Here is a 230,686-nt window from a genome sequence, read left to right as displayed (position 1 = left end):
CGTTGTCATGGCGGACTAAATCAATTCCTTCTTTGAGCATATCTTCGCGCATTTCATCGTCCGAACCACTCATGATGGCCATAAACATGAATTGCCCTTCTTCTTCGTCAATCAAAGGTTGCCATTCTTCTTCAGCTAAGCCTGCACCAAAGCAGAAACCTAAGCTCCATTCTTCAATGCTGGAATTTTGCATTGATTCATCTTCCCAATACAGCAACGGCTCGTAAACAGGAGGATCTTGCGCTAATTCATCGGCAATTTGATTGTATAAACGCATCACCAAATTGATGATGGCATCGCCTTCCGGCAAAGCAAAAATCGCAGCCTCTGGACGATCCCAGATTTGAGCCAGCCATTGACCAGGCATCACGGTAGCGGGGCCGATCAAAATTGCGGTAAGGTAGCCATGTAGCATGGATAATGACATCGCATCTTTGCCGACTGCATCTGAATATAAAAATTGATCAAGTTGATCGAGTTCTTCATCAGTCAGTGGCTGGTCAAGTAATAAAGACATACAGTACTCCAAGAGTAAAACACTAAATCGATACACCGATTTACTATGGGTATTTACATGGAGTCTTTTATTTAAAATGACTACAGCAATATACCCATCATTTAAGCATTACGACCCAGCTCAATCGCTAGGCCGTACTTCAAACCCAATTATTGCAATCTACCAGTTATTTATTTCACGATTTTCTTTGGTCGCTGCCAAGCCGACAATGTCAGTTGTTTCGCGCGCGCAATCGTCAACTCACCTGCTGGGGCATTTTTACTAATCACCGAGCCAGCACCTGTCGTCGCTCCGGCACCAATTGTGACGGGTGCAACCAGACAATTATTGCTGCCAATAAACACATTATCTTCAATCACTGTGGTGAATTTATTAACGCCATCATAATTGCAAGTAATCGTTCCAGCACCCACATTCACACCAGCACCAATTTGGGCATCGCCGATATAGCTTAGATGATTAATTTTTGAGCCGAGCTCGACGCTCGACTTTTTAATTTCAACAAAATTGCCAATATGGACTTGCGCAGCCAATTGCGCACCAGGTCGCAAACGGGCATAAGGACCGATCAAACTACCGGCGCCAACCACGGCGTCTTCCAAATGGCAAAATGGATGAATCACCGCGCCATCAGCAATCGTGACGTTTTTTAGTACGCAATGTGCGCCAATACTCACACCTTGGCCCAAAACGACACGCCCTTCAAAAATGCAATTCACATCAATAAAGACATCTTGGCCATGCGTCAATGTACCGCGCACGTCAATCCGCGCTGGATCAGCCAAGCCAACACCTGCGGTTAACAAGGCTTTGGCGTTTTCACCTTGATAAATACGCTCTAAGCTGGCGAGCTGCAGCTTATTATTAATGCCTTCTGCTTCCCAATGATCTAAGGGCTGCACCGTCGCAATTTCAACACCATCACGTACGGCAAGAGCGATTAAGTCGGTGGCATAATACTCACCTTGCGCATTGTCGTTCTTTAGCTCAGATAACCATCCAGCCAAACGCGCCGTCGGCAAGGCCAAAATTCCGGTATTCATTTCAGTGATTTTGGCTTGCTCTACAGAGCAATCTTTTTGCTCAACAATGCAAGTCACCTGCCCAGCTGCATTGCGAACAATGCGGCCATAACCAGTTGCATCATCCAGAATATCGGTCAGAACACCGACTTTGCCATCGGCACTTGCCGCCAATAAGGCTTCAATAGTGGCCAAACGCGTTAATGGCACATCACCATACAGCATCAGGGTAATGCCACCAACGCATTGTGGAACGGCCTGCGCCAAGGCATGCCCTGTACCAAGCTGCTCAGCCTGACACGCCCAAGCTAAATCAGTTTGATCGGCCAATTGCTTTTGCACTTGCTCGCCGCCATGACCATACACAATGACCATTTTTTGCGGCTGTAATTGACGCGCAGTATCAATAACGTGTTGAACTAACGGTTTGCCCGCAAGACGGTGCAATACTTTCGGCAAACTAGAGTACATCCGTTTACCTTGCCCTGCAGCCAAAATGACCACGTTTAATGCAGAAGCCATCACTTATCCCTAAATATATATGGTTTGTCGCTATTCTAATCTTCAGCGTGGTTCACGCACAGCATGACATGACTTTATTGCGTTATCTGCCAGCAACTTAAACGTAAATAAAGCAAAAAGGCAGCCGAAGCTGCCTTTTTAATTTTTACAATCCGATTACTGCAAATTCAATTGCAATAATTAGTGGCCGCCGCGTTTCAATTTAGAAACTACCGCAAGTTTCGCTACAGCATCCATCAATTCAGCCTGCGCCATCGCGAAGTCCATCGAAGAAGAATGGTTTTTCAACGCATCTTCTGCGCGGCGTTTAGCTTCTAACGCCTTCGCTTCATCAATGTCAGCACCACGAATCGCAGTATCGGCCAAGACTGTTACCACATCCGGTTGAACTTCAAGCATGCCACCTGAAACAAACAGAATGACATCATCTTCGTTCGAGTTGGCGATCTTAATACGGATCGCACCCGGACGAATACGGGTCAACAGCGGAGCGTGCCGCGGCAAGATACCAATCTCACCCTTATCGGCAGGCGCTGAGATAAACTCAGCTAAGCCAGAGTAGATCAGTTCTTCAGCACTAACTACGTCCACACGCATGCTCATGGCCATCGCTTAACCCCTTATTGCATCGACTTGGCTTTTTCGATCGCTTCTTCGATGCCGCCAACCATATAGAAGGCTTGCTCTGGAAGGTGATCGTAATCGCCATTCAAGATGCCCTTGAAGCCCTTGAGGGTTTCTTTGAGCGGAACGTACTTGCCTGGCGAGCCAGTGAACACTTCAGCAACGTGGAACGGTTGCGACAAGAAACGTTGAATCTTACGAGCACGAGATACTGACAATTTGTCTTCTGGAGACAATTCGTCCATACCCAGAATCGCGATAATGTCTTGCAATTCTTTGTACTTTTGCAATGTTTGCTGAACGCCACGCGCTACAGAGTAGTGCTCGTCGCCAACCACTTGCGGATCCAATTGACGTGAAGTTGAATCGAGTGGATCTACCGCAGGGTAGATACCTAACGACGCAATATCACGGCTCAGAACAACAGTCGCATCCAAGTGAGCGAAGGTTGTTGCTGGAGATGGATCGGTCAAGTCATCCGCAGGTACGTAAACGGCTTGAATCGATGTAATCGAGCCAGTCTTAGTCGAAGTGATACGCTCTTGAAGCGCACCCATCTCTTCAGCCAATGTCGGTTGGTAACCCACGGCAGAAGGCATACGACCCAACAACGCCGATACTTCAGTACCAGCGAGGGTGTAGCGGTAGATGTTATCCACAAAGAACAAGATGTCACGGCCTTCGTCACGGAAATGTTCCGCGATTGACAGACCCGTCAACGCTACGCGCAAACGGTTGCCTGGTGGCTCGTTCATTTGACCGTAAACCATCGCCACTTTATCAAGAACGTTAGAGTCCTTCATTTCGTGGTAGAAGTCGTTACCCTCACGAGTACGCTCACCTACACCAGCAAACACAGACAAACCACTGTGCGCTTTAGCGATGTTGTTGATCAATTCCATCATGTTCACGGTTTTGCCGACACCGGCACCACCGAACAGACCCACTTTACCACCCTTAGCAAACGGGCAAACCAAGTCAATAACCTTGATACCAGTTTCTAAGAGATCAATACTTTGGTTCAACTCATCAAATTTTGGTGCAGCTTGGTGAATTGCACGAGTTGCCTCGCCATTCACTGGGCCTGCATCATCAATCGGGTTGCCCAATACATCCATAATACGGCCCAGAGTTGCATTACCTACTGGCACCATGATTGGTGCGCCAGTGTTGGTAACGCCTGTACCGCGTTTAAGACCATCGGTACTACCCATGGCAATGGCGCGCACTACGCCGTCGCCGAGCTGCTGCTGAACTTCCAGCGTCAGTTCTGCGCCAACTAGTTTGAGCGCGTCATACACCTTGGGAATATTGTCGCGTGGGAATTCCACGTCAACAACTGGCCCAATGATTTGTACGATTTTACCTTGGCTCATCGTTTTTCCTAATCCAGTTAATCCGTCAGGGCCCAATTAAACTGCTGCCGCGCCGCCAACAATTTCCGAAAGTTCTTTCGTAATTGCCGCTTGTCGCGTTTTGTTATATAGCAGTTGCAGGGAGCCGATTACATTGTCAGCGTTGTCAGTTGCAGCCTTCATCGCCACCATACGCGCCGCTTGTTCTGATGCGATGTTTTCCGCTACGGCTTGGTAAACCAAGGCCTCTACGTAACGATTCATCAAATCATCAATCACCGTTTTTGCATCTGGCTCATACAGGTATTCCCAGTTGTGCGCAGATTTCGGTTGTTCAAACGATTCGCTAGCTAATGGCAACAATTGTTCGATGACTGGCTCTTGTTTCATGGTGTTAATGAAACGAGTGTAAACGATGTGTACTTCGTCTACTTCACCAGCAACGTAGGCATCGATCATCACTTTGATCGGGCCAATCAGCTGTTCCAGATGCGGGGTATCACCAAGACCAACGGCCGAAGAAAGAATCTTCGCGCCATTACGCTTCATGAAACCCAACCCTTTATTGCCGATTGCGGTTACAACAGTTTCAACACCATTGTTGTGCAATTCTTTCATTTTATTGAAAGCCGAACGCAGGGCGTTGGTGTTCAAGCCACCACACAAACCTTTGTCCGAAGACACCATAATCAGGCCAACCCGCTTGACGGTGTCGCGCGTTTGGAGATATGGATGCTCATAGTCGACCAAAGCTTGGCTCAAGTGGCCAGCCACATTACGGATTTTTTCACCGTAAGGGCGGGCCGCCTTCATACGCTCTTGAGCCTTGCGCATTTTCGACGTGGCAACCATTTCCATGGCGCGGGTGATCTTCTGCGTGTTTTTTACGCTTTTGATCTTAGTACGAATCTCTTTACCGCTTGCCATGATTTGATCCTTTTATCAACGTCTCAAATCAGTAAGCAGCGCCGGCTTTAAAGGCTTCAACTGCTTTCATAATGGCTGCTTCATCATCAGAAGACAGCTCACCCTTATCATCAACACGCGCCAATACATCTGCATGATTGGCTTTGAGATTGCTAAGGAATGCAGCTTCAAATGCCAGTGCGCGATCAACAGCGACGTCATCATAAACGCCTTTGTTAATCAAGAGCAGGGTAACACCCAACTCAGCGACTTTCATCGGGCTGTACTGAGCTTGTTTCATCAACTCAGTCACCATCTTGCCGCGTTCCAATTGCTTACGTGTTGCTTCATCAAGGTCAGAAGCGAACTGGGCAAATGCCGCCAATTCACGATACTGAGCCAAAGCCAAACGTACGCCGCCACCCAATTTTTTGATGACTTTAGTTTGCGCAGCACCACCCACACGCGATACCGAAATACCGGCGTTCATTGCTGGGCGAATACCCGCGTTGAACAAGTCAGTTTCCAAGAAAATCTGACCATCAGTAATCGAAATAACGTTGGTTGGTACGAAGGCAGAAACGTCACCAGCTTGCGTTTCGATGATAGGCAATGCAGTTAACGAACCTGTTTTACCTTTCACTTCACCATTAGTTAGCTTCTCAACTTCAACTTCATTGATACGCGATGCGCGTTCCAACAAGCGGCTGTGGAGATAGAAAACATCGCCAGGGAATGCTTCACGGCCCGGAGGACGACGCAAAAGCAATGAAATTTGACGGTAAGCAACGGCTTGCTTAGACAAATCATCATAAACGATCAAGGCATCTTCACCACGATCGCGGAAGTATTCGCCCATTGTGCAACCAGAGTACGCAGCGATGTATTGCAAGGCAGCAGCTTCAGAAGCGGCAGCAGCAACAATAATCGTGTGACCCAATGCACCGTGTTCTTCCAACTTGCGAACCACGTTAGCAATCGAAGATGCTTTTTGACCAATCGCCACATAGATACAAGTAACACCAGTACCTTTTTGGTTAATGATCGCATCAAGTGCAACAGCGGTTTTACCCGTTTGGCGGTCACCAATGATCAACTCGCGCTGACCACGACCTACTGGCACCATGGTATCAATTGACTTGATACCAGTTTGCAGTGGTTGTGAAACCGATTGACGCGCAATAACGCCTGGTGCAATTTTTTCAATTGGCGCAGACATCGTTGTGCCCAATGGGCCTTTGCCGTCGATAGGTTGACCCAATGCGTTCACAACGCGACCGATCAACTCACGACCAATAGGTACTTCCAAGATACGGCCGGTACACTTAACAACATCACCTTCGGCGATGTGTTTGTAGTCACCTAAAATAACAGCACCTACAGAATCGCGCTCTAAGTTAAGCGCCAGACCGAAGGTATTACCCGGGAACTCCAACATCTCACCTTGCATAACTTCCGACAAACCGTGCACGCGCACGATACCGTCAGTTACCGACACTACAGTACCAGTCGTGCTGGATTGTGCGCCTTGGGGTAGATTTTGGATCCGAGCTTTAATCAGTTCACTGATTTCGGACGGATTAAGTTGCATGATTTCTCCTAACTCTTCAGGCTTGTCGCAAGGGCAGTTAATTTGCCGCTAACCGAGGCATCAATAACTAAGTCACCAATCGTTACTTTCACACCACCGATTAACTCGGGGTTGACACTAACATCGGCGCTGATCTTGCGTTTAAGTTGCTGAGTGAGCGTAGCCGTCAGTTCGGCCAGTTGGGCATCAGTCATAGCAAAAGCAGATTCAATGTGCGCTTGCGCTACACCTTCGTCTGCCGCTTTCAGTTCTTCAAATAAAGTCGACACAGCCGGTAAAGTGGCAAAACGACGATTTTCGAGCACTGCTGCCAGGAAGTTTTTAACCTCGGCGTTTGCTTCAGTACCCAGAAGCCCAACCAACAGCTCCTGTACTTGATCAGCAGAACACTTTGGATTAGCCACTACGTCAAGAATCTCTTGGTTCTGGGCAATAAGCGCCAGATTAGCAAGCGTATCCGACCATTGAGAAAGCGTATTGCTTTCTTTAGCCAGCCGGAAAACGGCCTCGGCGTAGGGTCTAGCGACGGTTATAAGTTCTGCCATGACTATCTTACAATTCCGCTTTGATGGATGACAGCATATCAGCATGCTTCGCTGCGTCGATTTCGCGACGTAAGATCTGCTCAGCACCAGCGATTGCCAATACGGCAACTTGCTGACGAAGCGTTTCTTTAGCTTGCTGAATTTGCTGCTCGATTTCACCTTGGGCGCCAGCGATCAGGCGTTCGCCTTCCACTTTGGCATTGCCTTTAGCTTCATCGACAAGTTGCGCTGCACGTTTTTCGGCTTGGGCAATGATCTCAGCTGCGCTTTGTTTTGCTTCACGCAGTTTGTCCGCTGACTTTTTCTCAGCATTCTCAAGATCTTGTTTGGCACGATCTGCAGAGGCTAGGCCATCTGCAATGCGTTTAGCACGCTCATCCATCATCTTGATCAGCGGAGGCCAAACGAACTTCATCGTGAACAGGATCAAGAGACCAAAAGTGATCATCTGACCTATGAGAGACGAATTAAATTCCACGCTGAATGTCCTCCTTAAAGGCTGATCAAAAGATTATTGAGCAGCAACAGTCAGAGCAGCCAGGAATGGGTTGTTGAAGGTGTAAAGCATAGCCACACCAACGCCAATCATCGAAATCGCATCCAACAGACCAGCGATAATAAACAGTTTAGTTTGCAAAACTGGAATCATTTCTGGCTGACGAGCAGCAGACTCAAGAAATTTGCCACCGAGGATAGCAAAACCAAGTGCAGTACCAATAGCAGCCAAACCAATGATGATCGCAGCAGCGATAACAGTCATGCCTTGTACGGAAGCAATTACTTCAGGTGAAACCATTTTGAGACTCCTAGTTTGATTCAAAAGTTACGAGGTTGGGTAAAACTGAGTCTAATGTCGTGCACCCAACCGATACACGCCACTAGACTTAAAATCAATGGTCTTCTACAGCCAAGCTCAAGTACACAATCGTCAACATCATAAAGACGAAGGCTTGCAGCGTAATCACCAAGATATGGAAGATGGCCCATGGCGTGCCGAGCACCCAGTTGACCCACCATGGCAGCAAAGCGATCAAGATAAAGATCAACTCACCGGCATACATATTACCGAACAGACGCAGTGCTAAAGAGATTGGTTTTGCAGCCATTTCCACCAACTGGAAGGCGAAATTTACTGGCGCCAAAATAATTGACATCAACAAACCTTCAGCGTGGAATGGCGCAGTAAACAACTCTTTAATCCAGCCAAACAAGCCTTTAGCAGAGATTGAGAAGCCAATAATCATCAACAAGACAGTTAACGACATCGCAAACGTTAAGTTAACGTCAGCCGTTGGCACCACGCGCAAATAAACATGATGTGGATCTGCACCGTAGAAAGTATGACCATACCATTGTGCAAACATTGGCAATAAATCAACTGGTAGCAAGTCCATTGCATTCATCAAGAAGACCCAGCAAAAGATCGTCAATGACAACGGACCAATTACTTTTGATTTACCGTGGAAAGCATCCTTGATTTGGTTGTCGACCATCTCAACAATCAACTCAACAAAGTTTTGCAAACGGCCTGGTACACCTGGCGTTGCTTTGCGAGCAACGTAGGCAAATACGCCGACAAACAACATGCCCAATGCCAAAGAAATCCAGAAAGTATCCAAATGGAAACCGCCGAATAAATCAGACTTTGCAAAGGTCAAATGGTGCTGGATATAACTAGTTGCATCTTGTGCCATAATTTACTTTTTACCGTCAAATTTAATTAAAAGCCCAAACCAGTAGGCGCTAGCTGCAACTAAGTATCCTGCGAATACCCAAGCCCAAGCGACATCCCGATAAAACATAAAGAACGCTGCGAACGCAATCAGCGTTACTGAAAGCTTTGCCATTTCTGCTGCAAAGTGGCGTCGCAACAATTCAGCTGCGGCAGCTAATCGAGCACGATAGGCAATCAGCGAATACAACACGCTGCCTAAGACTGCAATTAATCCACCTGAAAAACTTGCAATTGCCGCCTTCTGATCCACAATCAAAAGTAGCGCAATTGTAAGGAGCATCGTAAATCCGATTTGTAACCGAATGATGCCACGAATCTGTGCCTTCCCGTACATCACATCACCGTAAGACAAACGACGCGATTATACGGAGTTGATTTGCCTTGCGTCAATTTATTACCGTTGACTTTGGTGGATTTATTTTTATTTTTTGCAAAACAAAATCCAACTTAAAAAACCGTTAATTTCTTTCTAAAAACGTAATAAATCAAAGAACTATATTTTTTGAGAATTTTATCCGTCAATTCAATGTCAAACAGCTCTAACTAAGCTTACAGTCGTGCTAACAACGCGTCCAATTGATCTAAACTACCATACTCAATCGTGACCCGACCCCCCCCTTCTTGCCCGATTGAATGACCACACGAGCCCCAATCCTGCTCGATACTTCCTCTTGCAAGCGCAGCACATCAGGATCTGGCTTGTGTTGCTTGGCTGTCATCGGCTCTTGCTGCATTTTTTTGACTAAAGCCTCAACCTCTCGAACCGACAAGCCTTTTAATACCACCAAGCGTGCCACTTCTAATTGCTGCAAGGTATCAAGCGGCAGCAAAGCCCGAGCATGCCCCATATCCATTTCGCCGCGTAGTAGGATTTCCCGTACTGGCTCAGTTAAATGCAATAAACGTAATAAATTTGCCACACTTGGGCGAGATTTTCCCACGGCCTGTGCTGCCGCTTCTTGTGTTAAGCCAAATTCATCGATCAAACGCTGAATACCAATCGCCTCTTCAAGCGGATTAAGGTTCTCGCGTTGAATATTTTCGATCAAGGCCATTGCCAGTGCGGCCTCATCGCTAATGACTCGCACCAAGGCAGGAATTTCAGTGAGCCCCGCCAACAAACACGCTCGCCAACGGCGCTCGCCAGCGATAATTTCGTAGCGATCAATATCAATTTCGCGCACCAAGACCGGTTGCATCAAACCCTGGGCGCGAATTGAGTCGGCCAATTCATTGAGCGCAACTTCATCCATGACGGTACGAGGTTGATATTTGCCAGGTTGCAACACGTCAAGTGCTAAGGTTTTTAGCGTGTCGCCCACCGATGGATCGCCCATCAGCGCATCCAAGCCGCGTCCTAAGCCTTTAAATTTTTTACTAACCATGCGTGTTATTCCTAAAAACCGGAGAGTACGAAGCGCCAATCACTGAACGCTAGGCCATCATGACAAAGCGATCATTTTATATACTCGGCGCAATATCGCCGCTGGCATGCCGCGCCAACATTTCGTTCGCTAATTGCAAATAGGCTTGTGCGCCCTTAGACGATTTGTCGTAGGCCAAGATTGGACGGCCATAACTTGGCGCTTCGGCCAAACGCACATTACGCGGGATAACGGTGTGATACAGCTTGCTAGTAAAATGCTTTACCAATTGCTCCGAAACCTGTTGCGCTAACGTCGAGCGCGGATCAAACATGGTGCGAAGCAAACCTTCTATTTCGATTTTTTTATTTAAACTTTGCTTAATCCGGCGCAGCGTATTCACCAAATCAGACAGCCCTTCCAACGCATAGTATTCGCACTGCATTGGAATCAGTACTGCATCAGCAGCGACCAAACCATTGAGCGTCAGTAAATTCAGTGCCGGTGGACAATCAAGCAAAACATAATCGTACTGTGCATTCACGCCTGACAACGCCGATTTTAAACGCATTTCGCGCTCATTGGCGTCGACCAGCTCAACCTCAGCGCCAGCCAAATCACGTGAAGCCGGTAACAAATCAAAGCCCCCGCTTTCAGAATGTTGCGTGGTCTGCGCCATCGTTGAATCGCCAAGCAATAAGGAGTAGATCGAATGTTTTAGTTTCGATTTGTCTACCCCCGAGCCCATCGTGGCATTCGCCTGTGGATCAAGATCAACCAACAACACACGCTGACCCAAATGCGCCAGACTGGCAGCCAAATTCACTGCCGTGGTCGTTTTGCCGACGCCCCCTTTCTGATTTGCTATTGCCAACACTTTCATCGTCGTTCCCATCGGGATTTGCAGCGCTTTAAAGTGATACGGTTGAGGCTCAAACCACTTTCACCACATGAACCAAATGCCGCTCGGCATCTAAACCAGGCACGGCCAAGCTATCTACCCCTGCCACGTGTACGTCTGCAGGCAATAGAGCGATTTCCTCATAGGGATATACCCCTTTAAGTGCCGCCCACTCGCCGCCTTCGGCCAACAAATGTCCAGTCAAACGTACAAACTCAGACAATTCAGCAAACGCTCGGGAAGTAATAATTTGAAAACCAGTTTCAGGTTGATATGCTTCAACACGGTCAGTCACCACACTGATATTGTCGAGCTTTAACTCTAAAATCGCTTGTCGCAAAAAAGTGGTTTTTTTGTGATTTGAATCCAGCAAAGTCAACTGCCAATCAGGCCTAGCAATCGCCAATGGAATACCCGGCGTGCCAAAACCAGAACCAACATCCAGCATACGTAAAGCATGATCAGGTAACTTGGCCAGCGGAGCCAGTGAATCGAGCAAATGCAGTGGCACCATCCGCTCTGGTTCACGAATCGACGTCAAGCTATAGGTTTTATTCCATTTTTCTAATAGGCCCACATAGGCCAATAGTTTATGTTGCTGTTCGCTACTGAGCTTAAGCCCCATTTCGCTCAAGCCATTGGCCAGCATTTCGGCAAGGTTTTTATCCACGATCACGCTCATTTCAATTCCTCATCCACGGCGGCGGCCCGCTGGTTTTTTTTCAAATACACCACCAACAAAGCCAAGGCCGCTGGCGTTACGCCCGAAATTCGCGATGCTAAGCCTAATGTTTGTGGGCGTTGCGTACTTAATTTTTGTTGAATCTCTTTCGACAAACCGGAAATCACGCTGTAATCAAAATTATCCGGTAGCACAACGTCTTCTAGGGTATCGCGTTTTGCGACCTCAGATTGTTGTCGTTCGATATAACCCTGATATTTAACGTTAATTTCGATCTGTTCTGCCACAGTTGCATCACTGACACCGGGGCCTGCGACCGCCAGCGTCATTAAGCTGTCATAAGTCACTTCGGGACGGCGTAATAGTTCAGCCAAAGTGTATTCACGCTCAATAGCTTTGCCCAACACCCGTTCGGCATCGGCGGCGGCCAAAATCCGTGGATTAACCCACGTCGATTTCATCCGTTCAAGTTCAGTCGCAATCGCTTCGCGTTTCACCTCAAACGCCTGCCATTGCGCATCGCCAACCAAGCCTAAGCGACGACCATGCTCGGTCAAACGCAGATCAGCGTTATCTTCGCGCAATTGCAAACGGAATTCAGCACGACTAGTAAACATACGGTATGGCTCGGTAACGCCCTTAGTAACTAGGTCATCGACCAATACCCCTAGATAGGCTTCGTCACGACCCGGGCACCATGGCGCTTCATCACGCGCGTATAACGCGGCATTCAAACCGGCAAACAAACCCTGCGCGGCGGCTTCTTCATAGCCCGTCGTGCCATTCACTTGCCCCGCAAAGAATAATCCGGCAATGGCTTTGGATTCAAAACTATTTTTTAATGCCCGAGGATCAAAATAATCGTACTCAATGGCATAGCCTGGACGCAAAATGCGCGCGTTTTCTAAACCGACCATCGATTGTACTGCCGCCAGTTGAATGTCAAACGGCAAGCTGGTCGAAATCCCATTCGGATAAAACTCATGGGTGGTTAAGCCTTCGGGCTCAAGGAAAATCTGATGGCTATCTTTATCGGCAAAACGATTAATTTTGTCTTCAATACTCGGGCAATAACGCGGGCCGACGCCTTCAATCTTGCCAGTAAACATCGGGCTGCGATCAAAACCAGAGCGAATAATATCGTGCGTGCGCGCATTGGTTTGCGCAATCCAGCATGGCATTTGCCGTGGATGCATAGCGCGTGAGCCGCGCAAGGAAAACACCGGCTCCGGCGTGTCGCCCGGTTGAATCGGTAAAATACTTAAATTAATGGTCCGACCATCAATGCGTGGCGGCGTCCCAGTCTTTAAACGTCCAACCGGTAAATTCAATTCACGCAAACGATGCGATAGCGTCACCGATGCCGGATCGCCAGCGCGACCGCCGACATGGTTCTCTAAACCCACGTGGATTTTGCCGCCCAAGAAAGTACCTGCAGTCAGCACCACACTGGCGGCCATAAACTCAATACCAATCTGAGTCACTGCACCAATGACTTTATCGCCATCGAGCAGCAAGTCATCGACCGCTTGCTGGAAAATATCCAGATTTTCTTGATTTTCCAACATGCCACGAATCGCGGCTTTATATAAGATTCGATCAGCCTGTGCTCGCGTTGCGCGCACGGCAGGGCCTTTACTGGCGTTGAGCGTTTTAAACTGAATGCCGCCCATATCCGTCGCCAATGCCATCGCGCCACCCAGGGCATCGACTTCTTTGACCAAATGCCCTTTACCAATACCACCAATCGATGGATTGCAGCTCATTTGCCCCAGGGTTTCAATATTGTGCGTCAGCAACAAGGTTTTACGCCCCATTCGGGCGCTAGCTAGGGCAGCTTCAGTACCGGCGTGACCACCACCAACTACAATCACATCATATCGAACGGGATAGCGCATGGCGCATTTCCAAATAAAAGCAAAGGGCGAATATTTTAAGGCAAAACAGAGACTTGCGCGAGGAGTTCACCACAATAAAACGGAAAATTTAATGCATTCATTCGCATTACAGGGCGTAATCTTGATTGCCCCTTGAAATGCATCATGGATTAATGATGCAATCGATCAGCAACATAAAAAAACGCGCAGAATCAATCCGCGCGTTTTTTAATCATGCTTTAAAAGTGGTTGAATCAGTTCGATTTAAATACCACTCTGCCGTGCCGCCTCAAGCGCCGCTCCGACAATTCCGGCATCATTTTTTAAATCTGCTGGTACGACAGGAAAACGTAAACCTTTTAAATTGGGAATAAATTTTTCGTGCTTTTTACTAATTCCACCGCCAATAATCAAAAAGTCTGGTGAAAATAATAATTGTAAATGCAGTAAATATTGATTTAAACGCTCAGTAAATGCCGGCCATTTCATGCCACTTTCTTCTTTTACTTTGGCTGAGCAATATTTTTCAGCAATCTCGTCACTTGGAAAAATAAGATGCCCAAATTCAGTATTGCTCACCAACTGGCCATCAACAATCAATGCACTGCCAATCCCTGTTCCTAATGTAATTACTATCGTTTTGCCCTGCCGGCCTTTCGCAGCACCAAATACGACTTCTGCCAAACCCGCCGCATCCGCATCGTTCATCAACACCAAGGGCAAGCCCGTCGCTTGAGCCAAAATATCTTGTGCCGGCGCCAAAATCCAGCTCTGATCAACATTGGCGGCCGACAGCGTTACTCCGTTGTGCACAATCGCCGGAAAAGTACAGCCCACCGGTCCTGTCCAGGCAAAATGATCGACCAATTGCTTGAGTACTTGTCCAATCGCCTCCGGCGTAGCAGGTTGAGGCGTATCAATGCGATGTCGCTCAGCCAAGAACTCACCAGTGGCTACGTTCACCGGTGCGCCTTTAATGCCCGTGCCACCGATATCAATACCGAGTACCGCGCGGACTGGTTCATTATTTTCAATCATATGATTTACTTCTCGCAAAAAATTAATATTGATACTGACATCTCTCACATGATAAGAGCACCGCAATCTCAATCAAACTGTAAATCCAATGCTCACGCGTTAACGAGGTTGAACATTCCTTAACTCAATCAAACGTTTCTTTTGTAACTCAGCCTTCTCTTTAATTGCAATAACAGCTCGTTGCTGAGTGGCAATAGCGCTATCAATATCAGCCAATTCTTTTTTTGTTACTGCAATATCTGCCAATAATTCCGCAGAAACAGCGCGCTGATTGTTACTTAATTTATTTAATTTGGATTGCTGTGCGTCCAAGCGCTTTTGTACGGTTGTGCGACGTAATACATTAGTTTGCATTCCAGCATCAACCGCCTCAATTTGTCGGTCACGCAATAAATCGACTTCTTCTGGCTTAGAAAAAGATTGGAGTAACGCCTTGTCCGCCCGCCGTTGCTCTTGCTCGGCGCGTTTTTTCTCTTCTAAGGCCTGCTTTTCTTCCGTGGTGAGTATCGCCTCATTGCCTTTGCGTATCCGCGCTGATTTATCTAATTCCATGAGGGATTTTGACTGACCAACCGGCGGTTTATCGCTATATTGCACCTTACCTGTTTCATCAACCCAACGATATACCGTCGCATAACACAGCTGATGAAATAGTAATAATGGCAATACCCACACAAAACGCATATCTACCCTTTAATTAATCAATGCCATACTGACGGCGATAACTTTGTACTCTATCTAGATTGTCAGTCATTCCTTTTTGTTCTGCAAGAAATCCCAATAAATCTTGTAACGTCGCAATCGGAATAACCGGAATACCAAACTGTTGCTCGACCTCTTGCACTGCTGACAAATCACCTTGCCCACGTTCCATGCGATCCAATGCAATCAACACCCCAGCTGGCTCGGCGCCCGCGGCACGAATCATATTGACCGATTCTCGTACTGAAGTACCTGCCGAGATCACATCATCAATAATCATCACCCGACCCTTTAATGGCGCGCCAACCAATACGCCGCCTTCGCCGTGATCTTTCGCTTCTTTACGGTTAAACACGAAGGGCACATTATGCCCTGCGCTTGATAGTGCGACCGCTGTCGCGGATGCCAGGACAATGCCTTTATACGCAGGTCCAAATAAAACATCGAACTCCACACCCGAGGCCAGCGCAGCCTGCGCGTAAAATCGCGCTAATTCACCAACTGAAGTGCCATCGCTAAAAAGTCCGGCATTAAAAAAGTACGGCGAAGCACGGCCTGCTTTGGTGATAAAATCGCCAAAACAAAGTACTTGTTGCTCTACAGCAAAACGGATGAAGTCGCGGCGAAAATCAGTCATGCGGAATAATCCCTCTAAAACACTACTATTTAAACAACCCCGAAGCATATCACCCTTGAACAAGGATTTCTCCCCGTGCGCATCATTTCTGCCAATCTCAACGGTATTCGTTCCGCCACCAGCAAAGGTTTTTTAACTTGGTTAGCCGGCCAAAATGCCGACATTATTGGCGTACAAGAACTGAAAGCACAAGCCGCTGATTTAAGTCCCGAAATGCAAAGCCCTGCAGGCTTCACGGCTTATTTTCACTACGCAGAAAAAAAAGGTTATAGCGGCGTCGGTCTTTACTGCCGCCGAGCTGCAGACCAAGTTATTGTTGGCCTTGGCATTCCTGAAATTGATGCCGAAGGACGCTATTTAGAAGTGCGCTTTGGTAATTTATCGGTCATTTCACTGTATCTGCCTTCTGGTTCATCTTCGGAAGAGCGTCAAGCGGTTAAATTTGTCTTTTTAGAGCATTTTTGGTCACATCTCGCCTCATTATCGGCCTCGGGTCGTGATGTCATCGTAATGGGCGACTGGAACATTGCCCACAATGAAATCGACTTAAAAAACTGGAAAGGCAATTTAAAAAATTCCGGCTTTCTGCCCGAAGAACGCGCTTGGTTTACGCGTATGCTCAGTGAACTGCAGCTGGTTGATGTCTGGCGCACTCTATACCCAGAAGTACCAGGCTACACCTGGTGGAGCAACCGCGGTCAGGCCTATGCCAAAGACGTTGGCTGGCGTATCGATTACCAAATCGCGACTCCACAATTGGCCGCCACAGCCCAACAAGCTTACGTCTACAAAGATGAAAAATTTTCCGATCACGCCCCGCTAGTCATTGATTACGACTATTCAATATAAGCTAGGTATTGCTTCATAGCCTTTAAAAATAAATCAACACAGAGCAATACACCTATGTTTTCTAAATATCTAGCCGTTTTTAATAATCGGCGAATTTGTGCGGCAATGCTACTTGGCTTTGCTTCTGGTCTGCCATTAGCACTCACCGGATCCACACTGCAAGCATGGTTATCCGATGCTGGTTTAGATATTAAAACCATAGGTTGGTTTACCTTGGTTGGACAACCTTATACTTGGAAATTTTTATGGTCACCCCTCGTTGATCGCTTTCCAATGCCATTCTTAGGCCGGCGTCGGGGTTGGATTTTAATAACCCAAATTGCGCTTGCTGCAGTCATCGCCAAAATGAGTGGGCTTGATCCACAAACACACTTAGCCACTTTTGCCTTGATGGCGCTATTAATTGCTTTCTTTTCAGCAACTCAAGACGTCGTCATTGATGCCTACCGCACCGAAGTGCTACAGCCCGAAGAGCGTGGCGCCGGAGCGGCTGTGGGCGTCTTCGGTTATCGAATGGCAATGCTAACATCAGGTGCTGTCGCACTTATTTTGGCCGACGGTATATTAACTTGGGAACAAACTTACCTAGTTATGGCGGGGATTATGGGCACCATGGCCATCGTCACCTTTTTTTCGCCCGAGCCTGTATTGCAGACCAAACCACCACTGAGTCTACGTTCTGCAATTATCGATCCATTAAAAGAATTTTTTTCCCGTGATGGCGCGTGGATTCTATTGGCTTTAGTCGTTGCCTATAAACTTGGCGATGCTTTTGCTGGCAGCTTATCTACAAAATTCTTACTCGACATGGGATATAGCAAATCAATTATTGGCCAAGCCTATAAAGTCTTTGGTCTAGTTGCCACTTTAGTCGGGGGTTTTGCCGGAGCCATTTTGATGTTGCGCTGGGGCTTATATAAATCGCTGGTCATTTTTGGCATATTACAAGCACTCACCAATTTAGGTTATTGGCTCATTGCTATTCATGGTTCGCCTGATATTGGTTTGTTACTCTTTGCGATCAGCACCGAGAATCTAGCCGGCGGAATGGGCACAACAGCAGCCGTCGCCTTATTAATGAGCTTATGTAACCCGAATTTTACTGCAACTCAATACGCGCTCTTATCTGCATTAACTGCTTTTGGTCGAGTTTATGTAGGACCTGCATCTGGTTATCTCGTTACTGCAGTGGGTTGGTCGCATTTCTTTATGATTTCAGCCGCAATTGCATTACCAGGACTCGCTTTATTATTTGTTCTGCGTAAAACAATACATAAACTAGATCAATAAATAATTATTGAGTGCATTTCATATCACGATGAATCTATTAATTCATCGTGATTTTTTATACTTTCAATTCTTTCAATTTAACTTCAGTCCAAATCCCATCAATACATCGCAATTCTTCACCCAAACTTGATGACTCAGCCACTAATGCCCATTTTTGTGCCGTCGTTAACTGCTTAATCGCATATTCAACCCGCAAAGCAACGCGTTGATCATTACAAAGCCAGCGAATTAAAATCCGTTCAGGAGGAAAAGCTCGCGTATAGCGCGCGCCTTTTCCATTGAGATGCTGTACATATCGACGTTCTATATCCGTTGTTACGCCGGTATACAACCGATTACCTCGGCAAACTAAAATATACACAAACCAAGTCATGACATCGCAACCCCTAAGATCTGCAATCCACTCCAGCATAGCATCACTACAAAAGCTTCAGGCCAAGGTATATTCCTCAGCAGTCTATATTGCAAGGGCTAGGAAGAGATACAGCACATCGGTATCTACAATTTGTACTCCAGCACCGAAACGACGCATAGCAAAAAGCCCGACTCTTTCGAATCGGGCTTCTCTATAGGGAAGTCTGGCAATGACCTACTTTCACACGGGCAATCCGCACTATCATCGGCGCTGAGGTGTTTCACTGTCCTGTTCGGGATGGGAAGGAGTGGGACCACCTCGCTATGGTCGCCAGACATTAAACTGTCTGGTGCAACTCTTTCGAGCTACACGAGAGTTATCGCATTCAGCCGCTATCTTTTCAGACCGCAACCTACAACGCTAACTCGTAAAATCAATAGAAGAAGTAATTATACTACACACCAATCAACACCATTTAAGTATTTTTTGTAGTTCAGCGCTTTCACACCGTCCTACTTTGGGTCAATTATATCCATCGTCGCACTACGCGCTTCAGGTTATAGGATCAAGCCTCACGAGCAATTAGTATTGGTTAGCTTAACGCATTACTGCGCTTCCACACCCAACCTATCAACGTCCTGGTCTCGAACGACTCTTTAGAGGATTTAAAACCCTAGGGAAATCTCATCTTGAGGCAAGTTTCGCGCTTAGATGCTTTCAGCGCTTATCTCTTCCCGACTTAGCTACCCGGCAATGCCACTGGCGTGACAACCGGTACACCAGAGGTCAGTCCACTCCGGTCCTCTCGTACTAGGAGCAGCCCCTCTCAAATTTCCAACGCCCACTGCAGATAGGGACCAAACTGTCTCACGACGTTTTGAACCCAGCTCACGTACCACTTTAAATGGCGAACAGCCATACCCTTGGGACCGGCTACAGCCCCAGGATGTGATGAGCCGACATCGAGGTGCCAAACTCCGCCGTCGATGTGAACTCTTGGGCGGAATCAGCCTGTTATCCCCGGAGTACCTTTTATCCGTTGAGCGATGGCCCTTCCATACAGAACCACCGGATCACTATGTCCTGCTTTCGCACCTGCTCGACTTGTCGGTCTCGCAGTTAAGCCGCCTTTTGCCATTACACTATCAGTACGATGTCCGACCGTACCTAGGCGACCTTCGAGCTCCTCCGTTACAATTTGGGAGGAGACCGCCCCAGTCAAACTGCCTACCATGCACGGTCCCCGATCCGGATAACGGACCAAGGTTAGAACCTCAAAGGGGTCAGGGTGGTATTTCAAGGACGGCTCCACAGAAACTAGCGTCTCTGCTTCAAAGCCTCCCACCTATCCTACACAAACCACTTCAAAGTCCAATGCAAAGCTACAGTAAAGGTTCACGGGGTCTTTCCGTCTAGCAGCGGGGAGATTGCATCTTCACAAACACTTCAACTTCGCTGAGTCTCGGGAGGAGACAGTAGGGCCATCGTTACGCCATTCGTGCGGGTCGGAACTTACCCGACAAGGAATTTCGCTACCTTAGGACCGTTATAGTTACGGCCGCCGTTTACTGGGGCTTCGATCAAGAGCTTGCACCCCATCAATTAACCTTCCAGCACCGGGCAGGCGTCACACCCTATACATCCACTTTCGTGTTGGCAGAGTGCTGTGTTTTTGATAAACAGTCGCAGCCCCCATTTCTCTGCGGCCTTATATAGCTCCAAACGCAAGGTTCTTCACCTATAAGGCACACCTTCTCCCGAAGTTACGGTGTTAATTTGCCGAGTTCCTTCTCCCGAGTTCTCTCAAGCACCTTAGAATACTCTTCCTACCCACCTGTGTCGGTTTGCGGTACGGTTCAATATAAGCTGAAGCTTAGTGGCTTTTCTTGGAAGCAGGGTATCAGTTACTTCATCACCTAAGTGAATCGTCATCATGCCTCAGCGTTAACAGCGTCCCGGATTTGCCTAAGACACCCGCCTACACACTTAAACCAACTATTCCAACAGTTGGCTAACCTAACCTTCTCCGTCCCCACATCGCACTTATATCAAGTACAGGAATATTAACCTGTTTCCCATCGACTACGCATTTCTGCCTCGCCTTAGGGGCCGACTCACCCTGCGCCGATGAACGTTGCGCAGGAAACCTTGGGTTTTCGGTGAGGGAGCTTTTCACTCCCTTTATCGCTACTCATGTCAGCATTCGCACTTCTGATACCTCCAGCATCCTTCTCAAGACACCTTCACAGGCTTACAGAACGCTCCTCTACCATATGCCATAAATGGTCATATCCGCGTCTTCGGTTATCAATTTGAGCCCCGTTACATCTTCCGCGCAGGACGACTCGACCAGTGAGCTATTACGCTTTCTTTAAATGATGGCTGCTTCTAAGCCAACATCCTGGCTGTCTGTGCCTTCCCACCTCGTTTTCCACTTAATTGATCATTTGGGACCTTAGACGGCGGTCTGGGTTGTTTCCCTCTTGACCCAGGACGTTAGCACCCCAGGTCTGTCTCCCATGCTCGCACTTGACGGTATTCAGAGTTTGCCATGGTTTGGTAAGTCGCGATGACCCCCTAGCCATAACAGTGCTTTACCCCCGTCAGTGATACATGAGGCACTACCTAAATAGTTTTCGAGGAGAACCAGCTATTTCCAAGTTTGTTTAGCCTTTCACCCCTATCCACAGCTCATCCCCTAACTTTGCAACGTTAGTGGGTTCGGACCTCCAGTGCGTGTTACCGCACCTTCATCCTGGCCATGGATAGATCACTTGGTTTCGGGTCTACGCCCAGCAACTATGCGCCCTATTCGGACTCGGTTTCCCTACGCCTCCCCTATTCGGTTAAGCTCGCTACTGAACGTAAGTCGCTGACCCATTATACAAAAGGTACGCAGTCACCCCATTTTTCAAGGGCTCCCACTGTTTGTATGCATCCGGTTTCAGGTTCTATTTCACTCCCCTCCCGGGGTTCTTTTCGCCTTTCCCTCACGGTACTGGTTCACTATCGGTCGATGATGAGTATTTAGCCTTGGAGGATGGTCCCCCCATCTTCAAACAGGATTTCTCGTGTCCCGCCCTACTTCTCGTACGCTTAGTACCACAATTGACTTTTCATATACGGGACTATCACCCACTATGGTTGGACTTTCCATTCCATTCTATTAAGTCTACTGCTATCACGTACAGGCTCTTCCCATTTCGCTCGCCACTACTTTGGGAATCTCGGTTGATTTCTTTTCCTCCGGTTACTTAGATGTTTCAGTTCACCGGGTTCGCTTCGCTAGACCTATGTATTCAGTCTAGGATGACCCAAAAGGGCCGGGTTTCCCCATTCGGAAATCGTGGGATCAAAGCACTTTGCCAGCTCCCCCACGCTTATCGCAGGCTATCACGTCCTTCGTCGCCTATCATCGCCAAGGCATCCACCAGATGCACTTATTCGCTTGATCCTATAACCTCAAACACGTAAAACGTATCTCAGATTACTGAAATCGTATTTGCGACTTGCAAGTGAGTTCTCATTTCACTTGCGGTTCAGTTACACTGGCATGAGACCAGCACAACTGAACAGATACAATCAACCCAATATTTTTACTTTGAAACTAAACTCAACAACAACTGCAAGCAGTTATTCTCAAATCTAATTCCATTACAATGTTTATTGGAATTAATTACTTCTTCTATTTTGTTAAAGAGCGATATTTAATTAATCATTAAATGACTAATCATTCTAATTTTAGAAACCAGAATAAAATACACTGCACATAACAACGTGCAATACATAGAATTCTATTTTCTACAGCAGATAATGGTGGAGGTTAACGGACTCGAACCGTTCACCCCCTGCTTGCAAAGCAGGTGCTCTACCAGATGAGCTAAACCCCCGTGATACTGGTGGGTCAGATAGGAATCGAACCTATGACCCCCGCGTTATCAACACGGTGCTCTAACCAACTGAGCTACTGACCCATATCGTTTCTTTCAAATCTACAGCCGATGAGTGTGAGTACTTAATCTACCAATCTTTCTCTTGAAAGGAGGTGATCCAGCCGCAGGTTCCCCTACGGCTACCTTGTTACGACTTCACCCCAGTCATGAATCCTACCGTGGTAACCGGACTCCCGAAGGTTATCCTAGCTACTTCTGGTAAAACCCACTCCCATGGTGTGACGGGCGGTGTGTACAAGGCCCGGGAACGTATTCACCGCGACATGCTGATCCGCGATTACTAGCGATTCCGACTTCATGCACTCGAGTTGCAGAGTGCAATCCGGACTACGATCGGTTTTGTGAGATTAGCTCCCCCTCGCGGGTTGGCGACCCTCTGTACCGACCATTGTATGACGTGTGAAGCCCTGGTCATAAGGGCCATGAGGACTTGACGTCATCCCCACCTTCCTCCGGTTTGTCACCGGCAGTCCCATTAAAGTGCTCAACTAAATGTTAGCAACTAATGGCAAGGGTTGCGCTCGTTGCGGGACTTAACCCAACATCTCACGACACGAGCTGACGACAGCCATGCAGCACCTGTGTTACGGTTCCCGAAGGCACTCCTCTATCTCTAAAGGATTCCGTACATGTCAAGACCAGGTAAGGTTTTTCGCGTTGCATCGAATTAATCCACATCATCCACCGCTTGTGCGGGCCCCCGTCAATTCCTTTGAGTTTTAGTCTTGCGACCGTACTCCCCAGGCGGTCTACTTCACGCGTTAGCTGCGTTACTAAGCTCCGAAAAGCCCAACAACTAGTAGACATCGTTTAGGGCGTGGACTACCAGGGTATCTAATCCTGTTTGCTCCCCACGCTTTCGTCCATGAGTGTCAGTATTAGGCCAGGGGGTTGCCTTCGCCATCGGTGTTCCTCCACATCTCTACGCATTTCACTGCTACACGTGGAATTCCACCCCCCTCTCCCATACTCTAGCGAGACAGTCATAAACGCAATTCCTAGGTTGAGCCCAGGGATTTCACGTCTATCTTATCAAGCCACCTGCGGACGCTTTACGCCCAGTAATTCCGATTAACGCTTGGACCCTACGTATTACCGCGGCTGCTGGCACGTAGTTAGCCGGTCCTTATTCTTCGGGTACTGTCATCCCCAGCAGTTATTAACCACTAGGATTTCCTCCCCGACAAAAGCGCTTTACAACCCGAAGGCCTTCTTCACGCACGCGGCATTGCTGGATCAGGCTTTCGCCCATTGTCCAAGATTCCCCACTGCTGCCTCCCGTAGGAGTCTGGACCGTGTCTCAGTTCCAGTGTGGCGGATCGTCCTCTAAGACCCGCTACTGATCGTTGCCTTGGTAGGCCTTTACCCTACCAACTAGCTAATCAGCCATCGGCTGCTCCAATAACGTGAGGCCTTGCGGTCCCCCACTTTCCCCCTCAGGGCGTATGCGGTATTAGCACTCCTTTCGAAGCGTTATCCCCCATTACTGGGTACATTCCGATGTATTACTCACCCGTTCGCCACTCGTCAGCGGTGCAAGCACCCTGTTACCGTTCGACTTGCATGTGTAAAGCATGCCGCCAGCGTTCAATCTGAGCCAGGATCAAACTCTTTCGTTTAATCTAGCTGAATTTACATACTTGGCTTAGTACTCATTACTCAAAGAAACACTTGGTTAAAAACCAAGATTTCTTTTAAATCTTGAGTGTAAGCACTTGTTTGACTGGCAAACCAAGCACTCACACTCATCGGCTGTATTTTGTTAAAGATCAGTGGCTTAGACACTGAAACCAGCTGGAAAACCGCTTGTTTCGTTTGCTGTGTCAGCAGCAGAGAGGCCGAACTATACCCACCCACCTAAAGTCCGTCAACACCTAGGTGCAAAGAAAACCACACAAAGGTGCTAAGTCGTTGATTTTCATAACATCTAAAATTGACACAAAAGCAACGCAACCACGCAAACTGCACCAAGCCCAATCAATATGCGAATAATTAATCGCCATTAACTCAATCAAAACTTAAGCAAAACGTCTGAACGAGTACAATTAGCGCATTCAAGCTCTTTTTATATGTATATATATGCTCAGTTATCGTCACGCCTTCCACGCTGGCAACCATGCCGACGTTCTCAAGCATTGCATCGAGGTGATGCTGCTCGATTATATGAATCAAAAAGACAAACCTTGGTGGTATATCGATACGCACGCCGGTGCGGGCGTGTATTCATTGACGCAAGGCTATGCGACCAAAAATGCCGAATTCGAAACCGGCATTGCGCGATTATGGCAGCGCACTGATTTACCCGCGCCACTGCAACGCTATATAGATGTTGTAAAAGATTTGAACGCAGGTAGCGCGCATTTGCAGTTATATCCTGGCTCACCATATGTGGCGCAGGCTTTGCAGCGCAGGGACGATAAATTACGTTTATTTGAATTGCATCCAAGTGACAGCAAGTTACTGGCGGAGAATTTTCTGGATGCCGGCCGCGCAGCCAAAGTGGTGCAAGCGGATGGCTTTGCCAGCATCAAAAGCGTATTACCGCCGCCGCCGCGTCGGGCTTTGATGTTGATTGATCCACCGTATGAAGAAAAGCATGATTATGTGCGGGTGGTTGAAACACTAAAAGAAGCGCTAGAGCGCTTTCCAACGGGTACATATGCGGTGTGGTATCCGCAATTGTCACGGGCCGAAACCAAGCAAATGCCTGAGAAACTCAAAAAGCTCGGCGCAAAAAGCTGGTTACATGTTGCGCTCACCGTGCATACGCCACGCGCGGATGGTTTTGGCATGCATGGCAGCGGGATGTTTATCTTGAATCCACCGTGGACTTTAAATAATGAACTTAAAGAAATCATGCCCTACTTAGTTCAACATTTAGGCCTAGATAACGGCGCTAAATATCTACTTGAACAACAAGCAGCTTAATTTCAGCAACGTGGAATAAAATAATGGCTAGGTATATACACCTAGCCATTATTTATTAAAGCCTGCAACACAATACATTACTTATTAGCTTGCACCCATACCTGCCAAGCAGCATAAAGCGACGGTGTTCGCGCGGCGACCGCGCTGCGATGCCAAGGATTTTCTTGCCAATACTCATCATGGAAAATCGAACCAACTTGTCCGCCTGACTCCAGTAGGATCAACACCCCTGCAGCGTAATCCCAAAGTTTTTGCGCCCCATGCAGCATAACATCAGTGCGCCCCGCCGCCAGCCAGCACCAATCTATGGTGGATGCACCAAAATTGCGGTGACTGTGATAGGGATTCAAGGTCACGATCCGCGTCGCTAAATGCCCAGACAACCACTTGGTTTCAACCGAAGCAATCGCACCAGACAAAGGACGCTCGTCTCGCACCCGTGGCAAGCGCTCATCATTTAACCATGCACCGCAAGCGGCCTCAGCTGCAAAGCATTCATCCAATACCGGCACATACACCACGGCCAACACCGGACGATGCTGACGCATCAATGCAATCGACACAGCAAAATTGGGTAAGCCGTGCGCGAAATTAGTCGTGCCATCAATCGGGTCGACCACCCACAAACCATCGGCATGCGCCGCCCATAGTTGCTCTTGCTCGGCCTGCGTCATTTCTTCGCCCAAAACGGGGCAATCGAGCAAACCAGGCAATAATCGTTGCAATGCTGTTTGCGCCGCCAAATCGGCCTCGGTAAACAAACTGCCGTCATGCTTCACTTCAGCAACGACTTTTTGATAGCGCGGCATGATTTCTGTGGCTGCGACCTCACGTGCAATGGCACATAAAGCTAATAGCGTTTCGCTCATTTTTGGCTGTAGCACGATCAATCTCTTTTCATTATGACAAACGACGTTGTAGCGAGTTTATATTGTATCGGACTCAGACCGTCTTCGCTGCTGGGCTTTTACTTAGCGCCCATCTAACCTTGATTTGGATCAGCCATAAAAAAGCCCGCGCCAAAAGGCACGGGCTATTTACGCTTTAACAATCACCCTTTACAGGGTGAAATTGCTTAGTAAGTCCACTTCCATTCTTTCACTTCTGGCATATCATCACCCACTTCGGCGATGTACTCAGCATGTTCAACCAACTTGCCAACCAGTTTTTGACGAACGTGAGCACCGATTTTTTGCAGGTGTGGTACACGATCAATCACGTCGATGGCCAAGTTGAAACGATCCAACTGATTCACTACAACCATGTCGAACGGCGTCGAAGTAGAACCTTCTTCGATATAACCACGAGCATGGATGTTAGCGTGGCCGTTACGACGGTAAGTTAAGCGATGGATCAACCATGGGTAACCATGGAAGGCAAACATCACTGGTTTGTCAGTCGTGAAGATCGCGTCAAATTCGCGGTCAGACAAGCCGTGTGGATGTTCTTCTTGCGGTTGCAGTGTCATCAAATCGCAAACGTTAACAAAGCGGATTTTCAGATCTGGGAAGTGTTGACGGAGCAAATCAGTTGCCGCCAATGCTTCCATTGTTGGGATTTCACCCGCACACGCCATCACTACATCTGGCTCGCCGCCTTGGTCGTTCGATGCCCAGTCCCAGATACCCAAACCAGTGGTAGCGTGTTTAATCGCTTGATCCATAGTCAGGTATTGCAATGCTGGCTGTTTACCGGCAACGATCACGTTCACATAATGACGTGAGCGCAATACATGGTCAGTCACCGACAACAAAGTATTGGCATCAGCTGGCAAGTACACACGAATCACTTCAGCTTTCTTGTTGATCACGTGATCCAAGAAACCTGGATCTTGATGCGAGAAGCCGTTGTGGTCTTGACGCCAAACGTGTGAAGTCAACAGGTAGTTCAATGACGGAATTGGTTTGCGCCAGTTGATGTGCTTCGTTGTTTTCAACCATTTTGCGTGTTGGTTAAACATCGAATCAATCACGTGGATAAACGCTTCGTAGCAGCTAAAGAAGCCGTGACGACCGGTCAAGTTGTACGCTTCGAGCCAACCTTGGCAAGTGTGCTCAGACAAGATTTCCATAACACGGCCATCTTGTTGCAAGAAGTCATTGGTTTTGTCTTCTTCAAAGAAGTTCGCCAACCAAGTTTTGCCCGATACTTCGAATACGTCGTTCCAACGGTTAGATGCAGTTTCATCTGGGCCGAAGATACGGAAGTTTTTCTCAGCTTCGTTTTCTTTCATCACGTCGCGGAGGAATTTACCCATTACGCGAGTCATTTCGGCGTTTTCAGTACCTGGTTTCGCAAACTTCACTTCATATTTACGGAAGTCTGGCATTTTCAAGTCTTTCGAAACTTGACCGTGCACGATTGGGTTTGAACCAAAGCGTTTAATGCCTTTCGGTGCCAAATCAACCAATTCTTGTTTCACTGAACCATCAGCATTAAACAAGGTTTCGATTTGATACGAGCGCATCCAGTTTTCCAAGTTGATCACATTCTCATCATCGATATCAGAGAATGGCACTTGGTGACTACGCCAGTAGTCTTCAACTTTTTTGCCTTTAATTTCTTTCGGGCCAGTCCAGCCTTTAGGCGTGCGCATAACAATCATTGGCCAACGTGGGCGAGTGATTGGCTTGCCTGCTTCTTGCTCTGCAATGGCAGCAGCACGAATCGCCGCAAATTTATCCATACACAAGTCCATTGCCGCAGCCATATCAATATGGATCTGGTCGAATGTATCGAGCTTGTCGTTGAATGTTTCTTGCTTGAGTTCAACAAAGATTGGCTCGTAGCCATAACCTTTGAACAAGTTAGTCACTTCTTCTTTGTCCATACGGGCAAGAAGTGTTGGATTGGCAATTTTGTAGCCGTTCAAATGCAAGATTGGCAATACAAAACCGTCATTAATCGGGTGGATGTATTTCGTTGAGTGCCAAGACGCAGCCAATGGGCCAGTTTCAGCTTCACCGTCACCAACAACAGCAATCACCACTTGGTCTGGATTATCCAGAGCCGCACCGTAGGCATGCGATACGCTGTAACCCAATTCACCACCTTCGTGCATTGAACCTGGGGTTTCTGGCGCTACGTGTGAAGGTATACCGCGTGGGAAGCTGAATTGCTTGAATAGGCGTTGCATACCTGCTTCAGTGCGATCAATCGCTGGGAAGAATTCTTCGTACGAACCTTCGAGCCAAGTATTAGCCACAAAACCAGGACCACCATGGCCAGGGCCAGTGATGTAAATCATCGATACATCACGCTCAACAATCACGCGATTGGCGTGAACAAAAATAAAGTTCAAACCTGGAGTCGTACCCCAGTGACCCAACAAACGTGGCTTGATGTGTTCACGTTTGAGCGGTAGTTTCAACATTGGGTTGTCGAGCAAATAAATCTGACCTACAGACAGGTAATTCGCTGCCTGAAAGTAACGATGCATATTACCAATTTGTTCTTTTGATAGTTGAGCCACGGTTAAACCTCTTCGGGGTTGTGATAGTGTTAATTGCTCGGTGATCGACTCCACAGTTAATCACCTGATGTAATGCAGTATACGGAGACTACGCTGTGCGCTACTGATACAAATCAAATGAGCAGCATGACAATGGCGATCTCCATAGTTTCCATTTGATACAACGCAAGAAATAGACTCAAGCTACCTCTATTTAACTAGCGCCTTCGCTGCACCGACGATGATGCTAACTTAATGCGTCAAGAATATGAATGCAAATGTAAATAAATACAGTTTTAAGTACGCTATTTTTATTAAGCTGGATTGACACTGCCACCCTCATCGTACGGCAATGATTTTTGCAAAAACTAACGCCGCCCTACGATCCAACCCCCTTACTAGTATGTAATCACTGTAAATAAATCGTCATCCTGCAGATTGAGTCGCCATCCGCCAAAAGCAAAATCTAACAACAGCTCAAACGCCGATAACGTAGCGGCCCAGCATCCCAGCCCACCCATGATCAATCTCTACCGCGCTCAACGCGGATTTGTCGTGCCGCACAGATCGACTCCGAAATAACGCAAAAAACCGTTGTAACCAACACCGAAGCTACACACGCAATGGCCAGACAAAAAAAAGGCCAGCAAAGCTGGCCTTTTAATATTAATTAACGCGTGAATCCGAACTTAAAAGAACACCAGCGTCATCAAAACAAATACGGGTAACAAGCAAACACAAGACCAAGCCATATAACCAAAGAAACTTGGCATTTTAACGCCACGATCTTCAGCTACCGCCTTCACCATAAAGTTAGGTGCATTACCGATATAACTCAGCGCGCCCATAAACACCGCACCACATGAGATCGCCAATAAGGTCGATGCCATTGTTGTCATCAGATGCGCAGCATCGCCGCTCGCTAGATTAAAGAACACCAAGTACGTTGGTGCATTATCTAGGAAGGCCGACAGCAAACCCGTCATCCAGAAATACATATAATCAATCGGCATGCCATCCGGCGAGCTAACCATCTTCACCAAGCTGGCCATTTGCCCTGCTTCACCTGCGCGCAAAATCGCAATCGCTGGCGCCATCGCAATAAAGATCGCCGCAAACAGTTTGGCGACTTCTAAAATCGGACCCCAGTTAAAATCATTCCCCGCGCGGATTTCTTTTTTGGTGAACTTCAAAGAAATAATCGCAATCAGCACTAACAGCACATCGCGCACGATGTTTTGCAATTCAACATGCGTGCCCATGATGTTCCATTCGATACCCGGCTTCCAAATCCCAGACATCACCACGCAAGCGATAATCGCGCCAATCAAACCGAAATTCCATAAACCAAAAAATTCGATCTTGCTATCAGGTGTCCGATCAACCGGCAACACGCCTTCTTTCTTATAGTAATAACTATCGATGGCATAAAACATCGCCAGCAAGATTGCCGCAGCAAACAGCACCGGCCACATCATGTGCTCAACCGTCCACATGAAATCAACGCCCTTCAAAAAGCCCAGGAACAATGGCGGATCACCGAGCGGCGTTAAACCGCCACCAATATTGGCCACCAAGAAGATAAAGAACACCACCACGTGCACATTGTGTAGGCGATTATCGTTGGCTTTAAGTAATGGACGAATCAATAACATGGCAGCGCCAGTCGTTCCCATCAACGAGGCCATCACCGCGCCCAAGGCCAAAATACCGGTATTCATTTTTGGTGAGCCATGTAAATTACCGCTCACCAAAATCCCGCCCGACACGGTATACAGCGCAAACAAAATCAGAATAAACGGAATATATTCCGCCAACATCGCATGCACCACGATACCTGCCGCAGGTGCCATGCCGTAGCTCGTGATAAAAGGTAGCAAAAACGCTGCCGCCCAAAAAGCCGAGATCTTACCGAAATGATGATGCCAAAAAGCTGGCGCAAAAATCGGAAACAACGCAATTGACAGCAATAAACCTGCAAACGGTGCTGCCCATAATAAAGACAGTTGCGCACCGTCAAAATCTGCCGCCATTGCCAAACCAGGCAATAAGGCCAACAGCCAAGTTAGTTTTTTAATCATTGAGACCACTCAGTTAAACATTAACTAATGTATTGCTTTGCTACCTATATATAGAATGCAGTAGCTAGCAATACCCCTTACTTCTGAATAAATTCAATTTTGTAACCATCCGGATCTTCGACAAACGCGATCACCGTACTACCGTGCTTCATCGGACCGGGCTCACGCACGACAACGCCGCCTTTTGCTCGAACGGCTTCACAAGCCATCACAATATCATCGGTTTCAATGGCCAAATGACCAAATGCCGTTCCCATTTGATACTCAGCAACATCCCAGTTGTGCGTCAGCTCAATCACCGACTGCTCCGACTCCGCACCATAACCGACAAAAGCTAAAGTAAAGCGTCCTTCTGGAAAATCTTGCTGGCGCAATAAACACATATTTAGTACACCACAATAAAATGCAATCGAACGCTCCAAGTTAGCAACCCGCAACATGGTATGTAATAAACGCATAGCACTCCCCTCGGTCAAAGATGCAAATCATTGTACGCGATGGCTGTTTTGCAAGGCAGTGGCATATTACTGCGATCTTTTTAAATTATTTTACACAAAGGGGTTGACGCCAAATTAAAATCATCTATAATCGCTGTCTCTGAACGAAGCAGCTCAGGGTCGTTAGCTCAGTTGGTAGAGCAGTGGACTTTTAATCCATTTGTCGCAGGTTCGAATCCCGCACGACCCACCACCCTCTCAGAGGGGAGGCAAAGTTTAGAATTGTAATACCCTTCGTTGGGTCGTTAGCTCAGTTGGTAGAGCAGTGGACTTTTAATCCATTTGTCGCAGGTTCGAATCCCGCACGACCCACACTCAATACTTGTAAAAAGCCCAGCTGCAAAGTTGGGCTTTTTGCTATCTGCTCGCCGCATGCTGCTACTCCACTAATCAGTCAAACTTATTACCAAATAGCAAATTGTCATCAAAGCTTTATAATCCGGCTTCCTTAAATTGAATGACGACTGCTACGTGAAGTTATTTTCTCATCCGCTGCTTAACAAAATCCGGCCATTGCTCCCAGACCTACTCGCAATCTGTGCGGTGATTGGTGGGCGCTTTTTGGTCGATACACAGTGGAATATGCCGCGCGTTGGCTTTTCAGTGTTGCTGTATTTCTTTTTTGCCGCTTTTTTACAGCGTTGGGCAGCCGTTGCAGCCACCTTGGCGCTAGAAGGGCTGCTGCTCAATATCAGCTACATCAAAGAAGTCGCCACCAGCGAGCCGCTGCTTGGCGCTGATTTATTTGAAGTCGGCCAAGGTATGGCCATGACCGGTTATATGAACTGGCAGATTTGGGCCTATGCCCTGATTACCATCGGCGCGATCGGCTATGGATTATGGCGGCGGCCACGCCTGAGTAAAACGCGTCTGAGCTTGGCGCTGGTACTCTGTGTTTTATTGAGTATGCAATTGGATCGGACCGGCAAACTATCGGCCTACGCCAAGCCAGTGATGCATCAATATTTGGGCAGCAAATATTCAAATTACAATTTCCGGGTCAATGCCAAAGACAACGGCATTTTAGGCCACTTAATTCTCACTATAGAAACCGCGCACAAACCCAAAGCTGGTCCGCATTCGTTTTACTCGCGCCAGCTTGCCGCCCCAGCAGCGCCGACCAGCCCCGATATCGTGGTAGTGATGTGCGAGTCTTGCTATAGCGACCCGCGCTTAATCACGCAAATGGCGCAATTGAGCCAAGCGGGCTTTAGCGAAGCACGGATTATTAGTCCGGTTTATGGTGGCGGCACGGCCGAGGCCGAGTTTGAAGCGCTCACCGGATTGTCGGCGTATATGTTGCCGGGCATCGACTTTCAAAATTTCGCTGGCCAATTTGCCGACAAAATGAGCGCCCTACCCAATTCATTGGCGGATGTGGGCTACCTCACCACCGGTATGCACAATTACTTCAGCACCTTTTGGAAGCGCAAACAGGTCTATCCCAAACTGGGTTTTGCGCAAACGCAGTTTGTCGAAAAAATGTATTGGGATAGAAAAGCCGGCTGGCCTAAAGATCAAACGCTCTACAACAATGCCTTAGCGCGCTATCAAGCTGCTCCGGCAGGGCAAAAGCAATTTATGTTTTTGGTCACCGTGATGACGCACGGCCCGTTTATTGCAGAGCAAGATAGTGGCTTAAGCCAATATCAACTGCGCTTAGGTGAAGCAATTGATGCGTTTTCAGTGTTTGCTAAGCAGCTCGAAGCCAGCGCCAAACAGCGCAAACGCGACGTAGTGATTGTGATTTTTGGCGACCATAAGCCGGGCTTAAACCAAGAATTTTTAGATCGCGGGATTTTTGATCGGCAATTTTTCAGCCCCGCAAAAAATGGCCGTTTAGAATTTAAAAGTATCTTGAGTCAAAAACAAAATAAAGTGCGCGGCGATGTGCCGCTGTATATCAAAGACAGCCGCCAGCCAGAACAAGCGCAGCAATTGGCCGAGCAATTACAAGGCCGTCCTTTGTTTTGTTTGCCTGCTGAATTAGCGCGTTTAAGCCAAAGCCAAGATCCGTTTTACGCCGCTGTAGCCGAGCGCTGCGCCAGCAATACCGCGTTTTATCAGCCCGGCCTATGGTGGCGAAACGTATTCCCCGAAGCGCTGTATGCAGAGCGTTTGTTTGACTAATGGGTATATTGCTCTAGACCATTATTAATATAGACCACATTAAAATACCCAAGGGCACTGCCACTCAAACACAAGCCAACAAAAAAGCCGCGCTGATATGCGCGGTTTTTTTTATTTCATCTGCCAACGTTACACCAAACGCGCTAAAGCCTCGCGACTTGGGATAAAAAATGCGGCGCCAGTCACTGCACGGCTAAAATTGAGTAAATGATCCACGCGACCATCCGATGTTGGCGCAATCATTTTGGCCAGCATTTTTTCAAAATGACTCGGCGTTTTGCAATACGAAGCAAAATACAAACCTTGGTCACCACCCGGTGTGCCATACGGTAAAGAATGACGCAAAATCGCCAACTCTTCGCCCTCTTCCTCAATGACCACGCGGCTAATATGCGCCGTCAGTGGCTTATCTTCATCCGACATTTCAACGCTATCGGCCTTGGTGCGACCAATCACCGCCTCTTGCTGTTTAACCGGTAATTTATTCCACGTATCTAAGCGATGCACGTAGCGCTGCACATGCAAATAACTGCCACCGGCCCAATCGGCGTCTTCTGCGGCGACTAAGGCGACTTCGCTGCGCTCGTCATCTTCTGGGTTTTCAGTGCCATCGATAAAACCAGTTAAATCTCGCATATCTTGGTAGCGAAATGCATGCGTGGTATCAATCACATCCAGGCACTGGCTAGTGCCTTGCACCACCATATTGGCAAATTCGTGCAAAACATCGTAGCGCTCGGCGCGTAAATGCAAAATCACATCGGCCGCAGTGACTGGCGCAGGATGAATGGCACCGGCAATTCGCGGAAAACTACGCAATTGCACCGGTTTGCTCTCGGGGTAAAATTCAGGCCACATTTCAGCCCCCAAGCCCACGACTGAATAAAACGCGGCATCAGGATTTGCCGCAGCGAGTTCATCAGATTTAATCGGTAGCTTGGCAAAAAATTGCTTTAATTCTGCATCAGCGCGACGACCTAAGCGGCGGCGAAATAATAAAAATAAACCATGACTGGATGGTGGGGGCAGAATGCCACTTTGTGGTGTAGACACGCCATTCCTTTTCTATCTAATGAGTCGGGCCTTGATTGGCAAAGGCCCAAATTTGAGCTAACCAGTGAGGGTAATCGACAAAGCTATGGTCACCCCCAGAAATAATATTTTGTCGGCAGCCGGCATACCATTGCACCGCATCTCGATAATCGAGTACTTCATCGGCAGTTTGCGTGAGCAGCCAATAGCGATTTAAGTCAGTTGGCCGGCGCTCAAGCTGACAAAGTTTATCAGCAAAATCAGGTTCAATATGGTGAATTTCACCAGTTTGGTAGTTTTTTTGCTCACCCAAATATTGCTTAATCAAGTGATAAGGCTGCACTGCAGGGTTCACCAACACTGCCCGCCCACCAAACGTCTCCACCGCCCATGTGGCAAAAAAACCACCTAAAGAACTACCCACTAAACAAAAGTCGCCATCAAGCGGTGTGAGTAAGTCGCGCAGCATCTGCGCTGCCGCCTCCGGTTCCATCGGAATGGTGGGGCAAATAAAGCGTTCGCCCAGCCCTTGCTCGCGCATCCACTGCGCCGTATCTTGCGCTTTTTGCGATAGCGGACTGGATAAAAATCCATGCAGAAAAATCAGCTTCATGGGATTAACACAGTCGATCCGGTGGTGTTACGCGACTCTAAATCACGATGTGCTTGCTGCACATCGGCCAAAGGATAACGCTGACCAATTTCCGGCACGATGCGGTGCTGCGCCAGCGCAGTAAAATAATCTTGCGCCGTTTCTACCAATTCACCGCGATTGGCGGTGTAATGCCCCAAGGTTGGTCGAGTCAAAAATAAAGAGCCTTTTTGCGCCAAAATACCCGGGTTAAAACTCGGCACAGCGCCCGATGCATTACCAAAACTCACCAGCATGCCACGCAAAGCCAAGCAATCGAGCGAGCCTTCAAACGTTGCCGCCCCCACGCCGTCATACACCACCGGAACCCCTAGCCCTTCGGTTAAATCTCGCACCTGCTGCGGCCAAGTGGCATCGTTATAATCCAAAACATGATCACACCAAGCTGCGGCCATTTTCGCCTTGGCTGCCGAGCCCACGGTACCAATCACGCGCACACCCAACGCCTGCGCCCATTGGCAAGCAATCTGCCCTACGCCGCCAGCGGCGGCATGAAATACAATGGTTTGCCCAGCTTGCACTGGGAAAGTGCGCTTTAATAAATACTGCGCCGTCATGCCACGCAGTAAGGTGGCCGCCGCAACTTCATCGGCAACGCCATCGGGCACCAGCACTAATTTATCGGCCGCCACAATGCGATACGTCGAATACGCCCCCACCGCACCACCGGCGTAAGCCACTCGATCACCCACTTTTAAATCATGCACCCCGTGGCCCAAGGCCTCGATCACACCGCACGCCTCTAAACCCAATCCCGAAGGCAAACTCACTGGATACAAGCCACTGCGGTGGTAGGTATCAATAAAATTCAGGCCAATGGCTAAATGCTTTAGCAATACTTCTCCCGCTCCAGGTGGCGGCAGTTCCGCCGTCAGTAATTGCATCACTTCAGGACCACCTTGCTGCTGGATTTCAATTCGCACGGTTTGCATTCGTATCTCCTTATTGATCTTCTATCTTATTCTAGCAAGCACAACTGCGCTGGAGAAAGTGAGGCAAAAGGTAAGCATTGCACAAAGTAATTTGGGAAAAGTACCGCTAATAAATTCATCAAAAATAGAGTTGTGTCATATAAAGAAAACCTTAGCCGCGTTATAGTCACGCGATCTGCCCTTGTTACGGGTGCACTAGACTTAGGTTTCTCCAATGCAAACATTTTTTATCGCTCCAACTCGCTTAAATGTCGGCCTGACTTCAGTCACTTTAGGCGTGGTCCGTTGCCTGCAAAATCAAGGCCTTAAAGTCGGTTTTGTTAAACCAGTTGCTCAAGATCGCAATGTTTGCGATGTTGAACGCTCAACGCACTTTGCCCGCCAAATTTGCCAGCTTGACGTTCCTGATGCCTTGCCAGCCAACTACGCGATTGAACAAGTTTCAATCGACGAAACTGATGATTTACTCGAAGAAATCATCACCATGAGCATGGCCGCCGGCAAAGATGCCGATGTGTTAGTGGTTGAAGGTTTGCATCCAGATCCAAGCAATCCTTTTACCACCCAATTGAATACCGAAATGGCACTGGGCTTGCAAGCCACGGTGATTTTGGTCAGCGACGCCAGCGAAAAAAACATTAGCGAAGAAATCAAAATCGCCGAACGTCAATTTCGCAATGAAGGCGTACAAGTGGGCGGCGTGATTCTCAACAAAGCGCCTGCCGACTTTGATAAAGCCGCACTACAAGCCGAAATCGGCGAACTCAAAATCTGGGGCGTGGTGCAATTTGATTCAAAACTACTCGCACCGCGCACGATTGACGTGGCTTTGCATTTAAATGCCGAGATCATCGTTAAAGGTGAGCTCACTAAACGCCGCGTCAGCGAAACCGTGGTTGCCGCTCGCGCCGTACCTGAAGTCATTCGTCGTCTGAAACCCGGCGCGTTGATTGTCAGCTCGGGCGACCGTGATGATGTGATTTTGGCGACCGCCTTAGCCGCCAGCAACGGCGTGCAATTGGCCGGCTTGATCTTGACGCACAATACCGAACTGAATGAAACCGTACGCGCCTTTACTGAAATGGCCTTCCACACCGGTATTCCAGTATTGCGTACCGAAGGCGATAGCTTTAGTACCGCACTGGCAATTAGCCAAGTACCAACCGCCGTGCCAGCAGACGACAAAGATCGGATGAGCTTGGTGATGAATTCAGTCGCCGAACAACTCGATAGCGACGCTTTGCATGTGGGCGTACAAACCAAAGGCGCGCATCACCTAAGCCCGCCAGCGTTCCGTTACCAGTTAATTCAAAAAGCCCGTAACGCCAATAAACGTATTGTCTTGCCAGAAGGCGAAGAGCCACGCACGATTAATGCGGCGATTGCTTGTGAAGAAAAAGGCATCGCGCGCTGCGTATTGCTGGGTAATCGCGCAGTGATTGAAGGCATTGCCGCTTCACAAGGTTTGACATTACCGGCTTCGCTAGAAATCCTAGATCCTGAAGAAATTCGCGCGCAATACGTCGCGCCAATGGTTGAATTGCGTAAGAGCAAAGGTCTCACTGAAATCCAAGCTTTGCGTCAACTCGAAGACAATGTGGTACTCGGTACCATGATGTTGGCCATTGATGAAGTGGATGGCTTGGTATCAGGTGCAATCCATACTACCGCCAATACCATTCGTCCAGCCTTGCAATTGATCAAAACCGCACCGGGCTCGTCGATTGTGTCATCGGTATTCTTTATGCTGATGCCAGAACAAGTCTTGGTTTACGGCGATTGCGCAGTGAATCCAAACCCAGACGCCGATCAATTGGCCGAAATCGCTGCACAAAGTGCTTACTCAGCCAAAGCCTTTGGTATTGATCCAAAAGTGGCAATGATTAGCTACTCAACCGGCCAATCTGGTACGGGTGTGGATGTGGATAAAGTACGCAGCGCGACTGAAATCGCCAAAGCGCGCCATCCACAACTGATGATTGATGGTCCATTGCAATACGATGCGGCATCAGTACTTGAAGTCGGTCAGCAAAAAGCGCCGGGTAGTCTGGTTGCAGGTCAAGCCACAGTGTTTGTCTTCCCTGATTTGAATACCGGCAATACCACGTATAAAGCGGTACAACGTAGTGCCGATGTAGTCAGCGTTGGCCCAATGCTGCAAGGCTTGCGTAAACCGGTGAATGACTTGTCGCGTGGTGCTTTGGTAGACGATATCGTGTTTACGATTGCATTGACTGCAATTCAAGCCGAGCAAATGCTAGGTTAAGCGGTATATCCATCTAGCCATTGTATTTAATGGCCTGCATAAAAATACCCCAGTTTAAAACTGGGGTATTTTTTTATGGCTACACAACACGCTACAGCCTATCAAGCGAGGATATTCATCCCGCCATCAATATACAAAGTGCTACCCGTCATCCGCGCTGCACCGTCTTCACACAAAAAGGCGCACGCCTCGCCAACGTCATCAATCCCCGGCAATTCGCGCAGTGGTGCGCTACCCGCGCCATTACTAATCAACAAATCAAACTCACGAATACCACTAGCGGCACGGGTTTTAACTGGGCCGGGAGACACCGCGTGCACGCGGATTTTTTTCGGGCCCAGCTCGCTGGCCATATAGCGCACCGAGCTTTCGAGCGCGGCTTTCACCGGCCCCATCATGCCGTAATTAGGAACGACTTTTTCTGCGCCGTAATAGCTCATGGCCAATAGCGTGCCGCCTCTATCCATTAAAGCCTCGGCGCGATGCGCCATGCGGATAAACGAATGACAAGACACATCCATTGCCAAGGCAAAACCCGCCGCCGAGCTATCGACTACGCGGCCATGTAAATCTTCTTTTTGGGCAAAGGCAATTGAATGCACCGCAATATCAAGATGCGCATATTTTTGCGCAATCGCTGCAAACACCGCCACCATCGCCGCCTCATCTTGCACATCGCACAACTGCACAATACCGGGCTGCAATTCATCGATAATGGGCTGAATATACTTCAGCGTTTTTTCGGTTTGATACGTCAAAATCAATTCGGCACCACGCGCTTTTAACGCTTTGGCTACGCCATAGGCAATTGAATCTTCGTTGGCAATACCCATTACCAGCGCGACTTTTCCTGCTAAAGAACCCACGATCATTGCTTTCTCCATGAATGCGAGAGACTTGGGTCTGGGTAACACACCAAAGATCAGCAAACCCGCACTCTCTTCGACAAAAATCATACTCGCAAGCTTAAAGCGCCGATACGCGCTTTTTTACCAGCAAGGCCAGCAAGCGTCATCGCCTTGCGGCAAAGCAAAAAAAAGCCAAATTAAGCGCACACCAAGGCGATCAATCAAGCGCAAACCTGATCGATATGCAGCATTAAAGCCAATCCGATTTAAGCGGTTTCGCTGATATTGGGTGCGGTGCTGGGTTTGCTATTGGCGCTAGCTTGTTGCTGCGCATATTGGGCGGCAGCCGCTGCGGCTGGCCGTGAATTGGCGGGTTTTGCTACTGGCTCAGTCGCGGGCTCTGCCGCTTTCGCCGCCGTAGCTGGTGGTGCTGGCGGCGTTGGGGTTGGTGTTGCTTGCTTGCTGGCGACTTGCTCGGTGAATTGTTCGGCGTCTTCGGACTGTTTTTTCTTTGCGGCATCCGAAATCGACACCGCATCTACGGGTGGTTTTTCTGCGCTGCGGCTGGGCGCGGCATCAATGGGCTTAATTGAATCCGTGGTCGATACGCTCGACTTTTGTAGCTCAAGCATAACCGCAGCGGCATTATTCATGCCATTGGCTGCACGAGCGACAGAACTACTGCGGGAAACCATCATCTCAGACATCATGCGCCACCGTAAAACCAACATGCTGCAGCATAGCGGCCTCAGCGCCGGCCGAAAATGACAATCACATGCCTTAGCCGATAGCAGGTGAAATCAGCAATTAAGCCAATAAATCAAGCAGCTGACCAACTTCTGTAGACTCATCGTCAGCAACCGCTTGATAAGCCATCATGCGAGCTTGCGATACCCCACGGGAAGGTAGCATTTGCTGAATCAGCATCGAGGATAAATGCGGAAAAGTGCTAATTGGCTTGATCTGTAATTCATTACGCTGCGCTGCCAATACCCGATTAGGCGTTGAGCGCTGCTTGGCCGCAGCGATTTCCGTCTGCCGCGCCTGAAAATCCGCCGCTGGCGTACGCGCTGACAAAGGATGTACTCGCGTTACATATGGCACTTTCAGGGTGGGCATGGCAATGGCACGCGGCATAAGAAGAACTCCACTAAATCATACGCTTAGCTTATGCCGCTCTCCCGCGATAAAAAATGTACTAAGTCCGCTCTATCGCGGCATTTTTACCAAAATAGTCACCTTTTGCTGCGGAAAATCGCGGTTAGTGGTAAGGCAAGCTCGCTTTTGCATGGTAAAGTGTCAGGTTCATCGCCTTATTTTTTTGGATTCATTCATGACTCGTTTCGCGCAACTGCAAAGCTTACTTGAACAACGCATCCTGATTTTGGATGGCGGCATGGGGACAATGATCCAGCAATATAAGCTCGATGAAGCGCAATACCGTGGCGAGCGTTTTGCCGACTGGCATACCGACGTCAAAGGCAATAACGATTTACTGGTGCTGACCCAGCCACAGATCATTAGCGATATTCACCAAGCCTACCTTGATGCTGGCGCGGATATTATCGAAACCAATAGCTTTAACGGCACCGCGATTGCGATGGCCGATTATGAAATGCAAGCATTAGTCTGGGAGCTCAATTTTGCTGCCGCCAAATTGGTCAAAGACCTGTGCGTGGCGCAAACGGCGAAAACCCCAGAAAAACCGCGCTTTTGCGCTGGCGTACTCGGCCCAACCAGCCGCACCTGCTCAATCTCTCCTGATGTCAACGACCCGGGCTTTCGCAATGTGACGTTTGATGCGCTGGTTGAAACCTACCTCGAGGCCATCGACGGCCTCGTGCAAGGTGGCGCGGATATTTTATTGGTCGAAACCATTTTTGATACGCTCAACGCCAAAGCGGCGGTGTTTGCGATTAAGAAATACTTCGCGGATCGCCCCGAACTCGAAGAATTGCCGATTATGATTTCCGGCACCATTACCGATCAATCGGGCCGCACGCTCACTGGGCAAACCACCGAAGCTTTTTATAATTCGCTGCGCCACGCCGACCCGATCTCATTTGGTCTAAATTGCGCGCTCGGCCCCGATTTGCTGCGCCCGTATGTAGAAGAAATGAGCCGGATTTCGGACTGCTATGTATCAGTGCATGCCAATGCCGGTTTGCCCAATCCGCTAGCGCCCACCGGCTACGATCTCGACCCCGCCATGATGGCCGTCGATATTCGCGAATGGGCCGAATCGGGCTTTGCCAATATTATCGGCGGCTGCTGTGGCACTACGCCGGAGCATATTGCCGCGATGTATCAAGCGGTAAAAGACTTGCCACCACGTAAAAAACCCAGCATCGAAGCCAAATGCCGACTGTCTGGTTTAGAGCCATTTAATATCGGCGACCATGATTTATTTGTGAACGTGGGTGAACGCACCAATGTCACCGGCTCAAAAGCCTTTGCGCGCTTGATTTTAGCTGGCGACTACACCGCCGCGCTCGATGTGGCACGGCAACAAGTGGTCAACGGCGCGCAGATTATCGACATCAATATGGACGAGGGCATGCTCGACGCGCATAAAGCGATGGTCACCTTCCTCAACCTGATTGCTGCCGAGCCCGATATTAGCCGCGTGCCAATCATGATCGACTCATCCAAATGGGAAGTCATCGAAGCTGGCCTTAAATGCGTGCAGGGCAAATGCATCGTCAATTCGATCTCGATGAAAGAAGGCGTAGCCAAATTTATTGAGCAAGCCAAATTGCTCAAAATGTACGGCGCGGCCGTGATCGTGATGGCGTTTGACGAGCTGGGCCAAGCCGACACCTATGCGCGCAAAATCGAAATTTGCGAAAAATCCTACCGCATCTTGGTCGACGAGATTGGCTTTCACCCTGCCGATATTATTTTTGACCCAAATATTTTTGCCGTTGCCACCGGCATCGATGAACACGCCCGCTACGGCCTCGATTTTATCGAAGCCACTGGCTGGATTAAGCACAATCTGCCGCACGCCAAAATCAGCGGCGGCGTCTCGAATGTGTCGTTCTCGTTCCGTGGTAATAACAAAGTACGTGAAGCGATTCACGCCGTATTCTTGTACCACGCCATTGCCAAAGGCATGACGATGGGTATCGTCAACGCCGGTGCGCTAGAAACCTACGACCAAGTGGCACCAACGCTGCGCGATGCGATTGAATCAGTCGTGTTAATGAAAACCGACGACGCCCTTGCCGCAACCGAGGCGCTGATTACGCTGGCCGAAGCCTTTAAAGGCGACGCCAATGTGGCCAAAGGTGAAGACTTAAGCTGGCGCGAATTACCGCTGCAAGAGCGCATCACCCATTCGCTGGTCAAAGGCATTACCACCTTTATTATCGAAGACACCGAAGCCGCTCGCGTTTCGGTGGAACGGCCAATTCATGTCATCGAAGGGCATTTAATGACCGGCATGAACGTGGTCGGTGATTTGTTTGGCGCCGGCAAAATGTTCTTGCCGCAAGTGGTGAAAGCCGCGCGCGTGATGAAAGCCGCCGTGGCGCATTTAGAGCCATTTATCGAAGCCGAAAAAATCGCCCTCGGCCTACAAGACGAACCCGCCAAAGGCGTGATCGTGATGGCCACGGTGAAAGGCGATGTGCACGATATTGGCAAAAACATCGTCGCCGTGGTGCTGCGCTGTAATAACTACCAAGTCACCGACTTGGGCGTGATGGTACCGGCGCAAAAAATCCTCGATACCGCGCGCGAAATCAACGCCGACATCATTGGACTATCGGGCCTGATTACGCCAAGTCTGGAAGAAATGAGCCACGTGGCCAAAGAAATGCAGCGCCAAGGCTTTACCATTCCGCTGCTGATTGGCGGCGCAACCACATCCAAAGTGCATACCGCCGTTAAAATCGAGCCGCATTATCAAAATGACCAAGTCATCTACGTTGCCGACGCCAGCCGCGCGGTGGGCGTGTGCTCGAATCTACTCAGCGATGAGTTAAAACCGGCGTTTGTGGCTGGCGTGAAAGCCGAATACACCAAGGCGCGCGAGATTTTTGAAAGCAAAGATCGCACTAAATTGATTAGTTTGGCTGAGGCGCGCTCACATAAATTTAGCCCTGATTGGTCAACGTATACCCCGCCAAAGCCTAGCTTTCTTGGCGTACGTGAATATACCGACTATAGCTTGGCTGATATCGAGCCCTTTATCGACTGGACGCCGTTCTTTCAAAGCTGGGAATTACACGGCCGCTATCCGGCCATCTTGCAAGACGAAATCGTCGGCGAAGCCGCGCGTAGCTTGTACGCCGATGCCAAAGCGATGCTGAAAAAAATCGTCGATGAAAAATGGATTGCCGCTGCTGGCGTAATTGGCTTTTTCCCCGCCGCCAGCGTTAATCACGACGACATCGAGCTCTACGATCCAAGTGATGTAGGGTCGACTTCAGTCGACCAAGCCGCTGAGCGCAAACCCATCATGACTTGGCACAATCTGCGCCAGCAATTGCCGAAGCCGAAAACGGGCGATGTGAAACCCAACTGGTGCTTGGCCGACTTTATCGCCCCCAAAGAAAGCGGCGTGGCAGACTATATCGGCGCCTTTGCCGTTACCGGCGGCATCGGCATCGACGCGCCAGTTAAAGCCTTTGAAGACGCCAACGACGACTACAACGCCATCTTGCTTAAATCACTGGCCGACCGTTTTGCCGAAGCCTTTGCCGAACACATGCACTACCGCGTTCGCACCGAACTATGGGGCTACGCCCAAGATGAAGCGCTGAGCAACGACGATTTAATCGACGAAAAATACGTCGGCGTGCGCCCAGCGCCGGGCTACCCGGCCTGCCCTGACCACACGCCAAAAGTCGATTTATTCAAAGTGCTCAATGCGCCCAACATCGGCATGACGCTGACTGAGGGCTACGCCATGTTGCCAACCGCAGCGGTGAGTGGTTTTTACTTTAGCCACCCAGAATCCCGCTACTTTGGCGTGGGGAAAGTGACGCTGGATCAGGTGGAAGATTATGCCCAGCGGCGTGGGGTGAGTCTTGCTCAGGCCGAGCGGGATTTGGCACCGAATTTGGGGTATGTGGCGTGAGGTGTGACTCTAGTGCTGCCTAGTAAAGAACTAGTTGTTTATCATGGTACTTCTTTAAGCAACTCGATAAAAATCTTAAAAGATGGCTTTATTTCATCAAAGAATGAAGATGATTGGCTAGGCTGGGGTATTTACTTTGTAACTGATGGATTGTCTTCAGGTGCAATGAGTGCTTTTGAATGGGCGCAATTTAAATGGCCAAATGAAGAGCTAGCCGTGGTTCGTGCAAGAATTAGATTAACTGATAATGGATTAGATCTGAGGACAAGATCCGGACTTGCTCTTTACAATCAAGTCAAGGGTGAGTTAATTAGAAGTGAGTATTTGTCTTTGCTGGCAAGAAGAGATCTTTCGATAAAGAAGAGAAAAGACATTAGATGTGATGACAGAATAATTACAAATATGGTTGTTCGGTATTTGAAGTGTGACTATATAATCCATAATGTTTACATAAAAGATAAGTTGCAGTCTCAAATCCAGCTAGAATCTGCTTATCCTAATCAAACTTTGGTTTCGTTATATAATGGCAATCTAATTTATGATGTGGAGATCATGCCCCTGTCTTTTTACGAATCCATAATTAGTGAGGATGTTGAAATTTCATAGCTATATTGCAGGGTTACTATCTCGACATTGTTGTTTTGCAGGTGTTTTTTAAGGTCTTCATTGATTCTCCTGTCGTTGGCGTGAAAGTAAATATTAAATTTTATTTTTTCATAGATTTCTATAGTGCAATCTTCTTTTAAGAAAATTGCATCTGCAAGTCCTGTTTTTTTTAATTTGTTTATTCTTGTACTCTCGCATTCAATTGGTCTTCCTATTCCTTTTCGTAACTTGACCTTGGTGTCAGAATCTACAAAAACTAATAGTACGGAACATTTTTTTTTACAGTTTGCGAGAAAACTTATGTGGCCTTTGTGAAGTAAATCAAATGTGCCACATGCATAGCCGATTGCGTTATTCATAGATTATCTTCAAGGTACATTTTGACCTTTTCTGCATCGCCCTCTCTGTAGGTTCCAAAATATACATCCAGATTATTGCTGTACTCTTTCATGCCGTTAATAATCGGGTTTATTGTTGCTGGAATAGCCAATTCCTCGTCAATTTCTCCTGCGCCAAGCCCAAATATAGGTATAAATATTGATGAAATGTTATTCGCTTCGCAGAATTTCAAACATTTATCAATTATTTTTTTATTTGTTGTCTCGGATATCTTTTTTTCTCCAGTTTCTGAGCATTTTTTCAGGGCGACTGCATGAATTGTATGTCTTACTCCTCGGGCGTAAGCATCTGTATTCTTTGCAGCTTTGATTTCAATGGTTTCACCTGTTTGGTAGGGCCCAATTCCTTTATTTTTTTTCCAATAGTTAATTTCTTTTTCAATGTGACAAATTATGGTTTGCCCTTTCTCGTCTTTCTCTGAGGATAATATCCTAATTCTAGAAGACATTGACTCCCCTGTTCCTATGTTTAGCCATTGATTCTCAGAAGTTACAACCACTTCAATATTGTTGATATGCAATATTGATCCACAATACGAGAATAATTTAACGTTATTATTGCTGCCAATGGGGTCAATTTGGGGGGTTATTCTCTTGTTGGGCTTATTTTTTGGGGGGGTCTGGCCTTTGTGATATAAATATAGCCCTGTTAGGATACAGCTAATTATCCCAATGAGAACATATATCTGCTGCGAATTGTTAACGATTGGCTTGATTTCGCAAGCAAAGTTCCAATTAGAGCAGGCGATTTCGATTATTATCTTTGCTATTAGCTCCTGAAATGATTCATGCGCAAATGGAATTAGTATTATTGCTATACCAAAGAGAGAATTTGCTGCCATAAAATAACCATTCTTTCTTGTTGAAAGAACAAGCCATCGGTTGATTATCTTGTTTATGATTTTTCTCATGATTTCAAGCCATTTGGAATGGGCGTTAACCCGTACTGATCTTTTTGTCAAAAAATCAATGGGGTCAGAGTCGATTGATTTCTAGTTTTCCGTGGAATCAATCGACTCTGACCCCTTTGATTCAAGAATGATAATTATTTTTCAAAAATTTCTTTTGCAGAGTTTTCTAGCAACTTGCTTATTTGCTTTTGAATCTTGTCTTTAGTGGTTTTGTCGTCAGCTTGATCATGCATTATTTTTAGTAATTGTATTTTTTTAGTGAGCTTTTCTTTGATCATATAAGTGTCAACGCAAAAACCAATCCATGAAAGAGCTACCGCGAGAAGAAGTGTTAATAAAGCTGAAATTAGTGCTATGCCCTGATCTGTAAATAAATAATGTAGGCTAGTATCCTGAGAGATTCCTTTGCCTGCATCAATCATTATTTTTGTGACAAATCCAGTGATGGCACCACTTATCGCAACATCACGTGCCTTGATGTCTTTGTTCTTTTGGGTGGATGTGGTCATTGATCCACCCATTTTTTGTTTTCTCGAATTAAGTCCCAGATCTCATCGGTTTTTTCTAGGCGAATGGTTGTGCTGTTCTTGTTTCCATTCTTGTCGATAAATGTTAGTTTTATTTTTTTTGTTGATATGAGTAATTTTATTACTGGGTAAAGGTATATTATTGCGACGACGCTAATTATTGCCAAAAATTCTATCACAATAATTCTTCCTGAAGACTTGTATCAACTGATATGTGATCAAATACAGTTGTGACTGTGTAAGTAGTTTTTATCTTTCCAGAGAATGATGTTTTCTCCTTTTTCCAATGTAATTGGAGATCCAGCAGATCATCTTTTGCAAATTTTTCTCTGTTTGCTGCTACACTGGCCAAGAATATTTCATCAATTATTGAGACGTTGAATCCATTTCTGGGCTCATCTTTTGGAATGATTTTCCAGCGGGACTTTTTATTGTAGGATAGTGTTTCAATGTAATATTTACCTGTCACAGTGCCTTCATCTAACAATGTTTTGTACTGTCTTTCAATTAATAGGCTATCTCGCTCTTCCTTGTTAATTTTGATTGCACTATTTTCATAGTGGCTAGGTGATATGTTTAATGTGTCAATGCCTTCCTCAAGTAAAGGACGAACTAAGTCACTTATTGAAGCTCTAATTTTCTTGTTCGAAAGAATGGCTGCTTCTAATTCATCAAGAACAACACTTTTACCATCCACCTCTATTGTGTAGTTGCCTTCTTCTTGCTGTGTAATAACAATTTCTGTTTTGTTTGGAGATATTTTTTTCATTATCTCTATGACTTTGTTCAGAGCTTGAGTAATTTTTTTGAAAACTGACTGAAAACTCAAATTGCCCTGTACATTCTCCCCTTGGCCGAGAATGCGAAGTAGCCACCATAGTGAGCCCTCCCCAAAACCACCGTCAATAAATACCTCGGCATCTAATTCAGCATGGTAAATCTTTCTAATTTCTTTATATGATTCATCAATAATAAAATTCATGGCGGAGATGCTGTCCGCTACTAATTTAGCATTCATTTGATGGGCTTTTATTTTTTCACCGGAGCCATCGTAATCAATTCGTATTGAATTATCTTCGAAGATCATGATTGTTTTTTCTTGTTTAATTAAATGTATTCAACAAAGCGACATTGGTACGCCGCGAAACTGTGTACCGCAGTAGGGCGTAATCGCCGAAGACATTACGCCGCTTGCCATCACACTCACACAATACGTTTACCTTGGCACCATTTGGCGTATTGCCGCTTCGCGTCGAATACGCCCTACCGTTCATCCGATGCCAGCATCATATCCACTTGCAAACTCAGCGTCAGCTATTTGATGGGAAAGTGTTAGCTTTATTAAAAAATCAATGGGGTCAGAGTCGATTGATTTCTAGTTTTCCGTGGAATCAATCGACTCTGCCCCCTTTGATTCGCATTGAGCGGGTTGGGCTTATCAACCCGCCCTAATAACGACAGCTGACTCCAGCATCAGATTGGCGGGTTACGCCTGCGGCTAACCCGCCCTACGTATCGATGTATTTGCTGGCAGGTGTTGCTGAGCAATGCTTAGCCAGCGATACCAACAAAAAAGCCTCGCAACTGCGAGGCTTTTTTGAATACTACTGTGGGGTGAAACGCTGGCTTTGCGCCCCAAATGGCGTAATTAAACTGGCGTCGCGGCGTCGTTTTGGGCGGTTAATCTTTGCTGCATATAGCGTTGAATGTTGTTATTGGCGGCTTCGGTTAAATTGCAAAATTCCAAGCCATGCAGCACATGGTCTTCGCTGATTTCGCTGAATTTGCTGCGAATAATCGCACTGGCTTCAACCGAGATTGCGCCTTGCTCAAAGGGCAATTCCAGCAGCACATGTAGCTCATCGCCAATCATGCCCAAGGCGGCGTGATATTCCACTTGCATGCCTTGTTCAGATAAATTCAGCAGCATGGCGCGGCGGCGTACATCGCCGGTGCGCTCCACCAGCAGCACTTGATGCAAGGCCACGCGCGAAAAGTGGCGGCTTTGTTCGATGCGCATCTGCTCTGGCCATTGCAAACCGATCGTCCATTGCGGCTGCTGCGGTTGGGGGATCAGGTTGGTCTCAAAGCACAGCACGCCATTGGGCACGGCCAGCCGAACGCTGATGGTGGCGGCGCAATTTAATTTAACGCGGATATCGAGTTGGTCGGACTTAATCAATGGCCGAAGCAGCAACGTTTGCCCGACAATCACCTGCAATAGCTGAGCGCGAATCGGCATATTGCTCTGTGGCAGGCCAAGGAATAGCTCTTTACCGTCTAATAAATATTGGTTTAGAGCGAGTTTTTGCGCGTGGTCTAGCTCGACCTTGTTTGCTGCTACTGGATTGATTTGGCTCATTGCAAACTCCCATATCGACCTCAGAAAGATGACTCAAAAAGTAAGCTAAAACAAGAAATAATTAATTTATTCAACGCCTTCAGCAAGAATTTCTGATCCAAAACAACAAATACCCAGCGCATGCTCGGCATTCATTTGCCGCTGGGCGAGGCTCTGCGCCCGAACCGCTGCCCGCCAAGGCGATGATTTCGTTGGCATAGAAAGAGCTTTGCGGCTGGCCAAACAGCAGCGCCAGCACCCACGGCTGAGTTTTGCTAAAAAGCGCATCGGTATAAGTACCCATTTTGGGTATGATCGAACCCAAAATGGGTTTGATTGGATGCCGGCATGTAGGGCGGGTCGAGACCCGCGCTGATTGCGATGAGTGATTACCGCATCGGATTGGCGGGTTACGCCTAAAGGCTAAGCCGCCCTACTGCATCGATGTATTTGACTGCAGGTGTTGCTGAGCAAGACTTAGCCAGCAATACCCATAAAAAAACCTCGCGAATGCGAGGTTTTGGGTGATTTTTTAGGCAGCGGCAAAATAGATAAACCAAAAGCCGAATCCCTCGGGCGCTTACGCCTGATTGGCTACAAACATCTGCTGCACATCACGCACCAATTGCAATGAGGCTTCGATTTCGTCTTTACGAATGGCGACGCTCTCAATATTGCAACCTACAGGTATTCCCTTCTCGCTAGCGTATTGCAACAGCTCTGCGAATATACCCTTACATACATCCAGTGATTTAGCCAAAATATCACCCGAATGAATCAAATCGTTCTCTAGCCATTTAGGAATGCTAATCCCTAGCCATTTCATAAATTCCAGCGTTTTCACCGAGCCGCATGGCGTAATGGTGAAAATAATCGGCACCATCGCCGTGCCAGTTTGTTGGCAAGCGTAGTAGTAATCCGACAGAAAATTCTTGGCCGCTTCAACGTTGTAAACGCATTGCGTCACAAAGAAAGAGCAGCCCTCAGTCACCTTGTGCGCCACGCGCAAATGCTCGTCGTTTTTGACCAAGTGCCGCTCCGGAATCGCCACGCCACCGACTAGCAAATGGGGATTCACCTCGCGGCGCAGCGCGTAGGCTTGGGCCACGGTGAGCGACACCTGCTGCTGGCGAGAGGCCGCGCCAACAAACACCGACACCCCATCGTTCATCGCCAGCAAATCAGCGCCAAATTGCGCAGGCGCATACTTACCCACGCAGCGGTACACAATTTTGGCCATGTCTAAAGCCGCAAGGTAATCCCGGCTATACACCAGCGGATCAAGCGTCGCCATAAACGGAAACGGCCGCGTGGCATCCGTGCGATCGGCCTCGTCTTGAATGTCATACAACACCAAGCCATCCAAGCCCAGCGGCGCAATGCGCTCAATTTGCAGCGCGGCAATCTCGGCGATTTTTTCCGGCGTGTTATTGGCCTTGGGCGGCGTAATGCCATACAGCAAGATACCAGACTGACGTTGAGCGATTTTGGAGTGCAGTGAATTAGGCATGAGTAGACTCGGATTCGTTTGCCGAGATTTTACGCAGTTTTGACCAAATAATTACAAAAAATCTTAATCGGCTTATGCGATGTAACACCGTAAGCGGGTTGGCGGGTTACGCCTGTGGCTAAGCCGCCCTACTGCCAAGCTTTTTTATCGAGGTATATATCTGCAGATAATAATTATCAATAACTAGCCAGCAATACCCATAAAAAAAGCCCCGCATCTGCGGGGCAAAGCTTGGAGGGTAGTCGGCGATATGTTTACTTTGGGTAGTAGTGGCTCAAGGGTTGTTTCAGGTTGAGTAGCCACAGCTCAGTCGCTTCGTTGCTCGGTTTAACGACGAGGCGTTCGTTGTTGGGGAGTTGGCCGTTGTCGATGACGACATCATCGACGTCTTTGCCGCTGGCGAGTTCGGTTTTTAGGCCAAAGTCGTTGTCGTTCATGATGGCGAGGCCGCCGTTATATAGGGCGAGGCCTTCGGCTTTTTCGGCTTGCCAGCCCAGCTCACGCAAATCGAGTACGCGTTGTTTGCGAATCATTTTGACATTGGCTAAATCGGCTTTGCTGGCGTATTCCGGCTCTTTGCCAGCGATGGGCGCCAGCGTATCGGCACCGGCGATATCAATCACATACAGCACATTGCGCAGCTGTTTATCTTTGCCTTTGCCTTGCTCAATCAAGGCAAAATGCGTGTTGTCGATGGCGACCAGATCGCCAATTTTGGCGTCGCCGGTTTTTTTGTACGCGTCGACATCCAATGGGTAGGCCAAGGTGCGCGTTGCGCCGCTGCTTGGGTCAAACTCAACCAAGCGGATAAATTGGGCGCTAGATTTGGTTTCGCCGTCGATATTCAGCGTCGATTGCAGCATGGCATACACTTTGCCATTCGGGGTGAAGGCAACGGCTTCAAAGCCGCGATTGGCTTGGCGATGTTTAAGCACATCAGGCAAGCCCGCGCCGGGGGCGAGTTGCTTTAACACTTTGCCGCTGGCGGCATCGACTTGCAGCAAAAATGGGCCGTATTCATCCACCACCCACAATTGGCCTTTTTTGCCGGCGACAATGCCTTCGGGATCAATACCGCGTGGGCTGGCGTCTAGCGTTTTCAGGGTGTCGCTGAGTGCCACTTCGCCCGTAGCGCCAACGCGGCCTTGCGGCAACGGCAGGCCGCTAGCCACTTGGCCATCAATTAAATACGGCTTGCTTAAGATCACATCGGCAGAACGCTGGCGGCGAACTTTGATTTCGGCAAAGCGCGGTGCGTAATCGGGGGCCAAAAAGAATTTGGCTTCGCGTTTTTTATCGCCCACTTGCACTTTAGGCGCATCCCCATTGGGGCCACGATCGCCAGTGGCCCAAAAATACACAGTGCCGTCGCGATCCATTTTTTTAAATCCCAAACCCGAGCCCGGCGCAAAGCTAAATCCTTGGGCAAAAGCGCTGGCAAATTCGCCGTGATAAGCAATGTTTTCTTTGCTGGGGCTTTGCAAGGTGTAGCGCTCAATCGAAGCAATCGCCGGATGATCGACCTGCTGCATTTCAAAGAACGGCGCCGCATGGGCAGCACCAGCGAGCAATAAAGTGATGAGCGAAAACTTCAACATGCCAAACCCGCAAAAGAATTGATGATGGATTGCGATATTAAGTCAGCTTAATGACAAGAACATGACAAGTTGCTCAACAGGTTGCGAGTCATCACACGATCTAGTTCATGCGGCGCATCGTACTTATTACCTAGGGCAAATCTTACGAATACCCTAGTTGATTTCTGACGACGATTTTATACTGTCGACGGTTTGATTGAATCCATGCGGTATTGCCACTGCTTCAATTGTTTTTCTCTCTTCTTTGATCGATTCCCCATGTCTTATTTAAATTCGCGCCGCATGATTTCCTTGGCGCTTGGCGGCGTGCTCACGCTCACTTTATCCGGCTGCGTGACGCAGGCGACGGAGCAAATTAAGCAATTTTTTAATAGCTCGGGTGTGCAGCAAATTGGCGATTGGGCCGAGCAAGGTTTGGCAGCGCTGACTTCACCCACGCCACCACCAGCGGGCGATTTAGCGCCGCTTAATACCGAAAACGTCGTGATGGCGACTCGGCAAAACCCGGTCGGGCATCGGGATTTTCAGCAGGCCAAAAAGGTATTACCGAGGGTATTTGCCGGTATGGAAGAGGATTTCTACTGTGGCTGCCAATACTCCGGCAAAGTAATCGACTGGGCCAGTTGTAATTATCAGCCGCGTAAAAATGCCGAACGGGCGCGCCGCTTGGAATGGGAGCATGTGGTACCGGCGTGGGTGATTGGTCATCAACGCCAATGCTGGAAAAACGGCGGGCGCAAAAATTGCAGCGCAAATGATGTTATCTATCAAATTGCCGAGGGTGATTTAGTCAATTTGGTGCCAGCGGTGGGCGAGGTGAATGGCGATCGCAGCAATTACGCCTTTAGCGCGTGGACGCGTAATCCACCGCCTATGTATGGCAGTTGCCAAACGATTGTGGATTTTAAAGCCAAAAAAGTTCAGCCCCGCGAAGAAGTGCGCGGCCGCGCCGCGCGAATTACTTTGTATATGCACCAGCAATACCAGCTCAATCTCAGCCGCCAAGATCGCCAACTAATGTGCGCTTGGGCCAAAACCTATCCGGTGGATGCGTGGGAGATCAAACGCGACAAACGCATTGTCGGGCTACAAGGCAGCGGCAATCCTTTGGTGAGCAACCCTGAGCTCTTGGCGCAATATTGCCCGGCTTAGTTCGTTGAGTTCGTTGAGTTTGCTGGCGCGCTAGGCGGCAAGCGAGCCAGGCGTTGCCAAACGGCGTGTTTGGCAGCGTCGCTGCTGCTCGACCAAGCTTTGATTTCGTCCAAGCTGCGGCGGCAGCCAAGGCAATATTGGCCAGCCGAATCAAGTTTGCATTGCTGAATACACGGTGATGCGACAGTCATGGCCTAGCCTGCAAAAAAACGCGTATTGAACGCGATTGCATGGCGGCTGGCAAGCACTAGGGGGCGGCGCTGCTATCTGCAGGTAGGTCGATTTGGTAGCGGTTGGCGATTTGTTTGAGTTCACCCGATAGAGTGAGCTGGCGTAGCGCGGTTTCAAATGCGGCCAGTGCCGCGCTGGCTTTTGGCGCAAACGCAATGCTCAGCGCCGCCTCAGCAAAGGCGGGCTCTTGCCAGCTCACTTTGTCGGCAATCGGGGCTAATTCAGGCTGAGTCAGCAAATATTCGCCAACGGCTTTTTCTAAAATCGCTAGCGATATCCGCCCAATCGCGAGTTTTTTTAAATTGCTCAGATCATCGTGAGCGGCATCGATGCGTACGCCGGTTTTATACAGCGTCGTTGGATAGCCATAATTGCGGACCCCACCCGCAAGCCGCCCCCGCAATTGAGTTAAATCTAATAGTGGCACTCGCTGCGCGGTGGGCACATAAAAGCCCAGTTTGCTGATAAAAATCGGGCTCGACGCCCGAAAGCCCCGATCCACATAGCTATTGGGCCACACCCCGATAATGCCGTCGGCACGATTGGCTTTTAATTCATTGAGCGCCCGCGCCCACGGCACAAAGACAATCTCTAACTGATAGCGCGGTGCAAGGGTTTTTTGTACCACCTCAATCAATGCCCCTTGCGTGGGCATGGCCTGCGAGGTATAGGGTGGATATTCTGCGGCCAGCAAGCGCAATTTTTGTGCCGAGCAGCTTAAACTCAAACTAAACAACAAGACACCCAAGATCAGACGCATTTTTTGACTCCCGGCCAAATCCGCCACAATCATCCCAAGCCAACTCGGAGCTACACGCTTAGCGAGCCACCGAACACGATTAATCGATACCTCTATAGATTAGCCGCCATAAATCACGGCATCAGGAATTTCGTATTGCTCCGCACCAATTTGGATATGACTGACGTCTTTTTGCTTTTGCTGACTAAAGTCGCCATGCGACATCGGCGTTGCCGTATAGCCCGTTGCAGTACCATGGTCAAAACGAATAACGCGTTGCCCCTGCGCAAGTTGTATCGTCACCTCCGCCGAGCCCTGCCCTTGTCGCACTACGCCAAATTGGCATTCTCGGCTTTGCCCAGCAACGCAAGGTATCGTGCCGGTGGCATGGTAAGGCGTGCCACTGACTTTGGCATCGGACGCTGGCGGCGTGTCGATGGCGACTTTAAGAGTGAATTTCGCGGTTTCATTACGCCGTGCGGCATTGCGCATGATATAAACCCGCAGCTTATATTCGCCGCTCGCAGGCAATATCCCACGATAGGTATTGCCGGCGCTTGCGCCGACAAATAAGGCTTCGTCTGATGAACCCGGTGGCAAAATATTGAAATAACTACTGAGCTGGCGACTGCTATACACCGCCGTGAGCCTTTGCCCTGCTTTGGCATTCAAGGTGTAATCGATGTATTGATAGCCTTTAATCTGCCCCTTTAACACCGTGCTCGATTGCCCTTTAGCAAAATGCACCGGTATCGTGGTGAGATCTTGCGCCTGTACCAAACCAAGGGGAAGCAGCACACAGACGCTGAGAACGATGGCACGAAGAAACATAGGTAAGCTCCAAATTGGCGCACAGCATCATGCAAAGCCCACGCTTAAAAAACGCGGTGCAGCGCTATGATTACCAAAACCAGAAATAATCGCAAGTTTTATGTCAGCAAACACCACCTACGTGGCCTCAAGCTCACCTGCTTGCAGCAAAAAATCCCGCACTTGGCGCACAATCTCAGCACGCGGTGCGCCAGCAACGCTAGATAAAATCCACGGTGCGGCGGCTAAACGCGGATAGTCCGGCAAAATGAGTAATTGCCCAGTTTGCAAATACTCACTGGCTTGCCGCCGTAACACATAGGCCATGCCATCACCTCGGCAAACGGCATCCAGCTGCAAACGCACATCGTCATAAATTCGCCGCCGGCGAAAAGCAGCCAATTGCTGACGAAACTGATGGCTTGGGCCATCGTTTTGAAAATCGGCCTCTAATGAAATCAGACCAATCACTTGATGATGCTGATGAACTGGCAGTGCTTGTAATTCAGGCATGCGCTGCGGGCTAACCACGGCCACCCATTCATCGCTGAGCCAAGTGTGATCTTGTACTCCCGCTTGCTGTAACGGCCGCTGGCTAATCAGTAAATCAACGTCAACCTCGTCGATATACCGCGCCGACTCATCCACCGATAGCACCAAACATAGCTCGGGAATCGCCGCTTGTAGCGCGGCCAATCGAGGCTGTAACCAACCTTGTAGCAATGCCGCTGGTGCAACAATCACCACCAGTCCGGGGTCAAGATAGGTGTCAATTTGCGCTAAACCCCCAGCCAGCACCGAGAGCGAACGCTGCACGCTGCGCAGCAACACCTCGCCCGCAACAGTGAGCTCAACGCCACGACCAACGCGTAAAAACAAGGGCTGCGCTAGCTGCGTTTCTAATTGCAAAATTTGATGACTAATTGCCGATTGCGATAAGCACAATTCATCGGCAGCCCGCGAAAAGCTACCCAATCGAGCGGCGGCTTCAAAACCCATTAATAATTTAAATGACGGTAGTTTGGCCATGACTGATGAGAAATATTGATAAATTAGCGCTAAAAATATCATTTTTCTTCATCAATAAATAGCGTAACAATGCGCTATACCTTCACAGCCACCCAAAGGAAACCCAATGCATCCACGTCGCCGTTTTTTAAAACACACGCTCGGTGCCGCCGGTAGCAGCTTACTGCTTGGCGCGGGGATTTCACTGCCCAGCGTGGCCCACGCCAATAGTGACACCGTCTGGACCATGCCAGATGAAGCCGCGGCGCATCGTGCAACGTGGATGGCGTATGGTCCACAAGCGGCAATTTGGGGGCCGCGACTAATGCATGGCGCACGCGCCAATTTAGCCAGCATTGCCAAAACCATTGCGCAATTTGAACCGGTCAATATGCTGGTGCGAGCGGCAGATTACGATATCGCCGCGCAGCAATGCGGCAGTAGTGTGCAGCTGATCGTGCAAGAAATTGATGATTTGTGGATTCGCGATACCGGCGCGGTGTTTGTTAAAAATCAGCAGCACCAAATTGGCGCGATTGATTTTCATTTTAATGGCTGGGGCAATAAACAAAGTCATGCTCGAGACGCACGCGTTGCAGCAATGATGATTCACAGTACCGCAGTCACCGCTTTAGCCACGCGTTTGGTGCTGGAAGGCGGCGCAATTGAGGTCGATGGCGACGGTAGCGCCATCATCACCGAAAGCTGCGTAATCAATGCCAATCGCAATCCGGGCGTGAGCAAAGCCCACATCGAAACCGAGCTAAAGCGTTTGCTTGGGCTCAGCAAAATCATCTGGTTACCCGGCATTGCGGGCCGCGATATTACCGACGGCCATACCGATTTTTATGCCCGCTTTACCGAGCCCGGTGTGGTTGTAGCGCATATCGATCATGACCCTGATTCCTACGATTACGCGGTCACACGGCGGCATTTAAAAATATTACGCGCCGCCACCGATGCCAAAGGCCGCAAACTGGAAGTGATCGAACTACCAGGGCCCAATTCAATTCGCCAGCAGTTTAGTAATGATGAATTTACTGCCGGTTATATTAATTTTTATGTTTGCAATCACGCCGTGATTTGCCCGCAATTTGGCGATAGCAAAACCGATCGCAATACCCGCGATACGCTGCGCGATTTATTTCCTAACCGAGATGTGATTCAACTGAATATCGATGCCATTGCCGCCGGCGGTGGTGGCATTCATTGCGCCACCCAGCAGCAAATAGCCTAAGCAAATAACTGAGGTATTGCCACATAGATCAATTTATATAATATCTAGATGGCAATACCTAATTAGTCGGCAGCACTTGGCATCGGCAATCCAGCCAGACCATCGGCCAAATGCCAAATTTGCGTATAGCCTTTGCCGCGCATTAGGCTGAGGAGTTGCCCGCTGCGCCGGCCACTGCGGCAGGCAAGTAATAGCGGGCGATCAAGCTCGATTTGGCCTAGCCAAGTGGCCAATTGGCTTAATGGCTGAGCGGTAATGGCCAGACCCAGCGATGGGCAACACGCGGCTTGTTCCCATTGCTCACGAATATCCAGCAAGACACCAGCAGGGTGCGCGGCGATCCACGCGGGTAATTGCTCGGCGGTGACGGCGTAGCGACTCGAGAGCTCAAGGTCTTCGTCGGGTAATGCCACTTGCTCCAGCTGCAGCATATCGTTCAGATGGGTTTGCAGTATTTGTCCGGCGAGGGCAATTCGCTCAACGGCGGCGTCGATATCAGCGGCACAAACGTTCGGTGAGATCGACATCCGAATCGCGCTCGATGCGCGCTCTTCCCCTAAGCCCATCGCCATTAACACAAAGCTCGGTTTGGCGTTTTTGCTATTGCAAGCCGAGCCGGCACTGAGCCGTAAACCCAGCGCATCAAATAGATCAAGCAAGCATTTGCTGGGGATGCCGAGTAAAGAAAAATTAATCGTCGTGGGTAAACAATGCTGGCTAGGGCTATTGATCACCAGTTGCGGAAAGGCTTGTTGCAGCGCGGCTTTCAGCCGTTGCTGCGCCGCATTCAGCGCGCCCGCTTGCCACTGCCCAGCCAATATCGCTTCGCAAACCGCACCTAAAGCGGCAATGCCGGGTAAGTTTTCAGTGCCACAGCGTGCATTGCCCTCTTGCCCACCGCCCGCCAATAGCCGCGTAAACGGCGCGCCGGCGCGCACATACAGCAAGCCGATGCCCTTGGGCGCGTGTAATTTATGCCCCGAGAACGGCGCATAATCAATTCGCAAGCCCAGCCAATCGACGGCCAATTTGCCCAAAGCCTGCACGCCATCGACCAACCATAAGGGCCGCACTGGCAGCGCATCGAGCACACGGGCAATGCCGTCTAAATCGCTAATGGCACCGGTTTCATTATTGGCCGCCATGGTACACACCAAGGCGGCGCCCTCGGCGTTTTCAGCCAGCCAAGACAAATCATGTCGACCTTGTTGATCAACCGGAATCGGCAGCAATTCCAGCGTGAGGCCCAAAATTTCGCCCCAATGCGCCAGCGCCTCGGGAACGGCTTTATGCTCAGTGGCTCCGTATAACACCCGCACCAACGCCGCACCACGCTGCGGATGCAGCGCCGACAGCACCGCGGTTTGAATGCCTTCGGTGGCGCCGGAAGTAAAAATCAAACCATCCACAGGCACATGCAGCACCTCAGCAACGGCAGCGCGGGCACGATCGAGCTCAATGCGCGCGCGAATCCCTGCCCCGTGTGGGCTGCCCGGATTGCCAAAATTATCGCTAAGTACCCGAATCATCGCCGCTTGCGCCGCAGGCAAAATCGGCGTGGTGGCATTCGCATCCAGATAAATTTCACTGCAGTGTGTAGCAGTTGCGTCAGTCATCGGGGCTCACCTTTAATTTGGATTGAACCATTGTGCGACCAATAACCAGGCAATTCAATCTGCAAACGGCTGACAAATTACCCAACGAACCACCCAAAGTTAGATCACCATCAACAGATGGCCAGATGAGCATAAGCTGAGGCGATAAAGCCCCAGCTTATTGGCTTAAGCCCCAGCTTATTGGCTTAAGCGCGAGCGGCTTTGGCGGCCGCCAAGCGTTGCGCGGCATCGCGCAACATACTTTCGGTACTGGCCCAATCAATACAACCATCGGTGACCGAGCAGCCGTAAATCAATTGCGATAAATCTGCGGGGATTTTTTGATTGCCAACGACCAAGTTCGACTCGATCATCACACCCACCAAAGCTTGGCTACCGTTGACGACTTGATTAATCACGTCATTCATCACTAGTGGCTGTAATTCCGGCTTTTTATAGCTATTGGCATGCGAGCAATCGACGATGATATTGCACGGTAATTTAGCTTTTTTCAGCGCTTGCTCGGCCATCGCCACCGATACGGTGTCGTAGTTGGGTCGACCATCACCGCCACGCAGCACCACATGCCCGTATTGATTGCCGCGCGTGCGCACAATCGATACTCGGCCTTGGCCGTTCAAACCCAAGAATGAATGCGGGTGCGAAGCAGATAAAATCGCATTAATCGCAATGCTAATATCGCCATCGGTACCATTTTTAAAACCCACTGGCGTGGATAGGCCGGATGACATTTCACGATGCGTTTGCGATTCGGTGGTGCGCGCGCCAATCGCCGTCCAGGCAATTAAATCGCCCAAATATTGTGGCGAGATTGGATCGAGCGCTTCGGTGGCGGTCGGCAAACCTAGCTCGCATACGTCGAGCAAAAAGCGCCGCGCTTTTTCCATACCCAAATCCACTTGGAATGAATCATCCATAAATGGATCGTTGATATAGCCTTTCCAACCGGTGGTGGTACGTGGTTTTTCAAAATAAACCCGCATCACTAGCAATAAGCTGTCTTTGACTTCGGCTTGCAGTGCTTTCAAACGGCGCGCGTATTCTAAACCGGCAACGGGATCATGAATCGAGCAAGGACCAACCACCACAATCAGTCGATCATCTTGTCGATCCAGAATGTTTTTTAAGGCTTCACGGCCAGCATCCACCACTTGGGCGGCGGATTCAGAAAGCGGTAAACGGGCATGTAATTCTTCGGGTGAGGGCATCGCGTCAAACGAAGTGACGTTGATATTCTCTAAGTCTTGGCTGTTCATCGTGAAGTCGATCAAAAGAGGAAAGCCAAAGAGTATAAACGAAGGCGTTGCGCCGTCGAGCACGAGTCATGCTTTTGGCATCGGGAAAATCATACAAACTATGGGTATTGCTAGGTAGATTTTTAAAAATAAAGCCTAGATGGCAATACCCATTCAAATTGCGGGGATTAGATTAGGTTTAATGCCGTGCCGCGCTCGTTGGTCTGGGGCTTAAAAACCCGTCCAAGCGCACCGAGTGAGGAGGGAGACAAACAGATTTATCGTTTGGCTCACGATCGATCGAGGGAACAGCGGAGCTGGGCGCGCTCGGGTCGCCTTTCTTTTCCCCTCTTTTCTTTGGCGAGACAAAGAAAAGAGGGTCCCCGTCGCGGACTGCGACTGTAAACAATCGTGCCGCAGGCACACCATCAACACATCATCTAAACAAGACCATCACTCATCATCGCGCCGAATCGGCCCTATCATTCGACTCATCGTATCGTCTTTAATAATGCGTTGATGCCACAACCCAGCGCCGACGTGCAATATCACTAACCACAACAGCGTATTACCCAAAAATTCATGCACGTCTTTCACGTCTTTGGCGGTTTCTGGGGTCATGGTGAACAACGTTGGCAAAATCCAGCCGAAAAAATCTACCGGCTTACCAAAGCCTTGAATAAAGGCTACGCCCAAAATCGGCATGCAAAACATCAGCGCATATAAAACCCAGTGCGTTAAATCCGCGGCTTTCATAATCAAGGGTGCTGGGCTGGGCGTAATCTGCGGCGAGCGATTGGCGGTGCGCCAAATAAAGCGCGGAATCACCAACAAAAAAACCATAATACCCGCTTGAATATGCACCATTTTTAAGTAATCTCGCCACGGATCACCTTTGGGAAAATAGCCTTTCAGCTCAATACACGCCAAGGCCGTAATCACCGCGATGGCACAGAGCCAATGCAATAGACGAGCTACTTTGCCATAGCTATGGCGAGTGTTTTTTAGCATGTTTTACCCCAAGGAGTGAGTGATTAGGTTCAAACCTTCACCCTGTTGACGGCTAATTGCAAGTGTTAGTCAAACATTACCGGAGTGCTCAAAGGCTGAATGGCGATTTTATTTTTAGGGCTAGCCAATTCACTGCGATTGCGACCGGCATCTTTGGCCCGATACAAGGCCATATCAGCATAAGCGATGGCGGTATCAAAGGTATTGCTGGCATAAGCAACCTCGACAATCCCTGCCGAGAAAGTCACCGGCATTGGTGTGCCATGCACTAAAGCAGGCTGAGCGAGTAATTGTTCACGCCAAACTTCAGTCAGTCGCAAGGCTTGCGCGGCGCTGGTATCTGGAAAAATAACTAAAAACTCCTCGCCGCCCAAACGAAATAGCAGATCAGTTTGCCGGCTATAGCGGCGTAATAATTGCGCCATATGCCGTAAAACTTCGTCGCCTGCACTATGCCCATAGTGATCATTAATGGTTTTAAAGTGATCTAAATCGATCATCACCAAGCTAATGGTTTGCTGCTGTTGCGTGCTATGCCTGAGTAAGCTAGGGGTGACTTCATCCAGAAAGCGCCGATTATGCAAATTGGTCAATGGATCAAGAATCGCCGCTTGATGCAGCTGCTGCTGCAGTTGCGCGTTGGATTCCAGTTGCGCTTCGAGTGAAATCAACGCCTGCTGTAAAGCCAGCTGATTATGTTTATGGTGAGTGATATTACGCAGCACCAGCAATAAGCCAATCGGCTGCTGCAAATAATAAATAGTGACCGAGCGCAAATCGTAATACGCATCGTCCAATTGCAGCTCAAACTCAACCGGGAGTAAACGATCCCATAAAGTCGGTAATAAATTGCCGAAATAAGGCAATAGTTTGAGCGGCAGACCAATTGCATTGGCCGGCATATTCGGCAACGCTCGCGCGGCGTGATTCAATCTAGCGATTTGCTGCTGATCATTAATCACCAAAACGGCGTCGGGGATGGCATCAAATAACACATCATGCGCGATCGGCAATAAATCAAACCATTGCCGATGGGTAATCAGCCAATAAAAAATCCCCCCCATGATTAAAAAACTAAATGGGGTCGGATCAAAATCAAACAGCGTAACCAAGCCCGTTAAATGTGCGGCATTAGCCAGCCATGGAATCGCCATCGCGATGGCTAGCCCGAGATAATGCTGACGATACAAGGCATTGGCGCGCGCTAGGGCATTAATAATGACCAACATGCTCAAAGTCATATAGCCGTATAAGTACAAGGCGCATAAATAAAACCATGGGCCATGTAGATAGCGAATCGCGGCACCCGGTGCATCGCTCACTGGTAGTGTGCTCACATACAGCCAATGATGCTGATCATTGGTAAAAGCAATCAAGCAAGTCAGCAGCGGCATCAACCACAGCGCCAATTGGCCCAGCCAAGTCGGGCGACGATTATCGCCTTTGACGTAAGCCCAAACAAATAGCGTCCAATAGCAAGGCACCGTAACGATGCCTAGCCAAGCGAGTTTGGCCCATAGAATTTTATCTGCTGGCGCAGTTTGCCAGTTTTCCATCCCTGCTGCGCCACTCCACCATGCGGAAGCGAGCAGCATGCAAACATAATAGAATTTTGCAGGAAATGCATTACGCCGCGCAGTCAATAGCGCCAATGCAAGCGTAAAAATCGCGCAGCTGAATAATACAAACGCCGGCCAATTCATCGCTGTGGCCAGAATCGATCACTCACAATAGCGATCAGAGAGGGGAAGTAAGTGCTCATTTTTTGATTGTAAAGCATCGCTGCCGATTCAATTCGATTCGCTGGCTGGCTGTCTAATTTCACAGACAATCTAGGCTAAGCTGATACTTTATTTCTACATTCTTACTATAAATTTACCAATTATCGATAAGTAACGTCGTCGAATCGTATTTGTTAATCGCGATATCAGCGCCTTGTACATCAAAATCTAACCTTGCTTTGCAAATCAGCACCAGCACATTGATAGTTTTTTGCTATGGAATTGGTGCAAATATTCAACTGTTTATTTTAAATGAGAACGACTATCATTTGCATATCAAACACATTGACCGAACAGGATACAATCATGGCGAAGACGATTACTTTTGCAATGGTGCATTTTACCGTGGCATTTAGCGTGGCGTATTTGATTACCGGCAGTTTAGGTATGGCGGGCTTTTTGGCTTTGATTGAGCCGATGGTCAATACCGTAGCGTATTTTTTCCATGAAAAAGCATGGGATGCTTACCGCTTGGGGCGCGGCCAATCTGCAGCCCAGAGCGCCGAGCCAACAGCAATCGACTCTGGCCATGCCGCAGCATAAACATCATGCTATCGGCGGGCCGGATGCAAAAATTTTAGCGCTTATTCTGGCGGCGTCAGCAAAGCTGACTCACTCGCCAAGCGCTTTGGTGCTGAGCAATTTATTTTTGCGAGTCAATATCCGCTAGCGACTCTTCACCTTTGGTGGTGATGAAATGACCGACTTCGCCTTCACGCGTTTCAACATGGCCTTTACGCAATAAAAACGCCAATGCTTCGCCGTTAATTTTTAGCGTTGGATTGATTTTTAATTGGCGCAAACTCTCGATACACAGCGTCATAAAAATAGTTTGTTTACCCAAATCAGTGATTTGCAAAATCCCGGTTTTGCGCTCATAAGCGGCTAATTTTTGCCCAGTAAGGGCTTTTACATTTTTAAATACCGCGTGGCTTAAACGGGTACTTTTCAAACCACGGCTCACTTCAACCAGCGCCGCCATTTCATCTTTAGATAGTTTTGTACTCATCAGTTACACCTCAATTCACTTTATTGCTCGACATGGTACGCGTCCATGCTCAGCAACGGGAAACTCAAAGCTCATTTTATGCGCAGATTTAAGCAACAAAGCGCATTTTTAACGCTTTTGCCCTCCCATTCACCAACAACCACGATTTACCATCAAGGCGCGCGCCAAAAATACGCGGTGTGAAGCCACGATTCGCTGCGTTTTTTCTGCATAAACGACGTATTAACAGCCAAATAAAAAAAGCACCGCAAATCATCTGCAGTGCCTTATTCATGGCTAACACAAATTTATTTTTTGGCTAAAACATGACCCAATGCTTGTAGTAATAAAGCAATGTTTTCACGCCGCGCCGCATAGCCCATCAAACCAATTCGCCATGCTTTTCCAGCCAAAGCGCCAAGACCTGCGCCGATCTCTAAATTATAGTCTTGCAGCAACTGGCTCCGCACCGCAGCATCATCTACCCCAGCCGGAATAAACACCGCATTCAGTTGTGGCAACCGCGCATTTTCCGGCACGACAAATTCAATACCGAGTTTTTCTAAACCATCGCGCAATTCAAGATGCATGGCCGCGTGCCGCGCCCAAGCGGCTTCTAAGCCTTCTTCGGCCAATAAACGCAAAGACTCGTGTAAAGCATATAAAGCATTCACTGGTGCGGTATGGTGATAGCTGCGCTTGCCGCCCCCATTTCCCCAGTAGGCCATCACCAAGGTTTGATCGAGAAACCAACTTTGTACTGGCGTTTTACGCGCTTTAAGTTTTTCGACCGCGGCAGGTGAAAACGACAGTGGTGACAAGCCCGGCACGCAGGATAGACATTTTTGGCTGCCCGAATAAATCGCGTCAATTCCCCATTCGTCGACGCGCAATTCAATCCCACCGAGCGACGTGACGGCATCCACAATACTCAAGCAGCCATATTGCTTGGCCAAAGCGCACAGCGCTTGAGCATCGGATCGTGCGCCGGTTGACGTTTCAGCGTGAACAAACGCCAAAAACTTCGCATCTGGATTGGCCTGCAGTGCGGCTTCTACGGCATTGGGATCGACCGGCAATCCCCATTCGCTATCAACCAAAACAGCAATCGCCCCGACCCGCTCAACGTTTTGCCGCATTCGTTCGCCAAATACGCCATTGCGACAAACGATGACTTTTTCGCCCGGCTCAACCAAGTTAACAAAACACGCCTCCATCCCCGCCGAACCCGGCGCAGAAACCGCCAAAGTCATTTCGTTTTGAGTTTGAAATGCATACTGCAACAACGACTTTACTTCATCCATCATGCCAACAAACACCGGATCTAAATGCCCTAGCGTTGGTTTGGCTTGAGCTGCCAATACCGAAGGATAAACATCAGAAGGCCCCGGCCCCATTAAGGTACGTTGTGGAGGAAAAAAAGGTTGAATGCTGGGCTTAAGCAGTGTTGACATCGGCATAACAAACTCCGCTAGAATAAGTGATGGCCTATTATGGCTGGCAGTCGCCAAGCGGTCACGCCTTTGTAATTGGGCGTACCGATCTAAGACAGTCTGCCCAAAATAAGTACACTTGGCACTACAGGAATACACCATGAATTGCACCGGATGCGGCGCGGCACTACCCGTTGACCAACTCGTTTGCAGCTATTGCGGCTTATATAATGCCGTTGATTTACTGGCCATCCGCGATTTCAAAATACTGGCTGAGCACAGTGAATTACTTTGCCCCAATCAATGTGGTGATCTGCAACTACTGCAATTAGGCGCACAACACACCACGGTCGGCCATTGCCCCAGTTGTAAAGGGCTGCATTTTGCCCCCGGCGCATTGCCGATCGTGCTCGATCATGTGGCAGCGCAAGTTCGCGAAATCAATCATGGGCGAATTCGCCAAATCATCATTGAGCGCATCAAACCTGAAGTCGTGCGCTACAAACCTTGCCCTGCCTGCAATAAAATGATGAATCGCCGGGCCTTTAGCCGGCACATCGCGGTGATTGTCGATGAATGCCGCGAGCATGGTGTATGGCTCGATGGTGGCGAATTTAGTATTTTGGCCGAATGGATGGAAGCCGGCGGCCAACAATATGTACTGGCAGAAACCGAACGCCAAGCCAGAATCGACGCCGCCAATGGTCAAGTCGATGCGATTCGCTACGCCGCCGACTCATCCCAGCCCAGCGAAACCGCACAAAGCATCGACGATTTTTTCCGCTCGCCCAAGCCCAACGCATCATTCAGCGAGAATGTACCCGCATGGTGTGTTGGCGTCGTTTTAACCCTCTTGCTGTTCTTTTTACTCGGGCTGAGCTGGCCGGTTTATTTACTGGCACTCGCCACTGGCATCGCGTGGCATTGGCGCTAATGCTTTCAAGCAACGTCTATCAAGGTATATCTCGGCAGATATTATATTTAAAGACCCTGCGAGCTATACCTAATAAGCTCGCCAAAATTTGGCGATTTTTTAATATCGCCTTGAATCGACAACAAAAAAAACCGCTGGATCGACTTTAATTTTCTGCCGTTAATCAGAAAGCAATAACCTACCCAAAGCTGACATTGATTCATGCCTCCATCATTTTCTTCGCTCTAAACCAGCCACCTTTCAAATTAAACACATTCCGTAAGCATTATTTTGGCAGGCAAGCAAATCAGCAAATCACTTCCGCACCTATACGCCAGTAATGGCATCAAAACAACTAAGTAAGCTTGGTGAACTATACCGTCAGCATGAAGAGTCTCCACCTTCATAACGCACAAGGCATGAATGACTATCGGCCTTGAATGCTGACAAGCGATCGGCAATATTACCAACTTCTTAGACCTGCACTGGAGCTCACCATGCGTAACATTCTGATTGCTTTACTTTTATCTGCACCTGCTCTAGCGCAGGCCAATTTAGTACAAGATGGCAGTTTTGAAGAAACTGTCGTTCCGAACGGAACTTGGAACGTATTTTCCAGCGTCGGTACTGGCGGTGTTTGGAAAAGCATCTCAGGCTCTGGAATTGAAATCCAACGCAATGTTACTGGTCCTGCATCCCATCTTGCTCAATTTGTAGAGCTAGACAGCCATAAAAACAGTGCCATGGCGCAATCGATCGGCACAGCAGCCGGAACAAATTACAGTTTAAATTTTGATTTTACCGCCCGCCCAAACACCACCGCCGCTACCAATGGCTTACAAGCATTTTGGATTAACTCGCTAGGTGCAGGTGCAACTACCGCCAGCATTCTTGCGGCAGCAACAGCAGGCAATATGATTGCCGATTTACACCCAAATACGGTGACAAGCAATACTTGGAAAACTTTTAGTCACAATGTAGTTGGTAGCGGCACTGGTTATAGTTATTTAGTATTTAAAGCCGCCGGTACATCCGACAGCTATGGCACTTATCTAGATAACGTCAATCTCAGTGTTGCCCCAGTTCCTGAACCAGAAACCTACGCCTTAATGGGCATTGGCTTGGCTGGCCTGCTGGCAGCACGCCGCCGGAAACAACAGCAATCGCACTAATCAACACCAAACCCGATCACTAGTTACTCGCGAGTCAAATTCCATGCCGCTCATTGCAATAATGAGCGGCATTTTGTATTCCACTTTGCAGTGAACGACATCGTCAGCGCAAAAAAATCGCTCCGCAACGCATGACCATTTTCCTCCGCAAAAAAATGCCTATATCCTATTTCTCACTACGTACTTCTGCTACACAAAATAATGAAAATAGCCTTTGTTTTTATATGTTTTTTATTTTGGCAAAATGTAGTAAATTCGTAAATATTGCCAATAAATAAGAAACATTCCTACATGCAAATCGATCCCGTTGTGCTGTTCTTCTTGCTTGGCTTGGCCGCTGGCTTGGCAAAATCCGATTTAAAACTGCCTAGTGCACTGTATGAAACACTATCGGTTTTTTTATTACTCGCCATCGGTATTAAAGGCGGCTTAATTCTCGCCAAACAACCGATTTTGACCCTATTACCGCAAGCCCTGCTCGTCATCTTTATGGGGGCGCTGATTCCATTACTGATCTATCCGCTACTTCGCCTCAAACTCAGCCAAGTCGATGCGGCGAGTATGGTGGCGCATTATGGTTCGGTGTCTGTCGTCACTTATGCTGTTGGCGTGGCTTTTCTGGCGCAAAAACAGATTAGCTTTGAGCCACAAACCACTTTATTTTTAGTGCTACTTGAAATGCCCGCGCTGATGATTGGCGTTGTGCTGGCGCGACTGGGCCCCAATGCCGCCCAATCGGGTCATGGCTGGCGCAAACTATTGCATGAAGTCTTTCTTGGTAAAAGCATGGTGCTACTGATGGGCGGTTTACTCATTGGCGCTTTGGCGGGGCCAGAAGGCATCAAGCCGCTGGATATGTTGTATATCGATTTATTCAAGCCGGTATTAACGCTGTTTTTACTCGAAATGGGCTTAGTCGTTGCCGGTAAAATGGGGATTTTACGCCAGCAAGGTTTGCTGGTGCTCAGTATCGGGATTGTTTTACCGCTACTGCTCAGCTGGATCGGCATTGGTTTTGGCTTGTTAATGGGGCTCTCATTGGGCGGCTTAACCTTGATGGCGATTTTGGCGGCTTCGGCATCGTATATTGCAGCACCAGCGGCGATGCGCATGGCGTTACCCCAAGCCAATCCGGCATTGTCGCTCGGCGCGGCGCTTGGCGTAACGTTTCCGTTTAATATCCTCGTGGGCGTACCGCTGTATCATCAATTTGCTGGCTATGCGGCTTAAGGAGCTGTGCGATGACTTTCCATACCCGAACACTACTGACCATCGTCACCGAAGCGGTACTTGAAAATGATTTAATCGCTTTATTTGAAGCCAGATCGATTCGCGGCTGGACAATTGTTGCCGCACGCGGCAACGGAGAACACGGCGAAAAACATGGCAATTTTGATGCCAATGAAAATATTCAAATTGAACTCATCATCGACACGCGACAAGCTGAACAATTGGCCCTAGCAGTGCATCATCAATTTGGCGCACATTTTGCTCTGGTTCAATGGCTCAGTGAAGTGCGGGTATTGCGTGGTGATAAATTTTAGTTTTATCAAAAGCACCACAGCGAATTGAGGCGGTTCATTGGCAAATAAAGCCTAGCCGCCGTAGTGATATACGGCGGCAACCAGCAATACCAACCTTAAAAAACGCTGCGGCTCATCCAGACATTCTCTCTGCCTAAGCAAGATACTGCTGTAAATGCTGTTGATAGCGCAAAAAGTCGCCAGCAATATCCGGCTGCTTAATCACATCAGTACAAATAAACGTTGGCAGTGCGCTCATTCCCAAAAACTCATTGGCCTTATGAAATGGTAAATACACCGCATCAACGCCAGCACCGGCAAAAAAATCATTCTGCTCGGTAAAGGCAGTCATTGGTGCATTCCAAGTGACTGATAGCAGATAGGTTTTGCCTTGCAATAATCCACCCGAACCATATTTTTGCTCCGGATTTGAGCGAGAACGGCCATCGCTGTGATACAGCACGCCATGCCCCGCAGTAAAAACTTCATCGATGTATTTTTTTAAAATCCACGGCGCCCCCATCCACCAAGCCGGCATTTGATAAATGAGGGTATCGGCCCACAGGATTTTATTAACCTCATCTGCAACCACATACCCTTGATCAATATGGCTCGCTTGCACTTCATGCCCTTGCGCTTGCAAGGTGGTTTGGGCAAGGTCACTCAAGGTTTGATTCAATTGCCCCTTAGAATGCCCAAATTCTTTTGCCGCATTAATAATCAAAATCCGTGACATATGCACTCTACCCCGTTGAATTTTCAGAGCATGAAGTTACCGATAAAACACCGCAAAATAAAGGCAATATCCCCATAAGCACAATTAACAAATCATTCTCACCCAATTAACTCGTCGACACTTGACGCCAATTTCCCCAACAGCGATGATGCTCTTACTGTAAGCCTGTCAAAAAACTTACCTACATTTCTTTTGCCACATTGAATTTCACCGCTATGCCGCGCATTTTATTGTTTACTCTGACGCTATTTTTTGCGGCTTGCAGCTTTGCAGCGCCACAAGAGATTGAGCTTGCCAATGGCGAATGGCCACCATTACTCGGCGCAAACCTGCCGCAATATGGCTACGCCAGCCAAATTGTCAGCCGCGCTTTTGCCCTAGAAAACATTCAGGTGAAATATCAATTTTATCCATGGAAAAGATCGCTCGATGTGGCACGCAGTGGCAAGGTGAATGGCAGCCTACTCTGGGTTGATAATGCAGAACGCCGACAAGATTTTTTATACAGCGACCCGGTGTATCGCAGCAAAGTCGTGTTGTTTTTTCATCGTGATCGACCAATTTATTGGTCGCATCTCAAGGATTTAAAAGGCCATCGGCTGGGACTGACGCATGGGTATTTTTATGGGGAAGCATTAACTCAACTCATACAAAGCCAACAACTACAAAGTGATATTGGCAATAACGATGCACAAAACTTTGCCAAACTCCTCGCGAAACGCATCGATGCTTTTCCTTGCGAAGAGGCGGTCGGCATGCACCTCATTCGTCACAATTTAGGCAGCAAAGCCTTAGAGCAACTCAATATCAGCACACAAATTATTCATGAAGAGCCCATGTATTTATTGATTAGCCGAAAGACACCCAATGCCGAGCTCTTGCTGCAACGCTTTAATCAAGGCCTGGCCAAAATGCAAGCGAGCGGGGAATTAAACGCGATTTTAAAGGCCGCCCAACTGCGTTAAAGCAGAAGTACGCATCACCAATTCGCAAGAGATGTTAGTATGAAAAACGATTCATCACTCGCACCTCTGCCCCGCCGTTTACTCCTCGCCTTGCAAAGCGCCCTGCGCCCTGTCGGTTCGACTAGCATTCAGTGCTGCACATGCCCAAGGCTGTCATGCTCCATGCTGTTCCGTTTGGCTATCAAGTCAAACAACTCCCCGTTGCCGTCGCTGGCGGGGCTGATCTCAATATTCGCGCTTTACTCGATCGACAACAATTTTATGACCCTCTGGGTGAAGCTGAAGCCGCAGGGATTTCTGAAGCCTGCTGGCCTTTATTTGGGCAAATTTGGCCTTCATCACAAAAACTCGCCGACTTAATGCAAAGCTATGATTTAGCTGGCCGTCGTGTACTGGAAATCGGCTGCGGCTTGGCACTGGCGAGTATGGTGATTCATCGTCGGCTCGGCGATATTACCGCTAGCGATTGCCATCCACTCACCGAGCAATTTCTAACAGCCAATTTACAGCTCAATACCCTGCCAAAATTAAAATATTGCACCGGTAACTGGGGACGTATCAATGATGATTTAGGCGAATTTGATCTGATTATTGGCAGCGACGTGCTCTACGAGCGTGGACATCCTGAAGTGTTGGCAGCCTTTATCGATCAACATGCCGCAGCCACCGCCGAAATTTTAATTATCGATCCCAATCGCAGTAATCGTAGCGCCTTTCATAAGCAAATGGCCCTGCGTGGCTTTAGCCTGCACGAAACCATGCTGACCCAAGCGCTCAATGACGGTAGCGCCTATCGTGGCCGACTTCTACAGTATCTGCGTTAAGGTCCGCGGTAAAAATAAACCATTGGGAACAAAGCCATAGCGAATGGGTCTAGTAAAAAACCACTTTATAAGGGCACATCATGCAAGCCGCACAACAACAAGCCATTCTCACCATTGCGCTACTGGCCGCGTTTGCCGATGGCAATAATGATGAGCGCGAGCGCGAACATATCCGCGGATTGGCGCAATCTTTAGGCCAAGACAGCGGCATTGATTTAACCCGCTTATATCAAGATGTTTTATTTAAGCGCGTGAACTTAGCCTCAGTGTGTATGCAATTGAGTAGCGAGGCCGAGCGCCAATTTGCCTATGAGATGGCGGTGTGCGTCTGTGATGCCGATGGCAGCACCAGCGCGGCAGAACAACAATTTTTAGCCGAGCTTAAATCGTGCTTAGCCCTCAACAACCCGACAACCACCTTGTTTCAGCAAGAAGCGGACTCCTTGGCCGCGGCCGGACAAAACAGCACGCCCTTATTCACGAACCAGCCAATCAACGCTCAGCCCACCAGCCAGCCGATTGTTGATCAAGCGGCTATCGATAGCAGTATTTTAAAATCTGCCATCCTCAATGGCGCACTCGAGCTGCTGCCGCAAACTTGGGCCTCGGTAGCGATTATCCCACTGCAAATCAAAATGGTTTACAACATTGGCCAACGCTATGGCTACGAATTAGATCAAGGCCATATCCGCGAATTTTTATCCACCGTCGGTGTGGGCTTAACTTCGCAATATCTCGAACAATTTGGCCGTAAACTGGTCGGTGGTTTGTTCGGTAAAGTTGGCGGTAAATGGGGCAAGACTTTAGGCGGCGCAGCAACGGGCATGGCATTTTCTTTTGCCAGCACCTATGCCCTAGGTCAAGTTGCCAAACGCTATTACGCTGGCGGGCGCCAAATGAGCGCAGCGTTACTCCAGCAGAGCTTTCAAGAAACCTTGGCACCAGCAAAAGATCTGCAAACCAAATACCTGCCTGAGATTCAGCAGCGAGCTAGTACGCTCAATGCCACTGAAATCATGGCCTTAGTTAAAGGCAAGTAAAGGGTATATCATCGCAGCCTTTTTTCATAAAAGGCTGCATTACAATACCCTTTAGTACCGCAGTTAATGTGAACCAAAACTAAGCAGAGCAAGATCTAATCGATCAGATCGCGCGAAACAAGCCAAACCACGCCCAGCTGAATCAGCATCAAAAGTACACTTCAATCTCTTGCGATCGGCAGTCAATGCCAGCGCGAGCTGCACCATACCCATCCATCAAAATGCTTTAAACATCCAGAATAATCGCCGCCAAGCCAACGCCTTGGCGGAATAAACGCGTCGAGTTTCAACCTTTCCTCCCCCAAATCGACCATTGAGCTGAAGACAAAAACAGCGTGAAATTTTTGCTTATGATGGTTCATCCGCCGCCAAAAACGCAATGGACTACGGATAATGTGATGAGAATCACCTGAATTTGGGTAATTTTCTATAGCTTAATGGCATAGATAGTGTTTTGATTGCCCTTATCAATTTTTATGAAAGGAATACACCATGAAACGTGCTCTTTTACCCGCATTGGTTGCTTTCAGCTTGGTCGCAACTGGCTGCTCAAACATGTCAACAACACAAAATTCAGTGCTTGGTGCCCTCGGTGGCGCAGCCCTTGGCGCGGGGATTAGCAAGGCCTCTAAAGGTAGCCATACTGGCCGTGATGCAGCAATTGGTGCCGCAGCGGGTGCCTTAGGTGCTTACCTCTGGTCATCAAATATGGAAAAGCAACGCCTCGCCATGGAACAAGCAGCGCAAGGCACTGGTATTGAAGTCAGCAAAACACCCAACAATGAATTGAAACTCGAAATCCCGGCAGATTTCTCATTTGCCGTCGGTAGCTCAACCATTAAACCAAGCATGCAACCGATTTTGAATCGCCTAGCGCAAACACTCAATCAAAACAAAGCAACACAAGTACGCATTGTGGGCTACACGGACAATACCGGTAGCGATGCGATCAATAATCCATTATCAGTGAATCGTGCCGCAGCAACGCGTAACTATCTCGCCAGCCAAGGCGTGGCCAGTCAGCGTATGACAATCGACGGCATGGGCTCAAGCAACCCAGTGGCCAGCAACGACACCGCAGCGGGTCGTGCACAAAACCGCCGAGTGGAGATTTTTGTTGCCGAGCCAGCACAGCAATAAACACTGCCTGTGCAATTGGGCATAAAAAAAACACCGCCATTTTAAATTGGCGGTGTTTTTTTATTCGCGCAGGCTGCTTAACCGCGGCTAGTAACCACCAATAAGTGATAACCAAATTGCGTTTTCACCGGACCTTGCACTTCATTTAATGGCGCGCTAAAAACGACTTTATCAAACTCAGGCACCATCATGCCAGGGCCAAACGAACCCAAAGCACCACCTTGTGCTGATGATGGGCAGTTTGAATTGGCTTTAGCAACGGCGGCAAAATCAGCACCCGCTAAGATTTCTTGTTTCAGTGCTTCGCACTGGGCTTCAGTTTTTACCAATAAATGGCTGGCAGTAGCTTGAACCATGAACAACTCCTACAAAGACTTGGCTTTAATTAAATGAATACAACTGAATATTTTTATAGATGGCGATGAAAGTCATAATTTCAAGCAGAACAACCCGATTCAATCGATCAACAGCATGGTCGTTGCAAAGCAGGAAAATCTGCATCCAAAAGTGCATCACTATATAAGTAAAAACCCATACTTCATTGAGAATCATTTATAATTTACTAACAAACAATTTTGAAGTCGGTTTAAAGAAAGGTTTTCTGAATGAATTTAGAAGAATTTTTTGAAGACTTTGCCACGGTCTACACCAAACTCGATGTCGATGGCGTCTGCAATTTATTTGCCATGCCTTTTTTTACGCTCATCAATGAAGAACGCACCGATTGGCCCGAAATGGATGCGCTACGTGAAACCACGCACGCATTATTTACTTGGTACGCAGCACAAGGCTTTCACGACGCCACCTATACCATTCTCAGCATCATGCAAATCAGTGCTGATTTAGCCAGCGCTCAATTACGCTGGCGCGTCATTCGCAATGATGGCAGCCCATGGGAATACCAAACCAGCTATCACCTCAAGCGTATCGAGCAAACGTGGAAAATCGCCGGAGTGATCCAATTTGAAAATGGCGCGGCCGCCCACAAAATCCATTTTTATGATCCAGAACGTCGCAAACAGCAAACGCCGCTATTGGATGTGGATCGCCGCAAACAACAAGCCCCACTATTAGTGCAAGCCGAAGAAGCGCTGCGCGATATCATTCATCGACCAATTCAGCACTCATAAATTAGTTTGTTTATTTTATGCAACAGCATGTAGTTAGTTTTTACTTACTACATCAGTTTGAGCTTATATATAAACCATGTGTCATCGCCGCCGAGTGCCATCATGGAAAAAACTATTTATTCTAAAACCTCAATCGGCCAACAAGAAATAGCGCAGCGCAGCGGTTTAATCAGCCAAAAAGAGCGGCAGATCTTGCTCTTGATTGATGGCAGCCGACATCATTACGCTTTGATTGAAATGCTGCCACAGATCGATGTAGTCGAGATTCTTTTAAAGCTACAAAATCTGGGATTAATCAACTCAGCAACACCGGAACAAATCCTCAATCAACGCACATTCACCGGCCCGAGCACGCTCGCACCCGATCTAGGGCAAGACCTTAAGCAGCAGCGCCAAATCGAAGCCGCACGCCAAGTGATTATGCAAGTGACGCAAGAATATCTCGGGCAAAATTGGGAGCAGCGCTTGGCTGAATTATTGAGTAGCGTTCGTCGTGCAGAAGATTTTGCCCCGATTGTCGAACAATGGGGTATTGCACTGCGCCGTTCCGGCTACCGAGGTGCCGCCGATCTAGGCGAGCGAGAAGTCAAAGCGGTCTTAAGCAACTAAGCAAGGTAACAGGGGGGTATTTATAGCTAGCTTATATTCATAAAGCGCTGCCGATAAATACATCTGAATTAAAAATTGCAGGCAATAAAAAAGAGCCGCATCGCGACTCTTTTTTATACAATTCTTGGCAGGGGAAGAAGGATTCGAACCTTCGCATGCTGGAATCAAAATCCAGTGCCTTAACCAACTTGGCGACTCCCCTAGCGACTAGCCTTGTTGACTGTGTGAATCACATTCAGCAAGTTAGGGGGCGGATAATACCCTATATTTTTTAAAACGGTAAGTCTTTTTTTAAAATATTTTTGTTTTTTTTGCCATTCTGATAAAAATCAGTACTTTAGCGCCCAGCAATATATTCAACATCGCCCGCCTATCCAAACTTCACGATAGAATGAAGCCGCTTTCCCACTCGGATTTTTTTGCATGTCGCATCATGATTTCGCCATTCCTGCTCAAACGCCCCAACACTGGCTGTTGCAGGCGCTTATCTTGGCGATTCTATTGCATCTGCTGGTATTGCTGATTCCAGCCCAAGAACCCCAAAAGCCCAAATCCGCCAGCGGTGGCGCAATCGAGATGACGCTGCAACAACGGCAAACACCCAAAGTTACGCCGCCCGAACCCAGCCCGCCGTTGATGACCAAAGCCGCAAGCGCCGAAAAGCCGCTATATCGTGCCAAGCCGGCACCAAAAAAAGTCGTCGCCGCCAGCATGGTCAAAACGCCAGTGATTCCGAGCAACAATAAAGAAGTTGAAATCACCGGGCTAGATACCGCAGTCGGCACCAGCCGGCAAGGCAAGCCATTACTCACGCACTATGCCGATATTAAACACCTCGAAGCACCGCAAGCCGAAGACGGGGCAATTCGCAGCCAAAGTTCAGACAAAAACAAAGCGATTTTTGGGATTTGGGAGCGACAAACTCGGCAAAAAGTAGAACGCATCGGCCAGCAAAATTTCCCGCGAGATGACAATGGCCGAGCGCTATTTGGCTTAATGCAATTTCGGGTCGTCCTCAATGCCGACGGCAGCATTGCGGCGCTCAGCCTCACCCGAGAATCGGGCAATCCCAAGCTGGATAAAGATGCCTTGCAAATCATTCGACTTGCCGCACCATTTGGCCCGGTCCCTGCCGAGCTACTCGATGCTAATCGGCAGATTATGCTGCTACGCTATTATGAATTTGTCGATGAGCGCCACGTGCGCTGGCAACAATAATGCCGCCAACCGTGCTTAAAATTCGTGAGCTACAGTGCCAGCAATGTGGCCAACTCTTTCACTGCGGTAGCGGTGGCAACAACGGTGGCTGCTGGTGTATGAACCTGCCACAGGGCCTACCGCTACCGAGTCAAGGCGATTGCTATTGCCCGCAATGTCTTAACGATATCGTCCGTACTCACGGCATAATTCAATCGCTAGAGAACGACGCAATGCTTTAACAGCGTCGATGATCGTAAAAAATATGCGAGCCCATCACCTTGGTGCGCTCAATTGACGCCGAGCGTGACCAGCTCGGGTTAACGCTCTTGGCGTGATACAACAAAGAGCCATTGGGTTTCGCGCCCTGCGCGATATAGTTTTCGACCAAGGCTTTAACCTTGGCATAGGTTTTCGGTTCGATCGCTTTAGCTGCAGCTAAAGTACGCGGCGTGCCACGCTGCCAAGTCCAAGAAAACTGTTTGCGTTGATACACCACATCATGCACGGTATCGGGATAACACGCCGAATCCACCCGCGCCATCGTGACGCCCAATACCGCCAAAATACCGGCATTCGATTCGCCACGCGCCTCATTAAACGCATTCAAAATCAGCGCATCAATATCTTTTTGGCTAAACACATAGCCATTATCCTTACACGCTTTAACCTCTGATGCAGTTAAAGTCTCCGATGCGCTTGCTGCAGATGTCGCAGACGCCGCAGCAGCCGACGAATCGCCTGTGACTTTATTCGCGACTTCACTGGCAATCTGCTGAGTGGCTGTCGACGGACTTGGCACCGATTCATTCAATGCACAGCCAGCGAGCAAACTGCACGCTACTAAAATTTTTGTTAGTTGAACTGCTATCCCCATTCACTCTCCTTTTGCTAGCACTCATCCATTCATTCTGGGTAGAACGCGACACCATTCAAACAGGGTGTTATGCATTTGTTCTAAAATAATTCTGCGCATCTTAAGTAGAAAACTGATTATTTTCAGTGACATAGTTACGCCACCCCCGCCAAAACCTAAGAAAATACCCCTGCTCTGTGTATTTTTATACTCAAAATCCGCGTAAATTACTGCGCATCGTCCCCCCTTGATCACCAATGGCAAACCTGTACCGCAGCACCATTTACCACCTAAAAGCAGATCCATTTCGCATGGATTGCCTTGCCGCAGTCGCCGATTTAGCGCTGCCTTCTGCAATGATTTGTGCTGGATTGATTCGCAATTTAATCTGGGATGTTGCACATAATTATCCCAAGCCGACCCCCTTAGCGGATGTCGATGTTGTATGGTTTGATGCCGGAAATACCGATCGAATGATCGATGAAGAACTCGAAAATCAATTACAGAAGAAATTAAACGGCGTTCATTGGCAGGTTCGCAACCAAGCTAGAATGCATCTCAAATATGGCGTTCCAGCTTACAGCAGTAGCATTGATGCAGTTTTACGTTTTCCAGAAACCGCAACCTGCTTGGCCGCCCAGCAACATCCTCAACATGGACTTATTTTATCGGTCGATGCAGGGCTCATCGATGCGTGGTCACTCTGTCTGGCACACAATCGGCGCTCTGGATTGCCGCCTAACGTCGCCCAAGATCGCGCCCATCTCAAAAGATGGCAACAGCAATGGCCCAATTTATACTGGCGAACCTAAACTAGCGGCAGGCAAAGCCAACGTCAGCAGGCCCTAAGCCTGTGCCTCAAAAACAGTTTTATCCCGATCAAAGTGCGGGCTTAAATCCAGATATCGCGGGCCGCCGGCGAGATTCAATACTTGCAGTGACCAATCCCCCAGCAGTGACCGTTGCGCTGGATCAGCCTGTTGCAAGAGTGAAAACGGCTGAAATACTGGCTCACTGCTCAGTCGCTGCAATAAATCAGCGGCCGTACCCGCAAAATACGAATTGATACTCGGACGCGACAAGTCAGAGGTATCTGCGGTGATTGTTGCTGGCGATTTTGCCGGATCTTTATGCCGCGAATCTATAGGTATGTCTTGCTGGGTATTATTTAGCATTGATTGCTGACTGATACCCACACCTTCAACCTTTGCTTGATAACGAATATCCACTTCAATTTCAAAGCGCCGACCATCGGCCGTCGTCAAAGTCCCTTTGCCATTAAAATGGCTGGCATCACTCAGACGAAAAGCACTGACTTGACGACTTTGCTCCGCGCTTTGCGTCGATTGCTGCATCGCGCTAAAGCTCGATTCGGCACTTAAACTCAGCGTATCAAACTCAATTTTCATCCCCTGCGCTTGATCACCAAATAGCTGCTTGGCAAACTTGCCAATCAAATCGTCAGCCATTTTCAGGGTGGCCGAACTTAAATCATCCACTCGCTGCTGTAACGCGCTGCTCTTGATCGCCGGCGCAGCGACAGCTGATGACGCACTTGGCTGCGTATTCAGACCACGACTCAAAGTATGGCCAGCCGCAATTGCAGAATTAAATGCGCTCAGTGAATTCATGGTATTGCACTCCAACTGGATGCCTAGGGTATTGGGCTATCTGCTGCACTGCAGGTAAAACAGCGCGCTACTGAGGCTAGATATCGACGTAAAAAGCAAAAACTTCAGGCCATTCAGTCACTTAAAATGCCGATCCCGCTTGCTGCAAAAAATCTAACTCCTCGGCACTGGATACTCGGCCCAAAATCGCATTGCGATGCGGGTAGCGACCAAAGCGCTGGATAATCTGCTGATGTTGCAGTTCAAATGCCAATGAATTGGGCAGGCCCAGCGCGGTAAATAACGCCAGTGCCTGTTGATGAATGAGCAACGATTCACTGTGCATCAAAGGCAGATACAAAAAACTAGTTTGAATCGGCGTTAATTGCGCCGCAGCCCCCGCCACAATCGCCGTTTGCGCCAAGGCCAAAGCTTGCGGGTCTTGGGCAAACGCTTCGGGCTGATCGCGATAAATATTGCGCGAAAACTGATCCAACACGATGATTTCTGCCAAGCGCCCCGCAGCACTGTCACGCCAAGTAAACAACTCACCGCGTTTGGCCGCAGTATGTAATGCCAAAAACCGCTGTTCAATCAAGCGATCAAACTCACCGTTTTTCGCCCACCATAACGCCGGATCAATCTCATGAAACCAAAAATCCAACACCGCTTGCGCTTGATTCATCTTGCTCACCTTATGAATGCAACAATATGTCCATCTTAGCCACAACAGCTGGCGCTATCGTCACCGAACTATGTCTATAAAAACGCCAATCAGCCCAGAACAACGTTTGCATTTTTTACAGCAAAATCCGAGCTTTAGCCAACTCTGTACCGCCTGTCCTGCGCAATGGCAGGCGGTGCGTGGGGAGTTGGAAGGCGTTTTTGCACGACAAGATGCTGCAGAAATCAAAGCCCTCATTCGCCAATCGAGCACTCGAATCGATTACCACGCGCATTTTTTATCTGGCGAGCGCCAAGGCCGAGCTTTTGCTGAACTCGTCAGCCAACAAGAACGGCAACGCTTAATCGAACTGGCGTTGCGCCAATATGCTTTTTCAGTGGCCACTGGCGTGACCCAAGGCAAGGTTCGGTTTAATTTATGGAATGGCTTGATTGCCCAGCGCTTATTATTTGAGCGCGATTTAGTTCGCAAACCGGTATCGATGAAGCGCTTTAAATGGACTTGGCCGCTGATTAGTCAAAAGCATTTATTAATGCCTCTAGTTGCTAAACGCGGGATTTATTGTTTTTACAGCCAAGAGCTGATCGCCGGTTTAGCCCAGCTGATTGGCCAGCAACCCTGCCTTGAAATCGCCGCTGGCGACGGCACTTTAAGTCGATTTTTACGCCAACAAAATGTCGATATCACCGCTTGCGATGACTTTAGCTGGCGACAAGTCGTCGATTATCCGGCTGACGTATTACAACTGGATGCCAGTGCGGCGCTTAAACGTTTTCCAAGCAAAGTGGTTTTATGCTGCTGGCCACCGGCGGGGAATACCTTTGAAAAACAGATTTTTCGCCAGCGCGAAGTGCAAACCTATATTGTCATCGGTAGCCGTTCGCGCTTTATTACCGGTAATTGGGACGAATATCAGGCGCAATCGACGTTTGACTGGCAAGAACGCCGTGATTTAAGCCAATTAGTGCTGCCGCCAGAGCTTGGCGCTGGGGTTTGGGTGTTTCAAAGAAAAGCTCAATGAATTCGCTCAATTTTAAAGCCGCGCTGCGCCAGTAAAAACAAGAGTCCTTTGCGCCCCACCATATGCAAACTACCCACCGCCGCAAAAACGCTAGCCCCTTGCCGATGCCATTGAGCAATCCCATCGGCCAAACCCGGATTACGTCCAGCCATTAAACGCTGCATACTGGCTTTTTGCGCCGGAGTATTCAGGCAATCGCACCATTTGGCATACTGGGTGAGCGTCGTAAAATCGGACTGCTCCCATGCATTAACAATCTTCAGCGCCAGCGCTTGATCGGCCTTGCTTTCTAATTGCTGCAAGGCCAATTCATAATCTTCGCTGCTGACATTGAGCTCAGGGCCGAGCAAAGCATTCATTTGAATCGTTGGTGTTTCCAGTGCGACAACGCGCTGTTTCCCAGTTTGCGCCAAACCCAGCAACATTTGCTCGCTACCATACCCAGCCTCTAAACCCTGCGCCCTCAGCCCCAGCACACTCATACTGGCAAATAATAAGGTCGGATGAATCGCTTGCGCGGCGGTGGCTGGCAAACACACCGCAGCTAATTGCGCCGCCAGTCGTGATTGCAATTGCGGCGGCACTTGACCTGCGCCCGCTTGCGCCAATTGCGCCAGCTCGGCTTGGGTTTTAGCATCATTCGGATTGAGTTCTAGCGCCAAAATGGTACTGTTTTGCAGCGCGTGCCTCACCTTGGGGCCGGGAAATAAACCGGTGACGTGATTAATATGAATCGTGCCATACAGCCAAGAATCACGACCATTTTTGCTAATCCGCCACAAAAAACCCTGATCTTTCGCCGCCGCTTGCAACGCTTGCTGCTCACTCGCACTCAACGGTGCTGGCGCTGGCAAACATTCCGCGTGCAAGCAAGCACTGAAGAACAATAAACCGATCAATCCTAGCCAACGTCCAATCCGCATCTTTCTTCCTTCAAAACTACCGAGATGATTCATCAACAGTAATGGGTATTAAGTTGCATGCTCTATATAAAATGGCCAGTATCAATATACCCAATATTTTTACTAGCCATCGTTTGCTGTCATGCCGAATTTTTAATCGCCACCGTCCCGTATTACGACGATTGCGTTGATCGTGCCAACTGCCGCTCATGGCAATCAGTACCAGCCGATTGATCACCTTGCTGACTTACATACAGATGCGTTAAATGTTGCTGAGCATAGGCTTTGCCGGTGTGATAACCCAATTGATATAGCCGAGTTAAATTACTGCGTGACCAATCAAACACATCCGGTAACGCCTCATGGGGCACGGCTTCGAGCAAAGGTACTTTATGCAAAGTAATTCCTTCGCCATGTAGCGCCTCAAAAATTTTAACGTCATCGCGCGCAATCTCAACCAATGGCGTGATGATGGACATCACCCACGCGTCGTACAAATCTTTGGGTTTACGCAACAGTTTTTCGGCGCCAAGCAGATCAAAAATGACGATTTCTTCCAGCTCAGGATGGTTTTTACGCAAATCTTTAAAGTTCAAACAATCAATCGCCGCGCCTTCCATATAAAAATCGCCGTCAATCTCGGTCGGCGCATACAGCAAAGGAAACGATAACGCTGCCTGCAATTGCTGCACGCCGATTTTTTGCCGTGGCCAATTGGCCATTTCATGCTGGCTCAGGTTATATGCATTCACCCAAATTGCTGTGCCCGGCTGTTGCAACTGCGCAAAATCAATCACGTCTTCCACAAAAGGCGCATGCGCGCACAAACCTAAAGAACGCGAATGCATATCGCTTGGACAAGCACTGGCGATACCCAGCTGGGTGGCGTCTTTGAGCGTTTGCGATAAGGGATCTTGTGGTTGCCATTGCGCCAACATAGTTTGCAAAGGCGCCATCATTTGCCGGTAGCCATCGGCCATCGTGCCGGGTTTATTAAAGACTTTAAAATTAACAGGAAAAGCGCGGTATAAAAAATCGGCAATCCCCATCTCCTGTAAGCCACGTAATGTTTTGACCGGATCACCATTTTTGGGCGCTAAATACATCAAACCCAGCAAAGCGCCTGCGCCCGCAGTAGAGATCACATCAAATTGCAAGCCAAGCTCATGAAAGGCCTCTAAAGCGCCCGCCACCAGCGTTGCATTCGGTGCGCCGCCACTAATAATCAGTGCCGTTTTTGCCATGCTGAATTTCCAAAGGGTTGATACTGACTTATACCTTTTGCCAAAATTTACAGCAACTATTGTTTTCTACATGATCATCGCCATAGGCAGCGCGTTTCAAATCTGTAATGATGCCGACATATTGAAAGGAATCACCGATGGAAACCGCACTTTTCTTACTCATCCCAATGGCTTTTGTGGCCGGCCTGATTGATGCCGCAGTCGGTGGCGGTGGCCTTATTTTATTACCTAGCTTATTAACCGCTTTGCCCAAAGAACTGCCTGCGGCCTTACTTGGCAGTAATAAATTTACTGCTGTATGGGGTACTGCTTCAGCCGCTTTGAGTTATGTACGCCGTATACGCATACCATGGAAAGTCATTCTGCCTGCCGCAGCAACAGCCTTTATTGGCTCTTTAGCTGGCGCCCGAATCACCCATTACTTGCCCGCCGATATCATTCGGCCACTGGTGATTGTTTTGTTGGCGGTGATGCTGGTTTATACCTGGCGTAAACCAAGCTTTGGCGAGGAAGATGCCGGCCGAGTTTTAACCCGTCGCGATTTAATCTTAGGGATGGTGATGGGGGCTGCGATTGGTTTTTATGATGGTTTATTTGGCCCAGGAACTGGCTCATTTTTAATGTTTTTATTTGTGCGCTTTTTTCACTTTGATTTTTTACGCGCCAGCGCCAGCGCCAAAATCGTTAATTTAGCGACCAATATCGCCGCCTTATTATTTTTTATCCCCGCCAAACTCGTACTATTTAGCTACGCCATCCCAATGGCTATCGCTAATATTGCTGGCGCACAAGTCGGCAGCTATTTGGCATTTCGCGGTGGTAATGCGTGGATCCGACGCTTGTTTTTAATTTTAGCTGTCAGCTTACTGGCGAAACTAATTTGGCAACAGTATCACTAGCTGTTAAATAATCATGATACTACTTTCAAACATTAAAACTAAAACACTGCTGATTTGAAAGCGATTTTTTGGCTGATGTCTATACTCAAGCAATCACCCGCTCTGCTTGGGATTCAATTATGCGGCAAACCGATCAAACCTTACTCGAACAGATGAGAATCACCGAGTTTGATATCAGCCACCGCAAAACATTGGTCAATCTCAGCGGCGAAGACATTGCTTTATTGATGAACTTTAAAGCCACTGTCGTTGCCAATCTTGATACGCTCGTTAATCAATTTTACGAATTACAAACTAGCATCCCCGAAATAGCGCTACTGATTGGCGATCTCGACACGCTAGATCGTTTGCGCAATGCACAAAGAAAATACATCCTGGATTTATTCACTGGCGTGTATGACTTAGATTACGTCAACAATCGTTTACGAATTGGTCTGGTGCATAAACGCATTGGCGTTGAACCTAAGCTCTATCTATCCGGAATCCATACGCTCAAACAGCTCTTGCTCGAGCTTATTTTTAGCGCACCGATTGAGCATGAAGCCGAGCGCAATAACATTGGCTTGGCGCTTGAAAAGCTATTTATGTTTGACATCACCTTGGTGTTTGAAACCTATATCCGCAGCTTGCTCACCGAAATCGAAAGCGCAAAAAATAAATCAGAAGACTACGCGCGTTCGCTCGAGGATAAAGTACGAGAGCGCACCCAACAGCTTGAGGAAATGATCCGCACCGATCCCTTGACTGGCCTGCTCAATGTCCGTGATCTGCATGAAACGCTGACCCGAATGCTACGCGCCGCGGAACGACGCGCTGAATCGGTCGCCGTGGTGTATATCGATGTGAATGACTTCAAACAAATTAACGATGTACAAGGCCACACCAAAGGCGATCAAGTTTTACGCTACGTTGCCCAATCGATTAAGCAGATTTCTCGTAGCGATGATTATTGTTTTCGTTATGGTGGGGATGAGTTTTGTGTCTTGATGAGCCGCTGCAATAAAGTTGAAGCCGAAGCGGTTTATTTACGCCGATTGTTTGAAGAAATGTATAAATCAGAAGACTGCGTTTCACTTAGCATTGGCTGTGCTGCAACTGGGCCAGAACACTACATTTCAGCCATTGAGCTGATCGAAAAAGCCGATCAACAAATGTATGCCATGAAAAAAATTTATAAAGAATCCCAACGACTCGCTCAGCACTCAAACAATGAATCAACAGCAAAATAACAGCTTATCCACAATTTTATACACAAACCAATAAAAAGCCATAACTAGCAGGTATATCATCAAGCATCAACAAATACGTAACATATATGCAAATACATAGTTAAATATAATAACTATACTAATTTAAACCGAGAAACTAACAACTTAATCACATACTTATCCACAAACCCACTCAAGGATAACTTGAGGGCTTTAATCGTAAAATCAGCGACACACTCAGCCCTGCACACAGCAGAAAAACGGATAAATTGATCAGGAGCACATCATGCAAGCGATTCAAACCAAAGGCAAAGTCAATATTTTATCGCGAGTGGATTTTATTCGCTTAGCCACCACCGATATGGCACAAGCAGTGATTTTTTTAACTTACGATACCACCGATGAACGCACCACAAAGTCTCGCAATGCGCTGCTCGATTATTTAAGCGATATTGGGATGAATATTGAGGCACAGGCCATTGAGGCCCATAAATCAATTATTCTATTTGAATTTGCCAGTGACGCCGTTCGCGCATGGCAACAAATCAATGATCATAGCCATGCCGTTGCTGCACATGTGTTTTGGCATGGTTTACAAGATGACGCCGTACATGAAGCGATTTTAGCCGCGAAGCCAAAAGCAGTAAGTCCGTTAATTCATCCTTAGTATTAAGTGCTAGACCATATAAATTATGGTCTAGCAGCAGATACTCCGATTTAATTTCTCAAGGCGCTCAGTTGACGCTCACTTAACTGGGCAAAATAAAACCATTCATTACCCGGAACGGCACTCGGATTGGGGAACAACACAAAACCGTCGCACGGCGCGAGTTCCTGCTGGCCATCATGGCGCAGCCCAATCACTTCACCGGCCTGAACCGGATCAAAACTAGCCCAGGTTTTCACAAAAACATCATCGGCATGATGACGATCGATCACACGACTAATTTTTAAAAATTCAATATCTGTTTGCACTGGCGCGGCAGGTAAATCCGCTAATTGCAAATGCGCAATGGTATTGCGAATCCCCTGATAGGCCACTTCAGGTGAGCTGATATCAGTATGTTGACCACATTCTAAAGTTAGTGAATAACCACCATGGGCACGCATATATTCGGTAGTACCGACACCATAGCTCGGATCGGTATTGAGTAAATGCGAGCGCTCGCATTGCGGCGTATACGCCAATCGATGCTTAACCCCTTCGGCATAAGTACACAACCAGCCTTCAACAATCCGATGCGGCCCCAAGCGAACTGCTAATGCTTCTTCTTGCTCAGCATGGGAAAATGGTTGCAAATCACCCTGATTATTTTCAGGCCCGAGCATTATAAATGCTTCACCAGGATTGTTTGTTGAATGCAAATCGAGCAAAACATCATGATCGGCGAGCAATGGGCAAAGGGCATTGGCGATGCGATCTTCAAAATCTAATGGCTCATCTGTTATCCGCAAATTACGATTCAAATTTCGATCGCCATTGCGCTGCTGTTTTTCAAATGCCAGCGGGTTGGTAATGGGTACAAACGTAATTCGACCACGCAGCAAATGCAAAGCGCCAGAATCGAGCTCAGCCATCACGCGAGCGATTGCTTTAGTACCGCAATCTTCATTGCCATGCACCGCTCCAAGTACGATTAAGCTTGGACCGGCATCCAAAGCAGAATAAGTAAACGACTTCAAATGAAGGCGTTGATAAGGCAATAAATCCGCAGCACTCGTCATATAAACCTCAGAACAAAAACAAATCGTGCCCGAATTATCAGCCGAATCAATCTTGCTGTATATCATCGAAACTAAAAATATAAATAAAAAAAGCCTCTTCAAAGAAGAGGCTGAAATACCAAGTAGATTTTATTCATCCTGCGAAAAACGTAATGCTTGTGGGTAAGGGAAAAAGTCCTCCACAATGCCATTTTTAATTCGCATTTTGGTATCTTGCCAAAACTTGGGCGCTAATAGATCAGCATGATATTTGTTAAATGCCTGCTTCACATCCGGTCGCGCCAATAAGAAACTACCAAACTCTTCTGGATACACCTCATTTTTATTACCGCTAAACCAAGTTTCACCACTCATTTCAAACTCTGGCGTTGGTGGCGGTGGAATTCGCCGAAAATCGCAATCCGTCATGTATTCGATTTCATCATAATCATAAAACACCACACGCCCGGCGCGAGTTACACCGAAATTCTTAAATAACATATCCCCCGGGAAAATATTGGCAATAGCCAACTCACGCAAGGCATTACCATAATCGCGAATAACGGCTTCAACCTCTTGATCTTTGCGATGCTCAATATATAAATTAAGCGGTTTCATTCGGCACTCAATATACATATGCCGAAACACCACTGAATCTCCGTCTTCTTCTACGATCGATGGTGCTAATAAACGCATTTCAGCCAGCAGCTCCGGATCAAAACGCGAACGCGGCAACGCAACATCAGAAAACTCTAGCGAATCCGCCATACGGCCAACACGGTCATGCTGCTTAACCAATAGATATTTCATTCGCACCGTGGCCCGATCCACTTCTTTTGGCGGCGTAAATACGTCTTTAATAATTTTAAATACAAAAGGAAAGGATGGTAAGGTAAAGACAATCATCACCATCCCTTTTGTTCCTGGCGCACTCACAAATGGATCCGAAGAGTGGCGTAAATGATGGATTAATTCGCGATAAAACATGGTTTTACCTTGCTTGCCCAATCCCAGCATGGTGTACAACTCAGCACGCGATTTGCCCGGAATTAAATCATGCAAATATTGCACGTAGGCCGATGGCACTTCCATATCAACCAAGAAATAAGCCCGCGATAACGAAAACAATTGGCGAATATGCACCATCTCAAACAGAGCAGCATCAATATAAAGCTGACTATCTTGATTTCGGTACAAAGGAATCGCAAATGGGATTTCTAACTCACCATGCGTGGCTTTACCGATAATATATGCCGCTTTGCTTCGATAGAATGGGGATGCTAAAACTTCAATATGTGAATTAAACTCTGGGGATAGCTTCTTTGCTAAATGATGGCGTAATGTCGATAAAATACGCATTACATCACGATTTAAATCGACAAATGATAGATTCCAAGAAAAATCTAACAGTATCTTTTTGAATGTAGGCACTAATCCTAAATCATTCACATAATAACTACGATAAGTCGCCTCTGACTCTTCAATATACTCAGTTGAAACCGCTGGGCGATAAAAAATAAAATCATTATGAAAATATGTGCGGTGTAAAATACGGCAACATACAGAATTAAAAAATGTTTCCGCAAGTTCAATCTGTTGATGATTAAGCAACAAAGCAATATATTGCTGTTTTACCGCAGACCACATCAAATCCGGCAAATCTTCAGCGGCAAATTCTTGCTTCAAGCGTGAAACACTCTCCAGTACACGCGCATCATAAAAAGTAATTCGATTGCGCACACTATTTCTTTGTGCGATTACATCACCCGCCTCAAAATTAATTTTGGCCATACAACTGGCTTCACGAAACAGCGCATAGTGATGATTAAAACCATCAAGCAATGCCTGAGCAATTGCTGCCGCACGTAAAATATCAACGCTCGATAAAGGAGAAACAGCAATATTCATAATGAGTCCAAAATGAAGTAATTAATTCATTCTAGCCAATTTAAATTATTGCGGCGCAACAAAGTACTAAGTTAGAAATATACGTTGCATATACGTCTCAAACCCAGAAACGACGCGCAGCAAAAAGCCCGACTCTTTCGAATCGGGCTTCTCTATAGGGAAGTCTGGCAATGACCTACTTTCACACGGGCAATCCGCACTATCATCGGCGCTGAGGTGTTTCACTGTCCTGTTCGGGATGGGAAGGAGTGGGACCACCTCGCTATGGTCGCCAGACATTAAACTGTCTGGTGCAACTCTTTCGAGCTACACGAGAGTTATCGCATTCAGCCGCTATCTTTTCAGACCGCAACCTACAACGCTAACTCGTAAAATCAATAGAAGAAGTAATTATACTACACACCAATCAACACCATTTAAGTATTTTTTGTAGTTCAGCGCTTTCACACCGTCCTACTTTGGGTCAATTATATCCATCGTCGCACTACGCGCTTCAGGTTATAGGATCAAGCCTCACGAGCAATTAGTATTGGTTAGCTTAACGCATTACTGCGCTTCCACACCCAACCTATCAACGTCCTGGTCTCGAACGACTCTTTAGAGGATTTAAAACCCTAGGGAAATCTCATCTTGAGGCAAGTTTCGCGCTTAGATGCTTTCAGCGCTTATCTCTTCCCGACTTAGCTACCCGGCAATGCCACTGGCGTGACAACCGGTACACCAGAGGTCAGTCCACTCCGGTCCTCTCGTACTAGGAGCAGCCCCTCTCAAATTTCCAACGCCCACTGCAGATAGGGACCAAACTGTCTCACGACGTTTTGAACCCAGCTCACGTACCACTTTAAATGGCGAACAGCCATACCCTTGGGACCGGCTACAGCCCCAGGATGTGATGAGCCGACATCGAGGTGCCAAACTCCGCCGTCGATGTGAACTCTTGGGCGGAATCAGCCTGTTATCCCCGGAGTACCTTTTATCCGTTGAGCGATGGCCCTTCCATACAGAACCACCGGATCACTATGTCCTGCTTTCGCACCTGCTCGACTTGTCGGTCTCGCAGTTAAGCCGCCTTTTGCCATTACACTATCAGTACGATGTCCGACCGTACCTAGGCGACCTTCGAGCTCCTCCGTTACAATTTGGGAGGAGACCGCCCCAGTCAAACTGCCTACCATGCACGGTCCCCGATCCGGATAACGGACCAAGGTTAGAACCTCAAAGGGGTCAGGGTGGTATTTCAAGGACGGCTCCACAGAAACTAGCGTCTCTGCTTCAAAGCCTCCCACCTATCCTACACAAACCACTTCAAAGTCCAATGCAAAGCTACAGTAAAGGTTCACGGGGTCTTTCCGTCTAGCAGCGGGGAGATTGCATCTTCACAAACACTTCAACTTCGCTGAGTCTCGGGAGGAGACAGTAGGGCCATCGTTACGCCATTCGTGCGGGTCGGAACTTACCCGACAAGGAATTTCGCTACCTTAGGACCGTTATAGTTACGGCCGCCGTTTACTGGGGCTTCGATCAAGAGCTTGCACCCCATCAATTAACCTTCCAGCACCGGGCAGGCGTCACACCCTATACATCCACTTTCGTGTTGGCAGAGTGCTGTGTTTTTGATAAACAGTCGCAGCCCCCATTTCTCTGCGGCCTTATATAGCTCCAAACGCAAGGTTCTTCACCTATAAGGCACACCTTCTCCCGAAGTTACGGTGTTAATTTGCCGAGTTCCTTCTCCCGAGTTCTCTCAAGCACCTTAGAATACTCTTCCTACCCACCTGTGTCGGTTTGCGGTACGGTTCAATATAAGCTGAAGCTTAGTGGCTTTTCTTGGAAGCAGGGTATCAGTTACTTCATCACCTAAGTGAATCGTCATCATGCCTCAGCGTTAACAGCGTCCCGGATTTGCCTAAGACACCCGCCTACACACTTAAACCAACTATTCCAACAGTTGGCTAACCTAACCTTCTCCGTCCCCACATCGCACTTATATCAAGTACAGGAATATTAACCTGTTTCCCATCGACTACGCATTTCTGCCTCGCCTTAGGGGCCGACTCACCCTGCGCCGATGAACGTTGCGCAGGAAACCTTGGGTTTTCGGTGAGGGAGCTTTTCACTCCCTTTATCGCTACTCATGTCAGCATTCGCACTTCTGATACCTCCAGCATCCTTCTCAAGACACCTTCACAGGCTTACAGAACGCTCCTCTACCATATGCCATAAATGGTCATATCCGCGTCTTCGGTTATCAATTTGAGCCCCGTTACATCTTCCGCGCAGGACGACTCGACCAGTGAGCTATTACGCTTTCTTTAAATGATGGCTGCTTCTAAGCCAACATCCTGGCTGTCTGTGCCTTCCCACCTCGTTTTCCACTTAATTGATCATTTGGGACCTTAGACGGCGGTCTGGGTTGTTTCCCTCTTGACCCAGGACGTTAGCACCCCAGGTCTGTCTCCCATGCTCGCACTTGACGGTATTCAGAGTTTGCCATGGTTTGGTAAGTCGCGATGACCCCCTAGCCATAACAGTGCTTTACCCCCGTCAGTGATACATGAGGCACTACCTAAATAGTTTTCGAGGAGAACCAGCTATTTCCAAGTTTGTTTAGCCTTTCACCCCTATCCACAGCTCATCCCCTAACTTTGCAACGTTAGTGGGTTCGGACCTCCAGTGCGTGTTACCGCACCTTCATCCTGGCCATGGATAGATCACTTGGTTTCGGGTCTACGCCCAGCAACTATGCGCCCTATTCGGACTCGGTTTCCCTACGCCTCCCCTATTCGGTTAAGCTCGCTACTGAACGTAAGTCGCTGACCCATTATACAAAAGGTACGCAGTCACCCCATTTTTCAAGGGCTCCCACTGTTTGTATGCATCCGGTTTCAGGTTCTATTTCACTCCCCTCCCGGGGTTCTTTTCGCCTTTCCCTCACGGTACTGGTTCACTATCGGTCGATGATGAGTATTTAGCCTTGGAGGATGGTCCCCCCATCTTCAAACAGGATTTCTCGTGTCCCGCCCTACTTCTCGTACGCTTAGTACCACAATTGACTTTTCATATACGGGACTATCACCCACTATGGTTGGACTTTCCATTCCATTCTATTAAGTCTACTGCTATCACGTACAGGCTCTTCCCATTTCGCTCGCCACTACTTTGGGAATCTCGGTTGATTTCTTTTCCTCCGGTTACTTAGATGTTTCAGTTCACCGGGTTCGCTTCGCTAGACCTATGTATTCAGTCTAGGATGACCCAAAAGGGCCGGGTTTCCCCATTCGGAAATCGTGGGATCAAAGCACTTTGCCAGCTCCCCCACGCTTATCGCAGGCTATCACGTCCTTCGTCGCCTATCATCGCCAAGGCATCCACCAGATGCACTTATTCGCTTGATCCTATAACCTCAAACACGTAAAACGTATCTCAGATTACTGAAATCGTATTTGCGACTTGCAAGTGAGTTCTCATTTCACTTGCGGTTCAGTTACACTGGCATGAGACCAGCACAACTGAACAGATACAATCAACCCAATATTTTTACTTTGAAACTAAACTCAACAACAACTGCAAGCAGTTATTCTCAAATCTAATTCCATTACAATGTTTATTGGAATTAATTACTTCTTCTATTTTGTTAAAGAGCGATATTTAATTAATCATTAAATGACTAATCATTCTAATTTTAGAAACCAGAATAAAATACACTGCACATAACAACGTGCAATACATAGAATTCTATTTTCTACAGCAGATAATGGTGGAGGTTAACGGACTCGAACCGTTCACCCCCTGCTTGCAAAGCAGGTGCTCTACCAGATGAGCTAAACCCCCGTGATACTGGTGGGTCAGATAGGAATCGAACCTATGACCCCCGCGTTATCAACACGGTGCTCTAACCAACTGAGCTACTGACCCATATCGTTTCTTTCAAATCTACAGCCGATGAGTGTGAGTACTTAATCTACCAATCTTTCTCTTGAAAGGAGGTGATCCAGCCGCAGGTTCCCCTACGGCTACCTTGTTACGACTTCACCCCAGTCATGAATCCTACCGTGGTAACCGGACTCCCGAAGGTTATCCTAGCTACTTCTGGTAAAACCCACTCCCATGGTGTGACGGGCGGTGTGTACAAGGCCCGGGAACGTATTCACCGCGACATGCTGATCCGCGATTACTAGCGATTCCGACTTCATGCACTCGAGTTGCAGAGTGCAATCCGGACTACGATCGGTTTTGTGAGATTAGCTCCCCCTCGCGGGTTGGCGACCCTCTGTACCGACCATTGTATGACGTGTGAAGCCCTGGTCATAAGGGCCATGAGGACTTGACGTCATCCCCACCTTCCTCCGGTTTGTCACCGGCAGTCCCATTAAAGTGCTCAACTAAATGTTAGCAACTAATGGCAAGGGTTGCGCTCGTTGCGGGACTTAACCCAACATCTCACGACACGAGCTGACGACAGCCATGCAGCACCTGTGTTACGGTTCCCGAAGGCACTCCTCTATCTCTAAAGGATTCCGTACATGTCAAGACCAGGTAAGGTTTTTCGCGTTGCATCGAATTAATCCACATCATCCACCGCTTGTGCGGGCCCCCGTCAATTCCTTTGAGTTTTAGTCTTGCGACCGTACTCCCCAGGCGGTCTACTTCACGCGTTAGCTGCGTTACTAAGCTCCGAAAAGCCCAACAACTAGTAGACATCGTTTAGGGCGTGGACTACCAGGGTATCTAATCCTGTTTGCTCCCCACGCTTTCGTCCATGAGTGTCAGTATTAGGCCAGGGGGTTGCCTTCGCCATCGGTGTTCCTCCACATCTCTACGCATTTCACTGCTACACGTGGAATTCCACCCCCCTCTCCCATACTCTAGCGAGACAGTCATAAACGCAATTCCTAGGTTGAGCCCAGGGATTTCACGTCTATCTTATCAAGCCACCTGCGGACGCTTTACGCCCAGTAATTCCGATTAACGCTTGGACCCTACGTATTACCGCGGCTGCTGGCACGTAGTTAGCCGGTCCTTATTCTTCGGGTACTGTCATCCCCAGCAGTTATTAACCACTAGGATTTCCTCCCCGACAAAAGCGCTTTACAACCCGAAGGCCTTCTTCACGCACGCGGCATTGCTGGATCAGGCTTTCGCCCATTGTCCAAGATTCCCCACTGCTGCCTCCCGTAGGAGTCTGGACCGTGTCTCAGTTCCAGTGTGGCGGATCGTCCTCTAAGACCCGCTACTGATCGTTGCCTTGGTAGGCCTTTACCCTACCAACTAGCTAATCAGCCATCGGCTGCTCCAATAACGTGAGGCCTTGCGGTCCCCCACTTTCCCCCTCAGGGCGTATGCGGTATTAGCACTCCTTTCGAAGCGTTATCCCCCATTACTGGGTACATTCCGATGTATTACTCACCCGTTCGCCACTCGTCAGCGGTGCAAGCACCCTGTTACCGTTCGACTTGCATGTGTAAAGCATGCCGCCAGCGTTCAATCTGAGCCAGGATCAAACTCTTTCGTTTAATCTAGCTGAATTTACATACTTGGCTTAGTACTCATTACTCAAAGAAACACTTGGTTAAAAACCAAGATTTCTTTTAAATCTTGAGTGTAAGCACTTGTTTGACTGGCAAACCAAGCACTCACACTCATCGGCTGTATTTTGTTAAAGATCAGTGGCTTAGACACCGAAACCAGCTGGAAAACCGCTTGTTTCGTTTGCTGTGTCAGCAGCAGAGAGGCCGAACTATACCCACCCACCTAAAGTCCGTCAACACCTAGTTGCAAAGAAAACCACACAAAGGTGCTAAGTTGTTGAATTACATACGATCTAATTTCAACATTAATTCTGCTGCCGCGTAAAAAAACAGAGCGATGCCAAGCCTTGATTACGGATATACATAGCGCCAAATGCTTATTTCGCCGTTTTTCCTTTAAATCTAAGAGAAATTATCGTTTTTCTTAAGTAATCCAAAGGCGGCTGCCCCCAGTGGCAAAGCTGTGCCGCGAGCATCGCTTTAGTTCAGCAACCTTTTACAAATCGCATGCGAAATTTGGCCGCATGGACGCGGCAAGCCTCAAAGAACTCGAAGATAAAAACCGCCACCTCAAAAAAATGCTTGCCGAGGAACGACTGAACGCAGAAATCGTTCGCGAATCGCTCGAAAAAAGTGGTGAAGCCATCTAGACGACGCTCGATGGGGCTGCGAATGGTTAAAGAACAATCCTCAACGGCTGACAAGTCTGAGTGATTGAATAACCATGCTGGAGAACCAAATTAGCGGCTTCTATTTTGAATTCAGGGGTAAATGTTTTGCGAACTTTGCTCACCGACAATAAAGCCTCCAATGGCCCCACGTTGAAGAGTCTCATCACTCCTTGAGATGATCGTGTCCACGATAAACTTAGGTGGACACATGGACGCTTTACCCCTCTTCAAGCGACGACTCACAGGGTCGTCGCAAACACAGCATTCAGTTCAAGGACGCCGTACTTGCTGCGTGTCAGCAACCAGGTGTCTCTGTCGCGGCCGATGCACGCCGCAGTGCAGTCCCAAAGCCTTCGATGTTAACAACCTCCCTTAACGCATCACCTACTTCGCCTGCATTATCCTTTATGCCCATTCAAATCGCAGATCAGCCTGCGCCAAGCTCCGCACCAATTCGTTTGCACTATCGTCAAGGTCAACGCGATTTAAGCATTAAATGGCCAGCCGATCAGGCGCAAGCCTGTCTCGCTCTGATTCAGCCTGAACAAATCTTTTTGTTGGTCACACCCGTTGATATGCACTGGAGCATCGAACGACTCTCCTTACTCGTGCAGCAAACCCTTGGCAGTTCTCCTTGCGATGGTACCGCCTATGGATTTACTAATCGAAGTTATTCGCGCCTGAAGCTATTGATCTGGGATGGCAATGGCGTTTGGTTGTGCCAACGCCGCTTACACACAGGGCGCCATTAGCCGACGTTGGGTGAAACGACCTTTACGATGCCAAAGGCGCAATGGCTCTGGCTGATTAATAGTGTTGATTGGCAACGACTGTGCGCTACGCCACCGAGTCATTGGCAAGTCTAGCTGTGCTATCGCTCAACCCCAGTAAAATAGCGTCATGACACTCGTGGCATGCCTTCCTACGGTTGCTACCAATCCGCCTCTCGGGTGGAAGCTCAGGCATTGGTCGCGCAACTGCAGGCTGAAATTCAAACACTAGAATTGAAGAACCAGAAGCTTATTCTGGAGCTGGCGCATTTAAAGCGCATCAAATTCGGCGTTAAAAGCGAAGCGCTCACGATCGAGCAAAAACAATTGTTTGAAGACGATGCCGAACAGGATTTGGCGGTGATTGCCGCAGAGCTAGATGAAGCGCTAGTCAGCGAAGATTCGCACGTTTCCCGTCTCAAACCACGGTCACGTGTGGGTCGTCAGCCACTCCCCGAACATCTGGAACGCGTCGAGGTTCGGCACGAACCTGATCAATGCACCTGTGGGCAATGCCAATCGAAGCCCGTCAAGATTGGTGAAGACGTTAGCGAACAGCTAGACATCGAACCGGTACGTTTCTTTGTGGTGCGCCATATTCGCCCGCAATATGCCTGCCGGCAGTGCGAAACCATTATCGCAGCACCGGTTCCCGCTGCCGTCATTGATGGCGGGATGGCGACGCCTGGCTTATTGCTGCGCGCCAACAAGTTATTCTGGCGCGCAGCACCTTGAGTGAATGGATCGGCCGAATTGGCGTAGCGCTGCAACCGCTAGCGGATCGACTGAGCGAGAAACTGCGCCAGCAAACCAGCCTGCATGCCGATGAAACGCCGGTGCAGCAGCTGGATCCGGGCAAAGGTAAAACCAAACGCGCGTATTTATGGGCGTATCGCAGCAATGATTTGAGCGGCAGCCCACCGATGGTGGTGTTTGACTATCAAATCAGCCGTAGTGGGCAACACGCCGCCCATTATTTGCAGCATTGGCGCGGCACGCTAATGGTTGATGATTACAGTGGCTACAAAGCTTTGTTCGCCAATGGCGTGCGAGAAATCGGCTGCTGGGCACACGCTCGACGTAAATTCTTTGAACTGCATGCTGCGGGCGGGCATCCGGTGGCGCAGAAGCCTTGCAACGTATTGCGCGCCTGTACGCCATCGAAGAATAGGCCAAAGATCAAACCCAGAAACGACGCGCAGCAAAAAGCCCGACTCTTTCGAATCGGGCTTCTCTATAGGGAAGTCTGGCAATGACCTACTTTCACACGGGCAATCCGCACTATCATCGGCGCTGAGGTGTTTCACTGTCCTGTTCGGGATGGGAAGGAGTGGGACCACCTCGCTATGGTCGCCAGACATTAAACTGTCTGGTGCAACTCTTTCGAGCTACACGAGAGTTATCGCATTCAGCCGCTATCTTTTCAGACCGCAACCTACAACGCTAACTCGTAAAATCAATAGAAGAAGTAATTATACTACACACCAATCAACACCATTTAAGTATTTTTTGTAGTTCAGCGCTTTCACACCGTCCTACTTTGGGTCAATTATATCCATCGTCGCACTACGCGCTTCAGGTTATAGGATCAAGCCTCACGAGCAATTAGTATTGGTTAGCTTAACGCATTACTGCGCTTCCACACCCAACCTATCAACGTCCTGGTCTCGAACGACTCTTTAGAGGATTTAAAACCCTAGGGAAATCTCATCTTGAGGCAAGTTTCGCGCTTAGATGCTTTCAGCGCTTATCTCTTCCCGACTTAGCTACCCGGCAATGCCACTGGCGTGACAACCGGTACACCAGAGGTCAGTCCACTCCGGTCCTCTCGTACTAGGAGCAGCCCCTCTCAAATTTCCAACGCCCACTGCAGATAGGGACCAAACTGTCTCACGACGTTTTGAACCCAGCTCACGTACCACTTTAAATGGCGAACAGCCATACCCTTGGGACCGGCTACAGCCCCAGGATGTGATGAGCCGACATCGAGGTGCCAAACTCCGCCGTCGATGTGAACTCTTGGGCGGAATCAGCCTGTTATCCCCGGAGTACCTTTTATCCGTTGAGCGATGGCCCTTCCATACAGAACCACCGGATCACTATGTCCTGCTTTCGCACCTGCTCGACTTGTCGGTCTCGCAGTTAAGCCGCCTTTTGCCATTACACTATCAGTACGATGTCCGACCGTACCTAGGCGACCTTCGAGCTCCTCCGTTACAATTTGGGAGGAGACCGCCCCAGTCAAACTGCCTACCATGCACGGTCCCCGATCCGGATAACGGACCAAGGTTAGAACCTCAAAGGGGTCAGGGTGGTATTTCAAGGACGGCTCCACAGAAACTAGCGTCTCTGCTTCAAAGCCTCCCACCTATCCTACACAAACCACTTCAAAGTCCAATGCAAAGCTACAGTAAAGGTTCACGGGGTCTTTCCGTCTAGCAGCGGGGAGATTGCATCTTCACAAACACTTCAACTTCGCTGAGTCTCGGGAGGAGACAGTAGGGCCATCGTTACGCCATTCGTGCGGGTCGGAACTTACCCGACAAGGAATTTCGCTACCTTAGGACCGTTATAGTTACGGCCGCCGTTTACTGGGGCTTCGATCAAGAGCTTGCACCCCATCAATTAACCTTCCAGCACCGGGCAGGCGTCACACCCTATACATCCACTTTCGTGTTGGCAGAGTGCTGTGTTTTTGATAAACAGTCGCAGCCCCCATTTCTCTGCGGCCTTATATAGCTCCAAACGCAAGGTTCTTCACCTATAAGGCACACCTTCTCCCGAAGTTACGGTGTTAATTTGCCGAGTTCCTTCTCCCGAGTTCTCTCAAGCACCTTAGAATACTCTTCCTACCCACCTGTGTCGGTTTGCGGTACGGTTCAATATAAGCTGAAGCTTAGTGGCTTTTCTTGGAAGCAGGGTATCAGTTACTTCATCACCTAAGTGAATCGTCATCATGCCTCAGCGTTAACAGCGTCCCGGATTTGCCTAAGACACCCGCCTACACACTTAAACCAACTATTCCAACAGTTGGCTAACCTAACCTTCTCCGTCCCCACATCGCACTTATATCAAGTACAGGAATATTAACCTGTTTCCCATCGACTACGCATTTCTGCCTCGCCTTAGGGGCCGACTCACCCTGCGCCGATGAACGTTGCGCAGGAAACCTTGGGTTTTCGGTGAGGGAGCTTTTCACTCCCTTTATCGCTACTCATGTCAGCATTCGCACTTCTGATACCTCCAGCATCCTTCTCAAGACACCTTCACAGGCTTACAGAACGCTCCTCTACCATATGCCATAAATGGTCATATCCGCGTCTTCGGTTATCAATTTGAGCCCCGTTACATCTTCCGCGCAGGACGACTCGACCAGTGAGCTATTACGCTTTCTTTAAATGATGGCTGCTTCTAAGCCAACATCCTGGCTGTCTGTGCCTTCCCACCTCGTTTTCCACTTAATTGATCATTTGGGACCTTAGACGGCGGTCTGGGTTGTTTCCCTCTTGACCCAGGACGTTAGCACCCCAGGTCTGTCTCCCATGCTCGCACTTGACGGTATTCAGAGTTTGCCATGGTTTGGTAAGTCGCGATGACCCCCTAGCCATAACAGTGCTTTACCCCCGTCAGTGATACATGAGGCACTACCTAAATAGTTTTCGAGGAGAACCAGCTATTTCCAAGTTTGTTTAGCCTTTCACCCCTATCCACAGCTCATCCCCTAACTTTGCAACGTTAGTGGGTTCGGACCTCCAGTGCGTGTTACCGCACCTTCATCCTGGCCATGGATAGATCACTTGGTTTCGGGTCTACGCCCAGCAACTATGCGCCCTATTCGGACTCGGTTTCCCTACGCCTCCCCTATTCGGTTAAGCTCGCTACTGAACGTAAGTCGCTGACCCATTATACAAAAGGTACGCAGTCACCCCATTTTTCAAGGGCTCCCACTGTTTGTATGCATCCGGTTTCAGGTTCTATTTCACTCCCCTCCCGGGGTTCTTTTCGCCTTTCCCTCACGGTACTGGTTCACTATCGGTCGATGATGAGTATTTAGCCTTGGAGGATGGTCCCCCCATCTTCAAACAGGATTTCTCGTGTCCCGCCCTACTTCTCGTACGCTTAGTACCACAATTGACTTTTCATATACGGGACTATCACCCACTATGGTTGGACTTTCCATTCCATTCTATTAAGTCTACTGCTATCACGTACAGGCTCTTCCCATTTCGCTCGCCACTACTTTGGGAATCTCGGTTGATTTCTTTTCCTCCGGTTACTTAGATGTTTCAGTTCACCGGGTTCGCTTCGCTAGACCTATGTATTCAGTCTAGGATGACCCAAAAGGGCCGGGTTTCCCCATTCGGAAATCGTGGGATCAAAGCACTTTGCCAGCTCCCCCACGCTTATCGCAGGCTATCACGTCCTTCGTCGCCTATCATCGCCAAGGCATCCACCAGATGCACTTATTCGCTTGATCCTATAACCTCAAACACGTAAAACGTATCTCAGATTACTGAAATCGTATTTGCGACTTGCAAGTGAGTTCTCATTTCACTTGCGGTTCAGTTACACTGGCATGAGACCAGCACAACTGAACAGATACAATCAACCCAATATTTTTACTTTGAAACTAAACTCAACAACAACTGCAAGCAGTTATTCTCAAATCTAATTCCATTACAATGTTTATTGGAATTAATTACTTCTTCTATTTTGTTAAAGAGCGATATTTAATTAATCATTAAATGACTAATCATTCTAATTTTAGAAACCAGAATAAAATACACTGCACATAACAACGTGCAATACATAGAATTCTATTTTCTACAGCAGATAATGGTGGAGGTTAACGGACTCGAACCGTTCACCCCCTGCTTGCAAAGCAGGTGCTCTACCAGATGAGCTAAACCCCCGTGATACTGGTGGGTCAGATAGGAATCGAACCTATGACCCCCGCGTTATCAACACGGTGCTCTAACCAACTGAGCTACTGACCCATATCGTTTCTTTCAAATCTACAGCCGATGAGTGTGAGTACTTAATCTACCAATCTTTCTCTTGAAAGGAGGTGATCCAGCCGCAGGTTCCCCTACGGCTACCTTGTTACGACTTCACCCCAGTCATGAATCCTACCGTGGTAACCGGACTCCCGAAGGTTATCCTAGCTACTTCTGGTAAAACCCACTCCCATGGTGTGACGGGCGGTGTGTACAAGGCCCGGGAACGTATTCACCGCGACATGCTGATCCGCGATTACTAGCGATTCCGACTTCATGCACTCGAGTTGCAGAGTGCAATCCGGACTACGATCGGTTTTGTGAGATTAGCTCCCCCTCGCGGGTTGGCGACCCTCTGTACCGACCATTGTATGACGTGTGAAGCCCTGGTCATAAGGGCCATGAGGACTTGACGTCATCCCCACCTTCCTCCGGTTTGTCACCGGCAGTCCCATTAAAGTGCTCAACTAAATGTTAGCAACTAATGGCAAGGGTTGCGCTCGTTGCGGGACTTAACCCAACATCTCACGACACGAGCTGACGACAGCCATGCAGCACCTGTGTTACGGTTCCCGAAGGCACTCCTCTATCTCTAAAGGATTCCGTACATGTCAAGACCAGGTAAGGTTTTTCGCGTTGCATCGAATTAATCCACATCATCCACCGCTTGTGCGGGCCCCCGTCAATTCCTTTGAGTTTTAGTCTTGCGACCGTACTCCCCAGGCGGTCTACTTCACGCGTTAGCTGCGTTACTAAGCTCCGAAAAGCCCAACAACTAGTAGACATCGTTTAGGGCGTGGACTACCAGGGTATCTAATCCTGTTTGCTCCCCACGCTTTCGTCCATGAGTGTCAGTATTAGGCCAGGGGGTTGCCTTCGCCATCGGTGTTCCTCCACATCTCTACGCATTTCACTGCTACACGTGGAATTCCACCCCCCTCTCCCATACTCTAGCGAGACAGTCATAAACGCAATTCCTAGGTTGAGCCCAGGGATTTCACGTCTATCTTATCAAGCCACCTGCGGACGCTTTACGCCCAGTAATTCCGATTAACGCTTGGACCCTACGTATTACCGCGGCTGCTGGCACGTAGTTAGCCGGTCCTTATTCTTCGGGTACTGTCATCCCCAGCAGTTATTAACCACTAGGATTTCCTCCCCGACAAAAGCGCTTTACAACCCGAAGGCCTTCTTCACGCACGCGGCATTGCTGGATCAGGCTTTCGCCCATTGTCCAAGATTCCCCACTGCTGCCTCCCGTAGGAGTCTGGACCGTGTCTCAGTTCCAGTGTGGCGGATCGTCCTCTAAGACCCGCTACTGATCGTTGCCTTGGTAGGCCTTTACCCTACCAACTAGCTAATCAGCCATCGGCTGCTCCAATAACGTGAGGCCTTGCGGTCCCCCACTTTCCCCCTCAGGGCGTATGCGGTATTAGCACTCCTTTCGAAGCGTTATCCCCCATTACTGGGTACATTCCGATGTATTACTCACCCGTTCGCCACTCGTCAGCGGTGCAAGCACCCTGTTACCGTTCGACTTGCATGTGTAAAGCATGCCGCCAGCGTTCAATCTGAGCCAGGATCAAACTCTTTCGTTTAATCTAGCTGAATTTACATACTTGGCTTAGTACTCATTACTCAAAGAAACACTTGGTTAAAAACCAAGATTTCTTTTAAATCTTGAGTGTAAGCACTTGTTTGACTGGCAAACCAAGCACTCACACTCATCGGCTGTATTTTGTTAAAGATCAGTGGCTTAGACACCGAAACCAGCTGGAAAACCGCTTGTTTCGTTTGCTGTGTCAGCAGCAGAGAGGCCGAACTATACCCACCCACCTAAAGTCCGTCAACACCTAGTTACAAAGAAAACCACACAAAGTCACTAAGTCATTGAATTTAAAAAGATCTAGTTTCGTATTCATTTTCAATAATCTTTGAAAATGAATGGACATTAAATTCATTTATTTCTAATTTAGCGTCTGTTTTAATTTAATTATGTCAATCGCATTGATAAATCGATCGCTTTTATATCTTTGGTGAGTTTTCCTATCGAAATTCGATCAACTCCGGTTTCTGCAATCGCACGGATTTGAGTTAGATCGACGCCACCCGAGGCTTCTAATATTGCTCGCCCTTTTGCAAGTTCTACTGCCGTGCTCATTTCTTCGAGACTCATATTGTCTAATAGAATAGATACAGCACCAGCAGTAATTGCTTGCTCAAGTTCAGCGAGATTTTCAACTTCAATTTGAATACTAACGTGCGCAGGTGCAATGGTGCGAGCCATCTCAATTGCATTCGCGATATTGCCTGCCGCTAAAATGTGATTCTCTTTGATTAAGATGCCATCGTACAAACCAATGCGTTGATTTTCTCCGCCACCCACTGTCACGGCATATTTTTGTGCACGACGTAGCCCTGGAATGGTTTTGCGGGTGTCGTGAACTTTAGCGACGGTGCCTTGTACTGCTTCAACGTAGCGATGTGTTTCTGTTGCAACAGCTGATAGTGTCTGCAAAAAATTAAGTGCCGAACGCTCTGCGGTAAGTAATGAACGAGTATTACCTTGTAGCTCACAAATAATTTGACCTGCAGCGATATACTCCCCTTCTGCTACTTTCCATTCAATTTGAATGTTGGCATCGACTTGATGAAAGACTTCATTAAACCACGCTTGCCCACAAATGATGGCCGACTCTCGCACCACAATGCGTGCAGTACCTTGTTGTTCGATGGGAATCAATTGGACTGTCCAGTCGCAATCACCGATGTCTTCGGCTAAGGCATTCGCCACATTGGCTGCGATTAGATGTTGGGGGGGGAGTTTCACATTCATCATCATTCTTCAATTTCTGGAAAAGGGAGCGGTGCAATCGCGTTGGCAAGTTCTTGCCGAATCCGCTGCAAGGCATGCATGTTATCGGCTTCAATGCGTAACGTTAAGACTGGCGTGGTGTTTGATGCGCGAATTAATCCAAAACCATCGGTATATTCAATGCGTAACCCATCAATACAGAGCACTTGATTGGCACTGGGAAAAGTAGCTCGCTGACGAATTTCATCAACCAAAGCATGGCCAGAGCCCGTTAATGGAACTTGCAGCTCTGGCGATGACACAGAAATTGGAAACCGTGCTAGCTCAGCATCTAAATCAACACCAGCGGCAATTTGTTGTAATAACTTGGCACCGGCATACAAAGCATCATCAACTTGCCAAGCTGCAAATGCAAAGTGCCCAGACAATTCACCTGCAACAACAGCCCCCGTTTCGCGCAAGCGGCGTTTCATATGCGAATGCCCAGTTGGTATCGCTTCTGAGGAGCCTCCCAACTGACTAACCCATTGGGCGACCGCTCGGCTTGATTTGATATCAAAGAGAACATGACCAGCCTGTTTGGCTAACTCGGCAGTGGCAAATAGCATCAGTAATTGGTCACCGGGAATTATTTTTCCGGTTCGCGTCACCACACCTAAACGATCGCCATCCCCATCAAACGCTAAACCGACATCGGCGTGTTCCGCCAGTACGGTCGCTTGTAACTCTAGGAGATTTTCTGCGACTTGAGGGTCTGGGTGATGATTGGGGAATCGTCCATCCACTTCACAATAAAGCTCAATCACTTCGCACGACAATTGTCGATACAAAGTAGGTGCCAACGCACCCGGTGAACCATTACCACAATCAATCACTATTTTTAATGGTTTTGCCAACGGCAATTGCTGTTCCAGCGCCACCACATAATCAGCAACGACATCGAGCATTTGGATTGAACCACCATCCTGAAGTGGTAATTGCTGCGCAATCATTCTTTGCCGCAAGGCTTGCAGCGCATCACCTGCAATTGTTACCCCAGCCAGCATAATTTTAATGCCGTTGTAATCAGGCGGGTTGTGACTACCCGTGATCATAATTCCCGAGCCTGCAGCTTGATGACGGGCCGCATAATACAACAGCGGCGTACAGGACAAGCCGAGATCTAATACGCTAATGCCAGCCTCAACCAATCCTTTTGCCAACGCCATAGCGAGGGCTGGACTGGACAAACGCCCATCAAAACCGAGGGCTATTTTTACAATGCCTTGCTCGCTAGCCACAGCACCGCAAGCTCGCCCCACCCAATACGCAAAATCAGGGGTTAATAAATGAATCTGGCCCCGAATATCATAAGCTTTAAATAAACTACTGGGTATTGAAGTCATTTTAATCATGCAGTCGGTAGATGAAATTGAAAAAGTGCATTTAGATACCTGAAAAATCGGGGATGCCATCAGCTTGAGTAGAAGCAAGCGACTCGCTATTTGCCAATCATGATCTACATGCTTAAAGCCATGCAAGTGCGCTGTTATTCGCAGATCAAATTAACGCAATATTTTGCTTTTTGTTTAACCTCCACCCTAAATTATGCAATCAACATCAATCGTCATTCAATGCTCAGCAGGTAATGACCAATAAAATAGGCATATGATCCTCACGCAAACGCGTAAAACATAAAATGAGCGCAAAGCAAAAAATCAGACTGATTACAAAAAAAGCCCATCAACACATGATGGGCTTTTTAACGTTGGTTTTAAATTAAACAGTCGATGCAAGTAGCTGCGACGAATCACCCACAATCAAATGAAATACATTGCCATCAAGCTTTGCCACCGCAGAAACACCCGATGCTAAAACTGCCGCCTCATTAAATTGTTTGGCGTCCTTTAATTGCACCCGAATCCGCGTAGCTGCAATTGGCGCTGTTTCGCTAATATTATCTTGACCACCTAAAGCTGCCAATAATGCTGGATTACGAATCGTACCTGCCGCCACACTGACTGCTGGTACAACCGCCGCAGGCGCTGCTACACCTGTTCCGCCAGCCTTCAAATACTCAGTCATATCGGTTTTAAGATTTTCTGAACGGGTACCAAAAATAGCCTGCATATTATTGCCAACTTGCATGACCCCAGCGGCACCCAATGCTTTTAATGAAGCTTGATTGACTTTAGCCGCATCGCGAACAGAGATCCGCAAACGTGTAATACATGCATCTAAGCTTTCAATATTCGCAGCACCACCAAATGCAACCACCAAATCATGCGCCATACCTTGGCCACTGGCTTGGTGTTGAACCGCATCAACCGCCACATCTTCACGACCTGGGGTTTTCATATTCCACTTGAGAATGGCATAACGGAAAGTAAAGTAATACAAGGCCGCATACATTGGCCCAAAGAACAGTACATACCACCAGTTTTGCGCGTTCTTACCAAAGACGTTAAACAACAAGAAATCGATACCACCTTGCGAGAAAGTAAAGCCCATATGCATACCAAAGGTATTGGCAACAAATTGAGTCGACGCCGCTAATACCGCATGAATGACATACAACACAGGAGCGACAAACATAAAGGCAAATTCAATCGGCTCGGTAATCCCAGTAAGGAATGAGGTCAGCGCGGCTGAAATCATAATCCCGCCCACCATCACCCGATTTTCAGGTTTTGCAGTATGCCAAATTGCAATGGCTGCAGCAGGCAAGCCAAACATTTTGAACAAGAATGCGCCAGACAAAATACCCGCAGTACGATCGCCGGCAAGGAAACGATTAATATCACCACGCACCACTTTACCTGCGGCATCAGTGAATTCGCCCATTTCAAAGAAAAACGGCACATTCCAAATATGATGCAGACCAAATGGAATCAACATCCGCTCTACAAAACCATACACCGTGGCAGCAGTTCGGGTATCAGATACCGCGGCCCAATGCGAGAAGGTATTCAACACATCTTGAATCGGTGGCCAAATTAGAGACATGACCAAACCAACAAAAATAGCCGCAATCCCGGTCACAATCGGAACAAAACGCTTGCCTGCAAAAAAGCCCAAATACGCTGGTAATTCGATTCGGTAGTACTTATTGAATAAAGCCGCTGCGACACCACCAATAATAATCCCCCCAAACACCCCAGTATTAATGGTTTTAAATCCAAATACTAGAGCAGGATAGACTTGCTGGCTTATCCCAAAAACAGTGGCTTCAAACGATTTATGTGATGCCAATAAAGCTTGAAATTGATCGGCAGGTAATGATGCGACTCCGGTCATTACCCCCATGGTCGCCTGCAATACCACAAAGCCAACCACAGCAGCAATTGCAGCAACGCCATCGTTATCGCTTAAACCTAATGCCACACCGATCGCAAAAATAATAGGCAAACTACCAAAGATCGCATCGCCACTACCGGCCATAATCTGCGAGACAATTTCTGGGATAAATGGAAAGTTTGAAGCACCAATCCCAAGTAATAAACCGGCCACAGGTAATACTGCGACCGGTAGCATCAATGCCTTACCAATTTTTTGTAAGACTGCAAAAGCATTCTTAAACATTATTTTTCTCCAAAGGCCATTGCTGTTTCTTATTTGTCATGCAATCGCCGGTTTATCGAACTCACTTTAGATTCTGTTACAAAAAGTAAACATTGACTATGCAGCGATGACCTTACAGGGATTTACCTTACCAATAAAATAATCAGTCATCTTTTTTAATATAAAGCACAGCAAGTAAAATTCACCGTTGATATCCATTTTGATAAAAAAAATCCACCGTTCTACCGGTGGATTTTTGTATTTATTTACGATCGATTTACTTAATTAAATGCACTGTATGTGCATCAATTTTGGCAACGGCAGCAACACCTAAATCTTTTAATACAGCTTCATTTAACAAAGCGGCATCTAGCAATTCAACACGGATACGTGTGGTTGCAATTGATTCAGCCAAGCGTACATTCGCTTTACCACCTAAAGCGGCATACCACTCTGGATTGAGTAATTCAGCTGACGATGAAGGCAATACTTCAATAACAACCGGTTTTTCAACCGATGCAGGTGCCACAGGCACTTGCCGACCCTTCAATACCCAACCAATACCAATTCCCACTAATAGTGCAATAACGACCAATACCATATCAAACCTCTTTAATCGACAAGTTGCGACAAACGAGCCCGAACTTCAGCAGCGGTACCCATTTGTAAAACTTCTGCAGCGAGTTTCTCACATTCCACTTTGTTTAAAGTCCGAACCAAAGCTTTAATTGCAGGAATCGTCGGTACACTCGCAGACAATTCATCCACACCGATACCCAGCAACAACGGGATAGCCATAGGGTCTGAGGCAATACCACCGCATACACCAACCCACTTGCCATGTGCATGTGCGCCTTTTACCGTCATATTGATCAAATTCAATACGCCTGGATGCATCACATCGGCTTGCTTGGCTAATTTTGGATGACCACGATCCATTGCCAAAGTGTATTGCGTTAAATCGTTGGTACCAATAGAGAAGAAATCAACTTCACGCGCAAATTGCTCGGCCATAACGGCAGTGGCCGGAACTTCAACCATAATGCCGACTTGAACGTCTTGAGTAATGCCTAAAGCCGCTTTTTCTTCAGCAACAATACGCTTCACTTCACGAACTTCTTCCAAGCTAGTAATCATTGGGAACATGATGGCTAGTTTCGAGAATGGCGCAGAACGTAGCACTGCACGAACTTGAGTATGTAATAACTCTGGTTCTGCTAAGCATAAACGCACGCCACGAACACCCAAGAATGGATTTTCTTCGACCGGCATTGGCAAGTAGGCCAATGGTTTATCACCACCCACATCCAAAGTACGCACTACAAATGTACGATCGTTACCAAGCGCTTTGGCGATGTCGATATAAATCTGGCTTTGCTCTTCTTCGGTCGGTGCATCAGTACGTTCTAAGTACAAGAACTCACTGCGTAACAAACCTACCCCTTCACTACCCAGTTTTACGCCTTGAACCGCATCGTCAATACCACCAATATTCGCCACCACTTCGACATGAATGCCATCTTGCGTCACAGCTGGTTCAAATGCTGCGGCTAATTCAGCATCACGTTTAATAGCTTGCTTGGCTTGTTTTTCACGAATATTGTTTACTTCGGCTTCAGATGGGTTTTTGCGCAAAGTACCACGGCTACCATCCAAAATCACCGGCATGCCGTTGGTCAAATTCAATGCATCTTCATCAATGCCACAGATTGCGGGAATATTGAGTGAACGAGCCAAAATTGCCACGTGGCTGGTTGCTCCGCCACCGACGGTGCAAAAACCAAGTACACGAGTACGATCCAAACTTGCGGTATCTGATGGCGTTAGGTCTTCTGCGATCAAAATCGCATTTTCTGGAACGACCATTGCTGTTTCTTCAATACCTGCAATCAAACGTAATACGCGCAAACCCACATCGCGAATATCATTCGCACGACCCGCTAGCACTTCATTTTTTAGTGCCGCAAGCTTAGCTGAATAAGTGTTGTAGGCTTCTTTCCACGCAAAACCGGCACTCTTGCCGTTGGTGATACCAGCAATCGCAATGGCTAACAAATCCGGATCTTCAAGCAACTCTTGGTGAGCAGCAAAAATCTCAGCTTTACTTTCATCGCTAATTTCAGATTTTAGATTTTCAAGTTGTTGATGCGCATCTTTCAACGCTTGGTCAAAACGACGACGCTCTAATTCTGGCGACTCGCCGGCTTCAACGACGGCAATATCCACTTGCTTAACTTGGAAAATTTGTCCCACAGCCAAGCCTGGCGATGCTGACACACCGGTCAACACATTTGGATCTTCTGACTTAGGTTGTGCCTTAGTGGTTTTAATCGTATCCAGTGGTGCCGGTTTATGTTTTGGTGCTACGCCACCTACATCTTCACCACAACCACTAATAATCAACGCGCTTAATTTTTGAATTGCCGCAGAAGCATCAGGACCAATAGCACGAACGCGGATTTCATCGCCGTTTTGTACTTCTAGACCCATGATTGCAACGACTGATTTAGCATTCGCTTCTTGGCCAGCGCGTACTAATTTAACTTCAGACTTAAATGTCTTTGCAGCATTGGCCAAAACAGCGGCAGGGCGAGCATGTAAACCTGTTGGATTAGGCGTACGAATTGGATCTGAATACGCCTCACCGGATGAATCTGCAGTAGCTGAAGTCTGAGCAATACCTTCAGCCAAGTCCAGTGTTAAAGCAATATCCTTACCGGCAATCACCAAACCTGTATTGGGAGTATAGCGCGCGACTTTTTCGCCACTAGTAATCACCATTTGCGTCAACAATGACAAGGCTTTACGACCCACGGCATCCATATCAAATTCAATTAATGGTTGACCCGCATCGACGATATCGCCTTCTTTGACCTTCGCAGTAAAGCCCTGGCCTTTCAGCATCACAGTGTCTAAACCAATATGGATTAATACTTCAATCCCATTAGCAGCAACCAAAGTAATTGCATGCTTTGCTGAATGCACCTGCGTTACCTTACCGGTAATCGGCGCCAACAACACATTACTTGTTGGATCTATTGAAACACCATCACCGACCATTTTTTGAGCAAAAACTGGATCAGGTACAGTATCCAAAGGCACCATCACACCCGATAGTGGGGCCAGCAATACAAATTGCGAAACTGGATTTATCGACATAACAACCTCTGTTGGTTTAATTCTTAGTCAAATTGGTCAATCAAATTGACCCGCATTAATTTTTATTGCGTTGACATATTCTTGTTTTTTAGTTTACCCGCCAATGCTATTGACATGGGGCGTAATATTGCTCAATTTATATGTAAATTTTACAGATCAAAATCAGATATGCTTAAACCATATTTATTCATTTTAACTTTATAAAAAACACATGTTTTGTGCTTAATCAGTTTCCAGAGTTCATTTAATTTAAAATATTACTTTATTACATTTTTTTACATGCAAAATAGAAAATGATTTTGAATACTTACTATTCAGAAGCAAATAGGGTGGCTTAAGCCACCCTATTTATAAATTTAACCGATTTAGTCTTCCCCACAGCCAGAAGCAATCATTGTGCTTACAGCAAGCATTGCTTCATTTGCATCCAATCCATCTGCTTTGATTTGAATCTGATCGTCTTTAGAAACATCCAAGCCCATCACAGAAACAAGGGATTTAGCATTAGCTTCAATTCCTTTGTGTAACAACTTAATCTCAGACTGGTACTGCTTGGCAGTGTTAACAATATTCGCCGCTGGTCTAGCATGAAGGCCTGCCGCATTCATAATACGAACAGGGGAAGAAATTACAGCAACCATAATTACCTCACTTGATTTGCTTCAAACCGTTGCGATGCAAATAGCATAGAGCAAGCTTGACATCATAAACAAGTAGAATGCGAAAGTATGTCAGTAATTTCACTACTCTCAATTGATAGGCGAGCGACGAATCCATCCTTGCTCTGTTGCAATTGCATCTAATTTTAAATCCCAAGCCTCACAGGGCAATCGCTCTACTTGTTGACATGAATATGCCAAGCCAATTAATGCTGGTTTAAGCCACGTTTTTCGTAATCGACGAAATGCAAATGTCGTATCGTAATAACCACCACCTTGCCCTAATCGAGCTAATTGCAAATCAAAACCAAGCAAAGGAACAAAAACAGAATCCAAATCACGGCTTGAACATTGCTCAGAATGACTGGGTGTTGGAATATTAAATGCACCATAAGACCAAACAGCACCTTCATTTAAGCGCACAAAATTTAATCGTCGACCCACTTTAGGTACAACCGGTAAATAGACTAAGCAACCCCGTTGCAGTGCTAAAAAAATTAATGGCCAGGCAGAAAACTCACTGCCAACAGGCACATATAAAGCAATTTTTTTGCCACGACGAAGTTTTTGTAAAATTTGCGGATAATGAGTTACAGCCCAAGCAGCGGCTTGTCGCTGTATTTTAGATATCGCCGTTCGGCGTTGCCGAAGATCACGACGTAATTGAGTTTTTTGAGTAATCACAAAAAATGAGGGCTTCCCACAGTGCCGTTTCGGTTCGCATCTTGAACCCATGGTTCAAGTTGTTGCCGGTCAGATGCCATCAGGTGCATTCTCAAGGAACGCTCACAACAGGCGTCTAGATGACTGGCAAACGTGCTATACAGCTTATCGGTTCAAAGATTTAGAACCGTCGCGAACACCGCAGGAAAGCTAACTTGCATCACGGCGCAGTTCGAAATACGTAAATTATTCCTGTAAAACTGCGTCGATCGTTGAACTTATATTTCCGATTTTACGCTGAAAATCACTAAAGTCAAAGCCACCTTCAACCTTTGCCGTTAAAAACTCGTGCGTCATATTTAAAGCCGTCATCATTGCAATCTTCTCAATGCCAATGACCTTACCTGCAGTGCGAATTTCATGCATCCGTGCATCGAGAAGTTGCACAGCTTGAAGTAAGGTTTCTTCTTCATGCGCAGGACAAGCCACACGAAACTCACGTCCCATGATTGAAATATCCAACAACTTCACGGCATCAGTCATACGCCATCCTCGGGTAATTTAGCCAAAATCGCATTTACTTTGTCTTTTGCGCCAACTAATTTCGTATTTAAGCTTTGATTTTCTTCTTGAGCCAATTGTAAATTAGCTCTAAGTTCTTGATTTTCAGTACGTAATTCACGGCATAAGTTCACTAATTGCAGGACTTTACCTTCCAAATGACCAAGCTCTACATCCATTTTTGATTTCCTATCAATCGCAGTTTTGACGTTATGTAGCGACAAAAATATAAAAATATTGATTATGCATACCAATACAAATTCAATAAATCATTAAACTTACATATAGGTATACACACAAAAACCTTTAAAACAAAGGTCTATAGCAATATACCTACACATAATCTAGATAATGCATGCCGAGTTACGCAATATGTGATGTTACATTTTACAAGCACATCATTGCCAACGAATACAAATCAATCGTCATCTTCAGTTTCAAGTACGTCAGGAAGATCATCCCCCGAACCTAAATCAACCCCGATAAAGTCGTCAGGTACTTCTAAAGTCATGCGACCAATCGCTTTGCTACGATAATCTGTGATAATTAAATCAGCTGTTTTTTGTTCATCAATCACACCACCAGCCATCAAAGCACCACGTTTACGACCAATCAAATTAAACAACTCATCCACACTACCATCCAGACTACTCAACTTATAGCGTGCCATCAATTCTTTAGGATAGCGCTCGCGTAAAGTTTCAATCGCAAAATAAGCCACCAAAATTTCATCATATGCATTGCGACCAATTGAGCCACCCAAAGCCAAACGAAAGCCAGAAGGTTCGTGTTCAACTTTAGGCCACATTAAACCTGGCGTGTCATACAAAATAACCCCATCAAGCGTTTCAATCCGCTGCTGAGACTTAGTAACACCCGGTGTATCTGCAACACGAGCCACTTTTCGCTTAGCCAGCGTATTTAATAAAGTGGACTTACCTACGTTGGGAATCCCCAAAATCATCGCTCGCAACGGCTTTTCAGCATCATTACGGAACGGTGCTAATTTTTTACACAAGACGGCGATCTGTTTAATTGCGGCTTGCTTGTTGTCTTCGCCCATCAACAAGGCTTCAGTACCTGCTTGCTGGCGGAAATAATTCAACCATAACTGACTTAACTTAGGATCAGCCAAATCTGTTTTATTGATAATTTTTAAAGCTGGACGTTGCCGATGTAAACGCAACTTCTCAATCATTGGGTTACTACTGGACAAGGGCATACGTGCATCCACGATTTCAATCACCATATCCACCTTGGCCATTGTCTCTGCCACTTTCTTCTGCGCCACATGCATATGACCCGGAAACCACTGAATTGCCATCAAACACCCCCAAGAAAAGCCGCGATTATACGCTTATTCACACAACCCTATACAAATCAATCACTTAAAATGTGGGGAAGTCCACGATCAATGTGGATAAGTGTTACCCACAGATCAAGCCAAAAACTCAACACATATTATCCACAGCAGGAACAAGGACTATCAGCACCCATGTGGACAACTTAAGATGTTGATAAATAAAGGTTTATAGAGTTATCCACAGATTTTTTGATCCTTATCTATTACTACTATCTTTTACTTATCAATATATATATAAAAAACAAACGCTTCAAAACATGATCAACTTAAAAATCAAGCAATATGAGAAAACATATATAAATCAATAACTTATTTACAAAATTAAAAATTAAGCTATAAAAATCAATGACTTAAAATATCTAAGCTACAAACATCAATCCAAACTGCAATACCAAATGCATATTCTTAAACAAACTAACTATGCTAATAATTTCCTCAACTGCTGTAATTTCAATAATTCATGCTTAACAAATAATTCAACTTCTTCATTACCGATATAACCAGTTATACAATTTGGATTTACTAAACTTAAATCAACACCTAATCGAGAAGCTAATTTTGCTGCAGAAGGTATTATCATTAATGAATTTTCAATATCAACTTCAGTTGAATCTTGACTACAGCGTTGATCTACCACATCTAAAAACCCAGTGGGCAATTCTTCAACTTCCATTGATAATAGTAAATCACCATTATTAATATCATCACCAATGTTAATAAATAAATAACTAATTTGACCATCTTCAATAGCATTAATATAAATATGATCATTGTTTTTATTTAAAGATATCAATAATTCATTTTTACTAACAAATTCACCTACTTTAATATTTATATTGCTTACTTTAAAAGTATCTGATAATTCAGGTGCACAAATAAGATGTGTAGTGTAATTAGTATTCATTTTTAACTATGACCTTCAAGACCTTGATATTAACCAAGTTATTATAATTTTCACGGTTTATAATGCTGTTAATTTTTGCTGTATGCAATTGGCATCGTTAAAAAATCAAGTAAAAACAAGATCAATATTAGAGGCTAACCACATACATTCTCTAGGTTAAAACTTTCATTACATGTAAATTTAGACGTGTTTGTAGTGCTAACACCTCATTAAATTGATGAATCAAGTTCTAACTTAATGATCAAAAAAAGACTGATTTTTTAAAAAAATATAATAAAATCAAATAGATGCAATTGATTTTAAGCCATGCCAACAATGATGTTATGCCACAATTTACTTTGCATAGCCTACAAGTGTTTGCCAAACTACACGTCATAATAAGTAAGTGACTGTAGTTCGTTGTAAATATAGCTTAAACCTTACATATTTTTAAAAGGACTACTTTAAGGAACGAAAAAACGTAAGCAAATCACAATGCAACTGTAGTTTTAGTTGTAAGAATTTATATGAACTATACATAAATCATACCATGATGCAATTTAATGCTTTTTGCATAGTTATGATTAAGTATTTTTTATTATTAAGACAAATTAAGACTAAATAGTATTTTAAAATATTAACTCTTTTTCATAGTGATAATTTTTTAAAATAAATTAATGCTGTATTGCCTTCTAGGTCTTGATTAGTAACATATGTAGATCAATACCCTTTGTTATTTTTAAATTTGGAGTAAAAAATGAGTGAATTAGTTTTAGTTATCAATGCCGGTTCTTCAAGTATTAAATTTTCATTATTTGAAACTAGCGCAGCTGATCCTATTGTCTTATTTAAAGGCCAAATGGAAGGTTTGTATGTAGAACCAAAATTCAGCGCAAAAGATGCCGCTGATAATAAAGTAGCCAATGAAACATTACCTAGTGATGCGCCAAAAAATCACGATTATGCTTTACGCTATATGCTCAACTGGTTGGAATCGCGTATTGAAGGACGTTCAATTGCAGTGATTGGCCATCGCGTAGTTCATGGCGGAACAACCTATTCAAAACCTGAACTTGTGACGCCTGAAGTAATTGCAGGTTTAGAAGCTTTGATTCCTTTGGCACCTTTGCATGAACCACATAACATCACACCAATTCGTGTTCTTGAAGAATTATTACCAAATGTGCCCCAAGTAACCTGCTTTGATACTGCATTTCATACTACGCAACCAGAATTGAACCAATTATTTGCACTACCGTATGAATTCTCGCAAAAAGAAGGCATTCGTCGTTATGGCTTCCATGGCTTATCGTATGAATATATTGCCAGCGTATTGCCAGAAATTGATACTCGTGCAGCAGAAGGTCGTACTGTCGTTGCTCACTTAGGTAATGGTTCTTCAATGGCTGGTTTACTTGGTGGTCGCTGCCAATTAACAACCATGGGCTTTACTGCATTAGATGGTTTGCCAATGGGTACTCGTTGTGGCCGTATTGATGCTGGTGTTGTATTGCATTTGATGAATCATTTAAAAATGGATGCAAAACAAATTGAAACCTTGTTGTACAAAGAATCAGGTCTACTTGGTTTGTCTGGTTTCTCTAGCGATATGCGTGATTTAGAAAATTCAGATTCACCGCGTGCAAAATTAGCAGTTGAGTATTTTGCTAGTAGTGTTGTTCGTGAAGCAGCTTCGTTAGCAGCAGCAATCGGTGGTATGGATGCTTTAGTATTTACTGCCGGTATTGGTGAAAATGATGCCAATACACGTAAAGCTGTTTGTCATCAATTGCGTTGGTTAGGCGTTGAGCTTGATGAAGCTGCAAATGCGGTACGTTCTAGTGAACCACGTCGCATTTCTTTGGCGGATAGTAAAATCGCAGTTTATGTGATTCCAACGAATGAAGAACTGATGATTGCTCGCCAAGCATTGGCGTGCATTGCATAAATTCATAGTGTTTTAATAAAAAAGCCGCTGATTTCAGCGGCTTTTTCATGTGCGCTTCATCTTTATCTGGCAAGATGCAAGCTTAAAAAAGATCTAATTTCAGTTACGATGTGGGTATAGACTTTTTTTAACCAGGTAATAAGTATGTTAGAACAAGATAATGTAATTGATGTAAGTATTGAGCCAAAAAAAATACCAGCCATACAAGGTTGGTATTGGATTGTGAGTGCATTTAAATTATTTAAACAAGCACCAACAATCTGGATAAGTATTTGTGGCGTTTTTGTTGTGCTATTTTTTGGTATTGCTTTCTTACCTATAATTGGTGGATTTATTTCTACTTTGCTTGGACCCGTTTTTTTAGGTGGTATTATGTGGTCGGCAAAAAAACAAGCAGCTGGAGATATACCACAATTAATTGATTTGTTTTCTGGATTTAAATTAAGATTCGTTGAATTATTGAAAGTTGGTGTTTTATATATGTTCGGCACCATATTTGTTATGGTATTGATGACTATGCTACTTGCAATATCATCTTTTTTTGGGTTTCTATCTGTTGATAAAAATATTCAAGTCATTGAGCAAATCGGTGTGATTTGGCCTTTGTTAATTGTTGTATTGTTTGCTTTTTTAATTGTTTATAGTGCTTATTTTTATGCGCCGACTTTAGTGATGCTTCAAGGAATGAAAGCTAATGAAGCAATGAAATTATCATTTTTAGCTTTTTGGCGTAATTGGCAACCAATTTTAATTATGTCTATTTTTGGTGGTGTTTTTTTGTTTTTAGCAATGCTACCAATGTTTTTAGGTTTGATTATCGCATTACCAGTAGCTTTATTAACAAGTTATATTTGCTATGTTGATGTATTTGAATCTTAACGGGAGAAAAAGAGTGAGCGAAAGCCCATTTAAAGGTAAAACAGGCGCAAAACGAGTTTTAAATGCATTAGGTTATTCAATTGATGGATTAAAAGCAGGTTGGATAAATGAAGCTGCTTTTCGCCAAGTCAGTTTGTTAGCGATTGTTGGTATTCCATTGTCTTTTTTTCTTGCTATGCCTGCTTGGGCTCATGCGATTATTGTCGCTAGCCATTTAGTTACTATGATTGTTGAATTATTAAATTCAGCAATTGAAGCTGCTGTAGATCATACTTCTTTAGCCAAGCATGATTTAGCAAAAAGGGCTAAGGATTTGGGTAGTGCAGCACAATTAGTTTGTTTATTTAATTTAGCTGCAATGTGGATTTTGGCTTTGTTAGCATAAAAAAAACGGGCCTTAGCCCGTTTTTTTTTGTTATTTTTTAGGATTTTTTATTTCATCTTCAATATCAGACAGTAAAATTTTTAATGCAGAATCTGATACCATAACTTCTTGTAAGCATAATATTAATGACCCTATCATTAATATTAAACTAGCAACAAATAATCCTTGTGCTAACTGATCTAAGTTGATTGCCATAAAAATCATTGAAATAATACACAATAATAGACTTGTAATTCCAAAGGCCTGCATATAACGAATAAGCCACACTCGTTTTCTTAGATTAGCTAACTGACGCAAAATATTAACATGCGGATTACTACGGTGATGATCATAAAGCTGGCGAATAATACTTGAAATAGCTAAAAATCGATTGGTGTACGCCAGCATTAACAAGGAAATAGCAGGAAATAATAATGAAGGGGTATTTATACTAAAATTATCCATCATGACCTTTTTTGAAATCTTTAATAATATGTTGTTGGCGACGACTTACAGGTAATCGCTCTGGCACATCACGTAATATAACGACCCAATGCGCCTCGCCCCCTGTTTGTACTTCGCGTTCGAATCCAGCAATATTATCGCGTGACACTAAGCAATTGCGATGTATTCGGACAAATTTTGATCCAAATTCATCTTCAAGCTTAGTTAACGAATCTTCAAGTAAGTATTCACGGTCGCGGGTGCGTAATGTGATGTATTTTTGTTCGGCTTTTAAAAAGCGAGCTTCACTCACTGGAATTAAATGAACTCGTCCGCGTTCAGTCACACTAAAATGACTACGAGCACCTTCAATAGTTTGATTGTTGCTTGGTATATGATGCTGCTGTCTTTGCTCTACGACTCGTTTTAATGCTGTAAGTAGACGATCTTGTCGAATTGGCTTAAGTAAGTAATCAACTGCACGCACATCAAATGCAGCAACGCCATAATCTTCAAATGCAGTCGCAAAAATAACAGCTGGTGGTTTTGCTAAATGCATTAGTTTTTTAGCCACCTCAATTCCACTCATTTGCGGCATTTGGATATCTAAAATCACCACATCAATGTCATGCTCTGCAATTTGCGGTAGCGCACTCATACCATTGGTTGCTGTGCCAATGACCTGATTTGGACATTCTTGTGCACAATCATTTAGCAGGTCCTGCAATCGGTTGAGTGCCGGTAGTTCGTCATCAACGAGAAAGAGTCGTAACGCAGTATTCATTGTTAAAGCTCCCGATAGGGCAGCATGATATGTATTTGATAATAGTCGTTTCCTGTGGTGATGCTGAGATTTGCTTCAGCATCATAATAAAGCAGTAAACGCTCGCGTACATTCTCTTGTGCCATGCCATTACCGCGTCGTAGCGGTGTACTATTTAAAAGAGGATTTCGAATGTTGATATGCACTTCCTCACGCACTCGAAATATATTCAATTGAATAATCCCAGGTTCGATATTTGGCTCAATACCATGATAAATTGCGTTTTCTAACAATGGTTGCAAAATCAATGGTGGGATCCGGGCTTTTTTAGGCATCTTGTCGATATGCCATTCAACTTGTAATCGATCACCTAAACGTACCTTTTCAATTTCAAGATAACCTTGCGCCAATTCGACTTCACGCGCCATTGTGGAAAGACCTGTCTCGGTACCCATTGCTACGCGAAAGAGTTCAGACAGGTTCTCAAGCAGCCGTTCTGCTAATTTTGGCTGACTTCGTATTAAAGATAGCACCGCATTCAAACTATTAAAGAAAAAATGCGGTCTTATTCTTGCTTGTAAGGCGACAAGTCTGGCCTCAGCCAAGCGCGGCGATAGGGCGCGAATCCAAAGCTGGTAATAATGTAGAAGCAAAAAAGTCACGCAGAGCGTAATAAACTCAAAGCGCCAAGGTACGACGCTATGATCAAGCGGGATTAAATTTTGAAATAGATTGGATATGCAAAACGCGACGCAGAAAACCCACAGCAATACACTCATCACTGCATTTTGGTAGTTCATTTTTTGTAGTGGTGCACTTACTACAGCTAGCCCTGCTAATGAAATAAGGAGCACGGGCTCAACCCACAAACTAATTTCAGTGAGTTTGTTTATCCATTCATTCCAGCGGTTAATACTAATAAATACATAAATCAAGACGCCTAAATGCACCAAGACTAGGGCGCGCAACACTACGCCTAAATTTCGGAAATTAGGCATTAAAATCGTTGATTGTTCCATTAAATCTGATTTTCCTGCTTACACTGTATAAATTAGCATAGCATTTGTGAATCTATCATGTCGCTTGCCGTTTTGTATTCTCGAGCATTAGATGGCTTATCTGCGCAGTCAGTTACTGTTGAGGTTCATTTGGCTAATGGCTTACCTGCATTTAATTTGGTGGGCTTGGCTGATACTGAAGTTCGTGAATCTCGAGAACGAGTTCGAGCGGCTTTGCAAGTCGTTGGTTTTGAATTTCCTAATCGCCGAATTACCGTAAATTTAGCGCCAGCCGATTTACCCAAAGGGGCAGGGCATTATGATTTAGCAATTGCGGTTGGCATATTAGCTGCGAGCGGGCAATTGCCCTGTGAGCATTTAGCGGATTATGAATTTGCCGGTGAATTAGGTTTAACTGGTCAATTACGCTCGGTGCGCGGTGGCTTGGCATTGGCCATGGCGGCGCGTGATGCGCAGCGAACATTGATTATTAGTGCCAGTAGTAGTAATGAAGCCGCATTAATTCAAAATGCAACGATATTGTCTGCTGCGCATTTACTTGAAGTTTGCCACCATCTGAGTGGTACTCAATCTTTGGTTACAGCTTTAGCGCCAACGGATAGAGAAAGCCCAATTTATCCTGATTTAGCTGATGTGAAAGGGCAGTCTGCCGCTCGGCGTGGTCTTGAGGTGGCCGCTGCTGGCAATCACTCATTATTGCTGATTGGCCCACCAGGGACGGGTAAATCAATGCTGGCACAGCGGCTACCGGGTTTATTACCGCCATTATTAGAATGTGAAGCGCTAGAGGCGGCCGCAATACAATCTTTAGGACAAAATGGGCTTGATTTGCGCAGTGTTGGCCAGCGGCCCTTTCGTAGCCCGCATCATACGGCGTCCAGCGTTGCTTTAGTCGGTGGTGGCAGTATTCCGCAACCCGGAGAGATCTCACTGGCGCATCACGGAGTTCTTTTTTTAGATGAGCTACCCGAATTCGATCGAAAAGTTTTAGAGGTTTTGCGAGAGCCGCTTGAGAGCGGAAAAATTCATATTTCACGCGCAGCACGGCAAGCTGAATTTCCGGCGCGATTTCAGCTGGTGGCGGCGATGAATCCCTGTCCTTGTGGATATTTAGGACACCTGAAGAAAGCATGTCGTTGCACGCCAGAACAAGTGCTGCGCTATCGAGGTCGCATTTCTGGGCCATTACTTGATCGTATTGATATGGTGGTCGAAGTACCGGCGATTCCTGATACGGTGTTATTGGCTAAAGGGCAAAGTGAAGGCAGTCTATTAGTGCGTGAACGAGTTTGTGCCGCACGTGCGCGGCAGTTAGCACGGCAAGGCCATAATAATTCGACTTTACTTGGCGCGGCAATGGAGACACATTGCCAAACGGATGCAGCAGGTTTGGCAATGTTGCAAAATGCGATTCAAAAATTAGCCTGGTCGGCGCGGGCTTATCACCGAGTATTGCGCGTAGCCCGAACGATTGCTGATTTAGCCGATAGTGAGACGATTTTAACGCCGCATCTGGCTGAAGCAATCCAATATCGTCGGGGTATTGAGTGAAGGTATTACTCTATAAGCTTTATTAATAATGTTGTTTATAGATATACCCAAGTTTATTCTGTTCTATACATCGATAGTGTTTCATCAAATATTGTTAAGCAGTATCAAGCAAATTGAGTGCGTCAAATCGACACCTTCATTGTGATGAGCCGAATCTAAAATAGACTTTCAATGTTTAAGATTGGTGCTGAGCTTGAGTATGCCAGCGTGGCTTTGGGGATTTGAAACGATGTCGTTGAGGACATTCTCTGCTAGACTTCCCTCCAATCATTTTTACCGGTTTCACGTGAAACAATGGCAGCTCCTAAATACGACGAATCTTCCGTTAAGGTTTTAAAAGGCCTTGATCCAGTCCGCCACCGTCCTGGCATGTATACCCGCACTGATAACCCCTTGCATATCTGCCAAGAGGTGATTGATAACGCTGCCGATGAAGCGCTTGGTGGTTATGCCACGCAAATCGACGTAGTTTTGTATCGCAATCAATCAATGCGCGTGGCTGATAATGGCCGGGGTATTCCGGTTGGTTTACATCCTGAAGAGGGCGTACCAACGGTGCAAGTGGTATTTACTCAGCTGCATGCCGGCGGTAAATTTGATAAAAAAGACGGCGGTGCTTATGCCTTCTCGGGTGGCTTACATGGCGTTGGTGTTTCTGTTACCAATGCTTTGTCGACACGATTAGAAGTTGAAGTTCGCCGTGAAGGACAAATTAATCGATTAGTTTTTTCTGGTGGTGAAGTCATCGAGCCATTACTCGTTGCGGGTAGCTGCTTAAAAAAAGACACGGGCACTCGGGTTTTTGTTGAACCGGATGCTAAATATTTTGATAGCCCAACCATTCCAGTTGCCGATCTTGAACATTTATTAAAATCCAAAGCCGTGCTCTTACCTGGGCTGATCGTAACGCTCAATATTGAGCAAGCCAATGGTGAATTACTGGAAAAACGCTGGTGTTATCCTGATGGATTACTGGGTTATTTAAATGAACAAGTTGCCGGTTATACCCAACTGATTCCCATTTTGCAGGGTGAAAAATACATCGAAGGTGAAGATGAAATTTTCTCCCGCGGGGAAGGTTGTGCTTGGGCGCTCACATGGACTGAAGACGGTAGCGTGAATCGCGAATCGTATGTGAATTTGATTCCAACGCCAGCCGGCGGCACGCATGAATCTGGTTTGCGCGATGGGGTGTTTCAGGTCGTAAAAACCTTTATCGATTTTCATAACTTGTTGCCCAAAGGCGTGAAGTTACTGCCGGAAGATTTATTTAGTCGCTGCTCATTTGTATTAAGCGCCAAAGTGCTCGACCCGCAGTTCCAAGGTCAAACCAAAGATAAACTCACTAGTCGCGATGGCCTGAAATTGGTTTCTGCCATGGTGCGCTCGCCATTTGAGTTATGGCTGAACGAACACGTTGATTTGGGTAAAAAACTCGCCGAACTGGCCATTCGCGCCGCGCAATCGCGGCAAAAAAACGCGCAAAAAGTCGAAAAGAAAAAATCCTCTGGCGTAGCAGTTTTACCAGGTAAATTGACCGATTGTGCATCGGATGAAACCGAGCGCTGCGAATTATTCCTGGTCGAAGGGGATTCGGCGGGCGGCTCGGCTAAAATGGGCCGTGATAAAGATTTTCAAGCCATTTTGCCGCTGCGCGGTAAAGTGCTTAATACTTGGGAAGTCGATAAAGACCAAATTTTCGGCAATAACGAAGTGCACGATATGGCCGTCGCCATCGGCGTTGATCCGCATACGCTCGATAGTGCGGCGGATTTAAGTGGTCTGCGCTACGGCAAAGTGATCATCATGTCTGATGCGGACGTGGATGGATCGCACATTCAAGTATTGCTGCTGACGCTGTTTTATCGCCATTTCCCACGGTTGGTTGCCAACGGCCATATTTATGTTGCGCAGCCACCGCTGTACCGCGTTGACGTGGGGGGCAGTGGTAAAAACAAACCGCCACGCAAGTTTTATGCGCTCGACGAAGGTGAATTGACCGCGATTCTCGATAAGCTCAAAGGCGAAAAACTACGTGAATCAGCTTGGAATATTTCACGTTTCAAAGGCTTGGGTGAAATGAATGCCGAGCAATTGTTCGATACGACGATGAATCCCGATACACGTCGCGTGATGCGGGTATCAATTCATGCTGATGTGGCTGCCAACACGCGTGATGTCATGAATATGTTGATGAGTAAATCTGAGGCGTCTAGCCGCCGTGCTTGGCTCGAAGCACGCGGGAATGAGGTTGAGGCGGATTTATAATAGCGTATTAAGCTGTAAGCCTTTATGTGATTAGCTTATGGCGATATACCACGTAAAAAACCCGCAAGCTGCGGGTTTTTTTATGCTTGAGTTATTCGCACTAGAAGCCTAGTTATCATTAAATTGTGCAGAACATACCGCGCGTACCATAGCATGGCAAAAACATTCATCAAGATGTTAGATCGGCTTAATCTATCAACTTATCTAAAATATGGATCATTTTTAAACTGGTATTTTCCATCCGATTGAGTGCTTCAATCACTTGTGATTTTTGCCCAGCTTGCCATGCGCTAAAGGCTTGGCTACCAATTTGATGAATTTCATTATGTGGCACTTCTAATTCGCGATAGGCCGGATGATTGCCCGCCTGTGCTTTGCCTTCACCTTCGTAATACCAGCGACCAAAACGGCATTGATGCGGATCATTGATATTTGGCATGGCAGCGCCACCGGCAACGCTTTCGTAAACTTTAAATTTAAATGCAATATGATCGAGTTTACTCACTTCAACAAACGTATTGAGTCTATTTTTACTCACCAGCGTTTCCATCTCGGCGGAAATTTTAATCAATAAACTCATTTCATCCGCCGCATTGCTGCCCATAGCACTAAATTGGGCCGTTTGCTCGGCGAGAGTGTTCATTGTGGATTTAACCGATTGGGTTTCAGTACGAATATCGCCGACTAATTGACTAATTTCTTTGGTTGCCGATCCGGTTCGTTCTGCAAGTTTACGTACTTCATCGGCAACGACTGCAAAACCCCGACCTTGTTCGCCGGCACGGGCGGCTTCAATGGCCGCATTGAGTGCTAATAGATTGGTTTGATCGGCAATTTCTTTGATCATTTGCACGATGCCGCTAATTTGATCAGATTGCTGGTTAAGTTTATCGACGTCACTCACTGATTGTACTGCGGTGCTGGATAGTTGATTTAAGCTATTTGCAATCGTATTAATTGCTTGGTTATTGTCTTGGGCCACGCGAGATAATTCAGCGGCGCAGCGTAATTCTTCGTGCATTTTATCGGTCAGATGGCCGATTGAGTGCGCACTTAATTTGAGCGACTCACCAAATAAATCCATAGTCTTGAATAAGGACTGATAGTATTTTCCATCGCCATTATCTTGCACTTGTAAACTGGAGATAAATTGCTGATCACCGTTTAGCTTTGAATTTTCTTTTTTTAGCTGTGCATTCTCGGCGTGCAATTGATGTATTTGTTCGTTTAAGTCGGCAATGTATTTTTTATCAGTAAAGAACATTTTAGTCTCCACAATGTTTAAGTTACTGAGTATAGCGAATAATATTGCTAGGACGCTTTTGTGGTGATGACAACGTGGTAAATAGCGACGCTTTGAGGTTCGATGTGATTGTGATTTTGTTTAATAAATAAATTTAATAATAAACAAGCGGGGAAACTACTGATTCGATTCAAATCCGCTCTCCGTATGATTTGCGACTTACAGAGCAATGGATGAATCATCATGAAAAAATGGATTGTGATTGCTGTTGCAATCATCGCTGCGCCGGTGTTGTATTTTTCGCTGTTACACAAAAAAACAGCAACGTCGACAACGCAGATCGCTAGTGCAGCGGCCGAATCGCAACCACTTTTACGTATTGCCCTAGAGGGTAAATATCCACCATTCGAGTATTTAGATAAAAATCAGCAATTAGTTGGTTTTAATATTGATTTGGCCAATGCGCTGTGTAAAGAAATGGCGGTTAAGTGCAGTATTGAGCGCTATGAATGGGATGATTTAATTCCTGCAGTGCAGGCTAAAAAAGCCGATGCGATTATTGCCACGATGTCGATTACTGATGAGCGTGAAAAATTAGTTCAGTTTACACAGCCTTATGCACGGGTTCCTGCGGCGTATTTGGCCAAAAATAATCGTCAATTTATCTTCCCAGTGATGACACCCGAACGTTTAGCAGGACAAACCATTGGCGTGGTTATCAATACAACTTTTTCTGATTATTTGGCGGCTGAATTTGATAATAGCAAAGTGAAATTAAAGCATTATCCTGATGCCGATGCCTTATTGCTGGCGATGAATAAAAATGAAGTCGATTTAGTGTTTGGTGATAGTGCCGTGTTTGGTGAGTTCTTACGTGATCCACTCCATGCAAAAGATTATAATTATGTGGGTAATATCATTAAGGGCGATCCTCGCTTAGGTCGAGGCGAAGCAATTGCTTTGGCCAAAGATGATCACGAAATGGCGGCAAAATTTAATAAAGCTTTAGATCAACTTATTAAATCGGGTCAATATCAAGAAATGCAGTTTAAGTATTTTACTTTCCAGATTTTATAAAATAAAACAGCCCCAATTTTTGGGGCTTTTTTATGCTTGTTTATATACCAAGTATCGATTTCGCTAATGTTTGATTTGGACAAATCATTGATTCGTTTTGAACACAGCCAAATTGCCAACTAAGCCGTAAACTCTATTTTTATTTCAGGTATTCATCATGAAATACATTGGGATTTTGGCATTATTGTTTTCGGTGCTCAATACAGCGCTCGCTGCAGAGCCAATTTTGGCGAGTGGACGTTGGGTGCACAACAATGGCAGTTATCAAGCAACATGGCCCGGTGGGGTGTTATCGGCTCAATTTACTGGGCAGCGCATTGGGATTGCGTTAAATGATGAGCGTAGTTATTACGCCGTCGAAGTTGATGGCCAATTCCTGCTAAATATCGCGCCAGCAGCAGGTAAACGAGTGATTTGGCTAAAAAATTTAACGGCAGCTCGGCATCGAATTGATTTAATACGCCGGAATGAAACCCCGGATTATATTGGCCAGGTGGATGGTTTTGTTTTAGCGGAGGGTGGGCAATGGTTGCCGGCTCCAGCGGCGAAGAAGCGCAAAATTGAATTTATTGGTGATTCTTTTACCGCAGCTTTGGCGGGTTTATCCACACAGCGTGAATGTAAAGACGCTGATTTGGCGGAAAATACCGATATTCGCCAAGGTTTTGCAGTCAATGTGGCACGCGAATTAGATGCCGAATGGCAAATTAATGCGATGTCGGGAATGGGTTTGGTGCGAAATTGGAATGGTCATTTACCAGATCGAGATTTTCGAACGTTTTATCCACGGACAATTCAAAGCGATGCGACTTCTGTGGTTACGACGACAGATTGGCAGCCACAAATGGTGGTTATTGCCTTGGGTTTAAATGATTTTTCCACGCCAGTTAATTCAACTGAAAAACGCAATGCTGAACAATTGGCTGCTGATTATCAATCGGCGTATCAAGCTTTAATCACTGAAATAAATGCAAAATATCAACAGCCACAGATTGTGTTGATGTCGTATAAGGTTTGGCCAGATGATCAATTACGCGTCCAAGTGCCAGCGGTTGTGGCGGCGGCCAAGGCGGCTGGGCTCAAAAATGTGCATTATTTAGCCGTCAATCCCTTGCAGCTAACGGCATGTCAGTGGCATCCAAATTTACAAGATCATCAACAAATTGCGCAGCAACTCTTAGTGAAAATTCGAGAAATCAAACCGTTATGGTTTACTGCGACTCAATAAATTGATTTGAACTGACGGCAAGCTACAGGAATACCCTAGTATTCCTCTGTGGCATGCTACTGCATGATGCGTTGAGCCTTACAATTATTGGTATTAATACCGATCCATCTTTTTCTCTGTTTTGGAATGTCCTGAAATGAATATCACTTCTTATAGTTTGATTGCTGCGGCCGTGATGGGTTTGGCTGCGTGTGGTAAACAAGCACCTGTTGGCAGCGAAGCGGCAAGCACGCCGACGGCGGCGGCGGAAGAGCCAAGCCAGTCGGTGATTAAAATTGGGCATTCAGCGGCTTTAACTGGCCCAGCTGCGCATTTTGGTAAAGACAATGAAAACGGCGTGAAGCTGGCGATTGATGAAATCAATGCGGCCGGTGGGGTGGATATTGGCGGCAAAAAAATGAAATTAGAAATGATTTCAGAAGACGACCAAGGTGACCCGAAAACAGCGACCACTGTGGCGCAGCGCTTTGTGGATGCCAATGTGGCAGGTGTTATTGGCCATATGAATTCAGGAACGACGATTCCAGCGTCTAAAATTTATTCTGATGCGGGAATTGCACAAATTTCACCATCGGCCACGGCGGTGAATTACACCAACCAAGGTTTTAAAACGGCATTTCGCGTAATGGCCAATGATGCACAGCAAGGTAAAGTACTGGGCCAATATGCTGTGAGTAAATTAGGCGCGAAAAAAGTTGCCATCATTGATGATCGCACTGCATATGGCCAAGGTTTGGCAGATGAATTTGAAATTGCCGCAAAAGCCGCTGGTGCGCAAATTGTTAAGCGTGAATTTAGTAATAACCAAGAAACTGATTTTAATGCGGTATTAACCAGTATTAAAGGCAGTAAACCAGATTTGATTTTTTACGGCGGCATGGATGCACAAGCCGCGCCAATGAAAAAACAAGCTAAAAAGCTGGGTTTGAATGTCATCATCATGGGTGGCGATGGTGCACAAACACCGGAATTTATTAAACTAGCCGGTGTGGATGCAGATGGTATGTATGCTACAAGCCCAGGCACACCTAAAGATCAGTTGGCTGGCGGCAAGGCATTCTTAGAAAAATTCAAAGCTAAGTTTGGCAATGAAGTGCAACTGTATTCGCCTTATTGCTACGATTCGGTGAATATGATGGTGAAAGCGATGCAAGAAGCAGGCTCCGCTGATCCAGCAAAATATCTACCAAAATTGGCCACGATGAAATATGAAGGGGTTACCGGACCGATTTCGTTTGATGCCAAAGGTGATATTAATAATGGCGCGATTACGGTTTACACCGTTAAAAACGGTAAATGGGAAATTCTAGAAGTCATTGGTGGCGCGGCAGCGGCCAAATAAGCCACTGACAGCGATAAAAATCAGGCGCCTGCGGGCGCCTTTTTTTATGTTTGGATTATTTTGATTTTTTTACTGCGGTTTTTATCGCCATACCAGCACGCTTGCGACGCGGTGTTGCGATGGTATAGTTGAATGATTGAGTCATTTTAAGGCGTATCCTCATGGCAAAAGTGAGCACTGTAAATCAGCCTATTTATCCAATCGGTACATTGGGTATAGCTTGGCAAGCAAAAGAAAAAGCTGATTGGCTGGCGATACAGCAAAGAAAACGCAATTACTGGGATGAAGTGGTTAGCCCATTAACGGCCTTATTGTTAGATCGAGATTCACCACTGGCTGATTGGGCCGAGTTGGTGGAATATGCGGTGTTGGATTATCAGCCTCAGGGTTTGGCACAGTATCCAGTGTTTGCTGTACGTAGCCGTGATTGGCAAGCGCATCGGCCAACAGTCTTAGTTACTGGTGGGGTACATGGTTATGAAACCAGTGGGGTGCAGGGGGCTTTGCAATTTATTGCCCAAAAATTAAGCCATTATCATGCTGCGGTTAATGTATTAATTTTGCCGTGCATTAGCCCTTGGGCTTATGAAACGATTAATCGTTGGAATCCGCTGGCCATTGATCCTAATCGTGCTTTTGTCGAGCATAGTCCAGCAGCAGAATCTGCCGCTGCGATGGCGTTTATTCGTGAACAAGCCAAACAGGTGACGTTGCATATCGATTTGCATGAAACAACCGATACTGATAACTCAGAGTTTGGCCCGGCTAAAGCTGCCCGGGATGGTGTCGCTTTTGAATATCACGATATTCCTGATGGCTTTTATTTGGTTGGCGATAGCGAAAATCCCCAGCCGGAGTTTCAACAGGCTTTAATCTCAGCGGTTTGCCAAGTAACACATATTGCCGCTGCCGATGCCGCGGGCTGCATTATTGGTGAGCCATTACAGCAATTGGGCGTGATCAATTACGCCAAAAAAGCCTTAGGTCTTTGTGGTGGCATGACTGATGCGATGTATGTGACGACCACCGAGGTGTATCCCGATAGCGCCAATGCCACAGCTGAGCAATGTAATCGAGCCCAAGTGGCGACCATCTGTGCCGCGATTGATTATGTTTTGCAGCATGGAAATAAATAGCCATTAAAACAAATGGGTATATTAATCCAATCCTTTTAAATCAAAGTATTGGACAATATACCTTTATTTTTTTGCTGGTCTTTTTGTTGAATGATATCGTCAGACCATGCTGCTAATGGCGCTGGTCGCCCAAAGAAATAACCCTGAACCCGCTGGCAACCTAGCTCGCGTAGCCGGTTGGCTTGGGCTTCAGTTTCTACGCCTTCACCAACTAAAATCACTTTAAAACCGGCCGCCATACTGATAATGGCCGAGACAATCGCTTCGTCTTGAATGTTTTCGAGCATTCTGGCGATAAAGGATTGATCGATTTTAAGGTAGTCAAAATCAAATTGATGCAAATACGCTAGCGATGAATAGCCGGTACCAAAGTCATCAATCGCAATGCCAACACCAAGCGCACGAACGCGGCGAATTAATTTGGCGACCACTTCGCTTTGGGTGACTAAACAAGATTCAGTGATTTCTAGCGTGAGGTTGTGCGCCGGCAAACCCGTGGTTTGTAAAATAAACAGCAGTTGTTCATAAAAATCTGACTGAATTAATTGCCGCACCGAGACATTCACATGCACATCAAAATCAGCCCGCCAGCCGGCTTTAAGTTGATTGGCAATTTGCTGGCAAGATTCTCGCAATACCCAATTACCAATTTGTAAAATTAATCCTGAATCTTCTGCTGCTGGGATAAATACGCCAGGGGAAATCATCCCGCGTGGGCTTTCCCAACGAATCAGCGCTTCTGCGCCGATGGTTTCGCCATTTTGTAAATCGATCACTGGCTGGAAAAACACGCGGAACTCTTGCCGTTCCAGCGCCAGTTTAAGCTCTGAAGTCAGCCGTGTTTTGGCGATGGATTGCTCAATCATTTGCGCTTCAAACAGCGTATAAGAGCCAAAGCCTTTGGCTTTGGCCTTACCGAGCGCCACGCTGGCATTACGTAGCCAATCGGTTAAATCACTGCGTTTAAAGCGTTCATACACGGCACCAATGGATGCGGTGACGACGATTTCATCAGCCGATTGCTCGGCTTGAAAAGCTTCTGAAAAATAGGCTAGATAACGTAGCGTGGTATAGGTCGCGTCTTCTGGGCTACTGATTTCTGGCAACAAAATGGTAAATTCAGCGCCTGCGGTGCGAGCAAGTAGGGCATTGGGCGGCAGATGCTCTAGGAGTCGCACTGAAATCGATTGCAATAATGCATCACCTAGCTCATGGCCTACGCTGTCGTTGATGGCGCGATAGCCATCCAAACCGATCAGCAGCATCAATTGCGACTGGCTTGGGGTATACGCCCAATCATTGATGGCAACAGCAAGGCCATTGCGATTCATGAGCCCAGTCATTGAGTCAAAACGGATCTGTTGATTCAGCTGCTCAAAAGACAAGGCTAGCTTGCTTGCCATCTCATTAAAGGTTTTGGTGAGTAGGGCGGTTTCTTTAAGCTGAATGCCTGAGCTAGGAATCGCTTGCCAATCGGCATGCCCGAGTTTTTCGGCGGCCAAAGTGGTGGAAATAATGGGCCGAGTAATACGCCCTAATACCCCCCATGCCAACATGGCTACCGCCAGCCCAATTAATAAAATGACCAGTACGGTATTGCGTTGATTTTGTTTTAGATTGCCAATCAGGTCTTTTTCAGGGATTAAAATAATAATTCGCCAATCAATGCCGGGCTGATTATTCAGTGAAATCGATTGAAAATAAACGCGCTCGCCTTGTACTTGAAAGTGAGTGCGCAAATTGGGCCCTTGATTGAGTAGGGCACTGGCGGCACGGATTTGGGCTTGCTCACTGTCTTTGGCGAAAGTGCGCTGCGCTGGGGCTTGTGGGTCTGGATTGGCAGTCATTACGCTACGCGGAGAGGAGTGCGTAACTAAGCGTTGTTGTTGGTCAACGATAAAGATCGCGCCATGACCGGGTAGGGCTTGTTCAAGTAGAAATTGATTAAAATGATCGATATTAATATCGCTCATTAATACCCCGATGAGCTGATTGGCTTGGTTATACACCGGGCTGGAATACGACAAGGTGGCCGATTGTTCTCGATTGTATGTGGCGTAGACATCAGACCAGCTGGCTTGACCGCTATGGATCGCTGCTTGATACCAAGGCCGCTCTCTAGGGTCGAAGCCAGGGATGGTTTGACTATCGGCACTGATTTCGGTGTGTGGGTATAACTGAAGTTGGTCTTGAGTTCTTTGGTCTTTCAGTAGCAGGCGAGTGATTTGTTGATCTCGCATTAGAGCGATAAATTGTCCGCTAACGCTACCAAAACCAATTAGGCTAAGTGCCGGCTTATTACCCAGCACTTGGGTATAGGTATTTATAAAGGGTTGATTCAGCGCGCTTAAATCAGTTTCGGCACTGATGGTTTTAATTTCAGATAAATTATTGAGAATTTGATTATTTAAAATTGGCGCCGTTAAAAAATCCAATAATTGATGCCGCACTTCAGTGGCCTGTGCGGTCATGATTTTTTCAGCTAAGTTTTCAATGGCCTTATTTTGGTTTTGAAATTGCAGCCAACTACTAAGCAATAGCGCCAAAATGAGTAAGGCGGCAAAAGTAAAACTCACGGCAAATCGTAGTGATATCTTGGTTTGCAATTCGTGCTCGAGCGAATAAAAATGGGCCTTGCACACTATAACAGTATTCTTACATATACCCTGAGTTCAATATATCTTTTGTTGTTTGTCGTTAGCGCTTTGAACCTAGCCATGCAGGCGGATAGAATACGAGGCTAGATTCACTTTGGCCTGATCCATGTCTGATGATTTACTCGACCCCGTAGAAATGCCTACGCCCTTGAAACCCAATCAAGGTGGCGCCGCGCGTTTTATTGCTACTCAAGCTTCTGCTGTACCTGATGATGGTGAATCAGTACAGCTAGGACTGTATGCCGAAAAAAGCTATCTTGAATACGCCATGAGCGTGGTGAAAAGCCGCGCCTTGCCGCAAATTGAAGATGGCCAAAAACCCGTGCAGCGGCGGATTTTATACGCGATGCACGAGCTGGGTTTAATGGCGACGGCCAAACCGATGAAATCGGCGCGGATTGTGGGTGATGTGTTGGGTAAATATCATCCTCACGGCGACCAATCGGCGTATGACGCATTGGTGCGTATTGCCCAAGATTTCTCGCTGCGCTATCCCTTGATTGATGGTCATGGCAATTTTGGTTCACGCGACGGTGACGGCGCTGCGGCTTATCGTTATACCGAGGCGCGTTTAACGCCAGTGGCGGATCTACTGCTCGGTGAGCTGGATAAAGGCACCACCGATTTCACGCCAAATTATGATGGCGCTTTTCAAGAGCCGGTTTTATTGCCGGCGCGATTGCCGATGTTGTTACTGAATGGCGCATCGGGCATTGCAGTGGGGATGGCCACTGAAATGCCATCGCATAATTTAGGCGAAGTGGCCGACGCGAGTATTGCGCTGATTCGTAATCCTAAATTATCCACTGCTGAGTTACTGACGTATCTCCAAGGCCCCGATTTACCGGGTGGCGGGCAGATTATTTCTTCGCATAAAGACATCGCCAGCGCGTATGAAAATGGCCGTGGCAGTTTGAAAGTCCGTGCTCGATGGGAAAAAGAAGATCTGGCGCGTGGGCAATGGCAAATGGTGGTGACTGAATTACCACAAGGTACGTCGAGCCAAAAAGTATTAGAAGAAATCGAAGAGCTGACTAATCCCAAAGTCAAAAAAGGCAAAAAAGCGCTCAGCCAAGATCAAGTGCAAACCAAGCAATTGATTTTGAGTGTGCTCGATCGTGTTCGCGATGAGTCAGGAAAAGACAAATCAGTTCGCTTGGTATTCGAGCCAAAATCATCGCGGCAAAGCTCGGATGATTTGATGAATTTGCTGCTAGCGCATACCAGCTTAGAAAGTAGCTTATCGATCAATATCGTTACCATTGGCCGGGATGGTCGACCAGGGCAAAAAACGCTACGTGATTTAATTGCCGAGTGGATTGATTTTCGCTTTGTGACGGTAACGCGTCGTTGCCAGCATCGTTTGGGCCAAGTGGATGATCGCATCCATATTTTGGAAGGGCGCTTGCTGGTCCTGCTCAATATTGATGAAGTAATTCGCATTATCCGCCATTCGGACGAGCCCAAATCAGCGTTGATGGCGGCGTTTAATTTGTCGGGGCGCCAAGCTGAAGACATCCTTGAGATTCGCTTGCGCCAATTGGCGCGACTGGAAGGGATTAAGATTGAGCAAGAATTGTCTGCGCTGCGGGCGGAAAAAACCGAGCTAGAAAACTTGTTGGCTAATCCGGCCGCAATGCAAAAACAAATTATCAAAGAAATCGAAGCCGACAAAAAGAAATACGCCGATCCACGTCGCACTTTAATTGAGCATGCCGAACGCGCGGTTGCTGAAGTGGCCGTAGTGGATGAGCCGGTAACGATTATCTTGTCAGAAAAAGGCTGGTTACGTGCTCGCCAAGGGCATGGCCTTGATTTGCAAAGCCTGAGCTTTAAAGATGGTGACAGCCAATTGGCAGCGATTGAATGTCGCACGATTGATCAGATTGCACTGTTTGGCAGCGATGGCCGGGTGTATTCGATTCAAGCCTCGGTGGTGCCGGGCGGGCGTGGTGATGGGGTGCCAGTCACCACTTTGGTTGATTTAGTGGCTAAAACGCGGATTACCCAAATGCTGGCGGCTAAATTAGGCGATTGGGTGGTGTTGGCTAACTCTAGTGGCTATGGCTTTAGCTGTTTGTTTGATAATTTACTCAGTCGACAAAAAGCCGGTAAAGCATTTTTGACCTTGGAAGAGAGCGAGACGCTGCTGCGGGTGTCGACTTTTGTTCCACGTGAAACATCTCTAGTCGCTTGCTTATCTACAGCAGGTAAATTGCACTTATTTGCCTATAGCGAATTTAAGCAGCTCACTGGCGGTGGTCGTGGTGTGATTACTATGGCACTCGATGCAAAAGATCAACTCAATGCCATTACCATTTGCGACGGTTTAACGTTAACCATTAATTACACTGGGCGTGCTGGTAAAGCACAAGAGTGGATTTTAAATGAGAACGAAATGGCGCCGTATATTGGTAAGCGCGCCAAAAAAGGCAAGCCGATTAGCACTGCATTTAAACTGCCTGGATTTTAAATGAAAGCACATCCATCAGGTATGACGCCAGAGTTAGCCATCGCTTGGGCAGAGCTGGGCATACCTTTTGAATTATTGCAAAGCCGTCATTTGACCTTGTTTACCGAAGCCTCAGAATTAATCGATGTGGCAGTGAGTGACGATGGACGAATCTGGCAATTGATTCCTGCGGCAGCTGCCGCATGGGAGAGAATGCAGCGGGCGGCTTGGCAAGATGGTGTTGATTTACAAATTGCCTCCGCTTATCGAGCTAGCACGCGGCAAGTGGAGTTAATCCAAAGAAAGTTGACTGCTGGCGTGCTGATCGACGATGTTTTGCAGGTGCTCGCACCACCGGGGTGTAGTGAGCATCATACCGGTAGGGCGGTGGATATTTTTACGCCGGGTGGCCCTGTGGTGACAGAAGAATTTGAAAATACGCCGGCATTTACTTGGTTAAATTCGCACGCAGCTGAGTTTGGTTTTAGTTTGTCTTTTCCACGCGACAATCGTTATGGCTATGTGTATGAGCCTTGGCATTGGTGTTGGGAGGAGAAAAATACAACTAAGTGATGCAGTGCAGCATTTTACTGACCAGTGGTAGTTCAGTTTTGCTCAATCTCAACGATATTAAAGCTAAGAGCAATAGATCAACGGCCTCTTGCCGTCGCGCTCAAAGTGATGAAGATCATGACTTACGCTATTCACCCCGTTTGGAGCACGACACAACAGCCACAATTGCTGCGCTACGGTTTATATAAAATCGGCGCAGACGGTGAGCAAGAAATTGCTCAAGCGGGCTGTCTTGAATCGATCGAAGCACTGCGCCAGCAATTACTACAGTTAGCATTGCTAGAAAATGCATAAAAAAACAGCACGGCTAGCCGTGCTGTTTTTTTGTGGGCGATGTTTAAACTTGACCCATATAGTCTTGTTTGCCAATGTCGACGCCATTGCTGCGTAAAATGGCATAAGCGGTGGTCAGGTGGAAATAAAAATTCGGCTGCACAAACGAGAGCAAATAAAAATCGGCGCTCATTGGATGATCAGGCAAAAAAGACAAGGTAATCGTTTTGCCGGCGGCGTCTTTAAAATCGTGTTCTGATAACGATTCAATAAATTCTTGAGTGGCAACAATCCGCCGTTGCAAGTCGGCAAATGTTTTTTCATCATCTTCATGTACCGGAGCGGTAACACCAGAAAGGCGAGCAACGCAGTATTTGGCGTTATCACACACGATTTGCACTTGCTTGGTTAGATTAAACATATCAGGTGCAAGGCGTAGGCCAAGCATGGTTTCGTCACTGATTTTTTTATGTGCTGCAAATTCTGCGGCCTTGTCCAAGAGATGAGCGAGTTGGTTGAGTGCACGATTGTAAACAGGCACGGTGAGCTGGTAGTAGTCGAACATGGCACTTCCTTACGTTGGTAAAATGGAAAGACTGAGTTGACCCTTACTATAATCGTGCTTTAGTTCAGCATATTCAAGTGCTCTAGCGTTTCGATTGCTCCTGTCCATGCACCATGCTTAAGTATGTCGCTACATAGCTTTTCAGCTGCTGCTTGTGGCGACATACTCGTCGTATCAATATTTAAATCGTATTGCATATCTTGATGAACGCGCTCACTTTGCCACGCGACCAAGCCAATCGCCCGATCTTTACGCGCTTGCTCGCGCGCCATTGCGACCTCTGAATTACAGTAAACGCCAACTAACGCCACCGAATAACCTGCTAGTTCGGTGAGCAACTCGCGCTTCTCGCCACGCTCACACCAAGCATGGTCCACTAATAGTCGGCAACCTGCTTGCAGCAAGGCTGGTAAGCAATAATGATAGCCGCGAACTAAACTCGGCCAATCATAGCCGGGCCGAGTTATTTCAATTCCAGCTTGCATCTGTTGCAAATCGCTAGCGGGCAGAGAATAGAGCACACTATCGATACTAAAATTGAGATATTGCTGTGGCAGCATTTCTTGTAATAATTTGGCGACAGCCGTTTTACCAGAGCTGCTACTGCCATTTAAAACAATGACTTGGGGAAGTGGCATAAATAATCCAAGGAGCGGTATAAAAATGCACCAGCGAGATGGGGATTCGATTTTAGCTGGACACGTTTATACCGCGATGTTTCACGTGAAACATCATGCTATGACTGGGTGGGTGGCTCTAATTCTTTACGGATTGCCGCTTCGATTTCTGCGGTTGCTTCTTCGTCGGTAGGGCGCGCCCAGAACATTCTATCGGGAACAAATTGCCCCATTCCCGGGCGAAATGCTGCCGATAGCGCTTGCGAAGTAAAGTCTTGCGCGTCTTTTACCGCATCACCGATTTCGGCGCCGTTGGCAAGAGCGCCGGCAATCGCTGAGGCCAATGTGGCACCGGCACCATGGTAGCTGCCGGGTAAACGTGGCCATTGATCAGTACGCACTCGGCCTAAGCGGCTATACAGGGTGTTGACCACTTTAGGTGTTTTTTCATGCGTTCCGGCGATTAACACATACTCGCAACCACATTCCAAAATACGTTGTGCAGCAGCATCGAGTGGCATTTCTTCTTGTTCGTCGGGATCATCGGAAGCCAGTAATCGCGCTTCGGTATTGTTTGGTGTTACCAAATGCGTGTGTGGCAACAGCAATTCGCGCATCGCACTAATTAACTCTTCATTGGATAATTCCTCGCCGCGCCCCATGCTAAATACCGGCTCTAAAATTAAAGGAATATCCGGATAGTCTGAGGCGATTTCAGCAATTACCGCTAAATTTTCCACGCTGCCGACCATGCCGACTTTGATCACATCAATTTTGATGTCTTCTAAAATAAAGCGCGCTTGTTCATCAACGATTTCAGAATCGACGGCATGAAATTCTTGCACGCCAGCGCTGTCTTGTACGGTGATCGCGGTAATAATCGGTAAGGTGTGGCAGCCCAATGAGGCGAGGGTCAATACATCGGCCATTAAACCCGCACCACCAGAAGGATCATTCGCAGCAAAAACTAGTACAGTGGGTGGCGTTGGATTCATAAGCACAGATTTTCTTTGTTCGGTAAAATTAGAATTCTAAACCACTCTGAGTGACTTATCGCAATGAAAAAATATATGTGCCTAATCTGTGCGTTTATTTACGATGAAGCTGAAGGCCGACCAGAGGACGGTATTCCAGCGGGAACGAAGTGGGAGGATGTGCCAATGAATTGGACTTGTCCTGATTGCGGTGCACGTAAAGATGATTTTGAAATGGTGCAAATCTAATTTTGCTGGAGCAGGCCGATGAAACGATTAATCCTTAGTTTAGCGCTGGCCTCGATGTTGACGGCTTGTCAGCAAGTGAACACCACTCAAGCCGGTGCAATTGGCGCTACGCGTAAACAAAGCATGCTGCTTTCTAGTCAGCAAGTTGATCAAATGTCGGCCGCTAGCTATGCCGAAACCATTAAAAAATCAGCATCTCAAGGTAAGCTCTTAGCCAGCAACGATCCTACCGTGCGTCGAGTGCGCGATATTGCCCAGCGACTCATTCCGCAAACGGCGGTATTTCGCCCGGATGCTTTGCAATGGCAATGGGAAGTGAATGTAGAAAAAAGCCCAGAGCTCAATGCCTATTGCATGTCTGGCGGTAAAATTATGTTTTACACCGGCATTATTGAACGCTTAAAACTCACCGATGATGAAATCGCGCAAATCATGGGCCACGAAATCGCCCATGCCTTGCGCGAACATGGTCGTGAAAAAATGAGCGAAGAATACGGCAAAAGCATTGCTTTACAAGGTGGTATGCAGCTGTTTTCTATCGTCACCGGCGGTAAATATGATGCCTACCAAGATCTTGCGGGCAGCGGTTTAAATACGCTGGTGGATGTGAGTTACTCATTACCCAATAGCCGAACCAATGAAAGCGAAGCTGATGCCATGGGTTTAGAGCTGGCCGCGCGTGCCGGGTATAACCCGAATGCCGCAGTAAGTTTATGGCAAAAAATGGCCGCCCAAGGCGCAGGTAAAGGGCTGGAATTTATGTCGACCCATCCTTCGAGCAATACGCGGATTGCCGAATTACAAGCCAAAATCCCGGTGGTGATGCCACTGTACGAAACCGCCAAAAATAAGCCAAAACCCAAGCCAAAGAAAAACGCGTCTTAACGTAGTTTGTTCCGCGTGTTGGCGCTCAAATAAGGAACAGCCGTGCTGTGGATTAAATCATTACATTTGATTTTTGTAATTAGCTGGTTTGCTGGGCTATTTTATTTGCCACGTATTTTTGTCAATTTAGCCATGGCCAAGCAGACCGATGAAATAGCTAGGCTCAATTTGATGGCGCATAAACTCTATCGATTTATGACGCCACTGGGTATTTTGGCGCTGATTTTTGGTGTCTGGACCTGGGGTTTTTATGACTTTTATATGGGTGAAGGCTGGCGCTGGATGCATGCCAAATTGGCCTTAGTGGCGATTTTAGTCGGCTACCATATTGCCTGCCGCCAAATGCTATTGGCTTTTGCCGCCAATAAAAATACTCGCAGTCATGTGTGGTTTCGTTTTTTTAACGAAATTCCGGTGCTGATTTTATTTGCCATCGTGATTTTAGTGATTGTTAAACCGTTTTAATTTTTGGGCTATCCATTGCGAGATAGCCCATTTTTTATGCAAAAGGATTCAAAAAAATGAAATTCATGCTGCCTATTGTCCTTGTCGCCTTACTCGCCGCCTGTGGCGAAACTGCGCCAACTGCCAAGCAATGTGGCGTTTATGCCATCGGCCCAAATCAAATTAAAAAGATTCTCGCTAGCCAGCAAAGTGAGCCAGCGCCAGGACGGACTGCCAAAGCCGATTTACCCGCTGACTTTCCCACTGCGCTACTCGACCCAGAAAATTTCTATCGTGGTATGGGCGTGTATTGCAGCGCAGATGAAGCACGGCAAGCCTTGATCGACCAAAAACACCAAGATTGGGGCGTATTTGAGATCGAAAGCGATTGGAATAACAACGTCTACAAAGCCGATGATGGTGCTTATCATCTACGCGAATCAGCAAAAATTAAAAAGGCTGTTGAATAATGGCAGTTGAAATCGAAAGAAAATTTTTACTTAAAAATGACGCTTGGCGTAGTGAAGTGCATCGCAGTACACGGATCGCCCAAGGCTATTTATGCACCGACCCTGAGCGTACGGTGCGAGTTCGGGTTAAAGGCGACGCGGCATTTTTGACGATTAAAGGCAAAAACTCAGGGATTAGTCGCTCGGAATTTGAATACGAAATCCCGCTGGCCGACGCGGTCGAATTACTCAAACTCTGCCCACAGGTTTTGGATAAAACCCGGCATTTACTCAGCATTGAATCACATACTTTTGAGATTGATGAGTTTCATGGCGAGAATGCCGGCTTAATCGTCGCAGAGCTCGAGCTGGCCAGCGAAACTAGCACTTATCCACAGCCAGAATGGCTAGGTGCAGAAGTTTCTGGTGATGCGCGTTATTACAACAGCGCACTGTCAATTACCCCGTTTAGTCGTTGGTTTTAAGCATGAATGATTTTCCAGTTTTACACACTGAGCGCCTTATCCTGCGCGAAATTGTCGATGCCGATGCACAAGCTCTATTTGCTATTCATGGCTGCGCTGAAGTGATGCGATACTTTGGTTCTGATCCTCTGATGGAGTTAGCACAAGCGAAGGCCTTGGTTGCTACTTTTTCGCACTGGCGTGGCGAAGGAAACTCCGGTATTCGCTGGGGCATTAGCCAAAAATCAGATGGGAAATTGCTCGGTAGTTGTGGATTTTTCCGTTGGAACCATGCTTGGCGCAGCGCGATGGTCGGCTACGAGCTCGCTCAATCGGCGTGGGGGCAAGGTTTGATGCAAGAGGCCTTAGCCGCCATTTTACCATATGGTTTTCACGCAATGAACCTCAACCGCATAGAAGCACAAATTCACCCTGACAATGCGGCATCACTTCAACTGATGCCCAAGCTCGGTTTTGTTCACGAAGGCCAGTTGCGTGAGGCTGGATTTTGGGGTGGAAAGTTCAACGATTTTGTGCAGTTTGGGGTTTTGCGGCGGGAGTATCTTGAGCAAGCATAGATGCCTATGTAACTAAAAATAATGTGAGGATTTCAATGATCAAGAAAGTGGGTGAGACCGTTATTCAGTTAAAGCACCCAGCAAGTTGTCATTGCGGTGCGGTGGTTTTAGAAATTGATTTGCCCGATGGCATTGTTGATCCTCGGCATTGCGATTGCTCGATATGCCGACGCAAAGGCGCGGTGGTGGCTTCGGTATTGTTGTCCGGGATTAAAATTATTCAGGGCGAAGCCGTTTTGCGCTTGTATCAATTTAATACCCAAACGGCAAAACATTATTTTTGCTCGGTATGCGGGATTTATACCCACCATCAACGCCGTTCAAACCCACATCTATATGGCTATAACGTCGGTTGTCTTGAGGGCGTTAATCCATACCAAATTCCCAATATTAAAATCTACGATGGCGTAAATCATCCTGCCGATCAAAGCACGACCGCTACAGTAGACTAGAATTCTTATTCAAAAATATTGATGTATATATCGCCATGCCTTTATTTATATGGGATATATCCAGATACCCTTCATATATAGCCATAGTAAATAGCTATTACGGTAAAGTCAGCACAGCAAACAAGTCTGAAAACCCGCAGTAAAATACGTTTAAATAGTCATTTTTCGTATAAAAATCAGCACTATGTGGGTAACTATTTATCGTGACTGATTAAATATTGAGCATGCTCGAGTGTTTCGAGCTAAACACGTCGATTACTCATGAGCTTCGAGCTTTTTTGCCAAACCCAATGCACGGATTGCGCGATAAATCGTCGCCAACAGGCAATATTGCGTCTTAATGCGGGCGGTTTTTATGCTAAAAGTAGTCTTCGTCTGCGTTTTGCTGTCCTAATAAACGATTTTTCTTTGTTGGCCCCCAGCGCAAAGCCTAAATGCATCGTTTCGCCTTACAAAAGTTGTATGAAGCGATGTTGGTCGACCACTTTGGTGGATCTTTATTGCATAATCGAGGGCGTGAGCAGGGTGATTGGTTTCGATTTTGGCGTATTTTTGAGTTTTATTTGTTTGTGCTGCCTGTGGCTTACAGTTTGCAAAAGAAAATGGAGATGCGCAGCGCATAAACAGGCCGATTAACGCGGTGGTTTTATGCTATTTGCGTCTTTTTTGCCAAAAACATAAGAATGTTCTTGTTTTTTGTTTGCTACGTACTTTGTTGTAGATGCCTACATTTTTTAGTAGGTATATGAATAAAACGCTTATAAATTAAGGCTTTTATCTATATACCCATTGTTTAAGAAGGAAAATCAAATGACTACACGCAATGAACAGCTGTTTGAATCGGCGAAAAAACATATTCCCGGTGGTGTGAACTCGCCAGTACGTGCTTTTGGCTCAGTTGGTGGTACGCCATGCTTTTTTACCAAGGGTGAGGGCGCTTATGTTTGGGATGCCGATGGTAAAAAATACATTGATTACGTTGGCTCGTGGGGTCCGTTGATTTTGGGCCATGCTCATCCAAAAGTGATCGATGCGGTGATTGATACCGCTAAAAATGGCATGAGTTTTGGTGCGCCAACCGAGGCTGAAGTGACGATTGCCGATGTATTGTGCGAAATGCTGCCCTCTTTGGAGCAAGTTCGTTTGGTATCGAGTGGTACCGAGGCGACGATGAGCGCAATTCGCTTGGCGCGCGGCTTTACGGGTCGCGATAAATTGATCAAGTTTGAAGGCTGCTACCACGGCCATGCCGATAGCTTGTTGGTGAAAGCTGGTTCTGGTTTGCTGACATTTGGTAATCCATCATCCGCTGGCGTGCCGGCTGCGGTGGCGGCAGATACGATTGTCTTACCTTACAACGATGTCGCCGCGCTTGAGGCCTTATTTGCCGAACAAGGCAGTGAAATTGCCGCGATTATTGTTGAGCCGATCGCTGGCAATATGAATATGGTGCAGCCGAGCGCGCAATTTGTCGCGGCAATGCGTAATTTAACCATGCAGCATGGTGCGGTGTTGATTTACGACGAAGTCATGACCGGCTTCCGTGTTGGCTTGCAGTGCACGCAAGGTTTGCATGGTGTTACGCCAGATCTAACGTGTTTGGGTAAGGTGGTTGGCGGTGGTATGCCTTTGGCCGCCTTCGGTGGTCGTGCCGATATCATGGGCTATTTAGCGCCTTTAGGCCCGGTGTATCAAGCGGGTACTTTGTCGGGAAATCCGGTTGCAGTTGCTGCAGGATTGGCGACGTTAGCCGAAATTAGACAAGATGGTTTCTTTGCGAAGTTAAGCGCACAAACGGCGAAGTTAGTTGCAGGATTGAATGAATTAGGCAAAGATCACGGACTTTGTGCGCAGTCAGTTGGGGGTATGTTTGGTGTGTATTTCGCCGAAGTTGTGCCAACGTCATTTGCCGATGTGATGGCCTCTGATCGCACCCGATTTAATGCTTTTTTCCATGCCATGCTCGATCAAGGCATTTATTTAGCCCCATCGGCATTTGAAGCTGGTTTTGTTTCGGCAGCGCATAGCGATGCCGATATTGATGCCACTTTGGCGGCAGCCAAAATCGCCTTAAGTCGCTGCTAAGAGGCCAATATGACTGCGATTACGCCTTTAAACGTTGAAATGGCCGGCATGCAGCTGGTCGGTAGCGCGCATTTGCCTGAGCAAGCCGAGCAAGCGGTCTTAATGCTGCATGGCTTTACTGGCAATCGAGTGGAATACACTTATTTTTTTGTTACTTTGGCGCGAGTATTGGCCGAACGTGGCATTGCGGTGTTTCGCTTTGATTTTTTGGGCTGCGGCGAGAGTGATGGGGCATTTGCTGAGGTTTCTGTCGCCAATCAAGCGGCACAAACCCAGCATTTATTGGCGTATTTAGCTAAAAACTATCCACAATATCAACGGCATTTGCTCGGATTTAGCATGGGCGGTTTGGTGGCATTACAAACCGCTTTGGCCGATTCGGCATTGATTCGCTCATTGTGCTTATTGGCGCCTGCAGCCAATTTGGCGCAAATTGTTGAATCGGTGGCGGCGAGTAATCCACAGGTGGGCGCTGCCGGCGGCGTGGATTTTTTAGGTTTAGAGATTAGCGCGCAATTTCGCCAAGAATTGGCGCAACTCGCGCCATTTTCCGGCTTAGCCAGTCTTGAAGTCCCCGCTTTGGTGGTGCATGGCCAAGCGGATGCCGCAGTACCGGTGGAGATGGGTGAACAAGTGGCGGCGTGTTTGCCTTGCTGTCAGTTTGAAGCTTGGGCTGATGCCGATCATACCTTCGCCCGGCAAGCCGATCGCCAGCGTTTAGGGCAGCGCATCGCTGATTTTATTTTGGCTTAAATCGCGATTCACCGCGTGCGCAAACTTGCGCACCATTACTTAGTGAGGTTTTTGTTGGGTATTGATCGGCAAGCTTTGTAAATAAAGCACTGCAATTAAATACCCAACAACACGTAATCTGAACATTGCCCAAATCGTAGGGGGCGCAAATCTGTAAAATTTGCGCACGCGGTGGCGGCGTGAATTTACGCCAAAGACTTAGTCAAAAACTGGCCAATCAATTGGATCTCAGGCAAGCAAACCGAGTGCTGAATCGGGTAGGTTTGCCATTGCACGTTCACCCCTAAATCCGCAACGAATTGTTTGGCTTTTTCGCCGAGCGAAATACCAACTACGGGATCGTGGCTGCCGTGGGCGGCCAAAACTGGCGTATTTTGGTTGGCGGCAATCGTGGCTGGCGTCAGTAAAGATTCTGCTGGCAGATAGGTCGACAACGCCACAATGCCTGCTAAGGCTTCTGGATGGGTTAAACCTGCGGTATAGGCAATGGCACCGCCTTGGGAAAAGCCCGCCAGAATGATACGGTGGCTCGGTATTCCTTTGGCGTTTTCGGCGGCAATCAAGGCGCGAATCGCCGCTACCGATTGCTCAACACCCGCGATGTCGGCTTGGCGGCTGATTTGATCAAAATGCACAATATCGTACCAAGCGCGCATCACATAGCCGTTATTGCAAGTAATCGGCATCATCGGCGCATGCGGGAAAATAAAGCGTACCGCTAAATCGCTTGGTAGACCTAGCTCCGGCACAATGCTCACAAAATCATTACCATCGGCGCCAAGGCCGTGTAGCCAAATTACGCTGGCGCTTGGATTGGGGGCGGTTTCAACGGTGACACAAGCGAGGGTGCTCATTACGACTCCAAAAGAAAATCAAACAATCTCGCTATGCTAACAAAGATTGGGCTTTCAGATAAAAAATCAGCCCGACAAAGCGGGCTGATTGAGTGAATGCGACGAGTGCGAGCTTATTTCAAAGCGGCGCGTACCCCAGCGGCGTAATCAGGATGAATCAATGCAAAGTGGCCTAATTGACGCTCAATGATAAACTCCGGCACACCCTTCATCGCTGCGGCCAAATTGCTATATAAGCGTGATTTTTGACCGTCATCAAACATCGCCCACAGTGCGCGCGGTTGCGAATAATCATCGTTGCCTTCGCGGTGATTAAAGCGATCAGCATCGCCGCTGATTTTAAGCGCTGGCTCAGCCACGGCAGGATTGGCGACTGGGCCGCCAAACGAATTTGGCTCGTAATACGCATCTGGATTTTTATCCATCGGCATAAAGTTCATCGCGCCGTCGCGATGGTAAGTATGCACTGGGCATTTTGGCGCATTCACTGGCAATGATTCGTAATGCGTACCAAGGCGATAGCGGTGTGCGTCGGCATAGCTAAATAAGCGCGCTTGCAAGACTTTGTCTGGAGAAAAACCAATCCCCGGAACAATATTCGATGGGCTAAACGACGCTTGTTCTAGCTCGGCAAAATAATTCACCAAATTGCGGTTCAATTCCATTACGCCGACTTCGATCAAAGGGTAATCGCCGTGCGGCCATACTTTGGTCAAATCAAATGGGTTGTAGCTGGTTTTGTCGGCGTCGCTTTCTGGCATGATTTGCACCGAAACCGTCCAGCGTGGGAAATCGCCTTTATCAATCGCGCTCAATAAATCTTCTTGTGTGCTTTCGCGAGTTTGCCCGACGACGGCCGCCGCCTCAGCATTAGTCCAATGGCGATGGCCTTGCTGGGTTTTAAAGTGAAATTTCACCCAGAAACGCTCGTTTTTAGCGTTAATAAAGCTAAATGTGTGCGAGCCGTAACCATTCATATGGCGAACATCGGTTGGCAAGCCGCGATCAGAGAATAAAATTGTTACTTGATGCAAAGACTCAGGTGACAACGACCAGTAATCCCACATTGCGGTATTGGAACGTAAATGCGTGCGGGGATGGCGTTTTTGCGTGTGGATAAAATCAGGGAATTTCAACGGATCGCGGATAAAAAACACCGGCGTATTATTGCCGACCAAATCCCAATTGCCTTCTTCGGTATAAAACTTCACCGCAAAACCGCGTACATCGCGCTCAGCATCCGCCGCGCCCAATTCACCGGCCACAGTAGAAAAACGCGCCAGCAATTCAGTTTTTTTGCCGATAGCGCCAAAAATATTCGCCTTGGTGTATTGGCTAATATCGTGGGTTACGGTGAAAGTGCCATGCGCGCCCCAGCCTTTAGCGTGGACTACGCGCTCAGGAATTCGCTCGCGATTTTGATGCGCTAGTTTTTCCAGCAATTGCCAATCTTGCAGCAAAATCGGGCCACGTGGACCTGCGGTCAGGCTGTTTTGATTGTCGGCAATTTGCGCACCGGCAGTGGTGGTTTGAAATGGACATTGGCTCATGGTCTTTCTCCTAATGGCTGGCGGCAAAATTAGCGCTGATTTCTTCTAACGCTATGAAGGATTCGAAAAGCAAATTGAGCATCGCTGGCGCTCTGGTTTAATTAAGGTGTCTGCAGTATATGTAGCGTTTTTAAATAGTGAAATTTGATTGTAAAGATCGTATCGATTGATTTTGACTAACGCCGTAGCAATATCGATTGATGTAGAGGGTATTGATAATCAATCTTATTAAATAAAGGGCTGCAGGATTATGCGGGGAGGGGGTATAGGAGGGGCTTGCGCTATATCAAGCTATAAATTGCCGATGAACGTAAAAATTCACAGCGTAATCGGCATAAAAAACGCCGTCATGGTGACGGCGTTGTGTCATTTTCTACTGAATAATTCAAAAATTATTCAGCGTCTTTAAATTCGGCCAACATGGTTTGCAATTCACCGCTGGCGTAAAGTTCTTTCATAATATCTGAGCCACCAACAAATTCGCCCTTGACATACAACTGTGGAATCGTTGGCCAGTTGGCGTATTCTTTAATGCCTTGGCGAATATCTGCATCGGCCAAGACATTGACTGCAGCAAAACTCACGCCACAGTTTTTAAGGATTTGTACTGCGCCCGATGAAAAACCGCACTGTGGAAACGATGGCGTGCCTTTCATGTACAACACCACAGAATTGTCGGTCACTTGCTGGCGAATAGTGTCTTGAATACTCATGATGGCCTCAAAAGCTTGATTGATTTAGTCGGGTATTGTAAGCGCATGCCGAGTTAGCGGCAAGCCCACCGAGCATGGATTTTCTAGCCGTAGCGGCCGCCGCTCACGCGGTCATTGTCGCCCAAATCACGCCACGTTTGCACTTCGCTAAAGCCTGCTTGCTGCAATAATTCGCGGCACGCTGCGCCTTGATCCCAGCCGTGTTCTAGCAACAGCCAAGCGCCCGGTTTGAGCTGCGCTCGGGCCGCGCTAATGATGTGTGCCAAGTGCTGCAAACCATCGTGACCATCAGTCAGCGCGCCGCTAGGCTCAAAGCGTAAATCGCCTTGGCTTAAATGCACGTCGGCCGCATCAATATACGGCGGATTGCTAACGATTAAATCAAAGCGCTCGCCAGCCACCGCTGCCAGCCAATCCGATTGCAAAAATCGCACCTCAGCGCCCAGCGTGGCCGCATTGCTGTGCGCTACAGCCAAAGCGGCCGGCGAAATATCCAGCGCCGCCACCGTCAGATCTGGCCGCTCGAGTTTGAGCGTAATCGGAATGCAGCCCGAGCCCGTGCCCAAATCAATGATGTGCCCGGCTTGCGGCGCACGCGCAATGGCCAATTCAACCAGTAATTCGGTATCCGGACGCGGAATCAGCACGGCGGGTGACACTTGAAATTCGCGGCCATAAAACTCACGCGAACCAAGGATATACGCCACCGGCTCGCCAGCTCGTCGCCGCGCTGCCAAAGCGGCAAACGCTGCTTGCTGATCTTCACTGGCCGCTTCGCTATCATGGCCAATCAGCCACGCGCGGTTTTTTTGCATGACATGCAGTAGCAACACCTGAGCATCAAAGCGCTCTAGGCCACTGTTTATAATTAATTCACGATACGTAGGCATATTGCTGGCTCTGGTTTACATCAAAAAGATCGTCGCCAATCCCAAAAAGATAAAAAATCCTAGGCTATCGGTGAGTGCGGTAATCAGCACCGACGAGCCATAAGCAGGGTCGCGACCGAATTTTTGCATAATCAGCGGCACAAACAAACCGACCAAGGCCGCCACAATCATATTGAGCATCATCGCGCCCATCATCACCAAGCCCAGACCAATCTGGCCGTATAAAGCCCACGCCATCACGCCCAATACACTGCCCCACATCAGGCCATTAATCAGCGCAATGCCCAATTCTTTGAGTAGCAACATTCGGGTATTAGACGGCTGAATTTGCCCCAGCGCCAAACCGCGAATAATCAGTGTGGTGGTTTGCGTGCCGGTATTGCCGCCAATGCCCGACACAATTGGCATTAAGGCCGCCAGCGCCACCAAATGCGAAATGGTATCTTCAAACGAGCCAATCACGCGGCTGGCGATAAAGGCGGTACAAATATTCAGTGCTAACCACGGCCAGCGATTTTTAACTGCCTTGCCGACGCTAGAAAACAAATCTTCGTCTTTCAAACCGGCTAAAGACAGCACTTCGGCGTCGGATTCTTCACGAATCACGTCAACCATTTGATCCACGGTAATGCGGCCAATCACTTTGTGATTGCTATCCACTACCGGAGCCGACACTAAGTCATAACGCTCAAACGCTTGCGCCGCTTCGCCGGCGTCGTCAAATGGCTGAAACACCACCACATCATCAGCCATTATTTCTTGAACGTATTTGTCTGGGTCGCTCACCAGTAAACGGTTAAGCGGCAATACCCCTTTGAGGATGTCATTGTCGTCGACGACAAACAGCTTATCGGTATGCGTGGGTAGCTCGTCAAAACGGCGCAAATAGCGCAAGACGACTTCAAGCTTAATATCCGCGCGAATCGTCACCATCTCAAAATCCATCAGCGAGCCGATTTGATCTTCGGTGTACGACATCGCCGATTGCACTTCGGCGCGATCTTCCGCGTCGAGGGTATCGAGCACTTCGCTTTGCACGGCGCTGGGTAAATCCGGCACCAAATCGGCCAGTTCGTCGGTATCGAGTTGCCCAGCGGCGGCAACCATTTCGTGCGGCGCCATATCAGCCAGCAACGATTCCCGAACGGCGTCGGAGACTTCGAGCAAAATCTCGCCGTCGTCTTCAGCATCGACCAAGCCCCACACCATTAAACGATCAGCGTGCGGCAGCGCTTCTAAAATATGCGCAATATCGGCCGGATGCAGCGTGGCCAACTTCATTTGTAATTCGGTGAGATTTTGTCGGTGGACGAGTTTTTCGACTAAATCATGCTTGGGGCCTTCTTGCTTATGTACCATCCCTTCCACGAGTTTGTGCCGCTCTAAAAGCCGAGTGACTTGTTGCAAACTTTCTTGCAGGCTCTCTTGTGGTTTCCGGGTGAGTACAGTCATAGGCAGGCCCTAGTCGGCGGCGGCAGGTATGCCGCGCAAATTGAAGATAGGCTCGCAGTTTAGCACGCGACCGTGACGAAACGGATTTACTGCGCCGCAGGCGCACAATGGCTATTCGCTTACCGCAGCATGACTGCTGGCGTGTTAGCATCAAAATATTCAAGCTGGGAGCGATGTATGCATTGGAATCAAATACTGGCCGTGGTGTTTGTTGCAATACAGTTGGTGTTTATTGCGCGGGCGATTTTGCGGCCGCAGCGCGAGCCGGCATCGCGGGTGGCGTGGATTGTGGTGATTATGCTGCTGCCGGGCTTGGGGGTGTTGGCGTATATCTTGCTCGGCGAAACCAGCATTGGCCGGCATCGCATTGCGCGCTTGCATCAAGTGAATCAAGTGCTGCAGCAGGCGCAAGCCACAGAATGGCCGCAGCAAATTCCCGAGCGATTTAGTCAACTATTTCGTTTTGGCCAATCGGTGAATGGCTTTGTGCCGGTGGCAGGCAATCTCGCGACTTTGCTGGCGGACTCTGATGCCGCAATTGACGCCATCGTGGCCGATATCGACGCCGCCACCGAGCATGTGCATCTGATTTTTTATATCTGGCTCACCGATCACAGCGGGCTGAAAGTCGTCGCCGCCTTGCAACGCGCCGCCGCGCGTAATGTCGCCTGCCGCGCCATGGCCGATGGCTTGGGGTCGCGATTAATGATTGCCTCGCCGCATTGGCAAGCGATGCAAGACGCTGGGGTGCAAGTGGCAGTGGCGCTGCCGATTGGTAACCCGCTATTGCGGCCATTGCGCGGTCGAATTGATTTGCGTAATCACCGCAAAATCGTCGTGATCGATCGCAATATCACCTATTGCGGCAGCCAAAACTGCGCCGATGCGGCATTTTTGGTCAAAGCCAAATTCGCTCCGTGGGTCGACATTATGTTGCGCTTCACTGGCCCGATTGCCCAGCAAAATCAGCTGTTATTTATGAGCGATTGGATGGCGCAAACCCACGAAGACTTAAGCCGCTACGCGCAATACACCCCACAGGCCAATGCCGGCGGCTTTGTTGCTCAAGTGATTGGCACTGGGCCAACGCTGCAGTATTCGGCGATGCCCGAGGTGTTTGTGACGCTGATGTTTGCCGCCCAGCGCGAGTTATTTATCACCACGCCGTATTTTGTACCGGATGAAGCGATGCAAGCGGCGCTATGCGCCACCGCGCGGCGCGGCGTAAAAACCACGATTATTTTCCCTGCCCGCAATGATTCATGGATTGTCGCCGCTGCCAGCCACAGCTATTACGGCGAATTACTCGCCGCAGGCGTTGAAATCTATGAATACATCGGCGGCGTTTTACACGCCAAAACGCTCACGCTGGATGGTGAAGTTAGCCTGATCGGCTCGGCCAATATGGATAGGCGTAGTTTTGAGCTTAATTTTGAAAACAACATCCTGCTGTACGACGCCGCCATTAGCCAAGATATCCGCCAACGCCAAGCGCACTATTTGGCGCAAAGCCAGCCCGTCACCGCCGAAATGGTCGAGCAATGGCCGATGCACCGCCGCTTTTGGAATAACACCATCGCCATGCTCGGGCCGGTATTGTGAGCCGATTTCACGCCGCATCCGCGTGCGTCGCAATGCTTCTGTAGGGCGACAATAAGCGAAGCGCATTGCGCCGCATGGATTTTGGTGCGCCTTGGCGCACGCGGTGGCGATGTTGGGCGCTGCGCATAAAAAAACCGCCAGTCATCACTGGCGGCTTGGGGGGCAATCGGGGCCGAATTAGCTGGCGTAGCCGATTTCTTCTAAATCTTGATGCAGCGTGTTGAATTTGTAATTGATATAAAACACCGTAAACAAAAACGTCCAACCGCCATGAAACCAATCGGGGCTGCTCGTTTCGTTGGCAAAAATCTGATTAAAACGGCTGCGCATCTGAAACGCCCACACAATCGCCAATACCGACGTGGCAATACTAAATAAACTGCTGGCGAGATTAAACGCATGCTCTGGCGGCACAAAAAACGACGCAATGGTAACAAACGCGCTCAACATATAGCAGCCAAATAGCCCTTGAATCAGCAGCGGAGAAATCGGCGACATATTTGGGATTTGCAGCAATTTTTGGCTTTGCTGCTGAATATAAAACGCCGTGTAAATCCCTAAACTGAGCGCGCTCAGCAAATACAAACGCCAAGTGCTTTGGCTTTTCATCAATTGGATGATTTCTTTACGGTTCACAATAAGTCCTGCTGGGGAATGAATCGGGCTAAAGCAGCGCCATCCGCCAACGACGACCCGCCCATGGCTGTAGCACTGCAGTCAAAGAGGCTAACACAATCAAGCCACCACCGATAAGCAGTTGTGCATTGAAAGCCTCACCCAGATACATCACCGCAAGGGTGAAATGCGCCTTACCGCTGTCTACTCGACGATCGCCTAACGCGCGTACTCCCCAATTGGCAACTGCAAACCGCCTACCAAGGCACCGCGTATTTGCTCTATCCACCGAATCGGTATTTGGCACAGAAGGTTAGGGGGTTGGTGGATTGGTTGGTTTTGCATGTTTGAAAACTTGAGGAAAAATTCGTGTAATTAGGCTTACGCTTTGTAGGTCAATGGCATAAGATGTGTGCCGACGAATGGTAGTTTAAGTGCGGTAGGTTGTGCTAGAAAGCCCAACGTTTACCCCGCTATTGTTGGGCTGCGATGAATGATTTTTAAATCTCTGAGTTAAATCATATGATAGAAGAAAGTGTTTTTTTATTTCGAGTTCGACTTTTTGAAAGAAGAGAAAATGATCTATTTGATAGGGCTTCTCGTGAGGAGGTTCTAATAAAGTCGGTTTCAAATAAAAATCTGACTTTTTTTAGTTTTGGCAGTGAATGGAGATTTGGGAACTTTGAAAAAATAAATGATGATTGGTGTTTTTTTCGTGTAGGTAAAACCCATCAAGAGAAAAATGAAAAGTATGAAAGTGGTGAGTACTCAGAGGCTACAGTAGATATTGGATTTTCTTCTAAAATTATTATGAATGTTAAAACAGGAGTCATGGCTGTTTTTCAGAATAGAAATTTGGCAGATAACACTAATATTATTGCTAAAAGAATTGGTGATTTAATTAATTTCTCAGAAATAGCTGCTTTTAATGGATATGATGTTGTAGTCAAGCAGATATTTGACACAAAGAATTTTATTGAATTAATTAATTCGTCTGAGAAAATACATGCAATTACTATCACTTGCCGACAGAGAAATCACCCTGACATAGGAATGTTTTTTCATGAGCAACTTGAAGAGGGGGTTGAAATTTTTAATGGTGAAGAAGCAAAAACCACAATTAGTGGTAATGATTTAGCTAAAGAACCAATTTTAGAAGCATTAAAATCTACCGCACAGACTGGTGATACTGTATCTGTAAAAATGAAATTACCAAATCAACGAAGATCTACTTGGCGGAGCTTCGAAAAAAAATATCCAGCAAAAATAATTTTACCCGAGTCTGCATCAAACACTGAATCCATAACAGAAATTGTAAATTGTTATAATGGGATTGGTAATGAAAATTGAATATTCAGAAATTAGGTTGAGTTCTAGTGAACAAATTTTGAATGAATTTAATCGCTGTCATGGATGGATTTTTAGAGGCCACAATGATCATAAATTTAAAATGGTTTCTTCATTAGAAAGATTTATTGATAGTAGGGATCAAGAATCATATGCAAAGTTTGCTCCAGATATAGAAGAATATTTATTGCACGAATTTAAGTCTAGGGCTCATCATTATATATCTAGAGATTCTCTTCCGATTACAAAATTGGGATGGTTATCTTTAATGCAGCATCATGGTTGTCCAACTAGAATGTTAGATTTTACATATTCACCATATATAGCATTGTTTTTTGCTCAAGATGGGTTTAAAGAGAAGCAAGATAAAGAAATGGCCGTGTGGGCTATTGATAATTCTTATTTAGAGAAAGAGTGTTTTAACTATTTAACTCGCTGCAATGTAATTAATGTTAACTATAAATCATATTCAACAACGAAGGATGATATATTTTCTAATAGTGTTGATAAAAATAATCATGAGATTATTTTTCCGACTCAGCCACTCCAAATTAATTTAAGATTGGAGAATCAAATGGGTTTGTTTTTGATGAGTGGATCGAACAAATTAAATCTAGACTCAATCTTCATGAAAGTAACGCATAGTGAAACACCAGCAAAAAAATTTATAATACCTGAGTGCATGCATAATGATGTATTAAAAATGCTGATAAGTATGGGAATAAATTATAGAAAAATATATCCAGGTCTTGATGGAATGGCAAAAGATATTGCTATTAATCTTCAAATTGGTTTGAAAGATAAATTCGCGAACAATATTATAAAAAATTAATTTGTAAGCAGTATACCGCGTCATCGCCGAAGGCAATACGCCACTTGCGGAGCACTTCATTCGGCGTATTGCCGCTTCGCGTCGAATACGCCCTACCTTATATGTATTTGAATGTAGCCTTTGATTTTCAATGCTTTGCTGGCAATACATCGATGTTATGGCTTGATCGTTGGGCTGGGGCTTGAGATCCCGTTCAAACACGCACCGAGCACGAAGAGAGACAAACGGTTTTTTGTTTGGCTCTCGCCACGCGAGGGAACCGCGGAGCGGGGCGTGTCTCGGGTCGCCTTCTTTTGCTTACTTTTCTTGGCGAAGCAAGAAAAGTGAGTGCCGCGCGGCATGAGCGCCATGCTGGAAACCGCGCTGCCGCTCAATATTGATCCCGCGCTTGTTGGGCTGCGCAGGCTTAGCCCAACTTACCAGAGTTACTCATTAGCTGCAGCGATAAGGTGCAATGCGCTAACGCTGATTGGCACCCTACAGCAGCCGTGATGTCGGCGGCTTGTGGCGGGTTACGCCTGCGGCTAACCCGCCCTACGATGCTGCGCCAGCTTCGGCCAATCTACCAAAGCGAACAACCCGTAAGCCGCAATCGTTGGGTGCTAAAAGCTACGCGAATCGCGCCGTTCAATTGCCAACATTCAAGATATAGAGACTGGCGACGAAGAGCATGCAAATGACGAGCAATTGGAATACACAGCACGATAAAAAATAGCCACATTAAGTGGCTATTTGCTTCATGTTATTTATTAATGCTAATTAAGCTTTACGACGCCGTGCAGCAAGCAAGCCCAGCAAGCCAATGCCCATCAAAGCATATGTTTCTGGCTCGGGTACCGGCGCAACTGGTGCTTTTTCTGAAAAGAAACCATAGCCCAGAGTATCGAAACCACTTTCATTAAATTTGCCATTTAATGGGTTAATCGCCACGCCATTTGCTGCAAAGCTTTTACCTAATTCGAAACCTTGGAAGCTGCCAGTGACAGTGGCTAGGTTGCCAGTTTGTTGGATATTGAAGCTAAAACCGCTCGATGCGCCATTTTGTCCATAGTAGCCAAATGCCGTTTTACCGTTCAATGCGGCACCTGCGATGAATGTGCCCACGAAAGTGTTGCGAGTGCCATCTGCAAATGAGGCTTTCGTTAAATCAGCAATACGCCCTAGCTGATTTAGCGTCAATGCAATGCCATTGATTGAAAGCGAGCTAAAGCCATCTACGCCAATTTCAACTTTATTGTTAGCTAGATCATCACCAAAACCGATAAATGCAGCATTAGCACCGGACGATGCTAATACCAGTGCGGTTGCTGTTACTTTAAGTAGCAGTGTTTTCATTGAATCAAATTCCCCATTAATTTTTTAGTTGGCTGTAAGGCGCCGCGAATTTTCCCTAAAAAATTATGACAAATCAATATTGCAAAGGTGTGATCGATACCCCAAAATGTTAAATTTTGTAACTTCATAAAGTTAGTTTACACATTGAATACAAGTTAATTGGTATTGATATCAATGAAGTAAACATACAAATCTATACAGCGACTTCAACTGATAAGCCGCAATCTTAGGGTGCTGAAAGCTACGCGAATCGCGCCGTTGCGATGCTTATTTACGGCGCATTCGGCGCAATTCGCTGCGCTCATTGACGCCCTACGATACTGTGCAGGCTTACAATTTACCCAACTTAAATCCGGAAGCGATTGACTGCCGATTGCAATTGCTCGGCCAAACTCGATAGCTGATTGGCGGTGCTGGCCAGATGCAGTACGGTATCGCCATTTTCTTCGGCCATTTGCGACACTTTTTCCATCCGCGCCGCGAGGTCTTGCCCGGCGAGCTTTTGCTCTTTGAGCGAGTCGCTGATATTGCTGATCGAGCTCACCACGGCGTTGGCGTTTTGTTCAATGTCATTGATGGCTAAGGCGGCCGATCCCGAGCTGAGGGTGGCTTCTTGCACGCTGCTCACGCTGTCGGCCATATATTGGTTCACTGACGAGCTGCCCTGCTGAATGCGGCTAATCATGGTGCTAATTTCATGCGCTGATCGGGTGGTGCGTTCGGCCAGTTTGCGAACTTCATCGGCGACTACGGCAAAGCCACGGCCAGTTTCGCCGGCGCGGGCCGCTTCAATGGCGGCATTGAGTGCGAGCAAATTGGTTTGATCAGCGACATCGCGAATGATTGAGGCCATTTTGCCGATTTCGCTCACGTCGCGTTCTAAATCCGACATTTTCGTTGCCGATTGGCTGACATGTTCACCCACTGCGGTCATTTGCTCGGCGGAGGTCACAACAAACGTGCCGCCCATTTTGGCCGTTTGCCCTGCCGTGCGCGCTTGCTGTGCGGCGTCTTCGGCATTATCGGCAACATGGTGAATGCTGACGGTGAGTTCTTCGAGCGTGGCGGCGGCGCCGCTGGTGGCTGCGGATTGGTTTTGCGCGCTATGGGCGACTTCTTGGGCTGATTCTGCCAATCCTTGCGCCGCACGGCCGACTTCGATGGCGTTTTGCTGAATGAGTTTGGTCATGTCGTGCAGGCTGGCGCGCATTTGTTGCAAGGCGAGCAATAGTCGGCTGGGTTCATCGCTGCCAGTGACTGGCATGTCGTTATTGGCGCGTAGATCACCTTGGGCAATGCGTTCGGCTTCACGCAGTGCATTGCTCAGCGGGTGGCTGATTGAACGGGCAATCCAAATGGCGGCAATCAGCCCGAGTACCGTCGCCAACAGGCCGCTCACAATCATTAGGCTGCGGGTGTAGCTAAAGTTTTCTTGCGTCTCCTTGCTGGTTTTTTGCATTTTATTTTTTTGCGACGCCATCATGGCTTCAACTTTAGCGAGGAAGTTTTTGTAGGCTGGATCATATTCATCGCGTAGCAGCGCAGTGGCTTCAAGGTCTTGATTGGCGCGCAGCATCCCATACAGTTTTTCGTACAGTGGGCCAAGTGGCACGCGTGTGGCGTTAATGTCAGCGAGGATTTGCTTACTCTCGGCGCTAGAGGTGTGTTCGTTCAGGTATTCCAATCGTTTGGAGCTATCGGCTCGCAGCTCGTCGATCTTGCGGATATTGCTGTCAATTTCGGCATTATTTTGGTCCATCACCGCTTCGCGCAGCAGCATGCCAATCAGTAAGCTGTTTTCAATAATGCCGTGTTGTTGTTCAATTTTTGGCTGTCGATCGGTGATCAGCGAATCAAGATTATCGCCGGTTTGGTTTAGCTCAAATAAGGCGAAGCCGATTTGCAGCGCCATGAGTAATAACAAAGTGCCACTAAGGATAAATAGTTTGGTGCGGGTAGTGATGTGCGACAACATGGGTATTTCCTAGCATGACGGGCAATAGATGGGTTTTGAAAGAATGCCTTACTTAGTAAATAGTTTACAAAGTAAGTTCATTCATTCGTGGCTAGGGTTTTCCTCTGTGCGGTAGGTGTATTTGATTGTAGGCTCTGATTTTTAACGCCTTACTGGCAATACCTTGTGATTTTTCTTTCTAATTTCCATGTTGTTGCTGTAAGTTTTGTTCGCTTAAAGAGGGCGCTATGTCGCGGGTGGAGGGGTTAATTGGCGGTATGGCTGCTTTGCGTACGCCCTACCTTGTAACTCGTAAGCCGCAATCGTAGGGTGCTGAAAGCGACGCGAATCGCGCCGTGGCGATGCTTATTTGCGGCGCATTCGGCGCAATTCGCGTAGCTTTCACACCCTACAGCGGTAGCGATGGCGGCGGCTTGTGGCGGGTTACGCCGGTGGCTAACCCGCCCTACGGTGTGATGTATTGGTATGCAGGCTTTAATGGATGATGCTTCGCTGGCGATACATCAAGATAATTGATTCATGCTTATACCGCTTGGCGGTGAAGAGATCCAATCGCTCGCGGCCTCACAGCACCAGCAATGATTCAAATCCACCAAAAATCATCCGTTTGCCGTCGCAAGGCATGGGGTTGGTTTTGATGTCGAATAGCGGTTCTTGCATTAGCTTTTCCCATGCGGCATCGCGAATGGCTTTGGATGGCCAAGTGATCCACGAAAACACCACGGTTTCGTCGGCTTGTAATTGCACGGCCAGTGGGAATGAGGTGAGTTTGCCTTCGGGTACGTCAACGCCCCAGCTTTCGACCACGCTGAGTGCGCCGTGGGCTTTAAAAAGTGGCGCGGCGGCTTGGGCGTAGGCTTGATACGCTGCGCGGTTGGCGGTGGGAACGGCGAGTACAAATCCATCGATATACATATTGAGCTCCTAGACGTAAATGATCGCTTTCAGGTTCAGCCCGTATTGACTTGAGCGCTGCACGGACTGCTAGAGGTATAGCTGAAATTGTCGATTTACATCGGCGCCGCCCGCGGATATTGGGCATGAGCGAGAAGGGTGGTTTGGGTTGATGATTGGCTGTCTATATGTCGGAGTGTGGTGGCGGGTTACGCCTTTGGCGAACCCGGCCTACGGTGTTGATGTATTTGAATGTAAACGTTGATTATCAAGGCCTAGCTGGCAATACGTCGATGTTATTACTTGATCGTTGCTCTGGGGCTGGAATGGCTAGGTTGGGTATCGCCATAGGGCGCCACCCATCCTAGCTACTGCGCAAATCTAATTTGCGGTGTAATCCAGTTTTAATCAAACCAGCGCTTTTTTTTGTAATACGGTTTTTTGCCGTAAGGTGATTGGCCTTGGTAATGGCCGCCGGTTTTTTTCTTCATCACCCATTTGAGCAACATTTCGAGTGCGCCGTAAAATAGCTTTTGCTTCATGCTCATGTGTGGCCCCTTAGCTCAACATCATCCGTAAACGACCTTCCCAATCAACGTTTTGCCATTGTTGATCCATATGCATGCTCGAATAGCTGTCGCGGCTAAAGCGGCGGTCGGCTTCGATCAACACATACACGCCATCGGCGCGGCTAATGCAGGTGATTTCCACTTCTTGAATGCGCGAAAATCCGTGCTGCATGGGGCGAAATTCAAATTCTTGGTAGCAACCAATTGAGCTGGCCACTTGGCCGATGCGCGCCGTGCCGATTTCAACGTCGCTGCTGACGTGGGCAAAGCCCAGATTGCCCATGGCGGCGATCAGACGCTGCATTTGCGGTAGCGGTTGCACGTCGAGAAAATCGCGATCTTTGGCGTCAATGGCCGAGGCAATGGCTAAGTCGGTATGAATCCACACCGCCGCTTTCACATTGGGCGCATAGCCGTAGCCCGGTGTGGCTAAGGCGTAGGCGTTATTTACTGGCGTTTCGAGCGGTAAGGTCAAAGAAAACGGCAGTCGACGCTCTAAACCGGCGGTGGCACTAAAGGCGTTGGCTACGCGAAATTTAGCGATGGTTTGCGCCACACGCACTTCGCTATCGCCGACTTTTTGTTCGGCTTCGGTCATTAGCACGAGGTCGACGTATTCAATCGCCTGATCGACGCTGCCGCCACGAATCAACACATAACCATTGAGTGTACTGCCGGGATAAACACTGGCGTTGTCGAGTACGGTATCCACCGTCGCGCCGCCCACACCCACGGCGGCAAACAATTTCTTGAACATCTGTCGCATCTCTATAAAAGCAGCCCGAATGGCCGCGCCAATAGGAGTGGGACAGCGGTGAAAGGTTCAACGGTTTTGGTGGTTTAACCGGAAATATTATTGCGCGAGGTTGGACGGTGAAAGACGGCGATGAATGGCGGTTGATTTGCTCAAAGCAGAGTCAGCGAAGCGCAAGCACTGTCCGTGTACGGCGCAATAGCGTAGGGCGCTGAAAGCTACGCGAATCGCACCGTTGCGATGGTTATTTGCGGCTGATGCGGCGCAATTCGCTGCGCTCATTGACGCCCTACGGTGATGATGTATTTGAATGTAGCCTCAGATTCTCAATGCTTTGCTGGCAACACATCGATGTTATGCCTTGATCGTTGGTCTGGGGCTGGAGATCCCGTGTAAGCGCACCGAGTGCGAAGTGAGACAAACAGTTTTATCGTTTGGCTCGCGCCAATCGAGGGAACCGCGGAGCGGGGCGCGTTCGGGTCGCCTTTCTTTGGCGAAGCAAAGAAAACGAAGTTTCTGCGCAGCTAAAAGTAGGTGCCGCGCGGCATGAGCGCAATGCCGGAAAGAGCGATGCCGCTCAATATTTACCCCGCGATTGTTGGGCTGCGCAGGCTTAGCCCAACTTACCCAATAACTCATTAGCTGCTGCGATATGGTGCAATGCGCTAACGCTTATTGGCACCCTACAGCGGTCGTGATGTTGGCGACTTGTGGCGGGTTACGCCTGCAGTGAGTAGGGCGTAATCGCCGAAGGCATTACGCCGCTTGCGGAGCACTTCATTTAACGCTTGGCGATGATCTTCGCGTGCGCAAACCCTAAGGATTTGCACACTCCACCAATACGCTATTGCGGTTTATTTTTTGTCGGCAGGGTCGACGTGGGTCATGACGTTGAGCACGTCGGCGTGTTGGCTGAGCACGCGCTGGCGGGCAAGGACGGCGATGTCGTGGCCTTGCTCAACGCTCATGGTGCGATCGACTTCTAAATGCACATCAACCAAAATCAAATCGCCCATTTTGCGGGTTTTGAGCGCATGAATGCCTAGTAATTGAGGCGTTTCGCGCAGGGTTTGCTCAATGCTGCTGATGGTGGCTTCATCGACCGCTCGGTCCATCAAGTCGTGCATCGCGTCCCATGCAAAGCGCCAGCCCATTTTGCCGACCATGAGGCCAACAATCATCGCGGCAATCGGGTCGAGAAAATGATAGCCAAGCATATTGCCGCCAATACCCAGCGCCACCACTAAAGACGATGCGGCATCAGAGCGGGCGTGCCAAGCGTTGGCGACCAACATGCTTGAGCGCACGCGCTCGGCGACGGCGAGCATATAGCGAAACAGCAATTCTTTACTCAGTAGCGCGGCCAGCGCCACCCACAGCGCAATGCTTTTAACTGGGGCGATGGATTCAGGATGTTGGATTTTACCCAGTGCCGACCACAACATGCCCGCGCCCACCACCAACAGCAAGGTACCCAGCACCAGCGAGGCGGCGTTTTCATAGCGTTGATGGCCGTAATGATGGTCGGCGTCGGCGTCTTTTTGGCTGTGATGATTAGCAAATAGCACCACAAAGTCGGCGATTAAGTCCGATAGCGAATGAATCGCATCGGCGATCAAGGCTTGCGAATGCGCGAATACGCCGGCAACTAGCTGGATGGCGGTGAGCACCACATTCACCACCACGCTAATCCAAGTACTGCGTTTAGCGGCGGCTTGTTTCTCTGCGGAGGCAGTCTGGTCATTGTGCATGGTGTCGTCCAGCGTGAAGGCGGGCATTGGTGATAGTGGATTATACGGTTTTATATTGGCGTCGGTCTGCGCGTGGTCAAGTTGGTGAGGGTCTGTTGTTTTACCTTGTGCTGCTGGATGTTGGGGTGGCGGTTTGATGTTGATCTAGCGGGTATTTTTCGCTTTTGCGTGGGCGGCGATCTAGGCTAAGTGAGGGATTTGGACCAAACAAGGTGAGGCCGATGTTGGAAGTTAAGCTGGCAAGCAATCGTTATTTGGCGCTGTTTTTTCGCTGTTTTAAACCGCATGCCGCGGCGGTAAAGCACAATATTACGCATGAATTACCCAATATTATTTTGCATCGACCAGAGCAAATCAAAGCGGCTTATCAGCTCACGCGTGAAGGGCGGGTAATTTATGAATACAAAATCGTGTTGCCACAGCATATTTGTTTCCGAGCGGCTTACACGCAAAATGGGCGCTGTATTACGGTGTTTTTTATTTCCGACATTTTAATTAAGCATGAATTTGTGCAACGGTTGGCGGCCACCGATTTGGTCGATGGATGAGTTCGGCAAAAAAAGACCCGCCGGTGCGGCGGGTCAAAGCAGTTGATTGTTGCTGCTTAGCGCATAGCAAAAGCTTCATGGTGAAAGCGGGGTGCGCTGGCTTGCTGGCTTAAATAATCCTGAATCATTTGCCCTAATCCGGCTGGGCCGCAGTACCAAATATCACTCAGTTGCTCGATGGGGATTTGGCGAATATCGAGTCTTTGCCCTAAATCGCTTTCGATTAAATGCAAACGAATTTGTTTTTTGGCGCAAGCGGCTTGGATTTCAGCCAGTCGTGCCGCATGGTCGGCGTGGGTGACACAGTAATAAAAATCAATCGGCTGCTGCTGAAAATTGGCGCTTTCTAGCCAAGCTAAAAAAGGCGTTACGCCAATCCCACCGGCAATCCACGCTTGACGCTGTGCGCCGCTGGCCTTGCCATCAAAGCGGCCATACGGGCCTTCGATTTGTACGGGGCCGCCAACGTGCAGCTGCTGCGCGAGTGTACGGGTATAGTCACCCAAGCCTTTGATGATAAAGCGTAGCTGGCCATTCCCCCTATCAGCAGAGGCAATCGTATAGGGATGAGCGCCCTCGGCGGGGTCAAAACTCACTAGCGCAAATTGGCCAGCGGTATGCCCAGGCCAGCGGTTTAACTGGCAAGTCACTTCTAACTGATTGGCCGCCAGTTGTTCAATATGTTGGATCTGGCCTTGGTGTTGTTGGCGTTTGCCAATTTGCCCAAATAGCGAATACAGCGCACACAGCGAGCCAGCGAGCAAAGCAACGGCCATTAAGCCACCCACTGGCGTTAGCCAAAATTCGCTTGGCATTAAAATCAGGCCATGAAATGCGCCCATTAAAAATAGCGGGGCAAATAGCTTGTGCACTTTGCGCCAGTAGCGATAAGGCACGGCGCGCAGTAGCGCTAAAATCACCATCGCCAAAATCGCCCATGCCGCCCATTCACCGACGTCTTTGGCCAAAGACACCAGCGGATCTTTGATTTTGGCGCCGCTACGAATGCGTGGCGCAGCCCATTCCATTGCCATTACTAGTTTGGGCGACAATTTAATTAACCAATGCGCGGCCAGTAAAATCCCCGCCGCAATCCCGAGTTGCTTGTGCAGCGCATACATTTTATCCAGACCACTAAGCCAGTTTTCTAGCCATGCTGGGCGTACGGCCAAGAGCATCGCGGCAGACATCACCGTCATCAGCTGCACACCTGTGAGCAGCACCAGCTCGTGCCGCCATTGCCAATAAGTTACAGGCATGCCGTTTTGTAAGTAAGTGGCTGCGCAGTACAGCAGCGTGCTGATGAGTAAAATCAGCGGCAGTGGTTTGATATGCATTTGAATTTCCTTGGCGGTGGCGGGCATCTCGGTGGCGTTTTGATTGGCGGTTTAAACCGCAACGCCGCGAGCCCAATTCATTCAGCGCGGCAAAAAAACCAACGTCAACAGACCCTAGCTGCGTTAATCCGAGTTGCCATTAAGCGCCGGGAATATGAAGTGAAACTTAAGCTATGTTATTTAGCTGAACATGGCCTGTCGTTGACTTACAAATTGGCGCGGGCTAAATACAGTGTTTGCTGAGGGTTGGTCGCAAATGACTATGCCAATCCCATGTGTTTTGATGACTACGGCGGTATTGCGGCGATTGTACGAATGGATGCAATTTGTCGTGTGCAGCAGGGCAAATTGCCTGTAGCGCAGCGGCTGCGCGGCGTATAATCGGCGCGTTTGCCGCTTTAACCTTTCAAGGCTCATTATGCTCAATGCCTTTGTACTGTCTGCTGGTCGTTTAATTCAGGTGCCTGCCTTGGTACCCGAGGATTTATCGCGCCCCGAAGTGTTGTGGGTCGATATGGTCGATCCCACCGACGACGAGCGTGAATTAGTGCAAAAGGTGTTTAAGCTCGAACTGCCCGAAGACGAAGAAGTCAAAGACTTGGAAGAGTCGGCGCGCTGTTATGTTGATGAAAACGGCGTGCATATGAGCTCGTTTTTTCTATCGCATTCTGAAGACGAATACGCCAACGTAACCGTGTCGTTTTTGCTGAATCAAGGGCGCTTACTGACCATTCGCCAAGACGAGCTGGCGGTGTTTCGCTTGTTTCGCTTACGCGCTCGGGTTCAGCCGGGTTTTGTTGCTACCGCGCAAGAGATTTTGCTGGCGATTTATGATGCCGCAGTGGAATACGACGCCGATGTACTCGAAGAAATTTATACCCAGCTCGATGGCGTGAGCCGCCGAGTGCTCGATCGCAGCGCCGAAATGACCGATGAAATCATGGGCCAAGCGCTGGCCGAGCTGGCTGGCCATGAAGACATTAACGGTAAAGTGCGCCTCGATTTAATGGACACACGCCGCGCGCTGTCGTTTTTGCTACGCAGCCGCGTGTTGGCCACCGCGCAAGAGGGCGATTTGCGCGAAGTGCTGCGCGATTTAGAGTCACTGAATAACCACAGCGCGTTTTTGTTCGACAAGATTAACTTCTTGATGGATGCGGTGATGGGTTTGATTAATCTGGCGCAGAATAAAATCATTAAAATTTTCTCGATTGCCAGCGTGGTGTTTCTACCGCCCACCTTGGTCGCCTCAATCTACGGCATGAACTTCGCCCACATGCCCGAGCTCGCCGAAAGCTGGGGCTACCCCGCCGCCTTGGTGCTGATGGTTCTATCCGGTATTTCTCCGTATTGGTTCTTTAAGCGTAAGGGCTGGCTGTAGGTATATGGCTGTAGCAATTTTTGAATGTTGGCTACAAGCAAATACCCATAGATTAAGGGCAATGTTCAGATTACGTGTTGATCGTTTTTTAAGTGCCTGCGGCACGGGTGTTTTACAGTCGCAGTCCGCGACGGGGACCCTCTTTTCTTTGTCTCGCCAAAGAAAAGAGGGGAAAAGAAAGGCGATTTTGATCTCGCCCAGCTCCGCTGTTCCCTCGATCGATCGTGAGCCAAACGATAAAGCTGTTTGTCTCTCTCCTCACTCGGTGCGCTTGGACGGGTGTTTAAGCCCCAGACCGACGAGCGCGGCACGGCATCAAATCTGAAATCACCCGATGATAAAAGCCAGTTTAACTATGGATGTGCGTCCGTCGCGGACTGCGACTGTAAAACAATGTGCCGCAGGCACTTAAAACCATCAACACGTAATCTGAAACGCCAGATTAATCGGCGCTACGTTGTAAATGCGGGGCGTTTTTTAGGCTGCTGACGGCATTGCGTAGCAGGCGTTCGCAATCGCTGGCGGCGGCGTTGGGGCGCTCGGGGTAAAAGTCTTGCAGCAAATCATATAAACCATCAAACACCGTATGCAGATACAAATTACTCAGCCGCAAATCGAGCTTGTTGGCTAAGGCTTGCTGCGCGACCGCGCGGCGTAATAGCCGTAGGCTGTAATGCATCGAGCGTTTGGTGATCAAATCGCGGTGCCGAATCAGCGGCATGTTTTCCGCACTGCGCTCGCAGCGGTAATACAAAATGCTAATCACCGTTTGAATCGAGCCAGATTGATTAAATAAATTCAGATAATACATGCCGGTTTGCACCAAGGCTTCCAGCGCATCGCTGCTACTGGGCGTGAACTGCATTGCCGGGTGCGCCAGCATACGGTCGCTCATGGCTTTGCAAACGTCGATTTTATTGGGGTAGTGACCATACACCGCGCCACGTGACACTTGGGCAGCATTGGCAATGTCGGCCATGGTGGTTTGGGCAATGCCTTGTTTAAAAAACACTTGTTCGGCGGCGTCTAAAATTGCGTCACGGGTTTTTTGCGCGTCTTCTTTGGTTTTTCTGGCCATGATTACCCTTGTTCAACCCAGCTTAATCAGTCGGTAATTATTGCATGAATTTAATTAATCGTGCGTGATTGATTAAATGTTACGATGCCGACTTTATTGACTTTGCACCCTGCGTGCATTGAGATTGTATGTCGTCACAAGCAAGGGCGGATTTAAATCAACTGCCGGCAAACAGCCAATTTTGGCGCTATGTGCTGCCCTCGGTCGCCGGGATGTTGGTGGTGAGTTTAGATGTTTTAATCGACGGGATTTTTGTCGGCCGTTATGTCGGCGCGCATGCGCTGGCGGCGATTAATTTGGTGTATCCCATTGTGATGTTGCAGATTGGCTTGGGCACCATGGTCAGCATGGGGGCGGCAACGCGGATTTCGATTTTGCAAGGCGCAGGGCAAACCGCAGCAGCGCGGCAAACCTTGGTCAATACGCTAATTATCATTGCCCTATTGGGTATTGCGCTACCCGCCATTGGTATCAGCCAGTTGGAGCGGATACTGGTGCTACTAAATGCCGATAATGCGGCGAGTGTGTTGCATGAAGCGCGCTCGTATTTGCGGTTTATGCTATGGGGCGCCGTGGTGAATATTGGCCAGATTGCGGCGATCTTTTTGATCCGCAATGATGGCCAGCCTAGGTTGGCCACGGTGTTAGTGATTTTGAGTGCCTTGAGCAATATCGCTTTAAATTATCTATTTTTGGTGCATTTTCAGCTGGGTTTAGCGGGCGCGGCGATGGCCACGCTGCTGATTGAGGGCTTTATTACGCTGGCGGGCTTGGTGTATTTCTTTAGCCCAATGGCGCATTTACGCTTGGTGCTGGCTGATTTACGCGCTGATTGGGCCAGTATGCCGGCGATGCTGAAACTGGGCGTTTCGAGCTTATTGATGGAGGGTAATTTGGCGCTGTTGATGTTTGCGCATAATTATCAGCTATTGGAATACGGTAAGGGCAATGATGTCGCGGCATATGCGATTGCCGGTTATACCGAGGCGGTGTTTATTTTGCTGATTCACGGTTTGGCGATGGGGATGCAGCCCTTGCTGAGCCACGCCACAGGCGCTAAAGACGACAAACGCTTGGCGCATATTTTAAGCTACGGTTTGCGAGTCAGTTTGGCGATTAGTGTGGTGCTATTGATTACCGTACAGTTGTTTCCGGCGGCAATTGCATCGCTGTATATTGGCAACGATCCCGCCTTGGTCACGTTGGCAACCGAAGCTTTACAGCTCCATCTCTTTGCCTTGCCGTTTGATGGCATCTTGATTGTGGGGGTGATTGCGTTACAAGCCATGGCGCTAACGCGCTTGGCGATGGTAGGGACCTTGGGTAAAACATTGCTGTTGATCCCGGCACTATGGCTGATGCCGCAATGGTGGGGCGTTACCGGTATTTACACCGCCTTGCCGCTGGTAAACATGCTGCTCGGCAGCGTGATTGGCTTGGTGCTTTGGCAGCAGCTACGTCGGCTAAAAAATGAGGGCTAATTAAATAGTACCAGGTGAGTATGTCTTTACCCGCACATCCAAAAAGGCCAGATAGTAATACTTTGAGATTACTATCTGGCAAGTGCGGGTACATTATTCGCTTAATTCAAGCCATAGTTAGGTGAACGTGGGCCATAAAGCAGTCCATTCACTCGATTAGGATTTAATAGGCGATAACTAGTAACACCCGCCATCACATGGCTTTGATCGGTGGTTGTGTTGATAATTTGATTTACGACGGCAGTAACTAAGAGCGCAATAAGACTGCTACTTGCCGCTTGGTTTTCTGCGCTAGAGGCCGTGGCACTACCGTTCCAAAGCATTTCTCCTGTGCGTAAATCCATCAGTTTGGCATTGGCAGAAACGACGACATCGCTGCTGATAATGTTATAGCTGGTGCCGTATTTTACTACGTCGATATACAGTGCTGTGTCAGCACCAAATATTTCTACTAATTTGGCTGCTTCAACAGATTGAATCTCATTTGGGTGAACCAAACCATTTTGTTTAAAGGTTTCATTCACGACGGCGACGGGATAAACGTAGTAGCCTGATTCAGCTAATGGCAAAGTCAGATGCGACAGTACGCTATAACTAGCATTTATATCCGGAGATGAATTGACTGGAGGTAAAACTAAAATTGATTTAGGTTTATTTTTTTTTAGCGCCGTGTAGTCATAAGGTACGGGCTGATGAGCACATGCCGTTGCCAATAAGGCAATTAGCAGTGTTAATGCGAGCTTGATCGTTCTCTTCATCACTGTATCCAATTATTTTTTATTTAGATTGAGAAGTAAAAAATTCATATAGGTTGTTGATTCAGGATAAAGCAGTTTTTCATTTTCAAATTGTTGCTGCACTTTATCGATTTGACCTGAATTAGCGTAAAGCATACCTAAATGTGCATGAAAGCCGGGAGGAACTGCCAAGCCTTGCGCTTTGGCTTTTTGCTCTTGCTGTTCTAATGCAATGATTTGCTCGGCTGGGCTTGACTGCGTATTTTTAAAATAAGCATAAACCTCTTTTTGATAACTGCCCCAGCTATAGAGTGGTTTTTGTGGTGTAGCACAACCCATTAAGACGCCTAAAATAAGCACACTACTCCAGCATGTGACGCGTTTGAATACCATGGTTTTCATCGTGTTTATACCTTGATCAAAAGTTATTTGTTTGGCTGCCAAGCACCTGATTCAATGCCTTTAACCAAATTGTTCACTGATTCACGAATGGCTAAATCAAGCACTTTACCGTTCAACGTTGAGTCATAACTCGCGGTGCCACCAAAGCCAAGGACTTCACGATTGTTGAGTTCATATTCACCAGCGCCTTGGGCTGAGTAAACTACTTCAGCCGTTTCGGTATTAACGATATTTAAATTTACTTTTGCATAAGCAATTTGAGATTTACCACGACCGAGTAAACCAAAAAGCTGCATGTCACCGATTTCTTTTCGACCAAATTCTGTTACATCACCAGTGACAATATAATCAGCCCCTTTTAGTTTCTGTTTCTTGTTTTTAAAATTAGTTTCTTGCTCTAATTCTGCGAGATTTTCTCGCTCAAGAACTGTAAATCGTCCTGTTTGCTGTAAATGAGTAATTAAAATTGTTTTAGCTTGGCTACCAAGTTGATCCACCTTTCCAGCAAAGACACCGCGCATATAGCTGGAACGATTATCAAATTTACCTACTGCAATTGGTGCGCGCTGGCCGGTATAAACCGTATTTGCACTGGTCACTTGTGTGATCGGTAAATTGCGCGACTGTTCAGTAGCACATCCGCTGAATGCGGCCAAAAGGATTACTGCATATGACATTGAGCGATAATTCATTTTTTTTCCAAAGCATTTTGATTAGAGTCCAACTTACGAGATTCTAACATTTAGCTTTGTTTTTCGCTGATAATAGTGCGGCGTCATATTTTTTCGCAATGTTGATTGAATTCCGTTGAAAAATTCTGAATTGCATTGTTTGCTTGGATATAAAAACACCCCAGAAATATGGATTGCTCCAATTTGTGGGGTGTATTTAAATTTTGCGGAGTTTTCGATTAAATCAACGTCAATTAAGCCAAAGCGCGGCGCTGGGCGACGGCTTGGGCTAGATCGCTCAGTACCGTTTCGGTGGTGTCCCAGCCGATACAGGCATCGGTAATCGATTGACCGTAAGTGAGTTCTTTGCCCGCGCCATCGTCTTGGCGGCCTTCAATCAAATGGCTTTCGACCATCACGCCAAAAATCGCGGCACTGCCGGCGGCGATTTGGGCGCAAGTGTCAGCGCAAACCACGCTTTGGCGGCGATAGTCTTTGCTGCTATTGCCGTGGCTAAAGTCGATCATGATTTTCGGGGCTAAACCGGCTTTGCTGAGTTCTTCAGCGGCAGCGCGCACATGGCTTTCTTCGTAATTAGGCGTTTTGCCGCCGCGCAAAATCACGTGACAATCTGGATTGCCACCGGTGCCAACAATCGCTGAATGACCGTATTTGGTGACCGACAAGAAATGATGCGGCTGACCAGCTGATTTAATGGCGTCAAAAGCAATTTTAAGATTGCCATCGGTGCCGTTTTTAAAGCCAACTGGGCAAGACAAGCCCGATGCCAGTTCGCGATGCACTTGTGATTCGGTAGTGCGCGCGCCAATCGCGCCCCAGCTCATTAAATCAGCCACGTATTGCGGCGTGATCATGTCGAGAAACTCACCGGCAGTCGGTAGACCGAGATTGTTTAAATCGACCAATAATTTACGCGCAATGCGTAGGCCTTCATTGATATTGAAGCTGCCATTAAGGAATGGATCGTTAATCAGTCCTTTCCAGCCGACGGTGGTGCGCGGCTTTTCAAAGTAAACGCGCATGACAATTTCAAGGTGATCTTTATATTGTTCACGCAGTTTGACTAAGCGCTGACCATATTCAATCGCCGATTTTGGATCGTGAATCGAGCATGGGCCAATGATGACTAAGAGGCGATCATCTTTGCCAGTGAGCATGTGATGAATCGCTTGGCGCGTTTCAAACACCGCGGTGGAAGCCAGCTCGTTGACTGGATATTTTTCAATCACAGCCACTGGCGGTAGTAATTCTTTAATTTCGCGGATACGGACGTCGTCGGTTTGGTATTGCATGTGATCTTTCCCTGCCAGCGGCTGCCATGACGGCATTTATTCTTAGAAAAGGCCTAGGGCCTGTTGACGTTGAATTTTTTGCGGGTAAACCAATCGTCAACAGGCCCTAGATTAAAGACTAATGCTAGTCAGTTCAAGGAAATATCCATTAAAGCCTGCAAAGGTGTTGCTTCATTAAATGTGCAGGGTGTGCCAAGCCTTAGGGTTTGCGCACGCGGATACCATCGCTAATTCATCGGCCTCGACTTGCGCCAAATCATCGCCACTGCGTACGCCAAGGTGCGCGCTACAAAACCATAGGTAGTATCAAAGAGGGCAATACGAATCAGTCGGGTGCGGTAATCGGCAGAGCGCGGGCTTATTTTAAACAACTGGCGCAGACGCCTTTGACGGTGATTTCAACCGCGTCGATTAAAAATTGCGCTGGAACGGTGAGGGATAAATCGGTGCTGACATGTTCAAGGCAGTAAAAGCGCCCGCAGCGGGTGCATTGAAAATGCGCGTGTTGATGGGGTTTGGATGCGACCGAAAAACGCCAAACGCGATCGTCGCCGGCGAGTTTATGCGCCAAAGCCATGTCGGTTAGCCAATCGAGTACGCGATACACCGTCACCCGATCGGCATCGGGATCGAGCGTGGTTAATACATCTTGGTGTGACAACGGGCGTTGGGCGGTGAGTAGAACGGCCAAAATATTAACCCGCGCTGCGGTGACGCGCGCGCGGGTTTGTTTGATCAGTTCGCTCGCTTGCGCTTGCGCTGTCTTATTCATTTTAGTCTGCGTATTGCTTTTTCTGGCGTTCGCGGCGCTCTTGCGCTTCAACGGTTAAAGACGCTGTTGGACGAGCCAAGAGGCGCAATAAACCGATTGGTTCGCCAGTGTCTTCACAAAAACCGTAGTTGTTGGCGTCAATATTGCGCAGCGTTGAGTCGATTTTCAACAGCAATTTGCGTTCACGATCACGGGTACGCAGTTCAAGTGCGTATTCTTCTTCGAGTGTTGCGCGGTCCGCCGGATCAGGGGTGGCTTCTTGTTCTTGCAAATGATTGGTGGTTTGTGTCGCGTTGGCGACCAATTCTTCCTTCATTTGCACCAAACGCTCGCGAAAAAACTCGAGTTGGTCCGCATTCATATAATCATCTTCTGAACCTTTCCAGTTGATGATGTCTTGTTCTGTGAGCTTGGCCATGTTTCTCTTCTCGCTTATCTGTAAACCATTACTGAGGTAATCGCTGCTGATCAGCGCTTACATATGATGAAACAGTAAATGGGGAAGCAGCTTAATCAACAACGCATTGTTATGCAATACACCATTTATCACACTTTTGTTAATCTTTTGTCTTATTGCGCTAAAACCCAGCGAATGATAGTGCGTAAATCTTTATCATCAATTTGCTGTGCTGGCATCGGAATCGGCCCCCATTTGCCGCCTGGCAAGCCTTTGCGGACTTCAGCCATCAACATTTCTTCGGCGCCTTTTTGCCCTTTGTACTTGGCAGCGACCTCTTTATACGATGGACCAACAATCTTTTTATCGATTGAATGACATGCCAAACAGTTGTATTTTGCCGCCACTTTTGCGCCATCATCAGCCGCAAGTGCGGGCGTAGCCAGTAAGGCAGAAATTAATATCAGTCGCAACATCATCGAATCCCTTAAAGAAATAAGTGTTTCCTTTATTCTACTCCGCTTCCTCTAAACCTAGGGTGCTGCGTAAGCCGAGTGTCGGCTGTGCTACACTCGCGCGGTTAAAGCTTGGGTTTAGATTAGGAATAGAAAATGGATCGGCGGGAGCGTTTTATGGCAATGGCCATTGGTTTTTCAATCATTGCGCATGCCTTTCCAATTTTTGGCATCAAATTTGTGATGCCCGATCCACGGCAGTTTTTATCGCAACAGCCCTTGGATATTGTGCTGGTGAATCAAAAAACCAAAACTCGGCCAACGAAAACCGACGTTGAAGCGCAAGCCGATCTTGATGGCGGGGGCAATACCGATGCTGCTAATCATCGGGTGAAATCACCGTTGCCTGCCGATAGCCGTGTGCCATCACCTGAGTTAGAGCAAATCGAATCGCAGCAAAAGCAGCTGGAAGCGCGCGCTGAGCAGCTATTAACCCAACTAAAAAATAATCCTAGCTTGAGTAACGCCGGCAAAAATAGCCCCGATCAGCAGCAAGGTCAGGGGCAGGCGGCAGAAACCCGCAAGCAGCAAGATCTAAAAATGGCCGGTTTAGCCGCGCAAATCGATAAGCAAAATCACGATTATCAAAGTAAACCGCGTAAAGCTTTTGTCGGCGCGCGCGCCAGACAAACTAGCGTGGCGGTATATATGGACGATTGGCGACAAAGAATCGAGAAAGTCGGCACGCTGGCTTATCCGGTCGACAGCCATGGCAATAAAATCTATGGCCAGCTACGCGTCACGGTAGAAATTGCTGCCGATGGTCGTTTGCTGCATACCGAGATTGATAAATCCTCGGGGAATTCGCAATTAGACGCTGCGGCGGTGCGGATTTTAAAAATGTCATCGCCGTTTAAAAAACTGCCGCCCGATATGCTCGACGCTGCTGGTAAACCCGCTCAAATTCTCGTGATTACCCGCACGTGGACGTTTGAGCGCCAAGCGACATCGATTAACTGATGCGTATCCTTGGCATCGACCCAGGTTCCCGCACCACTGGTTTTGGCGTGATTGATGTGGTGGGGCAAAATCGTATTTATGTGGCATCGGGCTGTATCAAAACCCAAGGCGGCCCGCTGCCTGAGCGGATTAAAATTATCCTCGACGGCATCGCCGAAATTATCCGCACCTATCAGCCCGATGAATCGGCGGTGGAACAAGTGTTCGTCAACGTCAACCCTGCCGCGACGTTGATGCTCGGCCAAGCACGCGGCGCTGCGGTGGCGGCCCTGGTATTGGCCAACCTGCCAGTGGCCGACTACACCGCGCTGCAAGTTAAACAAGCGGTGGTCGGCAATGGCCATGCTGATAAAGAACAAGTTGGCCTGATGGTGCAGCGGCATTTGCGCCTATCGGGCGTACCGCAAGCCGACGCCGCCGACGCGCTCGGCGTCGCTCTCACTCACGCCCAACACAGCGGCGGTATTGCCAAAAAGTTGATGGAATATCAACTCTCAATGAAACGCGGCCGCATGGCGTAGTGTGGCATGTTCAGATTTGGTGTTGATGCATTAAATCACCACTGCTTGAGTTGCGCGACTGCAGCGCCTTCCCCCTTGATGGGGGAAGGGTGGGATGGGGGTGTTGAGCGGTGCGCCGGCGTATCACCCTCACCCTAGCCCTCTCCCATCAAGGGAGAGGGAATGCCGCGATGCTTTAACCACCATCAACACCTCATCTGAACGACACCAAATATATACAGGTATATCTGCATAACCATTTATTCACAACGCCTAGAGGCCAAACCTATGACGATCAATGATTACGCGCTGTGGCGTGGGCTGCATGTGTTGGGCGTGGTGTTGTGGATTGGTGGTGTGGCCTTTGTGACGACGATTCTGATTCCGGCGCTGCGCCGCAGCGGTAATGATTATGCTTTGTTTGAAAAGCTAGAGCATCGTTTTGGGCTGCAGGCCAAATTGAGTACGCAAATTGTGCTGATTTCGGGCTTGGCGATGCTGTATCTCAGCAATGCTTGGTCGCGCTTGGCCGATACCTGGTGGCTGTGGGCGATGATTGTCACGTGGGGTATCTTCACGTTGATGTTGTTTGTGCTGGAACCGTGGCTGATACATGGCTGGTTAAAGCGCAAAGCACAGCTTGATTCAGCGGCTACGATGCGCTTGTTGCAGCGATTGCATTACGCTTTACTCGCGCTCAGTTTGCTCACCGTTGGTGCTGGCGTAGTGGGGGCGCATGGCGGCGCTTGGTTTTAAAAGCGTATGACTTATTACCTACATTGTCATTTTCAGCTCAGTTAGAATCGCGCAAAATTGATTTGGAATAATTAAATGCGCTCTTTTAGCTTACGGCAACATCCTCGCACCCAGGCCGTGCGGCGTTTTCAATGGTTGGCGCTGGCGGGGATGGCACTATTGCTACTACTCATCTTGGCGCTGGAGCATCCTTATTTAAATGCCCTTGATTTGGCGATGAGCCAAGCGCTGTATAGCGGCCCGGTGCGTTTGAGCCAGATCTTGGCTGCGCTGATGAGCTTTGCCGGTTCGCTGTTACTGGCCTTGGTGTTGGCTGCCTACTTTTGGCGCTCCGATCGGCTGGCGGCAATCGGTTTACCGTTGAGCGTCGGTGCGTGTTGGGCTTTGGCGGCAGCAATTAAATACACCGTGCAAAGACCTCGACCGGAGATTTTACATTTGGCGCACGCCAGTTCGCCCTCGTTTCCCAGTGGCCACTCGATGGCGGCGTGGACGCTGTCGATGGGGTTGGCGTTTATTTTTGCGCAGCGCTATCCCGAGCGGCAAAGCCTGTTTTATATCTTGGCGCTGCTGTTTGCGCTGGTGTGTGGCTTATCGCGTGTGGCTTTAGGCGTGCATTATTTTAGCGATGTGCTGGCGGGCTTTGCTGCGGCCACGTTGATTGTGGCGGTTTTTGTCATGCGCTACGCCAAATCAAGGCGGGATTTTTAGTCGATAGCGGCTTATTTGCAGCGCGCTGATTTCAAAGTGAACGAACGTCCAGTATTCGCTGTTACAATTGAGTGTATTCATGGGTCGGCCGAGACCGACATATTGTCGATCGTCGTGATGAGTCGACGACTCTTTTGCTTCACTTTAAGGAAATCAGCGCATGATCGGACGTCTTACTGGCCTTATTCTCGAAAAACAGCCGCCGCATATTGTGATTGACGTGAATGGCGTTGGTTATGAAGTGGATGTGCCGATGAGCACTTTTTATGTGCTGCCGCATTTGGGTGAAAAAACCACGCTGTTTACGCATTTATTGGTGCGCGAAGACGCGCAATTACTCTACGGCTTTGCCAGTAAAGACGAGCGCAATAGCTTTCGTACCTTAATTAAAGTCTCGGGCATTGGCGCCAAAATTGCCTTGGCGATTTTATCGGGCATGGGTGCTGACGAGTTAGCCAGCGCGGTGGCCGCCGAAGACATTAAGCGCTTATCGACCATCCCCGGCATCGGTAAAAAAACTGCTGAGCGTTTGGTGCTCGAATTACGCGGTAAGCTGGCGACCAGCAGTTTAACCAGCACGCCCGGCGGCTTGCCATTCGCTACCACGCCGGATGATCGAAGTGATATTCTCAACGCCTTGCTGGCCTTAGGCTACAACGAGCGCGAAGCCAATATGGCAATGAAAACGCTGCCGCTGGATGCAGATGTTTCTACTGGCATTCGGATGGCGCTCAAATCATTGGCTAAAGGCTAAGGTGTTTTGGATACACGTGGCATCGTCTACTGTTGAGCACGGCAATGTTCAGATTGGGCGTTGATGCTGTGCCGCGCTCGTTGAGTTGGGGCTTGAAACCCGTCCAAGCGCACCGAGTGCGGAGGGAGACAAACGGTTTTATCGTTTGGCTCACGACAATCGAGGGCACAGCGGAGCTGGGCGCGCTCGGGTCGCTTTTCTTTGCTTACTTTCTTTGGCGACGCAAAGAAAACGAAGTTTCTGCGCAGCTAAAGTAAGTCCTCGTCGCGGATTGCGACTGTAAAGCAAGGTGCCGCAGGCACTTAAAAAACGATCAACACGTAATCTGAACATTGCCCTTGGCACAATGGTATTGAGTTGCAGCCCATGCTTTTCATTGGCTAGGTTCAGATACATCACTAAAAGTAAAAATCATGATCGAAACTGACTCGCTGTTTTCAGCTCCGCCGCCCGATCGATTGATTGCGGCGCAAAAGATTTCCAGTAATGAAGACGCGCAAGAGCGTGCTTTACGGCCTAAATTGCTCGACGAATACGTAGGGCAAATGAAGGCACGCGGCCAGCTGGAGATTTTTATCGAAGCGGCGAAAAAACGCGGTGAAGCGCTAGATCATGTGCTGTTGTTTGGCCCGCCGGGCTTGGGTAAGACTACGCTGGCGCATATTATTTCCCGCGAATTGGGGGTGAATTTGCGGCAAACGTCGGGCCCGGTGTTGGAACGCGCCGGCGATTTGGCGGCATTGCTGACCAATCTTGAGCCGCACGACGTGTTGTTTATTGATGAAATCCATCGACTCTCGCCGGTGGTAGAAGAAATCCTCTACCCAGCGCTCGAAGACTTTCAGCTCGATATTATGATTGGCGAAGGCCCTGCGGCGCGCTCAGTCAAACTCGATCTGCCACCGTTTACCTTGATTGGCGCGACCACGCGCGCTGGGATGTTGACCAATCCGCTGCGTGATCGCTTTGGTATTGTGGCGCGTTTAGAGTTTTATACGCCGGAAGAGCTAACCCGCATCGTCACGCGTTCAGCGAGCTTGATGCAGGTGGAGATGGACGAAGAGGGCGCTTTTGAAGTGGCGCGGCGCTCACGCGGCACGCCACGGATTGCCAATCGTTTATTGCGGCGAGTACGCGATTTTGCCGAAGTGAAACACGATGGCAAAGTCACGCGCGAAGTGGCGGATGCGGCGCTGCAAATGCTCGACGTCGATCATGCGGGTTTGGATGTGATGGATAGAAAAGTGTTACGCGCGATTTTGGATAAATTTGCCGGTGGCCCCGTGGGGCTAGACAATGTGGCGGCGGCGATTGGTGAATCGTCCGACACCATCGAAGAAGTGATTGAGCCGTATTTAATTCAACAAGGCTTTTTGCAGCGCACGCCGCGTGGCCGAATGGCGACTTTAAGTGCGTATCTACATTTTGGTCTGGAAGCGCCAAAAACAGAGTAATGGCAAACTTCGTGTAAATATTACGCAATTTATGCCATTCCATTAAATCTTCATCGATTGACCGCGGATAAATCCCGTAAAATAAGTAAACTTTTTACGCCAAGCTCACTCTTAAGGAGCTTGGTCGGTGCCATCGAATCTAATTGTGGTGGTGGCGCTGGGGCTGAAACCACCGCGCGGCGAAGTCTGCGCATTGGAATGCTGCGCGTGCTACCGCTGTTCGTTCTTCGTTTGCCAATCAATTTTTCTACTTTTATGCGAAATCGAGTCGTTACTCGAGTTCGCTGAGCCCTATTTGGAGTTTTGCTACATGGCACCTGTTGAAGATATGTCGATTATTAGCTTGGTTTTGCAAGCGAGCTTTGTCGTTCAGATGGTAATGGTGTTATTGCTGGCGCTGTCGTTCATGTCGTGGTGGCATATTTTTACCAAGCATTTCACCATCAGTACCGCCAAAAAACATACTGATGAATTTGAAGATCGTTTTTGGGGCGGCTCGGATTTGAACGCCTTGTATGAACAGGTAAAACACAGCCGCAACAATATCGGCATGGAAAAAATCTTTATGGCCGGTTTTAGCGAGTTTTTAAAATTGCGCCAAAAATCGGGTATGGAGTTATCCGATGTGATGGAAGGCACCCGCCGCGCGATGCGAGCGTCTTGCCAGCGTGAACTGGATTATTTAGATAAGCACACCTCGTTTTTGGCCTCGGTCGGTTCAGTCAGCCCGTATATTGGTTTGTTTGGTACGGTGTGGGGCATTATGTATGCGTTTAAAGGCTTGGGTAATGTGGGCCAAGCGACTTTAGCCACCGTGGCACCGCATATTGCCGAGGCTTTGGTGGCTACGGCGATTGGTTTGTTTGCCGCGATTCCTGCCGTGGTGGCGTATAACCGCTTTGCGCATGATGTGGATCGTTTAGCCGGTCGTTTTGATACGTTTATTGAAGAATTCTCGAATGTATTGCAACGCCAAATTGGGCGCTAAGTATAAAAAATATTGAACCACAGCGGCGCAGAGGCGTAGAGAAAAACCGCTTCGATTTTGAATTTCTCCGTGCCTCGGTGTCTTGGTGGTTTAAGACGTGGCTTTAAATTGCCGCCATATTCTAAGGATTGATCTTATGGCTCGTCGCCCTCGCCGTGCTAAGAATGAAATTAATGTTGTGCCCTATGTTGACGTGATGTTGGTGTTGCTGGTGATCTTTATGGTGGCCGCACCGGGAATGCCTTCGGGTTTGGTCGAGCTGCCCTCGGCTGGCAAATCGAGCCAGCAAGTGACCGGCAATCCCATGACGGTGGATATTGATAAAGATGGCGCCATTACGCTCAAAGACGGTCAAGAAGTCACGTCTTATCCCGATGCCAAGGCGCTCGCTGCGGCGATTAAAATCAAAGTGGATGCTGCCGCCGGTACTGAGCGCCCAGTGGTGATTGCTGCGGATAAAAATGTGCGCTACGACGCAGTGATGCAAACCACCGACGCGCTACGCATGGCCGAAATTCCCCGAGTTGCTTTACAGGTCTCACAGCAGTAATGAAGCCAAATCAATCCAATTATCCGTCTGAACATCAAGGCCTGGCGCTGGTTTTAGCCATTGCGATGCATTTGCTGTTGCTCGGATTATTGCTGTTTTCTGTGCAATGGAAAACCAAGCAGCCCGATCCGGTGGTGGTCGAATTGTGGGGCGCGCCGCCGCCAGCACCGGTACGCCAGCCTATGGTTGAAGCTAAACCAGAGCGTAAAGTGGAGGCCAAAGTTGAGCCGCAAATTGATCCAGTCAAAGCGCCGGATGTGGTGACAGAAAAAATCAAAGCTAAGCCAACCGCCACCGTGAAACCAACGCCGACGCCGACGGTCAAACCGACGCCAACGCCAAGCGCTAAACCGAGCGCCAAGCCTACCGTGAAGCCGACCCCAGTGGCGACAGCTAAGCCAAGCGTGGTGGTGCCGCCAGCGAAAGCCAGCGCCGCGCCGAAAAAAGCCGAAGTGAAAAAACCGAAGAGCGAATTAGAAAGCGCCTTGGGCTTTGATAATTTATTAGGTGCCGATACGCAGAGCAAACCCAATCCGAACGCTAAAGCCGGCGGTAAAGTCGGTGGCACTGGCGACACCGTTGGTGCTACGGGTGGCGCGGGTAAAGGCAAGGGTTCGGGCGTGGGTGAAGGCTATGCACGTGGCGTGGGGCAAGATATTAAACAGAAGATTGTTTATACCCCAAGCAATCAAAATCCACGCGTGACGTATAAGATTCATTTATTGCCAAGCGGTGAGATTCGCCAGATTGAGTTAATCAAGGCCAGTGGCGACCCGAAATGGGATGAAGCGGTGAAGCGCGCAATTCAGTTGTATGCGCCATTCCCAAAACCGCCAGCTGGCGCAACATTTAATGATTACCGTGATATTCGCTGGGAATTTGCCCCCAAAGAGTAATGACTTAGGAGAAGAGTGTGCTGCAACGTGTATTCCGTCAGTTGGCCTTTTTACTCTTGCTCGCCAGCAGTGTGGCGCAAGCGGATATGACCATCGAAGTCGTTGGCGTAGGTAGCCAGCAGTATCCGATTGCGATTTTGCCGTTTCAAAATGAGCAGCTCGATCGCCAGTCAGTCACGCCAGTGATTGGCAGTGATTTAAATACCAGTGGGGTGTTTAAAGTGCTGAACTTTAATGATCCTAGCTTGCGGGCCTATACCCCTTCGACGCTGAATTATTCAGCGCTGCAATCCGGTGGTGCGCAATATGCGGTGATTGGGCAGTTGCTCAATGATGGCGGGCAGATACTGGTTAAATTTTGGCTGATTGATGTGGCTAGCAAGCAAGAGCTGATTGCGTTTGAAAAACGCGGTAGCCCGAATCAATTGCGCCGGATTAGCCATCAAATCGCCGATATGATTTACGCCAAAATCACGGGTAACCCAGGTGCTTTTGCTTCGCGCATTGCTTATGTGTTGAAAAACGGCAAGAGCTATCAATTGCAAGTGGCCGATGCCGATGGCTATGGCGCGCAAACGGTATTGAAATCCAGAATGCCGATTATGTCGCCAAAATGGTCGCCCGACGGTGGCAAGTTAGCGTATGTGTCGTTTGAATTAGAAAAACCAGTGGTGTATGTGCATGAATTAGCGACGGGTAAGCGTTGGACTGCGGCTAATTTTAAAGGCAGTAATTCAGCGCCAGCTTGGTCGCCAGATGGTCGTCAATTGGCGGTGGTGTTGACTAAAGATGGCGGCAGCCAAATCTTTTTGGTGAATGTCGACGGCACTAATCCGCGCCGCATCAGCCAAGGTGGTGAAATTAATACGGAACCGACGTTCACTGCCGATGGTCGAAGCATTTTATTTACATCGGATCGTGGCGGTAGCCCGCAAATTTATCGCTCGAGCGTGAATGGCGGCAATGCCGAGCGACTGACTTTTTCTGGCGCTTACAATGCCAGCGCCAAAGTCTCGCCCGATGGTAAATATATGACTTACATTACCCGTGATAACGGGTATCGTGTTGCGGTCATGGATTTGAATACGCGGCGTAGCAATACCCTAACGTCGAGCACGATGGACGACTCTCCGTCGTTTGCGCCCAATAGCGCAATGATTTTGTACGAAACTGATATTGGTCGCCGTGGCACATTGGCGATTGTTTCTAGCGATGGCAAAGTGAAGCAGCGCTTGAAGTCGCCTAACGGTGAAGTTCGTCAGCCTGCTTGGGGGCCGATGCTGCGCTAATATTGTCCACCAGCAGGTCAAAATCGATCACCACAGAGGCATAGAGACAACTAGAAATAACCATCTTAATTCGCGCTTAGGCGTCGGATTTGGTGGTGAATTTGTGCCTTAGTGCCTCTGTGGTGAGTTTTTATTTTTTATTGGAGAACTACAAATGAAAAAAATCGCTCTAAGTATCATGATGGCCGCCTTGTTAGGCGCTTGTTCAACCACACCACCGGCAGCGATTGTTGATCCTGCTGCGGGTAATGCGGGCAAAGACGGCAATGGCAGCGAAATCAAAACCGTGGATACCAGCAAAACCAGTGGTAAGTCGATGTATCCTGAATTGACTGATCCAAACAATGTTTTGTCACAACGTCGGGTTTATTTTGATTACGATTCGTATGTGGTTCGCCCAGATTTTAATGAAATGGTGCAAGCGCACGCTAAGTTTTTGTTGAACCACAAAGACGTTAAAATCATCTTGCAAGGTAATACCGATAACCGCGGTACCGCTGAATACAATTTGGCTTTAGGTCAAAAGCGCGCTGAAGCAGTGAACTCGATGCTGAAAGCTTTGGGCGTACCGGCTGGCCAAATCGAAGCGGTGAGCTTTGGTGAAGAGCGTCCGCTAGAAAACGGTGATACTGATGAAGCATGGTCGCGTAATCGTCGTGCAGACATCGTTTACGCTGGTGAGCAAAGCCAGTAATCGACTGCGTGTTGGCGATTTATTCCGCTAGCGTCATCCGCACAAGCCCCGCCGGTCGGGGTTTGTGCTTTTTATAAGAATACGGATTAACTTATGACTCACTTCAAAAAAAGTCTGATTGCTTTGGCATTATTGGCTTGGAGCGCGCATTCTCAGGCCGGTTTATTTGATGACAATGTAGCTCGCCAACAGGTCATTGATTTGACCAATAAAGTGCAAACTTTGCAGCAGCAAAATCAAATGCGAATTGATCAGCTGGAAGCCGGTAATAAACAAATTCTCAATTTGGTGCGCCAAATTGAACTGCAAAAAGATGAATTGGCCAAATTGAATGGCCAAAATGAAGTGCTGCAATTTAATTTAAATGAAGCGATTCAGCGCCAAAAAGATTTGTATATCGATTTGGATAATCGTTTACGCGCGATTGAACAAGGTAAAGCCGAGATTAAAGCTGGCCAACAAGCCAATGAGCAAGGCAGCTTTGATGCCGCAGTGGCCTTAGTGCAAGCTAAAAAATTCAAAGAGGCGAGCGCGGCTTTAAATAAATTTGCGACTGAATTTCCTAAAAGCGACAAACTGCCCGCGGCGCAATATTGGCTGGGTACGAGTTACGCAATGAGTAAAGATTATAAGTCCGCGACGACTGCATTTAAAAATGTGGTAGAAAACGCGCCAACGGACCCGAAAGCGGCCGATGCTTTGCTGGGTTTAGCGTCGGTAGCTGCGGCAATGAATGATAAAAAGACCTCGCGTAATTACCTCATTACGATTATTGAGCAATATCCGCAATCGGATGCGGCAGTGCGCGCCAAAAAAGCCTTGATGGCTCCGAATTAAGCCGTCATGTGCTTGGGGAATTGTTACCTGCTGTAAACATGATTTCGGTATAAAATAGCACCTCGGCATCGATCATCGATGCCGTTTTTTATTCCCCCGGACTGTATTCCGGCTAGGAGATTGGTAATGCGTACGACCCTTAGAATCTCTGAAATATTCCATTCGCTGCAAGGCGAAACTCGCCGTATGGGTTTACCGACGGTGTTTGTTCGCCTAACTGGCTGCCCTATGCGCTGCGGTTATTGCGATAGCGCTTATGCGTTTACCGGCGGCAAAACGTTAGAAATCGACGTCATCATGCAGCAAATCCGCGATTTTGGCTGTAAAACGATATGTGTCACTGGCGGCGAGCCTTTGGCGCAAAAAGCGGTGCATCTTTTATTTGCACAACTGTGTGATGAAGGTTTTGACGTGAGCGTTGAAACCGGCGGTGGTCAGCCGATTGATACGGTGGATCCACGTGTGTCACGGGTGTTGGATATCAAAACGCCGGGTTCTGGCGAGATGCACAATATGCATTGGCCCAATGTTGATGCCGTTAATCAAAATGATGAAATCAAATTTGTTTTAGTCGATCGCGCCGATTATGAATGGGCGCGCGATAAAGTGCGTGCCGAACAACTCGAGCTACGTGCGCCAGTGATTTTCTCTCCGGTTTGGGAGAGCCTCAAACCCGCCGATTTGGCGCAATGGGTGATTGATGATCGCTTGCCGGTGCGGGTTCAAGTGCAATTGCATAAAATCCTCTGGGGTGACAAGCCAGGGGTATAGGCTAGCAAGCCAAGATAATAGTAATTTAGCTGAATATACCTAGGATATCCGATGGTCTTTAAGCGTGTATTGGTCAAACTTTATCATTTACCCAGCCGCAGTCGAACGACGATTGCTTTGTGGTTGGGGGCTGCCCTAGTCGGGCTAGTGGCTTTTTTGCTGGCGAGCGCAGCCAATTGGGCGTTCGTGGGCTTTAGCGCGATGCAGCAAAAATGGTGGTGGTGGCCATTGTTGTCTTTGCCATTAGGCGGGATGGCGATTCGCTGGATTATGGAGCACATTGGTTCTGGCGCTCAGGGCAGCGGGATTCCGCAGGCCCAAGCCGCTTTGCAGCTCAATCATGATACCGAGCAGATCGAACGTTTATTGTCGCTAAGGATTGCCGTCGCTAAATTTATTGGCATTGTGTTGGGGCTTGGTAGTGGCTTTGTTTTAGGCCGCGAAGGGCCAACGGTGCAAATCGGCGCGAGTATTATGTTTGCTTGCCGCAAGCTTTTGCCGATTGATGATCCGGTTTTTCGCCGGCAATTGATTTTGGCCGGCGGCGCAGCGGGGATTGCAGCGGCATTTAATACGCCGTTGGCGGGGATTGTGTTTGCTTTTGAAGAGCTGGCGCGCTCGGTGGAAGAAAAAACCTCGGGTAAATTACTCGGCGCGGTGATTTTGGCCGGCTTGGTCTCCTTGGCTTTGCAAGGCGATTACGTTTATTTTGGCAAGATTCATGTGCCGCCGTTTAGTTATTCTATTTTGCTACCTTTGGTGCTGATTGCGCTATTGGCGGGCTTAATTGGCGGGGCTTTTTCTTGGCTTTGTGTGAACGTATCGACTTGGATGCCACCAAAGATCAAGGATTACCGGCAATACCATCCCTATTATTTTATTGCTGCGTGTGGATTTTTAATTGGGATTTGTGGATTGATCGCGCCGATTTATGGCAGCGGCGCTGAAATCACCAGCGAAGTGATTGCGGGGCATACTGAGTTGGCGTGGTACTTTTTGCCGCTTAAATTCATTGGGCAATTAGGCACGTTTTTAACCGGTTTGCCGGGTGGTATTTTTGCGCCGTCATTGAGTTTGGGCGCAGGGATTGGCAGTTGGTTTGTGCCATTTTTTGATCCCGAACTCAAAATTAAGTTGATTGCCTTGGGCATGGTGGCGGCATTGGCAGCCATTACTCGAGCGCCGCTAACGTCGGCGATTATTTTGATGGAAATGACTGATGGCCACGATATGGTGATTTCCATCATGATCTCGGCCATGATCGCTTCGAGTGTGGCCCGAATTTATAAAACGAATTTATATCATGATCTCGCTGAACAAGTGCTGGCCGGATTGAGTAAAACGGCAAGCGCGCAGTCGAGTCAAACAGAGAAGTCAAAATGATGAAGAAAAAAGCAGTTATTTTATTGTCGGGTGGTTTGGATTCTGCAACGTGCTTGGCGATTGCCAAAGCCAAGGGCTTTGATTGCTATGCATTGTCGTTTGATTATGGCCAACGGCATAATGCCGAATTGCAAGCTGCTGCGCGGGTGGCAAAAGCTTTAGGTGCCATTGAGCATCGGGTGATTAAGATTGATTTGGCGGGCTTTGGTGGCTCGGCGCTGACTGACGCGAATATTGCGATGCCAGTGGATGGTATTGAAGTGGAAAACGAAATTCCAGTGACCTACGTACCGGCACGCAATACCGTGTTACTGTCGTTTGCCTTGGCTTGGTCAGAAGTGCTGAAAGCGGATGATATTTTTATTGGTGTGAATGCGGTGGATTATTCGGGTTACCCAGATTGCCGCCCAGAGTATATTTCGGCCTTTCAAGCAATGGCGCGTTTGGCGACTAAAGTGGGCGTTGAAGGCTCTTCGCTGAATATTCATACGCCACTGATTCGTTGGTCAAAAGCTGAAATCGTCACTGAAGGCCAAAAATTGGGCGTTGATTACAGTTTGACGGTGACTTGCTATCAGGCCAATGATCAAGGTGAGGCGTGTGGTGTGTGTGATGCTTGTCGTTTGCGCGCTGCGGGTTTTGCGGCGGCCAATATGACTGATCCGACGCGCTACGCAGCTTAAATTTCTTTTCGGCCGATGATGGCCATTCTTTTTATTGGTTTTTATGTCAAATTCTATTCAACATCGCCTTGGTTTGGTTTTTGCCATGGTCGAAGAGCAGCAAGGTCTAACTCAGTATTTGCAAGATGCACACACGCAAACTGTGGGTAATCGTGAATACATCACCGGTACTTTATGGGGCGTGCCTTGTGTTTGCGTCTTATCGGGGATTGGTAAGGTGGCGGCATCGAGCACTGTAACTAGCTTGATTCAGCAATTTGGCGTGTCGCACATTGTGTTGAGTGGTGTGGCGGGTGCGGCGGATCACGGTTTGAGCGTTGGTGATATTGTGATTGCCGATCAGTTGATTCAGCACGATATGAATGTATCGCCAATGCTGCCGAAGTTTGAAATTCCACGTACTGGCAAGAGCCGCTTTGATAGCTGCTCTGATTTAAGTACGCAATTGCGCAGTGCTGCCGAGCATTTCTTGGCCAATGAATTTGCTGAAAAAATTAGCAGTGAATCGCAGCAACAGTTTGCTTTAAATCGCGTCAATATCGTCAATGGTTTGATTGGCAGTGGTGATCAATTCATTAATGATATGAAAGTGTTGGCGGGCTTAAAGCTTGAATTGCCGGATTTATTGGCGGTTGAAATGGAAGGCGCAGCAATTGCTCAGGTTTGTGATGATTACCAAATCCCATTTGCGATTATGCGCACGATTTCTGACGAAGCCAATGACAGCGCGCCGCTGGATTTCAAATTGTTTATTGACGAAGTCGCAGCACAATACAGCATCGGTATTTTGCGCCAGTTTTGCGCGCAATGGACGCACAGCAATCGCTAATTGCAGCGAATGAAAAGAAAAAGCCATTCATTGTTGAATGGCTTTTTTTGTGGGTATATAAATCAATGCAATGAAATGCTAAGCCTACAATTAGATACCCATGGTTTTAGTAGCCATAACCTAATTCATCAATTTGCGTCACTTCGCCAGACATAAAGCGCAGCCTAGCCATAAAGCGATTCGGCCCAAAATTGTAAACCCAATCGGTATATTCTTGCTTACCGCCATGACGGCGATGACCATGCTTATCGAGATAAGTGATTGGCACCTTGTATTGTTGCGCCTTGGTTGGCGAGCCGCAATATTGCTCAACTCGGCCCATTGAATCGCCCACGTCAATAAGCACTTGATTACAACGGATGCTGGCCGCCATGACGGGGCTAGCTAAACACGCCAGCAAAAGTGTTGTGCGGTATTTCATGTTGAATTCCTCTTTGGCCACAATAAGAGTGGCGCAGCAATGCCAAATGCCAGCGCTAGGACTATCATCACGGCTTTTACACCACTCACTCCGGCAGTAACGAGTAATGCTTGGCCGGTTTCCGTCGCAGGTAGGCTGGCAATACCCAGTAAAGCTTGTACCGATTTATACATATACGTACCGGGCACCATTGGAATTGCAGCGCTGATGGCATAGATAATGGCGGGTTCATTGCGCCGAGTCGACCACCATTCGGCAATTAAGCCGATTAAAATCGCTGCCGCTAAGGTGGCAAAAACAATATCACCTTGTAAAAAAACCACCCATTTTCTTGCCGCATGGCCCAAAACCGCCAAGCCAGCACACAGCCACAAAGCACGTGGCGGCACATTAAATAACAGCGCAAAGCCTAATGCTGCTGGCGCGGCCCATAATTCTAGAAGCCAATTGTGCATTTTTTATATCCCCAAGATTCGCAATGCTAAGCTCACCCCAATGGCAATCCCCAGCACAATCACGCCACTCATGGCAAAGCGCACCATACCGTTAAGATAATTGGCATTGAGTAAATCGGCCGCGCCATTAATGAGGGGTACGCCAGGAATTAAAAACAAGACTGAGGCCGCTAATGCCGCCTCAGGTGTTTGCGTCCAATGGCTGAGCAAGCCGGTAGTGAGTAGTGCAACAAAACTGGCGGCAGTGGCAAACACCGATGGTTTGAAATGACGCAATACACAGTAAAAACGCACCATCATGCCCAGCGTTGCGCCGAATGTGGTGATCACGATTGCTGCGCTATCACCACCAAACAAGGCGGCAAAGCTGCCGCAAGATAGGCCGACCAAGATAATGATGAGCCAACGCGGATAGTGGACTGGCTTTTGCGCCATTTCATCCAGTGCTTGCTGTGCCATTTCGGGGTTCGCCTCACCTTGCTCGACTGCGCATAGCCACTGATTTAGCGTGGTGAGCAAAGCAAAATTAGCCCCCATATGCGGGGCTTTGCGAAAGCCGGTTTCTCGCTCATTACCCCATTCGATGGTGGCACCAATATTGGTTGAAGAAATAATCACTTCAACTCGCGCAGCGCCGAGCGCTTTGGCCGTGCGCTGAATAATTAAAGAAGTGCGGTGAGTTCCCGCCCCCGATTGATGCGCGAGCAAACCCGCTTGTAAAGCGATGGTGAGTACGGACGCGAGAGATTGGCTTGGTTTCATGTTAACCATGATAAACAAAGCCGCCTTATCGATCTTGGGATCTATCAAAAATTCACCATAAACCCACAGTCAAATACCGCCAGCTGCCATTGAACTAGCAAAAATAACCAACTATCAGGCGATACAGTAAATGTGAGGCGCAGCGCTTATATTGGGCCAATGGCTGAATAGAACGAAGCAACAGGTAAGCTTGTTTAAGCTAATTGCTAAGTTAGTTGTTTGATTTTTACTATATTTGTTGGGTAGGTGTGTAATTTTTTAATGGTGTAAAAAGCAAGCTTGGGGTGTGCAATGAATAATTCATTCAAAGTAAAGCCGATTTATATTTGGCTAACATTGGCATTAGCGCTTCAAGATTTGACCTTTGCTGGCGGATATTATCCAGCGTTACCACCGACATTATCCACCTCGGTCACACCCAACGTCATGCTGATGATCGATAACTCCGGCAGTATGGTGCAAGATCAAAACAATGATTGGATTGCCAAAAGATCTAGTTGTGATAGTGCGGGTGAGATTTGGACCGGCTGCCTTGTTAATAACACTGATGGTTATCGCACGTGGATTGATAGTGATAGCAGCAATCCAAATACCAAAATGAATATCGCGAAGCGGGTAGCTAAGAATTTAGTCAATAATAATTCAACGCTACGCTGGGGCGTGGCTTCATTTCGGGTGAATAATCCTGATGGGATTGGCGGATCTGAACGTAGCGCAGGATCAAAAATTGTCACCACTATTGGCAGTAGTACCAGTAATGTCATTAACGGAATTGATTCTTTAGTCGGCCGAACTGCGACGCCATTGGGCGAGGCATTATTAGAAATAACGCAATATTATCAAGGTAAAGCATCTCTGAATGGATTGGGCAGTTACACCAGCCCTATTCAATATCGCTGCCAAAAAAACTTTACCATTGTCATTACCGATGGTGATGCCAGTGATGATAATGTTTTTCCATCGATTAATTACACATCGATTAATTCATCCAATGCTGCGGTTAGTAAAACATTTAATGTTTGCTCCACGGCTTCAGGAACGGATTGCCCGGCAACTTTAGAGGGCGCGACCGATACCAATCCTACATTTGGTGATACCAGCAATCGGCCAAGGGCATTACGTGATGTGGCCAAGTATGCCAATGATTTAGATATGCGAGTATCCACCACTGGAGCACCATTGAATGATTTAGATGGCAAATCATTTGATGATGAGAAATTCAAAAAACAAAGTATGCAAACGTATACCGTTGGTTTTAAGGTACTGAATAATGTATTACCTGCTGCGGCATCAGTTGGTGGTGGTAAATATTATAATGCCGATAATGAAGCTCAATTAACCACCGCATTAACGAGTGCGGTCAATGATATTGTGGCTTCAACTTCGAATGCTGGTGGCGTGGCAACTCAGGCTGATTTTTTAACGTCGGGTAATAAAGTATTCCAACCGGTATTTAATCCCAATGGCTGGTATGGTGAATTGCGGTGTTTTAATCTCGATGCCACAGGTAATTTTAATCCGGCAACATCACAATGCTCTCCCGCCAAAGCCATTATTCCATCAGAAGCCAGTCGTAAAATCTACTCATCCAAAGTCGCTTCAGGCGTTACTACCAGCTTTGATTTCAATGTGGCAGGTTTAGCATCAATGACCACAGCGCAATTAAATGCACTCGGCACGGCAGCGAGCGATAGAACGAATGTGCTTAATTTTATTCGTGGCAGTACCGTAGGCGGCTTTCGCACTCGAAGCAATGGCTTACTCGGCGATATTATCGATAGCCAACCCGTGGTGATTTCTAAACCGGCAGGCACGACGACCGATAGCAGCTATGGCGCATTTCAAACCAGTAATGCCAATCGGAATATGGTTTTTATTGGTGCCAATGATGGCATGTTGCATGCATTTAGCGTCGCTACGATGTCAGAGTTGATGGCGTATATTCCATCATCGGTGTATGGCAATTTAAAAGCATTAACGGCCACCGATTACGGCCAAAGCGGTGGCACACCACATGAATATCATGTGAATGGTAGCTTGCGGCAGGCCGATGTGAAAATAGGGTCAAATTGGAAAACCATTCTCGTCGGCGGCTTAGGGCAAGGCGGTAAAGGATTCTTTGCCGTTGATGCCACATCCGAATCAACCTTAAATAGCAATAGCAGCATTAAATGGGAATGGACTGATGTCAGTACCAATACCATGGGTTATGCGTTTGGTACGCCGATTATTTATAACGTTCGCACCTCAGATAGCGCCGTGGTACCCGCGGTCATTTTAACGAATGGCTATGAAAATAAATGGGTTAAAGGGGCTTCGCCACAATTGGCGAATAGCTCGTCCTTATATATCGTGAATGCCGATACCGGCACATTATTAAAACAAATTGACGTTCCCGGCGGGGCGGGTTTGTCGTCTCCTGCTGGCGTGGATGCGGGGCAGGACGGGGTATTAGATTATGTTTATGCCGGTGATATCAATGGCAAGCTATGGCGCTTTGATTTAACCGATGCCAGTCCGAGTAATTTTAAAGTCATTAGCACGCCAATTTATGATGCCGGAACCAGCAAACCGATTGTTATGCGCCCGGCAGTGATGGCCGTGAATTCGACCAGTGGTGAACCGATTGGTAGTTTGGTGATGTTTGGTACCGGTAAATTATTAACCGATAGCGATCGATCCGATACCAGCCAGCAAACATTTTATGCGGTACTGGATAAAATGGAAGATTCACCTTCAACCATCACTGAATCTAATTTACAAAAACAAGAAATTCTAACGACTCAGACACTGAGTGGTAGCAGCACGATACGCGCCGGGAATTATCGCAAAATATCAAGTAATTCGATTGATTTACAATCTAGTAGTAATACTAAGTTGGGCTGGTATATTGATTTTCCGGTGAGTAGTGAGCGCTTAGTGACATCACCAATGATTTTTGAAGATAAATTATTATTTGGTACTGGCATTCCATTGGCGACTGAAAAATGCCTGCCTGGTGGTAAAGGTTGGATTATGGGGGTTAATCCATTAACTGGGTCAGTAACAAAAAATATAAATAAAAAAACGCCACAAACTTATAGTTTTATCGACATTAATTATGATGGTAAATCTACGGCCAGCGATAAAATTTCTTTTTCTGGCGGTGCTGAGTATATGAGTGGCTATGAAAAAGATGGCATTCCCACTGAATTAACTTATGTTTCAACTGAAAATAAATTGGTAACACCTGCCGACGCAAGTAATACCACAGGCTCACCCGGTAATATCATTGCTCAGCGAGAAGCGAATTCGATGGCGGTTTATACCGGCAATCCAAAAACTACATTAGTTAATGGTAAAAGAGTACCGGCAATTAAAATATTTAAACCTATTCCTCGCCCTGCGTCGACCGGTAAAGGCTCGTTGTACACCGGCACCATTGGTAATGACACAGTAGAAAAAACCGGGTTATTAACTAAATCCACTGGTGTGAAAGTTGAAACCACACTTTGGCGTGAGATTAAATAATGTTAAAACCATCCCATTTAATTGAACGAGGAATGTCTTTAATTGAATTGATGGTGTCAGTGGCTATTTTAAGTATTTTATTGGCCATTGCCGCGCCCGATATGATTAGTTTATTTCGCGATGCGCGACTGTCATCGCAAACCGACTTATTGGTGACGAGTTTAAATACCGCTCGACTTGAGGCAATTAAACAAAAACAGAATGTTACTTTGTGTCCAGCAAGTAATGCCAATACTGCCACTACATGCTCAGTGACATTAAGCGATTGGTCTAAAGGCTGGATTATTATTCAGGGCACCACCATTTTACAGCGAATTATCGTGCAAAAAGACGTGGTTGTTACCACCACCAGTAGCAGTATTATTTTTAATTCAACCTTGGGTAGCACTACCGCTGCGGCTAGCTTCACTTTGTGTTCGCCTGCCAGAAAGCAGCAAAATGTTAATGTCTCTCTCTCTGGGCGAATCAATAAAACTGTGAGCAGCACCGTGTGTAGTTAAGTACGGATGACAATGGCCTTGAGGATTTAAAGCAATGTTTAAATCAATACATCAACAGTCTGGCTTATCACTAATTGAAGTGATGGTTTCAGTGATGATATTAGGGCTCGGTTTATTGGGCTTGGCGGCGTTACAAACGCGCTCAGTAATGATGAATCAAAGTGCGTATTACCGCAGTATTGCCGCTGATTTAGCCGCTGAACTAAGTGATCGAATTCGCGCCAATCGCACGCCTTTTTTAGCCAGTAGTGATGCTGATAATCCAGTGGCATTACCACCAGATTTTTCTAAGTGCGTCCAAAATTCAGCAAATAAAGACAATATTGATTGTACTGCGCAAGCATCTGGTGTTGAGTCTTATTTAGTGAGCACTGAAATGACGAACTGGAATCAATTTTTACGTTCTCAATTACCCGAGGCAACATTTACTTTAGTGCAGGCATCAGGTCAATCTACTGGTTTTTATCGTTATACATTAGAAATAAGCTGGCTTGATAATCGATCGGCATCATCGGTAGCAAGTCAAACCGCGACCTATTCAACGGTTATTGAATAATGATTAAACACTTTGGATTTACATTAATTGAATTAATGGTGGCCATGGCTATTTCTTTAATTGCCTTATTGGCTTTGTCTGAGCTGTATATCAATACGCGACAAACCGCGAGTTTGCAGATGATTCAAAATCAGGTTTCTGAAGATGGCCGCTATGCCATCTCGATGTTGCAGCGCGCGATTGCTCAGGCTGGATTTCGTGCTGATCCAACAGTGGCTTTAGCGAGTGATCGAATTGCCGCGACGTCGAATGAATCAATTAGCATTAAGTTTACTTCGGATGGTCAAAATCAAATTGATTGTAATGGCAGCGTTGCCGCCGCTGGCGCGACGACGCTGGTGATTGCCAAATCGAGTAGTAAATTGCAATGCGGCACGGTGGATTGGATTGCGCCGAGCACTTCGGGTTCTGGCAATGGAACTGAATTAATTGATTTTAAAATTTTATATGGTATCGATACTGGGCCAAATTTAACGGATGGTAGTTATGGCTGCGGCAGTGACCCGGGTGATGGTAGTAAACCGAGAGATTGTATTGCTGATAGCTATGTGAGCAGCTTAACTGGTGGTGTAACTGCCAGCCAAATTGCCTCCATTAAAGTGTGCTTGGTATTAAGGTCAGAAAAAACCGATACATCAATTGTAAAGTCTGCCGCAGTTAAAGATTGTAGTGGTAGTGATATTAGTGGCTCGGATACGGATAAAAAACTGTATCGAATGTTTCGCTCAACGATTGTATTGAAAAATAATTAGGGGGCGATATAAAAAATCGTAGCGATAAAACCCAACACCATAATACGGCATACAGTTGATTTACTTTTAGGCGATATCGAAATGAAAAATCATAAAGATAATGGCTTTATTTTAATCATCGCTTTAATTTTATTAGCCGTGGTGACGATTTTGGTCGTCAATGGGATGCGCAGCACGACGATGAATGAAAAAATGGCCGGCAATTATATGGATAGAAATCGCGCCTACCAAGCGGCTGAATTGGCGCTGCGACAAGGCTCGGCCTTATTGCAAGCCAACGCGGATAGTTGTTTGGACGGCTGTAGCAATGCCACGGTGACGGGGGTTGGCCCCGTGGTGACTGCAATGCCAAGCGTGTGGTCAGATAATCTTTCGACGCAAGCGGTGATTCCAGTGCCCACGAGTTCACCCGCGCCAGCATGGGTTTCTGCCAAATACTTGATTAATCAATTACCCGATGCGATGCGCCCGAGTGATAAGACGTCTTGTAAAGCGTATAGCGTCATGGGGCGAGGGCAAGGAATTGATACACGCTCAGTGGTGGTATTACAAACAACGGCTTTTGTCTGCCCACTTTAAGGAATCAGTATGCTCAATCACCGCGGTTTTAGCTTAATTGAATTGATGATTGCAGTGGCGATTATTGGTATTTTATCGGCGATCGCTTTGCCGAGTTATCAACAATATATTGTGAAAACCCGCCGTACCGATGTGCAGCAAACGCTGAGCTCCCAAGCTCAGGCCTTAGAGCGTTATTTTACTAGTAATGGACGTTATACCAGCAGTGGCACTACCTGCGGTGTGAGCAACTCGACCAATACTTATTACACCATCTCGTCGGACTGCAGCACAGCGAATGCATTTACGGTTACGGCAACGCCAATTAGTGGTAAATCCCAAGCCAGTGATGGCACGCTGACTTTAGATCACGCAGGTACCCGTACTGGTACTTGGGCTAATTAATACTTGAGAGTTTGCCGCGCAGCTCGGGCAGAATAAAATCAATAAAAGCGCGGTATTTTTTGGGCATGGTGCTGCGTTGTGGGTAAACCAAATAAATCGGCGTTGGTTTTTCGTACCACTGCGGCAGCACCGCCTGTAATAAGCCTAAGCGACAATAGCTTTCACCAACGATGTCGGGCAATAGAGCGATACCGTGCCCGGCTACGGCACTCATTGCGAGGGTGGGATTGTTGTTACTACACAGCACCGGTTGCAAGTCGACGGTGAGTTTGGCGCCAGCCGATTGCATTTGCCATTGCCGCGTTGTTTGATACTCATCGTTAATCAAAATGTCGTGCAAAGTCAGATCTGCGGGATTGTGTAATTGCGGCGCTTGCTGCAAATAATGCGGTGAGGCGTAGAGTTTTTCGAGTGAATGGCCAGCAAGTCGTCCGACTAAACGTTCATCTCCCACCGTGCCTGAGCGAATACAAAAATCAATGCCTTCCAAAATCGGGTCTTGTATTCGGTTATTGGCGTCAACACGAATATTGAGCTTGGGCTGTAATTTGGCAAATTGCGCCATTAAAGGGCCGATCACATATTGCGCCATCGATGGCGTGGTGCTGATGAATAATTCGCCTTCAATATGTTGCTGCGTATCTTCAATATCTAAGCGCACTTGGCCTAATAATTCGCGCAAAGCCTGCGCGTGGATCAATAGGGTTTGCCCCGATTCAGTTAAAGAGATGCGCCGCGTGCTGCGTAGCAATAACACCGAGCTCAATTCAAGCTCTAATTGGCTAATTAACTGGCTAACATGGCTTTTAGCGCAGCTCATTTCTTGTGCCGCTGCCGTAAAGCTACCAAGGCGAGCAAGTGATTCAAAGGCCAGCAAAGCTTCGGGCAGCAATTTTGTTTTCATTGAAGAACAACTCGTTTTGGGTTTGATGACTAATCAATACTGCATTATGCACATAGGATATGCCGCTGGGTCAATCGATGTGGGATGGGGTATGCGCTGTTATTTAAAGCAATTTTGGCGATGTTTGGCGACGAATGATGTGAAATATGATGCTTTTTCCCGTCATCATTCAATCTGGTGGGCGCAGTTTCAGCCGCCTGTTTGCCAAGCTAATCGCCATAAAAAGAGTTGGCGAGGCGAAACGCATTGTTCTTTAAATCAGCTTAAATAGTATGAATTTAAGCGATTACGTACTGGATGCGCGTTGCTGGGATCGCATTGCTGTTTTTGGCTAAAGGGTGTTTTTAGTGCTATGCCGGTATTGCTCTAGATGCTTTATATATAAAAGCATTGATGCATATACCTATAGATACCTTGTTGCTGTGGTGATGGAGAGCTTGAATTTGGCCACTTAGCCGCCATATCTTGCAGATCCCTTTCTACTTTCGCCGGAGTCGCCATGAGCGTGCCGCACCTGACTACAGCCTTAACTGGGCCTCTCTTAGACCTTGAGCGAAAAATCCTCGCTGCGCAACCCGAGATTGAGCACTGGTTTCGCAATCAATGGCAAGAGCATACCCCACCGTTTTATGGTTCGGTCGATTTACGCAACGCGGCTTATAAACTAGCACCGGTCGATATGAATCTATTTCCGGGTGGCTTTAATAATTTAAATCCGGATTTTCACCCGCTGGCAGTGCAAGCGGCGATGACCGCGCTGGAAGGCTATTGCCCTGATGCGCGCCGCGTCTTGTTGATTCCAGAAAATCACACTCGCAATCAGTTCTATCTACAAAATGTGGCGGCGCTGAGCAAGATTTTGCGCCAAGCTGGGATGGTCGTGCGAATCGGTAGCCTGAATCCAGAAATCACTGCTGCCACAACGCTGGAATTGCCTGATGGCAGCACCATGGTGCAAGAGCCTGTCATTCGTACCGGCAATCGCGTTGGTTTGGCCGATTTTGATCCTTGCGTGGTGCTACTCAATAACGATTTGTCATCGGGTATTCCGAGCGTATTAGTCAATATTGAGCAAACGCTGTTGCCGCCATTGCATGCGGGCTGGTCAACGCGCACTAAAACGCAGCACTTTACGGCTTATGATCGGGTGGTGAATGATTTTGCGCAATTGATTGGCATCGATCCTTGGGTGGTGAATCCTTATTTTGATCATGTCGATGGCCTGGATTTTCAGTCGCGCGAAGGCGAAGAAAAACTGGCGGCTACAGTCGATCAAATGATTCAAAAGATTGCGCTTAAATATGCCGAACACGGGATTGAGCAAACGCCATTTGTGATTGTAAAAGCCAATGCCGGCACGTATGGCATGGGGATTATGAGCGTGAAATCGGGCGAAGAACTGCTCGGCTTAAATCGTAAGCAGCGCAATAAAATGTCGGTGATTAAAGAAGGAATGCAAGTGCACGATGTGATCGTGCAAGAAGGTGTGCCAACGATGGAAATCGTCGATGACGGCGTTGCCGAACCCGTGGTGTATATGTTGGATCGATTTGTAATTGGCGGTTTTTATCGTGTGCATACCGGCCGTGGTATCGATGAAAACCTCAATGCGCCGGGGATGCACTTTAAGCCATTGGCTTTTGCGACGCCGTTGACTACGCCCGATTGTGACGGCTCGCCTGATTGTGAAGCGAATCGTTTTTATGCCTACGGCGTGGTGGCGCGTTTGGCGCTGTTGGCCGCTTCGCTTGAATTGGAACAAAAATAATGTCGGCTTTAAGCCAGGCTTGGCTGCTGTTGCTCGGTGCTGGTATTTGTGAAATTGGCTGGCCCTTGGGGTTTAAGCTGTCACAAACCAGCCAGTACCCCAAATTGGCCATTGCTGCGTCGATTATCTCGATTGCTGTGAGTGGTCTATTGCTGTGGATGGCGCAAAAGCAGATTCCAATTGGTACCGCGTATGCGGTGTGGACAGGCATTGGCGCAGCAGGGACATTTTTAGTTGGCGTAATGTGGTTTAACGATCCGCTCACCGTGATGCGTAGCGTGGGGGCGATGATGATTATTGGCGGCGTGATTGTGATGAAATTGGCGCACTAATTTACGTCATTAATGTCATCTAGAATTTCTCTGAGTCAAGGCGCCATCATTGGCTAACAATGATGGCGATTCTTTTCAAGCGACGGCATTAAATACGTGAAATCGAGTTGGGCTATTTAAAAAGGATTCAAAAATGCGATTTTTATTTGTTGTTGATCCACTCGCTAGTTTCAAAATTTATAAAGACACAACTTTTGTGATGATGCGCGAAGCGATTGCGCGTGGACATGAAGTTTGGACGTGTTTGATTGACGAGTTGAGTTTGAAGCAAACGCTGGTTCAAGCGACTGCGCGGCGTTTAACGTTAACGCCTAATTCGGATGATTGGTATCAAGAAGGCGACGCAGAAACGATTGCTTTACGTGATTTTTCTGGCGTATTAATGCGTAAAGATCCGCCATTTAATCAGCAATATTATTATGCAACGCAGCTATTTAGTTTGGCTGAAGAGCAAGGCGCTAATGTATTTAATAGCGGCCAAGCTTTGCGTGATTTTAATGAAAAATTGGCGATTTTTAAGTTTCCGGAATTCACCACCGAAACCATGGTCAGCCAAAATCCTGTGGATATTCGCGCCTTTGTCGCAGAGTTCGGTGATGTGATTGTGAAGCCACTCGATGGTATGGGTGGGGCGGGTATCTTTCGCTTGCGCCCAGACGACGCCAACTTGGGCTCGATACTCGAGATGCTCACCGCTAATGGCACGGTTTCCATTATGGCGCAAAATTATCTGCCGGCGATTAAAGACGGCGATAAACGCATTTTGCTGATTGATGGCGTACCCGTTGAATGGTGTTTAGCAAGAATTCCGGCGCAGGGTGAAACGCGGGGCAATTTAGCCGCTGGTGGCACAGGGGTGGCGCGGCCTTTGACGGCGCGTGATCGTGAAATTGCCAGCCAGCTTGGTCCGCGTTTGGCGGCACAAGGTTTACTCTTGGTGGGGCTGGATGTGATTGGCGATCATCTCACCGAGGTCAATGTCACTAGCCCAACGTGTTTTCAAGAAATCACCGCTCAATCGGGGATTGATGTTGCAGCCCTATTTATTGACGCTTTAGAGCGTAAGGTGCTGGAGCAGTGCTAAACACCGCTGAGCGAGTCGTGCATTTAACGACCGTTGGCATCGTGCCGCGTTTGTTGCGTGCGGCGAGGCGCTTTGGCGGCCGTTATGCTTGGCTCGCTGCGGGTTTGCTATTGAGCGCCTGCAGCCAGCCGCAGTTGTATACCCAAGAGAGCTATGTTTTTGGCACTCGAGTACAAATTAGTATTTATGGTTTAGAGCCTGATGTGGCTGCAAAGCATGCCAATGCCGTCTTAAAAGAACTCGATCGTTTACACGTTAAGCTGCACGCTTGGCAGCCTTCTGAAGTGACCCGTTTAAATCAAGCTTTTGCCCGCGGTGAACCGGCGCTGGTGGATATTGAATTGGCGCAAATGATTCAGCAAGCTGCCAATTACGCACAGCGCTCTGATCAATTATTTAATCCTGCCGTTGGCAATTTGGTGCAATTATGGGGGTTTCATCAAGACCAGTTTGCACCGGTGACGCCAGACCCTGCGGCGTTACAAGCGGCATTGGCCGCACAACCTAGCCTAGATGATTTAACGTGGAATGGTGCTAGCGTGAGTAGCAGCAATCCACAGTTGGCGATTGATTTTGGTGGTTTTGCTAAGGGCTGGGCTTTAGATCATTCGGCCAATTATTTGCGAAAAGCGCGGGTGATGAATGCGCTGGTGAATATTGGTGGCAATGTGATTGCGCTGGGCAAAAAAGGCGGCGAGCCTTGGGTGGTGGGTTTGCAACATCCACGTTTGCCTGAGGCCATGGCGACATTGCCCTTGTATGACGGCGAAGCGATTGGCACGACGGGAGATTATCAACGCTTTTTTGAAATGAATGGTCGGCGTTATTCTCATGTGATTGATCCCCGCAGTGGGCAGCCAGCACAAGGCGTACAGGCGGTGACGGTCCTTAGCCCAAGCCATGCCGATGCCGGGACGGTGTCTGATGTGGCAACCAAACCGATGTTTATTCAGGGGGTACCATCAGCACTGCGTTATGCGCAGCGCTTTGGAATCAAAGACGTGTTAATGGTGAGTGCCAACGGCGATGTGTATATTACTGAGCAATTACAACAGCGTTTAACATGGCTAAAACCACCGCCGCATTTGTATCGATTACGCTAAATTGTTGTAGTGATGTTATTAGGTACTATGAACATGTCGTAAGTTTTAAAACAGCTATATTATATCTATGGTCTGTTAATGTTTTGGTTTTGCTAAATCATGCGTTAACAAACTCTAGCTAAATAGATATCAAAAGCTCTAAAAACGAGCAGTAAAAGGATCCCGTCACACATGGTAGGAATCATCATTGTCACTCATTACACCATGGGTGAAGCGCTTATTGCCTGTGCTCAGCACATTATGGGACGTGCTTTGCCGCAATTGGCTCAATTGGCGGTGAGTAAAGCCGATGATCCCGATGAATTAATGAAGCGAGCGCAAGAATTGATCAATCAGCTGGACGATGGCTCTGGCGTCTTATTGTTGACCGATATTTATGGCGGCACGCCTTCAAATATCGCCAATCGTTTAATTGTTCCGGGCCACGTTGAAGCGGTTGCAGGGGTTAATTTGCCGATGCTGGTTCGAGCATTAACTTATGGGCATCAATCGCTAGATATTGCCGTTAGCAAAGCCATTACCGGTGGTTTAGAAGGGGTGTTGTATATGCTGCCGACGGTGCCACAAGATGAAAAAGGCGATTAATAATGTTGCAACAAGAAGTAGAAATCATTAATAAATTAGGATTACATGCGCGAGCATCGAGTAAGTTAACGCAATTAGCCAGCCAGTTTCAATGTGAGGTATGGATTACTCGTAATCAACGTCGCGTCAATGCCAAGTCAATTATGGGTGTGATGATGTTGGCCGCAGGCAAGGGCAGCAAAATTACGATTGAAACTAGTAATGCTCCCGATGAGGCAGAAGCGATGAATGCATTGCTAGCCTTGATTGCGGATAAATTTGGTGAAGGCGAGTAAGTCCTCGTACATGCATAACATGCAGGCCGCAAGGGCGATGTGTTGATGCGAGGCCACGCAGCAAGCAAACAATTGGTTCACTTGGCATGATCTAGCGATGTGAATGAATGCATTGGGCGAAATGCTCGCCTTGGAGGGAAATGGATGAGTATTACTTTGCATGGTTTAGGCATTGGTGGCGGTATTGCCATCGGTCACGCGCATTTAATATCGCAAGCCGATATTGAAATCGTGCATTACCAATTGCCGCCCGAAGCGATTGCCGGTGAAGTACTGCGCTTTGAAGACGCAATTCGTAATACACGCAAAGAGCTTGAAATGCTATGGGGAAGCATCCCCGAAAATGCGCCCACTGAACTGGGGGCATTTTTAAGCCTGCATATAATGCTGCTCAACGATCACACCTTATCCAAAGACCCGATTCATTTAATTCAAACCCAGCATTGCAATGCCGAGTGGGCTTTGCAGCAACAACTGGATGTATTGTTGGCGCAGTTTGATGAAATCGAAGAGGAATATCTGCGCGAACGGCGCACCGACGTCATTCAAGTGACTGAGCGTATCTTTAAAACCCTGGCCGGACATGAGCCGATTTTTCATGCCCCGCACTGTGGGGGCGACGACTGCATTTTAGTCGCGCATGATTTATCGCCCACCGATATGGTGCTGTTTAAAGATAGTAATTATCGTGCTTTTATTACTGACGTGGGTGGGGTGACTTCACATACCGCGATTTTAGCGCGCAGTCTTGATTTACCTTCGGTATTGGCTTTGCGCCATGCGCGAGAAATGATTCGCGAGCAAGAGCTCATCATTGTCGACGGGATTAATGGCGTCGTTATTATTGATCCCGATGAGCTGATTTTGGCCGAATATCGTTTGCGGCAAAACGATTGGCTGCTGAAACAAAATGCCTTGCAAGACATCCGAACCAGTCAAGCCATCACGCGCGATGGCACGCCGATTGAGTTGTATGCCAATATTGAATTACCCGAAGATTGTGAGCTGGCGCTAGAAAATAACGCTTTTGGGATTGGTTTATTTCGCTCTGAGTTTTTGTTTTTAAAAGAGGACGATTTACCCAGCGAAGAAGAGCAATTTATTGCGTATAAGGCCGTTGCTGAGTCAATGCAGGGCAAGCCGGTCATTATTCGTACTGTCGATTTGGGTAAAGATAAAATCCCTTCGTGGCAGTCTGAAAGCGAAGCTCCCAACCCTGCGCTGGGTTTGACTGGGATTCGCTTATGTATGGCCGAGCCGCAAATGTTTCGCACGCAATTGCGCGCGCTATTACGTGCCTCGGCTTTTGGCAAGGTGAAGCTGCTCTTGCCAATGCTGTCGACCATTAACGAAGTGAAACAAACGCGAGTGCATTTGGATGAGGTAAAAGCCGATTTGCGCCGTCATCAGATTTTATTTGATGAAGGCATCGAGCTCGGCGGCATGATTGAAGTCCCCGCTGCGGCGATGGCGGTGGGCACTTTTTTAAATCATCTGGACTTTGTTTCAATTGGCACAAATGACTTGATTCAATACGCCTTGGCAGTCGATCGCAACGATGATGCAGTCAGCCATTTGTACGATCCACTCAATCCTGGCGTTTTGCAGCTGTTGTATCACGTGATCAGTACTGCGAATCGTTTGGGCAAGCCAGTGTCGATGTGTGGTGAAATGGCCGGTGATCCGAGTTTAAGCCGTTTATTGCTCGGCTTAGGCTTACGACGGTTCTCGATGTTGCCGATTCAATTACTGAAAGTGAAGCAGCTGATTTTATCGGCAGAAATGGCGTTTATCACGCCGATTGTGGCGCAAATGCTGGCGGCTGAAGACAGCGATCGTTTACGCGAACTTTTACAAGAGCTTAACAAATAGCAGGGTATCTGCTTGTGGGTAATGTATATCAACGATTAAAAGCTGATACCTTGGTGGTGTATTAATTGGCTAAAATCCAATCTAGCAATTGTTCGAACAATCAGGTTGCAGAGCTTGACGCTTTATTGATGGCTGCGCGGCAGCAATATCGCAGTGATTGCCAGCAAACGCTGCTTTTAGCCGAGCAAGCGCTGCGGATTGCGCAGCAGCAACGTGATGCAGCGGCGCTCGCTCACGCCACTTTACTGCTTGGCCAAGCGCATTACATTTTATCTGGCGCGGAAACCGCACTCCCCATTTTACGTAAGGCACTCACACAAGCCAAAGCCATCGCGGCGCATCGCTTGGCTGCTGAAAGTTTGATCGGTATTGCATGTGCCCTGCAAAGCCTAGGGCAATTGCATGCGGCGTTTTTAGCCAATCTTGACGCTTTGCAAGCGGCCATTTTAGACAATGCACTTACACTATATGCCGAAGCTTATTTAGGCATGGGTAATCTCTATGTGCAGCACAACGAGCATAGTAAAGCGCTGCATTATTTAGCCTTAGCCAGTGAATGGGCGGATTTATCGGCAGACCAAGATTTACGCTGTAAAACCCGGCTACACCTGAGCGCCACTTTGTTATCGTTACGAGAGTTTTCGCTCGCTTACGACGTACTGCAACAAGCCAAAACGTTTTTAATTTTGCCATTACGGCGCGATTGGCAAGCCGAGATTTTTAATTACCTCGGTTTAATTCATGTCGAGCAGGGTGAATCGAGCTTGGCGCTCGATTGCCTACAAATGGCGTGCAAAATTAATGCCGAAGCCGGTTTTGTTTGGGGGCAAACGGTCAATTTATTGGGTTTGGGCAAGTTAAGCTTTCGGCTTGAGCAACCGCAAGCGGCGTTAAGCTATTTGCAGCAAGCTTTGGCGTTGGTGGATGAATTCCAAGACTTATATCTATTGCAGCAAATTCATTATCAACTTTATCTGATTTATGAAGCGCAAGGCGATGTTGTGCGAGCGATGATGCATCACATTGCTTATCACGATCATTACATGAAATTGCAACGGCAAAAAGAATACAGCCAATTTCGCGCCAATGATAAGCGTCGTCTGCAAAATGTTGAGATGAAGTTGAAGCTACTCAGCTCTGAGCTGGAAGTTAACCAGCTGAAGCAGCAACGTCATCAAGAAGTGGATCGCTTACGAGAGCTAGAAAGCGCGGTCTATCACGATGGGCTCACAGGCGTGTACAACCGCCGTGCTTTGGATGAACGCTTGCCAGAATTACTGCGGTTAACGCAAGAAAGCCAAGGGCACTTATTGGCGATAATGATCGATTTTGATCACTTTAAGCAGGTTAATGATCGCTTTTCACATCATATTGGCGATGTTGTGTTGCGCACAGCGTGTGAATTGCTATCTAAATTAACTCGTGATAACGATATGCTGGCGCGGTATGGCGGTGAAGAGTTTGTGTTGATTGTGCATCATATTGATGCCGCTATTGCGAACCATATTGCTGAAAGAATGCGGCAAAAGATCGAACAATTTAATTGGGCCGATTTGCAAACCGGCTTGCATGTATCGATTAGTTTGGGCTGTGCCGTATGGCAATACGGTGAAAGCGCAGAACAACTATTGGCGCGTGCCGATAAGGCCTTGTATGCCGCCAAACATGGCGGGCGAAATTGTGTGCGTTTTGCCGAGGTCGATCATGCTTGATTTAAGCCAATTACAGGCGCGCGGCAATGCCATTGCGATCTTGGCCAATCAAGATTCTACCGCTGCTTTGCTACAAGCTGACGCGATGCTCGATGCAATGCAGGCGCAGCAATTGCCAGAGGCGATTGCCATCGCACTGCAAACCAAGGTGCGCGTGTTACAACGGCTACCGAATAAAACCCAAGCAATTGCGCTGCAAAATGAATTAATTCGCTATTTAAAGCGCGAACAACTGCCGCAAAATCTGGCTGCGGCCTATTGGCGACTGGGGCAAATTTATTACGACAGCCTGGCGTTTTATCGTGCTTTGGATGCTTGGCTTAAGTCACTCGAGATCGCCGGAGAGCGGCAAGATATCCATGCTGCAGCGCGGGCGTATATTGGCGTAGGCAAGTTCTTCTTTGGCCTTGGTGAATATACCCGTGCTCTACATTGCCATAATATGGCACAAATGATTGCCAGCTCGCTCAATCTGGTACAGCTGGATACTGAAATTGGTTTGAATATTGCTGCCGATGCTTTTCGATTACAAGATTTTGCAACGGCGTTAACGGCACTCACTAAGGCCAGAGCCGCGTTTGATGCTGGTTTAAATCGACCTTCTTGGTTAGGCGAGGCCGATTTTTATCAAGGTATGATTTGTTTTGAACATGGTGAGTTTGCTAAGGCGCAGGAGTTTTTAAGCCGAGCTTATAAAATTCACCATAAGCAGCATAATTCATGGGGTGAAAGCCATGTTTTATTGGCGCTAGCACGAACATTTATTAAATTGGCCGAGTACGAACATGCCGTTGAATGCCTAGAAACTGTTTGCGCATTAAGCGAGCAACATCAGCAAATTTTGCTGAGTATTGAAGCCTACGAAGTTTTATCCATGCTGTATGTTGAGCAAGGTGATTATGCAAAAGCCTTGCAGTTTCATAAACGGCTCCATGAATTAATTCGCAATAATCCACCCGAGCAAAGGCCGGGCTTACGATTAAGCCGGCATGCTAGTCAACGCTTACAATCGATTGAGTCAACGCTAGAGCTGATTCGAATTCAAGCACGTTTGCAGTGCTAGCGACGTTTCGCTGGCACTGATTGAGCCTGCCAAGCGGCGCTTTTTACGCCAAATCCATATTAATGCCACAGGTAAAGCGGATCGTTCACGCGGTATAATCGTTTTTTTGCTGTAGTGAATGAGTATTATGTCTCGCGAAACGCTGTCTTTAAACGATGAAATGCGCAATTATTTCCTCGATACCGCCTTGCGCGAACCGGCTATTTTAGGTGAATTGCGTGATTTTACTGCCCAACATCGGGTGGCAAAAATGCAGTTTGCGCCAGAGCAAGGCGCGCTGCTGATTTTCTTATTGCGCCTAATTCGTGCTAAAAAATACCTCGAAGTCGGCACATTTACTGGCTATAGCTCAATCGCTGCGGCGTTGGCGATGGGGCCAGAAGGGCGCGTCATTGCCTGCGATTTGGTCGAAGAATTTACCAATATTGCCCAAGAGTGGTGGAAAAAAGCCGGCGTTGCAGAGCAAATCACCCTTAAATTGCAAGCTGCGGTGTTTTCTTTAGAAACCTTGGTCGCCGAAGGTCATTCCGGCAGTTTTGATTGCATGTTGATTGACGCCGATAAGCCGTTTTATCCAACGTATTATGATTTTGCTTTGGAATTGGTGCGCCCGGGCGGTTTGATTATTTTGGACAATATGTTTCTTGGTGGCCGTGTTGCCAACCCCAAGCCACATCATCCGGCCAGCGTACAAATCTTGCATGATTTTAATCGGCAGTTGCGGGATGATCCACGCGTCGAGCATGCTATGTTGCCAGCAGGCGATGGGATGACATTGCTATTTAAACGTTAAGTTTTTGGCTGAATAGAAAAAAGGAAGACATCACAAAGCCCTAGGGTATATACCGCTAGGGCTTTTTTGTTAATGGCTGTAGCTCAATACCAAGTTACTTGGCCATTGCTGGTGTTGTACATTGCGCCAACAATTTTAATTTTGCCTTGTTCTTCCATTTCTTTCAGAATTGGGCTCATTTGGCGGATTTTTTCAACCGTTTGCTGCACATTCATTTCGGCCACGTCTTGCACGAACTCATGGTTGTGAGAGTTACGCTCGCCAGTGGTTTTTGTTGCGTTAACTGCCGGCATCAGTTTATCGAGTAAACCAGTTAAATTGCCCATTTTAACGTTGTCGCATGCGCCTTTAATTGCGCCACAGCTGGTGTGGCCCAGCACGACAATCGCGCGTGATCCGGCCACTTTGGCGGCATATTCAAGACTACCAAGCATATCTTCATTGACCGTATTGCCCGCAACACGAGTGGTAAATAAATCACCAATCCCTTGATTAAAGACCAACTCCGGCGCCGAGCGCGAATCAATACAGGCCACAATGCTGGCCAGTGGATATTGCCCAAGCGCGGTTTGTGTTACTTGTTTTTTATAATCGGGGGCAAGGGCTTTGCCGCCACTAAAGCGCGCATTGCCATTTTTAAGAATGGTAATTGCTTGCTCTGGCGTAATGCTAGCTTGTACCGATTTAGTCAGGGTTTTGCCAACGGCATAAGGCTCTGGTTTAACTTCACCACCATGATCATCGCCCGCCCAAGCCGCTGAAACAGCCAATGCCGATGATAGAACAAGAGGAAGTAGTAAGGATTTCGCTTTCATTGTGTTGACTCCAGATCAAACGTGATGAGAAAAACGTAAAAATTTATATATAATATGTCAGAAAATATGGCGATATGACACTGTGTTTCTGAATATAGTTCTTATTTTTACTGACATAAGTCTTGGATAGCAACAAAATCCATCCGCGAATTGCCATCCGACTGACGGCGGTGTTCAGTTTGAAAAAGATCATGCCGTTTGCAGTGCTACATGGAAATGAAATGCGAGCTTAAATCTGACTTAAATCCTTAAAAACATTAAGGTTTTTCATTGCTGGGATAGATAAATAACTCGCGGTTTAGCTCTGCATTCCAGCAAAAATCTGCGACAATGCGCGATTAGCCTTGTTTGTGATCAGCATGAATACCTCTCATTCCCCGATTTATGATTTGCCCGCAGGCGTAACGCCGCGTCAACCTGCGCCTTTTTTGCCGATGAGCCGCAAGGAAATGGATGCGCTGGGTTGGGATGAGTGCGACATTATTCTGGTGACCGGCGACGCGTATATTGATCATCCGAGCTTTGGGATGGCGCTGTTGGGACGGTTACTTGAAGCGCAGGGTTTTCGCGTTGGGATTATCAGCCAGCCCGATTGGACCTCGGCCGACGAATTTAAACAGCTTGGCAAACCGCGACTGTATTTCGGTGTCACGTCGGGCAATATGGATTCGATGATTAACCGTTATACCGCGGATAAAAAACCACGCTCGGACGATGCCTACACCGCTGGCGGTATGGCCGGTAAACGACCCGATCGCGCGCTAAATGTATATTGCCAACGTTGCCGCGAAGCCTATCCGGGCGTGCAAATTATGGCGGGCGGCATCGAAGCCAGTTTGCGCCGCATCGCGCAATATGATTATTGGAGCGATAAAATCCGCCAGTCGGCGCTGATTTATTCTAAAGCTGATATTTTACTGTTCGGCAATGCCGAACGCGCCTTGGTGGAAGTCACGCAGCGCGTTGCTGCCGGTGAAAAAATGAGCGAAATTCGCGATGTTCGCGGTACCGCATTTTTAGCCCCGCATGGCTGGCGACCTGCTGGTTGGGTAGAGCTGGATTCATCGATTGTGGATATTCCGGGCAAGGTTGAAGTCCATCCTAACCCGTATGCGATGGAAGACGAGAAGCAGCAAAGCGCTGCTGCCGATGCCCCTGCACAAGATGCAGTAAAAACCATTCAAATTGTTTCTCGCGAAGCGCGCCTTGCCGCGCGCCGCGAAGTGCGTGGCCGCACGGTGATTCGGATTCCGTCGTTTGAAACGGTGACTTATGATCCAGTCAGTTACGCCCATGCCAGCCGCACGCTGCATTTGGAATCCAACCCCGGTAATGCCCGCGCCTTGGTGCAGCAACATGGCGAACGGGATGTGTGGATGAATCCACCGCCGATTCCGCTAGAAACTGCCGAAATGGATTACGCTTTTGATCAATACTTTGCGCGTAATCCGCATCCAAGCTACGGCCAGCAAGTGATTCCCGCGTGGGATATGATCCGGTTTTCGATCAATATTATGCGCGGCTGTTTTGGCGGCTGTACATTCTGCTCAATTACCGAGCACGAAGGGCGGATTATTCAAAGCCGTAGTGAGGGCTCGGTATTGCGTGAAATCGAAGAAATTCGCGATAAAACCGCGGGCTTTACTGGCCATATTTCCGATTTGGGTGGGCCGACGGCGAATATGTATCGCTTGGCGTGTAAAGATCCAAAAATCGAAAAATCCTGCCGCCGTTTAAGCTGTGTTTATCCCGGTATTTGCGAGAATTTAAACACCGATCACAGTAGTTTGATTCAACTTTATCGCAAAGCACGTAAGATTCCGGGCGTGAAAAAAATCACCATTGGTTCGGGGCTACGTTACGACTTAGCGGTCACGTCACCGGAATACGTGAAAGAATTGGTCACGCATCATGTGTCTGGTTATTTGAAAATCGCGCCGGAGCATACCGAAGAAGGCCCGTTGTCCAAAATGATGAAACCGGGCATCGGTACCTTTGAAAAATTCAAAGCGATGTTTGAAAAATTTAGTGCTGAAGCCGGCAAGCGGCAGTATTTAATTCCTTACTTTATCGCCGCGCATCCGGGAACGTCGGATGAAGACATGCTGAACTTGGCGCTGTGGCTGAAGAAAAACGATTTCCGCCCCGATCAAGTGCAAGCGTTTACGCCAACGCCGATGGCAATGGCCACGACGATGTGGCATACCAAGCGCAATCCATTGAAGAAAATTCATCGCAGCTCGGAAAAAGTCGATGTGATTCGTGATGAAAAACGCCGTAAAGCGCATAAAGCGTTCTTGCGTTATCACGATCCAAAAAACTGGCCGCTACTGCGCGAAACACTGCGCGAGATGGGCCGTGCTGATTTGATTGGCAATAGCCCGAAACATTTGATTCCAATGGAGTCGCCCGAAGAGCGCGCCATGCAAGCCCGACCGGTGCCGAAGGGTAACGCACGTGGTGGCGGTGGCCCGGGTTCGGTCGGCAAGATACCTAATAGAAGTAATGGCGCACGTAATAGTACAAACAATACTCAGCGAGCAATACCCCGTGGTGCTGCGCCAGGTAAACCCAAAGCAGCGGCGACGCCTAGCCGCCCGCAGTCAGGTAAACCGGGCGCAACGCTAGCAAAGAAACCCCGCGCTCGTTAGCGCCAGGATGAACTAAGCCACAGCAGTGGCTTAGTTCGATGACGCACAGTTTTAACACGAGATACTGGCAAAGGCGCTGGCATGTAGGTCGAGAAAATCGGCTGCAGCGGTTTTGCTGCTAAAGATGGACGGTGTGGTTTGATTGGCTTCACGCAGCATCGCGACTAGATCGGCATCGTCAGTGAAGGCCATTTTTTTGCCAAATAAAATCAGCCAATCACCGTGCACTTCAACGATGCGGGCATGCAGTTGTGGCGCTTGATCGCGTGCTTCTGGCAGGGTGTAAAGATGGATACCTTGAAATTGAATGGTCATCGAACATATAGCTGTGTGGTTGATCTCCGCATTATCTTGCCTTGGACTGCTGATTTTGGCTAGGGTGGTGCTCAGTGTTTTAAAAACGAAATCTGCTGCTGAGCGAGTATCATCAAATTGATATTGAAGTTTATTGGAGTAATTATGGAAGCGCGCATCACCGAATTAGAAATCCGCCTTGTATTGCAAGACGAATTACTCGATGATTTAAATCAAATCATCGCGCGGCAACAGCAGCAAATTGACCATTTGCAACAGCAAGTGAGTTATTTACAAGAGCGCAGTGTTGGCCCCGAGCAGTCTGGACGCAGTCTTTTGGATGAAATCCCGCCGCATTACTAGGCTTCATTTTATGTTGATCACGGTGATGCCATTGCGAGATGTTGGCGTTTCATGCTTGATCCAATGATGGGATTTTTATTTCGCCAAGGCCGCCGTTAGTGCGGCTTTTTTGTGTTTGCAATATGTATTAGTCATACTGAAAAGTGTCGATGATTTTTTCATTTTCAGCACGTATTTCCTTACAAAGATGTACATATTTGGGTGGGTTGATCGAGTTCAGCATGTTATGGTGTTTTTTCTGAAAATGAAAAGGAGTAGTGGATGAAGACGTCTACCTTATCAACACGAACGACCTTTTGCTGGCCAGTTGTACTACCTAGTTTGGCTTTAGTGCTGGTGTTATTGCTATTTTCAATGCTTGCGCCGAGTCAGGCCGAGTACATTTTTAACTCCAGTAAAAGCTGGATTACCACGTATTTCTCTTGGTTTTACACTCTGGCTGTCGCCGCTTTCGTTATTTTATTAATTGGTATCGCGATTAGTCGTTACGGCAATATTCGCTTAGGGCCAGATGATGCCGAGCCCGAGTTTCGTTTTTCATCGTGGATCGCCATGCTGTTTGCCGCAGGTATGGGCGTAGGACTGATGTATTTCGGGGTCGGCGAGCCAATACAGCACTTGATTGCACCACCGACTGCTGTCGTCGGCACGCCATCTGCTGCGCGCGAGGCCATGCTGATGACCTTCTTTCATTGGGGCATTCATGCTTGGGCGATTTATGGCGTGGTCGGGCTGGTGCTGGCCTATTTTGGCTTTCGCTACAATCTACCACTGACAGTGCGCTCGGGGCTTTATCCCATTTTAAAAGATCGGATTAATGGTCCGTGGGGACATGCGGTTGATGTGTTTGCGCTGTGTGGCACGATTTTCGGGATTGCAACCACGCTAGGTTATGGTGTGTTACAGCTGTCAGCTGGATTAACTCACGTCAGTGGCTGGGATTTTTCCGGCTTGCCGATGCAATTGGGTTTGATCGCTGCCGTTGTGACTTTAGCTGGTTTATCAGCAGCATCTGGCTTGGGAAAGGGCGTTCGAATTTTAAGTGAGATTAATTTATCGCTGGCTATTTTCCTCATGCTGTTTGTTTTAATTGCTGGCCCAACACTCTATTTATTGGGCAGTTTTAGTGAAAATATTGGCAATTATTTAGCCAATATTGTGCAGCTGACTTTCCGCAATTTTACCTATGAGCCGGCTAATTCAGAAAATTGGTATCAAGGCTGGACCATTCTGTATTGGGCGTGGTGGATTTCTTGGGCGCCTTTTGTTGGCATGTTTATCGCGCGGATTTCACGTGGCCGTACCATTCGGGAGTTCATTATCGGGGTGCTGCTGATTCCGGCAACGTTTAATTTCTTGTGGATGACGGTGTTTGGTAATGCCGCGATTTGGGTCGATACCCATACTGCGATGGGGGCGCTGGGCGCAAGTGCCAGCAATGTCGATGCACTATTGTTTACCTTCCTCGATTATTTACCGATGGCCGGTGTAAGCTCGACGGTTGCCTTGGCGCTGATTGCGATTTTCTTTGTCACTTCCGCTGATTCGGGCGCTTTTGTGATCGACAATATTGCTAGCCGTGGCAATACCCAATCGCCAGTGTGGCAACGCTTATTTTGGGCGGTGATTTTGGGCTTAGTTGCGGGCTGCTTATTGACCGCTGGTGGTCTAAAAGCGCTGCAATCGATGACGATAGTTGCTGCGCTGCCTTTTGCCATTGTGATGTTGCTATTGTGTTTTAGTTTGCTCAAAGGTTTACGGGCGGATGAATTGCATGCTCGGCAAAAATTGTCGCATGCGAGTAATTTTTGGAATGGTCAGCGCTGGCGCTCACGCTTAGTGCAGATTTTACGCCAGCCAACGCAGCAAGATGTTCGTACTTTTTTAAGCGATACGGTGCAACCGGCGATGGAAAAAATAGCCGAAGAATTGCTTAAAAATGGGGTTGAGGCGAAGGTTGAGCGCGTTAGCGAAGATAAAGTGCAATTGGAAGTCATCCAAAATCAGTTGCGTGATTTTGTGTATGGCGTGGCATGTACGCAAAAACTGGTACCTGATTTTGCTTTAGCCAATACCGCTTTACCCACCTCAGAACAAGCCGAAACGTTTGAACCGACGACTTATTTCACCGATGGCCGTAAAGGTTATGACGTGCAGTCTTTGGTTGAATCTGAAGTGCTGGCTGATATTTTGAAGCAATATGAGCGGCATTTGAGTCTTTCGCTCAATGCTGACGCCTCTTTATTACAACACGCGCCATCTCATCGTTGATTTAGCGTAAAGAAACAGCGCACATTTGTGCGCTGTTTCAACTTATACGCTATAAAAACACATATTCTTTCTTAAAAAGTTGGTCAAATGCGTCATTCGTTAACTCGACGCTGTTGCCAGTGGTTAAGACCACTCGTTTCTCAATTTGGCGTGTATTTCTTTTTTGCGGTCGTGATTGGTCTTGGTTTATTACTGAGCATCATCGTGCTTTATAGTGGCAAGCAAGTGAACGCGGTCATTCAGCCTTTAGTGAATGAATCAGTTCCTATCTTGCGCACAATCAGTGAGCTTAAAACCAAGGTGACTGAACGCCAAGTCATCATGAATCAATACTTTGCTTATGGGCTCAATCAAGCACAGTTCAAAAAGAAATACCGCGAGAATCAAATACGATTAAGTCTGCTGGTACAGCAATCAGACCCGAAACGACATCAGCATCCACGGCACATTGCGATTATGGCCTTGAATGACAATGCTCAGCTATTGGCCGAACGGCTAGAGCAAGTGATGAGTAGTAATCCCGTTGATGCGGATGAAGCACGAGCTATTTTGGTCGAAAGTGCCATTGATACCAATGAATTGCTATTGCAACTGGATCGCTCTTTTGTCGATGTGAGTCAAGAAATCGAAACCGCGAGTCGTCGATCTTTATATGACGTTAGTGTGATGATTAAGCTGGTGCTGGCGTATAGCTTAGCAATTGTGGTGATTGCTATTTTGGTCGCGTATTACATTCATGCACGCCAACGCGCCGAGAAAAAATTAGCCCATGCCGCACGCCATGATCGCTTAACCGACCTACTCAATCGACGCGTTTTTGAGGCCGATATTGCCGCTTTGGGTGATACGCCGTATGCGGTTATTTTGATTGCAATTGATCGTTTTCAGCGGGTACAAGGCGGTTTGGGTTATGAAGCGGGTGACGAATTATTGGTCGCCGTGACCGCCAGATTGCAGCCGATTATTCAACAATTTGGTGGGGTGTTATATCGATTTGAGAGTTCGTATTTTGCGGCTTTATTGGATTTAAGCGGCGAAGAGAGACCGCCAGAGTTGCTTGCCAAAGAGCTGCACGATGCCTTGCAAGTGGGTATTTTGATTGCGGGTCATGAATTATTTTTAACCTTGAGTATGGGTGGCGCCATTTATCCGCAAGATGGCGGTGATGCGGTGACATTAATTCGCAATATGGATGCAGCACTGGAGCAAGCGCAGCAACAAGGTGGCAATGCCTTACGCTATTACGATCAAGAAATGAATGCACGTGCTATCGAGCGTTTGGCCCTTGAGGCCGATTTGCGCTATGCGATCGAACGCAATCAATTGCAGCTGTATTTTCAACCCCAAGCGCATATTCATTCATTACAGATTATTGGCGTTGAGTGTTTAATTCGTTGGCATCATCTTGGTAAATTGGTTTCACCGATTGAGTTTATTCCCTTAGCTGAAGAATCTGGACTGATTATTCCGATGGGCGAATGGATTTTACGTACCGCTTGCCAGCAGGCGAAAGCTTGGCAAGATGCGGGTACGCCGCTGATTGTGGCGATTAATATCTCGGTTCGGCAGTTTCAGCACCCGCATTTTTTGTCCTTGGTGCGTCAGGTTTTGCAAACCACGGCAGTCGATCCGGCATGGATAGAATTAGAAATTACCGAAAGTGTGGTGATGCAAGACGCCGATCATACGATTGAACTACTGCAGCAATTACGCGATTTAGGAGTGATGCTGTCGATTGATGATTTTGGTACTGGTTATTCTAGTTTGTCTTACTTAAGACGATTCCCGATTAATAAATTAAAAATTGACCAAAGTTTTGTCGGTAATTTGGTGTCTGGAAACCAAGACGCTGCCATTGTCGATGCCATCGTTCGCTTGGGGCATAATCTGGGCTTAACAGTGATTGCCGAAGGGGTTGAAACAGAGGCCCATTTAGCTGTTTTAGCGCAGCTGCATTGCGATGAAATTCAAGGATATTATTTCTCACGGCCATTACCGTTGGCTGAGCTGACCCGCTTTTTATCCTCACAAATCGCTTGATCAATATCTTGTGGCGATTGATCCAGATCTGATGGGCGGTTTTTCCAGTAAAAAATGCGTAAAAACAGCAAATTGTGCAGTCTTAGCCGGTGAATTTCGGTATAAGAGAGCCTTCGCGTTTTATTGCCTTTGAGTTTGGATTTCCTATGCCTAAGAAAAAATCGACTGCCTCTCCCTCTGTTGCCATTATTGGTGGTGGCCCTGCTGGCTTGATGGCGGCCGAAGTGATTGCGGCGGCTGGATTTTCAGTAGAATTATTTGATGCAATGCCTTCGGTTGGACGTAAATTTTTATTAGCCGGTGTCGGCGGAATGAATATTACCCATGCCGAAGATGCGGTGCAATTTTTAGGCCGTTACGGCTCAGCTAGCCAAAACCTAGCGCCAATGATTGAACAATTCGGTGCCAATGCACTCACTGCTTGGGTGCATGATTTAGGCATTGAAACCTTTATTGGTTCATCAGGGCGGGTATTTCCAAAAGAAATGAAAGCCGCGCCATTATTACGTGCGTGGTTAGCGCGGCTTAAAGCCAGCGGCGTTAAATTTCATGTTCGTCATCGCTGGTTAGGTTGGGATCAAAACCAAGCGTTGCGCTTTGCCAATCCAGAAGGTGAAGTTCAGCGCACATTTGATGCCGTGGTGTTGGCTTTAGGTGGTGGTAGCTGGGCTAAGCTCGGTTCAGATGGCGCTTGGGTGCCATTATTGGCCGAGCAAGGCGTGGATATTGCACCATTAAAACCAGCCAATTGCGGTTTTGATGTCGCTTGGAGCACGCATTTAAGTGATAAATTCGCCGGTAGCCCACTCAAATCGGTTGCGGCAGCCACTCGTCCTCACGATGCGAAAAAAGTCGGTGAATTTGTACTCACTGCTGGCGGGATTGAGGGGAGTTTGGTCTATGCCTTGTCTAGCCAATTACGAGATGATATTGCTGAGCACGGCAGTGCGACCTTGTGGTTGGATTTAGTGCCACAAAAATCATTGGCGCGTATTACCGAAGAATTATCGTTGCCGCGCGGCGCTGATTCGATGGCCAATCATTTACGCCGCAAGCTGGGGATTGAAGGTGTGAAAGCCGGCTTATTGCGTGAATTGGTGAGTAAAGAAGACTTTATGCAACCGGCGAAATTGGCAGCGGCGATTAAATCATTAGCCATTACACTATTGGCACCGCGCCCGCTGGATGAAGCCATTAGCACTGCCGGTGGCGTGAGCTTTGCCGCGTTAGATGCTAATTTAATGCTGAAATCCGCGCCTAAGGTATTTTGTGCTGGTGAAATGCTCGATTGGGAAGCGCCAACTGGTGGTTATTTACTCACCGCGTGTTTTAGTAGTGGCCGTGCAGCAGGCTTGGGCGTGATCAATTGCTTGCAAGCCGCCTCTGAGACTAAGCCTAAAAAAGCCGCCAGCAGCAGCGCTGAAGGTAAAGTTGCCAAGCCTAAAGCCAGCGTCGCAATGGATAGCGAAGCCGTGCCGGTGAAAGCAAAGCGGGTGAGTAAAGCCAAGGTAGATGCTGCCGAATCAATTGCCGCTACCGCTGAAAACCCCAAAACCCGTGCTGCAAAAACAGTACCTGCAGCGAGCACGGAACTTGAAGCTGCACCGGTGAAGCCCAAACGCAGCCGAAAAGTCGCCGAAGCCCCTGCGGTCGAAGAAACGGATGTTGTGCCGGCGAAAGCCAAGCGCACCCGCAAACCGACCCAAGAATAAACCCATTACAATTTAATTGAGATAGAGCATGACTGATACGATGCAAGAACCATTGTTTTCCTTACTTGATACGGCGTTAGCCAATCGCGCGGAACTAATTACTCAACTTGCTGCTGAGCAAACCAATACTTACCGTTTATTTCACGGCAGTATTGAAGGTGTGCCAGGGTTAACGATTGATCGTTATAACGATTTAATCTTGATTCAAACTTTCCACCGCGCTTTGTCGATTGAGCAATACGCTGAAATTGAAGCGTTTTATGCCCGCACTTACCCGGCATGCGCGCTGGTTTATAACGACCGCAGCCACGGCAATTCGCGGGTGATGAATCGCTTAACCGAAGCCGAAGAAATCATCGCTTACGAGCCGCGCATTGCTCAAGAACTGGGCGTGAATTACCGCATTCAAGGTCGTCATAACGGCCAAGATCCATGGTTATTTTTGGATTTACGCGCCGGCCGTCGCCGCGTGATGCAAGAAGCCGCTGGCAAATCAGTGCTCAATCTATTTGCCTACACCTGCGGTGTGGGTATTGCTGCTGCCAAAGCCGGGGCACGCCATGTGGTGAATATTGATTTTGCTGAATCGAGTTTATTGGTGGGTAAAGATAATGCCAAACTTAACGATTTGCCGATCCGCGTGCGCTTTGTGCAATCGGATGCATTTGCCGCATTGAATCAATTGTCGGGTAAAGGTCAAGCGACAATGGTGCGCGGTAAACGTATGCCAACGTTCCCAAAACTGGAAAAACAACAATTTGATTTGGTGATGCTCGATCCACCACGCTTCTCGAAAAGCCCATTTGGCGTCGTTGATTTGGTGAATGATTACGCCTCAGTATTTAAGCCGGCACTGCTGTCGACCGCTGAAGGCGGTACGCTGATTTGTTGCAATAACGTCGCGCAAGTGTCACGCGATGCTTGGCTGGATCAACTCGAGCGCTCTGCGGCTAAAGCCGGCCGCCCTATCAGCAGCATGGAATGGATTAAGCCCGATAGCGACTTCCCAACATCGGATGGTCAGCACCCACTTAAAATCGCGCTATTACGCGTTTAATCTGTCGTATCACAATGGCCTGCTTTGCAGGCCATTTTTTTTGAATTGGTTGCTGAAAAGTAACGCCCTTTTTTGATTTAAGTTGAGTTATTGGTTTTTTTGATTTTTTTCATTTTCCATTGTGGCATAGTCAGCATAAATGACCCGCGACGAGGTCATCCCAATGGATGGAAGGAAACAATGCAAACTCTAATCTTCGGCACTTCATGCCAGATCATCATCACTCCTGCCCGCAATATCGGAATTAGGAGTAAATCATGAATAAAATTAATCACTACCTTAATGCTATTTTATTACTGGGTTTAGTATTGATTGGTTGGATATATTTTAAAACCGACCCGCTACGCGTAGACGAACATACCAATCTATCGCAAATTGTGACTTATGCATCGGGTCGATTGATTCATGATCCATTTTTAACCAGTGTTTCTGGTTATCATTATTTAATGTCTTGGATTGTTCGCTTATTTGATTCAGATTCAACCGCCTTATTACGTGGTTTCAGTGCCGTGCTGGGTTTGGGGTGTATTGCATTTTTTTATCAATCAAATCGCGTATTGCAGCAAACAACCAGCATTGAACGCGTGGTTCAATTTGCTGTTTTTCCAACGATTTTTCCGTTTTTCTTTTTGATTTATAACGACGTTGCATCGTTGTTTTTTATTCTAGCAGGCTTGTCTTTATGTTTGCGGCAGCGTTATTTACTTGGCTGTTTTATCTTAATTTTAAGTATGGGAATACGGCAAAATAATGTGATTTGGCTAGTCGCCATTCCCGCACTTTGCTGGCTGCAACAAACTCAATTTAGTGTTAATCGCGCTAATTTTTTGGCTTTTGCTCGAAATTGCTGGCCGATTGGCTTAGGTTTAGTCGGCTTTACTATTTTTCTAGTGCTCAATAAAGGCGTGGCCGTGGGGGATCGCAGTATGCATCCACCGTTTGCTTTGAATAGCGGCAATGTGTTTTTTTTCTTATTTTGCTATTGCCTTATTTTCTTGCCGCTAGTGTTGTCTCGAACACGTGACAATATTCGTTTTGCTTTGGCGCAGCAGCATACCGGCTTGATGCTGGCCGTGTTGTTTGCGCTGTATTTATTCGCGTTTAATAATACGCATCCGTATAACAATGTGAATGAAGATTTATTTATTAGAAATTGGATATTAATGAAGATTTTTGCCAGCTTTGAGCTAAAAATCTTGTTTTTTATTCCGGTGGTACTCGCAATATTGGATTTGGCGCATAGTCTGCAGCAACGGCCAATCTTATTGCCGATTCTTTTCGCCAGCCTGCTATTTTTGATGCCTTCATGGCTTATTGAGCCGCGTTATTACATGATTAGTTTTGCCTTGATCATGCTGTTTCGTCCCGATGGCCGTCTGGCGGTAGAAAAGCTCACTAGCATGTATTGCGCGCTGTTGTCGGTTTTGGTGCTGTATGCGACACATCAAAATATGTTATTTCTATAATCTATTGGGTATATCTTTGTATTGATTATATGGATATACCTCGTAATACATCCTTAATTTAAATGCGAATCCGGCAAATCAAATGCATGCCGGATTCGTGCGCCAAGCTCTACTGGCGTGCGTGAAATAATCACTTCGGGCACCGCGTATTTGAGCGTCAACCGCTGTAGGTCTTCAAAGCCATACGACACCATAAAGGGATTCACGCCGGCCGCTTGCATGGCCAGATAATCTTTATGCTCGTCACCACAAGCAAACGCGCGAGCGGGGTTGATACCCAGTTGGCTGAGCGCAGTGCTGAAATACACGTTTTTCGGCGTTTTTAACGCTATGCAGCTAAAAAAATCCAATTGCTGAATATCTAAATCATGCCGAGCAAATAGGCGGGCCAGAGTAATGGCGGGTTCGTGCGTCACATTGCGCGTCACCAGACCGACTTTAATGCCGGGCGTGGCGAGCAATTGCCGCAGCAAAGGCGCAATGCTGGGGTAGAGCATCGCTTGTTCGCGGTAAATATCGGTCAGTGTGGCAATGAGTTCTTTGCGATTGGAATTGCCGAGGCTTTTGGCTAGATTGCGCGGAAATTCTTTCAGGCCGCCCAGATATTTGAATAAATTGCGCCTTTTTTGAAAGCGTTCCAAATCGCCAATTTGCATGCCATGCAAGCTAAAAGCGGTTTCTATGGCGCTAAATGCATCGATAATGGTGCCATCAGCGTCCAATAAGATAAGGCGATCGTGGCTGGCATACATAGACGTTCCGATGCTGGAAATAATCGCTACGGTAGCTGCCAATTATTGAAATAAGATGAATTGCCGATTTTATGCCCATAAAGAGACAAATCACGCCGCAGCTGTGCTTTTGATTTGGCATTGATTTTGTTGCTCACGCCGATTTGGGCAGATTCCGTTACACTGTTGGCCTTCATAAGGACGACAATCAATGGCAATTAAATCAACGGTATTCAAGGCCGAGCTAAATATCACGGATATGGACCGTGGTTATTATCAAAGTCATGCGCTCACGATCGCGCGCCATCCTTCGGAAACGGACGAGCGCATGATGTTGCGTTTGGTGGCTTTTGCGCGGCATGCGAGTGAATCGTTGGAATTAACTCGCGGCTTATCGGCCGATGATGAGCCTGATGTTTGGCAAAAAGACTTAACTGGCGCGATTGAAACTTGGATTGAGTTGGGTTTACCCGATGAAAAACGCATCAAAAAAGGCTGCGGCCGCGCCAATGAAGTGTGGATTTATGCCTATGGCGGGCGAGTGGTGGATATTTGGTGGGATGGCATTAAAAATGCATTAACACGGTTTGATCATTTAAATGTGGTGAGCATTCCAAGTGATACCTTGGCCGAGTTAACCCAAATGACAGCGCGTACCATGCAGTTGCAGTGCACCATTCAGGATGGCCAATTGTGGATGTCGGATGCCAACCACAATGTGCTGGTTGAAGTCACTACACTACAATCTGCGGCAGTATAGGTTTGTAGGCGTTTTATTTTATTTTGTAGCGAGATATACCCACTATTCATGCCGAGATGGGTGGGATTGACTCAAAGTGCAGTGCGCCGGCTTTATTCTATGGTGCATTGCGGTTTCAATTTCTATACTCAATGGCCACCTTGAGGTTGCCATGCTGCCACTCTTTTTTCATCATCTGTTTCAAAGCGCCAAAACGGAATCGGATTTGGCGGCGTTTGAACGTCTCAATGCTTTATCTCCTCGTATCAGCACGATAGAGGAGTCCGTGCCGCATCCTGAAGAAAAAACCATTATTTGTCGTGAAAGCATCGTTAATCGACAAGAGCGAGTGGTGGGGCATGAGTTTATGCTGAAAAAAAACATCACCGAGCGCGTGCATACGGGGCACGCGATGCGGCGTTTATACGATCAAGCTTTGCTCAGCCAGCTACTGAATCTGCCATTACTGCAATTATTAGGCCATCGTTTTGCTGTGGTGCATTTTGAAGCATCACATATTCTAGAGACCCAATTTGCCAATCTACACGGCCAGCACTGCGTGTTTGTGCTGCGATTTGGCGATGAGCCGGTGACTGATGCCATCTGCCAGCATGTGATCGCTTGGCGAAAAATGGGGTTTATGTTTGGGATTTTGGCGCATGAATGCATGAATCTAAATATGGATGCATTGATGGTGGATATTGACCTGTTAGTGCTGGATTTGAATGAGGCTTGGGTATTTTCGCCAGACATTGTCGCCAAAGTGATGGCGCACACGCACTGGCCTTTATTGGCTTGCCATATTGATTCGTATGAAGCTTTTGATTGCGTTTGGGAATCGACGTTGTATGCCGAGCGTGTGATGTTTTTTCAAGGCCCTTTTATCACCGCTCGTGATGCTTGGGGAGTGAATCCCATTGCCGCTTTGCGGGGGCAAGTCCAATGTTTGCTGGATCTGATTGAGCAAGAAGCCAATACCTTGGTGTTGCTTGAGGCACTAAAAGCGGATCCAGTCTTGTTGTATAAGCTACTGCGGATGGCCAAATCGCAAATATCCGATGAAATTGGCAGCGCTGAACAAGCTTTGTTACTCATTGGGCGTGGTGCATTGCATCGCTGGTTATTGTTTATGCTGCACAGTCAAAGCGATGCGGTGGGCTGTGATTTGCTGCCTCGACAAGCCGCGTTACGCCGTGGCCGCTTTATGCAAAATCTGGCTGAGCATCAGCTAGACAACACGCAATGCCAGCACATCTTTTTAACTGGCGTGCTGTCGCAAATGGAAGAAGTTTTGCAGCAACCGTTGATTGAATTATTAAAAGCGCTGAATACGCCAAACTCAATCAATGCCGCGCTATTAAATCGCTCTGGGCCGTATTTTGCGTATTTACAGTTGGCTTCTGCCGCCGAGTCTCAGCAATTTCATACGGTGAGCTTGCTGTGTAAGGCGCTCGATTTATCCCCGCATACGGTAAAAAATTGCCAGCATGAAGCCAGCGTTTGGGCGGAACAAATTCAGGCCAGAAACTGATACAGATCAGTGATCGGCTGATGCTCAAGATGCTCACTATCCTTTCAGAGTGCGAAGCACTAAGATAAAGCATCTTTTAAGCAAGTAGCCTAATTCATTATGTTGCCATATTTATCTTCATTTTTTGGTAGTTTATTGCTGGTTTTTGCCGCATTAATGCCCATTTTAAATCCGCCCGGTCACGCGCCGATTTTCTTGGTATTGACTGAGGGTTACACCAAAGACGAACGTATTATTCTGGCCAAGCGAGTCGGCGTTTATAGCTTTATTTTGCTGGTGTTTAGTATGTTTATCGGCATTTATGTGCTGGAATTTTTTGGGGTTTCTTTACCGATTGTGCGGGTTGGCGGCGGCTTATTGGTCGCTACTGCCGGCTGGCAATTAATGTCTGCCGATACGCATGCGCCCAATGCCGTTTCCACACTGGATGGTAATCGACCTAGCTCTGAAGAATTACGCCAAAGAGCATTTTTCCCGCTCACGTTTCCAATTACCGTCGGACCGGGCTCAATTACCGTCGCCATTACGCTGGGGGCGAGCTTTAAATCGTCGGGGATTGAAACCTTTACCATGCCGATTGCCAGCGTAATTGCCGTGGCGATTACGTCATATTCGGTGTATTGGTGTTATCGCTATGCCGATAAGTTATTGAAATGGGTGGGGGCCACTGGGTCGGTGATCTTTCTACGACTCTCGGCGTTTATTTTGTTTTGTCTCGGGATTCAGATTTTTTGGACCGGCGCGACCGATTTAATGGGCGCTTTTGTGCAATTACACTGGCCACGATAATTGCTGTAACAATCGACGCCAACCGCATCGCCAGCCAATGATTACCAGTAATCAATTTTACGATGATTGAGTGATTGGATTAGCTGAGTTTTATAATTTTCTTCTTCTTGAATTAATTGTTGTTTTTGGCTTTGTTGCGGTTGAATTTGCCGGCATAGCACTTCGCCAGAAGTCGGGTTTAACACGATTTTTCTGGCGCAATTGCCACCCAAATCGCTGGCCAATAATGGAATGCCTTCAGCACTGAGCCATTGGTGAGTAAATTCAATATTGGTCTCACCAATGGTTTTTTTTCCAGAACTCGGTACTAAATTCCCACCCCCAAAGGCCTTTGCTTGCAAACGGCCTTTTTTTGCGCCCTGTTTTAGCAAGGCATTCACTAATAGCTCCATTGATGCCATGCCTGAATGCAATGACTCCACATCTTGCCCAGCGCGTGCGCCAAAATTGGGCAGCATAAAATGATTCATGCCGGCCATTTTCAATTGCGGATCAAATAAACAAACCGAGATACATGAGCCTAATAAAGTCATGATGGGTTTATGACTTTCTACTGCAATGTCACCAGAATGAATATGCAGCGCATGCCGCTCCAGTTGTTTCATTTCATTGGTCACTGGCGGCGATATCGCTCGCTGCTGCGCGAGTAGCGTTTTCAAAACAAGGCACCACTTAAGTTAGTGTGTTGTTGCGCAATCATTGGCTATTCCTTAGTGAGTTGCACTCAATATCAATCTCTCTGAACGTCATCCATTCAAGCAAATTCATATTCAGTATTGGCTGGACACAATTCATCACAGCCTCGCTATCTAATCAGCATAGATCAAATTTCATCAGGATTAATCCCAATGTAATTGGCATAAAAATACGCTGGCTATGTATCTCCACCAAGGCATTGCTGCATCAAGTGCTACAAGAAAATACCCTGTGGATAAATATTTTTCAGCGGAATTCTCGTGGATATATTGGGGGTAACTAGGTGAATTAGCCGTGGGATTGCTGGGCATGATTTGGGTGTAAGCGATTATTTGCAGCAGAGGCATAAATTCATCACCAAAAACAGCACCCTTATTTTTCGCAGCTATACCGAAATCATCATTTCGCTAAGCATTTGTAAGTTATACACAATAAGCACTTATCCACAGCTCAATTGAGACCTTATTTATTACTACTAATTTAAAATAAAAACCAATAAGACCAAGCTTTTTTCAAGAAAAAATCTGTGGATAAGTCGCGAAAATCCTGCTGACTAAACCCAAGAAAGTGTCTAAAAAAGCTAGGCTTTACCGGCAAATTGCGCCAAAATTGAACCCCAGCTGAAATGCGATCAAAAGCGCAATGGCGATAAGGAGCTGAACGTGGAAGTGAATATTTTTAAAAGCATGAGCAACCCGAGTAAGTGCCTCGTTTTGCCTGTAGATATCGATGTCGATCAAAGCCAATTACCGATTGATGACAAAGACTATGAAAAGGTCTATTTCCTACGTACCCGCACATTGAGTATTGGCAACGACAATGTCAGTTTTGATCCGGCAACCGCATTAGCGGCATTGCAGCACCAAGGGTTTTATTTATTTCAGCTGTAATTCAGCGTAAATGCGCTGCGCAAGGATAGTTATTTATGCAAACGTCAATTTTGGCTAAAGCTCAGCGAATTGTGATTAAAGTGGGCTCGAGCCTAGTGACCAATGAAGGCAAAGGTTTAGACCACGCAGCACTAGCACGCTGGGCTGAAGAAATTGCCCAACTCACCAAATTGGGTAAACAAGTCGTTTTGGTTTCTTCAGGCGCGATTGCCGAAGGCATTGCTCGACTGGGTTGGACGCAAAAACCCAGCGCAGTGCATGAAAAACAAGCGGCTGCCGCAGTTGGCCAACTGGGCTTATGCCATGCCTACGAAAGTGCATTTCGCCAACACGGCTTAATGTGCGCGCAAGTACTGCTCACGCATGAAGACTTATCTGATCGCACGCGTTATCTGAATGCTCGCTCAACGTTGCTGACGTTATTGCAATTGGGGGTGATTCCCATCATTAATGAAAACGACAGCGTAGTGACTGCTGAAATTAAATTTGGCGATAACGATACGCTGGGCGCTTTGGTGACCAACCTCATCGAAGGCGATGCCTTGGTGATTTTGACCGACCAAACTGGGCTCTATACTGCCGACCCACGTAGCAACCCCACTGCCACCTTGGTGCAGACGGGTGTAGCAGGTGATGCTAGCTTGGAAGTTATGGCCGGTGGCGCAGGTTCTAGCGTTGGGACGGGGGGTATGTATACCAAAATCATCGCCGCCAAGCGTGCGGCCCGTAGCGGGGCAGCAACCATCATTGCTTGTGGTCGTGAAGAGCAGGTGCTCACACGTTTAGCCAGTGGCGAAATGATCGGCACGCAATTAAGCTCAGTGACTTGTGCCTTGGCGGCCAAAAAACAATGGATTGCCGACCATTTGCAACTAAAAGGCAGTGTGACACTCGATGCGGGTGCTGTTCGTGCTTTAACGCAGTCAGGTTCCAGCTTGTTGCCGATTGGTGTGCTGGCGGTTGAAGGCGAATTTTTACGCGGTGAAGTGGTGCGCTGTTTAAATCCCGATGGACTTGAAGTGGCCCGTGGTTTAATCAATTACAGCTCGCAAGAAACGCAGCGAATTTTACGTCAGCCAACAGGGCAGATTGAGGCTGTGTTGGGCTATATCGACGAAGCGGAGCTGATTCATCGCGATAATTTAGTGTTGTGCTAGATCCTTATTGCTCACTCGCGAATTGAGCATCAAACCAGCCTTCAGTTTTCGACAATAAAAATGCCGCTCTATGGTGATAGAGCGGCATGGGTATACGAAGGTAGGTTTTGTTGTATGTGGTCTAGGTGGCTATACCTAGATGGCTTTGAGCATAATACTGGTTTCACGTGGCGCGCCCTGCGTGAGCACTGGCGTTTGGGTATCGCTAATTTTGATTAACTTACCATCTTGCTCTAAACGCGCACTGACGTTGTAACGATGCTTAGGATTAATCGCTTCTGGAGCAAATTTCAGCGTTACCGTTGGCGGCGTACCTTGCGTTAAAGTGATGACTTTTTTCGCAATCAATTCTGAAGCGACATCCATTTTGGATACATCGCGCAATTCAACGGTGAGCACGGCGCCGGGATACAGCCGACGATCCAGCCACATCACTTTCGCGGTAACGCTTTCAATCGCTTTATTTTTCACAATCCCATACATGGAAAATGCCTGTTTCACTTCAGCTGGCGTCATTTGCAAAGCGATAAATTCTTTGCCATTTTTGCTGGCTGGATTAAATGGATTATTACTTGGCAATTGCGCTAAATAAACCCGCTGACCGTCATCGCCAAGCACAAAACCAGGTGGTGGGGTTTTTTCGAGTTGGCTCCATGCTGATTTTGGAAAAACCAGAATATCTAGCAAAGGATAATGCGCTGCATCATTGCCGCCGCGAAAACGATATTCAAACTGCTGTAATGCCGTTTCACCATAAAATGGAATTTCACTGCCTGATTTCACGTCCACTTGTACATTGTTTGCCGTCCAACGTTCTGGCGGAATAAAAATCAAGCCAGACGCCGCGTCGCGAATCGGGTTGAGCGGTTCATCAGCAGAGATGAGTGTGCAATTATTGGCCACAATCACATCATCGACTTCTAAAAAGCCGCCTTGGCCTTTTAACCACACCGTGGTGCTACCGTCACTGTATTTGGCGCCAGACGCCGAGATAACATGGGGTAGTTTTTGGAAGGTCCAGCCACTGAGCAATTCAAGCGAGTCAGGCGAGGTCAATCTGAGTGTAAACGATTGGCCTTCATCACATTGATAGCGCTGTAATGGCGCATCGCTCGTGGCCATTGTGAGTGAGCTGGCAAAAAGTAGAGGAAAAATAAAGGCTTTCATGGCTTGCTCATGTCATATCTTGAGCTGATATTGTGGTCATAAACTGACGAACAATAAAGGTGAAAATTCCCTTTGTTCGTCAGTTTGTATTCAAGATCTCAAAAGATGACTTGCTCAGGAAATCCATGTTTCTCACTAGGCGCTTGCATTAATTGGCGCGGAACCGCTATTAAAATAATCAGTTTTTCAATTGGATGCTCGCGTTGCAAGATGAGCTCGGGCAAGGTGATACGCTGATTGTCGCTACTTTCACTATCGATAATGCCCATTCGATCAACATTACAGTGGCGAACCTCGAGTCGCAAAATATCGGGAGTTGCCGCCAATTCAGTAATCAGCTGCTCGCACAAAGCATCGGGATTGAGCTGTTGATGAATGTCTTGTAATTGCGCCGTGAGATTTTTGATGCGTGTTTGTTGCTCGGTTTGTTCTAGGCTCGGCGTCATGCTGTTTGAATTTTGCATTCGCAGCATGGTGCGGGCATTGACCAGAGTGCTTTCAAGCTGCTTTTTTTTATTCTCAACGTTGGCGATCGCCAGCTGAGCTTGAATTGCCACCGTATCTAAAATGCGCTCTGCGCCCAGTTGTACCAAGGCATCGGGTGATTGAGCGGGTTGGCCAAGCTGGTAATTAGAAAAAATCAGTAATTTTTGCGGTACGTCTTGGCGAATTTGCCCCGCGTGTTCACTCATGCCAAAGCGTACTTTTTCTTGGGCATCAGCAATGAGTCCGACATAAGCGATGTCGGCCATTGGCCAGGCGGCAAACCATGCTTGTAAGCCGGGGTCGCGCCCGACAACTTCGCTCATTCGGTCTGGCGTCGCAAAGAGCAGCTGCAAAGTGCGATCTTTTCGCCAGGTTTCGTTATTGAGCTCAATCGGCGCGGGTAATTGAGTGGCTAAAGCATTGGCGTGATGGTGTGCCCAGCGGATATAAGGGGCTAATCGGGTTAGATAATTGCGCGCCAAACGAATGTGCGGATGCGCAATATCGACTAAACGTTCGATGGTTGCTTCATCATCCGCACTGAGTTTGGGTTTGGCGGTAAACCAAGATCGTATCGTGCTCCACATTGTACTGACTCTGTTCTGTTAAGAATGAATGAATACAAATATACGCCGAAGATGCGCCGAAGTTATGGATTTAGCGCATATAAAGTGCTTTCATCCGGTGGTGTTAATTCACGAATCACGCGCGCGGGGTTGCCGCCCACCAAGACGCAAGGCGGTACATCGCGAGTGACGATACTGCCCGCGCCAATCACGCTATGGTCACCAATGGTTACGCCGCCACAAATAATGGCGCCAGCCCCAATCCAGACATTATTTCCGATGGTTATGCCCTTGGCACAATAAGCCCATTTTTGGCGTTCAGTCGGGTCTACTGGATGCGTTCCGGTTTGAATTTGCACATTGGGCGCGATGATGGTGTGGTGGCCAATCGTAATTGGTGCGCCCGGTGCGGCAGCGATTTGTGCGTTGTAATTAATAAACACTTTTCGCGAGAGTTTGATTAAGTGGCCGCGGGCAATCGCTAAGGGCGGCGAAATAATCACTTCATCGGCTTGGGCAAACAGCGCTTTGAGCAGTTCAGGTCGCTCATGCTGGGCTTCTGGCGGTAAATGATTAAACCGTTGGAGTAATTCACCTTCTCTTTGCCAGTGGGTTTCAGTGCCTAAGTCGCTAAAGGGGAAACAAACAAGATCATGATTCATACATCACCTAGTGACAATCAGTCGTTGATAATATGCGTGAACAAAGCTTACGGTATATTATAAGGAAAATGACGATGTAAATAATGCCAATAATTAGAAAGTAAAGGGTGGGTATGCATAATTGGGGCGTAAAAACACGGCTTCTGGCTGGGTTTGGGGTAGTTTTATTGTTGCTAGCGATTGTAGCGATTGTGGCTTTATTGAGTCTGACTCAGCTTCGAGGCAAGGTCAGCGAGCTAGTGGATGAGCGTTATCCTACGGTGGTGAAGTCCAATCAATTGATATCCATTGCTTATCAAACCGATTTAACGCTACGTAATGCTGCTTTAGCCGAAACCACGAGTGATACCGATAAAATTTTGACGCAATTAGAGTCAGAAGGCAGTACTGAAGAAAATAAAATCAGCGAACTTAAAGCCCTGATTGGTGGTGATACTCAGGCCCAGGCCTTACTCGCTGAAGTCGTGGCAAGCAATGCCGCAATGGATTTGCAAAAAATCAAATTGGCGACTTTATTAAGACTCGATCGCACCACGGGTGGGCATTTTATTACCACAGAATATGCCAAAGTCAGCAATGCATATCGGGATGCTTTGCTTAAATTGGCCGCCTATGAAAGCCGCTTAATGGATGAAGATAAAACCACGGTACAAAATAGCGTCAGCACCGCAGTCAATAGCATTTTATTGGTGAGCGTATTGGCGATTTTGCTCGGTTTAGTGCTGGCTTGGGTGATTGGCTCGAAAGTGATTACCGCTTTGGAATCTGCTAGCCGTGTTGCCAGCAAAATTGCCAGCGGCGATTTAAGTCATGATTGGCGCGGAACGCACTTTGCGAATGATGAATTGGGCCAATTACAACGCGCTTTGCAAACGATGCAAGAAAATCTAGTGCAAATTATTCGCCAGATTCAAACCAATGCAATAGACGTCACACACGCCGCGCGGACCTTATCGGCGGCGTCACAGCAAATTACTTCAGGCTCTGATTTGCAATCGTCGTCAGCCAGCTCAATGGCAGCGGCGGTTGAAGAGATGAGCACCAGCATGGATCAAGTGGCTGACAACACCAATGATGTTGAGCAAAAAGCGCGCGGGGCCGGTGAATTAGCCAACGAAGGTAGCAAAGATGTGTCGGCGGCGGCGATGGAAATGCAGGCAATTTCTGGCGAAGTACTGGGCGCATCCGAGCAAATTACTGAATTGGGTCGGAATATCAATGAAATCGGCAGCATTGTGGTGGTGATTAAAGATGTTGCCGATCAAACCAATTTATTAGCCCTGAATGCCGCGATTGAAGCGGCCCGTGCCGGTGATATGGGACGTGGCTTTGCCGTGGTGGCCGATGAAGTGCGTAAGCTTGCAGAGCGTACTGCGCAATCGGCCAGCCAAATCACCAAGATGGTGAGCAATATTCAAAGCAGTGCACAAGATGCGGTCACTCGCATGAGTAGCGGCAGCCAGCGTGTTGGTGATGGTTTGCAATTAACCACCCAAGCCAGCGAGAGTATTGGCCGTATTAATCAGCGCAGTGGTGAAGTAGTGCATTCGGTGCACGAAATCAGCGAACAAATGCAAGAACAACGCTCGGCGGCGCGTGATATTGCCGTTAACGTTGAGCGCATTGCGGCGATGGCTGAAGAGAACTCGGTGGCGGTACGCAATATGGGCGAGTCGATTGGGCAACTTGAATCCATGGCCGATCAACTTACCGCAACGGTGCAACGCTTTAAAATGGCTTAATCCAATGTAATTTATAAAGCCCCACTCAATGCAGTGCTGATGTTTGCTCTTCTAAATAAGGTGAAATATGTCTGAATTGATTGCCTATATTGCGCCACAAAATGTGTTACCTGCATTGTCCGATTGCATTTTGATTTTAAATAGCAGCAATACGCATTTGAATTTGGTGCTAGAAGAGCAGGCGAGCAGCACACAAAAACGTTGGGTCTTGCCGCAACCAGTGCAGCGCTTATCGCTCGGTAGTGAAACGTGCCATTGGCTGATTGCCAGTTTGCACCATGAGCCGCAGCCATTAACGCCAACCAATCGGGCCGGTTTACAGATTCGGGCGATGGGGCATTGTTTGAATCATCAAGATTTAGCGCACAGCCTTAATTTGGGCGACGCATGTAGTTTAAATGAGTTGATCGCGGCGGTTTTGCAGCGGCAAATCGATGACGGCGCGAACTTGACCGAGGCAATGCTGATTGCCAATGCCCAATTAAAAGGTCAGATCAGTTATCTGTGCCACCAAGAAAGCCAGGCGCAGTTTATTTTAGCCAGCTGTTTAGGCTTGCCTTTGTTTGTTGGGCTAGAATCAGGTTTACGGCAAATCTGTAGCAGTAGCTTACGGCTGATACGCCAACGTGCAAATCAGGTGTATGCAATGAAAGACGGCGATATTGTTCGCTTTGGGCTTGATACCCCGTTGTTAATTTTAGGGGATGGTCTGGAGCAAGTGCTAGAGATGCCGGCGGTGACCAAGAACCAAAGTGTGCCGCACTTTATGCTGGAAGAAATCGAAGCGCAGCCAGAAACGCTGGCGATCTTAGTGCAAAAATACAAGGAGGGTTACGTTTTGCCCTTGGCGCTGCGGGCCAAATTAGCTGGTATTCGCAGCGTGACATTATTAGCTTGTGGTTCGAGCTATCACGCCGCCTTGGTGGCGCGGTATTGGTTTGAAACATTAGCCGGTGTTTCAGTGCAAGTGGGTTTAAGTAGCGAATATTGTGATCGCGATGTGCGCGCTGATGATCATGATTTAATGATTGCGATTTCACAATCGGGCGAAACCACCGATACCATTGCGGCGTTAAAACACGCGCAAGCCTCAGGTCGCCCCCGCACGGTGGCCTTGACCAATTCTCCCGGTAGCACGCTGACCACCTTGGTTGACCATCATTTGCTCACACACAGCGGTGCCGAGCAATCGGTGAGCGCGACCAAATCACTCACCGCCCAAATATTGCTGCTGTTTATGCTGGCCAATGCACTGGGGCAGGCGCGGGGGCATTTAAGTGCCGAGCAAGTGGCAAGCCATGATGAAGAGATGTTGCTCTTGCCGAATGTGGTGGCGCAAACTTTGTTGCTCAATAAAGAAATTCGCCGCTGGGCCAATGGTTTGCATCGGAAAAATAATTTATTTGTGATCGGTCGTCACACGCATTACCCCGTGGCGATGGAAGGCGCGTTTAAGCTTCGAGAAGTGGCTTATCAGCATGCTGAAGCCTTCCCCGCTGGCGAG

At 47.5% G+C, this 230,686-nt stretch carries 209 protein-coding genes, 9 tRNA genes, 9 rRNA genes, 1 other RNA gene and 4 pseudogenes (2 of these 232 running past the window's edge); 105 read left to right on the top strand and 127 right to left on the bottom strand.

Going from position 1 to position 230,686, the window contains the following annotated elements:
* The 20 genes and pseudogenes from HQN60_RS06410 to pyrE form a co-directional block, all read right to left on the bottom strand.
* Positions 1-517, bottom strand: partial view of a YecA/YgfB family protein gene (locus HQN60_RS06410; protein ID WP_173532863.1) — the 5' portion only. 95 nt of this gene lie to the left of the window's left edge; only the first 517 of its 612 coding nucleotides appear in the window; it begins with the start codon at positions 515-517; its stop codon lies beyond the left edge, outside the window.
* Between the two features lie 170 nt (positions 518-687).
* Positions 688-2,061: a bifunctional UDP-N-acetylglucosamine diphosphorylase/glucosamine-1-phosphate N-acetyltransferase GlmU gene (gene glmU / locus HQN60_RS06405; RefSeq protein ID WP_173532862.1), complete on the bottom strand. Its 1,374-nt coding sequence runs from the start codon at positions 2,059-2,061 to the stop codon at positions 688-690.
* 180 nt (positions 2,062-2,241) lie between these two features.
* Positions 2,242-2,670, bottom strand: coding sequence for a F0F1 ATP synthase subunit epsilon (locus HQN60_RS06400; protein ID WP_173532861.1), 429 nt, complete (start codon positions 2,668-2,670; stop codon positions 2,242-2,244).
* An 11-nt stretch (positions 2,671-2,681) separates the two neighbouring features.
* Positions 2,682-4,061 (bottom strand): F0F1 ATP synthase subunit beta, encoded by a 1,380-nt coding sequence (gene atpD / locus HQN60_RS06395; protein WP_173532860.1) that lies wholly within the window; start codon positions 4,059-4,061, stop codon positions 2,682-2,684.
* A 36-nt stretch (positions 4,062-4,097) separates the two neighbouring features.
* Entirely contained in the window at positions 4,098-4,967 is an 870-nt protein-coding gene (gene atpG / locus HQN60_RS06390; protein ID WP_173532859.1) for a F0F1 ATP synthase subunit gamma, read from the bottom strand.
* A gap of 28 nt (positions 4,968-4,995) precedes the next feature.
* The gene (gene atpA / locus HQN60_RS06385) at positions 4,996-6,537 is read right to left on the bottom strand and encodes a F0F1 ATP synthase subunit alpha (RefSeq protein WP_173532858.1); all 1,542 of its coding nucleotides are present in this window, start codon (positions 6,535-6,537) and stop codon (positions 4,996-4,998) included.
* 8 nt (positions 6,538-6,545) lie between these two features.
* Positions 6,546-7,082 (bottom strand): F0F1 ATP synthase subunit delta, encoded by a 537-nt coding sequence (locus HQN60_RS06380; protein ID WP_173532857.1) that lies wholly within the window; start codon positions 7,080-7,082, stop codon positions 6,546-6,548.
* A gap of 7 nt (positions 7,083-7,089) precedes the next feature.
* Positions 7,090-7,560 carry a F0F1 ATP synthase subunit B gene (locus HQN60_RS06375; protein ID WP_173532856.1) on the bottom strand — a complete coding sequence of 157 codons (471 nt, stop codon included), beginning with the start codon at positions 7,558-7,560 and terminating at the stop codon, positions 7,090-7,092.
* 33 nt (positions 7,561-7,593) lie between these two features.
* Positions 7,594-7,878 carry a F0F1 ATP synthase subunit C gene (atpE, locus tag HQN60_RS06370; protein ID WP_173532855.1) on the bottom strand — a complete coding sequence of 95 codons (285 nt, stop codon included), beginning with the start codon at positions 7,876-7,878 and terminating at the stop codon, positions 7,594-7,596.
* 94 nt (positions 7,879-7,972) lie between these two features.
* Positions 7,973-8,776, bottom strand: a complete 804-nt coding sequence (gene atpB / locus HQN60_RS06365) for a F0F1 ATP synthase subunit A (RefSeq protein ID WP_173532854.1) — start codon at positions 8,774-8,776, stop codon at positions 7,973-7,975.
* A gap of 3 nt (positions 8,777-8,779) precedes the next feature.
* Positions 8,780-9,151 (bottom strand): ATP synthase subunit I, encoded by a 372-nt coding sequence (locus HQN60_RS06360; RefSeq protein ID WP_173532853.1) that lies wholly within the window; start codon positions 9,149-9,151, stop codon positions 8,780-8,782.
* 215 nt (positions 9,152-9,366) lie between these two features.
* Positions 9,367-9,417: a hypothetical protein gene (locus HQN60_RS16495; RefSeq protein WP_444542351.1), complete on the bottom strand. Its 51-nt coding sequence runs from the start codon at positions 9,415-9,417 to the stop codon at positions 9,367-9,369.
* Positions 9,399-10,202, bottom strand: coding sequence for a ParB/RepB/Spo0J family partition protein (locus tag HQN60_RS06355; RefSeq protein WP_217390273.1), 804 nt, complete (start codon positions 10,200-10,202; stop codon positions 9,399-9,401). The genes HQN60_RS16495 and HQN60_RS06355 overlap by 19 nt, the downstream gene beginning before the upstream one ends.
* Positions 10,203-10,278: 76 nt before the next feature.
* The gene (locus HQN60_RS06350) at positions 10,279-11,064 is read right to left on the bottom strand and encodes a ParA family protein (protein ID WP_308419432.1); all 786 of its coding nucleotides are present in this window, start codon (positions 11,062-11,064) and stop codon (positions 10,279-10,281) included.
* A gap of 49 nt (positions 11,065-11,113) precedes the next feature.
* On the bottom strand, positions 11,114-11,764 hold the full coding sequence (gene rsmG, locus HQN60_RS06345) for a 16S rRNA (guanine(527)-N(7))-methyltransferase RsmG (RefSeq protein WP_173532851.1): 651 nt from the start codon (positions 11,762-11,764) through the stop codon (positions 11,114-11,116).
* Positions 11,761-13,662 carry a tRNA uridine-5-carboxymethylaminomethyl(34) synthesis enzyme MnmG gene (mnmG, locus tag HQN60_RS06340; protein ID WP_173532850.1) on the bottom strand — a complete coding sequence of 634 codons (1,902 nt, stop codon included), beginning with the start codon at positions 13,660-13,662 and terminating at the stop codon, positions 11,761-11,763. Before mnmG ends, rsmG begins: the two co-directional genes overlap by 4 nt.
* Before the next feature lie 243 nt (positions 13,663-13,905).
* Positions 13,906-14,679 (bottom strand): polyphosphate--glucose phosphotransferase, encoded by a 774-nt coding sequence (gene ppgK / locus HQN60_RS06335; protein ID WP_173532849.1) that lies wholly within the window; start codon positions 14,677-14,679, stop codon positions 13,906-13,908.
* 99 nt (positions 14,680-14,778) lie between these two features.
* Complete coding sequence (locus HQN60_RS06330) at positions 14,779-15,231, bottom strand: hypothetical protein (protein WP_254456687.1); 453 nt, start codon at positions 15,229-15,231, stop codon at positions 14,779-14,781.
* A 42-nt stretch (positions 15,232-15,273) separates the two neighbouring features.
* Positions 15,274-15,363, bottom strand: a pseudogene (locus tag HQN60_RS16450) (DUF4124 domain-containing protein); the annotation flags it as partial.
* A 13-nt stretch (positions 15,364-15,376) separates the two neighbouring features.
* Positions 15,377-16,018: an orotate phosphoribosyltransferase gene (gene pyrE / locus HQN60_RS06325; protein WP_173532847.1), complete on the bottom strand. Its 642-nt coding sequence runs from the start codon at positions 16,016-16,018 to the stop codon at positions 15,377-15,379.
* Between the two features lie 75 nt (positions 16,019-16,093).
* Here pyrE and HQN60_RS06320 point away from each other — a divergent pair, with 75 nt between their 5' ends.
* Together HQN60_RS06320 and HQN60_RS06315 are read left to right on the top strand one after the other, a co-directional pair.
* Positions 16,094-16,867, top strand: coding sequence for an exodeoxyribonuclease III (locus tag HQN60_RS06320; protein ID WP_173532846.1), 774 nt, complete (start codon positions 16,094-16,096; stop codon positions 16,865-16,867).
* 54 nt (positions 16,868-16,921) lie between these two features.
* Positions 16,922-18,157 carry an AmpG family muropeptide MFS transporter gene (locus HQN60_RS06315; RefSeq protein WP_173532845.1) on the top strand — a complete coding sequence of 412 codons (1,236 nt, stop codon included), beginning with the start codon at positions 16,922-16,924 and terminating at the stop codon, positions 18,155-18,157.
* 55 nt (positions 18,158-18,212) lie between these two features.
* Here HQN60_RS06315 and HQN60_RS06310 read toward each other — a convergent pair whose 3' ends face one another.
* From HQN60_RS06310 to HQN60_RS06285, 6 genes are all read right to left on the bottom strand, one after another.
* The gene (locus HQN60_RS06310) at positions 18,213-18,530 is read right to left on the bottom strand and encodes a GIY-YIG nuclease family protein (protein ID WP_173532844.1); all 318 of its coding nucleotides are present in this window, start codon (positions 18,528-18,530) and stop codon (positions 18,213-18,215) included.
* A gap of 203 nt (positions 18,531-18,733) precedes the next feature.
* A 5S ribosomal RNA gene (gene rrf / locus HQN60_RS06305) occupies positions 18,734-18,847 on the bottom strand.
* A 226-nt stretch (positions 18,848-19,073) separates the two neighbouring features.
* Positions 19,074-21,966: ribosomal RNA gene (locus tag HQN60_RS06300) — 23S ribosomal RNA — on the bottom strand.
* Positions 21,967-22,326: 360 nt separating this feature from the next.
* A tRNA-Ala gene (locus tag HQN60_RS06295) sits at positions 22,327-22,402 on the bottom strand.
* 7 nt (positions 22,403-22,409) lie between these two features.
* A tRNA-Ile gene (locus HQN60_RS06290) sits at positions 22,410-22,486 on the bottom strand.
* A gap of 64 nt (positions 22,487-22,550) precedes the next feature.
* Positions 22,551-24,084: ribosomal RNA gene (locus HQN60_RS06285) — 16S ribosomal RNA — on the bottom strand.
* The 16S, 23S and 5S rRNA genes sit together here with 2 tRNA genes alongside, the layout of an rRNA operon.
* Positions 24,085-24,544: 460 nt before the next feature.
* On the opposite strand from HQN60_RS06285, the gene HQN60_RS06280 reads away from it, so the two are divergent.
* Positions 24,545-25,393, top strand: a complete 849-nt coding sequence (locus HQN60_RS06280) for a 23S rRNA (adenine(2030)-N(6))-methyltransferase RlmJ (RefSeq protein ID WP_173532843.1) — start codon at positions 24,545-24,547, stop codon at positions 25,391-25,393.
* A gap of 77 nt (positions 25,394-25,470) precedes the next feature.
* Here the strand turns inward: HQN60_RS06280 and HQN60_RS06275 are convergent, their stop codons facing one another.
* From HQN60_RS06275 to gloA, 4 genes are all read right to left on the bottom strand, one after another.
* Positions 25,471-26,262, bottom strand: a complete 792-nt coding sequence (locus tag HQN60_RS06275) for an inositol monophosphatase family protein (RefSeq protein WP_173534625.1) — start codon at positions 26,260-26,262, stop codon at positions 25,471-25,473.
* Between the two features lie 206 nt (positions 26,263-26,468).
* Complete coding sequence (locus tag HQN60_RS06270; protein WP_254456686.1) at positions 26,469-28,865, bottom strand: phosphoketolase family protein; 2,397 nt, start codon at positions 28,863-28,865, stop codon at positions 26,469-26,471.
* A gap of 668 nt (positions 28,866-29,533) precedes the next feature.
* Entirely contained in the window at positions 29,534-30,925 is a 1,392-nt protein-coding gene (locus HQN60_RS06265; protein WP_173532842.1) for a sodium:proton antiporter, read from the bottom strand.
* 77 nt (positions 30,926-31,002) lie between these two features.
* Positions 31,003-31,383, bottom strand: coding sequence for a lactoylglutathione lyase (gene gloA / locus HQN60_RS06260; protein ID WP_173532841.1), 381 nt, complete (start codon positions 31,381-31,383; stop codon positions 31,003-31,005).
* Between the two features lie 156 nt (positions 31,384-31,539).
* On the opposite strand from gloA, the gene HQN60_RS06255 reads away from it, so the two are divergent.
* The 3 genes from HQN60_RS06255 (at position 31,540) to HQN60_RS06245 (ending at position 33,552) form a co-directional block, all read left to right on the top strand.
* Positions 31,540-31,615: transfer RNA gene (locus tag HQN60_RS06255), tRNA-Lys, on the top strand.
* A gap of 46 nt (positions 31,616-31,661) precedes the next feature.
* A tRNA-Lys gene (locus tag HQN60_RS06250) sits at positions 31,662-31,734 on the top strand.
* A 159-nt stretch (positions 31,735-31,893) separates the two neighbouring features.
* A complete protein-coding gene (locus HQN60_RS06245) occupies positions 31,894-33,552 on the top strand; it encodes an LTA synthase family protein (RefSeq protein WP_173532840.1) in 1,659 nt (552 codons plus the stop codon).
* A 129-nt stretch (positions 33,553-33,681) separates the two neighbouring features.
* On the opposite strand, the gene HQN60_RS06240 is transcribed toward HQN60_RS06245, so the two are convergent.
* From HQN60_RS06240 to HQN60_RS06230, 3 genes are read right to left on the bottom strand one after another with little or no spacing between them, the layout of a single operon-like run.
* Positions 33,682-34,605: a Dyp-type peroxidase gene (locus tag HQN60_RS06240; RefSeq protein WP_173532839.1), complete on the bottom strand. Its 924-nt coding sequence runs from the start codon at positions 34,603-34,605 to the stop codon at positions 33,682-33,684.
* Positions 34,606-34,621: 16 nt separating this feature from the next.
* On the bottom strand, positions 34,622-35,197 hold the full coding sequence (locus HQN60_RS06235; protein ID WP_173532838.1) for a YqiA/YcfP family alpha/beta fold hydrolase: 576 nt from the start codon (positions 35,195-35,197) through the stop codon (positions 34,622-34,624).
* The gene (locus HQN60_RS06230; RefSeq protein WP_173532837.1) at positions 35,194-36,168 is read right to left on the bottom strand and encodes a quinone oxidoreductase family protein; all 975 of its coding nucleotides are present in this window, start codon (positions 36,166-36,168) and stop codon (positions 35,194-35,196) included. Before HQN60_RS06230 ends, HQN60_RS06235 begins: the two co-directional genes overlap by 4 nt.
* Positions 36,169-36,382: 214 nt before the next feature.
* Between HQN60_RS06230 and pta the strand changes: the two genes are divergently transcribed.
* Positions 36,383-38,434 (top strand): phosphate acetyltransferase, encoded by a 2,052-nt coding sequence (gene pta / locus HQN60_RS06225; protein ID WP_173532836.1) that lies wholly within the window; start codon positions 36,383-36,385, stop codon positions 38,432-38,434.
* A 101-nt stretch (positions 38,435-38,535) separates the two neighbouring features.
* Here the strand turns inward: pta and fabI are convergent, their stop codons facing one another.
* The 3 genes from fabI to HQN60_RS06210 all read right to left on the bottom strand — a co-directional run bounded on the left by fabI (position 38,536) and on the right by HQN60_RS06210 (position 40,419).
* On the bottom strand, positions 38,536-39,306 hold the full coding sequence (fabI, locus tag HQN60_RS06220; RefSeq protein WP_173532835.1) for an enoyl-ACP reductase FabI: 771 nt from the start codon (positions 39,304-39,306) through the stop codon (positions 38,536-38,538).
* 242 nt (positions 39,307-39,548) lie between these two features.
* The gene (locus HQN60_RS06215; protein WP_173532834.1) at positions 39,549-39,992 is read right to left on the bottom strand and encodes a hypothetical protein; all 444 of its coding nucleotides are present in this window, start codon (positions 39,990-39,992) and stop codon (positions 39,549-39,551) included.
* A 97-nt stretch (positions 39,993-40,089) separates the two neighbouring features.
* Positions 40,090-40,419 (bottom strand): hypothetical protein, encoded by a 330-nt coding sequence (locus HQN60_RS06210; protein ID WP_173532833.1) that lies wholly within the window; start codon positions 40,417-40,419, stop codon positions 40,090-40,092.
* A 196-nt stretch (positions 40,420-40,615) separates the two neighbouring features.
* Between HQN60_RS06210 and metH the strand changes: the two genes are divergently transcribed.
* Positions 40,616-44,368, top strand: a complete 3,753-nt coding sequence (metH, locus tag HQN60_RS06205) for a methionine synthase (RefSeq protein ID WP_173532832.1) — start codon at positions 40,616-40,618, stop codon at positions 44,366-44,368.
* Positions 44,369-44,371: 3 nt separating this feature from the next.
* Positions 44,372-44,974, top strand: coding sequence for a hypothetical protein (locus HQN60_RS06200; RefSeq protein WP_173532831.1), 603 nt, complete (start codon positions 44,372-44,374; stop codon positions 44,972-44,974).
* Here HQN60_RS06200 and HQN60_RS06195 read toward each other — a convergent pair.
* From HQN60_RS06195 to HQN60_RS06165, 8 genes are all read right to left on the bottom strand, one after another.
* The gene (locus HQN60_RS06195) at positions 44,935-45,333 is read right to left on the bottom strand and encodes an adenylyltransferase/cytidyltransferase family protein (protein ID WP_173532830.1); all 399 of its coding nucleotides are present in this window, start codon (positions 45,331-45,333) and stop codon (positions 44,935-44,937) included. The genes HQN60_RS06200 and HQN60_RS06195 overlap by 40 nt on opposite strands.
* Positions 45,330-46,283: a macro domain-containing protein gene (locus HQN60_RS06190; RefSeq protein ID WP_173532829.1), complete on the bottom strand. Its 954-nt coding sequence runs from the start codon at positions 46,281-46,283 to the stop codon at positions 45,330-45,332. The genes HQN60_RS06195 and HQN60_RS06190 overlap by 4 nt, the downstream gene beginning before the upstream one ends.
* Before the next feature lie 134 nt (positions 46,284-46,417).
* Complete coding sequence (locus tag HQN60_RS06185) at positions 46,418-46,792, bottom strand: hypothetical protein (RefSeq protein ID WP_173532828.1); 375 nt, start codon at positions 46,790-46,792, stop codon at positions 46,418-46,420.
* A gap of 193 nt (positions 46,793-46,985) precedes the next feature.
* The gene (locus HQN60_RS06180; RefSeq protein ID WP_173532827.1) at positions 46,986-47,897 is read right to left on the bottom strand and encodes an LAPAL motif-containing putative phage structural protein; all 912 of its coding nucleotides are present in this window, start codon (positions 47,895-47,897) and stop codon (positions 46,986-46,988) included.
* A 561-nt stretch (positions 47,898-48,458) separates the two neighbouring features.
* Positions 48,459-49,172 (bottom strand): PilZ domain-containing protein, encoded by a 714-nt coding sequence (locus HQN60_RS06175; RefSeq protein WP_173532826.1) that lies wholly within the window; start codon positions 49,170-49,172, stop codon positions 48,459-48,461.
* Between the two features lie 66 nt (positions 49,173-49,238).
* On the bottom strand, positions 49,239-49,370 hold the full coding sequence (locus tag HQN60_RS16305; protein ID WP_256435145.1) for a hypothetical protein: 132 nt from the start codon (positions 49,368-49,370) through the stop codon (positions 49,239-49,241).
* A 361-nt stretch (positions 49,371-49,731) separates the two neighbouring features.
* Positions 49,732-50,661 carry a methylenetetrahydrofolate reductase gene (locus HQN60_RS06170; protein WP_173532825.1) on the bottom strand — a complete coding sequence of 310 codons (930 nt, stop codon included), beginning with the start codon at positions 50,659-50,661 and terminating at the stop codon, positions 49,732-49,734.
* Between the two features lie 254 nt (positions 50,662-50,915).
* Entirely contained in the window at positions 50,916-52,259 is a 1,344-nt protein-coding gene (locus HQN60_RS06165) for an esterase-like activity of phytase family protein (RefSeq protein ID WP_173532824.1), read from the bottom strand.
* Positions 52,260-52,517: 258 nt separating this feature from the next.
* Here HQN60_RS06165 and HQN60_RS06160 point away from each other — a divergent pair, with 258 nt between their 5' ends.
* Entirely contained in the window at positions 52,518-53,411 is an 894-nt protein-coding gene (locus HQN60_RS06160) for an endonuclease (protein WP_254456685.1), read from the top strand.
* On the opposite strand, the gene HQN60_RS06155 is transcribed toward HQN60_RS06160, so the two are convergent.
* From HQN60_RS06155 to HQN60_RS06140, 4 genes are all read right to left on the bottom strand, one after another.
* Positions 53,408-53,602, bottom strand: coding sequence for a DUF1289 domain-containing protein (locus tag HQN60_RS06155; RefSeq protein ID WP_173532823.1), 195 nt, complete (start codon positions 53,600-53,602; stop codon positions 53,408-53,410). The two genes, HQN60_RS06160 and HQN60_RS06155, sit on opposite strands and share 4 nt — an antisense overlap.
* Positions 53,603-53,658: 56 nt before the next feature.
* Positions 53,659-54,402 (bottom strand): substrate-binding periplasmic protein, encoded by a 744-nt coding sequence (locus HQN60_RS06150; RefSeq protein WP_173532822.1) that lies wholly within the window; start codon positions 54,400-54,402, stop codon positions 53,659-53,661.
* A gap of 99 nt (positions 54,403-54,501) precedes the next feature.
* Positions 54,502-55,212 carry a hypothetical protein gene (locus tag HQN60_RS06145; RefSeq protein ID WP_173532821.1) on the bottom strand — a complete coding sequence of 237 codons (711 nt, stop codon included), beginning with the start codon at positions 55,210-55,212 and terminating at the stop codon, positions 54,502-54,504.
* A 117-nt stretch (positions 55,213-55,329) separates the two neighbouring features.
* Positions 55,330-56,262, bottom strand: a complete 933-nt coding sequence (locus tag HQN60_RS06140) for a LysR family transcriptional regulator (protein ID WP_217390270.1) — start codon at positions 56,260-56,262, stop codon at positions 55,330-55,332.
* Positions 56,263-56,326: 64 nt separating this feature from the next.
* Here HQN60_RS06140 and HQN60_RS06135 point away from each other — a divergent pair, with 64 nt between their 5' ends.
* The gene (locus tag HQN60_RS06135; protein WP_173532820.1) at positions 56,327-57,436 is read left to right on the top strand and encodes an agmatine deiminase family protein; all 1,110 of its coding nucleotides are present in this window, start codon (positions 56,327-56,329) and stop codon (positions 57,434-57,436) included.
* Between the two features lie 62 nt (positions 57,437-57,498).
* Here HQN60_RS06135 and HQN60_RS06130 read toward each other — a convergent pair whose 3' ends face one another.
* The 4 genes from HQN60_RS06130 to HQN60_RS06115 form a co-directional block, all read right to left on the bottom strand.
* Positions 57,499-59,052, bottom strand: coding sequence for an aminotransferase class V-fold PLP-dependent enzyme (locus HQN60_RS06130; RefSeq protein WP_173532819.1), 1,554 nt, complete (start codon positions 59,050-59,052; stop codon positions 57,499-57,501).
* Positions 59,053-59,237: 185 nt separating this feature from the next.
* Complete coding sequence (locus tag HQN60_RS06125; RefSeq protein WP_173532818.1) at positions 59,238-60,308, bottom strand: 3-deoxy-7-phosphoheptulonate synthase; 1,071 nt, start codon at positions 60,306-60,308, stop codon at positions 59,238-59,240.
* 432 nt (positions 60,309-60,740) lie between these two features.
* Positions 60,741-61,298 (bottom strand): cytochrome b, encoded by a 558-nt coding sequence (locus HQN60_RS06120; protein WP_173532817.1) that lies wholly within the window; start codon positions 61,296-61,298, stop codon positions 60,741-60,743.
* 65 nt (positions 61,299-61,363) lie between these two features.
* The gene (locus tag HQN60_RS06115; protein WP_173532816.1) at positions 61,364-63,001 is read right to left on the bottom strand and encodes a histidine kinase N-terminal 7TM domain-containing protein; all 1,638 of its coding nucleotides are present in this window, start codon (positions 62,999-63,001) and stop codon (positions 61,364-61,366) included.
* A gap of 384 nt (positions 63,002-63,385) precedes the next feature.
* On the opposite strand from HQN60_RS06115, the gene HQN60_RS06110 reads away from it, so the two are divergent.
* On the top strand, positions 63,386-63,622 hold the full coding sequence (locus tag HQN60_RS06110) for a DUF2061 domain-containing protein (protein ID WP_173532815.1): 237 nt from the start codon (positions 63,386-63,388) through the stop codon (positions 63,620-63,622).
* Positions 63,623-63,722: 100 nt separating this feature from the next.
* On the opposite strand, the gene HQN60_RS06105 is transcribed toward HQN60_RS06110, so the two are convergent.
* Entirely contained in the window at positions 63,723-64,088 is a 366-nt protein-coding gene (locus HQN60_RS06105; protein ID WP_173532814.1) for a hypothetical protein, read from the bottom strand.
* A 287-nt stretch (positions 64,089-64,375) separates the two neighbouring features.
* Complete coding sequence (locus HQN60_RS06100; protein ID WP_217390268.1) at positions 64,376-65,527, bottom strand: pyridoxal-phosphate-dependent aminotransferase family protein; 1,152 nt, start codon at positions 65,525-65,527, stop codon at positions 64,376-64,378.
* A 133-nt stretch (positions 65,528-65,660) separates the two neighbouring features.
* Between HQN60_RS06100 and HQN60_RS06095 the strand changes: the two genes are divergently transcribed.
* From HQN60_RS06095 to HQN60_RS06080, 4 genes are all read left to right on the top strand, one after another.
* Positions 65,661-66,434, top strand: a complete 774-nt coding sequence (locus HQN60_RS06095) for a TFIIB-type zinc ribbon-containing protein (protein WP_173532813.1) — start codon at positions 65,661-65,663, stop codon at positions 66,432-66,434.
* Positions 66,435-66,910: 476 nt separating this feature from the next.
* Positions 66,911-67,585: a PEP-CTERM sorting domain-containing protein gene (locus tag HQN60_RS06090; protein WP_173532812.1), complete on the top strand. Its 675-nt coding sequence runs from the start codon at positions 66,911-66,913 to the stop codon at positions 67,583-67,585.
* A gap of 291 nt (positions 67,586-67,876) precedes the next feature.
* Positions 67,877-68,815 carry a sodium-dependent bicarbonate transport family permease gene (locus HQN60_RS06085; protein WP_173532811.1) on the top strand — a complete coding sequence of 313 codons (939 nt, stop codon included), beginning with the start codon at positions 67,877-67,879 and terminating at the stop codon, positions 68,813-68,815.
* 11 nt (positions 68,816-68,826) lie between these two features.
* Positions 68,827-69,129, top strand: coding sequence for a P-II family nitrogen regulator (locus tag HQN60_RS06080; protein ID WP_173532810.1), 303 nt, complete (start codon positions 68,827-68,829; stop codon positions 69,127-69,129).
* A 133-nt stretch (positions 69,130-69,262) separates the two neighbouring features.
* Here the strand turns inward: HQN60_RS06080 and HQN60_RS06075 are convergent, their stop codons facing one another.
* Positions 69,263-69,844, bottom strand: coding sequence for an NAD(P)H-dependent oxidoreductase (locus HQN60_RS06075; protein WP_173532809.1), 582 nt, complete (start codon positions 69,842-69,844; stop codon positions 69,263-69,265).
* 215 nt (positions 69,845-70,059) lie between these two features.
* Between HQN60_RS06075 and HQN60_RS06070 the strand changes: the two genes are divergently transcribed.
* The 4 genes from HQN60_RS06070 to HQN60_RS06055 all read left to right on the top strand — a co-directional run bounded on the left by HQN60_RS06070 (position 70,060) and on the right by HQN60_RS06055 (position 73,813).
* Positions 70,060-70,809, top strand: a complete 750-nt coding sequence (locus HQN60_RS06070) for a substrate-binding periplasmic protein (RefSeq protein ID WP_173532808.1) — start codon at positions 70,060-70,062, stop codon at positions 70,807-70,809.
* A 155-nt stretch (positions 70,810-70,964) separates the two neighbouring features.
* Positions 70,965-71,633, top strand: coding sequence for a class I SAM-dependent methyltransferase (locus HQN60_RS06065; RefSeq protein WP_173532807.1), 669 nt, complete (start codon positions 70,965-70,967; stop codon positions 71,631-71,633).
* 80 nt (positions 71,634-71,713) lie between these two features.
* The gene (locus HQN60_RS06060) at positions 71,714-72,673 is read left to right on the top strand and encodes a YcjF family protein (RefSeq protein WP_173532806.1); all 960 of its coding nucleotides are present in this window, start codon (positions 71,714-71,716) and stop codon (positions 72,671-72,673) included.
* Positions 72,674-73,165: 492 nt separating this feature from the next.
* Positions 73,166-73,813, top strand: coding sequence for a YiaD family glycine zipper/OmpA-like lipoprotein (locus tag HQN60_RS06055; protein ID WP_173532805.1), 648 nt, complete (start codon positions 73,166-73,168; stop codon positions 73,811-73,813).
* Between the two features lie 77 nt (positions 73,814-73,890).
* Here the strand turns inward: HQN60_RS06055 and HQN60_RS06050 are convergent, their stop codons facing one another.
* Positions 73,891-74,169 (bottom strand): peptidylprolyl isomerase, encoded by a 279-nt coding sequence (locus HQN60_RS06050; protein WP_173532804.1) that lies wholly within the window; start codon positions 74,167-74,169, stop codon positions 73,891-73,893.
* Positions 74,170-74,418: 249 nt separating this feature from the next.
* On the opposite strand from HQN60_RS06050, the gene HQN60_RS06045 reads away from it, so the two are divergent.
* Positions 74,419-74,943 carry a DUF6841 family protein gene (locus tag HQN60_RS06045; protein ID WP_173532803.1) on the top strand — a complete coding sequence of 175 codons (525 nt, stop codon included), beginning with the start codon at positions 74,419-74,421 and terminating at the stop codon, positions 74,941-74,943.
* A gap of 102 nt (positions 74,944-75,045) precedes the next feature.
* Positions 75,046-75,552 carry a hypothetical protein gene (locus HQN60_RS06040; RefSeq protein ID WP_173532802.1) on the top strand — a complete coding sequence of 169 codons (507 nt, stop codon included), beginning with the start codon at positions 75,046-75,048 and terminating at the stop codon, positions 75,550-75,552.
* A gap of 125 nt (positions 75,553-75,677) precedes the next feature.
* On the opposite strand, the gene HQN60_RS06035 is transcribed toward HQN60_RS06040, so the two are convergent.
* Positions 75,678-75,754, bottom strand: a tRNA-Gln gene (locus HQN60_RS06035).
* A gap of 221 nt (positions 75,755-75,975) precedes the next feature.
* Between HQN60_RS06035 and HQN60_RS06030 the strand changes: the two genes are divergently transcribed.
* Entirely contained in the window at positions 75,976-76,770 is a 795-nt protein-coding gene (locus HQN60_RS06030; protein WP_173532801.1) for an energy transducer TonB family protein, read from the top strand.
* 217 nt (positions 76,771-76,987) lie between these two features.
* Here HQN60_RS06030 and HQN60_RS06025 read toward each other — a convergent pair whose 3' ends face one another.
* Entirely contained in the window at positions 76,988-77,626 is a 639-nt protein-coding gene (locus HQN60_RS06025; protein ID WP_173532800.1) for a cell wall hydrolase, read from the bottom strand.
* Between the two features lie 236 nt (positions 77,627-77,862).
* Between HQN60_RS06025 and HQN60_RS06020 the strand changes: the two genes are divergently transcribed.
* Positions 77,863-78,417, top strand: coding sequence for a nucleotidyltransferase family protein (locus HQN60_RS06020; RefSeq protein ID WP_173532799.1), 555 nt, complete (start codon positions 77,863-77,865; stop codon positions 78,415-78,417).
* Between the two features lie 33 nt (positions 78,418-78,450).
* On the opposite strand, the gene HQN60_RS06015 is transcribed toward HQN60_RS06020, so the two are convergent.
* A complete protein-coding gene (locus HQN60_RS06015; protein WP_173532798.1) occupies positions 78,451-79,236 on the bottom strand; it encodes a hypothetical protein in 786 nt (261 codons plus the stop codon).
* Positions 79,237-79,357: 121 nt separating this feature from the next.
* Positions 79,358-79,900: a DUF924 family protein gene (locus tag HQN60_RS06010; protein WP_173532797.1), complete on the bottom strand. Its 543-nt coding sequence runs from the start codon at positions 79,898-79,900 to the stop codon at positions 79,358-79,360.
* Between the two features lie 70 nt (positions 79,901-79,970).
* Between HQN60_RS06010 and HQN60_RS06005 the strand changes: the two genes are divergently transcribed.
* Positions 79,971-80,921 carry an SAM-dependent methyltransferase gene (locus HQN60_RS06005; protein ID WP_173532796.1) on the top strand — a complete coding sequence of 317 codons (951 nt, stop codon included), beginning with the start codon at positions 79,971-79,973 and terminating at the stop codon, positions 80,919-80,921.
* Here HQN60_RS06005 and HQN60_RS06000 read toward each other — a convergent pair.
* Both HQN60_RS06000 and HQN60_RS05995 read right to left on the bottom strand, forming a co-directional pair.
* On the bottom strand, positions 80,915-81,844 hold the full coding sequence (locus HQN60_RS06000) for a TraB/GumN family protein (protein WP_173532795.1): 930 nt from the start codon (positions 81,842-81,844) through the stop codon (positions 80,915-80,917). The two genes, HQN60_RS06005 and HQN60_RS06000, sit on opposite strands and share 7 nt — an antisense overlap.
* Before the next feature lie 152 nt (positions 81,845-81,996).
* Positions 81,997-83,067 (bottom strand): patatin-like phospholipase family protein, encoded by a 1,071-nt coding sequence (locus tag HQN60_RS05995; RefSeq protein WP_173532794.1) that lies wholly within the window; start codon positions 83,065-83,067, stop codon positions 81,997-81,999.
* A 137-nt stretch (positions 83,068-83,204) separates the two neighbouring features.
* Here HQN60_RS05995 and HQN60_RS05990 point away from each other — a divergent pair, with 137 nt between their 5' ends.
* The 3 genes from HQN60_RS05990 (at position 83,205) to HQN60_RS05980 (ending at position 85,841) form a co-directional block, all read left to right on the top strand.
* Positions 83,205-83,966: a sulfite exporter TauE/SafE family protein gene (locus HQN60_RS05990; protein WP_173532793.1), complete on the top strand. Its 762-nt coding sequence runs from the start codon at positions 83,205-83,207 to the stop codon at positions 83,964-83,966.
* Positions 83,967-84,085: 119 nt separating this feature from the next.
* The gene (locus HQN60_RS05985) at positions 84,086-85,195 is read left to right on the top strand and encodes a GGDEF domain-containing protein (protein ID WP_173532792.1); all 1,110 of its coding nucleotides are present in this window, start codon (positions 84,086-84,088) and stop codon (positions 85,193-85,195) included.
* Positions 85,196-85,460: 265 nt separating this feature from the next.
* On the top strand, positions 85,461-85,841 hold the full coding sequence (locus HQN60_RS05980; protein ID WP_173532791.1) for a hypothetical protein: 381 nt from the start codon (positions 85,461-85,463) through the stop codon (positions 85,839-85,841).
* 50 nt (positions 85,842-85,891) lie between these two features.
* Here HQN60_RS05980 and HQN60_RS05975 read toward each other — a convergent pair whose 3' ends face one another.
* From HQN60_RS05975 to HQN60_RS05945, 7 genes are all read right to left on the bottom strand, one after another.
* Positions 85,892-86,899 carry a M14 family metallopeptidase gene (locus HQN60_RS05975; protein ID WP_173532790.1) on the bottom strand — a complete coding sequence of 336 codons (1,008 nt, stop codon included), beginning with the start codon at positions 86,897-86,899 and terminating at the stop codon, positions 85,892-85,894.
* Positions 86,900-87,028: 129 nt separating this feature from the next.
* Positions 87,029-88,786: a bifunctional isocitrate dehydrogenase kinase/phosphatase gene (gene aceK / locus HQN60_RS05970; protein WP_173532789.1), complete on the bottom strand. Its 1,758-nt coding sequence runs from the start codon at positions 88,784-88,786 to the stop codon at positions 87,029-87,031.
* A 162-nt stretch (positions 88,787-88,948) separates the two neighbouring features.
* Positions 88,949-89,062, bottom strand: a 5S ribosomal RNA gene (rrf, locus tag HQN60_RS05965).
* Positions 89,063-89,288: 226 nt separating this feature from the next.
* Positions 89,289-92,181 (bottom strand): 23S ribosomal RNA (locus HQN60_RS05960).
* A gap of 360 nt (positions 92,182-92,541) precedes the next feature.
* Positions 92,542-92,617: transfer RNA gene (locus HQN60_RS05955), tRNA-Ala, on the bottom strand.
* Between the two features lie 7 nt (positions 92,618-92,624).
* Positions 92,625-92,701, bottom strand: a tRNA-Ile gene (locus HQN60_RS05950).
* 64 nt (positions 92,702-92,765) lie between these two features.
* Positions 92,766-94,299, bottom strand: a 16S ribosomal RNA gene (locus HQN60_RS05945).
* A 464-nt stretch (positions 94,300-94,763) separates the two neighbouring features.
* Between HQN60_RS05945 and HQN60_RS05940 the strand changes: the two are divergent.
* The 3 genes and pseudogenes from HQN60_RS05940 to HQN60_RS16140 all read left to right on the top strand — a co-directional run.
* Positions 94,764-94,992, top strand: a pseudogene (locus HQN60_RS05940) (transposase); the annotation flags it as partial.
* A 400-nt stretch (positions 94,993-95,392) separates the two neighbouring features.
* Positions 95,393-95,737, top strand: a complete 345-nt coding sequence (gene tnpB, locus HQN60_RS05935; RefSeq protein WP_217390261.1) for an IS66 family insertion sequence element accessory protein TnpB — start codon at positions 95,393-95,395, stop codon at positions 95,735-95,737.
* A 162-nt stretch (positions 95,738-95,899) separates the two neighbouring features.
* A pseudogene (locus tag HQN60_RS16140) lies at positions 95,900-96,923 on the top strand (IS66 family transposase); the annotation flags it as partial.
* Positions 96,924-96,999: 76 nt separating this feature from the next.
* Here the strand turns inward: HQN60_RS16140 and rrf (HQN60_RS05920) are convergent.
* From rrf (HQN60_RS05920) to HQN60_RS05840, 17 genes are all read right to left on the bottom strand, one after another.
* A 5S ribosomal RNA gene (gene rrf / locus HQN60_RS05920) occupies positions 97,000-97,113 on the bottom strand.
* A gap of 226 nt (positions 97,114-97,339) precedes the next feature.
* Positions 97,340-100,232 (bottom strand): 23S ribosomal RNA (locus tag HQN60_RS05915).
* A gap of 360 nt (positions 100,233-100,592) precedes the next feature.
* Positions 100,593-100,668, bottom strand: a tRNA-Ala gene (locus tag HQN60_RS05910).
* A gap of 7 nt (positions 100,669-100,675) precedes the next feature.
* A tRNA-Ile gene (locus HQN60_RS05905) sits at positions 100,676-100,752 on the bottom strand.
* A 64-nt stretch (positions 100,753-100,816) separates the two neighbouring features.
* Positions 100,817-102,350 (bottom strand): 16S ribosomal RNA (locus HQN60_RS05900).
* Between the two features lie 395 nt (positions 102,351-102,745).
* The gene (gene nadC, locus HQN60_RS05895; protein ID WP_173534620.1) at positions 102,746-103,588 is read right to left on the bottom strand and encodes a carboxylating nicotinate-nucleotide diphosphorylase; all 843 of its coding nucleotides are present in this window, start codon (positions 103,586-103,588) and stop codon (positions 102,746-102,748) included.
* A gap of 2 nt (positions 103,589-103,590) precedes the next feature.
* Complete coding sequence (locus HQN60_RS05890) at positions 103,591-104,952, bottom strand: phosphomannomutase/phosphoglucomutase (protein WP_173532786.1); 1,362 nt, start codon at positions 104,950-104,952, stop codon at positions 103,591-103,593.
* Positions 104,953-105,325: 373 nt separating this feature from the next.
* A complete protein-coding gene (ptsG, locus tag HQN60_RS05885; RefSeq protein WP_173532785.1) occupies positions 105,326-107,128 on the bottom strand; it encodes a glucose-specific PTS transporter subunit IIBC in 1,803 nt (600 codons plus the stop codon).
* A gap of 256 nt (positions 107,129-107,384) precedes the next feature.
* Complete coding sequence (locus tag HQN60_RS05880) at positions 107,385-107,708, bottom strand: PTS sugar transporter subunit IIB (RefSeq protein ID WP_173532784.1); 324 nt, start codon at positions 107,706-107,708, stop codon at positions 107,385-107,387.
* An 11-nt stretch (positions 107,709-107,719) separates the two neighbouring features.
* Positions 107,720-110,266, bottom strand: a complete 2,547-nt coding sequence (gene ptsP / locus HQN60_RS05875) for a phosphoenolpyruvate--protein phosphotransferase (protein ID WP_173532783.1) — start codon at positions 110,264-110,266, stop codon at positions 107,720-107,722.
* A gap of 365 nt (positions 110,267-110,631) precedes the next feature.
* Positions 110,632-110,907, bottom strand: a complete 276-nt coding sequence (locus tag HQN60_RS05870; protein WP_173532782.1) for an HPr family phosphocarrier protein — start codon at positions 110,905-110,907, stop codon at positions 110,632-110,634.
* 108 nt (positions 110,908-111,015) lie between these two features.
* A complete protein-coding gene (locus tag HQN60_RS05865) occupies positions 111,016-111,609 on the bottom strand; it encodes a 5-formyltetrahydrofolate cyclo-ligase (protein ID WP_173532781.1) in 594 nt (197 codons plus the stop codon).
* 9 nt (positions 111,610-111,618) lie between these two features.
* Positions 111,619-111,799, bottom strand: a non-coding RNA gene (gene ssrS / locus HQN60_RS05860) — 6S RNA.
* 35 nt (positions 111,800-111,834) lie between these two features.
* Positions 111,835-112,131 (bottom strand): cell division protein ZapA, encoded by a 297-nt coding sequence (locus HQN60_RS05855; RefSeq protein WP_173532780.1) that lies wholly within the window; start codon positions 112,129-112,131, stop codon positions 111,835-111,837.
* Positions 112,128-112,328 (bottom strand): coiled-coil domain-containing protein, encoded by a 201-nt coding sequence (locus HQN60_RS05850; protein WP_173532779.1) that lies wholly within the window; start codon positions 112,326-112,328, stop codon positions 112,128-112,130. Before HQN60_RS05850 ends, HQN60_RS05855 begins: the two co-directional genes overlap by 4 nt.
* Positions 112,329-112,567: 239 nt before the next feature.
* Positions 112,568-113,473 (bottom strand): ribosome biogenesis GTPase YlqF, encoded by a 906-nt coding sequence (gene ylqF / locus HQN60_RS05845; protein ID WP_173532778.1) that lies wholly within the window; start codon positions 113,471-113,473, stop codon positions 112,568-112,570.
* 457 nt (positions 113,474-113,930) lie between these two features.
* Complete coding sequence (locus HQN60_RS05840; RefSeq protein WP_173532777.1) at positions 113,931-114,416, bottom strand: biotin/lipoyl-containing protein; 486 nt, start codon at positions 114,414-114,416, stop codon at positions 113,931-113,933.
* 736 nt (positions 114,417-115,152) lie between these two features.
* Between HQN60_RS05840 and HQN60_RS05835 the strand changes: the two genes are divergently transcribed.
* The 3 genes from HQN60_RS05835 to HQN60_RS05825 all read left to right on the top strand — a co-directional run bounded on the left by HQN60_RS05835 (position 115,153) and on the right by HQN60_RS05825 (position 117,607).
* Complete coding sequence (locus HQN60_RS05835; protein WP_173532776.1) at positions 115,153-116,343, top strand: acetate/propionate family kinase; 1,191 nt, start codon at positions 115,153-115,155, stop codon at positions 116,341-116,343.
* Between the two features lie 144 nt (positions 116,344-116,487).
* Positions 116,488-117,222, top strand: coding sequence for a BPSS1780 family membrane protein (locus HQN60_RS05830; RefSeq protein ID WP_173532775.1), 735 nt, complete (start codon positions 116,488-116,490; stop codon positions 117,220-117,222).
* Positions 117,206-117,607 carry a diacylglycerol kinase gene (locus tag HQN60_RS05825; protein WP_173532774.1) on the top strand — a complete coding sequence of 134 codons (402 nt, stop codon included), beginning with the start codon at positions 117,206-117,208 and terminating at the stop codon, positions 117,605-117,607. Before HQN60_RS05830 ends, HQN60_RS05825 begins: the two co-directional genes overlap by 17 nt.
* A gap of 30 nt (positions 117,608-117,637) precedes the next feature.
* On the opposite strand, the gene HQN60_RS05820 is transcribed toward HQN60_RS05825, so the two are convergent.
* The 3 genes from HQN60_RS05820 to HQN60_RS05810 are packed head-to-tail and all read right to left on the bottom strand — an operon-like array spanning position 117,638 to position 119,812.
* Positions 117,638-118,054 carry a DUF2721 domain-containing protein gene (locus tag HQN60_RS05820; protein WP_247646443.1) on the bottom strand — a complete coding sequence of 139 codons (417 nt, stop codon included), beginning with the start codon at positions 118,052-118,054 and terminating at the stop codon, positions 117,638-117,640.
* Entirely contained in the window at positions 118,044-118,814 is a 771-nt protein-coding gene (locus tag HQN60_RS05815; protein WP_173532773.1) for a LytR/AlgR family response regulator transcription factor, read from the bottom strand. The genes HQN60_RS05820 and HQN60_RS05815 overlap by 11 nt, the downstream gene beginning before the upstream one ends.
* A 2-nt stretch (positions 118,815-118,816) precedes the next feature.
* A complete protein-coding gene (locus HQN60_RS05810) occupies positions 118,817-119,812 on the bottom strand; it encodes a sensor histidine kinase (protein WP_173532772.1) in 996 nt (331 codons plus the stop codon).
* 57 nt (positions 119,813-119,869) lie between these two features.
* Between HQN60_RS05810 and HQN60_RS05805 the strand changes: the two genes are divergently transcribed.
* On the top strand, positions 119,870-121,363 hold the full coding sequence (locus tag HQN60_RS05805; RefSeq protein ID WP_173532771.1) for a YifB family Mg chelatase-like AAA ATPase: 1,494 nt from the start codon (positions 119,870-119,872) through the stop codon (positions 121,361-121,363).
* Positions 121,364-121,657: 294 nt separating this feature from the next.
* Positions 121,658-123,631, top strand: coding sequence for a DNA topoisomerase IV subunit B (gene parE / locus HQN60_RS05800; RefSeq protein ID WP_173532770.1), 1,974 nt, complete (start codon positions 121,658-121,660; stop codon positions 123,629-123,631).
* Between the two features lie 187 nt (positions 123,632-123,818).
* Here parE and HQN60_RS16445 read toward each other — a convergent pair whose 3' ends face one another.
* Positions 123,819-124,070: a CZB domain-containing protein gene (locus tag HQN60_RS16445; RefSeq protein WP_247646742.1), complete on the bottom strand. Its 252-nt coding sequence runs from the start codon at positions 124,068-124,070 to the stop codon at positions 123,819-123,821.
* A 156-nt stretch (positions 124,071-124,226) separates the two neighbouring features.
* A pseudogene (locus HQN60_RS16440) lies at positions 124,227-124,496 on the bottom strand (methyl-accepting chemotaxis protein); the annotation flags it as partial.
* 621 nt (positions 124,497-125,117) lie between these two features.
* Here HQN60_RS16440 and HQN60_RS05790 point away from each other — a divergent pair.
* The 4 genes from HQN60_RS05790 to HQN60_RS05775 all read left to right on the top strand — a co-directional run bounded on the left by HQN60_RS05790 (position 125,118) and on the right by HQN60_RS05775 (position 129,657).
* A complete protein-coding gene (locus tag HQN60_RS05790; protein WP_173532768.1) occupies positions 125,118-125,951 on the top strand; it encodes a transporter substrate-binding domain-containing protein in 834 nt (277 codons plus the stop codon).
* A 157-nt stretch (positions 125,952-126,108) separates the two neighbouring features.
* Positions 126,109-127,179 (top strand): SGNH/GDSL hydrolase family protein, encoded by a 1,071-nt coding sequence (locus tag HQN60_RS05785; protein ID WP_173532767.1) that lies wholly within the window; start codon positions 126,109-126,111, stop codon positions 127,177-127,179.
* A 136-nt stretch (positions 127,180-127,315) separates the two neighbouring features.
* Positions 127,316-128,521 carry a branched-chain amino acid ABC transporter substrate-binding protein gene (locus tag HQN60_RS05780; protein WP_173532766.1) on the top strand — a complete coding sequence of 402 codons (1,206 nt, stop codon included), beginning with the start codon at positions 127,316-127,318 and terminating at the stop codon, positions 128,519-128,521.
* 161 nt (positions 128,522-128,682) lie between these two features.
* A complete protein-coding gene (locus HQN60_RS05775) occupies positions 128,683-129,657 on the top strand; it encodes a M14 family metallopeptidase (RefSeq protein ID WP_173532765.1) in 975 nt (324 codons plus the stop codon).
* Between the two features lie 35 nt (positions 129,658-129,692).
* Here HQN60_RS05775 and HQN60_RS05770 read toward each other — a convergent pair whose 3' ends face one another.
* On the bottom strand, positions 129,693-132,233 hold the full coding sequence (locus HQN60_RS05770; protein ID WP_173532764.1) for a bifunctional diguanylate cyclase/phosphodiesterase: 2,541 nt from the start codon (positions 132,231-132,233) through the stop codon (positions 129,693-129,695).
* 262 nt (positions 132,234-132,495) lie between these two features.
* Between HQN60_RS05770 and parC the strand changes: the two genes are divergently transcribed.
* From parC to HQN60_RS05755, 3 genes are all read left to right on the top strand, one after another.
* Positions 132,496-134,787 (top strand): DNA topoisomerase IV subunit A, encoded by a 2,292-nt coding sequence (gene parC, locus HQN60_RS05765; RefSeq protein ID WP_373281558.1) that lies wholly within the window; start codon positions 132,496-132,498, stop codon positions 134,785-134,787.
* Positions 134,788-135,339 (top strand): M15 family metallopeptidase, encoded by a 552-nt coding sequence (locus HQN60_RS05760; RefSeq protein WP_254456683.1) that lies wholly within the window; start codon positions 134,788-134,790, stop codon positions 135,337-135,339.
* A gap of 117 nt (positions 135,340-135,456) precedes the next feature.
* Positions 135,457-135,633: a hypothetical protein gene (locus tag HQN60_RS05755; RefSeq protein ID WP_173532763.1), complete on the top strand. Its 177-nt coding sequence runs from the start codon at positions 135,457-135,459 to the stop codon at positions 135,631-135,633.
* A 43-nt stretch (positions 135,634-135,676) separates the two neighbouring features.
* Here HQN60_RS05755 and HQN60_RS05750 read toward each other — a convergent pair whose 3' ends face one another.
* From HQN60_RS05750 to thiD, 3 genes are all read right to left on the bottom strand, one after another.
* Positions 135,677-136,177: a DUF1993 domain-containing protein gene (locus HQN60_RS05750; protein ID WP_173532762.1), complete on the bottom strand. Its 501-nt coding sequence runs from the start codon at positions 136,175-136,177 to the stop codon at positions 135,677-135,679.
* A gap of 59 nt (positions 136,178-136,236) precedes the next feature.
* Positions 136,237-136,815, bottom strand: a complete 579-nt coding sequence (locus HQN60_RS05745; protein ID WP_173532761.1) for a chloramphenicol phosphotransferase CPT family protein — start codon at positions 136,813-136,815, stop codon at positions 136,237-136,239.
* A 98-nt stretch (positions 136,816-136,913) separates the two neighbouring features.
* Complete coding sequence (gene thiD / locus HQN60_RS05740; RefSeq protein WP_173534616.1) at positions 136,914-137,789, bottom strand: bifunctional hydroxymethylpyrimidine kinase/phosphomethylpyrimidine kinase; 876 nt, start codon at positions 137,787-137,789, stop codon at positions 136,914-136,916.
* A gap of 75 nt (positions 137,790-137,864) precedes the next feature.
* Between thiD and HQN60_RS05735 the strand changes: the two genes are divergently transcribed.
* The 10 genes from HQN60_RS05735 to HQN60_RS05690 all read left to right on the top strand — a co-directional run bounded on the left by HQN60_RS05735 (position 137,865) and on the right by HQN60_RS05690 (position 144,127).
* Positions 137,865-138,017, top strand: a complete 153-nt coding sequence (locus HQN60_RS05735; protein ID WP_247646441.1) for a rubredoxin — start codon at positions 137,865-137,867, stop codon at positions 138,015-138,017.
* An 18-nt stretch (positions 138,018-138,035) separates the two neighbouring features.
* Positions 138,036-138,902, top strand: coding sequence for a M48 family metallopeptidase (locus HQN60_RS05730; protein WP_173532760.1), 867 nt, complete (start codon positions 138,036-138,038; stop codon positions 138,900-138,902).
* A gap of 42 nt (positions 138,903-138,944) precedes the next feature.
* Positions 138,945-139,367, top strand: coding sequence for a CopD family protein (locus tag HQN60_RS05725; RefSeq protein WP_173532759.1), 423 nt, complete (start codon positions 138,945-138,947; stop codon positions 139,365-139,367).
* A gap of 56 nt (positions 139,368-139,423) precedes the next feature.
* On the top strand, positions 139,424-139,816 hold the full coding sequence (locus tag HQN60_RS05720) for a DVU_2496 family lipoprotein (RefSeq protein WP_173532758.1): 393 nt from the start codon (positions 139,424-139,426) through the stop codon (positions 139,814-139,816).
* A complete protein-coding gene (locus HQN60_RS05715; RefSeq protein WP_173532757.1) occupies positions 139,816-140,280 on the top strand; it encodes a CYTH domain-containing protein in 465 nt (154 codons plus the stop codon). Before HQN60_RS05720 ends, HQN60_RS05715 begins: the two co-directional genes overlap by 1 nt.
* A 2-nt stretch (positions 140,281-140,282) precedes the next feature.
* Positions 140,283-140,837, top strand: coding sequence for a GNAT family N-acetyltransferase (locus tag HQN60_RS05710; protein ID WP_173532756.1), 555 nt, complete (start codon positions 140,283-140,285; stop codon positions 140,835-140,837).
* Between the two features lie 35 nt (positions 140,838-140,872).
* On the top strand, positions 140,873-141,289 hold the full coding sequence (locus HQN60_RS05705) for a GFA family protein (protein ID WP_173532755.1): 417 nt from the start codon (positions 140,873-140,875) through the stop codon (positions 141,287-141,289).
* Between the two features lie 434 nt (positions 141,290-141,723).
* Complete coding sequence (locus tag HQN60_RS05700; RefSeq protein WP_173532754.1) at positions 141,724-141,912, top strand: hypothetical protein; 189 nt, start codon at positions 141,724-141,726, stop codon at positions 141,910-141,912.
* A 187-nt stretch (positions 141,913-142,099) separates the two neighbouring features.
* On the top strand, positions 142,100-143,374 hold the full coding sequence (hemL, locus tag HQN60_RS05695) for a glutamate-1-semialdehyde 2,1-aminomutase (RefSeq protein WP_173532753.1): 1,275 nt from the start codon (positions 142,100-142,102) through the stop codon (positions 143,372-143,374).
* 9 nt (positions 143,375-143,383) lie between these two features.
* On the top strand, positions 143,384-144,127 hold the full coding sequence (locus tag HQN60_RS05690; RefSeq protein WP_173532752.1) for an alpha/beta hydrolase family protein: 744 nt from the start codon (positions 143,384-143,386) through the stop codon (positions 144,125-144,127).
* 185 nt (positions 144,128-144,312) lie between these two features.
* Here the strand turns inward: HQN60_RS05690 and HQN60_RS05685 are convergent, their stop codons facing one another.
* The 5 genes from HQN60_RS05685 to mgtE form a co-directional block, all read right to left on the bottom strand.
* Entirely contained in the window at positions 144,313-144,981 is a 669-nt protein-coding gene (locus HQN60_RS05685) for an alpha/beta hydrolase (RefSeq protein ID WP_173532751.1), read from the bottom strand.
* 113 nt (positions 144,982-145,094) lie between these two features.
* The gene (locus tag HQN60_RS05680) at positions 145,095-146,531 is read right to left on the bottom strand and encodes a catalase (RefSeq protein ID WP_173532750.1); all 1,437 of its coding nucleotides are present in this window, start codon (positions 146,529-146,531) and stop codon (positions 145,095-145,097) included.
* Positions 146,532-146,923: 392 nt separating this feature from the next.
* The gene (grxD, locus tag HQN60_RS05675) at positions 146,924-147,244 is read right to left on the bottom strand and encodes a Grx4 family monothiol glutaredoxin (protein WP_173532749.1); all 321 of its coding nucleotides are present in this window, start codon (positions 147,242-147,244) and stop codon (positions 146,924-146,926) included.
* Between the two features lie 83 nt (positions 147,245-147,327).
* Entirely contained in the window at positions 147,328-148,134 is an 807-nt protein-coding gene (gene prmC, locus HQN60_RS05670) for a peptide chain release factor N(5)-glutamine methyltransferase (protein ID WP_173532748.1), read from the bottom strand.
* Positions 148,135-148,149: 15 nt separating this feature from the next.
* A complete protein-coding gene (mgtE, locus tag HQN60_RS05665) occupies positions 148,150-149,586 on the bottom strand; it encodes a magnesium transporter (RefSeq protein ID WP_173532747.1) in 1,437 nt (478 codons plus the stop codon).
* Between the two features lie 177 nt (positions 149,587-149,763).
* Here mgtE and cls point away from each other — a divergent pair, with 177 nt between their 5' ends.
* The gene (gene cls / locus HQN60_RS05660) at positions 149,764-151,188 is read left to right on the top strand and encodes a cardiolipin synthase (RefSeq protein WP_173532746.1); all 1,425 of its coding nucleotides are present in this window, start codon (positions 149,764-149,766) and stop codon (positions 151,186-151,188) included.
* A 177-nt stretch (positions 151,189-151,365) separates the two neighbouring features.
* Here the strand turns inward: cls and HQN60_RS05655 are convergent, their stop codons facing one another.
* A complete protein-coding gene (locus HQN60_RS05655; protein ID WP_173532745.1) occupies positions 151,366-151,824 on the bottom strand; it encodes a DUF4234 domain-containing protein in 459 nt (152 codons plus the stop codon).
* 501 nt (positions 151,825-152,325) lie between these two features.
* Here HQN60_RS05655 and HQN60_RS05650 point away from each other — a divergent pair.
* Complete coding sequence (locus tag HQN60_RS05650) at positions 152,326-153,153, top strand: hypothetical protein (protein WP_173532744.1); 828 nt, start codon at positions 152,326-152,328, stop codon at positions 153,151-153,153.
* Positions 153,143-153,982: an FRG domain-containing protein gene (locus HQN60_RS05645; protein ID WP_173532743.1), complete on the top strand. Its 840-nt coding sequence runs from the start codon at positions 153,143-153,145 to the stop codon at positions 153,980-153,982. Before HQN60_RS05650 ends, HQN60_RS05645 begins: the two co-directional genes overlap by 11 nt.
* Before the next feature lie 759 nt (positions 153,983-154,741).
* Here the strand turns inward: HQN60_RS05645 and HQN60_RS05640 are convergent.
* From HQN60_RS05640 to HQN60_RS05615, 6 genes are all read right to left on the bottom strand, one after another.
* Positions 154,742-155,317: a PEP-CTERM sorting domain-containing protein gene (locus tag HQN60_RS05640; protein WP_173532742.1), complete on the bottom strand. Its 576-nt coding sequence runs from the start codon at positions 155,315-155,317 to the stop codon at positions 154,742-154,744.
* 346 nt (positions 155,318-155,663) lie between these two features.
* On the bottom strand, positions 155,664-157,292 hold the full coding sequence (locus tag HQN60_RS05635) for a methyl-accepting chemotaxis protein (RefSeq protein WP_173532741.1): 1,629 nt from the start codon (positions 157,290-157,292) through the stop codon (positions 155,664-155,666).
* A gap of 564 nt (positions 157,293-157,856) precedes the next feature.
* Positions 157,857-158,207: a DUF1428 domain-containing protein gene (locus tag HQN60_RS05630; RefSeq protein ID WP_173532740.1), complete on the bottom strand. Its 351-nt coding sequence runs from the start codon at positions 158,205-158,207 to the stop codon at positions 157,857-157,859.
* A gap of 383 nt (positions 158,208-158,590) precedes the next feature.
* Positions 158,591-158,734: a hypothetical protein gene (locus HQN60_RS05625; RefSeq protein WP_173532739.1), complete on the bottom strand. Its 144-nt coding sequence runs from the start codon at positions 158,732-158,734 to the stop codon at positions 158,591-158,593.
* A gap of 10 nt (positions 158,735-158,744) precedes the next feature.
* The gene (locus HQN60_RS05620; protein ID WP_173532738.1) at positions 158,745-159,512 is read right to left on the bottom strand and encodes a sporulation protein; all 768 of its coding nucleotides are present in this window, start codon (positions 159,510-159,512) and stop codon (positions 158,745-158,747) included.
* Between the two features lie 851 nt (positions 159,513-160,363).
* Positions 160,364-161,260: a cation diffusion facilitator family transporter gene (locus HQN60_RS05615; RefSeq protein ID WP_173532737.1), complete on the bottom strand. Its 897-nt coding sequence runs from the start codon at positions 161,258-161,260 to the stop codon at positions 160,364-160,366.
* Between the two features lie 221 nt (positions 161,261-161,481).
* Here HQN60_RS05615 and HQN60_RS05610 point away from each other — a divergent pair, with 221 nt between their 5' ends.
* On the top strand, positions 161,482-161,808 hold the full coding sequence (locus HQN60_RS05610) for a hypothetical protein (protein ID WP_173532736.1): 327 nt from the start codon (positions 161,482-161,484) through the stop codon (positions 161,806-161,808).
* A gap of 56 nt (positions 161,809-161,864) precedes the next feature.
* On the opposite strand, the gene HQN60_RS05605 is transcribed toward HQN60_RS05610, so the two are convergent.
* Complete coding sequence (locus HQN60_RS05605; protein ID WP_173532735.1) at positions 161,865-163,145, bottom strand: ferredoxin reductase family protein; 1,281 nt, start codon at positions 163,143-163,145, stop codon at positions 161,865-161,867.
* A 418-nt stretch (positions 163,146-163,563) separates the two neighbouring features.
* On the opposite strand from HQN60_RS05605, the gene corA reads away from it, so the two are divergent.
* Positions 163,564-164,526: a magnesium/cobalt transporter CorA gene (gene corA, locus HQN60_RS05600; protein WP_173532734.1), complete on the top strand. Its 963-nt coding sequence runs from the start codon at positions 163,564-163,566 to the stop codon at positions 164,524-164,526.
* 442 nt (positions 164,527-164,968) lie between these two features.
* Here the strand turns inward: corA and HQN60_RS05595 are convergent, their stop codons facing one another.
* Entirely contained in the window at positions 164,969-165,604 is a 636-nt protein-coding gene (locus HQN60_RS05595; protein ID WP_173532733.1) for a TetR family transcriptional regulator, read from the bottom strand.
* A gap of 128 nt (positions 165,605-165,732) precedes the next feature.
* On the opposite strand from HQN60_RS05595, the gene HQN60_RS05590 reads away from it, so the two are divergent.
* A complete protein-coding gene (locus HQN60_RS05590) occupies positions 165,733-167,085 on the top strand; it encodes an MATE family efflux transporter (RefSeq protein ID WP_173532732.1) in 1,353 nt (450 codons plus the stop codon).
* A 101-nt stretch (positions 167,086-167,186) separates the two neighbouring features.
* On the opposite strand, the gene HQN60_RS05585 is transcribed toward HQN60_RS05590, so the two are convergent.
* The 7 genes from HQN60_RS05585 to HQN60_RS05555 form a co-directional block, all read right to left on the bottom strand.
* Positions 167,187-167,843 (bottom strand): DUF799 domain-containing protein, encoded by a 657-nt coding sequence (locus tag HQN60_RS05585; protein WP_173532731.1) that lies wholly within the window; start codon positions 167,841-167,843, stop codon positions 167,187-167,189.
* A gap of 12 nt (positions 167,844-167,855) precedes the next feature.
* A complete protein-coding gene (locus tag HQN60_RS05580; protein WP_217390259.1) occupies positions 167,856-168,224 on the bottom strand; it encodes a DUF4810 domain-containing protein in 369 nt (122 codons plus the stop codon).
* A gap of 23 nt (positions 168,225-168,247) precedes the next feature.
* The gene (locus HQN60_RS05575; protein WP_173532730.1) at positions 168,248-168,916 is read right to left on the bottom strand and encodes a CsgG/HfaB family protein; all 669 of its coding nucleotides are present in this window, start codon (positions 168,914-168,916) and stop codon (positions 168,248-168,250) included.
* Between the two features lie 233 nt (positions 168,917-169,149).
* Positions 169,150-170,208, bottom strand: coding sequence for a 3-deoxy-7-phosphoheptulonate synthase AroG (aroG, locus tag HQN60_RS05570; protein WP_173532729.1), 1,059 nt, complete (start codon positions 170,206-170,208; stop codon positions 169,150-169,152).
* Between the two features lie 358 nt (positions 170,209-170,566).
* On the bottom strand, positions 170,567-170,980 hold the full coding sequence (locus tag HQN60_RS05565; protein WP_173532728.1) for a Fur family transcriptional regulator: 414 nt from the start codon (positions 170,978-170,980) through the stop codon (positions 170,567-170,569).
* 1 nt (position 170,981) lies between these two features.
* Positions 170,982-171,398, bottom strand: coding sequence for an RNA polymerase-binding protein DksA (dksA, locus tag HQN60_RS05560; protein ID WP_173532727.1), 417 nt, complete (start codon positions 171,396-171,398; stop codon positions 170,982-170,984).
* A gap of 152 nt (positions 171,399-171,550) precedes the next feature.
* Entirely contained in the window at positions 171,551-171,856 is a 306-nt protein-coding gene (locus tag HQN60_RS05555) for a c-type cytochrome (protein WP_173532726.1), read from the bottom strand.
* 153 nt (positions 171,857-172,009) lie between these two features.
* Here HQN60_RS05555 and HQN60_RS05550 point away from each other — a divergent pair, with 153 nt between their 5' ends.
* The 16 genes from HQN60_RS05550 (at position 172,010) to HQN60_RS05475 (ending at position 185,947) form a co-directional block, all read left to right on the top strand.
* Positions 172,010-172,852, top strand: coding sequence for an energy transducer TonB (locus HQN60_RS05550; RefSeq protein WP_173532725.1), 843 nt, complete (start codon positions 172,010-172,012; stop codon positions 172,850-172,852).
* Positions 172,852-173,373, top strand: a complete 522-nt coding sequence (ruvC, locus tag HQN60_RS05545; protein WP_173532724.1) for a crossover junction endodeoxyribonuclease RuvC — start codon at positions 172,852-172,854, stop codon at positions 173,371-173,373. The genes HQN60_RS05550 and ruvC overlap by 1 nt, the downstream gene beginning before the upstream one ends.
* Before the next feature lie 267 nt (positions 173,374-173,640).
* Positions 173,641-174,108 carry a hypothetical protein gene (locus tag HQN60_RS05540; protein ID WP_173532723.1) on the top strand — a complete coding sequence of 156 codons (468 nt, stop codon included), beginning with the start codon at positions 173,641-173,643 and terminating at the stop codon, positions 174,106-174,108.
* Positions 174,109-174,183: 75 nt separating this feature from the next.
* Positions 174,184-174,819, top strand: coding sequence for a phosphatase PAP2 family protein (locus HQN60_RS05535; protein ID WP_173532722.1), 636 nt, complete (start codon positions 174,184-174,186; stop codon positions 174,817-174,819).
* Between the two features lie 160 nt (positions 174,820-174,979).
* On the top strand, positions 174,980-175,573 hold the full coding sequence (gene ruvA / locus HQN60_RS05530) for a Holliday junction branch migration protein RuvA (protein ID WP_173532721.1): 594 nt from the start codon (positions 174,980-174,982) through the stop codon (positions 175,571-175,573).
* A 413-nt stretch (positions 175,574-175,986) separates the two neighbouring features.
* A complete protein-coding gene (ruvB, locus tag HQN60_RS05525) occupies positions 175,987-177,027 on the top strand; it encodes a Holliday junction branch migration DNA helicase RuvB (RefSeq protein WP_173532720.1) in 1,041 nt (346 codons plus the stop codon).
* Positions 177,028-177,337: 310 nt separating this feature from the next.
* Entirely contained in the window at positions 177,338-178,015 is a 678-nt protein-coding gene (tolQ, locus tag HQN60_RS05520; protein WP_173532719.1) for a protein TolQ, read from the top strand.
* A 136-nt stretch (positions 178,016-178,151) separates the two neighbouring features.
* Positions 178,152-178,565 carry a biopolymer transporter ExbD gene (locus HQN60_RS05515; RefSeq protein ID WP_173532718.1) on the top strand — a complete coding sequence of 138 codons (414 nt, stop codon included), beginning with the start codon at positions 178,152-178,154 and terminating at the stop codon, positions 178,563-178,565.
* Positions 178,565-179,461, top strand: coding sequence for a cell envelope integrity protein TolA (gene tolA / locus HQN60_RS16325; protein ID WP_173532717.1), 897 nt, complete (start codon positions 178,565-178,567; stop codon positions 179,459-179,461). Before HQN60_RS05515 ends, tolA begins: the two co-directional genes overlap by 1 nt.
* A gap of 17 nt (positions 179,462-179,478) precedes the next feature.
* The gene (tolB, locus tag HQN60_RS05505; RefSeq protein WP_173532716.1) at positions 179,479-180,750 is read left to right on the top strand and encodes a Tol-Pal system beta propeller repeat protein TolB; all 1,272 of its coding nucleotides are present in this window, start codon (positions 179,479-179,481) and stop codon (positions 180,748-180,750) included.
* Between the two features lie 154 nt (positions 180,751-180,904).
* Complete coding sequence (pal, locus tag HQN60_RS05500; RefSeq protein WP_173532715.1) at positions 180,905-181,444, top strand: peptidoglycan-associated lipoprotein Pal; 540 nt, start codon at positions 180,905-180,907, stop codon at positions 181,442-181,444.
* A 93-nt stretch (positions 181,445-181,537) separates the two neighbouring features.
* Positions 181,538-182,281, top strand: coding sequence for a tol-pal system protein YbgF (ybgF, locus tag HQN60_RS05495; RefSeq protein ID WP_173532714.1), 744 nt, complete (start codon positions 181,538-181,540; stop codon positions 182,279-182,281).
* 126 nt (positions 182,282-182,407) lie between these two features.
* Complete coding sequence (gene queE / locus HQN60_RS05490) at positions 182,408-183,052, top strand: 7-carboxy-7-deazaguanine synthase QueE (RefSeq protein ID WP_173532713.1); 645 nt, start codon at positions 182,408-182,410, stop codon at positions 183,050-183,052.
* A gap of 51 nt (positions 183,053-183,103) precedes the next feature.
* A complete protein-coding gene (locus tag HQN60_RS05485) occupies positions 183,104-184,435 on the top strand; it encodes a chloride channel protein (protein WP_173532712.1) in 1,332 nt (443 codons plus the stop codon).
* Entirely contained in the window at positions 184,432-185,118 is a 687-nt protein-coding gene (gene queC / locus HQN60_RS05480; RefSeq protein ID WP_254456682.1) for a 7-cyano-7-deazaguanine synthase QueC, read from the top strand. The genes HQN60_RS05485 and queC overlap by 4 nt, the downstream gene beginning before the upstream one ends.
* Positions 185,119-185,161: 43 nt before the next feature.
* On the top strand, positions 185,162-185,947 hold the full coding sequence (locus HQN60_RS05475) for a 5'-methylthioadenosine/adenosylhomocysteine nucleosidase (RefSeq protein ID WP_173532711.1): 786 nt from the start codon (positions 185,162-185,164) through the stop codon (positions 185,945-185,947).
* 106 nt (positions 185,948-186,053) lie between these two features.
* On the opposite strand, the gene HQN60_RS05470 is transcribed toward HQN60_RS05475, so the two are convergent.
* Genes HQN60_RS05470 through HQN60_RS05460 form a run of 3 tightly spaced genes read right to left on the bottom strand, consistent with a single transcriptional unit; the run spans position 186,054 to position 187,594 of the window.
* A complete protein-coding gene (locus tag HQN60_RS05470) occupies positions 186,054-186,368 on the bottom strand; it encodes a DUF2845 domain-containing protein (RefSeq protein ID WP_173532710.1) in 315 nt (104 codons plus the stop codon).
* Positions 186,365-186,823 (bottom strand): threonine/serine exporter family protein, encoded by a 459-nt coding sequence (locus HQN60_RS05465; protein ID WP_173532709.1) that lies wholly within the window; start codon positions 186,821-186,823, stop codon positions 186,365-186,367. The genes HQN60_RS05470 and HQN60_RS05465 overlap by 4 nt, the downstream gene beginning before the upstream one ends.
* Positions 186,824-186,826: 3 nt before the next feature.
* A complete protein-coding gene (locus HQN60_RS05460) occupies positions 186,827-187,594 on the bottom strand; it encodes a threonine/serine exporter family protein (RefSeq protein WP_173532708.1) in 768 nt (255 codons plus the stop codon).
* A gap of 282 nt (positions 187,595-187,876) precedes the next feature.
* Here HQN60_RS05460 and HQN60_RS05455 point away from each other — a divergent pair, with 282 nt between their 5' ends.
* The 6 genes from HQN60_RS05455 (at position 187,877) to HQN60_RS05430 (ending at position 193,866) form a co-directional block, all read left to right on the top strand.
* Positions 187,877-191,095, top strand: a complete 3,219-nt coding sequence (locus HQN60_RS05455; RefSeq protein WP_173532707.1) for a pilus assembly protein — start codon at positions 187,877-187,879, stop codon at positions 191,093-191,095.
* Positions 191,096-191,127: 32 nt separating this feature from the next.
* Entirely contained in the window at positions 191,128-191,595 is a 468-nt protein-coding gene (locus HQN60_RS05450; RefSeq protein WP_173532706.1) for a GspH/FimT family pseudopilin, read from the top strand.
* A gap of 34 nt (positions 191,596-191,629) precedes the next feature.
* Positions 191,630-192,151 (top strand): type IV pilus modification protein PilV, encoded by a 522-nt coding sequence (gene pilV, locus HQN60_RS05445; RefSeq protein WP_173532705.1) that lies wholly within the window; start codon positions 191,630-191,632, stop codon positions 192,149-192,151.
* On the top strand, positions 192,151-192,903 hold the full coding sequence (locus HQN60_RS05440; RefSeq protein ID WP_173534612.1) for a PilW family protein: 753 nt from the start codon (positions 192,151-192,153) through the stop codon (positions 192,901-192,903). The genes pilV and HQN60_RS05440 overlap by 1 nt, the downstream gene beginning before the upstream one ends.
* A gap of 81 nt (positions 192,904-192,984) precedes the next feature.
* Positions 192,985-193,482 carry a pilus assembly PilX family protein gene (locus HQN60_RS05435; RefSeq protein WP_173532704.1) on the top strand — a complete coding sequence of 166 codons (498 nt, stop codon included), beginning with the start codon at positions 192,985-192,987 and terminating at the stop codon, positions 193,480-193,482.
* A gap of 9 nt (positions 193,483-193,491) precedes the next feature.
* On the top strand, positions 193,492-193,866 hold the full coding sequence (locus tag HQN60_RS05430; RefSeq protein ID WP_173532703.1) for a type IV pilin protein: 375 nt from the start codon (positions 193,492-193,494) through the stop codon (positions 193,864-193,866).
* Here the strand turns inward: HQN60_RS05430 and HQN60_RS05425 are convergent.
* Positions 193,859-194,770: a LysR family transcriptional regulator gene (locus tag HQN60_RS05425; protein ID WP_173532702.1), complete on the bottom strand. Its 912-nt coding sequence runs from the start codon at positions 194,768-194,770 to the stop codon at positions 193,859-193,861. The genes HQN60_RS05430 and HQN60_RS05425 overlap by 8 nt on opposite strands.
* Before the next feature lie 499 nt (positions 194,771-195,269).
* Here HQN60_RS05425 and gshA point away from each other — a divergent pair, with 499 nt between their 5' ends.
* The 10 genes from gshA (at position 195,270) to HQN60_RS05375 (ending at position 205,357) form a co-directional block, all read left to right on the top strand.
* Positions 195,270-196,538, top strand: a complete 1,269-nt coding sequence (gene gshA, locus HQN60_RS05420) for a glutamate--cysteine ligase (RefSeq protein WP_173532701.1) — start codon at positions 195,270-195,272, stop codon at positions 196,536-196,538.
* Complete coding sequence (locus tag HQN60_RS05415; protein ID WP_173532700.1) at positions 196,538-196,870, top strand: DMT family transporter; 333 nt, start codon at positions 196,538-196,540, stop codon at positions 196,868-196,870. Before gshA ends, HQN60_RS05415 begins: the two co-directional genes overlap by 1 nt.
* 133 nt (positions 196,871-197,003) lie before the next feature.
* Positions 197,004-197,954, top strand: a complete 951-nt coding sequence (gshB, locus tag HQN60_RS05410; RefSeq protein WP_173532699.1) for a glutathione synthase — start codon at positions 197,004-197,006, stop codon at positions 197,952-197,954.
* On the top strand, positions 197,948-199,057 hold the full coding sequence (locus tag HQN60_RS05405) for an FAD:protein FMN transferase (RefSeq protein WP_254456681.1): 1,110 nt from the start codon (positions 197,948-197,950) through the stop codon (positions 199,055-199,057). The genes gshB and HQN60_RS05405 overlap by 7 nt, the downstream gene beginning before the upstream one ends.
* A gap of 171 nt (positions 199,058-199,228) precedes the next feature.
* Entirely contained in the window at positions 199,229-199,642 is a 414-nt protein-coding gene (locus tag HQN60_RS05400) for a PTS sugar transporter subunit IIA (protein ID WP_173532698.1), read from the top strand.
* A 2-nt stretch (positions 199,643-199,644) separates the two neighbouring features.
* On the top strand, positions 199,645-199,917 hold the full coding sequence (locus HQN60_RS05395) for an HPr family phosphocarrier protein (RefSeq protein WP_173532697.1): 273 nt from the start codon (positions 199,645-199,647) through the stop codon (positions 199,915-199,917).
* A 144-nt stretch (positions 199,918-200,061) separates the two neighbouring features.
* A complete protein-coding gene (gene ptsP / locus HQN60_RS05390; protein WP_173532696.1) occupies positions 200,062-201,789 on the top strand; it encodes a phosphoenolpyruvate--protein phosphotransferase in 1,728 nt (575 codons plus the stop codon).
* A 65-nt stretch (positions 201,790-201,854) separates the two neighbouring features.
* Positions 201,855-203,501 carry a GGDEF domain-containing protein gene (locus tag HQN60_RS05385; RefSeq protein ID WP_173532695.1) on the top strand — a complete coding sequence of 549 codons (1,647 nt, stop codon included), beginning with the start codon at positions 201,855-201,857 and terminating at the stop codon, positions 203,499-203,501.
* Entirely contained in the window at positions 203,494-204,564 is a 1,071-nt protein-coding gene (locus tag HQN60_RS05380; protein ID WP_173532694.1) for a tetratricopeptide repeat protein, read from the top strand. Before HQN60_RS05385 ends, HQN60_RS05380 begins: the two co-directional genes overlap by 8 nt.
* 118 nt (positions 204,565-204,682) lie before the next feature.
* Positions 204,683-205,357, top strand: coding sequence for a class I SAM-dependent methyltransferase (locus tag HQN60_RS05375; RefSeq protein WP_254456680.1), 675 nt, complete (start codon positions 204,683-204,685; stop codon positions 205,355-205,357).
* Between the two features lie 83 nt (positions 205,358-205,440).
* Here HQN60_RS05375 and HQN60_RS05370 read toward each other — a convergent pair whose 3' ends face one another.
* Positions 205,441-206,172 carry a carbonic anhydrase family protein gene (locus HQN60_RS05370; RefSeq protein ID WP_173532693.1) on the bottom strand — a complete coding sequence of 244 codons (732 nt, stop codon included), beginning with the start codon at positions 206,170-206,172 and terminating at the stop codon, positions 205,441-205,443.
* 359 nt (positions 206,173-206,531) lie between these two features.
* Between HQN60_RS05370 and HQN60_RS05365 the strand changes: the two genes are divergently transcribed.
* Entirely contained in the window at positions 206,532-208,823 is a 2,292-nt protein-coding gene (locus HQN60_RS05365; protein WP_173532692.1) for a YgiQ family radical SAM protein, read from the top strand.
* Positions 208,824-208,874: 51 nt separating this feature from the next.
* Here HQN60_RS05365 and HQN60_RS05360 read toward each other — a convergent pair whose 3' ends face one another.
* A complete protein-coding gene (locus tag HQN60_RS05360; protein ID WP_173532691.1) occupies positions 208,875-209,138 on the bottom strand; it encodes a hypothetical protein in 264 nt (87 codons plus the stop codon).
* Between the two features lie 144 nt (positions 209,139-209,282).
* Here HQN60_RS05360 and HQN60_RS05355 point away from each other — a divergent pair, with 144 nt between their 5' ends.
* The 6 genes from HQN60_RS05355 (at position 209,283) to HQN60_RS05330 (ending at position 218,026) form a co-directional block, all read left to right on the top strand.
* Positions 209,283-209,480, top strand: a complete 198-nt coding sequence (locus HQN60_RS05355) for a SlyX family protein (protein WP_173532690.1) — start codon at positions 209,283-209,285, stop codon at positions 209,478-209,480.
* A 261-nt stretch (positions 209,481-209,741) separates the two neighbouring features.
* Positions 209,742-211,751: a BCCT family transporter gene (locus HQN60_RS05350; protein WP_173532689.1), complete on the top strand. Its 2,010-nt coding sequence runs from the start codon at positions 209,742-209,744 to the stop codon at positions 211,749-211,751.
* Positions 211,752-211,838: 87 nt separating this feature from the next.
* Positions 211,839-213,791 (top strand): putative bifunctional diguanylate cyclase/phosphodiesterase, encoded by a 1,953-nt coding sequence (locus HQN60_RS05345; protein ID WP_173532688.1) that lies wholly within the window; start codon positions 211,839-211,841, stop codon positions 213,789-213,791.
* A gap of 146 nt (positions 213,792-213,937) precedes the next feature.
* Positions 213,938-215,503, top strand: coding sequence for a TIGR03862 family flavoprotein (locus HQN60_RS05340; RefSeq protein ID WP_173532687.1), 1,566 nt, complete (start codon positions 213,938-213,940; stop codon positions 215,501-215,503).
* Between the two features lie 28 nt (positions 215,504-215,531).
* Complete coding sequence (locus HQN60_RS05335) at positions 215,532-216,560, top strand: class I SAM-dependent rRNA methyltransferase (RefSeq protein WP_254456679.1); 1,029 nt, start codon at positions 215,532-215,534, stop codon at positions 216,558-216,560.
* A 257-nt stretch (positions 216,561-216,817) separates the two neighbouring features.
* Complete coding sequence (locus HQN60_RS05330; RefSeq protein ID WP_173532686.1) at positions 216,818-218,026, top strand: Dol-P-Glc:Glc(2)Man(9)GlcNAc(2)-PP-Dol alpha-1,2-glucosyltransferase; 1,209 nt, start codon at positions 216,818-216,820, stop codon at positions 218,024-218,026.
* Between the two features lie 53 nt (positions 218,027-218,079).
* Here HQN60_RS05330 and HQN60_RS05325 read toward each other — a convergent pair whose 3' ends face one another.
* Positions 218,080-218,778, bottom strand: coding sequence for an HAD family hydrolase (locus HQN60_RS05325; RefSeq protein WP_173532685.1), 699 nt, complete (start codon positions 218,776-218,778; stop codon positions 218,080-218,082).
* A gap of 190 nt (positions 218,779-218,968) precedes the next feature.
* On the opposite strand from HQN60_RS05325, the gene HQN60_RS05320 reads away from it, so the two are divergent.
* The 3 genes from HQN60_RS05320 to HQN60_RS05310 all read left to right on the top strand — a co-directional run bounded on the left by HQN60_RS05320 (position 218,969) and on the right by HQN60_RS05310 (position 221,816).
* Positions 218,969-219,517, top strand: a complete 549-nt coding sequence (locus HQN60_RS05320; RefSeq protein WP_173532684.1) for a YaeQ family protein — start codon at positions 218,969-218,971, stop codon at positions 219,515-219,517.
* A gap of 151 nt (positions 219,518-219,668) precedes the next feature.
* The gene (locus HQN60_RS05315; protein WP_173532683.1) at positions 219,669-221,027 is read left to right on the top strand and encodes an EAL and HDOD domain-containing protein; all 1,359 of its coding nucleotides are present in this window, start codon (positions 219,669-219,671) and stop codon (positions 221,025-221,027) included.
* Positions 221,028-221,126: 99 nt separating this feature from the next.
* A complete protein-coding gene (locus tag HQN60_RS05310) occupies positions 221,127-221,816 on the top strand; it encodes a MarC family protein (RefSeq protein ID WP_173532682.1) in 690 nt (229 codons plus the stop codon).
* A gap of 41 nt (positions 221,817-221,857) precedes the next feature.
* On the opposite strand, the gene HQN60_RS05305 is transcribed toward HQN60_RS05310, so the two are convergent.
* Complete coding sequence (locus HQN60_RS05305; protein WP_217390255.1) at positions 221,858-222,475, bottom strand: chemotaxis protein CheD; 618 nt, start codon at positions 222,473-222,475, stop codon at positions 221,858-221,860.
* Positions 222,476-223,174: 699 nt separating this feature from the next.
* Between HQN60_RS05305 and HQN60_RS05300 the strand changes: the two genes are divergently transcribed.
* Positions 223,175-223,402 carry a hypothetical protein gene (locus tag HQN60_RS05300; RefSeq protein WP_173532681.1) on the top strand — a complete coding sequence of 76 codons (228 nt, stop codon included), beginning with the start codon at positions 223,175-223,177 and terminating at the stop codon, positions 223,400-223,402.
* A gap of 35 nt (positions 223,403-223,437) precedes the next feature.
* Positions 223,438-224,559 carry a glutamate 5-kinase gene (proB, locus tag HQN60_RS05295; protein ID WP_173532680.1) on the top strand — a complete coding sequence of 374 codons (1,122 nt, stop codon included), beginning with the start codon at positions 223,438-223,440 and terminating at the stop codon, positions 224,557-224,559.
* Between the two features lie 135 nt (positions 224,560-224,694).
* Here proB and HQN60_RS05290 read toward each other — a convergent pair whose 3' ends face one another.
* From HQN60_RS05290 to HQN60_RS05280, 3 genes are all read right to left on the bottom strand, one after another.
* Positions 224,695-225,726, bottom strand: coding sequence for a YbaY family lipoprotein (locus tag HQN60_RS05290; protein WP_173532679.1), 1,032 nt, complete (start codon positions 225,724-225,726; stop codon positions 224,695-224,697).
* Positions 225,727-225,824: 98 nt separating this feature from the next.
* A complete protein-coding gene (locus HQN60_RS05285) occupies positions 225,825-226,799 on the bottom strand; it encodes a hypothetical protein (protein WP_173532678.1) in 975 nt (324 codons plus the stop codon).
* 62 nt (positions 226,800-226,861) lie between these two features.
* Positions 226,862-227,440, bottom strand: coding sequence for a sugar O-acetyltransferase (locus HQN60_RS05280; RefSeq protein ID WP_173532677.1), 579 nt, complete (start codon positions 227,438-227,440; stop codon positions 226,862-226,864).
* Positions 227,441-227,553: 113 nt separating this feature from the next.
* Here HQN60_RS05280 and HQN60_RS05275 point away from each other — a divergent pair, with 113 nt between their 5' ends.
* Positions 227,554-229,182 (top strand): methyl-accepting chemotaxis protein, encoded by a 1,629-nt coding sequence (locus tag HQN60_RS05275; RefSeq protein ID WP_173532676.1) that lies wholly within the window; start codon positions 227,554-227,556, stop codon positions 229,180-229,182.
* A 67-nt stretch (positions 229,183-229,249) separates the two neighbouring features.
* Positions 229,250-230,686, top strand: the 5' portion of a protein-coding gene (locus tag HQN60_RS05270) for an isomerizing glutamine--fructose-6-phosphate transaminase (protein WP_173532675.1). 318 nt of this gene lie beyond the right edge of the window; the window shows 1,437 of its 1,755 coding nt (coding positions 1-1,437); it begins with the start codon at positions 229,250-229,252; its stop codon lies off the right edge, out of view.

The sequence above is a fragment of the Deefgea piscis genome (assembly GCF_013284055.1).
Lineage (GTDB): Bacteria > Pseudomonadota > Gammaproteobacteria > Burkholderiales > Chitinibacteraceae > Deefgea > Deefgea piscis.
The sequence above is the reverse complement of the archived record's forward strand: the minus strand, read 5'-3'. Positions and strand labels throughout refer to the sequence as shown.

What these genes read in the sequence shown, in the direction of transcription:
- glmU (WP_173532862.1), bottom strand. Translation starts at nt 2,061, where the DNA reads ATGGCTTCTGCATTAAACGTGGTCATTTTGGCTGCAGGGCAAGGTAAA.
- HQN60_RS06400 (WP_173532861.1), bottom strand. Translation starts at nt 2,670, where the DNA reads ATGGCCATGAGCATGCGTGTGGACGTAGTTAGTGCTGAAGAACTGATC.
- atpD (WP_173532860.1), bottom strand. Translation starts at nt 4,061, where the DNA reads ATGAGCCAAGGTAAAATCGTACAAATCATTGGGCCAGTTGTTGACGTG.
- atpG (WP_173532859.1), bottom strand. Translation starts at nt 4,967, where the DNA reads ATGGCAAGCGGTAAAGAGATTCGTACTAAGATCAAAAGCGTAAAAAAC.
- atpA (WP_173532858.1), bottom strand. Translation starts at nt 6,537, where the DNA reads ATGCAACTTAATCCGTCCGAAATCAGTGAACTGATTAAAGCTCGGATC.
- HQN60_RS06380 (WP_173532857.1), bottom strand. Translation starts at nt 7,082, where the DNA reads ATGGCAGAACTTATAACCGTCGCTAGACCCTACGCCGAGGCCGTTTTC.
- atpE (WP_173532855.1), bottom strand. Translation starts at nt 7,878, where the DNA reads ATGGTTTCACCTGAAGTAATTGCTTCCGTACAAGGCATGACTGTTATC.
- atpB (WP_173532854.1), bottom strand. Translation starts at nt 8,776, where the DNA reads ATGGCACAAGATGCAACTAGTTATATCCAGCACCATTTGACCTTTGCA.
- HQN60_RS06360 (WP_173532853.1), bottom strand. Translation starts at nt 9,151, where the DNA reads ATGTACGGGAAGGCACAGATTCGTGGCATCATTCGGTTACAAATCGGA.
- HQN60_RS06355 (WP_217390273.1), bottom strand. Translation starts at nt 10,202, where the DNA reads ATGGTTAGTAAAAAATTTAAAGGCTTAGGACGCGGCTTGGATGCGCTG.
- HQN60_RS06350 (WP_308419432.1), bottom strand. Translation starts at nt 11,064, where the DNA reads ATGAAAGTGTTGGCAATAGCAAATCAGAAAGGGGGCGTCGGCAAAACG.
- rsmG (WP_173532851.1), bottom strand. Translation starts at nt 11,764, where the DNA reads ATGAGCGTGATCGTGGATAAAAACCTTGCCGAAATGCTGGCCAATGGC.
- mnmG (WP_173532850.1), bottom strand. Translation starts at nt 13,662, where the DNA reads ATGCGCTATCCCGTTCGATATGATGTGATTGTAGTTGGTGGTGGTCAC.
- ppgK (WP_173532849.1), bottom strand. Translation starts at nt 14,679, where the DNA reads ATGATTGAAAATAATGAACCAGTCCGCGCGGTACTCGGTATTGATATC.
- HQN60_RS06330 (WP_254456687.1), bottom strand. Translation starts at nt 15,231, where the DNA reads ATGGAATTAGATAAATCAGCGCGGATACGCAAAGGCAATGAGGCGATA.
- pyrE (WP_173532847.1), bottom strand. Translation starts at nt 16,018, where the DNA reads ATGACTGATTTTCGCCGCGACTTCATCCGTTTTGCTGTAGAGCAACAA.
- HQN60_RS06315 (WP_173532845.1), top strand. Translation starts at nt 16,922, where the DNA reads ATGTTTTCTAAATATCTAGCCGTTTTTAATAATCGGCGAATTTGTGCG.
- HQN60_RS06310 (WP_173532844.1), bottom strand. Translation starts at nt 18,530, where the DNA reads ATGACTTGGTTTGTGTATATTTTAGTTTGCCGAGGTAATCGGTTGTAT.
- HQN60_RS06280 (WP_173532843.1), top strand. Translation starts at nt 24,545, where the DNA reads ATGCTCAGTTATCGTCACGCCTTCCACGCTGGCAACCATGCCGACGTT.
- HQN60_RS06275 (WP_173534625.1), bottom strand. Translation starts at nt 26,262, where the DNA reads ATGAGCGAAACGCTATTAGCTTTATGTGCCATTGCACGTGAGGTCGCA.
- HQN60_RS06265 (WP_173532842.1), bottom strand. Translation starts at nt 30,925, where the DNA reads ATGATTAAAAAACTAACTTGGCTGTTGGCCTTATTGCCTGGTTTGGCA.
- gloA (WP_173532841.1), bottom strand. Translation starts at nt 31,383, where the DNA reads ATGCGTTTATTACATACCATGTTGCGGGTTGCTAACTTGGAGCGTTCG.
- HQN60_RS06235 (WP_173532838.1), bottom strand. Translation starts at nt 35,197, where the DNA reads ATGAAGCTGATTTTTCTGCATGGATTTTTATCCAGTCCGCTATCGCAA.
- HQN60_RS06230 (WP_173532837.1), bottom strand. Translation starts at nt 36,168, where the DNA reads ATGCAAACCGTGCGAATTGAAATCCAGCAGCAAGGTGGTCCTGAAGTG.
- pta (WP_173532836.1), top strand. Translation starts at nt 36,383, where the DNA reads ATGCAAACATTTTTTATCGCTCCAACTCGCTTAAATGTCGGCCTGACT.
- fabI (WP_173532835.1), bottom strand. Translation starts at nt 39,306, where the DNA reads ATGATCGTGGGTTCTTTAGCAGGAAAAGTCGCGCTGGTAATGGGTATT.
- HQN60_RS06215 (WP_173532834.1), bottom strand. Translation starts at nt 39,992, where the DNA reads ATGATGTCTGAGATGATGGTTTCCCGCAGTAGTTCTGTCGCTCGTGCA.
- HQN60_RS06210 (WP_173532833.1), bottom strand. Translation starts at nt 40,419, where the DNA reads ATGCCGCGTGCCATTGCCATGCCCACCCTGAAAGTGCCATATGTAACG.
- metH (WP_173532832.1), top strand. Translation starts at nt 40,616, where the DNA reads ATGACTCGTTTCGCGCAACTGCAAAGCTTACTTGAACAACGCATCCTG.
- HQN60_RS06195 (WP_173532830.1), bottom strand. Translation starts at nt 45,333, where the DNA reads ATGAATAACGCAATCGGCTATGCATGTGGCACATTTGATTTACTTCAC.
- HQN60_RS06190 (WP_173532829.1), bottom strand. Translation starts at nt 46,283, where the DNA reads ATGAGAAAAATCATAAACAAGATAATCAACCGATGGCTTGTTCTTTCA.
- HQN60_RS06185 (WP_173532828.1), bottom strand. Translation starts at nt 46,792, where the DNA reads ATGACCACATCCACCCAAAAGAACAAAGACATCAAGGCACGTGATGTT.
- HQN60_RS06180 (WP_173532827.1), bottom strand. Translation starts at nt 47,897, where the DNA reads ATGATCTTCGAAGATAATTCAATACGAATTGATTACGATGGCTCCGGT.
- HQN60_RS06175 (WP_173532826.1), bottom strand. Translation starts at nt 49,172, where the DNA reads ATGAGCCAAATCAATCCAGTAGCAGCAAACAAGGTCGAGCTAGACCAC.
- HQN60_RS16305 (WP_256435145.1), bottom strand. Translation starts at nt 49,370, where the DNA reads ATGCCAACGAAATCATCGCCTTGGCGGGCAGCGGTTCGGGCGCAGAGC.
- HQN60_RS06170 (WP_173532825.1), bottom strand. Translation starts at nt 50,661, where the DNA reads ATGCCTAATTCACTGCACTCCAAAATCGCTCAACGTCAGTCTGGTATC.
- HQN60_RS06165 (WP_173532824.1), bottom strand. Translation starts at nt 52,259, where the DNA reads ATGTTGAAGTTTTCGCTCATCACTTTATTGCTCGCTGGTGCTGCCCAT.
- HQN60_RS06160 (WP_254456685.1), top strand. Translation starts at nt 52,518, where the DNA reads ATGTCTTATTTAAATTCGCGCCGCATGATTTCCTTGGCGCTTGGCGGC.
- HQN60_RS06155 (WP_173532823.1), bottom strand. Translation starts at nt 53,602, where the DNA reads ATGACTGTCGCATCACCGTGTATTCAGCAATGCAAACTTGATTCGGCT.
- HQN60_RS06150 (WP_173532822.1), bottom strand. Translation starts at nt 54,402, where the DNA reads ATGCGTCTGATCTTGGGTGTCTTGTTGTTTAGTTTGAGTTTAAGCTGC.
- HQN60_RS06145 (WP_173532821.1), bottom strand. Translation starts at nt 55,212, where the DNA reads ATGTTTCTTCGTGCCATCGTTCTCAGCGTCTGTGTGCTGCTTCCCCTT.
- HQN60_RS06140 (WP_217390270.1), bottom strand. Translation starts at nt 56,262, where the DNA reads ATGATATTTTTAGCGCTAATTTATCAATATTTCTCATCAGTCATGGCC.
- HQN60_RS06135 (WP_173532820.1), top strand. Translation starts at nt 56,327, where the DNA reads ATGCATCCACGTCGCCGTTTTTTAAAACACACGCTCGGTGCCGCCGGT.
- HQN60_RS06130 (WP_173532819.1), bottom strand. Translation starts at nt 59,052, where the DNA reads ATGACTGACGCAACTGCTACACACTGCAGTGAAATTTATCTGGATGCG.
- HQN60_RS06125 (WP_173532818.1), bottom strand. Translation starts at nt 60,308, where the DNA reads ATGAACAGCCAAGACTTAGAGAATATCAACGTCACTTCGTTTGACGCG.
- HQN60_RS06120 (WP_173532817.1), bottom strand. Translation starts at nt 61,298, where the DNA reads ATGCTAAAAAACACTCGCCATAGCTATGGCAAAGTAGCTCGTCTATTG.
- HQN60_RS06115 (WP_173532816.1), bottom strand. Translation starts at nt 63,001, where the DNA reads ATGAATTGGCCGGCGTTTGTATTATTCAGCTGCGCGATTTTTACGCTT.
- HQN60_RS06110 (WP_173532815.1), top strand. Translation starts at nt 63,386, where the DNA reads ATGGCGAAGACGATTACTTTTGCAATGGTGCATTTTACCGTGGCATTT.
- HQN60_RS06105 (WP_173532814.1), bottom strand. Translation starts at nt 64,088, where the DNA reads ATGAGTACAAAACTATCTAAAGATGAAATGGCGGCGCTGGTTGAAGTG.
- HQN60_RS06100 (WP_217390268.1), bottom strand. Translation starts at nt 65,527, where the DNA reads ATGCCGATGTCAACACTGCTTAAGCCCAGCATTCAACCTTTTTTTCCT.
- HQN60_RS06095 (WP_173532813.1), top strand. Translation starts at nt 65,661, where the DNA reads ATGAATTGCACCGGATGCGGCGCGGCACTACCCGTTGACCAACTCGTT.
- HQN60_RS06090 (WP_173532812.1), top strand. Translation starts at nt 66,911, where the DNA reads ATGCGTAACATTCTGATTGCTTTACTTTTATCTGCACCTGCTCTAGCG.
- HQN60_RS06085 (WP_173532811.1), top strand. Translation starts at nt 67,877, where the DNA reads ATGCAAATCGATCCCGTTGTGCTGTTCTTCTTGCTTGGCTTGGCCGCT.
- HQN60_RS06080 (WP_173532810.1), top strand. Translation starts at nt 68,827, where the DNA reads ATGACTTTCCATACCCGAACACTACTGACCATCGTCACCGAAGCGGTA.
- HQN60_RS06075 (WP_173532809.1), bottom strand. Translation starts at nt 69,844, where the DNA reads ATGTCACGGATTTTGATTATTAATGCGGCAAAAGAATTTGGGCATTCT.
- HQN60_RS06070 (WP_173532808.1), top strand. Translation starts at nt 70,060, where the DNA reads ATGCCGCGCATTTTATTGTTTACTCTGACGCTATTTTTTGCGGCTTGC.
- HQN60_RS06065 (WP_173532807.1), top strand. Translation starts at nt 70,965, where the DNA reads ATGCTCCATGCTGTTCCGTTTGGCTATCAAGTCAAACAACTCCCCGTT.
- HQN60_RS06060 (WP_173532806.1), top strand. Translation starts at nt 71,714, where the DNA reads ATGCAAGCCGCACAACAACAAGCCATTCTCACCATTGCGCTACTGGCC.
- HQN60_RS06055 (WP_173532805.1), top strand. Translation starts at nt 73,166, where the DNA reads ATGAAACGTGCTCTTTTACCCGCATTGGTTGCTTTCAGCTTGGTCGCA.
- HQN60_RS06050 (WP_173532804.1), bottom strand. Translation starts at nt 74,169, where the DNA reads ATGGTTCAAGCTACTGCCAGCCATTTATTGGTAAAAACTGAAGCCCAG.
- HQN60_RS06045 (WP_173532803.1), top strand. Translation starts at nt 74,419, where the DNA reads ATGAATTTAGAAGAATTTTTTGAAGACTTTGCCACGGTCTACACCAAA.
- HQN60_RS06040 (WP_173532802.1), top strand. Translation starts at nt 75,046, where the DNA reads ATGGAAAAAACTATTTATTCTAAAACCTCAATCGGCCAACAAGAAATA.
- HQN60_RS06030 (WP_173532801.1), top strand. Translation starts at nt 75,976, where the DNA reads ATGTCGCATCATGATTTCGCCATTCCTGCTCAAACGCCCCAACACTGG.
- HQN60_RS06025 (WP_173532800.1), bottom strand. Translation starts at nt 77,626, where the DNA reads ATGGGGATAGCAGTTCAACTAACAAAAATTTTAGTAGCGTGCAGTTTG.
- HQN60_RS06020 (WP_173532799.1), top strand. Translation starts at nt 77,863, where the DNA reads ATGGCAAACCTGTACCGCAGCACCATTTACCACCTAAAAGCAGATCCA.
- HQN60_RS06015 (WP_173532798.1), bottom strand. Translation starts at nt 79,236, where the DNA reads ATGAATTCACTGAGCGCATTTAATTCTGCAATTGCGGCTGGCCATACT.
- HQN60_RS06010 (WP_173532797.1), bottom strand. Translation starts at nt 79,900, where the DNA reads ATGAATCAAGCGCAAGCGGTGTTGGATTTTTGGTTTCATGAGATTGAT.
- HQN60_RS06005 (WP_173532796.1), top strand. Translation starts at nt 79,971, where the DNA reads ATGTCTATAAAAACGCCAATCAGCCCAGAACAACGTTTGCATTTTTTA.
- HQN60_RS06000 (WP_173532795.1), bottom strand. Translation starts at nt 81,844, where the DNA reads ATGCGGATTGGACGTTGGCTAGGATTGATCGGTTTATTGTTCTTCAGT.
- HQN60_RS05995 (WP_173532794.1), bottom strand. Translation starts at nt 83,067, where the DNA reads ATGGCAAAAACGGCACTGATTATTAGTGGCGGCGCACCGAATGCAACG.
- HQN60_RS05990 (WP_173532793.1), top strand. Translation starts at nt 83,205, where the DNA reads ATGGAAACCGCACTTTTCTTACTCATCCCAATGGCTTTTGTGGCCGGC.
- HQN60_RS05985 (WP_173532792.1), top strand. Translation starts at nt 84,086, where the DNA reads ATGCGGCAAACCGATCAAACCTTACTCGAACAGATGAGAATCACCGAG.
- HQN60_RS05980 (WP_173532791.1), top strand. Translation starts at nt 85,461, where the DNA reads ATGCAAGCGATTCAAACCAAAGGCAAAGTCAATATTTTATCGCGAGTG.
- HQN60_RS05975 (WP_173532790.1), bottom strand. Translation starts at nt 86,899, where the DNA reads ATGACGAGTGCTGCGGATTTATTGCCTTATCAACGCCTTCATTTGAAG.
- aceK (WP_173532789.1), bottom strand. Translation starts at nt 88,786, where the DNA reads ATGAATATTGCTGTTTCTCCTTTATCGAGCGTTGATATTTTACGTGCG.
- tnpB (WP_217390261.1), top strand. Translation starts at nt 95,393, where the DNA reads ATGCCCATTCAAATCGCAGATCAGCCTGCGCCAAGCTCCGCACCAATT.
- nadC (WP_173534620.1), bottom strand. Translation starts at nt 103,588, where the DNA reads ATGAATGTGAAACTCCCCCCCCAACATCTAATCGCAGCCAATGTGGCG.
- HQN60_RS05890 (WP_173532786.1), bottom strand. Translation starts at nt 104,952, where the DNA reads ATGACTTCAATACCCAGTAGTTTATTTAAAGCTTATGATATTCGGGGC.
- ptsG (WP_173532785.1), bottom strand. Translation starts at nt 107,128, where the DNA reads ATGTTTAAGAATGCTTTTGCAGTCTTACAAAAAATTGGTAAGGCATTG.
- HQN60_RS05880 (WP_173532784.1), bottom strand. Translation starts at nt 107,708, where the DNA reads ATGGTATTGGTCGTTATTGCACTATTAGTGGGAATTGGTATTGGTTGG.
- ptsP (WP_173532783.1), bottom strand. Translation starts at nt 110,266, where the DNA reads ATGTCGATAAATCCAGTTTCGCAATTTGTATTGCTGGCCCCACTATCG.
- HQN60_RS05870 (WP_173532782.1), bottom strand. Translation starts at nt 110,907, where the DNA reads ATGGTTGCTGTAATTTCTTCCCCTGTTCGTATTATGAATGCGGCAGGC.
- HQN60_RS05855 (WP_173532780.1), bottom strand. Translation starts at nt 112,131, where the DNA reads ATGACTGATGCCGTGAAGTTGTTGGATATTTCAATCATGGGACGTGAG.
- HQN60_RS05850 (WP_173532779.1), bottom strand. Translation starts at nt 112,328, where the DNA reads ATGGATGTAGAGCTTGGTCATTTGGAAGGTAAAGTCCTGCAATTAGTG.
- ylqF (WP_173532778.1), bottom strand. Translation starts at nt 113,473, where the DNA reads ATGGCAATTCAGTGGTTTCCGGGTCATATGCATGTGGCGCAGAAGAAA.
- HQN60_RS05840 (WP_173532777.1), bottom strand. Translation starts at nt 114,416, where the DNA reads ATGAATACTAATTACACTACACATCTTATTTGTGCACCTGAATTATCA.
- HQN60_RS05835 (WP_173532776.1), top strand. Translation starts at nt 115,153, where the DNA reads ATGAGTGAATTAGTTTTAGTTATCAATGCCGGTTCTTCAAGTATTAAA.
- HQN60_RS05830 (WP_173532775.1), top strand. Translation starts at nt 116,488, where the DNA reads ATGTTAGAACAAGATAATGTAATTGATGTAAGTATTGAGCCAAAAAAA.
- HQN60_RS05825 (WP_173532774.1), top strand. Translation starts at nt 117,206, where the DNA reads ATGTATTTGAATCTTAACGGGAGAAAAAGAGTGAGCGAAAGCCCATTT.
- HQN60_RS05820 (WP_247646443.1), bottom strand. Translation starts at nt 118,054, where the DNA reads ATGATGGATAATTTTAGTATAAATACCCCTTCATTATTATTTCCTGCT.
- HQN60_RS05815 (WP_173532773.1), bottom strand. Translation starts at nt 118,814, where the DNA reads ATGAATACTGCGTTACGACTCTTTCTCGTTGATGACGAACTACCGGCA.
- HQN60_RS05810 (WP_173532772.1), bottom strand. Translation starts at nt 119,812, where the DNA reads ATGGAACAATCAACGATTTTAATGCCTAATTTCCGAAATTTAGGCGTA.
- HQN60_RS05805 (WP_173532771.1), top strand. Translation starts at nt 119,870, where the DNA reads ATGTCGCTTGCCGTTTTGTATTCTCGAGCATTAGATGGCTTATCTGCG.
- parE (WP_173532770.1), top strand. Translation starts at nt 121,658, where the DNA reads ATGGCAGCTCCTAAATACGACGAATCTTCCGTTAAGGTTTTAAAAGGC.
- HQN60_RS16445 (WP_247646742.1), bottom strand. Translation starts at nt 124,070, where the DNA reads ATGCCAAATATCAATGATCCGCATCAATGCCGTTTTGGTCGCTGGTAT.
- HQN60_RS05790 (WP_173532768.1), top strand. Translation starts at nt 125,118, where the DNA reads ATGAAAAAATGGATTGTGATTGCTGTTGCAATCATCGCTGCGCCGGTG.
- HQN60_RS05785 (WP_173532767.1), top strand. Translation starts at nt 126,109, where the DNA reads ATGAAATACATTGGGATTTTGGCATTATTGTTTTCGGTGCTCAATACA.
- HQN60_RS05780 (WP_173532766.1), top strand. Translation starts at nt 127,316, where the DNA reads ATGAATATCACTTCTTATAGTTTGATTGCTGCGGCCGTGATGGGTTTG.
- HQN60_RS05775 (WP_173532765.1), top strand. Translation starts at nt 128,683, where the DNA reads ATGGCAAAAGTGAGCACTGTAAATCAGCCTATTTATCCAATCGGTACA.
- HQN60_RS05760 (WP_254456683.1), top strand. Translation starts at nt 134,788, where the DNA reads ATGAAAGCACATCCATCAGGTATGACGCCAGAGTTAGCCATCGCTTGG.
- HQN60_RS05755 (WP_173532763.1), top strand. Translation starts at nt 135,457, where the DNA reads ATGACTTACGCTATTCACCCCGTTTGGAGCACGACACAACAGCCACAA.
- HQN60_RS05750 (WP_173532762.1), bottom strand. Translation starts at nt 136,177, where the DNA reads ATGTTCGACTACTACCAGCTCACCGTGCCTGTTTACAATCGTGCACTC.
- HQN60_RS05745 (WP_173532761.1), bottom strand. Translation starts at nt 136,815, where the DNA reads ATGCCACTTCCCCAAGTCATTGTTTTAAATGGCAGTAGCAGCTCTGGT.
- thiD (WP_173534616.1), bottom strand. Translation starts at nt 137,789, where the DNA reads ATGAATCCAACGCCACCCACTGTACTAGTTTTTGCTGCGAATGATCCT.
- HQN60_RS05735 (WP_247646441.1), top strand. Translation starts at nt 137,865, where the DNA reads ATGTGCCTAATCTGTGCGTTTATTTACGATGAAGCTGAAGGCCGACCA.
- HQN60_RS05730 (WP_173532760.1), top strand. Translation starts at nt 138,036, where the DNA reads ATGAAACGATTAATCCTTAGTTTAGCGCTGGCCTCGATGTTGACGGCT.
- HQN60_RS05720 (WP_173532758.1), top strand. Translation starts at nt 139,424, where the DNA reads ATGAAATTCATGCTGCCTATTGTCCTTGTCGCCTTACTCGCCGCCTGT.
- HQN60_RS05715 (WP_173532757.1), top strand. Translation starts at nt 139,816, where the DNA reads ATGGCAGTTGAAATCGAAAGAAAATTTTTACTTAAAAATGACGCTTGG.
- HQN60_RS05710 (WP_173532756.1), top strand. Translation starts at nt 140,283, where the DNA reads ATGAATGATTTTCCAGTTTTACACACTGAGCGCCTTATCCTGCGCGAA.
- HQN60_RS05705 (WP_173532755.1), top strand. Translation starts at nt 140,873, where the DNA reads ATGATCAAGAAAGTGGGTGAGACCGTTATTCAGTTAAAGCACCCAGCA.
- HQN60_RS05700 (WP_173532754.1), top strand. Translation starts at nt 141,724, where the DNA reads ATGCATCGTTTCGCCTTACAAAAGTTGTATGAAGCGATGTTGGTCGAC.
- hemL (WP_173532753.1), top strand. Translation starts at nt 142,100, where the DNA reads ATGACTACACGCAATGAACAGCTGTTTGAATCGGCGAAAAAACATATT.
- HQN60_RS05690 (WP_173532752.1), top strand. Translation starts at nt 143,384, where the DNA reads ATGACTGCGATTACGCCTTTAAACGTTGAAATGGCCGGCATGCAGCTG.
- HQN60_RS05685 (WP_173532751.1), bottom strand. Translation starts at nt 144,981, where the DNA reads ATGAGCACCCTCGCTTGTGTCACCGTTGAAACCGCCCCCAATCCAAGC.
- HQN60_RS05680 (WP_173532750.1), bottom strand. Translation starts at nt 146,531, where the DNA reads ATGAGCCAATGTCCATTTCAAACCACCACTGCCGGTGCGCAAATTGCC.
- grxD (WP_173532749.1), bottom strand. Translation starts at nt 147,244, where the DNA reads ATGAGTATTCAAGACACTATTCGCCAGCAAGTGACCGACAATTCTGTG.
- prmC (WP_173532748.1), bottom strand. Translation starts at nt 148,134, where the DNA reads ATGCCTACGTATCGTGAATTAATTATAAACAGTGGCCTAGAGCGCTTT.
- mgtE (WP_173532747.1), bottom strand. Translation starts at nt 149,586, where the DNA reads ATGACTGTACTCACCCGGAAACCACAAGAGAGCCTGCAAGAAAGTTTG.
- cls (WP_173532746.1), top strand. Translation starts at nt 149,764, where the DNA reads ATGCATTGGAATCAAATACTGGCCGTGGTGTTTGTTGCAATACAGTTG.
- HQN60_RS05650 (WP_173532744.1), top strand. Translation starts at nt 152,326, where the DNA reads ATGATAGAAGAAAGTGTTTTTTTATTTCGAGTTCGACTTTTTGAAAGA.
- HQN60_RS05645 (WP_173532743.1), top strand. Translation starts at nt 153,143, where the DNA reads ATGAAAATTGAATATTCAGAAATTAGGTTGAGTTCTAGTGAACAAATT.
- HQN60_RS05640 (WP_173532742.1), bottom strand. Translation starts at nt 155,317, where the DNA reads ATGAAAACACTGCTACTTAAAGTAACAGCAACCGCACTGGTATTAGCA.
- HQN60_RS05635 (WP_173532741.1), bottom strand. Translation starts at nt 157,292, where the DNA reads ATGTTGTCGCACATCACTACCCGCACCAAACTATTTATCCTTAGTGGC.
- HQN60_RS05630 (WP_173532740.1), bottom strand. Translation starts at nt 158,207, where the DNA reads ATGTATATCGATGGATTTGTACTCGCCGTTCCCACCGCCAACCGCGCA.
- HQN60_RS05625 (WP_173532739.1), bottom strand. Translation starts at nt 158,734, where the DNA reads ATGAGCATGAAGCAAAAGCTATTTTACGGCGCACTCGAAATGTTGCTC.
- HQN60_RS05620 (WP_173532738.1), bottom strand. Translation starts at nt 159,512, where the DNA reads ATGTTCAAGAAATTGTTTGCCGCCGTGGGTGTGGGCGGCGCGACGGTG.
- HQN60_RS05615 (WP_173532737.1), bottom strand. Translation starts at nt 161,260, where the DNA reads ATGCACAATGACCAGACTGCCTCCGCAGAGAAACAAGCCGCCGCTAAA.
- HQN60_RS05610 (WP_173532736.1), top strand. Translation starts at nt 161,482, where the DNA reads ATGTTGGAAGTTAAGCTGGCAAGCAATCGTTATTTGGCGCTGTTTTTT.
- HQN60_RS05605 (WP_173532735.1), bottom strand. Translation starts at nt 163,145, where the DNA reads ATGCATATCAAACCACTGCCGCTGATTTTACTCATCAGCACGCTGCTG.
- corA (WP_173532734.1), top strand. Translation starts at nt 163,564, where the DNA reads ATGCTCAATGCCTTTGTACTGTCTGCTGGTCGTTTAATTCAGGTGCCT.
- HQN60_RS05595 (WP_173532733.1), bottom strand. Translation starts at nt 165,604, where the DNA reads ATGGCCAGAAAAACCAAAGAAGACGCGCAAAAAACCCGTGACGCAATT.
- HQN60_RS05590 (WP_173532732.1), top strand. Translation starts at nt 165,733, where the DNA reads ATGTCGTCACAAGCAAGGGCGGATTTAAATCAACTGCCGGCAAACAGC.
- HQN60_RS05585 (WP_173532731.1), bottom strand. Translation starts at nt 167,843, where the DNA reads ATGAAGAGAACGATCAAGCTCGCATTAACACTGCTAATTGCCTTATTG.
- HQN60_RS05580 (WP_217390259.1), bottom strand. Translation starts at nt 168,224, where the DNA reads ATGAAAACCATGGTATTCAAACGCGTCACATGCTGGAGTAGTGTGCTT.
- HQN60_RS05575 (WP_173532730.1), bottom strand. Translation starts at nt 168,916, where the DNA reads ATGAATTATCGCTCAATGTCATATGCAGTAATCCTTTTGGCCGCATTC.
- aroG (WP_173532729.1), bottom strand. Translation starts at nt 170,208, where the DNA reads ATGCAATACCAAACCGACGACGTCCGTATCCGCGAAATTAAAGAATTA.
- HQN60_RS05565 (WP_173532728.1), bottom strand. Translation starts at nt 170,980, where the DNA reads ATGAATAAGACAGCGCAAGCGCAAGCGAGCGAACTGATCAAACAAACC.
- dksA (WP_173532727.1), bottom strand. Translation starts at nt 171,398, where the DNA reads ATGGCCAAGCTCACAGAACAAGACATCATCAACTGGAAAGGTTCAGAA.
- HQN60_RS05555 (WP_173532726.1), bottom strand. Translation starts at nt 171,856, where the DNA reads ATGATGTTGCGACTGATATTAATTTCTGCCTTACTGGCTACGCCCGCA.
- HQN60_RS05550 (WP_173532725.1), top strand. Translation starts at nt 172,010, where the DNA reads ATGGCAATGGCCATTGGTTTTTCAATCATTGCGCATGCCTTTCCAATT.
- ruvC (WP_173532724.1), top strand. Translation starts at nt 172,852, where the DNA reads ATGCGTATCCTTGGCATCGACCCAGGTTCCCGCACCACTGGTTTTGGC.
- HQN60_RS05540 (WP_173532723.1), top strand. Translation starts at nt 173,641, where the DNA reads ATGACGATCAATGATTACGCGCTGTGGCGTGGGCTGCATGTGTTGGGC.
- HQN60_RS05535 (WP_173532722.1), top strand. Translation starts at nt 174,184, where the DNA reads ATGCGCTCTTTTAGCTTACGGCAACATCCTCGCACCCAGGCCGTGCGG.
- ruvA (WP_173532721.1), top strand. Translation starts at nt 174,980, where the DNA reads ATGATCGGACGTCTTACTGGCCTTATTCTCGAAAAACAGCCGCCGCAT.
- ruvB (WP_173532720.1), top strand. Translation starts at nt 175,987, where the DNA reads ATGATCGAAACTGACTCGCTGTTTTCAGCTCCGCCGCCCGATCGATTG.
- tolQ (WP_173532719.1), top strand. Translation starts at nt 177,338, where the DNA reads ATGGCACCTGTTGAAGATATGTCGATTATTAGCTTGGTTTTGCAAGCG.
- HQN60_RS05515 (WP_173532718.1), top strand. Translation starts at nt 178,152, where the DNA reads ATGGCTCGTCGCCCTCGCCGTGCTAAGAATGAAATTAATGTTGTGCCC.
- tolA (WP_173532717.1), top strand. Translation starts at nt 178,565, where the DNA reads ATGAAGCCAAATCAATCCAATTATCCGTCTGAACATCAAGGCCTGGCG.
- pal (WP_173532715.1), top strand. Translation starts at nt 180,905, where the DNA reads ATGAAAAAAATCGCTCTAAGTATCATGATGGCCGCCTTGTTAGGCGCT.
- ybgF (WP_173532714.1), top strand. Translation starts at nt 181,538, where the DNA reads ATGACTCACTTCAAAAAAAGTCTGATTGCTTTGGCATTATTGGCTTGG.
- queE (WP_173532713.1), top strand. Translation starts at nt 182,408, where the DNA reads ATGCGTACGACCCTTAGAATCTCTGAAATATTCCATTCGCTGCAAGGC.
- HQN60_RS05485 (WP_173532712.1), top strand. Translation starts at nt 183,104, where the DNA reads ATGGTCTTTAAGCGTGTATTGGTCAAACTTTATCATTTACCCAGCCGC.
- queC (WP_254456682.1), top strand. Translation starts at nt 184,432, where the DNA reads ATGATGAAGAAAAAAGCAGTTATTTTATTGTCGGGTGGTTTGGATTCT.
- HQN60_RS05475 (WP_173532711.1), top strand. Translation starts at nt 185,162, where the DNA reads ATGTCAAATTCTATTCAACATCGCCTTGGTTTGGTTTTTGCCATGGTC.
- HQN60_RS05470 (WP_173532710.1), bottom strand. Translation starts at nt 186,368, where the DNA reads ATGAAATACCGCACAACACTTTTGCTGGCGTGTTTAGCTAGCCCCGTC.
- HQN60_RS05465 (WP_173532709.1), bottom strand. Translation starts at nt 186,823, where the DNA reads ATGCACAATTGGCTTCTAGAATTATGGGCCGCGCCAGCAGCATTAGGC.
- HQN60_RS05460 (WP_173532708.1), bottom strand. Translation starts at nt 187,594, where the DNA reads ATGGTTAACATGAAACCAAGCCAATCTCTCGCGTCCGTACTCACCATC.
- HQN60_RS05455 (WP_173532707.1), top strand. Translation starts at nt 187,877, where the DNA reads ATGAATAATTCATTCAAAGTAAAGCCGATTTATATTTGGCTAACATTG.
- HQN60_RS05450 (WP_173532706.1), top strand. Translation starts at nt 191,128, where the DNA reads ATGTCTTTAATTGAATTGATGGTGTCAGTGGCTATTTTAAGTATTTTA.
- pilV (WP_173532705.1), top strand. Translation starts at nt 191,630, where the DNA reads ATGTTTAAATCAATACATCAACAGTCTGGCTTATCACTAATTGAAGTG.
- HQN60_RS05440 (WP_173534612.1), top strand. Translation starts at nt 192,151, where the DNA reads ATGATTAAACACTTTGGATTTACATTAATTGAATTAATGGTGGCCATG.
- HQN60_RS05435 (WP_173532704.1), top strand. Translation starts at nt 192,985, where the DNA reads ATGAAAAATCATAAAGATAATGGCTTTATTTTAATCATCGCTTTAATT.
- HQN60_RS05430 (WP_173532703.1), top strand. Translation starts at nt 193,492, where the DNA reads ATGCTCAATCACCGCGGTTTTAGCTTAATTGAATTGATGATTGCAGTG.
- HQN60_RS05425 (WP_173532702.1), bottom strand. Translation starts at nt 194,770, where the DNA reads ATGAAAACAAAATTGCTGCCCGAAGCTTTGCTGGCCTTTGAATCACTT.
- gshA (WP_173532701.1), top strand. Translation starts at nt 195,270, where the DNA reads ATGAGCGTGCCGCACCTGACTACAGCCTTAACTGGGCCTCTCTTAGAC.
- HQN60_RS05415 (WP_173532700.1), top strand. Translation starts at nt 196,538, where the DNA reads ATGTCGGCTTTAAGCCAGGCTTGGCTGCTGTTGCTCGGTGCTGGTATT.
- gshB (WP_173532699.1), top strand. Translation starts at nt 197,004, where the DNA reads ATGCGATTTTTATTTGTTGTTGATCCACTCGCTAGTTTCAAAATTTAT.
- HQN60_RS05400 (WP_173532698.1), top strand. Translation starts at nt 199,229, where the DNA reads ATGGTAGGAATCATCATTGTCACTCATTACACCATGGGTGAAGCGCTT.
- HQN60_RS05395 (WP_173532697.1), top strand. Translation starts at nt 199,645, where the DNA reads ATGTTGCAACAAGAAGTAGAAATCATTAATAAATTAGGATTACATGCG.
- ptsP (WP_173532696.1), top strand. Translation starts at nt 200,062, where the DNA reads ATGAGTATTACTTTGCATGGTTTAGGCATTGGTGGCGGTATTGCCATC.
- HQN60_RS05380 (WP_173532694.1), top strand. Translation starts at nt 203,494, where the DNA reads ATGCTTGATTTAAGCCAATTACAGGCGCGCGGCAATGCCATTGCGATC.
- HQN60_RS05375 (WP_254456680.1), top strand. Translation starts at nt 204,683, where the DNA reads ATGAGTATTATGTCTCGCGAAACGCTGTCTTTAAACGATGAAATGCGC.
- HQN60_RS05370 (WP_173532693.1), bottom strand. Translation starts at nt 206,172, where the DNA reads ATGAAAGCGAAATCCTTACTACTTCCTCTTGTTCTATCATCGGCATTG.
- HQN60_RS05365 (WP_173532692.1), top strand. Translation starts at nt 206,532, where the DNA reads ATGAATACCTCTCATTCCCCGATTTATGATTTGCCCGCAGGCGTAACG.
- HQN60_RS05360 (WP_173532691.1), bottom strand. Translation starts at nt 209,138, where the DNA reads ATGACCATTCAATTTCAAGGTATCCATCTTTACACCCTGCCAGAAGCA.
- HQN60_RS05355 (WP_173532690.1), top strand. Translation starts at nt 209,283, where the DNA reads ATGGAAGCGCGCATCACCGAATTAGAAATCCGCCTTGTATTGCAAGAC.
- HQN60_RS05350 (WP_173532689.1), top strand. Translation starts at nt 209,742, where the DNA reads ATGAAGACGTCTACCTTATCAACACGAACGACCTTTTGCTGGCCAGTT.
- HQN60_RS05345 (WP_173532688.1), top strand. Translation starts at nt 211,839, where the DNA reads ATGCGTCATTCGTTAACTCGACGCTGTTGCCAGTGGTTAAGACCACTC.
- HQN60_RS05340 (WP_173532687.1), top strand. Translation starts at nt 213,938, where the DNA reads ATGCCTAAGAAAAAATCGACTGCCTCTCCCTCTGTTGCCATTATTGGT.
- HQN60_RS05335 (WP_254456679.1), top strand. Translation starts at nt 215,532, where the DNA reads ATGACTGATACGATGCAAGAACCATTGTTTTCCTTACTTGATACGGCG.
- HQN60_RS05330 (WP_173532686.1), top strand. Translation starts at nt 216,818, where the DNA reads ATGAATAAAATTAATCACTACCTTAATGCTATTTTATTACTGGGTTTA.
- HQN60_RS05325 (WP_173532685.1), bottom strand. Translation starts at nt 218,778, where the DNA reads ATGTATGCCAGCCACGATCGCCTTATCTTATTGGACGCTGATGGCACC.
- HQN60_RS05320 (WP_173532684.1), top strand. Translation starts at nt 218,969, where the DNA reads ATGGCAATTAAATCAACGGTATTCAAGGCCGAGCTAAATATCACGGAT.
- HQN60_RS05315 (WP_173532683.1), top strand. Translation starts at nt 219,669, where the DNA reads ATGCTGCCACTCTTTTTTCATCATCTGTTTCAAAGCGCCAAAACGGAA.
- HQN60_RS05310 (WP_173532682.1), top strand. Translation starts at nt 221,127, where the DNA reads ATGTTGCCATATTTATCTTCATTTTTTGGTAGTTTATTGCTGGTTTTT.
- proB (WP_173532680.1), top strand. Translation starts at nt 223,438, where the DNA reads ATGCAAACGTCAATTTTGGCTAAAGCTCAGCGAATTGTGATTAAAGTG.
- HQN60_RS05290 (WP_173532679.1), bottom strand. Translation starts at nt 225,726, where the DNA reads ATGAAAGCCTTTATTTTTCCTCTACTTTTTGCCAGCTCACTCACAATG.
- HQN60_RS05285 (WP_173532678.1), bottom strand. Translation starts at nt 226,799, where the DNA reads ATGTGGAGCACGATACGATCTTGGTTTACCGCCAAACCCAAACTCAGT.
- HQN60_RS05280 (WP_173532677.1), bottom strand. Translation starts at nt 227,440, where the DNA reads ATGAATCATGATCTTGTTTGTTTCCCCTTTAGCGACTTAGGCACTGAA.
- HQN60_RS05275 (WP_173532676.1), top strand. Translation starts at nt 227,554, where the DNA reads ATGCATAATTGGGGCGTAAAAACACGGCTTCTGGCTGGGTTTGGGGTA.